Source organism: Amycolatopsis pretoriensis, assembly GCF_900107925.1.
GTDB classification, from domain to species: Bacteria; Actinomycetota; Actinomycetes; order Mycobacteriales; family Pseudonocardiaceae; genus Amycolatopsis; species Amycolatopsis pretoriensis.
In genome coordinates this window covers 1-226,020 of sequence record NZ_FNUJ01000013.1, presented here as the reverse complement: position 1 = coordinate 226,020, position 226,020 = coordinate 1, and the positions used below count along the sequence as shown (strand labels likewise).

203 protein-coding genes, 2 tRNA genes, 1 rRNA gene, 2 pseudogenes and 1 riboswitch (1 of these 209 only partly in view) are annotated in these 226,020 nt (G+C 71.6%); of the genes and pseudogenes, 78 read left to right on the top strand and 130 right to left on the bottom strand.

Annotation, left to right across the window (positions count from 1 at the left end; translation table 11 throughout):
- Positions 1–918 carry the 5' portion of a PD-(D/E)XK nuclease family protein gene (locus tag BLV96_RS43240; RefSeq protein ID WP_208608486.1) on the bottom strand. The gene continues 627 nt to the left of window position 1, outside the view, so only the first 918 of its 1,545 coding nucleotides appear in the window; it begins with the start codon at positions 916–918; its stop codon lies off the left edge, out of view.
- A gap of 131 nt (positions 919–1,049) precedes the next feature.
- On the opposite strand from BLV96_RS43240, the gene BLV96_RS43235 reads away from it, so the two are divergent.
- Positions 1,050–2,243, top strand: a complete 1,194-nt coding sequence (locus tag BLV96_RS43235; RefSeq protein ID WP_208608485.1) for a serine/threonine protein kinase — start codon at positions 1,050–1,052, stop codon at positions 2,241–2,243.
- A gap of 105 nt (positions 2,244–2,348) precedes the next feature.
- Here the strand turns inward: BLV96_RS43235 and BLV96_RS50120 are convergent, their stop codons facing one another.
- From BLV96_RS50120 to BLV96_RS43205, 7 genes and pseudogenes are all read right to left on the bottom strand, one after another.
- A complete protein-coding gene (locus tag BLV96_RS50120; protein ID WP_158104169.1) occupies positions 2,349–2,489 on the bottom strand; it encodes a hypothetical protein in 141 nt (46 codons plus the stop codon).
- 173 nt (positions 2,490–2,662) lie between these two features.
- Positions 2,663–3,493, bottom strand: coding sequence for a hypothetical protein (locus BLV96_RS43230; protein ID WP_086678205.1), 831 nt, complete (start codon positions 3,491–3,493; stop codon positions 2,663–2,665).
- 153 nt (positions 3,494–3,646) lie between these two features.
- Entirely contained in the window at positions 3,647–3,922 is a 276-nt protein-coding gene (locus BLV96_RS43225) for a hypothetical protein (RefSeq protein WP_086678204.1), read from the bottom strand.
- 15 nt (positions 3,923–3,937) lie between these two features.
- Positions 3,938–4,129: an acyl carrier protein gene (locus tag BLV96_RS49460; protein ID WP_143051114.1), complete on the bottom strand. Its 192-nt coding sequence runs from the start codon at positions 4,127–4,129 to the stop codon at positions 3,938–3,940.
- 152 nt (positions 4,130–4,281) lie between these two features.
- Positions 4,282–4,425: a hypothetical protein gene (locus BLV96_RS50115; protein WP_158104168.1), complete on the bottom strand. Its 144-nt coding sequence runs from the start codon at positions 4,423–4,425 to the stop codon at positions 4,282–4,284.
- Positions 4,422–4,801 (bottom strand): annotated as a pseudogene (locus BLV96_RS51070) (ketoreductase domain-containing protein). Before BLV96_RS51070 ends, BLV96_RS50115 begins: the two are co-directional and overlap by 4 nt.
- A 985-nt stretch (positions 4,802–5,786) precedes the next feature.
- Positions 5,787–5,859: transfer RNA gene (locus BLV96_RS43205), tRNA-Lys, on the bottom strand.
- Positions 5,860–6,025: 166 nt separating this feature from the next.
- Here BLV96_RS43205 and BLV96_RS43200 point away from each other — a divergent pair.
- A complete protein-coding gene (locus BLV96_RS43200) occupies positions 6,026–7,210 on the top strand; it encodes an Ig-like domain-containing protein (RefSeq protein WP_208608484.1) in 1,185 nt (394 codons plus the stop codon).
- Here the strand turns inward: BLV96_RS43200 and proP are convergent.
- The 3 genes from proP to orn all read right to left on the bottom strand — a co-directional run bounded on the left by proP (position 7,207) and on the right by orn (position 9,489).
- Complete coding sequence (gene proP / locus BLV96_RS43195; protein ID WP_086678202.1) at positions 7,207–8,631, bottom strand: glycine betaine/L-proline transporter ProP; 1,425 nt, start codon at positions 8,629–8,631, stop codon at positions 7,207–7,209. The genes BLV96_RS43200 and proP overlap by 4 nt on opposite strands.
- Before the next feature lie 96 nt (positions 8,632–8,727).
- Positions 8,728–8,803 (bottom strand) — tRNA-His (locus tag BLV96_RS43190).
- A gap of 77 nt (positions 8,804–8,880) precedes the next feature.
- Entirely contained in the window at positions 8,881–9,489 is a 609-nt protein-coding gene (gene orn / locus BLV96_RS43185; RefSeq protein WP_086678201.1) for an oligoribonuclease, read from the bottom strand.
- A gap of 103 nt (positions 9,490–9,592) precedes the next feature.
- Between orn and BLV96_RS43180 the strand changes: the two genes are divergently transcribed.
- Both BLV96_RS43180 and BLV96_RS43175 read left to right on the top strand, forming a co-directional pair.
- Entirely contained in the window at positions 9,593–11,131 is a 1,539-nt protein-coding gene (locus BLV96_RS43180; RefSeq protein ID WP_086678200.1) for a helicase HerA-like domain-containing protein, read from the top strand.
- Between the two features lie 67 nt (positions 11,132–11,198).
- Positions 11,199–11,576, top strand: coding sequence for a DUF3224 domain-containing protein (locus BLV96_RS43175; protein ID WP_086678199.1), 378 nt, complete (start codon positions 11,199–11,201; stop codon positions 11,574–11,576).
- A gap of 115 nt (positions 11,577–11,691) precedes the next feature.
- Here BLV96_RS43175 and BLV96_RS43170 read toward each other — a convergent pair whose 3' ends face one another.
- From BLV96_RS43170 to BLV96_RS43160, 3 genes are all read right to left on the bottom strand, one after another.
- Positions 11,692–12,750: a S1C family serine protease gene (locus BLV96_RS43170; RefSeq protein ID WP_086678198.1), complete on the bottom strand. Its 1,059-nt coding sequence runs from the start codon at positions 12,748–12,750 to the stop codon at positions 11,692–11,694.
- A gap of 98 nt (positions 12,751–12,848) precedes the next feature.
- Positions 12,849–14,171, bottom strand: a complete 1,323-nt coding sequence (locus BLV96_RS43165) for a M20 family metallopeptidase (protein WP_086678197.1) — start codon at positions 14,169–14,171, stop codon at positions 12,849–12,851.
- A gap of 39 nt (positions 14,172–14,210) precedes the next feature.
- Positions 14,211–14,963 carry a class I SAM-dependent methyltransferase gene (locus BLV96_RS43160; RefSeq protein ID WP_086678196.1) on the bottom strand — a complete coding sequence of 251 codons (753 nt, stop codon included), beginning with the start codon at positions 14,961–14,963 and terminating at the stop codon, positions 14,211–14,213.
- A 143-nt stretch (positions 14,964–15,106) separates the two neighbouring features.
- On the opposite strand from BLV96_RS43160, the gene BLV96_RS43155 reads away from it, so the two are divergent.
- The 3 genes from BLV96_RS43155 to BLV96_RS43145 all read left to right on the top strand — a co-directional run bounded on the left by BLV96_RS43155 (position 15,107) and on the right by BLV96_RS43145 (position 18,353).
- Positions 15,107–16,009: a DNA-3-methyladenine glycosylase family protein gene (locus BLV96_RS43155; RefSeq protein ID WP_086678195.1), complete on the top strand. Its 903-nt coding sequence runs from the start codon at positions 15,107–15,109 to the stop codon at positions 16,007–16,009.
- 306 nt (positions 16,010–16,315) lie between these two features.
- Positions 16,316–17,065, top strand: coding sequence for a M50 family metallopeptidase (locus tag BLV96_RS43150; RefSeq protein ID WP_086678194.1), 750 nt, complete (start codon positions 16,316–16,318; stop codon positions 17,063–17,065).
- Positions 17,066–17,120: 55 nt separating this feature from the next.
- A complete protein-coding gene (locus BLV96_RS43145) occupies positions 17,121–18,353 on the top strand; it encodes an aldehyde dehydrogenase family protein (RefSeq protein ID WP_086678193.1) in 1,233 nt (410 codons plus the stop codon).
- Between the two features lie 160 nt (positions 18,354–18,513).
- Here BLV96_RS43145 and BLV96_RS43140 read toward each other — a convergent pair whose 3' ends face one another.
- Positions 18,514–18,765, bottom strand: a complete 252-nt coding sequence (locus BLV96_RS43140) for a hypothetical protein (protein ID WP_086678192.1) — start codon at positions 18,763–18,765, stop codon at positions 18,514–18,516.
- Between the two features lie 86 nt (positions 18,766–18,851).
- On the opposite strand from BLV96_RS43140, the gene BLV96_RS43135 reads away from it, so the two are divergent.
- Positions 18,852–19,943: a dihydrofolate reductase family protein gene (locus BLV96_RS43135; protein WP_086676513.1), complete on the top strand. Its 1,092-nt coding sequence runs from the start codon at positions 18,852–18,854 to the stop codon at positions 19,941–19,943.
- 3 nt (positions 19,944–19,946) lie between these two features.
- On the opposite strand, the gene BLV96_RS43130 is transcribed toward BLV96_RS43135, so the two are convergent.
- The 4 genes from BLV96_RS43130 to BLV96_RS43115 all read right to left on the bottom strand — a co-directional run bounded on the left by BLV96_RS43130 (position 19,947) and on the right by BLV96_RS43115 (position 25,002).
- Positions 19,947–21,155, bottom strand: a complete 1,209-nt coding sequence (locus BLV96_RS43130; RefSeq protein ID WP_086676489.1) for a chitinase — start codon at positions 21,153–21,155, stop codon at positions 19,947–19,949.
- Between the two features lie 264 nt (positions 21,156–21,419).
- Positions 21,420–22,502: a sensor histidine kinase gene (locus BLV96_RS43125; protein ID WP_086676490.1), complete on the bottom strand. Its 1,083-nt coding sequence runs from the start codon at positions 22,500–22,502 to the stop codon at positions 21,420–21,422.
- Positions 22,499–23,155 (bottom strand): response regulator transcription factor, encoded by a 657-nt coding sequence (locus BLV96_RS43120; protein ID WP_086676491.1) that lies wholly within the window; start codon positions 23,153–23,155, stop codon positions 22,499–22,501. The genes BLV96_RS43125 and BLV96_RS43120 overlap by 4 nt, the downstream gene beginning before the upstream one ends.
- 35 nt (positions 23,156–23,190) lie before the next feature.
- Entirely contained in the window at positions 23,191–25,002 is a 1,812-nt protein-coding gene (locus BLV96_RS43115) for an ArnT family glycosyltransferase (RefSeq protein WP_086676514.1), read from the bottom strand.
- Positions 25,003–25,060: 58 nt separating this feature from the next.
- Here BLV96_RS43115 and BLV96_RS43110 point away from each other — a divergent pair, with 58 nt between their 5' ends.
- Positions 25,061–25,816: a hypothetical protein gene (locus tag BLV96_RS43110; protein ID WP_086676492.1), complete on the top strand. Its 756-nt coding sequence runs from the start codon at positions 25,061–25,063 to the stop codon at positions 25,814–25,816.
- Here the strand turns inward: BLV96_RS43110 and cobN are convergent, their stop codons facing one another.
- On the bottom strand, positions 25,817–29,380 hold the full coding sequence (cobN, locus tag BLV96_RS43105; RefSeq protein ID WP_086676493.1) for a cobaltochelatase subunit CobN: 3,564 nt from the start codon (positions 29,378–29,380) through the stop codon (positions 25,817–25,819).
- A gap of 49 nt (positions 29,381–29,429) precedes the next feature.
- A riboswitch (cobalamin riboswitch) is annotated at positions 29,430–29,540 on the bottom strand.
- Between the two features lie 92 nt (positions 29,541–29,632).
- Here cobN and BLV96_RS43100 point away from each other — a divergent pair.
- Positions 29,633–30,361 (top strand): hypothetical protein, encoded by a 729-nt coding sequence (locus BLV96_RS43100; protein WP_086676494.1) that lies wholly within the window; start codon positions 29,633–29,635, stop codon positions 30,359–30,361.
- Here BLV96_RS43100 and BLV96_RS43095 read toward each other — a convergent pair.
- The 3 genes from BLV96_RS43095 to BLV96_RS43085 are packed head-to-tail and all read right to left on the bottom strand — an operon-like array spanning position 30,358 to position 32,369.
- The gene (locus BLV96_RS43095) at positions 30,358–30,591 is read right to left on the bottom strand and encodes a helix-turn-helix transcriptional regulator (protein ID WP_086676495.1); all 234 of its coding nucleotides are present in this window, start codon (positions 30,589–30,591) and stop codon (positions 30,358–30,360) included. The genes BLV96_RS43100 and BLV96_RS43095 overlap by 4 nt on opposite strands.
- A gap of 3 nt (positions 30,592–30,594) precedes the next feature.
- On the bottom strand, positions 30,595–31,446 hold the full coding sequence (locus BLV96_RS43090) for an ABC transporter permease (RefSeq protein ID WP_086676496.1): 852 nt from the start codon (positions 31,444–31,446) through the stop codon (positions 30,595–30,597).
- On the bottom strand, positions 31,443–32,369 hold the full coding sequence (locus tag BLV96_RS43085) for an ABC transporter ATP-binding protein (protein WP_086676497.1): 927 nt from the start codon (positions 32,367–32,369) through the stop codon (positions 31,443–31,445). Before BLV96_RS43085 ends, BLV96_RS43090 begins: the two co-directional genes overlap by 4 nt.
- A 109-nt stretch (positions 32,370–32,478) precedes the next feature.
- On the opposite strand from BLV96_RS43085, the gene BLV96_RS43080 reads away from it, so the two are divergent.
- The 5 genes from BLV96_RS43080 to BLV96_RS51380 are packed head-to-tail and all read left to right on the top strand — an operon-like array spanning position 32,479 to position 36,682.
- Positions 32,479–32,793 (top strand): DUF6191 domain-containing protein, encoded by a 315-nt coding sequence (locus BLV96_RS43080; protein WP_086676498.1) that lies wholly within the window; start codon positions 32,479–32,481, stop codon positions 32,791–32,793.
- Positions 32,794–32,797: 4 nt separating this feature from the next.
- Positions 32,798–33,871 carry a precorrin-3B synthase gene (locus BLV96_RS43075; RefSeq protein ID WP_086676499.1) on the top strand — a complete coding sequence of 358 codons (1,074 nt, stop codon included), beginning with the start codon at positions 32,798–32,800 and terminating at the stop codon, positions 33,869–33,871.
- The gene (locus BLV96_RS43070) at positions 33,868–34,491 is read left to right on the top strand and encodes a precorrin-8X methylmutase (protein ID WP_086676500.1); all 624 of its coding nucleotides are present in this window, start codon (positions 33,868–33,870) and stop codon (positions 34,489–34,491) included. Before BLV96_RS43075 ends, BLV96_RS43070 begins: the two co-directional genes overlap by 4 nt.
- On the top strand, positions 34,488–35,978 hold the full coding sequence (locus BLV96_RS43065; RefSeq protein ID WP_086676501.1) for a precorrin-2 C(20)-methyltransferase: 1,491 nt from the start codon (positions 34,488–34,490) through the stop codon (positions 35,976–35,978). The genes BLV96_RS43070 and BLV96_RS43065 overlap by 4 nt, the downstream gene beginning before the upstream one ends.
- Positions 35,957–36,682: a GNAT family N-acetyltransferase gene (locus BLV96_RS51380; protein ID WP_086676502.1), complete on the top strand. Its 726-nt coding sequence runs from the start codon at positions 35,957–35,959 to the stop codon at positions 36,680–36,682. Before BLV96_RS43065 ends, BLV96_RS51380 begins: the two co-directional genes overlap by 22 nt.
- On the opposite strand, the gene BLV96_RS43055 is transcribed toward BLV96_RS51380, so the two are convergent.
- From BLV96_RS43055 to cbiE, 6 genes are read right to left on the bottom strand one after another with little or no spacing between them, the layout of a single operon-like run.
- Positions 36,679–39,771, bottom strand: a complete 3,093-nt coding sequence (locus BLV96_RS43055; protein ID WP_086676503.1) for an arabinosyltransferase domain-containing protein — start codon at positions 39,769–39,771, stop codon at positions 36,679–36,681. The genes BLV96_RS51380 and BLV96_RS43055 overlap by 4 nt on opposite strands.
- Before the next feature lie 18 nt (positions 39,772–39,789).
- Positions 39,790–40,449, bottom strand: a complete 660-nt coding sequence (gene bluB, locus BLV96_RS43050) for a 5,6-dimethylbenzimidazole synthase (protein ID WP_086676515.1) — start codon at positions 40,447–40,449, stop codon at positions 39,790–39,792.
- Positions 40,446–41,165 (bottom strand): cobalt-precorrin-6A reductase, encoded by a 720-nt coding sequence (locus BLV96_RS43045; protein ID WP_086676504.1) that lies wholly within the window; start codon positions 41,163–41,165, stop codon positions 40,446–40,448. The genes bluB and BLV96_RS43045 overlap by 4 nt, the downstream gene beginning before the upstream one ends.
- Positions 41,162–42,175, bottom strand: coding sequence for a Gfo/Idh/MocA family protein (locus BLV96_RS43040; protein ID WP_086676505.1), 1,014 nt, complete (start codon positions 42,173–42,175; stop codon positions 41,162–41,164). The genes BLV96_RS43045 and BLV96_RS43040 overlap by 4 nt, the downstream gene beginning before the upstream one ends.
- On the bottom strand, positions 42,172–42,933 hold the full coding sequence (gene cobM, locus BLV96_RS43035; RefSeq protein ID WP_086676517.1) for a precorrin-4 C(11)-methyltransferase: 762 nt from the start codon (positions 42,931–42,933) through the stop codon (positions 42,172–42,174). The genes BLV96_RS43040 and cobM overlap by 4 nt, the downstream gene beginning before the upstream one ends.
- A complete protein-coding gene (gene cbiE, locus BLV96_RS43030) occupies positions 42,930–44,081 on the bottom strand; it encodes a precorrin-6y C5,15-methyltransferase (decarboxylating) subunit CbiE (protein WP_167379919.1) in 1,152 nt (383 codons plus the stop codon). The genes cobM and cbiE overlap by 4 nt, the downstream gene beginning before the upstream one ends.
- Before the next feature lie 68 nt (positions 44,082–44,149).
- On the opposite strand from cbiE, the gene BLV96_RS43025 reads away from it, so the two are divergent.
- The 5 genes from BLV96_RS43025 to BLV96_RS43005 all read left to right on the top strand — a co-directional run bounded on the left by BLV96_RS43025 (position 44,150) and on the right by BLV96_RS43005 (position 49,488).
- Entirely contained in the window at positions 44,150–46,102 is a 1,953-nt protein-coding gene (locus BLV96_RS43025; protein WP_086676516.1) for a putative cobaltochelatase, read from the top strand.
- Complete coding sequence (gene cobO, locus BLV96_RS43020; protein WP_086676507.1) at positions 46,102–46,716, top strand: cob(I)yrinic acid a,c-diamide adenosyltransferase; 615 nt, start codon at positions 46,102–46,104, stop codon at positions 46,714–46,716. The genes BLV96_RS43025 and cobO overlap by 1 nt, the downstream gene beginning before the upstream one ends.
- A complete protein-coding gene (locus tag BLV96_RS43015; RefSeq protein WP_086676508.1) occupies positions 46,710–48,041 on the top strand; it encodes a cobyrinic acid a,c-diamide synthase CobB in 1,332 nt (443 codons plus the stop codon). The genes cobO and BLV96_RS43015 overlap by 7 nt, the downstream gene beginning before the upstream one ends.
- Positions 48,034–49,050 carry an Rv2231c family histidinol phosphate aminotransferase CobC gene (gene cobC / locus BLV96_RS43010; RefSeq protein ID WP_086676509.1) on the top strand — a complete coding sequence of 339 codons (1,017 nt, stop codon included), beginning with the start codon at positions 48,034–48,036 and terminating at the stop codon, positions 49,048–49,050. Before BLV96_RS43015 ends, cobC begins: the two co-directional genes overlap by 8 nt.
- An 81-nt stretch (positions 49,051–49,131) precedes the next feature.
- Positions 49,132–49,488 carry a VOC family protein gene (locus BLV96_RS43005; protein ID WP_086676510.1) on the top strand — a complete coding sequence of 119 codons (357 nt, stop codon included), beginning with the start codon at positions 49,132–49,134 and terminating at the stop codon, positions 49,486–49,488.
- Here the strand turns inward: BLV96_RS43005 and BLV96_RS43000 are convergent.
- From BLV96_RS43000 to BLV96_RS42985, 4 genes are read right to left on the bottom strand one after another with little or no spacing between them, the layout of a single operon-like run.
- The gene (locus tag BLV96_RS43000) at positions 49,472–50,158 is read right to left on the bottom strand and encodes a helix-turn-helix transcriptional regulator (protein ID WP_244180912.1); all 687 of its coding nucleotides are present in this window, start codon (positions 50,156–50,158) and stop codon (positions 49,472–49,474) included. The genes BLV96_RS43005 and BLV96_RS43000 overlap by 17 nt on opposite strands.
- A gap of 32 nt (positions 50,159–50,190) precedes the next feature.
- Positions 50,191–50,904: an adenosylcobinamide-GDP ribazoletransferase gene (locus BLV96_RS42995; protein ID WP_086676518.1), complete on the bottom strand. Its 714-nt coding sequence runs from the start codon at positions 50,902–50,904 to the stop codon at positions 50,191–50,193.
- Positions 50,905–50,927: 23 nt separating this feature from the next.
- Positions 50,928–51,941, bottom strand: a complete 1,014-nt coding sequence (cobT, locus tag BLV96_RS42990) for a nicotinate-nucleotide--dimethylbenzimidazole phosphoribosyltransferase (protein WP_086676512.1) — start codon at positions 51,939–51,941, stop codon at positions 50,928–50,930.
- 13 nt (positions 51,942–51,954) lie between these two features.
- Positions 51,955–52,593 (bottom strand): bifunctional adenosylcobinamide kinase/adenosylcobinamide-phosphate guanylyltransferase, encoded by a 639-nt coding sequence (locus tag BLV96_RS42985; RefSeq protein ID WP_091390320.1) that lies wholly within the window; start codon positions 52,591–52,593, stop codon positions 51,955–51,957.
- 36 nt (positions 52,594–52,629) lie between these two features.
- On the opposite strand from BLV96_RS42985, the gene BLV96_RS42980 reads away from it, so the two are divergent.
- Both BLV96_RS42980 and BLV96_RS42975 read left to right on the top strand, forming a co-directional pair.
- Positions 52,630–53,604, top strand: a complete 975-nt coding sequence (locus BLV96_RS42980) for a cobalamin biosynthesis protein (RefSeq protein WP_086678918.1) — start codon at positions 52,630–52,632, stop codon at positions 53,602–53,604.
- Positions 53,601–55,082, top strand: a complete 1,482-nt coding sequence (locus BLV96_RS42975; protein WP_086678919.1) for a cobyric acid synthase — start codon at positions 53,601–53,603, stop codon at positions 55,080–55,082. Before BLV96_RS42980 ends, BLV96_RS42975 begins: the two co-directional genes overlap by 4 nt.
- Positions 55,083–55,085: 3 nt before the next feature.
- Here the strand turns inward: BLV96_RS42975 and BLV96_RS42970 are convergent, their stop codons facing one another.
- The 3 genes from BLV96_RS42970 to BLV96_RS42960 form a co-directional block, all read right to left on the bottom strand.
- The gene (locus tag BLV96_RS42970; RefSeq protein WP_086678920.1) at positions 55,086–55,514 is read right to left on the bottom strand and encodes a septum formation family protein; all 429 of its coding nucleotides are present in this window, start codon (positions 55,512–55,514) and stop codon (positions 55,086–55,088) included.
- A gap of 120 nt (positions 55,515–55,634) precedes the next feature.
- On the bottom strand, positions 55,635–56,396 hold the full coding sequence (locus BLV96_RS42965) for a CbtA family protein (protein WP_086678921.1): 762 nt from the start codon (positions 56,394–56,396) through the stop codon (positions 55,635–55,637).
- Positions 56,397–56,414: 18 nt separating this feature from the next.
- The gene (locus BLV96_RS42960) at positions 56,415–56,612 is read right to left on the bottom strand and encodes a CbtB domain-containing protein (protein WP_086678922.1); all 198 of its coding nucleotides are present in this window, start codon (positions 56,610–56,612) and stop codon (positions 56,415–56,417) included.
- 196 nt (positions 56,613–56,808) lie between these two features.
- On the opposite strand from BLV96_RS42960, the gene BLV96_RS42955 reads away from it, so the two are divergent.
- Entirely contained in the window at positions 56,809–57,705 is an 897-nt protein-coding gene (locus BLV96_RS42955; RefSeq protein WP_086678923.1) for an ROK family protein, read from the top strand.
- Between the two features lie 262 nt (positions 57,706–57,967).
- On the opposite strand, the gene BLV96_RS42950 is transcribed toward BLV96_RS42955, so the two are convergent.
- Both BLV96_RS42950 and BLV96_RS42945 read right to left on the bottom strand, forming a co-directional pair.
- Entirely contained in the window at positions 57,968–59,365 is a 1,398-nt protein-coding gene (locus tag BLV96_RS42950) for a Dyp-type peroxidase (RefSeq protein ID WP_091390317.1), read from the bottom strand.
- A gap of 220 nt (positions 59,366–59,585) precedes the next feature.
- Positions 59,586–60,218: an RICIN domain-containing protein gene (locus tag BLV96_RS42945; RefSeq protein WP_086678355.1), complete on the bottom strand. Its 633-nt coding sequence runs from the start codon at positions 60,216–60,218 to the stop codon at positions 59,586–59,588.
- 258 nt (positions 60,219–60,476) lie between these two features.
- Here BLV96_RS42945 and BLV96_RS42940 point away from each other — a divergent pair, with 258 nt between their 5' ends.
- Positions 60,477–61,463, top strand: coding sequence for an ArsR/SmtB family transcription factor (locus tag BLV96_RS42940; protein ID WP_086678356.1), 987 nt, complete (start codon positions 60,477–60,479; stop codon positions 61,461–61,463).
- A gap of 7 nt (positions 61,464–61,470) precedes the next feature.
- Here BLV96_RS42940 and BLV96_RS42935 read toward each other — a convergent pair whose 3' ends face one another.
- Positions 61,471–62,043: a TetR/AcrR family transcriptional regulator gene (locus BLV96_RS42935; protein ID WP_086678357.1), complete on the bottom strand. Its 573-nt coding sequence runs from the start codon at positions 62,041–62,043 to the stop codon at positions 61,471–61,473.
- Between the two features lie 82 nt (positions 62,044–62,125).
- Here BLV96_RS42935 and BLV96_RS42930 point away from each other — a divergent pair, with 82 nt between their 5' ends.
- Complete coding sequence (locus BLV96_RS42930; protein ID WP_086678358.1) at positions 62,126–62,998, top strand: SDR family oxidoreductase; 873 nt, start codon at positions 62,126–62,128, stop codon at positions 62,996–62,998.
- A 58-nt stretch (positions 62,999–63,056) separates the two neighbouring features.
- On the opposite strand, the gene BLV96_RS42925 is transcribed toward BLV96_RS42930, so the two are convergent.
- Together BLV96_RS42925 and gltB are read right to left on the bottom strand one after the other, a co-directional pair.
- Entirely contained in the window at positions 63,057–64,508 is a 1,452-nt protein-coding gene (locus BLV96_RS42925) for a glutamate synthase subunit beta (RefSeq protein WP_086678359.1), read from the bottom strand.
- Positions 64,501–69,072, bottom strand: a complete 4,572-nt coding sequence (gltB, locus tag BLV96_RS42920) for a glutamate synthase large subunit (RefSeq protein ID WP_086678360.1) — start codon at positions 69,070–69,072, stop codon at positions 64,501–64,503. Before gltB ends, BLV96_RS42925 begins: the two co-directional genes overlap by 8 nt.
- 533 nt (positions 69,073–69,605) lie before the next feature.
- Here gltB and BLV96_RS42915 point away from each other — a divergent pair.
- Positions 69,606–70,237, top strand: a pseudogene (locus tag BLV96_RS42915) (YigZ family protein).
- Between the two features lie 228 nt (positions 70,238–70,465).
- Complete coding sequence (locus BLV96_RS42910) at positions 70,466–73,174, top strand: GH92 family glycosyl hydrolase (RefSeq protein WP_086678361.1); 2,709 nt, start codon at positions 70,466–70,468, stop codon at positions 73,172–73,174.
- A gap of 46 nt (positions 73,175–73,220) precedes the next feature.
- Here BLV96_RS42910 and BLV96_RS42905 read toward each other — a convergent pair whose 3' ends face one another.
- From BLV96_RS42905 to BLV96_RS42895, 3 genes are all read right to left on the bottom strand, one after another.
- Positions 73,221–73,787, bottom strand: a complete 567-nt coding sequence (locus BLV96_RS42905; RefSeq protein WP_086678362.1) for a GNAT family N-acetyltransferase — start codon at positions 73,785–73,787, stop codon at positions 73,221–73,223.
- Positions 73,788–73,827: 40 nt separating this feature from the next.
- Complete coding sequence (locus BLV96_RS42900) at positions 73,828–74,085, bottom strand: hypothetical protein (RefSeq protein ID WP_208608483.1); 258 nt, start codon at positions 74,083–74,085, stop codon at positions 73,828–73,830.
- A gap of 115 nt (positions 74,086–74,200) precedes the next feature.
- A complete protein-coding gene (locus BLV96_RS42895; protein ID WP_086678390.1) occupies positions 74,201–74,680 on the bottom strand; it encodes an Lrp/AsnC family transcriptional regulator in 480 nt (159 codons plus the stop codon).
- Positions 74,681–74,760: 80 nt separating this feature from the next.
- Between BLV96_RS42895 and BLV96_RS42890 the strand changes: the two genes are divergently transcribed.
- Positions 74,761–75,822, top strand: a complete 1,062-nt coding sequence (locus BLV96_RS42890; RefSeq protein WP_086678364.1) for a Glu/Leu/Phe/Val dehydrogenase dimerization domain-containing protein — start codon at positions 74,761–74,763, stop codon at positions 75,820–75,822.
- Here the strand turns inward: BLV96_RS42890 and BLV96_RS42885 are convergent.
- The 18 genes from BLV96_RS42885 to BLV96_RS42800 form a co-directional block, all read right to left on the bottom strand.
- Positions 75,764–77,014, bottom strand: coding sequence for an ABC transporter substrate-binding protein (locus BLV96_RS42885; protein ID WP_086678365.1), 1,251 nt, complete (start codon positions 77,012–77,014; stop codon positions 75,764–75,766). The two genes, BLV96_RS42890 and BLV96_RS42885, sit on opposite strands and share 59 nt — an antisense overlap.
- Positions 77,011–78,153 (bottom strand): branched-chain amino acid ABC transporter permease, encoded by a 1,143-nt coding sequence (locus BLV96_RS42880; protein ID WP_086678366.1) that lies wholly within the window; start codon positions 78,151–78,153, stop codon positions 77,011–77,013. The genes BLV96_RS42885 and BLV96_RS42880 overlap by 4 nt, the downstream gene beginning before the upstream one ends.
- A gap of 7 nt (positions 78,154–78,160) precedes the next feature.
- Entirely contained in the window at positions 78,161–79,039 is an 879-nt protein-coding gene (locus BLV96_RS42875) for a branched-chain amino acid ABC transporter permease (RefSeq protein WP_086678367.1), read from the bottom strand.
- Positions 79,036–79,809, bottom strand: a complete 774-nt coding sequence (locus BLV96_RS42870; RefSeq protein ID WP_208608482.1) for an ABC transporter ATP-binding protein — start codon at positions 79,807–79,809, stop codon at positions 79,036–79,038. Before BLV96_RS42870 ends, BLV96_RS42875 begins: the two co-directional genes overlap by 4 nt.
- Positions 79,806–80,615: an ABC transporter ATP-binding protein gene (locus BLV96_RS42865; RefSeq protein ID WP_086678369.1), complete on the bottom strand. Its 810-nt coding sequence runs from the start codon at positions 80,613–80,615 to the stop codon at positions 79,806–79,808. The genes BLV96_RS42870 and BLV96_RS42865 overlap by 4 nt, the downstream gene beginning before the upstream one ends.
- 140 nt (positions 80,616–80,755) lie before the next feature.
- Positions 80,756–81,640, bottom strand: coding sequence for a terpene synthase family protein (locus BLV96_RS42860; RefSeq protein WP_086678370.1), 885 nt, complete (start codon positions 81,638–81,640; stop codon positions 80,756–80,758).
- Positions 81,637–82,464 carry a PHP domain-containing protein gene (locus BLV96_RS42855; protein WP_086678371.1) on the bottom strand — a complete coding sequence of 276 codons (828 nt, stop codon included), beginning with the start codon at positions 82,462–82,464 and terminating at the stop codon, positions 81,637–81,639. Before BLV96_RS42855 ends, BLV96_RS42860 begins: the two co-directional genes overlap by 4 nt.
- Positions 82,461–82,985 carry an adenylyl-sulfate kinase gene (locus BLV96_RS42850; protein ID WP_143051112.1) on the bottom strand — a complete coding sequence of 175 codons (525 nt, stop codon included), beginning with the start codon at positions 82,983–82,985 and terminating at the stop codon, positions 82,461–82,463. The genes BLV96_RS42855 and BLV96_RS42850 overlap by 4 nt, the downstream gene beginning before the upstream one ends.
- On the bottom strand, positions 82,982–83,725 hold the full coding sequence (locus tag BLV96_RS42845; RefSeq protein WP_086678372.1) for a phosphocholine cytidylyltransferase family protein: 744 nt from the start codon (positions 83,723–83,725) through the stop codon (positions 82,982–82,984). The genes BLV96_RS42850 and BLV96_RS42845 overlap by 4 nt, the downstream gene beginning before the upstream one ends.
- Complete coding sequence (locus tag BLV96_RS42840) at positions 83,713–84,324, bottom strand: gamma-glutamyl-gamma-aminobutyrate hydrolase family protein (RefSeq protein WP_158104173.1); 612 nt, start codon at positions 84,322–84,324, stop codon at positions 83,713–83,715. Before BLV96_RS42840 ends, BLV96_RS42845 begins: the two co-directional genes overlap by 13 nt.
- Positions 84,321–86,603 (bottom strand): PEP/pyruvate-binding domain-containing protein, encoded by a 2,283-nt coding sequence (locus BLV96_RS42835; protein WP_086678374.1) that lies wholly within the window; start codon positions 86,601–86,603, stop codon positions 84,321–84,323. Before BLV96_RS42835 ends, BLV96_RS42840 begins: the two co-directional genes overlap by 4 nt.
- Positions 86,593–87,375 carry a class I SAM-dependent methyltransferase gene (locus tag BLV96_RS42830; RefSeq protein ID WP_086678375.1) on the bottom strand — a complete coding sequence of 261 codons (783 nt, stop codon included), beginning with the start codon at positions 87,373–87,375 and terminating at the stop codon, positions 86,593–86,595. Before BLV96_RS42830 ends, BLV96_RS42835 begins: the two co-directional genes overlap by 11 nt.
- Positions 87,372–88,265: a sulfotransferase domain-containing protein gene (locus tag BLV96_RS42825; protein ID WP_086678376.1), complete on the bottom strand. Its 894-nt coding sequence runs from the start codon at positions 88,263–88,265 to the stop codon at positions 87,372–87,374. Before BLV96_RS42825 ends, BLV96_RS42830 begins: the two co-directional genes overlap by 4 nt.
- Entirely contained in the window at positions 88,262–89,473 is a 1,212-nt protein-coding gene (locus BLV96_RS42820; RefSeq protein WP_086678377.1) for a cytochrome P450 family protein, read from the bottom strand. Before BLV96_RS42820 ends, BLV96_RS42825 begins: the two co-directional genes overlap by 4 nt.
- 8 nt (positions 89,474–89,481) lie before the next feature.
- Positions 89,482–90,993, bottom strand: coding sequence for a prenyltransferase/squalene oxidase repeat-containing protein (locus BLV96_RS42815; RefSeq protein WP_086678378.1), 1,512 nt, complete (start codon positions 90,991–90,993; stop codon positions 89,482–89,484).
- 19 nt (positions 90,994–91,012) lie between these two features.
- Positions 91,013–92,023 (bottom strand): polyprenyl synthetase family protein, encoded by a 1,011-nt coding sequence (locus BLV96_RS42810; RefSeq protein ID WP_086678379.1) that lies wholly within the window; start codon positions 92,021–92,023, stop codon positions 91,013–91,015.
- Between the two features lie 131 nt (positions 92,024–92,154).
- Positions 92,155–92,778 (bottom strand): response regulator, encoded by a 624-nt coding sequence (locus BLV96_RS42805; protein WP_086678380.1) that lies wholly within the window; start codon positions 92,776–92,778, stop codon positions 92,155–92,157.
- Complete coding sequence (locus BLV96_RS42800; protein ID WP_086678381.1) at positions 92,775–93,914, bottom strand: GAF domain-containing sensor histidine kinase; 1,140 nt, start codon at positions 93,912–93,914, stop codon at positions 92,775–92,777. The genes BLV96_RS42805 and BLV96_RS42800 overlap by 4 nt, the downstream gene beginning before the upstream one ends.
- Positions 93,915–93,998: 84 nt before the next feature.
- Here BLV96_RS42800 and BLV96_RS42795 point away from each other — a divergent pair, with 84 nt between their 5' ends.
- The gene (locus tag BLV96_RS42795; RefSeq protein WP_086678382.1) at positions 93,999–96,734 is read left to right on the top strand and encodes an FAD-binding and (Fe-S)-binding domain-containing protein; all 2,736 of its coding nucleotides are present in this window, start codon (positions 93,999–94,001) and stop codon (positions 96,732–96,734) included.
- On the opposite strand, the gene BLV96_RS42790 is transcribed toward BLV96_RS42795, so the two are convergent.
- Genes BLV96_RS42790 through BLV96_RS42770 form a run of 5 tightly spaced genes read right to left on the bottom strand, consistent with a single transcriptional unit; the run spans position 96,711 to position 100,156 of the window.
- On the bottom strand, positions 96,711–97,604 hold the full coding sequence (locus BLV96_RS42790; protein WP_086678383.1) for a phosphotransferase family protein: 894 nt from the start codon (positions 97,602–97,604) through the stop codon (positions 96,711–96,713). The two genes, BLV96_RS42795 and BLV96_RS42790, sit on opposite strands and share 24 nt — an antisense overlap.
- Positions 97,605–97,634: 30 nt before the next feature.
- Positions 97,635–98,198, bottom strand: a complete 564-nt coding sequence (locus BLV96_RS42785; RefSeq protein ID WP_086678384.1) for a TetR/AcrR family transcriptional regulator — start codon at positions 98,196–98,198, stop codon at positions 97,635–97,637.
- 37 nt (positions 98,199–98,235) lie between these two features.
- Positions 98,236–98,430: a ferredoxin gene (locus BLV96_RS42780; protein WP_086678392.1), complete on the bottom strand. Its 195-nt coding sequence runs from the start codon at positions 98,428–98,430 to the stop codon at positions 98,236–98,238.
- A 5-nt stretch (positions 98,431–98,435) separates the two neighbouring features.
- Positions 98,436–99,650, bottom strand: a complete 1,215-nt coding sequence (locus BLV96_RS42775) for a cytochrome P450 (protein WP_086678385.1) — start codon at positions 99,648–99,650, stop codon at positions 98,436–98,438.
- Positions 99,647–100,156 carry a PadR family transcriptional regulator gene (locus BLV96_RS42770; RefSeq protein ID WP_086678386.1) on the bottom strand — a complete coding sequence of 170 codons (510 nt, stop codon included), beginning with the start codon at positions 100,154–100,156 and terminating at the stop codon, positions 99,647–99,649. The genes BLV96_RS42775 and BLV96_RS42770 overlap by 4 nt, the downstream gene beginning before the upstream one ends.
- A 115-nt stretch (positions 100,157–100,271) precedes the next feature.
- Here BLV96_RS42770 and BLV96_RS42765 point away from each other — a divergent pair, with 115 nt between their 5' ends.
- Both BLV96_RS42765 and BLV96_RS42760 read left to right on the top strand, forming a co-directional pair.
- Positions 100,272–101,462 carry a cytochrome P450 gene (locus BLV96_RS42765; RefSeq protein WP_086678387.1) on the top strand — a complete coding sequence of 397 codons (1,191 nt, stop codon included), beginning with the start codon at positions 100,272–100,274 and terminating at the stop codon, positions 101,460–101,462.
- Positions 101,463–101,464: 2 nt separating this feature from the next.
- The gene (locus tag BLV96_RS42760) at positions 101,465–101,680 is read left to right on the top strand and encodes a ferredoxin (RefSeq protein WP_208608481.1); all 216 of its coding nucleotides are present in this window, start codon (positions 101,465–101,467) and stop codon (positions 101,678–101,680) included.
- Here BLV96_RS42760 and mtnA read toward each other — a convergent pair.
- Positions 101,677–102,642 (bottom strand): S-methyl-5-thioribose-1-phosphate isomerase, encoded by a 966-nt coding sequence (mtnA, locus tag BLV96_RS42755; protein WP_086678389.1) that lies wholly within the window; start codon positions 102,640–102,642, stop codon positions 101,677–101,679. The genes BLV96_RS42760 and mtnA overlap by 4 nt on opposite strands.
- Positions 102,643–102,773: 131 nt before the next feature.
- Between mtnA and BLV96_RS42750 the strand changes: the two genes are divergently transcribed.
- Positions 102,774–103,085: a Rid family hydrolase gene (locus BLV96_RS42750; protein ID WP_341866150.1), complete on the top strand. Its 312-nt coding sequence runs from the start codon at positions 102,774–102,776 to the stop codon at positions 103,083–103,085.
- A 555-nt stretch (positions 103,086–103,640) separates the two neighbouring features.
- Here BLV96_RS42750 and BLV96_RS42745 read toward each other — a convergent pair.
- A complete protein-coding gene (locus BLV96_RS42745) occupies positions 103,641–104,435 on the bottom strand; it encodes a PIG-L family deacetylase (protein WP_091390325.1) in 795 nt (264 codons plus the stop codon).
- A 74-nt stretch (positions 104,436–104,509) separates the two neighbouring features.
- Here BLV96_RS42745 and BLV96_RS42740 point away from each other — a divergent pair, with 74 nt between their 5' ends.
- Positions 104,510–104,977 carry a DinB family protein gene (locus BLV96_RS42740; RefSeq protein WP_086679313.1) on the top strand — a complete coding sequence of 156 codons (468 nt, stop codon included), beginning with the start codon at positions 104,510–104,512 and terminating at the stop codon, positions 104,975–104,977.
- Here the strand turns inward: BLV96_RS42740 and BLV96_RS42735 are convergent.
- Positions 104,974–105,771 (bottom strand): Fpg/Nei family DNA glycosylase, encoded by a 798-nt coding sequence (locus tag BLV96_RS42735; RefSeq protein ID WP_244180910.1) that lies wholly within the window; start codon positions 105,769–105,771, stop codon positions 104,974–104,976. The two genes, BLV96_RS42740 and BLV96_RS42735, sit on opposite strands and share 4 nt — an antisense overlap.
- A gap of 37 nt (positions 105,772–105,808) precedes the next feature.
- A complete protein-coding gene (locus BLV96_RS42730) occupies positions 105,809–106,855 on the bottom strand; it encodes a helix-turn-helix domain-containing protein (RefSeq protein ID WP_143051111.1) in 1,047 nt (348 codons plus the stop codon).
- Positions 106,856–107,003: 148 nt separating this feature from the next.
- Between BLV96_RS42730 and BLV96_RS42725 the strand changes: the two genes are divergently transcribed.
- On the top strand, positions 107,004–107,639 hold the full coding sequence (locus tag BLV96_RS42725) for a nucleotidyl cyclase domain-containing protein (protein ID WP_208608480.1): 636 nt from the start codon (positions 107,004–107,006) through the stop codon (positions 107,637–107,639).
- Between the two features lie 54 nt (positions 107,640–107,693).
- Here BLV96_RS42725 and BLV96_RS42720 read toward each other — a convergent pair whose 3' ends face one another.
- The gene (locus BLV96_RS42720) at positions 107,694–108,848 is read right to left on the bottom strand and encodes an MFS transporter (protein ID WP_086679311.1); all 1,155 of its coding nucleotides are present in this window, start codon (positions 108,846–108,848) and stop codon (positions 107,694–107,696) included.
- Between the two features lie 58 nt (positions 108,849–108,906).
- Between BLV96_RS42720 and pdxR the strand changes: the two genes are divergently transcribed.
- Positions 108,907–110,307 carry a MocR-like pyridoxine biosynthesis transcription factor PdxR gene (gene pdxR, locus BLV96_RS42715; RefSeq protein WP_425266216.1) on the top strand — a complete coding sequence of 467 codons (1,401 nt, stop codon included), beginning with the start codon at positions 108,907–108,909 and terminating at the stop codon, positions 110,305–110,307.
- Here pdxR and BLV96_RS42710 read toward each other — a convergent pair.
- The 6 genes from BLV96_RS42710 to BLV96_RS42685 form a co-directional block, all read right to left on the bottom strand.
- Complete coding sequence (locus BLV96_RS42710) at positions 110,293–110,922, bottom strand: VOC family protein (RefSeq protein WP_086679309.1); 630 nt, start codon at positions 110,920–110,922, stop codon at positions 110,293–110,295. The two genes, pdxR and BLV96_RS42710, sit on opposite strands and share 15 nt — an antisense overlap.
- 64 nt (positions 110,923–110,986) lie before the next feature.
- Positions 110,987–111,448, bottom strand: coding sequence for a phage tail protein (locus BLV96_RS42705; protein WP_086679308.1), 462 nt, complete (start codon positions 111,446–111,448; stop codon positions 110,987–110,989).
- A 174-nt stretch (positions 111,449–111,622) separates the two neighbouring features.
- Complete coding sequence (locus BLV96_RS42700; RefSeq protein ID WP_086679307.1) at positions 111,623–112,132, bottom strand: hypothetical protein; 510 nt, start codon at positions 112,130–112,132, stop codon at positions 111,623–111,625.
- 23 nt (positions 112,133–112,155) lie between these two features.
- Positions 112,156–112,860 carry a phosphatase PAP2 family protein gene (locus BLV96_RS42695; protein WP_086679306.1) on the bottom strand — a complete coding sequence of 235 codons (705 nt, stop codon included), beginning with the start codon at positions 112,858–112,860 and terminating at the stop codon, positions 112,156–112,158.
- A complete protein-coding gene (locus BLV96_RS42690) occupies positions 112,857–113,531 on the bottom strand; it encodes a dienelactone hydrolase family protein (RefSeq protein ID WP_086679305.1) in 675 nt (224 codons plus the stop codon). The genes BLV96_RS42695 and BLV96_RS42690 overlap by 4 nt, the downstream gene beginning before the upstream one ends.
- Positions 113,528–114,385 (bottom strand): arginase family protein, encoded by an 858-nt coding sequence (locus tag BLV96_RS42685; protein WP_086679304.1) that lies wholly within the window; start codon positions 114,383–114,385, stop codon positions 113,528–113,530. Before BLV96_RS42685 ends, BLV96_RS42690 begins: the two co-directional genes overlap by 4 nt.
- A 65-nt stretch (positions 114,386–114,450) precedes the next feature.
- Between BLV96_RS42685 and BLV96_RS42680 the strand changes: the two genes are divergently transcribed.
- Positions 114,451–115,803, top strand: a complete 1,353-nt coding sequence (locus BLV96_RS42680) for a TrpB-like pyridoxal phosphate-dependent enzyme (protein ID WP_086679303.1) — start codon at positions 114,451–114,453, stop codon at positions 115,801–115,803.
- Positions 115,804–115,858: 55 nt separating this feature from the next.
- Here the strand turns inward: BLV96_RS42680 and BLV96_RS42675 are convergent, their stop codons facing one another.
- Positions 115,859–117,133 (bottom strand): diguanylate cyclase, encoded by a 1,275-nt coding sequence (locus tag BLV96_RS42675; RefSeq protein WP_086679302.1) that lies wholly within the window; start codon positions 117,131–117,133, stop codon positions 115,859–115,861.
- Between the two features lie 208 nt (positions 117,134–117,341).
- Here BLV96_RS42675 and BLV96_RS42670 point away from each other — a divergent pair, with 208 nt between their 5' ends.
- Entirely contained in the window at positions 117,342–117,599 is a 258-nt protein-coding gene (locus BLV96_RS42670) for a hypothetical protein (RefSeq protein ID WP_086679301.1), read from the top strand.
- Positions 117,600–117,630: 31 nt separating this feature from the next.
- On the opposite strand, the gene BLV96_RS42665 is transcribed toward BLV96_RS42670, so the two are convergent.
- The 3 genes from BLV96_RS42665 to araD all read right to left on the bottom strand — a co-directional run bounded on the left by BLV96_RS42665 (position 117,631) and on the right by araD (position 122,490).
- Entirely contained in the window at positions 117,631–118,830 is a 1,200-nt protein-coding gene (locus BLV96_RS42665) for an MFS transporter (RefSeq protein WP_086679300.1), read from the bottom strand.
- A 51-nt stretch (positions 118,831–118,881) separates the two neighbouring features.
- The gene (locus BLV96_RS42660) at positions 118,882–120,663 is read right to left on the bottom strand and encodes a VanW family protein (protein ID WP_086679299.1); all 1,782 of its coding nucleotides are present in this window, start codon (positions 120,661–120,663) and stop codon (positions 118,882–118,884) included.
- A gap of 114 nt (positions 120,664–120,777) precedes the next feature.
- Positions 120,778–122,490 carry an L-arabinonate dehydratase gene (araD, locus tag BLV96_RS42655; RefSeq protein ID WP_086679298.1) on the bottom strand — a complete coding sequence of 571 codons (1,713 nt, stop codon included), beginning with the start codon at positions 122,488–122,490 and terminating at the stop codon, positions 120,778–120,780.
- Positions 122,491–122,567: 77 nt separating this feature from the next.
- On the opposite strand from araD, the gene BLV96_RS42650 reads away from it, so the two are divergent.
- From BLV96_RS42650 to BLV96_RS42640, 3 genes are read left to right on the top strand one after another with little or no spacing between them, the layout of a single operon-like run.
- On the top strand, positions 122,568–123,221 hold the full coding sequence (locus BLV96_RS42650; RefSeq protein WP_086679297.1) for a GntR family transcriptional regulator: 654 nt from the start codon (positions 122,568–122,570) through the stop codon (positions 123,219–123,221).
- The gene (locus BLV96_RS42645; protein ID WP_086679296.1) at positions 123,218–123,721 is read left to right on the top strand and encodes a metallophosphoesterase family protein; all 504 of its coding nucleotides are present in this window, start codon (positions 123,218–123,220) and stop codon (positions 123,719–123,721) included. The genes BLV96_RS42650 and BLV96_RS42645 overlap by 4 nt, the downstream gene beginning before the upstream one ends.
- A 9-nt stretch (positions 123,722–123,730) precedes the next feature.
- On the top strand, positions 123,731–124,717 hold the full coding sequence (locus tag BLV96_RS42640; RefSeq protein WP_086679295.1) for a PHP domain-containing protein: 987 nt from the start codon (positions 123,731–123,733) through the stop codon (positions 124,715–124,717).
- Here the strand turns inward: BLV96_RS42640 and BLV96_RS42635 are convergent.
- The 3 genes from BLV96_RS42635 to BLV96_RS42625 form a co-directional block, all read right to left on the bottom strand.
- The gene (locus tag BLV96_RS42635) at positions 124,707–125,342 is read right to left on the bottom strand and encodes a L,D-transpeptidase family protein (RefSeq protein WP_244180908.1); all 636 of its coding nucleotides are present in this window, start codon (positions 125,340–125,342) and stop codon (positions 124,707–124,709) included. The genes BLV96_RS42640 and BLV96_RS42635 overlap by 11 nt on opposite strands.
- A 35-nt stretch (positions 125,343–125,377) precedes the next feature.
- Positions 125,378–126,223, bottom strand: a complete 846-nt coding sequence (locus BLV96_RS42630) for a chitosanase (RefSeq protein ID WP_086679294.1) — start codon at positions 126,221–126,223, stop codon at positions 125,378–125,380.
- Positions 126,224–126,669: 446 nt separating this feature from the next.
- Positions 126,670–127,260, bottom strand: a complete 591-nt coding sequence (locus tag BLV96_RS42625) for a TetR/AcrR family transcriptional regulator (RefSeq protein WP_086679293.1) — start codon at positions 127,258–127,260, stop codon at positions 126,670–126,672.
- Positions 127,261–127,326: 66 nt separating this feature from the next.
- Here BLV96_RS42625 and BLV96_RS42620 point away from each other — a divergent pair, with 66 nt between their 5' ends.
- Complete coding sequence (locus BLV96_RS42620; protein WP_086679292.1) at positions 127,327–128,853, top strand: flavin-containing monooxygenase; 1,527 nt, start codon at positions 127,327–127,329, stop codon at positions 128,851–128,853.
- Here the strand turns inward: BLV96_RS42620 and BLV96_RS42615 are convergent.
- The 4 genes from BLV96_RS42615 to BLV96_RS42600 form a co-directional block, all read right to left on the bottom strand.
- On the bottom strand, positions 128,826–129,716 hold the full coding sequence (locus BLV96_RS42615; RefSeq protein ID WP_086679291.1) for a hypothetical protein: 891 nt from the start codon (positions 129,714–129,716) through the stop codon (positions 128,826–128,828). The genes BLV96_RS42620 and BLV96_RS42615 overlap by 28 nt on opposite strands.
- Before the next feature lie 76 nt (positions 129,717–129,792).
- On the bottom strand, positions 129,793–131,892 hold the full coding sequence (locus BLV96_RS42610; RefSeq protein WP_086679290.1) for a M4 family metallopeptidase: 2,100 nt from the start codon (positions 131,890–131,892) through the stop codon (positions 129,793–129,795).
- A gap of 121 nt (positions 131,893–132,013) precedes the next feature.
- Positions 132,014–133,174, bottom strand: a complete 1,161-nt coding sequence (locus tag BLV96_RS42605; RefSeq protein ID WP_086679289.1) for a saccharopine dehydrogenase family protein — start codon at positions 133,172–133,174, stop codon at positions 132,014–132,016.
- A gap of 106 nt (positions 133,175–133,280) precedes the next feature.
- Positions 133,281–133,913 (bottom strand): GOLPH3/VPS74 family protein, encoded by a 633-nt coding sequence (locus tag BLV96_RS42600; protein ID WP_086679288.1) that lies wholly within the window; start codon positions 133,911–133,913, stop codon positions 133,281–133,283.
- 173 nt (positions 133,914–134,086) lie between these two features.
- Between BLV96_RS42600 and BLV96_RS42595 the strand changes: the two genes are divergently transcribed.
- The 6 genes from BLV96_RS42595 (at position 134,087) to BLV96_RS42570 (ending at position 143,790) form a co-directional block, all read left to right on the top strand.
- Entirely contained in the window at positions 134,087–135,544 is a 1,458-nt protein-coding gene (locus BLV96_RS42595) for an APC family permease (RefSeq protein ID WP_086679287.1), read from the top strand.
- Positions 135,541–136,107, top strand: a complete 567-nt coding sequence (locus tag BLV96_RS42590) for a GNAT family N-acetyltransferase (RefSeq protein ID WP_244180907.1) — start codon at positions 135,541–135,543, stop codon at positions 136,105–136,107. Before BLV96_RS42595 ends, BLV96_RS42590 begins: the two co-directional genes overlap by 4 nt.
- A 172-nt stretch (positions 136,108–136,279) precedes the next feature.
- On the top strand, positions 136,280–137,443 hold the full coding sequence (locus BLV96_RS42585) for a lactate 2-monooxygenase (protein WP_086679286.1): 1,164 nt from the start codon (positions 136,280–136,282) through the stop codon (positions 137,441–137,443).
- 115 nt (positions 137,444–137,558) lie between these two features.
- A complete protein-coding gene (locus BLV96_RS51050) occupies positions 137,559–137,879 on the top strand; it encodes a hypothetical protein (RefSeq protein ID WP_244180906.1) in 321 nt (106 codons plus the stop codon).
- A gap of 115 nt (positions 137,880–137,994) precedes the next feature.
- Positions 137,995–141,879 (top strand): ATP-dependent RNA helicase HrpA, encoded by a 3,885-nt coding sequence (gene hrpA / locus BLV96_RS42575; protein ID WP_086679285.1) that lies wholly within the window; start codon positions 137,995–137,997, stop codon positions 141,877–141,879.
- Positions 141,880–142,020: 141 nt separating this feature from the next.
- A complete protein-coding gene (locus BLV96_RS42570; protein ID WP_086679284.1) occupies positions 142,021–143,790 on the top strand; it encodes a sialidase family protein in 1,770 nt (589 codons plus the stop codon).
- A gap of 222 nt (positions 143,791–144,012) precedes the next feature.
- Here the strand turns inward: BLV96_RS42570 and BLV96_RS42565 are convergent, their stop codons facing one another.
- Positions 144,013–145,701 carry a bifunctional 3'-5' exonuclease/DNA polymerase gene (locus BLV96_RS42565; protein ID WP_086679283.1) on the bottom strand — a complete coding sequence of 563 codons (1,689 nt, stop codon included), beginning with the start codon at positions 145,699–145,701 and terminating at the stop codon, positions 144,013–144,015.
- Positions 145,702–145,842: 141 nt separating this feature from the next.
- Here BLV96_RS42565 and BLV96_RS42560 point away from each other — a divergent pair, with 141 nt between their 5' ends.
- Entirely contained in the window at positions 145,843–147,477 is a 1,635-nt protein-coding gene (locus tag BLV96_RS42560; protein WP_086679282.1) for an acyl-CoA synthetase, read from the top strand.
- On the opposite strand, the gene BLV96_RS42555 is transcribed toward BLV96_RS42560, so the two are convergent.
- Positions 147,472–147,762: a nuclear transport factor 2 family protein gene (locus BLV96_RS42555; protein ID WP_086679281.1), complete on the bottom strand. Its 291-nt coding sequence runs from the start codon at positions 147,760–147,762 to the stop codon at positions 147,472–147,474. The genes BLV96_RS42560 and BLV96_RS42555 overlap by 6 nt on opposite strands.
- A gap of 75 nt (positions 147,763–147,837) precedes the next feature.
- Here BLV96_RS42555 and BLV96_RS51375 point away from each other — a divergent pair, with 75 nt between their 5' ends.
- Both BLV96_RS51375 and BLV96_RS50365 read left to right on the top strand, forming a co-directional pair.
- Positions 147,838–150,780 (top strand): LuxR C-terminal-related transcriptional regulator, encoded by a 2,943-nt coding sequence (locus BLV96_RS51375; RefSeq protein WP_091390314.1) that lies wholly within the window; start codon positions 147,838–147,840, stop codon positions 150,778–150,780.
- Between the two features lie 40 nt (positions 150,781–150,820).
- Positions 150,821–151,399, top strand: a complete 579-nt coding sequence (locus BLV96_RS50365) for a VOC family protein (RefSeq protein WP_208608479.1) — start codon at positions 150,821–150,823, stop codon at positions 151,397–151,399.
- A 7-nt stretch (positions 151,400–151,406) separates the two neighbouring features.
- Here BLV96_RS50365 and BLV96_RS42540 read toward each other — a convergent pair whose 3' ends face one another.
- Positions 151,407–152,327 carry a hypothetical protein gene (locus BLV96_RS42540; RefSeq protein WP_086676126.1) on the bottom strand — a complete coding sequence of 307 codons (921 nt, stop codon included), beginning with the start codon at positions 152,325–152,327 and terminating at the stop codon, positions 151,407–151,409.
- A 368-nt stretch (positions 152,328–152,695) separates the two neighbouring features.
- Here BLV96_RS42540 and BLV96_RS42535 point away from each other — a divergent pair, with 368 nt between their 5' ends.
- Genes BLV96_RS42535 through BLV96_RS42520 form a run of 4 tightly spaced genes read left to right on the top strand, consistent with a single transcriptional unit; the run spans position 152,696 to position 156,082 of the window.
- Complete coding sequence (locus BLV96_RS42535) at positions 152,696–153,448, top strand: SDR family oxidoreductase (protein ID WP_086676124.1); 753 nt, start codon at positions 152,696–152,698, stop codon at positions 153,446–153,448.
- Positions 153,445–154,500 carry a phosphotransferase family protein gene (locus tag BLV96_RS42530; protein WP_086676122.1) on the top strand — a complete coding sequence of 352 codons (1,056 nt, stop codon included), beginning with the start codon at positions 153,445–153,447 and terminating at the stop codon, positions 154,498–154,500. The genes BLV96_RS42535 and BLV96_RS42530 overlap by 4 nt, the downstream gene beginning before the upstream one ends.
- Positions 154,501–155,157 carry a histidine phosphatase family protein gene (locus BLV96_RS42525; RefSeq protein WP_086676120.1) on the top strand — a complete coding sequence of 219 codons (657 nt, stop codon included), beginning with the start codon at positions 154,501–154,503 and terminating at the stop codon, positions 155,155–155,157.
- A 10-nt stretch (positions 155,158–155,167) separates the two neighbouring features.
- Positions 155,168–156,082, top strand: a complete 915-nt coding sequence (locus BLV96_RS42520) for an SMP-30/gluconolactonase/LRE family protein (RefSeq protein ID WP_086676118.1) — start codon at positions 155,168–155,170, stop codon at positions 156,080–156,082.
- On the opposite strand, the gene BLV96_RS42515 is transcribed toward BLV96_RS42520, so the two are convergent.
- The 4 genes from BLV96_RS42515 to BLV96_RS42500 are packed head-to-tail and all read right to left on the bottom strand — an operon-like array spanning position 156,079 to position 159,839.
- Positions 156,079–156,906 carry an enoyl-CoA hydratase family protein gene (locus BLV96_RS42515; protein WP_086676116.1) on the bottom strand — a complete coding sequence of 276 codons (828 nt, stop codon included), beginning with the start codon at positions 156,904–156,906 and terminating at the stop codon, positions 156,079–156,081. The two genes, BLV96_RS42520 and BLV96_RS42515, sit on opposite strands and share 4 nt — an antisense overlap.
- Positions 156,903–157,595 (bottom strand): SDR family NAD(P)-dependent oxidoreductase, encoded by a 693-nt coding sequence (locus BLV96_RS42510; protein ID WP_086676114.1) that lies wholly within the window; start codon positions 157,593–157,595, stop codon positions 156,903–156,905. The genes BLV96_RS42515 and BLV96_RS42510 overlap by 4 nt, the downstream gene beginning before the upstream one ends.
- Entirely contained in the window at positions 157,592–159,094 is a 1,503-nt protein-coding gene (locus tag BLV96_RS42505) for a benzoate-CoA ligase family protein (protein ID WP_086676112.1), read from the bottom strand. Before BLV96_RS42505 ends, BLV96_RS42510 begins: the two co-directional genes overlap by 4 nt.
- Positions 159,087–159,839, bottom strand: a complete 753-nt coding sequence (locus BLV96_RS42500; protein WP_086676110.1) for a creatininase family protein — start codon at positions 159,837–159,839, stop codon at positions 159,087–159,089. Before BLV96_RS42500 ends, BLV96_RS42505 begins: the two co-directional genes overlap by 8 nt.
- 47 nt (positions 159,840–159,886) lie before the next feature.
- On the opposite strand from BLV96_RS42500, the gene BLV96_RS42495 reads away from it, so the two are divergent.
- The 5 genes from BLV96_RS42495 (at position 159,887) to BLV96_RS42475 (ending at position 164,722) form a co-directional block, all read left to right on the top strand.
- A complete protein-coding gene (locus tag BLV96_RS42495) occupies positions 159,887–160,702 on the top strand; it encodes a PaaX family transcriptional regulator (protein ID WP_086676108.1) in 816 nt (271 codons plus the stop codon).
- Positions 160,699–161,493 (top strand): tryptophan 2,3-dioxygenase, encoded by a 795-nt coding sequence (locus BLV96_RS42490; protein WP_086676106.1) that lies wholly within the window; start codon positions 160,699–160,701, stop codon positions 161,491–161,493. Before BLV96_RS42495 ends, BLV96_RS42490 begins: the two co-directional genes overlap by 4 nt.
- Positions 161,490–162,683 carry a kynureninase gene (locus BLV96_RS42485; protein ID WP_086676104.1) on the top strand — a complete coding sequence of 398 codons (1,194 nt, stop codon included), beginning with the start codon at positions 161,490–161,492 and terminating at the stop codon, positions 162,681–162,683. Before BLV96_RS42490 ends, BLV96_RS42485 begins: the two co-directional genes overlap by 4 nt.
- Before the next feature lie 165 nt (positions 162,684–162,848).
- Positions 162,849–163,922 carry a Glu/Leu/Phe/Val dehydrogenase dimerization domain-containing protein gene (locus BLV96_RS42480; RefSeq protein ID WP_086676103.1) on the top strand — a complete coding sequence of 358 codons (1,074 nt, stop codon included), beginning with the start codon at positions 162,849–162,851 and terminating at the stop codon, positions 163,920–163,922.
- Positions 163,919–164,722, top strand: coding sequence for a serine hydrolase (locus BLV96_RS42475; protein WP_086676101.1), 804 nt, complete (start codon positions 163,919–163,921; stop codon positions 164,720–164,722). The genes BLV96_RS42480 and BLV96_RS42475 overlap by 4 nt, the downstream gene beginning before the upstream one ends.
- A 4-nt stretch (positions 164,723–164,726) precedes the next feature.
- Here BLV96_RS42475 and BLV96_RS42470 read toward each other — a convergent pair whose 3' ends face one another.
- Complete coding sequence (locus tag BLV96_RS42470; protein WP_086676099.1) at positions 164,727–165,674, bottom strand: LysR substrate-binding domain-containing protein; 948 nt, start codon at positions 165,672–165,674, stop codon at positions 164,727–164,729.
- 84 nt (positions 165,675–165,758) lie between these two features.
- Here BLV96_RS42470 and BLV96_RS42465 point away from each other — a divergent pair, with 84 nt between their 5' ends.
- The gene (locus tag BLV96_RS42465; RefSeq protein WP_086676097.1) at positions 165,759–166,685 is read left to right on the top strand and encodes an MBL fold metallo-hydrolase; all 927 of its coding nucleotides are present in this window, start codon (positions 165,759–165,761) and stop codon (positions 166,683–166,685) included.
- 47 nt (positions 166,686–166,732) lie between these two features.
- Here BLV96_RS42465 and BLV96_RS42460 read toward each other — a convergent pair whose 3' ends face one another.
- Positions 166,733–166,918, bottom strand: a complete 186-nt coding sequence (locus BLV96_RS42460) for a DUF5302 domain-containing protein (RefSeq protein ID WP_086676094.1) — start codon at positions 166,916–166,918, stop codon at positions 166,733–166,735.
- A 71-nt stretch (positions 166,919–166,989) separates the two neighbouring features.
- On the bottom strand, positions 166,990–167,946 hold the full coding sequence (locus BLV96_RS42455) for a winged helix-turn-helix transcriptional regulator (RefSeq protein ID WP_086676092.1): 957 nt from the start codon (positions 167,944–167,946) through the stop codon (positions 166,990–166,992).
- Between the two features lie 138 nt (positions 167,947–168,084).
- On the opposite strand from BLV96_RS42455, the gene BLV96_RS42450 reads away from it, so the two are divergent.
- From BLV96_RS42450 to BLV96_RS42430, 5 genes are read left to right on the top strand one after another with little or no spacing between them, the layout of a single operon-like run.
- On the top strand, positions 168,085–169,557 hold the full coding sequence (locus BLV96_RS42450; protein WP_086676090.1) for a carotenoid oxygenase family protein: 1,473 nt from the start codon (positions 168,085–168,087) through the stop codon (positions 169,555–169,557).
- The gene (locus BLV96_RS42445) at positions 169,554–171,245 is read left to right on the top strand and encodes a class I adenylate-forming enzyme family protein (protein WP_086676088.1); all 1,692 of its coding nucleotides are present in this window, start codon (positions 169,554–169,556) and stop codon (positions 171,243–171,245) included. The genes BLV96_RS42450 and BLV96_RS42445 overlap by 4 nt, the downstream gene beginning before the upstream one ends.
- Before the next feature lie 4 nt (positions 171,246–171,249).
- Positions 171,250–172,437, top strand: a complete 1,188-nt coding sequence (locus tag BLV96_RS42440) for an acetyl-CoA acetyltransferase (RefSeq protein WP_086676086.1) — start codon at positions 171,250–171,252, stop codon at positions 172,435–172,437.
- Entirely contained in the window at positions 172,434–173,417 is a 984-nt protein-coding gene (locus BLV96_RS42435) for an LLM class F420-dependent oxidoreductase (RefSeq protein WP_086676084.1), read from the top strand. Before BLV96_RS42440 ends, BLV96_RS42435 begins: the two co-directional genes overlap by 4 nt.
- Positions 173,418–173,419: 2 nt before the next feature.
- Positions 173,420–173,938 (top strand): pyridoxamine 5'-phosphate oxidase family protein, encoded by a 519-nt coding sequence (locus BLV96_RS42430; RefSeq protein WP_086676082.1) that lies wholly within the window; start codon positions 173,420–173,422, stop codon positions 173,936–173,938.
- Here the strand turns inward: BLV96_RS42430 and BLV96_RS42425 are convergent.
- Complete coding sequence (locus BLV96_RS42425; protein WP_086676080.1) at positions 173,928–174,770, bottom strand: SGNH/GDSL hydrolase family protein; 843 nt, start codon at positions 174,768–174,770, stop codon at positions 173,928–173,930. The two genes, BLV96_RS42430 and BLV96_RS42425, sit on opposite strands and share 11 nt — an antisense overlap.
- A gap of 102 nt (positions 174,771–174,872) precedes the next feature.
- On the opposite strand from BLV96_RS42425, the gene BLV96_RS51370 reads away from it, so the two are divergent.
- Positions 174,873–176,114 (top strand): PucR family transcriptional regulator, encoded by a 1,242-nt coding sequence (locus BLV96_RS51370; RefSeq protein WP_086676078.1) that lies wholly within the window; start codon positions 174,873–174,875, stop codon positions 176,112–176,114.
- 412 nt (positions 176,115–176,526) lie between these two features.
- Here the strand turns inward: BLV96_RS51370 and BLV96_RS42415 are convergent, their stop codons facing one another.
- On the bottom strand, positions 176,527–176,913 hold the full coding sequence (locus BLV96_RS42415) for a hypothetical protein (RefSeq protein ID WP_244180904.1): 387 nt from the start codon (positions 176,911–176,913) through the stop codon (positions 176,527–176,529).
- Positions 176,914–176,994: 81 nt separating this feature from the next.
- Entirely contained in the window at positions 176,995–177,861 is an 867-nt protein-coding gene (locus BLV96_RS42410) for an alpha/beta fold hydrolase (protein ID WP_086676820.1), read from the bottom strand.
- A gap of 67 nt (positions 177,862–177,928) precedes the next feature.
- Between BLV96_RS42410 and BLV96_RS42405 the strand changes: the two genes are divergently transcribed.
- Positions 177,929–178,663, top strand: coding sequence for a TetR/AcrR family transcriptional regulator (locus BLV96_RS42405; RefSeq protein WP_086676821.1), 735 nt, complete (start codon positions 177,929–177,931; stop codon positions 178,661–178,663).
- Positions 178,664–178,759: 96 nt separating this feature from the next.
- Here the strand turns inward: BLV96_RS42405 and BLV96_RS42400 are convergent, their stop codons facing one another.
- The 10 genes from BLV96_RS42400 to BLV96_RS42355 form a co-directional block, all read right to left on the bottom strand.
- Positions 178,760–179,404 carry a TetR/AcrR family transcriptional regulator gene (locus BLV96_RS42400; protein WP_086676822.1) on the bottom strand — a complete coding sequence of 215 codons (645 nt, stop codon included), beginning with the start codon at positions 179,402–179,404 and terminating at the stop codon, positions 178,760–178,762.
- A gap of 80 nt (positions 179,405–179,484) precedes the next feature.
- The gene (locus BLV96_RS42395; protein ID WP_086676823.1) at positions 179,485–181,176 is read right to left on the bottom strand and encodes a flavin monoamine oxidase family protein; all 1,692 of its coding nucleotides are present in this window, start codon (positions 181,174–181,176) and stop codon (positions 179,485–179,487) included.
- On the bottom strand, positions 181,173–181,928 hold the full coding sequence (locus BLV96_RS42390) for a carbon-nitrogen hydrolase family protein (protein ID WP_086676824.1): 756 nt from the start codon (positions 181,926–181,928) through the stop codon (positions 181,173–181,175). Before BLV96_RS42390 ends, BLV96_RS42395 begins: the two co-directional genes overlap by 4 nt.
- A complete protein-coding gene (locus tag BLV96_RS42385; protein ID WP_086676825.1) occupies positions 181,925–183,316 on the bottom strand; it encodes an amino acid permease in 1,392 nt (463 codons plus the stop codon). The genes BLV96_RS42390 and BLV96_RS42385 overlap by 4 nt, the downstream gene beginning before the upstream one ends.
- Positions 183,317–183,485: 169 nt before the next feature.
- On the bottom strand, positions 183,486–184,790 hold the full coding sequence (locus BLV96_RS42380) for a sensor histidine kinase (RefSeq protein WP_086676826.1): 1,305 nt from the start codon (positions 184,788–184,790) through the stop codon (positions 183,486–183,488).
- Positions 184,791–184,793: 3 nt separating this feature from the next.
- The gene (locus BLV96_RS42375) at positions 184,794–185,504 is read right to left on the bottom strand and encodes a response regulator transcription factor (protein ID WP_086676827.1); all 711 of its coding nucleotides are present in this window, start codon (positions 185,502–185,504) and stop codon (positions 184,794–184,796) included.
- A 46-nt stretch (positions 185,505–185,550) separates the two neighbouring features.
- Positions 185,551–186,213, bottom strand: coding sequence for an IclR family transcriptional regulator (locus BLV96_RS42370; RefSeq protein ID WP_086676828.1), 663 nt, complete (start codon positions 186,211–186,213; stop codon positions 185,551–185,553).
- Between the two features lie 54 nt (positions 186,214–186,267).
- Complete coding sequence (locus BLV96_RS42365) at positions 186,268–187,080, bottom strand: sugar phosphate isomerase/epimerase family protein (RefSeq protein ID WP_086676829.1); 813 nt, start codon at positions 187,078–187,080, stop codon at positions 186,268–186,270.
- Positions 187,080–188,213 (bottom strand): DUF993 family protein, encoded by a 1,134-nt coding sequence (locus BLV96_RS42360; RefSeq protein ID WP_086676830.1) that lies wholly within the window; start codon positions 188,211–188,213, stop codon positions 187,080–187,082. The genes BLV96_RS42365 and BLV96_RS42360 overlap by 1 nt, the downstream gene beginning before the upstream one ends.
- A gap of 93 nt (positions 188,214–188,306) precedes the next feature.
- Positions 188,307–189,347, bottom strand: a complete 1,041-nt coding sequence (locus tag BLV96_RS42355) for a LacI family DNA-binding transcriptional regulator (RefSeq protein WP_086676831.1) — start codon at positions 189,345–189,347, stop codon at positions 188,307–188,309.
- Between the two features lie 217 nt (positions 189,348–189,564).
- On the opposite strand from BLV96_RS42355, the gene BLV96_RS42350 reads away from it, so the two are divergent.
- From BLV96_RS42350 to lpdA, 3 genes are all read left to right on the top strand, one after another.
- Complete coding sequence (locus BLV96_RS42350) at positions 189,565–189,969, top strand: nitroreductase family deazaflavin-dependent oxidoreductase (protein ID WP_086676832.1); 405 nt, start codon at positions 189,565–189,567, stop codon at positions 189,967–189,969.
- A gap of 63 nt (positions 189,970–190,032) precedes the next feature.
- Positions 190,033–190,794, top strand: a complete 762-nt coding sequence (locus BLV96_RS42345) for a lysophospholipid acyltransferase family protein (protein WP_425266215.1) — start codon at positions 190,033–190,035, stop codon at positions 190,792–190,794.
- 49 nt (positions 190,795–190,843) lie between these two features.
- Complete coding sequence (lpdA, locus tag BLV96_RS42340) at positions 190,844–192,235, top strand: dihydrolipoyl dehydrogenase (RefSeq protein ID WP_091390312.1); 1,392 nt, start codon at positions 190,844–190,846, stop codon at positions 192,233–192,235.
- Positions 192,236–192,277: 42 nt separating this feature from the next.
- Here lpdA and BLV96_RS42335 read toward each other — a convergent pair whose 3' ends face one another.
- Entirely contained in the window at positions 192,278–192,652 is a 375-nt protein-coding gene (locus BLV96_RS42335) for a PH domain-containing protein (RefSeq protein WP_086673422.1), read from the bottom strand.
- A gap of 204 nt (positions 192,653–192,856) precedes the next feature.
- Here BLV96_RS42335 and BLV96_RS42330 point away from each other — a divergent pair, with 204 nt between their 5' ends.
- On the top strand, positions 192,857–194,761 hold the full coding sequence (locus tag BLV96_RS42330) for a S8 family serine peptidase (RefSeq protein ID WP_086673420.1): 1,905 nt from the start codon (positions 192,857–192,859) through the stop codon (positions 194,759–194,761).
- Positions 194,762–194,805: 44 nt separating this feature from the next.
- Here the strand turns inward: BLV96_RS42330 and BLV96_RS42325 are convergent, their stop codons facing one another.
- Positions 194,806–195,435 carry a class I SAM-dependent methyltransferase gene (locus BLV96_RS42325; RefSeq protein ID WP_244180903.1) on the bottom strand — a complete coding sequence of 210 codons (630 nt, stop codon included), beginning with the start codon at positions 195,433–195,435 and terminating at the stop codon, positions 194,806–194,808.
- 21 nt (positions 195,436–195,456) lie between these two features.
- Between BLV96_RS42325 and BLV96_RS42320 the strand changes: the two genes are divergently transcribed.
- A complete protein-coding gene (locus BLV96_RS42320; RefSeq protein ID WP_086673416.1) occupies positions 195,457–196,191 on the top strand; it encodes an SDR family oxidoreductase in 735 nt (244 codons plus the stop codon).
- 101 nt (positions 196,192–196,292) lie between these two features.
- The gene (locus BLV96_RS42315; RefSeq protein ID WP_143051110.1) at positions 196,293–199,280 is read left to right on the top strand and encodes an NACHT domain-containing protein; all 2,988 of its coding nucleotides are present in this window, start codon (positions 196,293–196,295) and stop codon (positions 199,278–199,280) included.
- A gap of 58 nt (positions 199,281–199,338) precedes the next feature.
- Here BLV96_RS42315 and BLV96_RS42310 read toward each other — a convergent pair whose 3' ends face one another.
- Positions 199,339–199,890, bottom strand: coding sequence for a nucleotidyltransferase domain-containing protein (locus tag BLV96_RS42310; RefSeq protein WP_244180902.1), 552 nt, complete (start codon positions 199,888–199,890; stop codon positions 199,339–199,341).
- 26 nt (positions 199,891–199,916) lie between these two features.
- The gene (locus BLV96_RS42305; protein WP_086673410.1) at positions 199,917–201,359 is read right to left on the bottom strand and encodes a peptide ABC transporter substrate-binding protein; all 1,443 of its coding nucleotides are present in this window, start codon (positions 201,357–201,359) and stop codon (positions 199,917–199,919) included.
- 94 nt (positions 201,360–201,453) lie between these two features.
- Here BLV96_RS42305 and BLV96_RS42300 point away from each other — a divergent pair, with 94 nt between their 5' ends.
- Entirely contained in the window at positions 201,454–202,788 is a 1,335-nt protein-coding gene (locus BLV96_RS42300; protein WP_086673408.1) for an LVIVD repeat-containing protein, read from the top strand.
- Here the strand turns inward: BLV96_RS42300 and BLV96_RS42295 are convergent.
- The 7 genes from BLV96_RS42295 to BLV96_RS42265 all read right to left on the bottom strand — a co-directional run bounded on the left by BLV96_RS42295 (position 202,785) and on the right by BLV96_RS42265 (position 213,674).
- Entirely contained in the window at positions 202,785–204,362 is a 1,578-nt protein-coding gene (locus BLV96_RS42295; protein WP_086673406.1) for a glycoside hydrolase family 13 protein, read from the bottom strand. The genes BLV96_RS42300 and BLV96_RS42295 overlap by 4 nt on opposite strands.
- 31 nt (positions 204,363–204,393) lie before the next feature.
- Entirely contained in the window at positions 204,394–205,263 is an 870-nt protein-coding gene (locus BLV96_RS42290; RefSeq protein ID WP_086673404.1) for a carbohydrate ABC transporter permease, read from the bottom strand.
- The gene (locus tag BLV96_RS42285; RefSeq protein ID WP_086673402.1) at positions 205,260–206,234 is read right to left on the bottom strand and encodes a carbohydrate ABC transporter permease; all 975 of its coding nucleotides are present in this window, start codon (positions 206,232–206,234) and stop codon (positions 205,260–205,262) included. The genes BLV96_RS42290 and BLV96_RS42285 overlap by 4 nt, the downstream gene beginning before the upstream one ends.
- Positions 206,212–207,588 (bottom strand): ABC transporter substrate-binding protein, encoded by a 1,377-nt coding sequence (locus tag BLV96_RS42280; RefSeq protein ID WP_086673400.1) that lies wholly within the window; start codon positions 207,586–207,588, stop codon positions 206,212–206,214. Before BLV96_RS42280 ends, BLV96_RS42285 begins: the two co-directional genes overlap by 23 nt.
- Before the next feature lie 542 nt (positions 207,589–208,130).
- A complete protein-coding gene (locus BLV96_RS42275) occupies positions 208,131–209,138 on the bottom strand; it encodes a LacI family DNA-binding transcriptional regulator (protein ID WP_086680988.1) in 1,008 nt (335 codons plus the stop codon).
- Positions 209,139–209,225: 87 nt separating this feature from the next.
- Positions 209,226–211,406: a discoidin domain-containing protein gene (locus BLV96_RS42270; protein ID WP_086680990.1), complete on the bottom strand. Its 2,181-nt coding sequence runs from the start codon at positions 211,404–211,406 to the stop codon at positions 209,226–209,228.
- A 6-nt stretch (positions 211,407–211,412) separates the two neighbouring features.
- Positions 211,413–213,674 carry a discoidin domain-containing protein gene (locus BLV96_RS42265; RefSeq protein WP_086680992.1) on the bottom strand — a complete coding sequence of 754 codons (2,262 nt, stop codon included), beginning with the start codon at positions 213,672–213,674 and terminating at the stop codon, positions 211,413–211,415.
- 198 nt (positions 213,675–213,872) lie between these two features.
- On the opposite strand from BLV96_RS42265, the gene BLV96_RS42260 reads away from it, so the two are divergent.
- Together BLV96_RS42260 and BLV96_RS42255 are read left to right on the top strand one after the other, a co-directional pair.
- Positions 213,873–214,655 (top strand): class I SAM-dependent methyltransferase, encoded by a 783-nt coding sequence (locus BLV96_RS42260; RefSeq protein WP_086680993.1) that lies wholly within the window; start codon positions 213,873–213,875, stop codon positions 214,653–214,655.
- Positions 214,652–215,566 carry an alpha/beta hydrolase fold domain-containing protein gene (locus BLV96_RS42255; RefSeq protein ID WP_086680994.1) on the top strand — a complete coding sequence of 305 codons (915 nt, stop codon included), beginning with the start codon at positions 214,652–214,654 and terminating at the stop codon, positions 215,564–215,566. The genes BLV96_RS42260 and BLV96_RS42255 overlap by 4 nt, the downstream gene beginning before the upstream one ends.
- On the opposite strand, the gene BLV96_RS42250 is transcribed toward BLV96_RS42255, so the two are convergent.
- The 5 genes from BLV96_RS42250 to BLV96_RS42230 form a co-directional block, all read right to left on the bottom strand.
- Positions 215,552–217,291 (bottom strand): choline/carnitine O-acyltransferase, encoded by a 1,740-nt coding sequence (locus BLV96_RS42250; RefSeq protein ID WP_167379918.1) that lies wholly within the window; start codon positions 217,289–217,291, stop codon positions 215,552–215,554. The two genes, BLV96_RS42255 and BLV96_RS42250, sit on opposite strands and share 15 nt — an antisense overlap.
- Entirely contained in the window at positions 217,288–218,112 is an 825-nt protein-coding gene (locus BLV96_RS42245; RefSeq protein ID WP_086680995.1) for a class I SAM-dependent methyltransferase, read from the bottom strand. The genes BLV96_RS42250 and BLV96_RS42245 overlap by 4 nt, the downstream gene beginning before the upstream one ends.
- Before the next feature lie 27 nt (positions 218,113–218,139).
- The gene (locus BLV96_RS42240; protein ID WP_086680997.1) at positions 218,140–218,997 is read right to left on the bottom strand and encodes a HalD/BesD family halogenase; all 858 of its coding nucleotides are present in this window, start codon (positions 218,995–218,997) and stop codon (positions 218,140–218,142) included.
- A gap of 87 nt (positions 218,998–219,084) precedes the next feature.
- Positions 219,085–219,615: a DUF4232 domain-containing protein gene (locus tag BLV96_RS42235; RefSeq protein ID WP_086680999.1), complete on the bottom strand. Its 531-nt coding sequence runs from the start codon at positions 219,613–219,615 to the stop codon at positions 219,085–219,087.
- A 45-nt stretch (positions 219,616–219,660) separates the two neighbouring features.
- The gene (locus BLV96_RS42230; RefSeq protein ID WP_167379917.1) at positions 219,661–222,258 is read right to left on the bottom strand and encodes a bifunctional FO biosynthesis protein CofGH; all 2,598 of its coding nucleotides are present in this window, start codon (positions 222,256–222,258) and stop codon (positions 219,661–219,663) included.
- A gap of 153 nt (positions 222,259–222,411) precedes the next feature.
- On the opposite strand from BLV96_RS42230, the gene BLV96_RS42225 reads away from it, so the two are divergent.
- Entirely contained in the window at positions 222,412–223,959 is a 1,548-nt protein-coding gene (locus tag BLV96_RS42225) for an IS1634 family transposase (protein ID WP_086681003.1), read from the top strand.
- On the opposite strand, the gene BLV96_RS42220 is transcribed toward BLV96_RS42225, so the two are convergent.
- Both BLV96_RS42220 and BLV96_RS42215 read right to left on the bottom strand, forming a co-directional pair.
- Complete coding sequence (locus tag BLV96_RS42220) at positions 223,944–224,702, bottom strand: SDR family oxidoreductase (RefSeq protein ID WP_086681005.1); 759 nt, start codon at positions 224,700–224,702, stop codon at positions 223,944–223,946. The genes BLV96_RS42225 and BLV96_RS42220 overlap by 16 nt on opposite strands.
- A complete protein-coding gene (locus BLV96_RS42215; protein WP_086681007.1) occupies positions 224,699–225,487 on the bottom strand; it encodes an alpha/beta fold hydrolase in 789 nt (262 codons plus the stop codon). Before BLV96_RS42215 ends, BLV96_RS42220 begins: the two co-directional genes overlap by 4 nt.
- 442 nt (positions 225,488–225,929) lie before the next feature.
- Here BLV96_RS42215 and BLV96_RS42210 point away from each other — a divergent pair.
- Positions 225,930–226,020 (top strand): 16S ribosomal RNA (locus BLV96_RS42210); the annotation flags it as partial.

Below are 226,020 nucleotides of genomic sequence, written 5' to 3'. Positions count from 1 at the left end.
GTCCACCGCGCGGCCGATCATGACCGGCGGGCTCTCGGCGAGCCCGGTGTCGCGGAGGTGCAGTTGCCGGCGCAGGTGATAGCGCGCCGGGCAGTCGCGGTGGTACCGCAGATCGGTGACCGAGACGGTCCGCCGCGGCCCGGGTACCGCCGCGACTCCGGGAAGGAGGTCGGCTGCGGGAAGTGTCGCACAGGAAGGGCTTTCGATGCAGGAAGCGCAGTCGCGGCCCGGGTGCCGCGCGGTCCCGTCGACGATTTCGAGGAGCCTCGGGGCGACGGTCTCCCCGGCCTGTGCGCGGATCTGTTCGGACGTCCATTCCCGCACCGGACCGGCGATCGGGGACGTGGCCCCGAACAGGACTACCCGCACCCGGTCCGCGATTTCCGAGCTGCCGAACGCGGCGACGTGGGCGGCCGCCGCCGTGACGATTCCGGGCTTCGCCGCCGGTGCGGTCAGGCCCAGCAGCCAGATTTCCCGGTGGGTGCCGTCTTCGGACCGGTACCGGCGCCCCCAGCAGGTCTGGTCGTACCGGTGCACGCCGCGGTGGTCCACCGGGTCCTGCTCGTGCGAGATCGTCCACGGCGCCCGGACCGGGACGGGGCACGGGCCGTCGACGGTGTCCTGGTGGGCCCGCCATGCGGCGCGGTAGTTCCGGAACGCTTCGATCGACCACCGGAGCAGCCCGTCGTGCGCCGGCGGCCGGTCGCGTCCGAATATTCCCCGGGTCCGGACCAGCTCTTCGACGACGTCGTCGTCGGTCCGGCCGTCGAATTCGGCGCGGTCCACGGCGGCCATGAGCGGGCCCAGGGTGAAGTCGGTCAGGGCCGTCGCCGCCTGACGAACCGTGTGCTGCCGCACCTTGCGCGCCAGCGCCCGAGGGCAGCCCGTGGAGCCGATGTCGGTCGGGCTGACGCGCACAATCTGTCCAGTATTTGGCACGTCTCCCGTTTCCCCTCCCGTTTCGAAATCGCGGCCGCGGCGAATCTTAATCGCGGGAAGAACCGAGAGGCGGCGGGGGGCGCAATAACCCGTGGGATAGCCTTCGCGCCGTGACGAGTACGACGGACGGAACGGGTGCCGCGCTGATGCCCGGCGCGGTTCTCGGCCAGCGGTTCCAGGTGGAGCGGCCGGCGGGCGAAGGCGGAATGGGGCTGGCTTTCCTCGCACTCGACCTCGAGTCCCGCAAGCGCGTGATCGTCAAGGTCCCGCAGCTGCCGGTGACGGCCGAGCTGGACCCCGAGGCCCGGCGCCGGGTCATGGGGAGGTTCGCCCGGGAGGGGCGGCTCCTGGGCAAGCTCGAGCACCGGAACATCCCCGCGGTGGTCTGCGTGGGAGAGCACGGTTCCGTCCCGTACCTGGTGATGACCTACATCCACGGATCGAAGCTGGGCCAGTACCGCCAGGCTGTCGTACCTCGACCGGCCGAGTTCGCGGCGATCGGCACGTCCGTGGCGGACGCGCTGTCCGCCTGTCACGCCCAGGAAATCGTGCACCGCGACCTCAAGCCCGACAACCTGCTGGTCGGCGAGAACGGCGCGGTCTACGTGATCGACTTCGGGATCGCGTTGCCCCGCAACACCGACACCTCGCGGTACACGAGGAACTTCGTCGGGACCGACGCCTACGCGGCGCCGGAGCGATTCCGGGGTGGCGAGCTGGTCACGCAGTCCGACCTGTACAGCCTGGGGTGCGTGTTCTACTACTTGCTCTCCGACCGGCCTCCGTTCGTCGGGGATGGTGGAAAAACATTGGAGAAACAGCACCTGGAGGACCGGCCGGAGCCGCCGTCGCGGTTCGCTGTCGGCGTCCTTCCGGAGTTCGAGGAGCTCACCCTCGCGCTGCTGGAGAAGAACGTCGAGGACCGGCCCGGTATCGCGGAGCTGCTGGCGGTCCTGCGGCCGCATCTTCCGGTGCTCGGTGCGCCCGAGCCCAATCCTGTGTCTCGGCCTGACGTGACGATCCCGTACCGCACCCCGGCCGCCGTCCGCCCGCCAGAAGCGCCGGCCCGGGTCCGCCCGGCTTCCGTCCGGCCGTTCCGCGCTCGGCGGCGAGGCGACTTCCTGACCGAAGCCGAGATCACGGAAACCCTGCGCCTGGCCGCCGCCGAGCACGAGAAGGGCAACAGCGAAGCCGCGGCCCGTACGGTGACCGACTTGCACCACCGGGCGATCGAGACCTTCGGGGCGGGCAACCCTAAGCTGGAGCCGATCGAACAAGCCTGGGTGCGGATCGAGCGTCGCTGAAGCGGGCGGCATCCGCGGACCACCCATCTCTCGATCACGGCTAATCGACGCGCTAACAACGCCCTGCCCGCGTGCTCGGCACGCGGGCAGGGCGTTGTTAGCCGGTCAGAAGAACCGGCCGAACTCGTCCCACAGCCAGTCGAGCTTGTTCCACAGATCGCCGAGCAGATCCTTCAGCCACTCGGCGATGATCCGCGCGAGGATGTTGCCGGCGATCTTCGCGACCACCGAACGCGGCCCGCTCACTTTCGGGCGAGGGTGAGGCCGAGGGCGAAGCGGCCGTCGTCGACCCGGGATACTGTTGTCGTGCTTGGCCACGGTGGCCCTCCTGGTGCCTGGACCCGCGGGACGGGTCGGTTTCTGAACTCAGCTGGTGCGCAGAAACCGGGCAGCACAGTTAAAAAGCCGGACGCGACGGACTACACTGCGCGCAGGTGCGGCACCGTCGGCAGGTCACCCTCGGCGGCGGCGACCTTCTCGAGTTCGGGCTTCTTCGCCGGCTTGGCGAAGTCGCCGATGAGGCGCCGCATCAGCCTGCGATCCAGGCCGTCGGCGGACAGGTCGTTCCGGACCTTGCGATACCGGGAGGCGAGCAGGCCGTGCGCTTCCAGCTCGCCGTAGCCGCGGTTAGCCGTGGAGGCCGAAATGCCGTACCACTTGGCCGCGTCCTCAGCCGGGAGCCAGAACTCGCGCTTCCCGTCCAGTGCGATCAGCAGCATCGCCAAGGCGGGGAGCGTGAGCTTGCGGTGCCAGTCGTGGGTCCAGTACGTGAGGGGGAGCTGCAGGTACGGGTCGTCGCCCTCGCCGGAGATCTCGGTGTACGGATCGCCGTTCCCCGATTCGTGTAGGGGGTAGACGACACTCTTTCGCCCGGCGCGCGACCGGGTGATCAGCTTGTCGTCCTCCAGCCGGCGCAGCGCCTTGGACACGAGGCCTTTGGCCGCGGTCGGCGTCTTGTCCTGCAGGTTGAGCGCCAGCACCCACACACCCGAGTCGAGCTGGACGTCCCACGGGTCGCTGCTGCCCAGCATCCGGGCGAACACGTAGGCGTTGAGCGCGGTGTGGTCGCTGTTGCGGACCAACTTGGCCAGCGGGCCGGGTCTCGCGAGGCGCCCGCGGCCGCCCTGCTGGACGAAGGCCTTGCGGATCGCGACATTCTTCTTGCGCTTGGACCGCCGGACGTACGCAGCCACGATCTCCTCGCGGCTGGCCGGTTGCTCATCGGGTTCGAACCCGTTGTCGTCGTGCATGGATCCATCATGCGCCGTGAGCGCGACTCTGTGGTTTCGGTGGACCCGGGTCGGTTGCTTCGAGAGACAGTGGTACTTGAGGACCTCGATCACCGCTACGAGGACCGCTACGAGAGCCTCGAACGCCGCTACTCCGGCTTGCCGCGAACCCCCTCATGAACGGGTTCCCGATCCGGGGATCATACCCTCCTCGAGAGATGACTTTCCGAGTTCGTCAGAGCAGTACCGATGATCATGGATCCACGTCGTTTCCACTACGGCTCCCGGGGCCGTCACGGCCATGCGGACCAGGTCGGCCGCGGTCATGCACGAGATGTCGGCCGCCGGGGCGGCCGGTTCCGGCACCTGGTCGGTGACCGCGCGACCCAGCTCGAGCAGCGCGTCCAGCAGGCCCGCCGCCCGCAGGCGGGCCACCGGGATCGCCCGCACCAGCTCGCTGGCCTCCTAGTACGGGTCCGCCGGGACGAGTTCGGCCGCCAGGAACCCGGCGAGTGCCGTCGGGGTCGGGTGGTCAAAGGCCAGCGTCGCCGGGATCCGCAGCCTGGTGGCCGCGTTGAGCCGGTTGCGCAGCCCACCGCCGTCAACGAGTCCAACCCAGCTCGCGGAACGAGCGGTCGAGGGCGACCTGGTTGCCACCGTCGTGCCCGAGCACGGCCGCAAACCTGCGCGCGTACGAGCGCGACCAGCTCTCTTGGCGCTCCGCCGCGGGCAACGCCGCCAGCCGGTCGGCCTGGAATTCCGTGGGGCCGGCCGGTCCCGCCGCGCGCCGTCGTGGGGCGCGGACCAGGTCACGCAGCAGGGGCGACCTCGCCCGAGCGGCGCAGGTCAGGCCGGGCCGGGACGAGCACCGGGCGGGAGGATCGCCACGACCGGTCGCACGACGCCAGCGCTTCCTCCGTGGCGAGGCTGGGGCCCAAAGCTGCGGTCGTCATCGCGCTGCGCTCCTTCCACAGTCCCAGTCGAGCGCCGTCGCAGGCAGCCCTCGTGCGTGCCGGTGCTGGGCCAAGGCGTCCAGGTACGCGTTGGCCGCCGCGTAGCTGACTTGCCCGGCGTTGCCGAACGTCGCCGCCGCCGACGAGAACAGCACGAACAACCGCAGGTCGAGGTGCTCGGTCAAGTGGTGCCGGTGCCGGCTACCGGCCACCTTGGGCTCGAGCACGGCGGCGAGCCGGCCGGCTCCAAGGCTTCCACGATGCCGTCGTCGAAGACGCCCGCCGCGTGGACGACACCGGCGAGCCGGTGCCAGCTCGTGACGCCTTCCACCGCCGCACCGAGCGTCTGCTCGTCGGCGACGTCGCAAGCCAGCACCGTGACTTCGGCCGGCAGCCCGGCCAGCTCCTCGGGTACGTCCGGTCGGGCCGGCGTCGTTGCACCGAATCAAGGAGTCGTTACGGGCCATCCTGCGGCCGTATGTCGACCAGGGCCTGCTGACGCACAACTTGGCGAAGCTTGTCCAGCTGCCGCGGGCGGTTCGGCCGACGCCGAAGCTGTGGACTCCGGAGCGGGTCGCGTTGTGGCGCCGCACTGGGAAGGTGCCGTATCCGGTGATGGTGTGGGACGGTGAGCAGACCGGACAGTTCCTGGACTTCGCGATCAACCACCCGCTCTATCCACTGTTCCACCTGATTGCCCACACGGGTCTGCGGCGGGGTGAGGCCTGCGGACAGCGCCGTTCGGACACTTATCTCGAGGCGGGGGGCATCAAGGTGGCCAACCAGATCGTTCAGCACGGCTGGGAGACGGGGCAGGGCGAGCCCAAGACTCCGTCCTCGGAGGGGCTCGTGCCGATCGACCCGAACACGGTCTTGATCCTTCGGGTTCACCTGGCCTTGCAGGATGCGGCCAAGGCCGAGTTCGGTGACGCCTGGCCCGATCATGATCTGATCTTCACCAGGTCGGACGGCGGCCCGCTACATCCCGCCGACGTGGCCGACGAGTTCGCTCGGCTGATCAAGCTGGCCGACTTGGCCCCCGATCACTCTGCACGGTCTCCGCCACGGCGCCGCGACGCTGGCCTTGGCGGCAGGGGTGGACATCAAGGTGATCCAGCACATGCTCCGGCACTCGTCGATCAAGGTCACGATGGACCTGTACACGAACGTCGGGAAGGAAGTTCTGGACGACGCGGCCCGCAAGCTGGCGGGTGCGATCCCGCGAAAACCGCTCGCCGACGCTCTCGGGCTCCCCTCGGGCTCGCAAGAGACCACAGTGGACAGTGAGCAAGTGGGCGAAAAGATTCCGGAAACCACAAACCCCCAGGTTGAAGAGATCTTCAACCTGGGGTGGTGGAGGGTGCGCCATCAGGGACTCGAACCCCGAACCCGCTGGTTAAGAGCCAGCTGCTCTGCCAATTGAGCTAATGGCGCCGGTGTCTGCCGGAGGTTTCCCTCGGCGACGTGGAAAAGATTAGCACCCGGTTCAGGCCCCCTTTCACGGGGGGGCCCCAACCCGGGTTCGGACGTTGCCGCACCGGGGTCCGGGCTGGTCGGGCACACTGTAGTCGGACATCGACGGCGAAACAGGCAGGTGCGCATGGCGACTTCGGGGGTGTGGCGGCTCGTGGCCGCGGGGGTGATCGGCCTCACGGTGGCCGGCTGCAGCAGTACTCCTTCGAGTGAACCGCCGGCGCCGACGTCGTCGCCGAGCAAAGCGCCCGCCCCCGTGAAGCCGGCCGCGCTCACCCTGACCCCCGCCAAGGATGCCAAGGACGTCGCGCCCGGGGAGCCCGTCAGCGTGACCGTTGCCGATGGGAAGGTCGGTGACGTGAAGCTGACCGGGACCGATGGCAAGGTCGTCGCCGGGAAAGCGCGTGCTGACGGCTCCGGGTGGGACTCCGCCGAGCCGCTCGGCTACAACAAGGCCTACAAGCTGACCGCGACCGCCACCGGCACCGACGGCAAGCCCGTGACGCAGGAGTCGTCGTTCACCACCGTCAAGCCCGCGCGCCAGGTCGGTGTCTCGGTGAACCTCGACGAGGGCGAGACCGTCGGCGTCGGGATGCCGCTGATCTTCACCTTCAGCGGGAACGTCGGGGACCGGGCCGCCGCCGAGAAGGCGCTCAAGGTCACCGCCGAGCCGGCCACCGAGGGCGCCTTCCGCTGGTCCGGTGACAAGCAGGTGACCTGGCGGCCGAAGGACTACTGGAAGAGCGGCACCAAGATCAAGGTCGACGCCGCCGTCTACGGCAAGGCGCTCGGCAAGGGCAGCTACGGCCGCGAGGACAAGACGATCACCGCCGCGGTCGGCGACAAGCTCGTCGCGGTCGCGGACGGCCAGACCCACCAGATGACGGTCACGATCAACGACAAGGAGGTCAAGACCATGCCGACCTCCATGGGCAAGCCCGGCCACAACACCCCGGCCGGCACCTACACCGTCATGAGCGAGCACAACGGCTACACCATGAACTCCGCCACCTACGGCGTCCCCGAGGACTCGCCCGGCGGGTACAGCACCTTCGTGCAGTACGCGGTGCGCCTGTCCTACAGCGGCATCTTCTACCACTCCGCGCCGTGGTCGGTGCGGCAGCAGGGCCGCAGCAACGTCAGCCACGGCTGCCTCAACCTTTCGACCGAGAACACGAAGTGGCTGATGGACACGTCCAAGAAGGGCGACGTCGTCACCGTCCAGAACAGCGGCGGCCCGAAGCTCGAGCCGACCGACGGCTGGAGCGTCTGGCAGCTGTCCTGGGACGAGTGGCGGACGGCGGCCAACTAGCCCGAGCCGCGCACCAGCTCCCGTGCCTCGGCTTCCGTCGCGACCGACGGGCCCGAGCCCCACAGCGGCTGGTTCGCCGTCTCGCGGCTGAAGTACACCGCGACGGCGCCGACCACGCCGGCCGCCATCAGGTACCAGGCCGGCCAGAAGTCGTGCTTGGTCGAGGAGATCAGTGCCTGCATCACCAGCGGCGTCGTGCCGCCGAAGAGCGACACCGAGACGTTGAACGCGATCGACAGCGCGCCGTAGCGGATGGCCGTCGGGAAGAGCGCCGGCAAGGCTGCGGGCATCGACACCTCGAAGCAGAGCAACAGCAGCCCGAGGCCCATCAGGCCGAGGAAGGTGAGGACGAGGCCGCCGTCGTGCACCAGCAGCATCAGCGGCCACGAGAAGACGACGAACCCGATGCAGCCTGCCATCATGACGGGTTTGCGGCCGACGAGGTCGGTGATCCGCCCGCCGACGAGGATGATCAGCATCATCACGACCATGACGACGATGATCAGCAGCAGGCCGTGGGTGGCGTCGAGGTGCAGCTGCTCGGACAGGTACGTCGGCATGTACGACAGCAGCATGTAGTCGGTGACGTTGAACACGAGCACCAGGCCGACGCAGATGAGCAGTGCGGGCCAGTACTCGGTGAACATCTTCCAGAACGGCTCGCCGGACCGGCCGCGCTTCTCCGCTTCTTCGGCGTGCTTCTGGAACGCGGGGGTCTCCTCGAGCTTCAGCCGCAGGTAGAGGCCGATGATCCCGAGCGGCCCGGCGACCAGGAACGGGATCCGCCAGCCCCAGTCGAGCAGCGTCTCGTGGGGGACCCACGCCTTCATCCCGGTGACGACGGACGCGCCGAGCACGTACCCGGACAGCGTCCCGAACTCGAGCCAGGACCCCATGAACCCGCGCCGTTTGTCGGGTGAGTACTCGGCGATGAAGGTCGTCGCGCCGCCGTATTCGCCGCCGGTGGAGAAGCCCTGCACCATGCGCGCGACGACGAGCAGGATCGGCGACCAGACGCCGATGCTCGAGTAGGACGGGATCAGTCCGATGCAGAGGGTCCCGATGGCCATCATGATCATCGTGACGGCGAGGACCTTCTGCCGGCCGATCCGGTCGCCGAGCGGTCCGAAGACCAGCCCGCCGAGCGGGCGCATGAGGAACGCGGCGGTGAAGGCCCCGAACGTCCCGATCAGCCGCACGCCGGGGGCGACGCTGGCCGGGAAGAAGACCTCGGCGATGGTGTCGGCGATGTAGGCGTAGACGCCGAAGTCGAACCATTCCATGGCGTTGCCGAGCGCCGCGGCCCCCACCGCGCGCTTGAGCAACGACCGGTCGACGACGGTGATGTCCTCGTACCGCAGTTTCTTCTTGCGCCTGAGCTTCGGTCCTGAACGTGCCACCAGAACACGGTGCACCGGCATTCGGCGGCTCGCACGCTGAGCCATCCGGTCGTGAGGGTTGCCACGGCCGGCGCAACGCAAAAACCCCAGCTCGGATCGAAGTCCGAACTGGGGTGATGGGGTGAGCGACGGGTTTCGAACCCGCGACCTCCTGGACCACAACCAGGTGCTCTACCAGCTGAGCTACGCCCACCATCGCCAAGGGGATCCGCCTGCGATCACCTTGCTGTCAGCAATCGTAGCGGGTGCCCTCAAGCGGATTGCAGGGGGTTACCTCTGGTGCTGTTCCTGCACTTCAGCGGCCGCCGCCTTGGCTTCGTCGCTGGTCGGCCCGGGCTGCGGGACGAACGCGACGCGCCGGTAGTAGTCGAGTTCGCCGATGGATTCGCGGATGTCGGCCAGCGCCCGGTGGGCGAGGCCCTTCTCCGGCTTGGCGTAGTAGATCCGCGGGTACCAGCGCCGGACGAGCTCCTTGACGGAGGAGACGTCGACCATCCGGTAGTGCAGGTGGGCGTCGAGGGCCGGCATGTCGCGGGCGATGAAGCCGCGGTCGGTGGCGATCGAGTTGCCGGCGAGCGGCGCGGTGCCCGACTCCGGGACGTGCTCGCGGATGTAGTCGAGGACGCGGCGTTCGGCTTCTTCGAGGGTCACGGTGGAGCGCCGGACCTCTTCGGTGAGGCCGGAGTGGGCGTGCATCTCGCGGACGACGTCCGGCATCCCGGCGAGTTTTTCCTCGTCGGCGTGGATGACGATGTCGACTCCGTCGCCGAGCACGTTCAGCTCCGCGTCGGTGACGAGGGCGGCGATTTCGATCAACGCTTCCTTGCCGAGGTCGAGCCCCGTCATTTCGCAGTCGATCCAGACTAGGCGGTCGGTCACCTGCTGACCCTAACCCGACACGGGGATAGGACGGGCGTTACCTGCGCGTACGGCGCGTTACGCTCCGAGGTGTGGTCCAGGACACACGATCGGGGAGCTGAGAGTGACCGAGCAAGGGTCGCCGGCGAGTGAGATCGCCGCCGGGTATGCGAGTGAGGGTGCCGCGCTGGAGCTGGGCGCGGTGGTGATCGACGGGCAGGCGGACGCCGCGGCCGCCGTGCGGCTGCCGTTGGCCACGCTGAACCGGCACGGCCTGGTGGCGGGCGCGACCGGAACGGGCAAGACGAAGACGTTGCAGCTGGTCGCGGAGCAGCTGTCGGCGGCCGGCGTGCCGGTGGTGCTCGCGGACGTCAAGGGCGACCTGTCCGGGCTGGCCGCGGCCGGCGAGCCGAACGACAAGGTCGCGAAGCGCTCTCAGGAGCTGGGCGACGACTGGTCCGGCACGGCGTTCCCCGTGCAGTTCCTGTCGCTGGGCACCGGCGGGAAGGGCTCGCCGATCCGCGCGACGATCACGAGCTTCGGGCCGGTGCTGCTCTCGAAGGTGCTCGGGCTGAACGAGACGCAGGAGTCGACGCTCGGGCTGATCTTCCACTGGGCCGACCAGCGCGGCCTCGCGCTGCTGGACACGAAGGACCTCCGGTCGGTGATCACGCACCTGACCAGCGACGAGGGCAAGGAAGACCTGAAGGGCATCGGCGGGGTCTCGGCCGCGACGGCCGGCGTGATCCTGCGCGCGCTGTCCAACCTCGAAGCCCAAGGCGGCGAGGACTTCTTCGGCGAGCCCGAGCTGGACGTCCACGACCTCATGCGGCAGACCGACGGCAAGGGCGTCGTCACACTGCTGGAGCTGGACAACCTGCAGTCGAAGCCGGCGTTGTTCTCGACGTTCCTGATGTGGCTGCTGGCCGAGCTGTTCGAGGAACTGCCCGAAGAAGGCGATCTCGACAAGCCGAAGCTGGTCTTCTTCTTCGACGAGGCCCACCTGCTCTTCAACGACGCGTCGAAGGCGTTCCTCGAACGCATCGAGCAGACCGTGAAGCTGATCCGGTCGAAGGGCGTCGGCGTGTTCTTCTGCACGCAGCTGCCCACGGACATCCCGAACAACGTGCTTTCGCAGCTCGGCGCGCGGATCCAGCACGCGCTGCGGGCGTTCACCCCGGACGACCAGGCGGCGCTGGCCAAGACCGTCAAGACCTACCCGAAGACGAAGTTCTACGAGCTCGACACGGCGTTGACGTCGCTGGGCATCGGCGAAGCGATCGTCACTGTGCTGTCGGAGCGGGGCGCGCCGACGCCCGTCGCCTGGACGCGGCTGCGAGCGCCGCGGTCGAAGATGGGCTCGATCGGCGACGAGGCCGTCGCCGCTTCGGTCACTTCGTCGGACCTGCACGCGAAGTACGCCGAGACGATCGACCGGGAGTCCGCATACGAGAAGCTGGTGGCCAAGGTCGCCGCCGCGCCCGCGCCTGGCCCGTCTCCGGACGCGCCTGCCCCGGCTCCGGCTCCGGCTCCCGGCAAGGACGAGCCGGGATTCATCGAGTCGGCGATGAAGAACCCGGCCGTGAAGTCGTTCATGCGGTCCGCGGCGAGCGCGCTGGGCCGGGAGATCACGCGCGGGCTGTTCGGGAACCGAAGGCGCTGACAAAACCTGACGCGAGCTGTCAGGTATGGCTGCCAAGCTGGCTCCACCATCGAGACAGGGGAAAGCCATGACCAGCACCGCGACCGCGTCGTTCGTCCTCGACAAGTGGGAGCCGCAGGCGACCGACGAGGCCGGCGGCACCGAGTTCGCCCGGGTGGCCATCGCCAAGACGTTCACCGGGGCGGTCGAGGGGACCAGCACCGTCGAGATGCTCACGGCGTCCAACGCGACTTCGCGCGCGTACGTCGCCTTCGAACGTCTCGCGGTCTCGGTCGACGGCCACAAGGGCGGTTTCGTCCTGCACCACACCGCCGACGACTCGGGCCTGACGCTCAAGATCCTCACCGGCTCGGGCTTCGGCGAGCTGACCGGCATCTCCGGCACGGCGAACATCGAGCTGGACGCCGAGCAGAACCACACGCTGGTCCTCAGCTACGACCTGTAGACAGCGCGAAGGCCGTTTCGAGAGCCCCCGATTGACTCTCGAAACGGCCTTCGCTCATTCCCCGCTCCCCGATAAGCGGGTGGACGGACCGCCCCGACCACGGCCCGTCCGCGTCCTAGTTGTTCACGATCTGGTCGACGATCTTCTTGGCGTCGTTGATCGGGATGGCGAAGCCGATCCCGACACTGCCCGCCGAGCCGTTGGCCGAGGCCGTCGGGCTGTAGAGGGCGGAGTTGATGCCGATGACGTTGCCCTGGGCGTCGACCAGTGCGCCGCCGGAGTTGCCCTGGTTGATCGAGGCGTCCGTCTGGATCGCGGTGTAGCTCGGCGAATCCTGGGACTGGTTCGACGTGCGGCTGAACGGCGACTGCTGTTGCTGCTGGCCCTCGCCGATGTCGGACAGGTTCCGGTTGAGCGCGCTGACGATGCCGGTGGTGACGGTGTTCTGCAGGCCACCCGGCGAGCCGATCGCGATCACCTGCTGGCCGACGACCAGCTTGCTCGAGTCGCCCAGCGTCGCCGCGCTCAGCCCGCTGGCGTTCTTCGCCTGGACCACGGCGATGTCCGCCTTGGTGTCCGCGCCGACCACGCCGGCCTGGTACTTCTTGCCGTCGGACGTCGTGATCACGACGTTCTGGGCGCCGTCGACGACGTGCGCGTTGGTCAGGATCCGGCCGTCCGAGGTGAGGATGACGCCGGAGCCGATGGCCTCGCCCTGGTCGGTGGTCACGTTGATCTGGACGACGCTGGGCGTCACCTTCGCCGCGACGCCGCTGACGTCGCCGGTGGCGGTCGAGTTGGCGACCGTCTGCCCGCTCGCGGCCGGCGTGCTCACCGACGTCGTCGCGCCGTCGGCCGAATTCGTGGTGAGCCCGACGATCGCGGCGCCGCCGACGCCCCCGACCAGCGCGGCGCCGAGGGCGGTCGCGCTGACGAACATCGCGACGCGGCCGCCCTTGCGCGGCTTGGTCTTCAGCGCCGTGGGCGCCTGACCCGCGGGCACCTGGCCCGTCGGCGGCTGCTGCGTGAAGAGAGGGTTCGGCGCGGCCTGGTGCTGGTAGCCGTAGTGCGGCGGCTGCGGCTGCTGCGCGTACGGCCCGTACTGCTGGGTGTTCTGGTGCGGCTGGTGCCCACCGGGTGAGGCGGGGCCGGGCCGACTCTCGTTCTCGGTCATGGGACCAGATTCGCGCCCGTGCTTGTGAACAGCCTGTGGAAATACCTCAGGCTTTGCTGAGAAGAATCAGCTGAGAAAACTCAGGTAATCCTCAGGCGTCAGGCGAAGAACGACGGTACGTCCAGGGCACCTCCCGCCGCCTCGAACTCGTCGTGCACCGCTTGCCGCAGCTCGGCGTCGCCGAGGTAGTCGGCGGCGGTCAGGGCCAGGCCCAGCGCCCCGTCGCGGACGCCCGCGTCGCCGGTCTCCGAACCGGCCGCGGCCGCGAACTCCTTGGTGTGCAACGCGACCGTCGGACCCGAGACCGCGAGCATCGGGTGCAGCGCCGGCATCCGGTACGACAGGTTGCCCAGGTCGGTCGAGCCGGTGAGCGACTCCGGCACGATGCCCGGCGGCAGCGGCTTGCGGCCGGTGCCGGCCTGGTTGACCGACCAGCGCCCGGCGAGCGCGGTGTTGAACCGGATCGGCAGGTAGGCGGCCTGGGCGTCCCAGATCAGCTCCACCCCGCAGCCGGTCATCGCCGCCGCGCCCTCCGCGATCGACGTCATGCGGGCGGCGAGGTCGCGCAGGGTGTCGGGGGATTGGGAGCGCAGGTAGAACAGCAGCGCCGCGCGCGCCGGGATGACGTTCGGCCGCGCGCCGCCGTCGCTGAAGACACCGTGGACGCGGTCGCTCTGCGGGAGTTGCTGGCGCAGCGCGGAAACGCCCTGGTAGGCCGCGACGGCGGCGTCGAGGGCGTTGCGGCCCATGAACGGCTGGGCGCTCGCGTGGGCGCCGACGCCGTGGAAGACCATCTCCAGCTGCCGGCGGCCGAGGAACGGGTGCAGCGCGATGTCGTGGCTGAACGGGTGCAGCATGATCACGGCGTCGACGTCGTCGAACACGCCGGCGCGGGCGAGGGTCTCCTTGCCGCCCCCGCCTTCTTCGGCCGGGGTGCCGATCAGGCTGACGCGCCCACCGAGCCGCTCGGCGACGGTCGCGGCGCCGAGGAAGCCGCCCGCGGCGGTGGTGCAGATGACGTTGTGGCCGCAGGCGTGGCCGAGCCCGGGCAGCGCGTCGTACTCGGCGAGGACGGCGATGTGCGGACCGTCTTGCTCCGGAGTGCTGACGCGCAACGCGGTGTCGAGCCCGCCGACGCCGACGGTCGCTTCGTGGCCGTGGCGCTTCAGGAGGTCCGCCAGGGCCTGTACCGAACGGTGCTCGGCGAAGCCTTCTTCGGGATGGGCGTGCAGATCTTGGCTCAACGCCACCAGATCGGGTGAACTGCGCTCGACCGCGGCGGTCACTTCGGCCCGCGTCGCCTCGTTCGCGCCGGTGTGTGGCGAGGACAGCGGTTCGGCGGCCGCGACGGCGTCGGCGGTGGCCTCGACCAGGGAACGCAGATAGCTGTCGTCGGGCGGGACGGGCTCGTGGTGGGTCATGGGGCGATGCTAACCGGCGGGACCGACAATCCGCGGCGCTCAGCTCAGCCGGCCCGCCACGATCTGCGTGACGCCCGCGTACCGCTCGGTGATCTCCGCGAAGCCGCGGGCGCGCAGGCTCGCCGCGATCTCGCCGCGGTCGAACATCCGCTGCCCGCTCAGGATCCCGCCGACGGACTCCGCGACTCGCGCGGGTTGCCAGCCGCGCCGGGCGCTGGTGAGCAAGACGATCCGGCCGCCGGGTTTCAGTACGCGCGCGAAGGAGTCCAATGCGGTCTCGGGCTCGGCGAACATGTGGAGGGCGGCGAAGCAGCAGACGGCGTCCACAGTGGACTCTTTCAGGGGGAGGTGCACGGCATCCGCGCGCAGGTAGGCGACTGAGTCCGGATTTGTTTGGGCAGCGGCCTTGCCGAGCATCGAGCGCGCGCCGTCGAGGCCGACGGCGAGCCCAGCCGGCCCGACGGCCGCGCCGAACGCGCGCGTGAACCGGCCGGTCCCGCAGGCGACGTCGAGCGCGGTGTCGCCCGGTCGCAGGGCGAGGAGCTTCGTCGCGAGCCGGACTTCGCCCGCCATGCTCGGGCCGAGCGGGCCCTTGAGCGCGCGGCCGAGGGCGGGGCGCCAGAGCCGTTCGTAGACCTGCGGGAGGAGGGTGGTGCGCATCAGGCGCTGCGTGAGGCCGGTCGCCGGGCCGGCCTGGGCGGCGGTGCCCAGCAGGTCGAGGTAGCCGTCTCCGGTCTTCGCGGGTGTGTCGAGCAGGGCTTCGAGTCGTTCGGTGGCGGTCTTCGTCGGCATTGCGCTCCTCTCGGATACCGGCAGTATGTCAAATCTGCCGCACTCGATCGAGTGAACAATGCGCGGGCTCAGGCGTTCGAGCCCCGGAATTGTCGGTGCCCCGGCCTAACGTCGCAGGCGAGGTCCCGATCCGAGGAGGAGAGATGACGATTTCCATGCTGGGCAACGAAATCACGGTGCGCGGGGAGTTCGACCTGGCCGCGGCGGCGAGGTTCTTGACCGGCTTCGCGCCGGCCGGGCAGCCGGAGGCGGAACCCGGCGCGCTCCGGGTGGCGTTCCCCCTCGACGGCGAGTGGACACCGGTGGGAGCGGTGCTGCGCCAGAGATCGCCCGGCGAGGTGTCGGTCGAGGTCCACGGGCCGCCTGCGTCAGCGGAGGCGGTGGTAGCGCAGGTGACGAGGCTGTGCTCACTCGACGTCGACGGCACCGGCTTCCGCGAGGTCGCCGAACGCGACCCGGTGGTGTCTCTGCTGCAAGGGTTGCACCCGGGGTTGCGCCCGGTGCTGTTCGCGTCCCCGTACGAGGCGGCGTGCTGGGCGGTGCTGAGTCATCGCATCTGGATGACGCAGGCGGTCCGCTTGCGCCGGCGCCTGGCCGAGCGCCACGGAACGGAGGTCGAGGTCGGCGGCAGCGTCCTGACGTCGTTCCCGGCGCCCGCGGTGCTGGCGAAGCTCGAGTACCTGCCGGGCTTGTCGGGCGCCAAGATGCAGCGCTTGCGAGCGATAGCGGAAGCAGCCGCCGACGGCCTGCTCGATGCGGCGTCACTGCGCTCGATGCCGGCGGACGAGGCACTGAAACGGCTGCAAGTCCTGCCCGGGGTGGGCAAGTTCAGCGCGGAGCTGATCCTGATCCGTGGCGCGGGCCACCCGGACGTGTTCCCGAGGGCGGAGACGCGTCTGCACGAGATCATGCGGGAGGCCTACCACCTTCCGGACGCGAGCGTGGAGGAGCTGGCGGAGATCGCCGAGACGTGGGCGCCGTTCCGGAGCTGGGCGTCGTTCCTGTTCAGGGTGGAGGGAGAGGCCCGGATGAGGGAGTCGCGTTGAGCTGACGGCTTGCGTGGCGCCGTCGCTCGGCCAGGGCGCCCCCTCGCTGGTCGCTCGTGTCGGCTACGCGCTCGTTCCGGCTTGGATCCGAGCCCGGTTCGATTCCGGCGGCCGCGTTCCCACCTCGCGTGGGCCCGGCGGCGCGGCTCTCGCGTCGGTGATCAAGCGCGCTGTCGGCCAACGCACCACCGAAGCCAGACCACGATCCCCAGGAAGGAGACCGCATCGACCCCTTACCCGAAGCCGCGAAACCGCGAGCGGTGGGGACTCACCGTAGCCAGATGTCGCCTGTGGTGAGGTGTCCGGGTGAGCTCGCCCGTTCATCTCGCGTTCGGTGCTGCCCTCCGTGCGGCCGCCACCACTCCGTCGCTGATCGAGCAGGCCCAGGCCCCTGCCGTGATCACCCTGGTCGCCGGTGGCTTGGCGCTGCTGGTCGTGATCGTCGGCGGTACTCCCTGGCGGCTGGCGCGCAACGGCGTCACCATCGTGCACGAGGCCGGGCACGCGCTGGCCGCCGTGCTCGTCGGGCGGCGGCTGCAGGGCATCAAGCTGCACTCGGACACCTCGGGCGTCACCGTCTCGCGCGGCAAGCCCGAAGGGCCGGGCATGGCCTTCACCGCGATGGCCGGGTACCTGGCGCCGTCCGTGCTGGGGCTGCTGTTCGCCAGCCTGCTGGGTGCCGACCTGGCCGGGACCGTCCTCGTCCTGATCGCGCTGCTGCTGCTCGGCGTGCTGGTGATGGTGCGCAACGCCTACGGGGTGTTCACCGTCGTCGCCAGCGCCGCCGTGCTCGCGCTGGTCGCGTTCGTCGCGCCGGTCGAGGTGCAGGCTCCGTTCAGCTACCTCGTGACGTGGTTCCTGCTGTTCGGCGGCGTGCGGCCGGTGGCCGAGCTGCAGGTCAAGCGGCGGCGCGGCCAGGCCCGCGACTCCGACGCCGACCAGCTGGGCCGGCTCACCGCGGTGCCGCCGGTGCTGTGGGTGCTGGTCTTCGCCGTCGCGACGATCAGCTGCCTGATCGCCGGTGCGCTGTGGCTGCTGGAGCCCGTGGCCGCCTAGCCACGCCCATGCGGCAAACTGGTCTCTCGCTGGTCCGCGCGGAGGGAGACGAACGATGGACGAGGTCGCCAAGGCCGTGGAGGAGTGCGCACGGGCGGCGAAGCTGGCCGCGCCGTCGCTCGCCGCCGCGAGTGCCGAGGCCGTCGACGCCGCCCTGACCGGGATGGCCGAACGGCTGCTCGCCCATCGCGACGAGATCCTCGAGGCGAACCAGGCCGACGTCGAGCGCGCGAAGGCCGAGGGGATGAGCGCCGGTCTGCTCGACCGGCTCACCATCACCCCGGAGCGCCTGACCGGCATGGCCGAGCAGCTGCGGCTGCTCGCCGGCGCCCCGCACCAGGAGCGTTCGGTCGACGTGTCCACCCTGGACGGCGGGCTGAAGCTGGTCGAGCGGCGACGCCCGGTCGGCGTCATCGGCGCGAACTACGAGGCGCGGCCGAACGTGACCGTCGACGTGGCGTCGCAGCTGGTCAAGTCGCGCAACGGCGGCGTGCTGCGCACCGGCTCGGCCGCGCTCGGCTCGGCTCAGCGGCTGCGCGAGGTCGTCATCGCCCCGGCGCTGACCGAGGCCGGCATCGACGCCGACTGCGTCCAGCTGGTGCCGCGGGTGGAGCGTGAGGCGGCGTCCGCGCTGGTCCGGCTGCCGGACCTGGTCCCGCTGGTGATCCTGCGCGGCAGCGGCGACAGCACCCGGGCGCTGGCCACGGAGGCGGCCGTCCACGGCGTGCGCACGCTCGCCCACGCCGACGGCGGCGGTGTCCTGTACGTCGACCGCGGCGCGGACGTCACGAAGGCGCGTGACCTGGTCTTCGCGAGCCTCGACCGGCTGGGGGTGTGCAACCGGCTGAACCTGCTGCTCATCCACGAGGGCATCCACGACGACGTCTGGCCGGGCATCGCCGACGCGCTGGCCGAGCGCGGGGTGACGCCGTCGCTGGCCCCGCACGAGCACGCGATCGGCTACGAGTGGGCGCTGGACTCCGACCGCGAGGCGACGGTGACGGTGGCCAAGGTCGGCGCGCTCGCCGACGCGGTCGAGATCGCCAACGAGCAGACCTCGGGCCTGGCGGCGGGCATCGCGACGGAGGACACGTCGGCCGCAGAGGCGTTCTTCGACGGCTACACCGGCACGGGCGTGTTCTGGAACGCCCCGACCCGCCTCCTCGACGGCTTCAAGCTGCTCGCGGTCCCGGAAACCGGCATCAACCTGGACAAGGTGCCGGGGCCCCGCGGCCCGGTGACGTACACGGACCTCTACGTCCGCCAGTACGCGGTCCTGCCCGCCTGACCCGGCGCAGGAGAGGTCGGCGGCTCGGCCGGCGGCGAGCCACGGCCGGTAGTCGGAGGCGGCCGGCTCGGTGGGCGACCCGTGGCCGGCGTCCGGAAGCGCCCCCGGCTCGCCCACCTGACCCCGGCGACAGGCTGCCCGGGCGGCGTGTCGTGCCCGGCTAGATCGTCGGCCCCATACCGGCCAGGCGGCGGAGTTCCTTCACCGTGTCCGCCGTGTTCCGGACCAGCTCCGTTCCCTCGGCCACCTCGCCCGCGTACCGGTAGATCGCCGTCGGGCCGTCGCTGATCGCTATGGCCGCCACCAGGCGGCCCTCCGGGTCGCGGGTGAGTCCGGTCGTCACCGACACCTCGCGGCCGACCGTGTCGACCGTGGTCAGCGTCCGCTCCTTGTACCAGCCTCGCGTTGTCATGTTCAGAAAGCTCCGGGGGATGGGCTCGACAGGGATACGTCGTGAGACGCCCGGATCATCGAAGGCGTTACGGCATACTGGGCCGGGTGATCACCCGGCCGCACGTCCTGCTGTCCGCCGCGCAGTCGCTGGACGGCTTCCTCGACGACACCTCGCCCGAACGGCTGGTGCTGTCCACTGAGGACGACTTCGCCGTCGTGGACCGGTTGCGCGCCGAGGCCGATGCGATCTTCGTCGGGGCCGGGACCGTGCGGGCCGACAACCCGCGGCTGCTCGTCCGGTCGCCGGAGCTGCGGGGGCAACGTCTCGAACGAGGGAAGCCCGAACAGCCCCTCAAAGTCACCGTGACCACGCGCGGCCTTGATCCGGACGCGCAGTTCTTCACCGTCGGGGACACCGAAAAGATCGTCTACGCGCCGCCCGGGACCGCTGACGCGCTCAAGCACGTCGCCACCGTCGTCGATGCCGGGGATCCGTCCGACTTCGGGCGCGTCCTGGACGACCTCGGTGCGCGCGGTATCGAACACCTGCTGGTCGAGGGCGGCGGCGGGATCCATACCCGGTTCCTCACCGAAGGTCTCGCCGACGAACTGCGGCTCGCGATCGCGCCGTTCTTCGTCGGGCAGCCGGACGCGCCGCGGTTCGTCGGGCCCGGGCTCTACCCGCGTCCGCTGGTCCTCACCAGTGTCGAAGAACTGCAGGGCATGGCCATCCTCCGGTACCGCGCGGCGCCCGAGCCGACCGGCCGGGACGTCGCGCGCCTGCGGGAAGCTATCGCGCTCGCGGCCGAATGCCCGCCGAGTCACACCTTCCGGGTCGGTGCCGTCATCACCGACGCCGACGGCGAAGTCGTCGCGACCGGGCATTCCGGTGAGGGCGACCCGCTCAACCACGCCGAAGAGGCCGCGCTCGCCAAGTGCGCCGGCGACCCGCGGCTGGCCGGCGCGACGATGTACAGCTCACTCGAGCCGTGCAGTAACCGCAGCTCCCACCCGCGCAGCTGCACGCGGCTGATCCTCGACGCCGGGATCCCGCGGGTCGTCTTCGCGTGGCGCGAGCCACCCGTCTTCGTCGACGCCCGGGGGACCGAGCTGCTGCGCGAAGCCGGGCGGCACGTCGTGGAGGTTCCCGCGCTGACCCCGGAGGTCCAGCGCGAGAACACCCACCTCACCTTCTGAACCTCAGCAGGCGCCGTTGTCCTGCCAGACGCCCCATTCGCCGGTGGTGCCGGGCTCTTCGCCCTGCGTCCACCACTTGGCCGTCCACTTGTGGCTGTTGTGCGAGACGACGTTGTCCTTGACGTAGACCTTCGTCCGGTCCCACTCCGCCGCGGTGCAGGAGCCGCCGCCCGGGGTGGTCGGGGTCGTCGTCGGCTGGGTCGGCGTCGTCTGCGGCGGGGTCGCGCCGGCGAACCGGACGCTGAACTTCGTGAAGTCCCAGTCGTTCTGCGGGACGTTGCTGCAGACGCCGTTGTCGGTCGTCCCGACGCACGCGCGGTCGCGGTTGACCGACCAGAACGTGAAGCGGCCGAGGCCGTGGCTGGTGGCGTAGTCGTAGACCGTCTGGAAGTCCGCCGTGTAGAACATCTCCGCGGCGTCCGACTTGCCGTTCATGCCCGAGAAGCCCTCGTGCGAGTACGCGGTCGCGCTGTCCCAGCCCATGTGAGACATGAGCAGGCCGTGCAGTGCCTCCAGCGCCGACACCTGCGACGAGCCGCCGTTGAAGCCGCCGTCGAACGGCATGATCGAGAAGTTGTTGGGCGTGAAGCCGATCGACTTCGCCTGGTCGATCAGCTGCGTGCCGAACCAGCCGGTGCCGGCCGCGGTGCCCGGCATGGTCACCGACACGAAGAGGCCGGGGTTGTTGGCCTGCAACGTCTTCGCCGCGCCGAGCTCGTTCGCGATGGCCGCGGTGTTCTCGTACTCGGGCTCTTCGAGGTCGAAGTCGATGGCCTTGAGCGAGTACTTCGTGATGACCTGCTGGTACGCGGCGGCGGTCGCGGCCACGTTCCCGCAGGTCTGGCCGAGCTTCGTGCCGCCGTAGCCGCCGACGGACACCGAGACGTCGCCGCCGTTGGACCGGATGCGCGAGATCACGTTCGCGACGGTGGTGTCGGAGGAGACCGCGTTGGTGCCGTCCCAGGTCGGGCTGCAGCCGCCGCCGTTGGGCGCCAGGATGAACGCCAGCTGGAACGCCTTGAGCCCGGTCGCGTTCATCACGGTGATCGGGTCGGGCGGGTTGTTGCTCACGGGCATCAGGTAGGGCGCGGCGGCGTACCAGTTGTTGCTCAACGCCGCGGTGGCCGACGGCGCACCGAGCACGAGGCTCACGGCGGTGGCGGCGAAAGTGGCGGCGGCGAGCCCGATGGCGGCCAGTCTGCTTCGGCGCATGATCTGTCCTCCCGGTGGGGTTCGAGGGTGGACAAACTATTGGACTAGACCATTGATGAAGTCAAGACGCGAAGGTCGGATAGGGGCGAGCGGCGGGCGAAAAGCGCCGTAATATCCGATATTGGTCGGCGGAAAGGCAACACGCGGGTGAGCCGGACCGCGATCGACGCGGCGGCCGAGCGGGAGAGTACGGCGGTGAGCGGTTCCGCGCGCGCCGAGCGCCGGTGGACTGCCCGCTCGTCCGGCGGTGTTGCCCGCGAGTCTTCAAGCCGCGGGAAGCGACACGACGACCACCAAGCCACCCTCCGGGCGCGCCGTCGCGACGACTTCCCCGCCGTGCGCGTGCGCCACCGAGCGCACGATCGACAATCCCAGCCCCGCGCCGTCCGCCGCCACCCTGGCCCGCCGGTGGAACGGGTCGAACAGCGCCGGCACCTCGGCCGGCGGGATCACCGGGCCGCTGTTGGCCACCGCCAGCTCCACCCGTCCCGGCAGCGACCGGGTCGTCACGCGCACCCACCCTTCGGGGACGTTGTGGCGGAGGCCGTTCTCCACCAGGTTGTGCGCGAGCCGCTCCAGCATCAGCGCGTCGCCCAGCGCCGTCGCCTCGCCGAGGTCCGCGCGCACCTCCGGCGGCACCACGTGCGCGACCACCGCCGCCAGATCCACCGGACAGCGCTCGGTCAGCGCGCTCTCCGAACGGGCCAGCAGCAGCAACCCGCTGATCAGTTTCTCGTGCCGGGCGTTGATCTCCAGCAGCTTGCCGCCGAGCTGCCGGACGTCGTCCGAGGCCGTGCGGCGGTGCATCGCCACCTCGACCAGCGATCGGTTCAGCGTCAACGGCGTGCGCAGCTCGTGCGACGCGTTCGCGACGAACCGGCGTTGCGCGTCGAACGAGCGGTCGAGGCGTTCGACCATCACGTCGAACGCGTCGGCGAGGTCCTTCACCTCGTCGTCCGGGCCGCGCAGGGCGATCCGCGCGTGGCCACCCGGGTCGGCCGCCGCCGCGATGCCGCGCGCGGTGTCGGTCACCTGCCGCAACGGTGCCAGCGCGCGGCCCGCCACCAGCCAGCCCAGCCCGGCCGCCAGCACCGCCACCGCGCCGAGCGCGATCGCTCCCTGCGTCAGCAGCGACGTCACCGCCGCCGCACGCACCTGACGCGCCTGCTCGTCGAGCGCCTCGATCGAAGGCAGCGTGGGCAGTCCCGGCGGCGGGCTGCCCGAAATGACCGTGACCCGCCGGCCGACCTGCTGGGTGAACAGCAGGTACGTCACGCCCAGCAGCACGCCGCCCGCCAGCAGGAACAGGCCGCCGTGCAGCACGGTCAGCCGCAGCCGGAGGCTCACCGGAGCCGGTAGCCGACGCCGGTGACCGTCTCCACCAGCGGCGGGTCGCCGAGCTTGCGGCGCAGCTTGAGGATGGTGAGCCGGATGGCGCCGGTGAACGGGTCGGCGTGCTCGTCCCACACCTTCTCCAGCAGGTGTTCGGCGGACACGGTGGCGCCGTCGGCGCGCAGCAGCTCGGCGAGCACGGCGAACTCCTTTTTGGACAGGGGGAGGTAGCGCCCGTCGCGGAACACCTCGTGCCGCGCCGGGTCGAGCGTCACGCCGGAGCGGCGCAGGACCGGCGGCGCGGCCGGCCGGCAGCGCCGTCCCAGCGACTGGATCCGCGCGGCCAGCTCGGGGAACGCGAACGGCTTCGTCAGGTAGTCGTCGGCGCCGAGGGACAGTCCCGCGACGCGGTCGGTGACCTCGACGGCCGCGGTGAGCATCAGCACCCGCGTCGCCGCTTCGGACGCGACGACCCGCCGGCAGACGTCGTCGCCGTGCACGACCGGCAGGTCCCGGTCGAGCACGACGACGTCGTAGTCGTGGACGGCGATCCGGTCGAGCGCGGCGCCGCCGTCGCGGGCGACGTCGACCGCGTGCGACTCGTCGCGCAGCCACTCCGCGATCGCGTCCGCGAGCATCGGCTCGTCCTCCACCACCAGCACCCGCATGCCCCGATGATCGCGGCGCCGGTGTTTCCTCGCCGTTAGCGGCACCGGTAGAGCGTGTCCGGGCCGCCACCGCCGTACGCCGCGGGGTCGACGGCCGTGCAGTGCCCTTCGATCCAGCGCTGACGTTCGGCCTGAGCCGGGCTGGGCGGCGGTCCCGGCCGGGGTCCCGCGCCGCTCAGCACGAACCGCAGCTGGCCCTCGGCGAGCCAGCGGTCGAGCTGCGTGACGGACGGCGCGTTGTCGCGGCCGCCGAAGCCGCCCATGCCGATCACGGTCGCGTCCGAGTCGATCAGGTACGGCGCCACCGCGCCGGCCTCGGCGTTCACGGCCAGGGTGATCTCGGTGCCGGCGCGGCGGGCGTAGTCGAGGATGCGCCGCTGCTCGTCCGACAGCGTGGCGGTGCCGTCGCCCCCGGACAGCATGATCCGGGGCCGGGGTCCACCGGGTGAAAGCGGCGGCGGCGCGCCCGGACCGGTGGCGGGGCCGGCGGCGGGCAGCGTCCCGGCCGACGTGCTCCGCGCGGCGGCGTACGACCAGACGGCGGGGGTGAGCAGCAGCGGCACGAGCGTCGCGACGAGCGCACGTCGGTCTGGTGCGACGACCAGCCACGCGATCGCGACGACGGCGGTGCCGATGACGGCCCAGCGCGTCCAGCCGTAGAACGACGTGTCGCGCGAAGCGAGGACGAACGCCCAGGCCGCGGTCAGCGCGACGACCGCGGGGAGCAGGGTCCGCCGGTGCCGGCGCCACAGCAGCGCCAGTCCGGCGGCGGAGACCGCGGCGACGGCGGGCGCCATCGCCGTCGTGTAGTACGGGTGCCAGATGCCGCCGGCGGAGCTGAAAACCACGGTGGTCACGAGCAGCCAGCCGCCCCAGAGCAGCCAGCCGGCGTCGCGCCACCGGCGGCCGAGGACGACCAGGACCAGCAAGCAGAGTGGCAGCAGCCACGAGATCTGGCCGCCGACGAGGTCGTTGAACATCCGGCCCGGGCCGGGGTCGCCGCCGAAGGACGACATCGTCTGCTGCCCGTCGCGCATGATCATCATGCCGCCGCCCTCGCCGTCGCCGGAGAGGCGGCCGAAGCCGTTGTAGCCGAAGACGAGGTCCCACGCGGAGCCGTCTTCGCTGCCGCCCATGTAGGGCTTGGCGCCGGGCCACCAGTCGTACAGCGCGATCCACCAGAACGAGGAGACGACGAGCACGAGGCCCGCACCGAGGACGTCGAGCAGCCGGCGCTTGAGCGGGCCCTTCGTTCCGGCGAGGTAGGCGGCGACCAGGGCGGGGACGATGATCCACGCCTGCAGCATCTTGGTGAGGAAGCCGCAGCCGACGAAGAAGGCGCACCACCACAGCCAGTGCCGGCCGTCCCGAAGGGCGCGGGTGAGCGCGTACGCGGCGGCGACGAGGAAGAGGACGAGCAGGGTGTCGGGGTTGTTGTCCCGGTTGATGATCACGGTGACGGGCGTCAGCGCGAGAATGGCGGCGGCGAGGAGGGCGACGTTTTCGCCGGCCCAGATCCGGACGGTGCGGTGCAGCAGGAACACCGCGGCGACGCCTTCGAGGACTTGCGGGAGCAGCAGGGCCCAGCCGTGGTAGCCGAAGGCGAGGACGGAGAGCGCTTGCGGCCACAGGGCCATCGGCGGTTTGTCGACCGTGACGACGCCGTAGGGATCGAAGGAGCCGAAGAGGAAGTCGGTGAAGCTGCCGGTCATCGACTTGACGGCGGCCGAGTAGTAGGTGTTCCCGAGCTGGCCGTCGCCGATCTTCCAGGCGTAGAGCAGGGCGGCGCCGAGACAGACGAGGGGAAGCGCCCAGGGACGGGTTTTCGGAGGGGCGGCGGTGATCATGACCGCCACCCAACTCCGGCCCCCGTTTCCCGGGCGTTTCCAGGTTAGGGTGACGAGGGTGACCACCCCCGGCGATCTGCCCCGCACCCCGTTGTCGCGCCTGCTGGACGAGATTTCGTGGGAGGGCCGGTCGGTCGTCAAGTACCGGGACGGCGGCCGCGGCAAGGAGAACGTGCTCACCGCGGAGGTCCTCACAGCTCTGGACTACTTGCCGCGTAGTGCTTACCTCGGCAACGTTCTCCGCCACGCGCACGGCGCCGCCGCCGCGGTCGCCTGTGCCGCCGATGAGGCCGAAAACGCCGAGATCGTTTTCTTACCCGACGAGTACGTGCTCAGTCGCACGGCCCGCGGGAAGGCCGAGCTGATCGTGCAGCCGGATGCGACCATCACCACTCCGAGCAGCCTGGTCCTGGTCGAGGCGAAAGCCATCCGCGCCGGTAGTTTCGGACCGGAGCAGCTGGCGCGCGAATACTTCGCGGTCACTGCCGCCGCGGGAGAGCGCACGCCGCTGTTGCTGCTTGTCCTCGGCACCGCGCCGCCGGTCGCGATCCGGGGGCGGAGCGGACGGTTCGGGGTCGCCGAGGCGGTCGCCGCGAACCTTGAAGCCGTTTACGCCAAGGCAGGTCCGCACCCGTGGCCGCTCGATGAGCTGCGAGCTCGGGTGCCGGAATCCTGCGCCTGGCTGACGTGGGCCGAGGTAGCCGACCTCGTCACCGCGGAACACGCGCGAGGCCGGCACTCCGGGACGTTCGCCGCCGGAACCGTCGACCGCCTTGTCGGCACGGTCGGCCGGGCCGTCCGATGGCACGGCTAGTCACTCCGACTCGAGGTCACCTTCCAGCGACAGGTACACCTCGCGCATCTTCTCCAGCAGCGAGGGGTCCGGCTCCTCCCACAGCCCCCGGTCCGCGGCCTCGTTCAACCGCTCCACGATCCCGCGCAACGCCCACGGATTGGCCTGCCGCAGGAACTCCTGGTTCACCTCGTCCAGCACGTACGACTCGGTCAGCTTCTCGTACATCCAGTCACCGACGACACCCGCCGTCGCGTCGAAGCCGAACAAGTAGTCCACTGTGGCCGCCAGCTCGAACGCTCCCTTGTAGCCGTGGCGGCGCATCGCCGCCAGCCAGCGCGGGTTGACCACTCGAGCCCGGAACACGCGGGCCGTCTCCTCGCCCAGCGTTCGCGTGCGGACCGCGTCCGGGGACGTGCTGTCGCCCACGTACGATGCCGGGGCCGTGCCCGTCAACGCCCGGACCGTCGCGATCATCCCGCCGTGGTACTGGAAGTAGTCGTCCGAGTCCGCGATGTCGTGCTCGCGCGTGTCCGTGTTCTTCGCCGCCACCACGATGCGCTTGTACGAACTCTCCATGTCCTCGCGCGCCGGGCGGCCGTCCAGGTCCCGGCCGTACGCGAACCCGCCCCAGACCGCGTACACCTCCGCCAGATCCTTGTCGTCGCGCCAGTTCCCGCTGTCCATCAACGGCAACAGGCCCGCGCCGTACGCTCCCGGCTTCGAACCGAAGATCCGGGTCGTCGCCCGGCGGGCGTCGCCGTGGGAAGCCAAGTCGGCAGCCACGTGCGCCTTGACGAAGTTCTCCGATGCAGGTTCGTCCAACGAGGCCACCAGGCGGACGGCGTCGTCGAGCAGCGTGATCACGTGCGGGAACGCGTCGCGGAAGAAGCCGCTGATCCGGATCGTCACGTCGATGCGGGGCCGGCCCAGTTCCGGCAGCGGAATCGCTTCGATGCCCGTCACCCGCCGCGAAGCTTCGTCCCACACCGGCTGGACCCCCAGCAACGCCAGGACTTCCGCCGCGTCGTCGCCGGATGTGCGCATCGCCGACGTTCCCCACACCGACAACCCGACCGAGCGCGGCCAATCGCCGTTGTCCTCGCGATACCGGCGCAGCAGCGAGTCCGCCAGCGCTTGCCCGGTCTCCCACGCCAGCCGGCTCGGGATGGCCTTCGGGTCGACCGTGTAGAAGTTGCGGCCCGTCGGCAGGACGTTCACCAGTCCGCGCAACGGCGACCCGCTCGGCCCCGCCGGGATGTACCCGCCGTCCAATGCGTGCAGCACCGCGTCCAGCTCCGCGGACGTCCCCGCGAGCCGCGGGACGATTTCCGTGGCGGCGAACGAAAGCACGCGGGCGACCTCGGCGTCCGGCGCCACCGACGCGACCGCGGTGGGGTCCCACGAACGCATCTCCATCGTCTGGACCAGTTCGCGCGCCGTCTTCTCGACCGCGTCCACATCGGACAGTGGCGCGTCTTCCTTCAGTCCCAATGCAGACCGCAGGCCCGGCACCGCGCCCTGCTTGCCGCCCCACATCTGCTGCGCCCGCAGCATCGCCAGCACCAGGTTGACGCGCGCTTCGCCCGTCGGCGCCGAACCCAGGACGTGGAGCCCGTCGCGGATCTGGGCGTCCTTGACCTCGCACAGCCAGCCGTCGATGTGCAGCAGGAAGTCGTCGAACTCCGCGTCGTGCGGACGCTCGCCGACGCCGAGGTCGTGGTCCAGCTTCGCCGCCTGGATCAACGTCCAGATCTGGGCGCGGATCGCCGGCAGCTTCGCCGGGTCCATCGCCGCGATGTTCGCGTGCTCGTCGAGCAGCTGCTCCAGCCGCGCCAGGTCGCCGTAGGACTCCGCGCGCGCCATCGGCGGGATCAGGTGGTCGACGATCGTCGCGTGCGCCCGCCGCTTCGCCTGCGCGCCCTCGCCCGGGTCGTTGATCAGGAACGGGTAGACCATCGGCAGGTTCCCGAGGACGGCGTCCGGCGCGCACGACGCCGACAGTCCGGCCGTCTTGCCCGGAAGCCATTCGAGCGACCCGTGCTTGCCCAGGTGGACCACGGCGTGCGCGCCGAACTCCTCCTCCAGCCAGCGGTAGGCGGCCAGGTAGTGGTGGCTCGGCGGCAGGTCGGGGTTGTGGTAGATCGCGACCGGGTTCTCGCCGAACCCGCGCGGCGGCTGGATCATGATGATCACGTTGCCACTCTGCAGCGACGCCAGCACGATGTCGCCGTTGTCGACGTACAGCTCGCCCGGCGCCGGACCCCAGTGCTCCTCCACCCCCGAACGCAGCTCCGCGGGCAGCGCGTCGAACCACTCCTGATAACGCGCCGCCGGGACGCGGATCGGGTTGCCGGACAGCTGTTCCTCGGTCAGCCACTCCGGGTCCTGCCCGCCGGCGGCGATCAGCGCGTGGATGAGCGCGTCCCCGTCGGGTTGGTCGGTACCGGTCGGGTCGACGCCGGGGAAGGCGTCCGGTCCGAGGTCGTACCCCGAAGAGCGCATCCGCCGCAGCAGCTCGATCGCCGACGCGGGCGTGTCCAGCCCGACCGCGTTGCCGACGCGAGAGTGCTTCGTCGGGTACGCCGACAGCATCAAGGCAATACGCCGGGAAGCCGGCGGCGTGTGCCGCAGCCGGGCGTGCGCCAGCGCGATGCGGGCGACGCGGGACGCGCGCTCGGCGTCCGGCACGTACCGGGGGAGTCCGTCCTCGTCCAGCTCCTTGAACGAGAACGGCACCGTGATCAGCCGTCCGTCGAACTCCGGGACGGCCATCTGGTTGCCGGCGTCGAGCGGCGAAAGGCCGTCGTCGTTGGCCGCCCACGTCTCGCGGTCGCTGGTCAGGCACAGCGCCTGCAGGATCGGGACGTCGAGCGCGGCCATCTCGGCGACGTCCCACGCCTCGTCGTCGCCGCCGGCGCCGACCTCGGACGGCCGCGTGCCGCCCGCCGCGAGCACCGTGACCAGCAGCGCGTCGACCTTCCCCAGCTCCGCCATCATTTCCGGCTCGCGCGTCCGCAGCGAAGCACAGTAGATGGGCAACGCGCGCCCGCCCGCCGCTTCGATCTCGTCGGCGAGGGCGTGCACGAAGTTCGTGTTCCCGGACAGGTGGTGTGCCCGGTAGTACAGGATTCCGATGACCGGGCCCTCCGAGCGGGACGGCCGCTCGAGAACGCCCCACGAGGGCTGCTGGGCGGGCGGCTCGAAGCCGTCGCCGGTCAGCAGGAGCGTGTCGGAGAGGAACCGGTGCAGCTGCGTGAGGTTCGCCGGGCCGCCCTGCGCCAGGTAGGCGTGGGCCTCGGCGGCGATGCCGATCGGGACGGTCGAGAGCTTCATCAGCTCGGCGTCCGGCGTCTGCTCCCCGCCCAGGACGACGACGTGTGCGCCCGACGCCCGCAGTGTGTCCAGGCCGTCCTGCCAGCTCCGCGGGGTGCCGAGGATGCGGACGACCACGATCTTCACGCCTTCGAGCAGCACCGGCAGCTCGGCGACGTCGATCCGCGACGGGTTCGCCAGCCGGTAGGAGCCCTCGGCCGAACGGGCGCTGAGCAGGTCGGTGTCCGAAGTGGACAGAAGCAGGATCACGAGGTTCCTCCTCGGGGTCCGCGCCCCGGGTAGACGGGCGCGCCGGCCGGAGTTCCTGGCTCACGGGGCCCCGACGTACTCCCTCCCTCGGAGGGGCAATCGGATACAGCGCTCCCCGATGACAGTGGCGGGACCGCCCCGGACTCTCACCGGGTTCCTCCACCTGCCGACGCGTGGGTATCGGCTCCACTCTCCGGTGCCGGTCGAGGTGCGTCAAGGTGACGTTGACCCGGCGCTCGGTAACCTGGCGGCTTGGACGCCTTCCTCCGCGGCTTCACCGCCGCCCAGTCGAGCCGCGGGCCCTACCGCCGGGCGACCGCGGCCGAGCTGGCCGCCGCCGAAGCCGGGTTCGCCGCGTTCCTCGACCAGGCCCCGCACGGCCTCGGCGAGCTGGGCTTTTCCGTCGACGGAGACAGCCTGGTCCACCAAGAACCGGGCTCCGACCGGGCCTGGGGCCTGTACGCCGTCGACCGGTCCGCGCCGCCGTCGCTGGTGGTCGAGGCGCCGCACGCCTCCTCCGACCTGCGCACCGAGCTGGTCGGCCTCGCGCTTTTCGAAAGAACGCCGGGCGCGATCCTCGCCGTCGGGGGCGCCCACCGCCGCCGGGAGGACCCCGCGCACGACACCGGGACCGTCTTCCACGTCGTGACCACGCTGCTGGCCCGGCGCGGCCTGCCCCAGGTCCAGCTGCACGGCTTCAACGACACGACCCTCACCACGGCGGACGTCGTGCTCTCGGCCGGCGCCGCCGAGGCCGGGGACGCCGCCCGCCGCGCGGCGGACCGCCTCGCCGAAGCCGGCTTCCGCGTCTGCCGGGCCTGGGAAGAGCCCTGCCGGGGCCTGGCCGGGACGACGAACGTCCAGAGCCAGGCCGCCGGCGACGCGCCGTTCCTGCACGTCGAGCTGAACCGGACCGTCCGGGAGGCCCGCCGCGACGACGTCGTCGCGGCGCTCGCCGAAGCCGACTTCACGAAGCCCTAGGCGGACTGCTCGCCCAGCCGCGGGAACGGTTTCGTCGAGAACAGGACCTCCACCGGGACCTCGAAGAACTCCGCGATCCGCAGCGCCACGAACAGGCTCGGGCTGTACTCGCCGCGTTCCAGGTAGCCGATCGTCTGGTAGTGCACGCCCAGCGCCTCCGCCAGCTGGCGGCGCGAGATCGACCGCTCCGCGCGCAGCATCGCGATCCGGTTGTAGACGACCTCACTCATTCGCTACCCCACACGCTGCATGGCCTTCTCCCGCCGTTCGGCCACCGACGATCCCGCTTCCCGCCGCGCCATGCGGCGCAGCAGCACCGGGGCCAGGGCCAATCCGATCACGGACCACGCCACCAGCACGCCGAGGGTCGGCAGTGGCCGCCACGACTGGCCGATCTCGACGACGACCGCGCTGTCCGGCAGCAGCGCCGAGCGCATCCCGAGGCCCAGCCAGTACATCGGGAACACCTGCGCGACGCCCTGGACCCAGCTCGGCAGCGCCGTGACCGGGTAGAAGATCCCCGAGATCGCGCCCATTCCCATGATCGGCAGCGTGATCAGCGCGATGGACCGCGGGCTGTTGGTGAGCGAGCCCAGCGCGGCCCCGAGCGGCAGCGTCGCGACCAGCCCGATCGCCAGCACCCACAGCAGGTGCAGGTACGACCAGACGCCGTCGGCGGCCAGCGAGTCGAACAGGAACAGGCACGGGACCAGCACCAGCAGGATCCCGGCGACCTGCGCCATCGCCACCGCCGTCGTCTTGCCGACCAGGTAGCCGAGCATGCCGTTCGGCGTCGCCTTCGCCCGCAGCAGCGTGCCGTCCTCGCGGTCGATCGCGAGGTAGCCCGCCGTGCTGTTCAGGCCGTTGAACACGATCCCGGCGCCGAGCACGCCCGGCACGGTGGCCGCACCGAGTGAGAAGCCGGTGCCGGGCAGGGTGGCGTTGCGCATGAAGAACAGCGCGCCGAGGAAGAGCGCGACGAAGACGAACTGGCCGACGACGTCGTCGCGGTTGGTCCAGGTCTGCTTGAACTCGATCCAGCCGCGGGCCAGCCCGGCTCGCAGCGCGGCGGTCCTGGCGTTCATCGCGCACCCGCTTCCTGGAGGCCGAGCTCGGTCTCGCCGCCGGCTTCCGCGCGGTGGACCAGCGTCATGTAGGTGTCCTCCAGCGAAGCCCGCCGCACCTCGAGGTCCGAGACGGCGTCGCCGTGCTGCTTGAACAGGTCGTAGACGTACTTCGTCGCTTCGGTCGTCGAGTGCACGAAACGCTGGCCGTCGAGCGTCCAGCGGACCTCGGCCTCGCCGGAGATCTGCCGGGACAGCGCGTCGGCCGAGCCGTCGGCGATGATGCGGCCGCCGTTGAGGATGAGGATCCGGTCGGCCAGCTTCTCGGCCTCGTCGAGGTCGTGCGTGGTCAGCAGGATCGTCGTGTCCAGCTCGTCGGACAGCCGGTGCACCAGGTCGTGGAACTCGCGGCGCGCCTCCGGGTCGAAGCCCGCGGTCGGCTCGTCGAGGAACAGCAGCTCGGGCCGCCCCACGATGCCGATCGCGACGTCGAGCCGGCGCCGCTGACCGCCGGACAGGGTCTTGAGCTTCTTGTGCGCGTGCTCGGTGAGCCCGACGGCCGCGATCAGCTCGTCGGCGTCCCACGGCCGCGGGTGCGTCTCGGTCGAGTACGGCGCGTAGTAGCGGCCGAGGTGCGCGAGCAGCTCCCGGACGCGCCACTTCCCGTGGTCGCGCCAGGACTGGAGCACGACCCCCAGCCGGGCTCGCCAGTCCTCGCCGCCGTGCGCCGGGTCGACGCCCAGGACGTCGACCTCGCCCGCCGACCGCATCCGGAACCCCTCCAGGATCTCGATCGTCGTCGTCTTGCCCGCGCCGTTCGGCCCGAGCAGGCACACGACCTCACCCCGGTACGCCTCGAACCCGACGTCGTGGAGCACGTCGTTCGCGCCGTAGCGCATCCGCAGCCCGCGCACGCGGACCACGGGAACAGCTGGATCTCTCATCGCGCCAACCCCCATCGGACTGATGCGATCGAATGTAGCACACCTACTACATTCGATCAGAGTTCTGCTGCGCCGGGAACTTGACCGGCGGTCACCCGGTTCGCCGGGCATGGGTACCTGGCTGGGGCTGGCTCTTCCGGGCGGCGTCGTGATCCTGCTGGTCATGGCCGCGATCGAACTGCGTCCGCGCAAGAGCGGCTCGCGCTTCAAGGCGCGGCTGTCCGCGACGTACATCGAGGAGACGACCGCGTTCCTCTACGGCACCAAGCGGCGTGAGCTGGAACACCGGGAAACGATGTCGATGCTCGTCGAGCAGGACGCCGAGGGCGCGCCTCCCTGGCGTGACGTGGACTTGGACGCCGGGATCGCCCGGATCCGGCCGCGTTCGGGCCCGCCGGAGCCGGAAAACCGCCAGCTACAGTGACCCCATGCCAACCCCCGCGCGTGTGCGAGCCGACGCGTGCCCGGGTGTTTTCGCACCCCACGACGCCGCCGACGGCCCGTTGGCCCGCGTCCGGCTGCCCGGCGGTGCGGTTTCCGCGGCGCAGCTGCGCGCGCTGGCCGACTGCGCCGAAGCATGCGGCGACGGCGACCTCCACCTCACCTCGCGCGGCAACGTCCAGCTGCGCGGCGTCACCCGGCCCGGCCTCGCGGCGCGGCTGACCGACGCGGGCCTGCTGCCTTCGCCGTCGCACGAGCGGGTCCGGAACGTCCTCGCGTCGCCGTTGAGCGGGGTGCGCGGCGGGCTCGCCGACGTCCGGGGGCTGGCCCGCGACCTCGACGCCGTCCTCTGCGCGACCCCGGAACTCGCTTCGCTGCCGGGCCGGTTCCTCTTCGCCTTCGACGACGGCCGCGGTGACGTCGCCGGCGAAGGCGCCGACGTCTGCTGGCGGGCCACCGGTTCGTCCGAGGGAACCCTGCTGCTCGCGGGCGGCGACACCGGACGGCCGGTGACCCGCGCGGACGCCGTCGCCGTGCTGGCCGAGGTCGCGCTGGAGTTTCTGCGCGTGCGCGGATCGGCTTGGCGGGTCGCGGAACTCGACGACCCGGCCTGGCGGGGAACGCCGGTGCCACGGCTCCCGGCGGACATCCCGGCGGGCCTGATCGAGAGCGGCGGCGGTTTCGCGGCGGTCGTCAAACCGCGCTTCGGGCAGCTTTCGGCGGCCCAGGCCCGGGCGCTGGCGGGGTTCGGGCCCGCGCTGGTCACGCCGTGGAAGTCCGTCGTGCTCCCGGACGTGCCCGCCGACGTCTTCGAACGGCTGGGGTTCGGCGGGGCCGAACTGGGGACGAGCGCGTGCATCGGCCGGCCGGGCTGCGCGAAGTCCCGCGCCGACGTGCGGGCCGACGCCGTCTTCCGGCCGGGCCTGCGCGTGCACTTCTCGGGCTGCGAACGGCGGTGCGGGAAGCCGTCGCAGTCCCATGTGGACGTTGTCGCCGAAGCGGGGGGCTACCGCATCGACGGCCGCTGGGTGCCGCTCGACGAGATGGAAGGGAAGCTGTGATCGACTACCTGCGGGACGGTGCCGAGATCTACCGGCACTCGTTCGCCACGATCCGCGAGGAGGCGGACCTGGCGATCCTGCCCGACGACGTGGCGGGCCTGGCGGTCCGGATGATCCACGCCTGCGGCATGGTCGATCTGGTCGACGACCTGCGCTACACGCTCGACGTCGTCGAGTCCGGCCGCGCGGCGCTCGAGGCCGGCGCGCCGATCCTGTGCGACGCGCAGATGATCGCCAGCGGCATCACGCGGCGTCGCCTGCCCGCGGGCAACGAAGTGATCTGCACGCTCTCGGACCCGAGCGTGCCGGGGCTCGCCGAGCGGATGGGCACCACGCGCTCGGCCGCGGCGCTGGAACTGTGGCGCGACAAGCTGCCCGGCTCGGTCGTGGCGATCGGCAACGCGCCGACCGCGCTGTTCCGCCTGCTGGAGATCCTCGACGAAGGCGTCGGTGCACCCGCGGCGGTCATCGGCGTCCCGGTCGGGTTCGTCGGCGCGGTGGAGTCCAAAGTGGAGCTCGCCAAGCAGGCCCCGGCGCCCTACCTCGTGGTGCACGGACGACGTGGTGGCAGCGCGATGGCCGTCGCCGCGATCAACGCCCTCGCGAGCGCCGAAGAATGACCGGAACCCTGTACGGCGTCGGGCTCGGCCCCGGCGACCCGGAACTGATGACGGTCAAGGCCGCGCGGCTGATCTCCGAGGCGTCGGTGATCGCGTACCACTGCGCGCGGCACGGCCGGAGCATCGCGCGCTCGGTCGCCGAGCCGTACCTGCGCGAGGGGCAGGTCGAGGAGAAGCTCGTCTACCCGGTCACGACCGAGACGACCGACCACCCCGGCGGGTACGAAGGCGCGATCGCCGATTTCTACGAGCTGAGCGCGAAGCGGCTCGCCGAGCACCTCGACGCCGGCCGCGACGTCGTCCTGCTCTGCGAAGGCGACCCGTTCTTCTACGGCTCGTACATGTACATGCACGAGCGGCTTTCCGGCCGCTTCGAGGCGGTCGTCGTGCCCGGCGTGACGTCGGTGAGCGCGGCGTCGTCGGTGCTCGGCCGGCCGCTGGTCCAGCGGGACGAGGTCCTGACGGTGCTGCCGGGCACGCTGCCGGCGCCGGAACTGGCCCGGCGGCTCGCGGACACCGACGCGGCCGCGGTGCTGAAGCTGGGGCGCACGTTCGGCTCGGTGCGGGAGGCCTTCGCCGAGGCCGGGAAGCTGGACGACGCCGTTTTCGTCGAGCGCGCGACCTGGGAACGGCAGCGGGTCGAGCCCTTGGGTGAAGTGGATCCCGCGTCGGTGCCGTACTTTTCCTTGGCGTTGCTGCCTTCCCCGGCCTACGCGTCCCGGGTTTCGCCCGCACCCGCGGCCGCCGCGGTGCCGGCCGGCTCGGGCGAAGTCGTGGTCGTCGGCCTGGGCCCGGCGGGCCCGGAGTGGCTGACGCCCGAGGCCGCTGCGGAGCTTTCCGCGGCCGAGCACGTCGTCGGGTACGGCCCCTACGTCGCGCGGGTGCCGCAGAAGGCGGGTCAGCAGCGGCACGCGTCCGGCAACCGCGTGGAGGCGGACCGGGCTCGCGAGGCGCTGGAGCTGGCGGCCGGCGGTGCCCGGGTGGCGGTGGTGTCCTCGGGCGACCCCGGGGTCTTCGCGATGGCGTCGGCGGTGCTGGAGCAGGTGTCCGCCGGCCACGGCGCCGGGGTGCGCGTCCGGATCGTCCCGGGCGTGACGGCGGCCCAGGCGGCGGCGTCCCGGGTCGGCGCGCCGCTGGGCCACGACTACTGCGTGCTCTCGCTGTCCGACCGGCTCAAGCCGTGGGAGATCATCGAGAAGCGCCTCGACGCGGCGGCCGCGGCGGACCTGGTGCTGGCGCTGTACAACCCGGCGTCCCGCTCCCGGACGACGCAGCTCGCCGACGCACGTTCGGTGTTGCTGCGGCACCGCGCCGAGTCCACGCCGGTCGTGGTGGCGCGGGACGTCGGCGGTCCGGAGGAGGACATCCGCGTCACGACGCTGGGCGACCTCGATCCGTCCACAGTGGACATGCGTTGCCTGCTGATCGTGGGCTCGTCGCGGACCCGCGCGGAGAACGGGGTGGTGTGGACCCCGCGCAGCTACTGACGGCCGAGCTGGCGTTGCACCGCCGGGCGGCGATGGCGGGCGAGGCGGCGTCGGCGGCGGGAGTGCCCGGCCGCTTCCGCGCGTGGGAGCACGAGGGCGCGCTGGCGGTGCTGGCGACCGACCCCGCGCTCGCGTACCTGTCGACGGTGACCGGGGTGACGCCGGAGACGCTGCCCGGCGTGGCCGGGTTGCTGCGTTCGCCGGAGTGGGACGGCGTCCACCCGGCGGTCGTCGCCCCGGCCGGTCTGCGGGTGCCGGGACTGGTACCGGCGGGCGAGCGGTTCCTGGCCGTCCGCCGGCTGGAGCCCGCCCTGGCCTCGCCGCCGGAAGCGGCGGACGCGGAGGTGTTCCTGCGGGTCCTGCTGACCGGATTCGGGGTGAGCGGGCCGGTGGCGGAGTACATGGCCGCGGAACACCGGCTCCCGGTCATGCGGCGGTTCCTCGTGCGCGAGGGGGAGACGCCGATCGCCGCCGCGGGCATGACGATCGACGCCGGGGTCGCGATCCTCGGCGCGGCCTCGACCCTCCCGGAGTTCCGCGGCCGGGGAGCCCAGCCGAAGCTGCTGCGCCGCCGTCTCGAAGCGGCCGCGGCGGAAGGCTGCACCCTGGCGGTGGCGACGGCCCGTCCCGGCTCACCGAGCGTGGCGAACCTGGAGCGGGCCGGGTTCCACCTCCACCGTCGGACGGCCTGGACGAAGCCCTAGCGCGTCGGGTCCTTGCCGTTGGGCTGGCTCGGTCCCGGTCCCGGGGACCACCACCCCGGCACGGTCTTCTCCCCGTGCACCACGGTCGGTGCGATGCCCTCCGTGAACGGCTCGATCTGCAGCAGCTGGCCCCACGACTGGCTCGGCTGCCCGATCAGGTAGCTCGGCACCTCGGGCTCCTCGGCCAGCTCCTCCAGCCACCCGATCGGCCCGCCGTTCGTCGACGACGCCCACTGCGCCTCGTCCGCCAGGCCACCCGCCGTGATGCGGTACTCCGGGACCTGCGAGATCCCGTCGTGGGACGTCACCGGCTGGACGCACGGGTACACGAACGACGCCGGCCAGTCGACGTACACCGGCTTCGAGCCGATGCGGTCGGTCAACGTCGTGAACGTCGGGACGCGCGGGGCCGATGCCGCGATCCAGCCGTCCTCCGTGAGGTCGTTGTCGACGATGTTGATGCGGACCGCGTTCGTCTCCGCGGGGAGGTCGCGCAGGTTGATGCGCGTGTCGTTCCAGCCGCCCGTGCCCGAGCCCGGCGGGAGCATGAACTGGCTGCGCACGATCTTCACGCCCTCCGGCGTGTTGACGCCGTAGTCGAGGCTGACCGACGTCGGGCGCCGCGCGGCACCCGCCGTGGCCACCACGATCTGGCCGTCCGCCGGCTTCTCCGTCAGCGCGTACCAGTCGCTGCGCAGGCGGCCCGCGCGCGTCTCCGGGTCGAGGTAGCTCGACCACATCGGCACGGTCTCCGGCGTGAACCCGTGCGGCGGCTCGGCCAGCGGGTCCTTGTCGTCGACCGCGTGGGTGTGGAAGCCGGTCTGGACGCGGCCGTTGTCCTGGTCCGGGTTCGGCAGCGGGGAGTCGGTCTCCTTCGGCTTCTCCGCGACCGTCCGCTGCTCGGACTGCGGCCGCAGGATGCTCGTCGCCGCGTCGCGCTCGACCATCACGTGGTCGGACAGGTTGCAGCTCTTGCCGAACAGGTGCCCGACGTTCGCCGCGCCCAGGCTGTAGCTGCCGGACTGGTTGTGGATCGCCCACGCCATCGTGACGAACTCGCCCGCCGCCACCAGGCCGCAGACCACCACCAGCGACAGCGACCCGAGCCGCAGCGCGCGCAGCCGGCCTTCCTGCGGCTGGGCCGGCAGCCCCGGCCGGTGGGCGCGGACGTTCTCGACGAACGCGTAGATCCCGGCCACCGCGGCCGCGACCAGCAGGATCGTCGAGAGCGGGATGCCGCCGATCGACGGTGCCACGTTCGTCCACTGGACGCCGAGGCGGGAGACGAACCAGTAGGTGTTCGGCCCGGTCGCGGCGAGCGCGGCGACCACCAGCAGCGCCGCGAGGAAGGCCGCGCGGTTGCGTTTGGACCGCAGCACCGTCGAGCTGGTCGCGAGCGCGGCCAGCGCGGCCATCGAGGCGCCGACCGCGGCGAACGCGCCGAAGTGGTGCGTCCACTTCGTCGGCGTCAGGGCCAGGAGCAGGAAGAACAGCGCGGTCGTGCCGATCAGGCGGCGGGCAGGGCCGAGCGACGCGCCGGGGATGCGGCCGCGGCGCAGCAGCACCACCAGGCAGGTGGCCGTGCAGAGCACGACCAGCAGCACCGGGAACCGGCGCGGCGCCGAGCCGTCCGGCAGGCTCTCGAACAGCAGCTGGTAGCGCGCCAGCTCCTGGAACCACGACAGGTTCGGGCCGACCTGGGTCCGGATCCGGGTCGCCTCCTGGACGGTCGCGAACGTCTGGTCGGCGAACACGACGACCAGCACGAGCAGCCCGGCCGCGGCGATCGGCGCGAGCACCGGGAGCCAGCCGTTTTCGATCGCGCGCTGGCGGATCAGCTTGAACAGCGGGCGCGCGGCGACCAGGAACGGCGCCACCGCGATCAGCCCGGTCGGCGTCGCCGCCAGGGTGAACCCGGCCGCGGTCAGGCCGAGGCACATCGGCAGCAGCCGGCGCGTCACCAGCGTGCGCTCCACCGCGCAGATCGCCAGCAGCGAGCCGAGCGCGGCCACCGGTTCCGGGCGGACGCCGTTGTTGTAGGGCATCCACCAGATCAGGAACACCGTCGCCGCGGCCCAGCTGGCCGGGCGGCTGGTGCGGATCTGGGTGCCGAGGCGCGGCATCACCTCGCGGCTGATCAGCAGCCAGCTGAGCACGCCGAGCAGGAACGACGGCAGCCGGATCCACGGCGGCACCACGCTGACGTGCGCCATGAGCTCGAAGACGTGGTAGAACCAGCCGAACGGCGCCTCGGCGACCCCGAACCAGCGGTGGTAGTTCGTGAGGAACCCGGTCTGCTCGGTGACGCGGGCCATCGTGAGGATGTAGCCGTCGTCCGAGGTCACCGGCCCGATGAAGACCCACGCGCCGAGCGCGGTGATCACCGTCGCGTCGCGCATCGTCAGCCGCCACCAGCCGACCGGCGCCCAGCGCGGCGCGCGTCTCGCGGTGCCGGAGTCGCGGCGCCAGACCGCGATCATGCAGCCGATCAGCGACAGGATGGCGACCACGCCGACGCCGATCTTCAGCGCGGTCGGCGACGTCTGGTAGCGGGTGTCCGGCACGACCGAGACGTGTAGGCCGGCGATCGGGTCCTTGCTCGAGTTGATCGAGGAGTAGATGCCGACCACGCGGGGCCGGACGTCGCCGCCGGCGTGGAAGATCGGCGTCCCGGCCACGGCCAGGGTCATCTGCGTCGCGTCGACGTCCAGCTCGACGTCGCACTTCTCGGCGGGCAGCGGCTGCTGGGCGATCTGCTGGCCCTGGCTGGAGGCGAACAGCACGCCGTTGTCGACGCGCAGCTGCAGGCCGACGCCCTTGCCGGCGTTCGGGTCGGTGCGGCCGTCGGGCACGGTGGCGAACAGCAGGCCCGGGCCGTTCGTGCGCGTGTCGACCGAACGGATGGCCGCGCACGGCAGTTCGGCGCGCAGGTCCTGGGCCCAGTACCCGGTCAAGGGCGCGTTGACGGAGCGGGTGTCGCTGCCGGTCGGCCAGACGACCTCCGCCGTGTCCTGCACCACCGGCAGGAAGGGGAAAGCCAGCGCGCACAAGGCCGAGAGCAGCCCCAGCGCTACGGCAATCAGACGCATCGGCGCAACGCTAACGGGTCAGACGTCGGCGGCTGACGCAACCCCCGGGTCACGCGGCGTGAAGCGGCCGTGGTGGAGGGCCTCGGACAGGGGACGGCGGCTGCGCCAGCCGTGGCGCTCCAGGTCGGGCACGGTTTCCAGCCTGCTGACCGGCCCGACGCACAGCCACGCGACCGGCCGGATGCCCTCCGGGATGCCGAGCAGCTCGCTCAGCACCGGCTCGCGGTAGAAGCTGACCCACCCGACGCCGAGGCCTTCGGCGGTCGCGGCGAGCCAGAGGTTCTGGATCGCCAGGCACACCGAGTACAGGCCCGCGTCGGCGATGGCGTGCCGGCCGAGGACGTCGGGTGCGCCGCGCGCCGGGTCGTAGGTGACGACGATGCCCAAACTGGACTCGAGGATGCCCTCGATCTTGATGTTCGCGAAGGTGCTCGCACGACCTTCGTCGAGCTGCCCGGCGAAGACCTCGCGCTCCTCGTGGACGTGCTTCGCGAACGTCTCGCGCGTCGCGTGGTCGTCGACCAGCACGAAGTCCCACGGCTGGGTCAGCCCGACGCTCGGGGCGGCGTGCGCGGCCTCGAGGATCCGGGTGAGTGTTGCTTCCGGGATCGGTTCGCCGGTGAACTCGCCGCGGACGTCGCGGCGCTTGCGGAGGACTTCGTAGAACTCTTCGATCATCGGCTGCGGACCCATTCGACGGCTTCGGCCACGGTTTCGGCGGTTTCGGTGCGTGGTCTCGGCGGCCGCCGGACCACGAGGACGGGCTTCCCGAGTTCCCGGGCCGCGGTCAGCTTCGCTTCGGTTTGCGGGCCGCCGGAGTCCTTGGTGACCAGGACGTCGACCCTTTCGAGCAGCGCGCGTTCGGCGGCCACCTCGTACGGGCCGCGGGCGAGGATCAGCTCGTGGTGCCGCGGCAGCGGTGGCTCGGGCGGGTCGACGCAGCGGATCAGGAACCACAGGTCGTCGAGGTGCGCGAAGGCGGGCAAACCCTGGCGGCCACTGGTGAGGAAGACACGCTTGCCCAGGCCGGGGAGCAGTTTCGCGGCGTCGTCGAGGTCGTCCGCCCAGTGCCAGACGTCTTCTTCGCCGGGTTCCCAGCCCGGCCGGGCGAGCCGGAGCAGGGGGATTCCGGTGCGTTCGGCCGCTTTCGCCGCGTTCGCGCCGATGCGTTCGGCGAAGGGGTGCGTCGCGTCCACGACGGCCTTCACGTCGTTCTCGCGCAACCAGGACGCGAGCCCGTCCGCGCCGCCGAAGCCACCGACGCGCACTTCGCCGACCGGGAGCCGTGGCCGCGCGACGCGTCCGGCCAGCGAGGACACCACCTGAACGTCGCGCTTCACGAGTTCTTCGGCGAGGGTGCGCGCTTCGCCGGTGCCGCCGAGGATGAGGATCACGGCTTCCCGTACCCGACGGCCTCGCGCCACCGGTCGAGCGTCCGCAGGTTGGCCAGGGTTTCCGCCCAGGTCAGCTCCGGGGCTTGCCGGTCGTCGATGTGCGTGGCCACGTGATCGGCTTCGCGTGCGAAGACGCCCTGCGTCGCTTCGACCTCGATGACCTCCGGTTCGCCGTCGGCCGGCGTGAGGATGATCTGCGAGACGCCCGGCTTGCGCAGCGGGTGGATCCACGCGGGCCGCGGCACGTACAGCTGACCGGTCGAGCCGTAGACGCGGATGCCGTCCTCGCGGGTGAGCCGGATGCCGCAGGAGATCGTCGCGAGGATGTCGCCGGGGAGGCGCAGCAGTCCGGTGGCGTACTCGTCGACGCCGTGCGGGGACAGCTTCGCCATGCCGCTGACCTCGGTGGGCTCGACGACGTCCTGCCCGGTCGCGGCCTGGGCGACCAGCCGCGCCAGGGACGTGCAGTAGCAGCCGACGTCGAGGATCCCGCCGCCGCCGAGCGCGGGGTCGGACAGGCGGGCAGTCTCTTCCGGGTTGCTGTCGAAGGAAAAGGTCGTGTCGACCGCGCGGACCTCGCCGATCGCGCCGCTCGCGATGAGCTCGACCAGCCGCCGCGTCTGCGGGTGCAGCCGGTACATGAACGCCTCCATGAGGAAGACGTCGTGCTCGCGCGCGGCGGCGATGACCTCTTCGGCGTCGGCGGCGGTGAGCGTCAGCGGCTTCTCGCACAGCACGTGCTTGCCCGCTTCGGCCGCGGCGATGGCCCACTGCTTGTGCAGCGCGTGCGGCGTCGAGACGTACACGGCGTCGACGTCCGGGTCGGCGAGGAGCTCTTCGTAGCTGCCGTACGCCCTCGGGATCTCGAAGCGGGTGGCGAACTCGCGGGCGCGGGCGCTGTCCCGGGCCGCGACGGCGGTGAGCGTGCCGTGCTTGCTTTCGTCTACACCCGCGGCGAAGTGGGCGGCGATGGTCCCGGCGGCCAGCAGGCCCCAACGCAGTTCTGTCACAACGACTCCGGTTGGTTCGCCCGGTCGCGGGCACTGGAATAGAGGAAGCTGTCGGGGAAGTTCGCGGCCGCGAGCACCCGGCCGACGAAGATGGTCGCGGCCCGGGTCATCCCGGCTTCGCGCACGAGTTTCGGCAGCTCGCCGAGCACTCCCCGCACGACGGTCTCGCCGGGTTGCGTGGCGAGCGCGACGACGGCGACGGGACAGCCGGCGCCGTAGTGCGGAGTCAGTTCCTCGGCGACGCGTTCGACGTGGTTGATCGCGAGGTGCAGCGCGAGGGTGGCTTCGGTGGCGGCGAAGGCGGCGAGGGTTTCCTTCGGCGGCATCTTGGTCGACCGGGCCTGGACGCGCGTGATCACCAGGCTCTGACCGACTTCGGGCACGGTGAGTTCCCGCTTCAGCGCGGCCGCGGAGGCGGCGAAGGCGGGTACGCCGGGGACGACGTCGTAGGGCACGTTCCGCGCGTCGAGGCGGCGCATCTGCTCGGCGACGGCGCTGTAGAGCGAGGGATCGCCGGAGGTCAGCCGGACCACGTCCCGGCCCGCGTCGTGCGCGTCGGCCATCCGCTCGACGATCGCCTCCAGCGCGAGGTTCGCCGTGTCGACGAGGTCGGCGTCCGGCTGGCAGTACGCCAGGAGGTCGGTCGGCGTCATGCTGCCGGGGTAGAGGCAGACGTCGCAGCGGGCGAGCAAGTCCCGTCCCCGCACGGTGATGAGGTCGGCGGCACCCGGCCCGGCCCCGACGAAGTGCACGGTCATCGGCTGCTCCACTGCGTCACGACGCGAGCCGGCGTCCATCCGGTGAAGCCGCCGAGCGTCCCGGCCCGTTCCACGCCGATCCGCACCAGCTCACCGCCGTGCTGCGAGTACGCCCGCGCCAGCACCTGCTCCGCCTCCAACGTCACTCCGTGCGCGACGATCCGCGCCTGCGTCGCCAGGCACGCGTCCAGCACGCCCGGCACGGTCACCCCGCCGCCGATGAACACCGCGTCCGGCGCCGGCAGCGCGCTCAGCGCCTCCGGTGCCTCGCCCGTCACCACCTCCAGTTCCGGTACGCCCAGGTCCAGCGCGTTCCGCCCGATCCGCTCCGCCCGCGCGGGATCGCGCTCGATCGCGATCGCGCGGTTCAGCCCGTGCAGGCGCGACCACTCGATGCCGAGGCTGCCCGCGCCCGCGCCGACGTCCCACAGCAGCTCGCCGGGGCTCGGCGCGAGCCGGGCCAGCGCCGACACCCGCAGGTCGCGCTTGGTCAGCTGGCCGTCGTGCGAGTACACGTCGTCCGGGATGCCGATCAACGGCAGCGCCGGACCCGCGCACGTCAGCCCGAAGACCGTCAGGGGACCGGGATCCCCCGACCAGCCGTCGGAGATGCGTTCGTCGGGCCCGCCCAGGTTCTCCAGCGCGAACAGCTCGCTCTCGCCGTACCCGCGCACGGTCAGCAGGGAGCGCAGCGCCGCCGCGTCGGCCCCCAGCACCAGCACCCGCCGCCCCGGCGCCAGCACCCGGGCGACGCGGGCCGACGACCGGCCGACGAGCGTCACCACCTCGGTCTCTTCGGCGGACCAGCCCAGCCGGGCCCGGGCCAGTGTCACCGAGGAGACCGCGGGCAGCGCCTCGACCTCGTATCCATGTGCCACGAGCGTAGTGCCGACCCCCGACAAAAACGGATCGCCGCTGGCCAGGACGCAGATCCGCGCGCCTTCGTGCTCCGCGATCAACGCGTCGAGCCCGGGCAGCAACGGCGACGGCCACGGCTCGCACACGACATCTTCGGGCAGGTATCCCAGCTGCCGCGGCGCCCCGATCACGACATCGGCGCCGAGCACCAGAGCTTGGGCTTGCTCGGACAAGCCCGACCACCCGTCAGCCCCGATCCCCACCACCGTCAACCGTGATTTTTCGCGCACGATTTCCCACCCTAAGCGAGCCGGGCGCTGTGCGATGATCGGCCGGTCGCCGAGCTGGAGGAGTGCTGTTGAAGCCGTACCCGTTCACCGCCGTCGTCGGGCTGCCGGACCTGCGCCTGGCGCTGGTCCTCTCCTCGATCTCCCCCGCGGTCGGCGGCGTGCTGGTGCGCGGCGAGAAGGGCACGGCGAAGTCGACCATGGTCCGCGCGCTCGCGGGTCTGCTGCCGGGCGTCGACGTCGTGGACGGCTGTCGCTTTTCGTGTGATCCCGGGGCTCCCGACCCGCTCTGCCCGGACGGTCCGCACGACAGCACGGCGAGCCACCGACGGCCGGCGAAGCTGGTCGAACTGCCCGTCGGCGCCGCCGAAGACCGCGTCATCGGCTCGCTGCACCTCGAACGCGCCCTCGCCGAAGGCGTCACGGACTTCCAGCCCGGCCTCCTAGCCGCCGCGCACCGCGGCCTGCTCTACGTCGACGAGGTCAACCTGCTCCACGACCACCTGGTCGACACCCTGCTCGACGCCGCCGCGATGGGCCGCGCGACCGTCGAACGCGAGGGCGTCTCGGTGTCGCACGCGGCCCGGTTCGTGCTGATCGGCACCATGAACCCCGAGGAAGGCGAGCTGCGGCCGCAGCTGCTGGACCGGTTCGGGCTGACCGTCGAGGTCGCTTCGAGCCGCGACCCGGAACAGCGCGTCGAGGTCGTCCGCCGCCGGCTCGCCTACGAAGCGGATCCTGACGCCTTCGCCGCGCAGTACGCCGAAGAAGACGCCCGCCTGGCCGAGGAAATCGAGTCGGCGCAAAAGCTCCTCCCGGCCGTCAAGCTCCCCGACGACGCCCTGCGCCAGATCGCCGAGATCTGCGCGTCCTTCGAGGTCGACGGCATGCGCGCGGACATCGTCACCGCGCGCACGGCCGTCGCGCACGCGGCCTGGGCCGGCCGCGACGAGGTGACCACCGACGACGTCCGCGTCGCCGCGCGGCTCGCGTTGCCGCACCGGCGTCGCCGCAACCCGTTCGACGCCCCGGGAATCTCCGAAGAGCAGCTGGAGCAGGCCCTCCAGGACGCCGAGTCGTCACAGCAGCCGGGCCCCGAAGACGACGGCCCCGGCTCGGGCTCGGCACCCGACGAAGCCCCGCAGGAAGTTCCGCAGGGCGACGCCCCGCAGGGTCAGCCGCAGCAGAACGCGGGCGGCCAGCAGAAGACCGTCGGCGCCGGCGAAACGTTCAAGGCCCGCGTCTTCCGCGTGAAAGGCATGGGCGAAGGCGAGCGTGGCCGCCGTTCCCGCGCGATCACCGACAGCGGCCGCACCATCGGCGTCCAGCCCGCGAGCGTCCGCGACGGGCGCCCGCACCTCGTCGCGACCGTGAAAGCTGCGGCACCGCACCAGAAGTCCCGTGGCCGCACCGGTGCCGCGCTCAAGCTGCGCCCGGAGGACCTGCGGTACGCGCTGCGCGAAGGGCGTGAAGGCAACCTCGTGCTGTTCTGCGTCGACGCGTCCGGCTCGATGGGCGCGAAGGCCCGCATGCGCGAGGTCAAGTCGGCGGTCCTCTCGCTGCTGCTCGACGCCTACCAGCGCCGCGACAAGGTCGGGCTCGTCACCTTCCGCGGCAACGCCGCCGAGCTCGCGTTGCCGCCGACGATCAGCGTCGACGCGGCCGCGTCCCGCCTCGAAGGCCTCCCGACCGGCGGCCGGACGCCGCTCGCGGAAGGCCTCCTGGAGGCCGCGCGGGTGCTGCGCGTCGAGGAGATCCGCGACCCGCGGCGCCGTCCGCTGCTGGTCGTCGTCACCGACGGTCGCGCCACCAGCGGTCCCGACGCCGTCGCGCGCGCCCAGGCCGCGGCCGGGCTGCTGGGTGGGGTGACCTCCATCGTCATGGACTGCGAGAGCGGCAAGATGCGCCTCGGCCTCGCCGCCGATCTGGCCGCCCACCTGGGCGCGGAGCACGTCCCGCTGGCCGACGTCGCCGCCGAATCGCTGGCGAGCGCCGTCCGCGCCCGGACCGGGAAGGCCGCCTGATGCCGCAGGGAAAGCCGTCCGTGGTGCCGGCCGACGGCCTGACGACCCGCCAGCGCCGCAACCGGCCGCTGCTCGCCGTGCACACCGGTGAGATGAAGGGCAAGTCGACCGCCGCGTTCGGGATGGCGTTGCGCGCGTGGAACCAGGGCTGGTCGATCGGCGTGTTCCAGTTCGTCAAGTCGGCGAAGTGGCGCGTCGGCGAGGAAGCCGCGTTCAAGGCCTTGGGCAAGCTGCACGACGACACCGGCGAGGGCGGGCCGGTCGAGTGGCACAAGATGGGCGAGGGCTGGAGCTGGTCGCGCAAGTCCGGCACCGACGAGGACCACGCCGAAAACGCGCGTGAGGGCTGGGCGGAGATCAAGCGCCGCCTCGCCGCCGAGACGCACGACTTCTACGTCCTCGACGAGTTCTCCTACCTGCTCAAGTGGGGCTGGCTGGAGGTGGACGACGTCGTGTCCGCGTTGGTCGAGCGGCCCGGGCACCAGCACGTCGTCATCACCGGCCGGTACGCGCCGCCGGAGCTGATCGAAGCCGCCGACCTGGTCGCCGAGATGACCAAGGTCAAGCACCCGATGGACGCCGGCCAGAAGGGCCAGCGGGGGATCGAGTGGTAGCGCGCGTGGTCGTCGCCGCGCCCGGGTCCGGGCACGGCAAGACGACCGTCGCCGCGGGGCTGATGGCGGCGCTGCGCGCGGCCGGGCACCGCGTGTCCGGGCACAAGGTCGGGCCGGACTTCATCGACCCGAGCTACCACGCCCTGGCCACCGGGCGGCCGGCGCGGAACCTGGACCCGTTCCTGCAGGGCGAAGACGCGTTGATCCCGTTGCTGCGCCACGGTTCCCACGGCGCGGACATCGCCGTCATCGAGGGCGTGATGGGCCTGTTCGACGGCGCTCTCGGGACCGAGGGCTACGCCTCGACCGCGCACGTCGCCCGGCTGCTGGACGCGCCGGTGGTGCTGGTCGTGGACGCGTCGGCGGCGTCCCGCAGCGTCGCGGCGACCGTGCTCGGCTTCGCGTCCTACGACACGCGCGTGCGGCTGGCCGGGGTCATCCTCAACAAGCTGGGCTCGCAGCGGCACCTCGACGAGATCGCCTCCGCGCTGGAAGCGACCGGCGTCCCGCTGCTGGGCGCGTTGTACCGCAACGAAGAGATCCACGCGCCGAGCCGGCACCTCGGGCTCGTCCCGGCGGCGGAACGGGCGGCCGAGGCGCAGCACGTGCTGCCGGCACTGGCCGCGTGGGTTTCCGACGGAGTCGACTTGGCAGCGATCGTGCGGATCGCGTCCGCGGCGCCGCCGCTGTCCGCGCCGGCGTGGGAACCGTCCGGTGTGGACGGTCCGCGGGTGACGGTCGCGGCCGCCGGGGGACCGGCGTTCACCTTCCGCTACACCGAGAACGTCGAGCTGCTGGCCGCGTGCGGCGTCGACGTCGTGGACATCGATCCCCTGCGGGACACGGCGTTGCCGGACGGGTGCGCCGGGCTGTACTTCGGCGGCGGGTTCCCCGAGGTGCACGCAGCGGAGCTGTCGGCGAACACGCCGTTGCTGCGTGAAGTGGCTTCGGCCATCGCTCGCGGGATGCCGGTGAGCGCGGAGTGCGCGGGCCTGCTGTACCTGTGCCAGTCGCTGGACGGCGTGCCGATGGTCGGCGCGCTGCCCGCGGACGCGAAGATGACCGCACGCGGCAAGCTCGGCTACCGGCGCGCGGTCGCCGTCGAGGACAACCTCCTGGCGACGGCCGGGCAGCGCGTCACCGGGCACGAGTTCCACCGCACCGAAGTGACGCCGTCGCACGGGGCTTCGGCGGCGTGGGGCTGGGACCGGCAGCTGGACGGCTTCGCGTCGCCGACGTTGCACGCGTCCTACCTGCACATTCACTGGGCCGGGTACCCCGAGCTGGCCCACCGGTTCGCGGAACGGGTCCGGGCTCATGCCTGAGTACGACCTGCACCACCACGGCGATCGCGAGGTCGGGCCGGGGCTGGTCGACCTGGCCGTGAACGTCCGGTTGCCGCGGCCGCCGGGTTGGCTGCGGGACGAACTGGCGTCCGCCTTGGACTCCCTCGCTGCTTATCCGTCCACTGTGGACGCTACTGCGGCTGTCGCTGCTCGCCACGGCCGTCGGGCTTCCGAAGTCCTGGTCACCGCGGGTGCGGCGGAGGCGTTCACGCTGCTGGCCTCGGCTTTTCGGCCTCGACACGCCGTGGTCGTGCACCCGCAGTTCACCGAGCCCGAGGCGGCGTTGCGGGCGGCGGGCCACTCGGTTTCGCGCGTGATCCTGTCCGAAGCGGACGGGTTCGTGCTGGACCCGGCGCTGGTTCCTGCTGACGCCGACCTGGTGTTCGTCGGCAACCCGACGAACCCGACGTCGGTCCTGCACCCGGCGTCGGCGCTGCTTTCCTTGGCGCGACCTGGGCGGCTGCTCGTGGTCGACGAGGCTTTCCTGGACGCGATCCCGGGGGAGGCCGAGAGCCTGGCGTCCGGTTTCGCGGGCGTCGTCGTGCTGCGCAGCTTGACGAAGACGTGGGGGCTGGCCGGCCTGCGGGCGGGGTACGTACTCGCTTCGGCGGACGTCGTCGAGCGGCTGCGGGCGGTGCAGGTGCCCTGGTCGGTGTCCACTTTGGCCGGGGTGGCGACGGTGGCGTGCTGCCGTCCGGCCGCGCTGGAGGAAGCGGAAAAGCTGGCGATCGCGGCGGAATCGGACCGGGAGTACCTGGTGTCCGGTCTGACGGCTCTGGGCGTGACGGTGCTGGGCGACCCGCGCGGGCCGTTCGTGCTGGTGCGCGTTCCCGACGGCGCTTCTCTGCGCGCGCGGCTGCGCGAGGCCGGCTACGCGGTGCGGCGAGGCGATACTTTCCCCGGTCTCGGGCCGGACCACCTGCGGCTGGCGGTCCGCGACCGCGTGACGACGGACGCGTTCCTGACCGCGGTGCGAGAAATTTCGTAAACACCGACAGGGGGTTGTCGTTGCCGCCGCCGAAACTGGGCGGAGCCGGGAAACGCCCGGCGTGGCAGCGGAAGGAACGACATGCCCGGATTCAACGACGTCGCCTGGTTCGAGATCGGCACGGACGACCCGGCGACCGCCGAACGGTTCTACGGCGACGTCTTCGGCTGGAAGGTCGCGCAGGACGACACCGCGAGCACCGATGTCGCTTACCGCGTCATCGACACCGGCGGCTCGCGTGGCGGTCTGTCCACGGGGCAGGAGAACTACGCGATCTTCACCGTGCTGGTCGAGGACGTCGACGCCGCCTGCCGCGCGGTGGAGAAGGCCGGTGGGCGGGTGCAACGGCCACCGACCGTCAACCCGGTCGGCGTGACGTTCGCGCACGTGCTCGACCCGGCCGGCAACCACTTCTCCGTGTTCACCCCGCCAAAGTGAGCTGCTCGACGTCGCCGTAGGGGATGTCGAGGTCCTCGGGCCGCAGCCGGCGCAGCGGCGGCACCTCGGCCAGCACGGTGAAGGAGACGATCCGGTCGGTGCGGAAGGCGCGGATCTCCTCGCGCAGCCGGCACCAGGCGATGAGGTACCAGTGGTCGGGCTTGCCGACGTAGCCGAGGGGCTCGACTTCCCGCCGGGTGGCGGTGCCTTGGCGGTCGGTGTACCGGATGCGCAGGACGCGGCGGACGCCGAGCACGGGCGGCATCGGCGGGATCGGACCACCGCCGAGCAGGTGGACACAGGTGGCGAGGTCCCGCGCGGCGTCGACGTCCTCCCGCCGCATCGCCGAGACGAGCTTGTGCAGCGCCGAGCGTCCTTCCGCCCGGAAGGGGGTGCCGTCGAGGTGCCTCAGCGCGAGCGCCATGGCGACGGCCTCGGCGGGCGTCAGGTTGACCGGCGGCATCGTGTGCGCCTTGTCGAGGCAGTACCCGCCGGTGCGGCCCGCCTCGGCGTAGACGGGCACGCCGGATTGCTGCAGCGCGCTGATGTCCCGCTCGACGGTGCGGACGCTCACCTCGAACCGGGACGCGAGCCAGCGCGCGCTGCGCGGGCGAGGGGCGACAGCACGAAGTTCTTCGACGAGCGCGTACAGCCGATCGGTTCGGTTCACGCGTCGCACTCTAGGAAGGGGGTACGACAGTTTCAGGCGAGCGCGAGCAAGGCGGCCGCGACGGCGACTTCGACACCGGCGCCGAGAACGTCGCCGGTGACGCCGCCGAGGCGCTTGGTGCACCGCCACAGGAGTGCGCCGGTGACGGCGTAGGCCAGGGCGACGGCAAGAGGTCCGCGCCACCACGGCAGCCCGGGCAGCAGCGTGGCGAGCCCGGCGGCGGCGAGGCCCACGGCGATCGCCGCGGTGCGGGGAACCGAGCCCGCGACGGTGGCGCCCAGGCCCTCCGGCCGCGCCGACGGGACACCGCGGGCGCACGCCAGCGAGAGCGTGCACCGGCCGACGACGACCCCGGCGGCCGCGGTGACCGGGCCGGCGGCGGTCAGCGCGCCGACCTGGACGAGCAGGACGAACACGAGCGTCGCGACCCCGGTGGGTCCGGAGTCGCCGCGGCGCATGACGTCGAGGGCCTTGGCCCGGTCGTAAGAGGCACCGAGGCCGTCCGCGGTGTCGGCGAGCCCGTCGAGGTGCAGCCCCCGGCTGCCGTGCGCGACGGCTCCCACCGCGAGAGCGGCAGTTGCGAGAGAAGGAAGGTGAACAGCTTGTCCGGCGGCGACGACGAGCCCGGCGGCCACGGCGAGCGGGAGGGCGGCCAGGGGAGCGAGCAGCATGGCGCCACCGGCCACCCGCCGGTTGATGACGCGGGGCGCCGGGACGGGAACGGTGGTCAACGTCCCGGCTGCCATCCGCGCGGAGTCGGCCCAGCGGCTCACGTCAAGTCGGCCAGCAGGCCCATGTCCGCCAAGATCGCACGCGCGGCGCGAAGGGTCGGGACGGCCTGCACTGCCCCGCTGCCTTCGCCGAGCCGCAGCCCGAAGTCCAGGATCGGCTCCAGGCCCAGCGCCTTGAGCGCGAACGCCTGCGAAGGTTCGGTCGAGCGGTGCCCGGCCAGCCACCACTGCTCGGCGCCGGGCGCGATGTCCCGGGCGACCAGGGCGGCCGCGCCGGAGAACACGCCGTCCAGCAGCACCGGGATTCCTCGCACCGCCGCTTCGACCAGGAAGCCGGCCGTCGCCGCGACGCACGCGCTGCCCAGCGTCGTCAGCCGGTCGAACGGGTCGTCCGTCCGGCCCGCCGTCCGCGTCAGGGCCGCCGCGACCGCGGCCGTCTTGCGCTCGAGGCCGTCCGCGTCGACCCCGGTGCCCGTGCCGACCACCTCGGCGGCCGGCAGCCCCAGCGAGGCCGCCACCAGGGCCGCGCACATCGCCGTGTTGCCGATGCCCATGTCGCCCGGGATCAGCAGGTCCGCGTCCGCTTCCTCGCGGGCGATCGCCCGGCCGGCCTCGAACGCGGCCCGCGCTTCACCCGGCAGCAGGGCGTCCTCGACGTCGATCGAGCCCGAACCGCGGCGGATCTTGTGCGCCGTGACCTCGGGCGGTACGTCCGCGCCGTCCCAATCGACGCCCAGGTCGGCCACCCGCACCTTCGCGCCGACCTGCGCGGCCAGCACGTTGACGCCGCTCTTGCCGGCCAGGAACACCCGCACCATCGCCGCGGTCACTTCGCGCGGGTACGCCGACAGCGCCGACACGCCGTGGTCGCCGGCGAAGACGACCACCCGGACGTCGTCCAGCGGGCGCGGCGGCACGCTCCCGTGCGCCGCCGCCAGCCAGGCGGCGAGCTCCTCCAGCCTGCCGAGCGCGCCGAGCGGCTTGACCAGGCCGTCGAGCCGCTCCTGCGCGGCGGCGCGGGCGGCGGGGTCGGGCACGGGTACGTCGAACACGGGCGCCTCCTGGCTACAGGTCGAGCGCCCGGCCCGCGACGACCAGCACGACCCGGTCGGCGTCGGCGGACACCCGGTTGTTGAGTGCGCCCAGCACATCACGGAACAGCCGCCCGGACGACGTTGCGGGCACCACACCGCTGCCGACCTCGTTGCTGACCGCGACCACCGGCACCCGCGCCGCGGCCCACGCGGCGAGGAAGTCCTCGAGCCGGTCGTCCAGCCGGTGTTCCCAGCCCGGCTTCTGCTTCCACGCGCCGACGTCGTCCAGCACGCGGGACAGCCAGGTGCCGAGGCAGTCGATCAGCAGCGGCTCGGTCGCCTTGCGGAGGGTGCCGGCGAGGTCGGTGGTCTCGACGGTCTTCCAGTGCGACGGCCGCCGGGCCTGGTGCGCGGCCACCCGCGCGGCCCATTCGGGGTCGTCTTCGCCGGCCGGGAGGCCGGGCGCGACGTAGACGAGGTGCGAGTGGCCGGCGACGAGCCGTTCCGCGTGCCGCGACTTCCCGGAGCGGACGCCGCCGAGGACCAGCACCTTGCCTTCGTCGCGGCCGTACCGGCGGAGGGCACGTGCCAGGGTCTCGAGGTAGCCCGCGAGGCGGGCCGTCAGCCTCGCCGACGTCTTCTTCCCCGCGGAGGCGGTGGGCGCAGTCATACCCGGCATTGTGGTGCACGCGCTACCGTGCGCCACGTGCCACTCCGTCTAGGGACAACCGCTGCCGGACTCGTTACCGGATACGCCGCCGACACCCTGTTCGGCGACCCCCGACGGGGGCACCCGGTCGCGCTGTTCGGGTCGGCGGCCGCGCGCCTCGAGCGTCTCCTGTGGGCGGACTCGAAGCCGTGCGGAGCCGTCTACGCGGGGTTGTGCTCCTTCGGCGCTGTCGGCCTCGGGGTCGCGCTCCAGACGGCGACGCGGCGAAGCCCCTTCGCGCGCTTCTCCGTCACGGCGGTGTGTACGTGGGTTGTGCTCGGCGGACGCGGCCTCGCCGCCGAAGGCGACGAGATGGCCAGGCTGCTCGAAGCGGGCGACGTGCCTTCGGCGCGTGCGCGGCTTTCGCACCTCTGTGCGCGCGACGCGACAGCGCTCGACTCCGCCGAGCTCGCTCGCGCGGCGACCGAGTCGATCGCGGAGAACACGTCGGACGCCGTGGTCGCGCCCCTGTTCTGGGGCGCGATCGCCGGGCTGCCGGGACTGCTCGGGTACCGGGCGCTGAACACGCTCGACGCGATGGTCGGCTACCGGTCACCGCGGTACCGGCGGTTCGGCTGGGCCGCCGCCCGGGCCGACGACGTGGCCAACCTGGTGCCGTCCCGGATCGGCGCGGCCCTCACGGCGCTGTGCGCGCCGCTGGCAGGTGGCCGCGCGCGCGAGGCGTGGCGGATCTGGCGTCGCGACGGCAGCCGCCACCCGAGCCCGAACGCGGGCCAGGTCGAGGCGGCGTTCGCCGGAGCGCTGGACATCCGGCTGGGCGGCACGAACAGCTACGGCGGCGAAGTGGAGAGCCGTGCGCGGCTGGGGGAAGGACGCGACCCGGAGCCGGTGGACCTGCGCCGGGCGGTGCGGCTGTCGCGCTGGGTCGGGGTGGCCTCAGCCGCCGTCGCGGCTGTGGCGGCGGCTTCAGTCGCCACCAAGGTTCCCACCGCAGCGGGAGCCGCGCGATGAGCGGCCTCCTCGTCGCCGGCACCACGTCCGACGCCGGCAAGAGCCTCGTCACCGCCGGGGTCTGCCGGTGGCTGGCCCGCCGCGGTGTGCGCGTCGCGCCCTTCAAAGCCCAGAACATGTCCAACAACTCGATGGTCTGCGCCGACGGGGCCGAGATCGGGCGTGCCCAGTGGCTGCAGGCGCGCGCCGCGCGCGTCGAACCCGAAGCGGCGATGAACCCCGTCCTGCTCAAGCCCGGCAGTGACCGGCGCAGTCACGTCGTCGCGCTCGGGAAGCCCTTCGGCACCCTCGAAGCCGGCGAGTACGCCACCGGGCGCGCCGGGCTGGCCGAGATCGCCTTCGGCGCCTTCGAGGACCTCAGCGCCCGCTACGACGTCGTCGTCTGCGAAGGGGCCGGGAGTCCCGCCGAGATCAACCTGCGCGGCGGGGACTACGTCAACCTGGGGCTCGCGCGGCGGTTCGGGCTGCCGGTGCTGGTCGTCGGCGACATCGACCGCGGTGGCGTCCTCGCGGCCATGTTCGGCACCCTCGCCCTGCTGTCGGCCGAAGACCAGGCGCTCGTCGCCGGGTGGGTGGTCAACAAGTTCCGTGGCGACGTCGGCCTGCTGCGGCCCGGCCTCGACAGCCTCGAAAAGGTGACCGGACGGCCGGTGCTGGGCGTGCTTCCGTGGCTCGACCGCGTCTGGATCGACTCCGAGGACGCCCTCGCCGCCGCGGGCTGGCGCCGCGAGGCCCACGGCCGCGGCCTGCGGGTGGCCGTCGTGCGGTTCCCGCGAGCGTCCAACGCCACGGACGTCGACGCGCTCGCCGCCGAACCCGGCGTGACAGTCACGCTCACCGCCGACCCGGACGTCGTCGCGGACGCCGACGTCGTCGTGCTGCCCGGCTCGCGCGCCACGGTCACCGATCTCGCCTGGCTGCGCGACCGCGGCCTCGACACGGCCGTCGCGGCCCGCGCCGCCGCCGGCCGCCCGGTGCTCGGCATCTGCGGCGGCTACCAGATGCTCGCCGAGTCCATAGTGGACGAAGTCGAGTCCGGCGCGGGCGGGGTGCCCGGCCTCGGCCTGCTCCCGGCCCGGGTGACGTTCGCCGAAGAGAAGGTGCTCGCCCGCCCGGCGGGAGCGTGGCGGGGTGCCCCCGTCGAGGCGTACGAGATCCACCACGGCTCGGTGACGGTCGCGGCGCCTCTGGAGTCCTTTTTGGACGGGGTACGCCACGGCGCGGTCTGGGGCACGATGTGGCACGGAGCGTTCGAGAACGACGAGTTCCGCCGGGCGTGGCTCACGGAAGCGGCGGCCCAGGCCGGGATCGAGTGGACCCTGGCACGGGACGCCCCCGGCTTCGGCATGCTGAGGGAGGAGATGCTGGACAAACTGGCGGACGCGATCGACGAGCACCTGGACACGGCGGCGCTGAGCACACTGCTGGAGCAGGGCGCGCCGAAGGACCTGCCGTTCGTCCCGCCCGGCGCACCCTGACAATCAGGGCCGGACGGGCCCGGTGAGCTTCCCGCTGACCTGTCGCACGGTGCAGACAGCCTCCCGCGCCCCGGAGTTCCAGGACGACTCGGTCGGGACGTGCGCGGCGAACTCGAAGCCAGGCGGCATGGTGCCCCCGGTGAAAGACGCGGCCGCCGCGATCCGGCAAACCGGGTCCGCCAGCTCCTGCAGCGCGGCGAGCCCGGGGTAGGTCTCGTACCCGTCGCCGATGTCGACTCGCTCGGCGATCTGCTCGTCGTGCGACAGGTCGCAGGCGACCCGGGTCACCTGCGCGCTGTCCGCGTCGGAGTCGAGGCAGTCGCCGATCGCCATGGTGGCGATGTAGTCCGGGGCCGCCGCCGCGTGCTTGGCCCGCTGCGGCGTGAGCGCCAGGCCGCGGCCGGACCGGCCGGAGCGGTTGATCCGGAACAACGCGCGCTCAACGGGACCGGCCCGACCGCACCGCAGAGCACGGACGCGACCGCGAACCCGTCGGTCTCCGTGGAGTCGACGGGCCCGCGGACCCAGCCAGGGAAACTCCGGAGCCCGAGATCACGAAGCGGCGACAGCGGTCTTCTTGGTCAGCGCCTTCTCCGCGAAGAAGCCGAACGCCAGGCCGAGCGCCAGCCAGAGCGTCACCTGCGTGCCGATCGAAGCCGTGCGGAAGCTCCACAGCGTCGAGGCCGGGAAGTCCGCCGGGACCTCGTCGACCACCGGCATCAGCCAGGCCACCACGGCGATCACGACGAGGTAGCCCGCCGCGGCCAGGAGGAAGCCGTTCCAGGCTCCGAAGCGGTCTGCGAGCTTGCGGCCGAAGACCGTCGCGAGGATGCCTGCCAGCAGCGACACCGCGACGAACCCGAAGTACAGCTCGGTGCGCGAGCCGATCGTGCCGGGCTGGCCGACCGCGGGCGGGTTGGCCGGGTACTTCAGGAAGGGCGCCAGGAACACCACGGCGAACGCGCCGCCGGTGAGGAGAAGGGCCGTCACGCGGGGGCGGAGGTTGCCGAGGCGGCCCTGGGCGAACGCGAAGGCCAGCGAAAGCAGGCCGCCGATCGCGACGCCGTAGACCAGCACGCCGGTCAGCAGCCCGACGGTGCTCTGGATGTCCCGCGGGACGAGCTCTTCCTCGTGCTCTTCGGCCGGAGCCGGCGCGGCGCCGGCGTCGTGCGAATGGGAGTGGCCGCCGCCGGAGTCTTCGAGGCCGATGGCGGTGTTGACCGACGGCTCACCGAAGGCGTAGGCGAACCCGAACGCGAGCACGCCGGCGATCAGGCCCGCGAGCATGCCGCGGACCAGCAGGGTTTTCATCATGGGAGGTCGTGCCGCCGATCAGTGGCAGGGGAAGGCCAGCAGGTGCCGGCCGTCGTGCACGAACTCGTGGACGTACATGTTCGCGAAGACCGCGGTGGCGCCTTGCTCGGCGCTCACGAAGTACAGCGCGATCAGGGCGAGGAGCACCACGAACACCGCCCACGGCACGATCTCAAGGATCGGGAGCGGGACGGCGGGAGCTGCCGTGTGGGACATGAGCGTGGCCTCCTCGGGCTTTCGCGGCCTCATCGGGGACTGCACGAAGGGATCCGGGTCTGGCTTCCCCCTGGCGGGGGTCACAGTGGCGCGACCGCGCGGACTTGCACCGCGTTCCGGAATCTCCTCGTCTGGCCGGTTGAGCGTAGGTCCGCCGTTCGGGCGGCGTCAATGTGACAATGCCGCGGTGACTCGAATGGTGGCGGCCCTCGATGTGGGCGGGACGACGATCAAGGCGGCGTTGCTCGACGAGCAGCTCCAGCCCAAGGCGACGCTGCGAGCGGAGACGGCACGCAGCGCGGACGGCACGGCGTTGGCGGCGCAGGTCGCCGAGATCGTGACGGCGCTGGCGGAGCAGGCGGGCACCGGGCGGCCGTCGGCGGTGGGCGTGGTCGTGCCCGGAATCGTCGACGAGGAGACCCGCGTCTGCCACTTTTCGGCCAACCTGGACTGGCGCGAGGTCCCGTTCGGCGAGTTGCTGGAGGGACGCCTGGGGCTCCCGGTGGCGTTCGGCCACGACGTGACGGCGGGCGGCATCGCCGAGTTCCGCGTGGGAGCGGGCCGGGGAGCGACGAACGCGGCGTTCATCCCGGTCGGCACGGGCATCGCGGCGGCGCTGCTGCTCGACGGCCGCATCCACCGAGCGCACGGCCAGGCGGGCGAGGTGGGCCACATCGACGTGGGCCACCCGGGCAAGTGCGGCTGCGGCGCAACGGGCTGCTTGGAGGCAATTTCGTCGGCGGCGGCGATCGCCCGCAGGTACACGGAGAGGACGGGCCGGGCGGCGGACGGAGCCCGCGAGGTGGTGGACCTGGCCCGCCACGGCGACGAGGTGGCGGTGGCGGTGGTCCAGGACGCGTTGGACGGCCTGGGGCACGGAATCCGGACGCTGCTGACGTTGCTGGGCCCGGAGGTGATCGTGCTGGGCGGCGGGTTGTTCACGGCGGCGGACTACGTGCTGGAGCCGGTCCGCGAGTGGCTGGCGGCGCACTTGACGTTCCAGCGAATGCCGGAGTTGCGGATTGCCAAGCTAGGAGACGAGGCAGGCCGCCTGGGCGCGGGACTGCTGGCGCTGGACTTGCTGAAGGGCTGAGAGGCGGCAACCGCGCACTGCCGGGGGAGCACACCGGCAGGCGGTGGTCGGCTTGTTGGCCGCGCGCGTGCCGGATCGGCGGGGCAAGCCACCGAGTGGAGAACGGGCGGCCGGGAGAGGTTGGCAGGTGCCTGCCAACCCTTCCGCCCCCACCCCGGCCGCCCCGGACCGCCCCGCCCCCCCCGGACCGCCCCCCGGACCGCCCCGCCCCCCCCGGACCGGCCCCACCCTGGCCCCCGGGATCGCCCCGGCAGCCGACCTCTCAAAGCCCCCGCAGGAAAGCCAGCGACGGCATGAAGAAGTACTCCCCACCCCGCAAGGTCACCGCCTGCGGCACCGCCTCCGCGGTCCGCTGACCCGACCCACCCCACTCCACGGTGTACTCCGACGACCCCCGCTCACCCTGCCCGATCACGGGATCCAACCCCGGTGTCACACCCTCCACGATCGGGAACCCCGGGTTGTCCGCCCAAATCGCCTGCGTGAACTCGAACTGGTTCCCCAGCACCGAATTGAACGCCATGAACAACAGCCCGACGTCACCACTCGGCCGCGCCGAAGGGGATACGTCCGCGTTCGGGTCGTCCGACCGCTCCCCATACGTGACACCCCGGCGCGCCATCAAATGCAGGCGCTCGCCGGCGGGGTCCTCCGCGCCTCCCGAACCTCGGGGGTTCGTCTTGCGGATGTGGGCCTGGAACGGGCACTTCAGCGCCGCACGGTCGCTGTCGTACGTGAAGTTGTTCGATACCGGGCTTTCCGCTCCGTCCTCGCGCTGGGTGGTCAGCGGGGTTCCGTCCTCGAAGCGGCCGATCAGCATCGCGCCCGCGCGTTCGCGGTCTTCGCCCGTCAAGCCGAGCTGGTCCGCCAGGTCCGACTCCGCCTGCTTGAACCGCCGGACGTTCTGCTCCAGCTTGCGGAACACGAAATAACTGCCGAAGTGCACGGACGGGTCCGGCGCCGCGGTGTCCGGCACCAGCACCTGGGACAGCGGCGCCGCCGGGTTCCACACGTTGATGCCGTCCGTGCTGTTCTTCTCCGCGTCGACGTCCTCCGTCAGGAACAGCGGCTGGCTGCGACCGTCCACGTACCCGAAGTGCTCGATGCCCTCGCCGCGCGCGTTGACGCGGCCCAGGCCCGTCTCCTCCGCCAGCACCGTCACCGAATCCGGCAGCAGGCCGAGGATTTCGTTGCGCCGGGCGGTCATCGCCTTGTCCGTCGCGGCGCCGATCAGCACCACCGCGTGGATTTCACCGTGGTAGCCCGGATCGAACGTCGAGCGCGGCGGGTCGTTCAGCCGCCGCCGCGTGTCCGGGGCCGCCATTCCGCGCCGGAACGCCTCGTCCGCCGGGAATTCCGAGACGCCGAGTACGCCATAACCCGCCGCGGTGAGCCCGGCTCCGACATACGGTGTGCCCGCCGCGCCGGACTCCTTGAACGCGCCCACCTCCTCGAGGTGGGCCTTGGCGGACTTCATCTTCCCGGTGAGCGACACCAGGAACGCCCGCGCCTCCGCCGCGTCGCCGAAACCCAGCAGCAGCGCGGAAAGGTGGTCGCGGACGTGGGCCTTCAGGATGTTCGGCTGCAGTTCGCCGAGCATCGCCTCGGCGTCCCCGGTCGCCGTGGTCCAGGACAACGTGGTGGACAGGTCGACACTCATTTCGGGCTCCCCTCCCGTGTGGAACGGGCGCACGCCCGGCCGAAGCTCCCCCTCGCCGGTGCGTGCCCCCTGAGACCAGGCTGCCCTCGCCGTCCGGTCGCGTGCCACCGAAACCACGGCATTCACACGAAAGATTAAGTTGAACGCGGAATCTGTTCGCTCGCAACGAAAAACGCGGGCCCCGGAGATCCGGGACCCGCGTTTCGGTTCGGCTACTGGATCAGTACCACCACTGCGTCTTGCCGCCCGCGATGTAGTCCCACAGCTGCAGGCGCGTGCCGTTGGAGCCGACCGAGCCCTCGCCGGTCAGGTACCGGTTGTTCTGCGGGCTCTGCAGGCGCAGGAAGCCCTCCGGGTTCACGGTGTCGGCCCACCACTGGTTCTTGGCGCCGGCGCGGTAGTCCCACAGCTGGACCTTGGTGCCGTTGGCGCCCGCCGTGCCGAGGTCGGCGTCGAGGTACCGGCCGCTCTGCACGTTCTGGAAGCGCAGGTAGCCCTCCGGGATGCTGGTGACGTAGAACGCCTGGTTCGCGGCGTACTCGTTGCAGTCCCACAGCTGCATCTTCGTGCCGTTGGCGCCGATCGTGCCGAGGTCCGCGTCCCAGCAGCGCCCGAAGGCGGCGGACTCGATCAGGTAGGCGTCGGCCTGGGCGACCTGCGCGCCCGCGACCCCGGGGGTGGACCGGTGCGCGGCACCCACCTTCGCCGGCCGCAGCTTGATCCCGCCCGCCAGCGTCGAGACCGCGGTCCCCTTGCCGTCGGCGGGCGCCGCGCCGGCCTGCGGAACGGCGACCAGGCCGAACAGGCCCGCCGCCGCGGCGACCGTCACCATCAGCCGCTTCATCTTCGTCATGCTTCCCCTTTTCGTCGGTTCACCCGTGGTGACGAAAGGGCGCCAGCCACTCCCGGGCCCGCGTGGACCCGGCGCGTGGACGTGCCGGCGAAATCCCCCTCGTCGAGACCGTCAAACCCCCGAAAGCGGTCTCTCGGACCATCATTCAGGGCGGCCCCGTCGCCGTCGAGGTCATTTCCACGAGGGGCCAAAACGCACGTCAGACGTGTAACAGAACGGAACCGGCGCCGATAGACGGGCAGACCCGGGGGGAGCGGCGTGCGGATCGAACTGACCTTGCCCGACCTCGTCCGCGTCGGGCTCGCGGCCGCGGCCGACCCGATGGGGGAACTCGCCGCGAGCCTGCAGATCCTGCAACGCCGCGACGGCGGCCGCACGGCGGCGTCGGCGGCGTTCACGCGGTGGCGGTACCGCGTGTGGCAGAGCCTGCCCGACTCGGCCGGCGTGCTGATGTGGCTCTGCCGTCCCGGCGCGCCGCTGCCGGGGTTCCTGCTGCCCGCGGCGGGGCGCTACGAGCTGGAGTCCGGGCTCGCGGCGGTGCTGAAGACCGACCCGCTGAGCCTGAAGACGGCGTTGCGCACCGCGCCGGCCGCCCGCGACCTGCCGTCGTGGGCCGCCGCGTTCGCCGACGGCGACACCGCGGGCCTGCCGCGACTGGTCCAGGCCATGCGCGACTACCACGAAGTCGCGATCGCGCCCGGCTGGGAAACCGTGTCCGGCCAGGTGGACGCCGACCTCGGGATGCGCACGCAGCTGCTGCTCCACGGCGGCGTCGACGCGCTGCTGACCGGCCTCCGCCCGCTGGTCCGCTGGGACGCGCCGGTGCTGGAGACCGACGACCGGATCCCGGGCACGGTCCCGTCGGAGGGCGCGGGCCTGCTGCTCGTGCCGACGTACTTCTCGGTGTGCCCGGGCCTGGTCCCGGCGGCCCCGGGCGGCACGCCGCGGCTGCACTACCCGTGCGTCCGCCAGGCCGCGCCGCCGGCGGGCTTCGGCCGCGGCGCGCACCGGGCGTCGGGCAAGGCGCTGGCGGACCTGCTGGGCCCGACCCGCGCGGCGGCGTTGGCGGTGCTGGCGGTGGGCTGCTCGACGTCCGAGCTGGCGGCACGGCTCGGCGTGACGCCGTCGGCGGTCAGCAAGCACACGACGGTGCTGCGGCGCGCCGGGCTGATCACCACGCACCGGGAGCGGAACACCGTGCTGCACTCGCTGACGCCGCTGGGAAGCGCTCTCCTGGACACTTGACGCGCGGTCAGCTCAAGGCGCCGGCGGCTTTCACGAGTTCGGCCAACGCTTCCCGGGCCAACTCACCGAAACCCCGCGAGTTCGCCGGTTCCACCCACCGTGCGAAGGCCGTCGTGAACGCCAAGCCGCCGATCTCCGCCGCCAAGCTCGCCGCCGGGTCCGCGACTCCGCGCTCCCGCAACGCGGCAGCCATCGCACCCCTGAGCTTCGCGCGCTTCAGCAGCTCGCGCTCGCGGAGGTCCGGCTGGCCCGTGACCACCTGCTGGACCTTCGCCGCCCACTCCCGCCAGTCCGCGTCGAACACCGTCTCGACAGCCGCCAGGGCCGCCGAGATCGCCTCGATCGGGGTGGCGGACGCGGGCGCCGCGGTGATCGCGTCGGCGAGGAGGCCACTGAGGATGTCCTGGCCCGCGAACAGCACCTCGCGCTTGTCCCCGAAGTGCCGGAAGAACGTCCTCTTCGTCAGCCCCGCGCGCTCGGTGATCTCCGCGACCGTGACGGCGTCGTAGCCGCGCTCCAGGAACGACTCCACCGCGGCGCGCACCAGCCGCTCGCGTGCGTTCGGCTCCCAGCGGCTCATGACCCCAGCCTAAGCGATGACACCCGGTGTCGTCACACGTGCTACGGTTGATGGCACCAGGTGTCATCACAGGGAGGTTCTCATGCGTGTCTTCGTGACCGGGGCGTCCGGCTGGATCGGCCGGGCCCTCGTCCCCGAACTCCTCGAAGCCGGCCACCAGGTCGCCGGCCTGGCCCGTTCGGACGCCTCGGCGGAGGCCGTCGCGAAAACGGGCGCCGACGTGGTCCGCGGGGATCTGGACGACCTCGACACCCTCCGGAAGGCCGCCGCCGACGCGGACGGCGTCGTGCACCTCGCCTTCGGCCACGACTTCAGCCGGATCGAAGAGTCGATCCGCGTCGACGCCGCCCTCGTCGAAGCGCTGGGCGAGGTCCTCGACGGCAAGGTCTTCGTCGCCGCCTCGGGAACGCCGGTGGTGCCCGGCAAGACCGTCACCGAGCACGACGACCCGCCCGCCTTCGGGCCGGTCGCGGGCCGCGCGGACGTCGCCCGGTCGGTGCTGAAGACGGCGGAACGCGGTGTGCGCGCGTCCGTCGTGCGGCTGCCGCGGTCGGTGCACGGCGAAGGGGACGCCCACGGGCTCATCGCGCGGCTGATCGGCCTCGGTCGCGAGAAGGGCATCGCCGCGTACGTCGGCGACGGCTCGCAGCGCTGGCCCGCGGTGCACGTCGCCGACGCCGCGCACCTGTTCCGCCTCGCGCTGGAGCAGGCGCCGGCGGGCTCGGTGCTGCACGCGGTGGGCGACGAAGGCGTGGCGATCCGGGAGGTCGCCGAAGCGGCCGGACGCCGGCTCGGCCTGCCGGTCACGTCCGTCGAGGCCGGCGAACTCGGGTTCCTCGGCCCGATCCTGGCGATCGACCAGCCCGCGTCCAGCGCGCAGACGCAGGCGCTGCTCGGCTGGCAGCCCACCCACCCGGGCTTGCTCGACGATCTCGAAAAGGGTTACTACGGCTGAGGAAGTGGTACAGCGCCGGCGGAGGTGGCGACAGTGACACCCCCGCCGGCGCCGGGTTCTACGCGATCGGCCGGTCTGTCGGCGCGATCGGGGCGGGCAGGACGTCCCGCCCGGTCAAGTAGGCGTCCACGCCGGCCGCGGCGCTGCGGCCCTCCGCGATCGCCCACACGATCAGGGACTGGCCGCGGCCCATGTCGCCGGCCACGAACACGTTGTCCAGGCTCGTCTTGAACGCCTTGTCGCGGGCGACGTTGCCGCGCGCGTCCAGCTCGACGCCGAGGTCCTCGATCAGGCCCTTCTTCTGCGGCCCGAGGAAGCCCATCGCCAGCAGGACGAGCTGCGCCGGCAGCTCCTTCTCCGACCCGGGCACCGGGACGAACTTGCCGCCCTCGTTGCGCACCTCGACCAGCTTCAAAGCGCGAACCCGGCCGTCGGAGTCACCCAGGAACTCCTGCGTGTTCACCGCGTACAGCCGCTCGCCGCCCTCTTCGTGCGCCGAGGACACGCGGTAGATCATCGGGTACGTCGGCCACGGGTGCGCGTCCGAACGCGCCTCCGGCGGCTTCGGCATGATCTCCAGCTGCGTCACCGAACGCGCGCCCTGGCGGTGGGACGTCCCGACGCAGTCCGCGCCCGTGTCACCGCCGCCGATCACGACGACGTCGAGGCCCGAAGCGTCGAAGGGAGACGCGTCGAGATCGCCCGAAGCCACCCGGTTGGCCGGCGGCAGGAACTCCATGGCCTGGTGGATGCCGGCCAGCTCGCGGCCCGGGATCGGCAGGTCGCGCCAGTCGGTGGCGCCACCCGCGAGCACGACGGCGTCGTACGACTCCTGAAGCTCCGAAGCCGTGATGTCCACGCCGACGTTCACCGACGTCCGGAACTCCGTGCCCTCGGCCTCCATCTGCGCCAGGCGCCGGTCGAGGCGGGACTTCTCCATCTTGAACTCGGGGATGCCGTAGCGCAGCAGCCCGCCGATCTTGTCGGCCCGCTCGAGGACCACGACGCTGTGGCCCGCGCGCGTGAGCTGCTGCGCCGCGGCGAGTCCCGACGGGCCGGAGCCCACGACCGCGACCTTCTTGCCGGTGCGCACCGCCGGGATCTGCGGGGTCACCCAGCCTTCTTCGAAGGCGCGGTCGACGATGGAGATCTCGACGCGCTTGATCGTCACCGGGTCGTCGTTGATGCCGAGCACGCACGCGGTTTCGCACGGCGCCGGGCACAGCGTGCCGGTGAACTCCGGGAAGTTGTTCGTCGCGTGCAGCCGTTCGATGGCCTGCTGCCAGTCTTCGCGCCAGGTCAGCGTGTTCCACTCGGGGATGAGGTTCCCGAGCGGGCAGCCCTGGTGGCAGAACGGGATCCCGCAGTCCATGCACCGGCCGGCCTGCTTCTGCAGCTTCGTCGTGGCGAAGTCTTCGTAGACCTCTCGCCAGTCCATCAGCCGCAGGTCGACCGGGCGGCGCTTCGGCTCTTCGCGGGTGGTGGTCAGAAAGCCCTTGGGGTCAGCCATGTGCGGCCTCCATGATCGCCTCGTTCACGTCGCGCCCGTCGCGCTCGGCCTGCACCTGGGCGGCGAGCACGCGCTTGTAGTCCTTCGGCATGACCTTCCCGAAGCGGTCGACGCCCGCGTCCCAGTCGGCCAGCAGTTCCCGCGCGACGGCGGATTCCGTTTCGTCGTAGTGCTTTTCCAGGGTCTCGCGCAGGAAGTCCGCGTCTTCGGAGTCGAGCGGGTCGAGGTCGACCATCTCCGGGTTGACGCGGTGCGCGGGCAGGTCCAGCACGTAGGCGATGCCGCCGGACATGCCGGCCGCGAAGTTGCGCCCGATCCCGCCCAGCACGACCATCCGGCCGCCGGTCATGTACTCGCCGGCGTGGTCCCCGACACCTTCGACAACGGCCAGCGCGCCGGAGTTGCGCACGCAGAACCGCTCGCCGACCTTGCCGCGGATGAAGATCTCACCGCTGGTGGCGCCGTAGGCGATGACGTTGCCGGCGATGATGTGGTCCTCGGCGGCGATCCGCGCCTCCTTCGGCGGCCGCACGATCAGCCGGCCGCCGGAGAGGCCCTTGCCGACGTAGTCGTTGCCGTCGCCGTAGAGCCGCAGCGTGATGCCCTTGGGCACGAACGCGCCGAACGACTGGCCCGCGGTCCCGGTGAAGGTGACGTCGATGGTGTCGTCGGGCAGGCCTTCGCCGCCCCACCGCTTGGTCAGCTCCGAGCCGAGCATGGTGCCGACGGTCCGGTTCACGTTGCGGACCGGCAGTTCCAGCCGCACCTTGTCCCCGGAGTTCAACGCGCCTTCGGCCAGCTGGATCAGCGTGTTGTCCAGCGCCTTCTCCAGGCCGTGGTCCTGCAGTGTCTGCTGCAGGCGCAGGCCCGCCGGGGCCATGTCGGGCACGTGGAAGATCGGCGACAGGTCCAGTCCGGCCGCCTTCCAGTGCTCGACGGCCTTGCGCTTGTCGAGGAACTCGGCGTGCCCGACCGCCTCGGCGATCGACCGGAACCCGAGCTCCGCCAGGTACTCGCGCACCTCCTGGGCGATGAACTCGAAGAAGTTGACGACGTACTCGGCCTTGCCGCTGAACTTCTCGCGCAGCTTCGGGTTCTGCGTCGCGACACCCACCGGGCACGTGTCGAGGTGGCAGACGCGCATCATGATGCAGCCCGACACCACGAGCGGCGCGGTCGCGAAGCCGAACTCCTCGGCGCCGAGCAGCGCCGCGACGATGACGTCCCGGCCGGTCTTGAGCTGGCCGTCGGTCTGCACCACGATCCGGTCGCGCAGGCGGTTGGCCAGCAGCGTCTGCTGCGTCTCGGCCAGGCCGAGCTCCCACGGGCCACCGGCGTGCTTGATGGACGACAGCGGCGACGCGCCCGTCCCGCCGTCGTGACCCGAGATGAGCACGACGTCGGCGTGCGCCTTGGACACGCCGGCCGCGACCGTGCCGACGCCGACCTCGGAGACCAGCTTCACGTGGATGCGGGCCTTCGGGTTGGCGTTCTTGAGGTCGTGGATCAGCTGGGCGAGGTCCTCGATCGAGTAGATGTCGTGGTGCGGCGGCGGCGAGATGAGGCCGACGCCCGGCGTCGAGAACCGCGTCTTCGCGATCCACGGGTACACCTTCGCGCCGGGCAGCTGACCGCCCTCGCCGGGCTTCGCGCCCTGCGCCATCTTGATCTGGATGTCGTCGGCGTTGACGAGGTATTCGCTCGTGACGCCGAAGCGGCCGGACGCGACCTGCTTCACCGCGGAGCGGCGCTCCGGGTCGTACAGGCGCTCCGCGTCTTCGCCGCCCTCACCGGTGTTCGACTTGCCGCCGAGGCGGTTCATCGCGATGGCGAGGGTCTGGTGCATCTCCATCGAGATCGAGCCGTAGGAGATGGCGCCGGTGGCGAACCGCTTGACGATCTCCGAGACCGGCTCGACCTCTTCGATCGGCACCGGCGCGCGCTTGCCGTACTTGAAGTCGAACAGCCCGCGCAGCGTCAGCAGCTTCTCGGCCTGGTCGTCGACGGACTTCGTGTACTCCTTGAAGATCTCGTACTTCCCGGACCGCGTGGAGTGCTGGAGCTTGAACACGGTCTGCGGGTTGAACAGGTGCGGTTCGCCTTCGCGGCGCCACTGGTAGTCCGCGCCGGTCTCCAGTTCGCGGTGCGACGCCCGGACGCCGTCGGCCGGGAACGCGTACTTGTGCCGCTTCGCGACCTCGTCGGCGAGGGTCTCGAAGCCGATGCCGCCGAGGCGGGACGTCGTGCCGGCGAAGCAGGTGTCGATGACCTCTTCGCCGAGGCCGACGGCCTCGAAGATCTGCGCGCCGGTGTAGGACGCGACGGTCGAGACACCCATCTTGGACATCGTCTTGCGGACGCCCTTGCCGAGCGCCTTGATCAGGTTGTACGTCGCTTCCTTCGGCGTGACACCCGGGATCAGGCCCTGGTGGGCCATCTCCTCGACGGTCGCCATCGCCAGGTACGGGTTCACCGCGGCGACGCCGTAACCGATGAGCAGCGCGATGTGGTGCACCTCGCGGGCGTCGCCGGCCTCGACGATGAGGCCGACCTGCGTGCGCGTCTTCTCGCGGACGAGGTGGTGGTGCACCGCGCCGGTCAGCAGCAGCGACGGGATCGGCGCGTGGTCTTCGTCGACCCCGCGGTCGGACAGCACGATCAGCCGCGCGCCGTCCTCGATCGCCTCCGACACCTCGGCGCGGATCTCGTCGAGACGCTTGAGCAGCGCTTCGCCGCCGCCGTGGACGTTGTAGCGGCCGAGCACCGTGACGGCCTGGAACTCCGGCAGGTCGCCGTCGTCGTTGACGTGCACCAGCTTGGCGAGCTGGTCGTTGTCGAGCACCGGGAACGGCAGCACGATCCGCCGGCAGCTCGCGGCGTCGCCGTCCAGGAGGTTCGGCTCGGCGCCGATCTGCGTGCCGAGCGCGGTGACGAGCTCCTCGCGGATGGCGTCCAGCGGCGGGTTCGTCACCTGGGCGAAGAGCTGGATGAAGTAGTCGAAGATCAGCCGCGGCCGGCTGGACAGCGTCGCGATCGGCGAGTCGTTGCCCATCGAGCCGATCGGCTCCGCGCCGGTGCGGGCCATCGGCTCGAGGATGGCTTCGAGCTCTTCCTCGGTGTAGCCGAACGCCTGCTGGCGGCGGACGAGCGCGGCGTGCAGCGGGACCTCGCGGTCGCGCTCCGGCAGGTCCTCCAGGTGCAGCAGCCCGGCCTCGACCCACTCGTCGTACGGGTGGGCGGTGGCCAGTTCGGTCTTGACCTCTTCGTCCTCGATGATCCGGCCTTCGACGGTGTCCACGAGGAACATCCGGCCGGGTTCGAGGCGCCCCTTCCGGACGATCGTCGCCGGGTCGATGTCGAGCACGCCGACTTCGGAGGCGAGCACGACGAGGCCGTCGTCGGTCACCCAGTAGCGGCCGGGGCGCAGGCCGTTGCGGTCGAGCACCGCGCCGATCTGGCTGCCGTCGGTGAAGGCGACCAGCGCCGGGCCGTCCCACGGCTCCATCAAAGTCGAGTGGAACTCGTAGAAGGCGCGTCGCGCCGGGTCCATCTCCTGGTGGTTCTCCCAGGCTTCCGGGATCATCATCAGCACGGCGTGGGGCAGCGAGCGGCCGCCGAGGTGCAGCAGCTCCAGCACCTCGTCGAACGACGCCGAGTCGCTGGCGCCGCGTGTGATCACCGGGTAGATCCGCTTGAGGTCGCCCGGGACCAGGTCGGTCTCGAGCAGCGCTTCGCGGGCGTCCATCCAGTTGCGGTTGCCGCGCAGGGTGTTGATCTCGCCGTTGTGCGCGACGTACCGGTACGGGTGCGCCAGCGGCCACGACGGGAAGGTGTTGGTGGAGAAGCGGGAGTGCACCAGGCCGATGGCGCTGGTGACGCGCTCGTCGGTGAGGTCGGCGAAGAAGCGCTCGACCTGCGGCTCGGTGAGCATTCCTTTGTAGACGATCGTGCGCGAGGACAGCGACGGGAAGTAGACGTCGTCGTCGACGAGCTCGTGCTCGGCGCGCTTGCGGACGCAGAACGCGCTGCGCTCGATGTGCAGCGGGTCCGAGTGCTCCGGCTTCGGGCGGCGCGCGGTGAGGAACAGCTGCGTGAAGTGCGGCATGGTCTCGGCCGCGGTCGGCCCGCAGTGCTCGGTGTGCACCGGCAGCTCGCGCCAGCCGAGGACGCGCATGTCCTCCTCGGCGGCGATGCGCTCGATGGTCGTCATGGCCCGGCCGCGGCGCTTTTCGTCCTGCGGCAGGAAAGCCGTGCCGACGGCGTAGGTGCCGGGCTCGGGGAGCTCGAAGTCCACGACGTCGCGGTAGAACTCGTCCGGGATCTGGATCAGCAGACCGGCGCCGTCGCCGGTGTCGGGTTCGGCACCCCGCGCTCCGCGATGTTCCAGGTTGCGCAACGCGACCAGGGCCTTGGCGACGATCGAATGATCCCGTCGGCCGGTCAGGTCGGCGACGAAGGCGACACCGCAGGCGTCGTGTTCGTAGTCGCTCCGGTAGAGGCCCTCGGCCTCGGCGTTGCTGAGCTGCTGCCCTGCGGGGGGCAGGGAACGGGCACGGTGGGTCACGGCTGGCCGCCTCCCAAGGCGTTGGCGCGACCGGTACTCACCTCATCGAGTGGTTCGAGCTGAACCGGTTAACGAAGTGGTCCGGTACCGCGATGGTCAGTCGAGAACAGTTGCTGTTGTCGAGGTGCAAGATGCCGCGTGGGACCGGCCGAGCGCCGATGCTCGGAAACCGGACGCGGGTCATCTGGGAGGCCGCACAACACTGGGCAGCCGAACATGTCGGGTGCTGCGTGCGCGCACAGACCGGCCACTGTGGTGGGGGCCAGCCGGAGCGCGCGGTGTTACTCCCGGGTTCGCCGGGTCTTATGACGATAGTGTGAATTCGCTGTTATCGACATACGTCGTTGCGCCCGGGTGGGAAATGCCACGGTTGCGTTGACGGACCCCAGGGTAGTCCCATATGCCGGGCTGTTCCTCCCGAAGTTCGGTCAGTACCGCCTCTGACCTGCGGAAACGTCTGTCCCAAGTGGTCTGGGGCACGTGGTGCGGTGCCGCGCCGGGATGGGAAACTGGCTGCATGGCGGGCTCGTCCGATGACTGATCGTTATCTCTCCGTGGCACGTTCCGGCGGCCACGAGCTCGAGATCAAGCGTTCCCGGTTCCTCTGCGCGCTCGCCCCGGTGACGTCGGAAGAGGCCGCGCGCGAGTTCATCGCGGCCCGCCGCCGGGCCGAACCGGGGCGCGGCACCACTGCCACGCGTTCGTTTTGGGCGCTGACGGGCGAACCCAGCGGTCCAGTGACGACGGTGAGCCGGCCGGCACCGCGGGCACGCCGATGCTGGAGGTGCTCCGGCGGCGGGCGGTCACGGACACGGTCGCGGTGGTGACGCGGTACTTCGGCGGAGTCCTGCTCGGGGCGGGCGGGTTGATCCGCGCGTACGGTCAGTCCGTTTCGGACGCACTGGAAGTTGTTGGTGTACTAGAACACCGACGTCTCAGGCTCGTGGAAGTCGCGGTGGGTTACGACCGCGCGGGCCGGCTGGAGAATGACTTGCGCGCGTCGCCGTACTTGGTGCACGCGACCCGCTTCGGCGACCTGGCCCGGTTCGAGATCGGGCTGGCGCCGGGGGAGGGTCCGGCTTTCGAAGGATGGCTGGCGGACCTGACGAACGGCGAGGCGGCGACGACCGAACTCGGCGACCGCTGGGTGGTCCACCGCGGCTGACTGGTCCGGTCGCGAAACCGCTTGGCGCGCAACGGACTTTCGGCGCTTCCGTCCCAGGGTCCCGCCGTGGCACCATGTCGTGCCACTCCAGTTCCGGCACCACCTCGATCACCAGAACGTTGCCAGCTTCGCCTGCACAAAGCTGACAACGTTGTCACCACCTGCTTCGCTCGCCCGACAACGTTGTCGCCCAGCGGAAAGCGCGTGCGGCAAGGAGAGGAAAGGTTCATGCCCGGACCATTCGCCGGACGGCTGCGCGCGGCCGTGCTCGCGGCCGCTGTCGTCGCCGGCGGCGCGGGGCTCGTCGCGCCGTCCGCCACCGCCGACACGCTAGCCCTTACGCAGTACGTGAATCCCTTCATCGGCACCGACAACAGCAACTCCCCGAACCCCGTTCCCGGCGGGGCGGGCGGCAGCACGTACCCCGGTGCCGTCGTGCCGTTCGGCATGGTGCAGTTCAGCCCGGACACCCCGACCGCGTCGCCGTCCGGGTACCGCTACGGCGACACGAGCATCGAAGAGTTCAGCCTCACCCACTTCAACGGCGCCGGCTGCGCCAACAACGAAGACCTCGGCCTGCTGCCGATCACCGGCGCGATCGGGACTTCGCCGGGCACCGGCTGGACCGGGTACGCGGGCCGCTACACCAAAGCGAACGAGTCGGCCGCGCCCGGCTACTACAAGAACAAGCTCGACAACTACAACACGACCGTCGAACTTTCCGCGACCAAGCGGTCGGGCTCGATGAAGCTGACGTACCCGAACACGACGTCCGCGCGGCTGCTCGTCAACACCAGCCGCAGTGCCACCGGAAACCGCAACGGGTCGATCGCCATCAACGGCAGCCAGCTCACCGGTTCGGTGACCGGTGGCGGTTTCTGCGGTTCGTCGAAGACCTACCAGATCTTCTACGTGATCCAGTTCGACCGCGCCCCCAGCGGATTCGGCACGTGGCTCGGCGGCACCGTGAACGCCGGTTCCGCGAGCACCAGCGGCACGAACTCCGGCGGCTACGTCACGTTCGACACCTCGAGCAACACGACCGTGCAGGCGAAGGTCGGCATCTCGTTCGTCAGCCTGGCCAACGCGCAGGCGAACCTCGCCGCCGAAAACCCCGGCTTCGACTTCGCCGGGATCCGCTCGGCGGCCGACACGAGCTGGAACACGATCCTCAACCGCGTCCAGGTGACCGGGGGCGCGACCGCGGACCTGCAGAAGTTCTACACCGCGCTGTACCACGTCTTCCAGAACCCGAACATCGCCAGCGACACCAACGGCCAGTACCGCGGGTTCGACCAGGCGGTCCACACCGCGTCGCACACCGTCTACCAGAACTACTCCGGCTGGGACATCTACCGGTCGTGGGCCGCGCTCATCGGGCTGGTGGCGCCCAATGAGGCGAGCGACATCGCGAAGTCGATGGTGCTCGACGGCCAGCAGGGCGGCCTGCTGCCCAAGTGGTCGCACAACAGCAACGAGCACTTCGTGATGACCGGTGACCCCGGGCCGATCATCGTCGGCAGCCTGTACGCCTTCGGCGTCCGCGGCTTCGACACCGCGGCGGCGTTGACGTTGATGGACAAGAGTTCCAACGGCGGTACCGCGCAGGGCCAGGCGATCCGCGGCCGGCAGTCCGGGTACGTCAGCCGGCACTACATCACCGAAGACCCGTCCGACTCGCTCGAGTACTCGGCGTCGGACTTCGCCGTGGCGCAGTTCGCGAAAGCCGTCGGCGACACGACGAAGTACAACACCTACATGCAGCGCGCCCAGTGGTGGCAGAACGTGTTCGGCCCCGACTCGGGCTACATCCAGCCGCGCGGCAGCGACGGCAACTGGGCGTGGCCGGTCGTGCCGTCGAGCAACAGCGGCTACACCGAGGGCAACCCGTCGCAGTACACGTGGATGGTGCCCTACAACTACCAGGGCCTGATCAACCTGATGGGCGGCCGCCAGACCGCCGTCCAGCGGCTGGACCACCACTTCACCCAGCTCAACGGCGGCCTGACCCAGCCGTACTTCTACATCGGCAACGAGCCCGAGCACGGCGTGCCGTGGGCGTACAACTACGCCGCCCACCCGCAGGGCGCGAGCTCCGCGGTGCGGCGCGTGATGAACGAGTCGTTCACCACCGGCCCGGGCGGCCTGCCGGGCAACGACGACCTCGGCGCGACGTCGGCGTGGTACGTCTTCGCCGCGCTGGGGATGTACCCGGCGACGCCGGGCGCGGACGTCCTGGCCCTGCACGGCCCGCTGTTCCCGTCGGCCTCGATCGTCCGGCCGAGCGGGACGATCACGATCACCGGCTCCGGCGCGGGCCAGGGCTCGCAGTACGTGCAGAGCCTGAGCGTCAACGGGACCGCGACGACCAGGTCGTGGATCCGCTACGGCGACATCGCGGGCGCGTCGACGCTGAACTACACGATGGGCTCGTCGCCGAGCGCCTGGGGCACGAGCACCGCGGACGTGCCGCCGTCGTACAACGACGGGTTCACGCCGCCGCCGGCCGCACCGGAGCTGGGCACGAACCTGGCCCAGGGCAAGGCGGCCACGGGCTCGGCCACGTGCAACTCGGCCGAGACGCCCGCCAAGGCAGTCGACGGCAGCCTGGCGAACAACAGCAAGTTCTGCAGCACCGCGGCGACCAGGTTCCTCCAGGTCGACCTGGGGTCGGCGCAGAACGTGTCGTCGTTCGTGGTCAAGCACGCCGGCCTCGGCGGGGAGACGACCGGCTGGAACACCGGCGCGTTCACGATCCAGACGTCGACCGACGGCAGCAACTGGACGACGGTCGCGTCCGTGAGCGGTTCGCGGGCCAGCCGCACGTACAGCCCGATCGCGACGCGGTCGGCCCGGTACGTGAAGCTCAACCTCACCACGCCGACCAACAACGGTGACGGCGCGGCGCGGATCTACGAGTTCGAGGTCTACCGCTGACCCACCGGTCGTGAGTGGTGATTCGGGTTGGAACCCGAATCACCACTCACGACCGGGCCGGCCACTCGTCGCGGGTGATGGCGTACTCGACTTCGCCGTGCTCGCTGCCCGGCGCGCGCTCGTGCTCCGGGAACTCCTCGAAGTACGTGCGGACGAAGCGCATCCCCAGTTTCTCCATCACCCGGCGCGACCGCTTGTTCACCGTCATGGTGAACGCCGTCACGCGGGTGACCCCCAGTTCGGTGAAGCCCTTCTCGAGCAGGGCCGCCGAGCCTTCGGTCCCGTAGCCCTTGCCCCACGCCTTCCGGTGCAGCCGGTACCCCAGCTCCGGCTCGTCGGAAGGATCTTGCGGGCGCGGGCGGAAATGGAACCACCCCAGGAAATCGCCGGTGCTCTTCTCGATCGCCGCCCAGAACCCGTAACCGGGGAAACGCTCGTAGTAACCGAGGAACGCGGGGAGATCCAGCGTGACGATCTCCGTGCGGTCCGCCGGCTGACCCCCATTGAGGTACTTCATCACGGCCGGGTCGTCGTAGAGCTCGAAGAGTGCGTCGGCGTCGTTCTCGGTGAACCGGCGGAAGATCAGCCGCTCGGTTTCGAGGAATACGTGCATCCGGTGATGTTGTCAGTGACCCCAGTGCGTGGCAACGCGTTTACGCGGCGGCGGCGAAGACCTCGCCCAGCGCCAGCGAGCCGGCCTCGGTGAGCACGGCGGCGACGCGCTCGCCGCACTTGCCCGGGCTGGCCGGGGCGATCAGGCCGAGCCGCGCGAGGCGGTGCACGGTCGACTGGTCGCAGCAGCTCAGGCCGTCGATGAACAAGTCGGGCTCGCAGCTGCAGCTGATCTCGGCGTGGCCCCCGGCCACGGCTCTCAACGTGGCCCGCTCACGGTGGTTCAGTGCCGTTGTCATGGCGGAGCCTCCTTCCCGTCGCGTCTCATCAGACCACTCACCACCGACATTTTCCGCCTTCGAGGGTGCGAACTGGGGTATTTAGGGGAAACACTTAAGGGTGGCGTGTCGCGTCTTATCGGGTGACTCCCGGATACCCTGCGTCGAGAGGTTCAATCGTCGTCTTGCGCAGGTGCCGGAAAACGATCGACGTGCGGAAGCCGACGATCTCCCGGCGCAACGCCAGCCGGTCGGCGAGGAACGCGTGGAGCGCGTCGATGTCCGGCGTCGTGACCTCGATCAGGAAATCGTCACTCCCCGCGGTCACGTACACCGAGAGCACCTCCGGCAGTTCGGCGATCGAGCGCTGGAAGGAGTCGATGACCGCCCGGCTCAACGGCCGCACCTGCGCCGCGATGAGCGCCCGGACGCCGCGGTTGAGGCTCGGCAGGTCGATGTCGGCGTGGTAGCCGCGGATCACGCCGCGTTCGCGCAGCAGCCGGATGCGTTCGAGGCACGTCGAGGGCGCGATGCCGACCTTCCGGGCGATGTCGCGGTTGGTCTGCCGCGCGTCCTCCTGCAGGTGCCGCACGATCGCCGAATCAAGTTCGTCCAGCACCGCGTCCTCCGTATCGCCGCCGAATTTCGTTCGACGATGGCTCGCCACCGCCGCCGATCACTCTAACTTCGGTCGGCATGACCGCACATGAGCAGCTCGTGGCCCGCCGGGGCCGTCGATCCGGCATCACCACCCTGGTCGCGATCCATTCGACCGCGCTCGGTCCCGCCGTCGGCGGCTGCCGCTTCAAGCCGTACGCCACGCTCGAAGACGCCGTCGGCGACGTACTCCGCCTGTCGGAAGCGATGACGGCCAAGTGCGCCGTCGCGGGGCTCGCGTTCGGCGGCGGCAAGAGCGTCATCGCGGCGGAGCCCGGGCGCGTCCTGTCCCCGGCCGAGCGCCGGGACGTCCTGCTCGACCACGCCGACCTCGTCGCCGACTTCGGCGGCACCTACCTGGCCGGCCCGGACGTGGGCACCGGCCCGGCCGACATGCTGGTGCTGCGCGAGGTGTCGGCGTTCGCGTTCTGCACGCCCGAGGCCGCGGGCGGAACCGGTTCCTCCAGCGGCCCGACGGCGGTCGGCGTGCTCGCCGCGCTCCGGGCAGCGACCGGCGGAGCGGACCTGACCGGGCGACGGGTGGTGATCAGCGGTTACGGCTCGGTCGGCGCCCACCTCGCGGCGAGCCTCCAGGCGGCCGGCGCGGACGTCGTCGTCTCCGACGTCGACCCGGCCAAGCGCGCCGAGGCCGAAAAGAGCGGCTTGACCTGGGCCGAACCGGAGAAAGCGCTCACGCTGACGGCGGACGTCGTGATCCCGGCCGCCGTCGGCGGCGTGCTCAGTCCCGAGACGGTGGCCCGGCTCGACACACCGCTGGTCGTCGGCCCGGCGAACAACCAGCTCACCGACGACGCCGTCGCGGACGAACTCGCGGCGCGCGGCATCCTGTGGGTCCCGGACTACGTGGCGAGCGCGGGCGGGATCCTGTACACCCTTTCGCGCGAAGCCGAGGGCTTGGACCATGAGGCCGCGCTCGCCCGCGTCGAGACGATCGGGCAGACGGTCACGGACCTCCTGAGCGCGGCGAAGGCCAACGCGACCACCCCGCTGCACGAGGCGGCCGCGCTGGCCGAGCGCCGGCTCACTTCTGGTGCGGAGCCACGTACTCCTTGGCCTCCGGTGCCTCGAACAGCGGCTTGACGTACTTGACGCCGCCCTCGGCCGAGGCGTCCGGGGTGGCCGCGTACACCTGGCGCGTCGCCGGCGTTCCCGGCTTCGAGAAGTCGAGCGCCGCGACCAGGTTGTCCGTGTTCGCCGACGTCGTCTGCTTCAACGCCGCCGAGATGCCGTCGCGCGTGAGGTCCTTGTTGTCGCACGCCTTCTTCAGCACCGCGCCCCAGACCTCGCCCACCGCGTAGCCGTAGGGGACACCGCCGTTCGGGGTTTCCTTGTACGCGGCCTTGAACTTCGCCGCGACGTCCTTGGCCTTCGGCAGGTCGGCCGAGAACGGCACGCTGCTCGCGACGATCGTGAGCTTGTCCAGCGCGCCCGCGGCCGGGCTCTTCAGCAGCACCGGGTCGAACGTCGGGTTGTTGCCCAGCACCGGCACGTTCAGCCCGAGCGCCTTGTTCGCCGCGACCGCCGACCCGGTCTGGGCGGGCGTGGTGGTCAGCGCGATCAGCTTGACCCCGGCGCCCTTGAGCCCGGTGACGACGTTCGTGAGGTCGCTGTCGGTCGAGGTGATCTTCACTTCCTTGACCGTCAGGTTGTGCTTCTTCGCGTAGAACTGCGAGCCGCGCAGGCCGTTCTTGCCGTACTCGCCGTCGATGTACACGTGCCCGATCGTGTCGCCGTCCTTCAGCAGCCCCTGCTCCTGCAGGTACGAGAGGCCGTCGATGATCTCCAGGTCGTAGGTGGTGCCGACGATCATCACGTACGGGTTGTCGAGCAGCTCCGACGACCACGACGCGGGCGCGGCGACCGCCTTGTCGGACGCCAGGTTCTGCTTCAGCGCGGCCACCACCGGCGAGCCGAGCAGCTGCACGAACCCGAGCACCTTCGGCTCGATCTGCGGGTACAGCGTCTTCGCCGTGTCGGCCTTGTAGCCGTGGTCGACCTCTTCGAGCTTGACCTGGCGGCCGCAGACGCCGCCGGCGGCGTTGAAGTCCTTGGCCCACAGCTCGTTGCCCTGCGTGACGCCGAGGCCGAGGTTCTTGAAGACGCCGGACTTGTCGGTCATCACGCCGAGCGTCACCTCGCCCGCCGTGACCCCCTTGCCGGTCTTGACGCCGGAGCTGTCCGAGCCCGACGAGCCCGAGTCGCCCGCTTTCGTGCTGCACGCGGAGAGGGCGAGGACGGCCGCCAGCGCCGCCGCCAGGTGTGTGCGTTTCATGGTTCCTCCGGGGGTTGACGGCGGGAACGGGTGAGCCGGCGGCCGATCGCGGCGAGCCCGCCCGGCTCGAACAGCACGACGAGGATGATCGCGGCGCCGTAGACGAACGAGCTGACCAGGATCGGGGTCAGCGCGCCGTCGCCGGTGCCGGCGAACCAGCCGAGATCGGCCGAATACAGGGCGAGCACCTGCGGCAGCCCGTTGACGATCAGCGCGCCGACCAGCGCGCCGGACACCGAGCCGAGGCCGCCGATGATGACCATCGCGAGGTAGGCGATGGACACGTTGATGCCGTACGTGCCGTATTCGCTCTCGTCCGGCTTGAGGATGTCGAACCACAGCACGGTCATCGCGCCGGCGAGGCCGCCGTAGGCCGACGAAACGGCGAAGGCACCCGCCTTCGCGCGCAGCACGCTCACGCCCATCACGGCGGCCGCGGCCTCGTTGTCGCGCACCGCCCGCCACGAGCGCCCGACGCGGCCGCGGACGGCACCGCGCGCGATCACGAACGCCAGCACGGTCAGCAGCAGGAACAGGTACCACGTCCGTTCGGCCTGCCGGATGGGCACGCCGAGCAGCGTGATTTCGGGGCCGTCGTTGGTGAACGGGAAGCCGAACAGCGAGAACGGCGTCGGCGCGCGCCCGGTCGACGTCCCGCCGGTCAGCTCTTCGGCGGACTGTCCGAAGTAGAGCCCGAGAAACACCAGGGCCAGCGAGGCGACGCCGAGGTAGATCCCGCGCAGCCGGCCGGCGACGGGTGCGAAGGCCAGGCCCAGCAGGGCCGCGACGACGACCGCGCCGACCAGCGACAGGCCGGGATCGAGGCCGAAGCCGACCACGCGGTCGTCGCCGGTCGGCCCGGACAGCACGGTGTAGGCCGTGGCCCCCGCGAGCAGGAAGAACGCGTGGGCCAGGGAGAGCTGCCCGGCCTGCCCGACCACCAGCGTCAGCCCGATCGCGCCGACCCCGCCGATCATCATGTACTGCCCGGCCTTCAGCCAGGCGGCGTCGAGGTAGAGCGGCAGGGCGAGCAACACGATCAGCAGGGCGAGCCAGGCCGCGGTGCGCACGAGCTTGCCCCAGTCGCGGCGCGGCGGTGGGGTCGCGGCAACGGTCGGTGGGGTGTCCACTTCGGACACGGCACTGTCAGACACGCGTTCGCTCCCTCGTGCCGAACAACCCCGAGGGCCGCACCACCAGGACCACCAGCATCACCAGGAACACCGCGCTCTTCGAGAAGTCGAACGACACGTACTGCGCGGACAGCGCTTCCACGATCCCGACGACCAGGCCGCCGACCACCGCGCCCGCCGTCGAGTCGAGGCCACCGAGGATCGCCGCCGGGAACGCGGCCAGCGCGATCGAGTGCGTCCCGCGCGAAAGGCCGGCGCCGGAGAAGTCCTGCGTCGCGATGAACAGCACGGCGACCCCGGCCAGCAGCCCGGCGACCAGCCACGCGGTCGCGGTGACGCGGGAACTGCGGATGCCCATCAGCGCGGCGGCCTCGCGGTTCTCCGCCTGCGCGCGCATGGCCACGCCCCAGTTCGAGTACTTGAAGGCCAGCCAGAACGCCGTGATGAGCACCGCGGCGACGACGAGCGCGACCAGGTGCGTGCGGAACAGCGTGATCCCGCCGAGCCGGAACGGCTTCGCGTCCCAGGCGTCGCCGAGGAACGGCAGCGTGACGCCGAGGCGGCGCACGATCTCCTCGGTGACGATCACGTCGACGCCGATGGTGAGCAGCGCCAGGCTGTTCGCGTCGGCGTGCCGGGAGCGCGAGAGCAGCAGCCGCTCGACGACCAGGCCGAGCACCCCGGCCGAGACGATGCCGACCAGGGACGCGCCCACCCAGCCCAGCGCGTCCCGCGTCACGACGACGAGGTAGCCGCCGAAGAGCACGAGTGAGCCGTGTGCGAAGTTGACCACTTCGGTGGCCTTGAAGATGATCACGAAACCCAGTGCGAGCAGGGCGAACACCGCGCCCTTGCCGAGGCCGTTGACCGTGAGCTGCAGGAAAGTGTTCACGCCGCCTCCGTGCCCAGGTAGGCCTTGATGACGTCCGGGTCGGCCTGCACCTGCGCCGGGGTGCCGTCGGCGATGCGGCGGCCGAAGTCGAGCACCGTGACGCGGTCGGCGATGCCCATCACCAGGCCCATGTCGTGTTCCACGAGCAGGATCGAGATGCCGAGCTCGGCGCGGATTCCGCTGATCGTGCCGGCCAGCTCGGCGGTCTCGGCCGCGTTCATCCCGGCCGCGGGCTCGTCGAGCAGGAGCAGCACCGGTTCGACGGCGAGCGCGCGGGCCAGGTCGACGCGCTTGACGACGCCGTACGGCAGCGCGCCGACCGGTGCGTCGACGACCGCGCCGAGGCCGAGGAACGCGCAGATCTCGCGGGCCCGTTCGGCGTGCCGGCGTTCGGCGCGGACCGTCCACGGCAGCCGCAGCCCGACCTCGAGGAAGCCGCCGCGGGTGAGCGCGTGCCGGCCGAGCATGACGTTGTCGAGCACGGTCGAGCCGGCCGACAGCGCGGCGTTCTGGAACGACCGCCCGACGCCGAGCCGGGCGAGCTTGTGCGGCGCGAGCCCGGTGAGGTCGGTGTCCCCGAGCCGCACGCGGCCCGCGTTCGCCCGGTAGAGGCCGCTGATCACGTTGAAGCAGCTGGACTTCCCGGCGCCGTTGGGCCCGATCAGTGCGTGCAGCGACCCGGGCTCGACGGTGAAGCTCACCTCGTCGAGGGCGCGGATCCCGCCGAATTGCAGGGAAACGTCCTCGACGCGTAGTTCCGGCGGCGTCATCCGGCCCACCTCGACAGCGTCCGGCCGGCCAGCTGCTCGCGCGCCCGCTCGGCTTCGGCGTCGGCGGTCTCCTGCGACTCGGCGTGCCCGCCGAGGTAGAGCCGCCGGACGTCCTGGCTGGCGGACAGCTCGGCGGCCGTCCCGGCCAGTGCCACCCGGCCGACCTCCAGCACCACCGCGTGGTCGGCGACGTTCAGCGCCATCACCGCGTTCTGCTCGACCAGCACCACGGCGGTGCCCTGCTCGTGGATCTCGCGGATGGTCCGGCCGATCTGCTCGACGATCTTCGGCGCCAGGCCCAGCGACGGCTCGTCGAGCAGCAGCAGCTTCGGCGCGGACATCAGCGCCCGGCCGATCGCGAGCATCTGCTGCTCGCCGCCGGACAGCAGGCCGGCGCGCTGCTTGGCACGCTCGGTGAGCACGGGGAACAGCGTGTCGACGCGCTCGCGGGCTTCGGTCCGTTCGGCGGCGGTGCGGGCGCCGATGCCGCCGGCCCGCAGGTTCTCCTCGACGGTCATCCGCGCGAAGACCTGCCGTCCCTCGGGCACGCCGACGACGCCGAGCCGGACGATCCGGGCCGGGTCGAGCTTGCCGAGCGCGTGGCCGTCGTAGCGGATCTCGCCGGCGTCGACGGCACCCCGGTGCATCCGGAGCGTGCCCGACACGGCTCGCAGCAGGGTCGACTTCCCGGCGCCGTTGCTGCCGAGCACGGCGAGGACGCCGTCGGCGGAGACGTCGAGGTCGACACCGTGCAGGGCGGGTGTCGACCGGCCGTAACGCACCCGCAGGCCACGCACGGTCAGCACGAACTCACTCCTGGCCGCAAGGTGCCTCCTCCACTCGTGTGACGTGAGTCACTGTCGGTGGCGGTCATCCTGCGGTGGGGCCGGGCTCCCCGATACCCCCACGTGGAGAGGTAGGCGGCTACGAAACGGTCAAGGTGGGGTCACTCCCGGCCCTCGGGGCGGTAGTCACTGACGCCGTAGAAGCCGACCACGGCGCGGGCCATCCGGTCGAGCACCAGTGCCTCCGGCACCGAAGCCGCGACCAGCGGAGCGAGGAGCCGCTGACACCGGCCGGCCGCCGTGTGCGCCAGCCCGAGCGCCTCGTCCGGCGTGATCCCCAGCAGCCGGAAGTCGAGCGCGGTCGGCTCCGAAGTCTCGCGCTGGGCGCTGCGGAAGTCGTTCGCCCACCGCGTCGCCACCTGGGCCTCCCACAGCGCGGGCATGAGGACGTCCGCGTGGTCGAGCAGGGCGGTGCCGCCCATCGACAGCCAGTACGTGAAGTAGGCGATCCTGACTTCGGCGTTGTCACAGTTCGCGATGTACTCCGCGATCGTGGGGGCCGGGCCGCCGTCGTCCACCCGCTGCCGGAGGAGCCGTTCGGCGCGCATGGCCGCCAGCGTCTCCAGCAGGAGGTCCCGCCAGCGTGAACCCAGCCGCGGCCACAGCGGTGACGCGCGCAGCTCGGCCCGGATGTCCCGCAGGCAGCGGCCGAAGGCGTCTTCGGGCTCGCGACCGTCGAGCACGCGCCGGCAGCGCTCGACGAGCTCGTCGAGGGCGGCCTGCGTCGCCGCGCCCTCCGCGTGGTTGTCGAGCGCGAACAGCCAAGCCGCCATGCGGTTGTGCAGCCGCAGGTCATCGGCGCTTTGCCAGGGCGCGTGGAAGACGTGCATCAGGCAGAGCGGTTCGAGCAACGAGCCGGGCAGCAGGTCTCCGTAGCCCGCGGCCCACTTCCGCAGTTCGCCGTGCGTCCGCAGGAACCGCGCGGCCAGCCCGACGTAGACCTCCGGTGACGGTGCCCCGGAGAGGTCGATCGCGGCCGCCGTCATCGCGCGGCCTCGCGCAGGGCGGCCAGCACGTCCGCGGGGGTGGTGAACTCGCCGAGACGGACCGGTTTGCGGTCGCCGTGGAAGTCGCTGGAGCCGGTGGTGAGCAGGCCGATCCCGGCGGCGACCTCCCGGAGCCGCCGCGCGATCTCGGGCGGCTGTTCCGGGTGCTCGGCTTCGATCCCGGTGAGACCCGCCCGGGCCAGCTCGGCCAGCTGCGTGTCGGACACCTCGGCGCGGCGCTTCGATGACCGCGGGTGGGCCAGCACCGTCGCGCCCCCGGCCGCGCGGACCAGCGCGATCGCGTCCACAGTGGACAGTACGTGCTTCGGGACGTCGGCGCGGCCGCCGTCGCCGAGCCAGTCGTCGGTGAAGGCCCCGCGCGTGTCGGCGACCACGCCCGCCGCGACGAGGGCCGCCGCGACGTGCGGACGGCCGAGCGGCGCGCCCGCCGCGATCGCCTGGACCTGGTCGAGGGTGATCGGCGCGCCCAGCTCCCGGCAGCGTTCGACCATTCGGACCGCGCGGCGGGCGCGGTCGGTGCGGATCAGCTCCAGCTCAGCGGCGAGGGGCGCCGAGCCGGGGTCGGGGAAGTAGCCGAGCAGGTGGACCTCGGCGTCGTCGAGCCGGCAGGAGATCTCGACGCCGGGCACCAGCTCGATCCCGGCCTCCGCGGCGGCGCGGCCGGCCTCGGCCAGTCCGGCGAAGGTGTCGTGGTCGGTGAGGGCGACCACCTCGAGACCGGCTTTCGCCGCCAGCAGCGGGATCTCCGCGGGCGAGGTCGTCCCGTCCGAGGCGGTGCTGTGCGCGTGCAGGTCGATCGTCATGCGGCTTCCCTCCCGATCCGCCGCCGCCAGGCGGTGTGGACCAGTTCGGCGGCCTGCTCGGCGGTCACCGGCGGGCGGTTGTCGATCACGAGGTCCGGCCACCGCGGCAGCTCGGGCTCGATCCCGGCGCCGACGACCTCGTCGGCGCTGCGGTAGAGCGCCGCGCGCCCGGCTCGCGTGCGCAGCTCGGGCACGGGCACCCGCAGCCACACCTCGAGGTAGCCGGGCACGTGGGCCCGGTTCCACGCGTGGACCTCGTGGAACAGCGAAATCGTCGCACAGATCACCAAGTGCCCCCGCGCGGCGAAGCCGGCGGCCAACTGGGCGTAGAACCGGGCCAGGCGCAGCCGGTCCGCCCGGGTGTATCCGGGCCGGAACGGCAGCATCGCCCGGATCTCGTCGCCGTCGAGCCGCACCGGGATGATCCCGTCGTCCCGCAGCCGCGCGTCGAGCAGCTCCGCGACGGTGCTCTTGCCCGCCCCGGACAGCCCGGTCAGCCAGACGACACCGGGGCCGCTCACGTCCGCTCCCGGCGGTCCAGCTCGGCGAGCACCCCGAGCCCGGCCGCGATGTCGGCCGGCTGGTCGAACTCCCACCACGGTCCGCGCACCGGGGTCGTTCCGATCGCCGTGGCGCGCTCGCGCAGCAGGAACCGCAGCAAGCCGGTGAGGTCGGCGCCGTGCACCGCGACCTCGGTGCGGACGACCTCGCGGACCAGGGCCCAAGCCGGTGGGGTGAACTTGAGCAGCCCGACGTACTGGCCTTCGACCTCGGTCACGGACTCCGGGCGGCCGCCGATCTCGGTCAGCAGGCCCGCCTCGCCGAGCCGGAACGTCTCGGCGTCGTCGAGCGGCTCGGCGAACCGGCGCTCCCACACCGCCCGCCAGCCGGGGTCGTAGGCGATCGCGAGCTCGTGCGGGCAGGCGATCAGCGCGTGGACCGTCTCCGCCGAGTACACGATGTCGCCGTAGCTCACGACGACCGGGCCCGCGCGCAGCCACGGATCCGCGGCCAGCAAGGACTCCACCTGCGTCGTCTCCGCCCAGCGGTCGTTGCGGAACACCGTCAGCGGGTGGGCGTCGAACCGCTCGGCGTGCCAGCCCGCGACGACCGCGACGTCCGGTGCGCCGCCGGCGCGCAGGGCGGCGAGCTGCCGGTCGAGCAAGCTGCGGCCGGCGAGCTCGACCAGGCACTTGGGCCGGTCGTCGGTGGCGGTGCCCAGCCGCTTGCCGCGTCCGGCGGCCAGGATCACCGCGCGCACGGCGTGCTCCCGAACAGCCGCCGCACCAGCCGCACGTCCTCGGGCGAGGGCGGCTCTTCGCGTTCCGGGTGCCACATGATGCCGGTGATCGCCGCCCGCTCGTGCTCGAACGCTTCGACGACCGGCCCGCAGGTCGCGGTGACCCGCAGCGGCGGAGACACGGACAAGGCCGCGCGCCGGTGGTAGCTGTTGACCGGCCGGCCGTCGGACAGCACGTGCCGCACGGCGACGTGGCCGTCGACCGCCACCAGCTCCGCGCCGTGCGCGTCCAGCAGGAGCTGCGCACCCCGGCAGACCCCGAGGACCGGCAGCCTCGCGGCGCTCGCCCAGCCCAGCAGGGCCCGCTCGGTCTCGTCGCGGTCGGGGGTCGGACCGCCGTGGCGTCCGAGGTCGTCGCCGCCGGTCAGCACGAGGCCGCGCAGGCCCAGTGCTTCGGCGGTGCGGACGGCGACTCCGGCGAGGTTCGGCAGCGGGACTCCGACCAGGCCGCACACCTCGAGGAACGGGAACCACCTGCGGTCCAGCCCGAAGCGGCGTTCCCCGAACTCCGTCGGGGGCAGGCTGCGCTGGCTGATCCCGACGGGGACCGCGGCCGTCACGGGATCACCGCCACGTGCCGGTTCGCGGCGTCGAGGTCGAGCGCGGTCGCGGCCGACCACCGCCGGAACAACTGCTCGCCGACTCCGATCACGGCGGGGACGCCGAGCTCGATCGCCCGGATCGCCATGTGTGAGTTGACCCCGCCGTAGGCCGTGACGAGGCCGGCGATCCCGCGCGCGAACAGCCAGTCGTAGCCGGGGTCGGCGCTGCTGACGAGGGCGATCGCGCCGTCCGGCCGGTCACCCGCGTCGACGTCGGCGACCTTCGCCCGCACCCGGGCCTGCGTCACGTAGCTCGGCTGCGCCGACGAAAGCGTGAAGCTGCGGACGTCGGCCGGGCCGCCGAGGAGCGGGGGCAGCGTTACGCGGCGGGTCACCTCGTACCGCAGCCGGCCCTGCTCGATCGCGGCCGCCAGTGCCGCGCGGTCGCGCCCGGCGTCCCCGGTCAGCTCGCCGAGTACCCCGATCTCCGCGAAAGACAGGTCGTCGGCGGAAAAGCCGTGCCGCTCGCCCAGCCGGCGCAGGTCGACCAGCACGTCCGACAGCACGCGACTGAACTCGAACTTGGCCAGCTCCCGGCCGCGGATGCCGCTGCCGACGAACTCCAGCAGCCGCCGCGGCCCCGCGGTCAGACCGGCCCGGTCGAGCAGCGCGCCGATCCGGCCGAGCTGGGCCCGGCTCGGGGTGAACGTCGCGGGCGGCTCCTCGGCCCGGCGCGCCGACCAGTCGAAGTAGTGCGCCGGATCCTCGTCGTAGCGAAGCGAACGGATGTCGTAGGTGCCCGGGCGCAGGTGTCCGTAGCGGGCGAGGAAGTCCGTGGGGGCGAGGGTCGCGAAGTCCCGGTTCAGCTTGCCGGTCACCAGGCCGAGGCCGCCGATGAACCGCGCCTTTTCGTCCTCGGTGAACACGCCTTCGGCCACGAGGTCGTCGAGCAGCTCGTTGCCGATGAACGCCGCCCTGGCCAGCCCGGCGAACGGCAGGGTGCCGTGCTCCGCGCAGTGGCCGAGGCGGGCGAGCAGCCCGGCCGGCCCGCCGGAACGCAGACCGGCGACCCGGCGCAGCTCGTCTGTCCACAAGGGACTTTTGAGCAGCTCGTCGGTGTGCCGCCGCAGCACGGTTTCCAGGAGGCGGACCTCTTCGGGTGCGAAGCCGCGCAACCCGGCCAACCGTCCGGGCGCGCGCAATCCCAGTGACGAGACCACGATCCGCGATTCGAGCTTGTCGTGCAGCTCCGGCCGCTCCAGCAGCCGCGCCACCCACGCTTCGGTGAGCCGGGTGGCGAGCCCGTCCGGCACCCCGCGCGGGATCAGGGACGAGACGCTCGCCCGGACGTCGATGTAGGGCAGGCCGCAGAAACTCGCCAGGAGCGGGGTGCCGCGCAGGTCGCGGTAGCCGTAGCGGTGCCGGGCCCGCGCCCAGACCTGGTCGGTGATCAACCGGCGGTAGAGCGAAAGCGCCAGCGGCCGGGGCCGCAGGCCGATCATCTCGGCCGGGTTCCAGTCCGGCATGATCCCGTACGCGGTCCGCTCGCCCAGACCGGCGCCGGGGGCGGCGGTCACCGCCTCGACCGCGCGCTCGACCCGGTGCAGCAGGGCGTCGTGCGCCGGCTCCGGAACCGCGTCGGACACGCAGGCCAGCGGGCGCACCTGGAGCAGGACCAGGCGGCCGCCGGTGGCGACGGCGAACTCGACGTCCAGCCGCCGGTGCCCGGTGAGCCCGCGCAGTTCCGCCAGCAGTGCCAGCACTTCCGGCACCGGGCCGGGGCCGGTCGCGCCCGAGTACGCCGCGCCGTACCACGTTCGCACGTCGCCTTCGCGCCCGCCGGTCACGACGTCGGTGTCGGCTTCCTCGCTCCAGCTGATCACGGTGTAGGGCGCGCCGCTGGTCGTTTCGTGCGTGCACGCGACCCCGGACCGGACGACGTCGAGCAGCTCGGGCTGGATCAGCACCTCGTCGCCCGGGCGCGGGTCGCCGTAGGAGGCGAACACCTTCTCCACCGCGACTTCCAGCTCGTGCGCGCCGTGCACCCGGGTGAGCGTCAGGTACTGGCCGGCCCCGGACGCCGTCGCGGAGTCTTCGCCCAGCGCGCTGCTGCGCACGATCAGCGCGCCGTCGGCCCACGGGTGCGCGTACAGCCGGCGCAGGGCGTCCCGGCGGGACGCCTGCCAGGTGGCGTGGTCGACGAAGTCGAGCGGGAGGATCCCGGCCGTCCGGATCCGGCCGGTCAGCCGGGCCAGCGTGCGGGCCTTGGTGCCGAGGGGGATCGGGTCACCGCGCATCCCCGGCGTCCTCCCGCAGCTTCGCGACCCACATCCGGGTCGTGTACGGGACGCGGATCCGGTCGCCCGCGCGCTCGCGGACCAGCGCGGAGATGCCGTCGAGGACCTCCTCGAACTGCTCGCCCGCCTGGTCGCCGAGCGTCATGTGCGAGCTCCAGGCCGCGCACCAGGCCGCGCTGTCGAGCTCGTGCACGACCGTGCTCGCGATGTGCACCGGCTCGGTGAACAGCCCGCTGTCCACGATCACCCGGGTCGGGTCGTCGCGGCGCAGGCCGTAGCGGAAGCCCGGCACCTTGCTCGCGATCAGGTCCTGGATCGCCGCCTGCAGCGGGTCGTCGAAGTCGCGGTGGTTCCAGCAGCAGAGGAAGTGCCCGCCGGGACGCAGCAGCCGCGCGGTCTCCCGCAGCGCGGCCGGCTGGTCGGTCCGGTCGAACGAGCTGCCGAAGGTCACCAGCTCGTAGGCGTGGTCCGGGCGCCCGGTGCGTTCGCCGACACCCTCGGACCAGGAGACGGTGGGGTAGCCCGCGGTACGGCGCTGCCCGATCTCCCGCATGGCGGCCGTCGGCTCGACGGCGTCGACGCGGAGTCCGTGCTCCAGCAGGGGAATCGCCAGGTGCGCCGAACCCGAGCCGACGTCGCAGGCCGGGTCGCCCGGACGGACGCCGGTGACGCGGAGAGCGGCCTCGATCGCGCGCGGCGCGTAGTCCGGGCGCTGTTCGTACGTCGAGGCGTAGGCGGTGAAGTCGGCGTATTCGTACTCGACCTGAGTCATCGATCGGTTCCTTCCCAGCGGTACCCGAGCTCGGCGGCGACGGCCCGCAGCCCGGGATCGGCGAAATACGGTGCCATTTCCGGCGTGAACCACTCCTGCCACTCGTCGACCTTGCCGCGCCGCATCATGCGCAGGTCCGGAGCGTCCTTTTCGGACAGCGTGGCGACGGCCTTGTCCTCGTGCTTGCGCATGGCCTCGAACGACGAGCGCTCCACCGCCCGCGCGACGACCTCGGGCGCCACGTCCAGCTCGAGCGTGGCGAGCAACTCGGTGACGGCTTCGACCGGCCGCTGCTTGAGATCGGCGAAGTGCACGACGGCGAACCGCTTGAGCTCCGGCCGCGCGGCGAGCCAGCCGGCGTAGACGTCGGTCCACGCGCGGACCGGCGGCGAGCCGTTGAACCCGGTGCTCGCCAGGAAGTCCCGGAAGGTGCCCGGTTCGGCGAGCCCCTGACGGGCGGCGTACTTGCCGAGGAACTGGTAGAGCGAATGCACGGCGTCGCGCGGGTCGCGCACCAGCACGACCGCGCCGTGCAGGGCGCCGAGGTCGAAGCCGGCCGGCGGGACCTGGCAGCGGTAGAACCGGGCGCGGCCGTCGTCCGGCGTGGACCTCGTGCCGTCGTCGAGCGCGGCGTACCCCGACATGCGGGTCCGGATCGCCGCGAAGGCCGGGTCCGTGTCGATCGAACCGTCCTCGTGCAGGATGTTGAAGTACTGGTCCAGGTGCTGGAAGCCGAGCTCCAGGATCAGCGTGCCGAAGAGGGACGAGCCCGAGCCGGGCACCGTGGCGACCACGACGTCGCCGGCGCCCAGCAGGGCCGCGTTGCGTTCGTAGCGCCCGGCCAGCGCCCGGGTCTGTTCCGCGACGTCGCCGCGGGCTTCTTCGCTCACGATCCGGAGTCCTTTCCGAAGGTGACGGGCAGCTCCAGCAGCCCGTGCGTGCGGGTGGAGGGCCGCCACCGCGGCGGCGCGGCCGGGTCGGCCGGGGCGAGGCCGGGGAAGCGGGCCAGCAGCCGGTCGAGGGCGATGCGGGCCTCGAGCCGGGCCAGCGGCGCGCCGAGGCAGTGGTGGATCCCGTGGCCGAAGGCGAGGTGCCCGGGCCCGCGGGACGGCCGGAGCTCATCGGCGTGGTCGAACTGCTCCGGGTCCCGGTTGGCCGAAGCCAGCGACAGCAGCACCAGGTCACCGGGCGGGATCCGGACACCGCCGATCTCGACCGGGCCGAGCGCGAACCGCCGGGTGGCCAGCGCGGCGGGGACGCAGAACCGCAGCAGCTCCTCCACGAGCCCGGGCAGCCGGGCCGGGTCCGCGCGGACGGCCGCGCACAGCGCCGGCCGGCGCAGCAGTTCGAGCAGGCCGACGGAGATCAGCCCCATCGACGTCTCGTAGCCGGCGGCGAACAGGACGAACGTGAACGACGTCAGCTCGTCCTCGGACAGCCGGTCGCCGACGTCGCGGGCCTCGACGAGGGCCGAGAGCAGGTCGTCGCCGGGGTCCGCGCGCTTGCGCCGGATCAGGTCGCGGGTGTAGCCGTCGATGCCCGCCACCGCGGCCCGCAGCCGCCGTCCGCGGTCCGGCGCCGAGTCGACCAGGATGTGCGTCCACTCGCGGAACCGGCCCTGGTCCGCCGTGGGAACTCCGAGCAGGTCGCAGATGACGGTCATCGGCAGCGGCGCGGCGTAGGTGCTCACCAGGTCCGCGCCCGGCTGCCCGGCGAGCCCGTCGAGCAGCGCGTCGGCGGCGGTGCGGATCCCGGCGGCCAGACCGTCGACCCGGCGCGCGGTGAAGGCCTGGCCCACGAGCCGGCGCAGCCGCGCGTGGTCGGGCGGGTCGGTGTTGAGCAGGTGCCGCGCCAGCGCCGGGGGCAGCGCCGAGCCGCGGTAACCCGCCCGGGCGTTCGCGTTGTCCAGGGACAGGGCGGGGTCGGTGAGCGCCGCCCGGACGTCGGCGTACCGCGTGACGAGCCAGGCGGGTTCCCCCTCCGGGGTGACGACCCGGTGCACCGGACCGGCTTCCCGCAGCTGCGCGGACACGCCGAACAGGTCGTCGACGTAGCTCTTGTCCAGCGCGGTGGCGGTGGTGAGGTCTTCCGTGGTCATGGCCGGCCTCAGCTCGCGATCCCGCGGACCGCCGAGCGGTACCGCAGCTGGTTGCCGGTGGCGAGGATCGCCGCCCGGACCACCGCGGCCGGGGTGTAGAGGTCCTTGTCGTGCCACAGGGGGACCAGGTCGTACCGGCCGCCCAGGCCGCGCAGCCAGGCCTCGCCCGCCGCGATCGCCCGGCCGGCTTCGGGGGACTCGGCGGCGAGCAGGACGCGCAGCGCGTACGCGGTCTCCTCGGCGGTGGCGGCCCACCGGCCCCAGGCGCCGTCCGGACGCTGGGTGGCGAGCACCCAGGCCACCGCGTGCCGGAGCGCCGCGGCCGCGCCGGGGCCGGCCGCCGCCGGCACGGTCAGGCCCTGCACGCAGCAGGCGGTCGCGTAGTACGGGGAGGCGTGCCACTTGTCGGCCCAGCTGCCGTCCGCTTCCTGCGTCTCGCCGAGGAACCGGACGATCTTCGCGACCGCCGCGCTGTACCGGGCGGCGTCGGCCGGGCGGTGCGCCAAGTGCGCGTCGAAGGCCTCCAGGACGTGGGCGTTGGCGGTCGGCGACGCCGTCCGTTCGCCGTGCCAGCAGCAGAAGTGGTCGTCCAGTTCGAACTCGAAGAGGCACTCGGGAGCGCGGTGCCTGCCCAGCCGGGACAGCGCGAAGAACGTGGCGCTGGTCGTGTCCGCGTCGGGCGGCAGCCCCGGGCCGCCCCCGGTCGGCCCGGCGGCCACTGCGGCGCCCAGGGCGCGCACCAGCTCCGCGGGCACCCGGGCCCCGGGGAACCCGCGCAGGACGTCGGCGACGACCCACGCCCGTTCGAACTCGGTGATGGGCACCACCGTGGGCACCGGCCCGCGGTGCCGCGCGACCAGACCCTCCAGGAACCGGACGCTTTCCGGCTGCCCGCCGCGGAAGCCGGCGTCGGCCAGCCACCCGGCCGTGGACGGCGGTGAGCAGCCGACCGATCCGGCGTACGCGGTCACCGAGGCCGCGCCCGCGGCGGCGGACCCGGCCAGCTCCAGCGAGTGCGCGAGCTTCACCGGGATCGGCATCCCGGCGGCCACGGCGGCCCGGATCTGCGCCGGCTTGGCGGCGTCGACGTTGCGCGGGACGGGCAACCGGGCGAACCCGTGCGCGTTCACCTGCTCGATCAGGTCAGGCACGAGCAGCTCGACGGCGACGGTGTCGGGCAAGGCGACGGACTCGCCGGTGCCCAGCAGCCGGACCAGGGCCGCCAGGCCGGCTTCGGCGGCGCTGAGCAGCCGCGCGCGCGGCGCCGGGTCGAGCCGGTCCCGGCGCAGCGCGCTCAGCAGCGCCTCGGTGGCGCTGAGCGTGGGGACCAGCCGGTAGCCGCCGACCTCGCCCCAGGTGCCGTCGGGACGCCGGGTGGCGGCCAGGAACTCCAGACGGTCGTGGTGGCCGGTGAGCCAGGGAGCCGAGGTCACCAGCCGCCCGGTCGCGTACACCGAGGGCGAGACCTGGCCCGCCGGCTCGGCGAGCAGGCCGGCGAGCAGTTCGTGGACCGGGGGCATGCTGTCTCCTCCCACGGTCTCAGCGGTCCCGCTCGACGACGAGCCGCGCGATGCGGGTCAGCCGGTCGGCGGCGTGGGGGACCGGGCGGGCCTCGGCCAGCGCCGCCTGTGCGGCCGCGAGCCGGCGCCGGGACTCGGCGCGGGCCCACGCCCGGCCACCCGCTCGCTCGATGAGCGCGGCCACCGCGATTTCCTCCGCTTCGCCGAACGGCTCCGGGGAGGCGTAGCGCTCGGCCAGCTCGCGCGCGGCCGGCCCGTCGGCGTTCAACGCGGCCACCACCGGCAGGGACTTCTTGCGGGCCGCGAGGTCGGCGCGGACCGGCTTCCCGGTGACCGCCGGGTCGCCCCAGATCCCGAGCAGGTCGTCGACCAGCTGGAAGGCGAGCCCCAGGTGACTGCCGAACTCCTTCAACGCGGCGATGCGGGCGGTGCCGGCACCGCCCGCGCAGGCGCCGAGCGCGCAGGAGGCGGCCAGCAGCGCCGCCGTCTTGCCCGCGGCCATCTCGACGCACTCGGCCAGCTCCACCCGTTCGCGCCCAGCCAGGTTCAGGTCCGCGTTCTGGCCCTCGACGAGGGCGAGCAGCGCTTCGGCCAGCCACCCGGGCCCGGGCCCGGCCAGCGGGCCGTCGCTTTCGGCGAGCACCTGCCCGGCCAGCGCCAGCAGGGCGTCCCCGGCGAGGATCGCCGCCGGGACCCCGAAGGCCACCCAGGCGGTGGGCCGGTGCCGCCGCGTCCGGTCGCCGTCCATGATGTCGTCGTGCAGCAGGGAAAAGTTGTGCACGAGCTCGACGGCGACGGCCGCGTCCAGCGCGTCGGCCGGCCGCGCGCCGACCGCTTCCGCGGACAGCAGCGCCAAGGTCGCCCGGACCGCCTTGCCACCGTCGCCGCCGGTGCTCCAGCCGAAGTGGTGCGCGGCCAGGTCGGCCATCTCCGTCGGCAAGCGCTTCACCGCGACGCGCAGCGCCGGCGTCACCAGGTCCCGTCCCCACGCCATGATCTCCCCGGCGGAAAGGTCTTCCCGCGTCGCCATGTGAACGCCTCCCTCGCCGGGCCGATCCCGAACTGGCATCGTCCTGCGGGGCGCGCCCTGGCCACCAGTCGATGGCGCACGTGCCGGAGGTGAGTTTCACATGCCGGGGATCAGCTGTCCTCAGTGGACAGTCACAGCAGCCCGGCTTCGCTGGCCTTCCCGATCGCCTCGACGCGGTTGCGCGCGCCCAGCTTGTGCAGCGCCGACTGCAGGTACGTCTTCACCGTGTTGCGGGCCAGCCCGGTCGACTCCGCGATCTCCGGGTTCGTCTGGCCCTGCGCGGCCAGCCGCAGCACCTCGTACTCGCGGCGGGTCAGGCCGCTGCGGGCCAGCGCGTCCGAGCGCTGCCCGGCGTCGGGCAGGATCCGCGGGTCGACGACGCGCTCGCCGCGCAGCACCCGCCGCAGCTCGGTCACCAGCTGCGCGCCGGCGGCGTCCTTGAGCAGGCAGCCGTGCGCCCCCGACTCGAGCGCGGCCAGCACGCCCTGGTGGTCGCCGTGCGCGGTGAACACGACGATCTTGCCGTCCGGGTGCACCCGGCGCAGCTCGGTGACGACCTCCGGCGCGAGCATGTCCGGCAGGCGCAGGTCGAGCAGGATCACGTCCGGTGCCAGCGCCGCGACCCGCTCGATCGCCAGCCGCCCGGACTCCGCGGAGCCGATCACGCTCAGGCACGGGTCGGAGCGCAGCAGCAGCGTCACGCCGTCGCGGACCACCGGGTGGTCGTCGACGACGAAGACGGTCGCGGGCGTCACCGTCGCACCAGCGGCACCCAGGCACGCAAGGTGCAGCCGTCGTCCTCGTCCCGGACGAGGCTGATCCGCCCGCCGAGCCGCAGGGCCCGCCCGCTCAGCGTCCGCAGGCCCATGCCGGTGCCGGGGACGGCCTCGCCGCCGGTGCCGTCGTCGGCGACGACCACCTGGACGCCGTCGTCGCTGGGCAGCAGGCTGACGATCACCGACGACGCCCCGGCGTGCTTCTCGACGTTGAGCAGCCCTTCGCGGACCGCGGCGACCAGCAGCGCGGTCCGTTCGGCGTCCAGCGGTGGCACGGCCGCGAGCTGGACGAACCGGGCCGGGACGCCGCAGCGCGCCTGGAACGACCGGCAGTGCTCGGCCAGCTCGACCGGCAGCGCCCGCTCCGGGCTGGACTCCGACAGCGCCAGCAGCGACTCCCGCAGCGCGCCGGCGGCCGCCGAAACGTCGCCCTCGAGCCGGCGCAGCCGCGCCTCCAGGCCGGGGTTGCCGCAGGCGTCCGCGTGCAGGTCGCGCACCTGGACGCCGATGGAGAACAGCAGCGCGCCGACCGAGTCGTGCAGCGCGCTCTGCATCCGCAGGCGTTCGCCGGCCACCGCGGCCGTCCGGTCGGTCTCGGCGACCTTCGCCAGCTGCAACGCCGTCCCGGCCTCGCAGGCGACCTCCTCCATCCGCCGGACGGCGTCGTCGCCGAAGTCGGCGGGCTCGCGCATGGCCGCGTACGCGATGGCCACGGTCTCGCCGCGCGCGACGATCGGGACGGCGAGCATCGCGGCCAGGCCCTCGCCGCGCACCTGGGCGTCGAACTGGTGGGTGATCGCGGGCGAGCTGACGTAGTCGGTGACCCGCACCGGGCGGCCCAGCGCCAGCACGCGCCCGCCGATGCCCTGGCCGACGGGCACTTCGAGGTCCTGCAGCGAGCCGGTCCGGGTGCCCGACATCCAGCGGATCACGGCCAGTCCCGGCTGGTCGAGCTCGGCGACGAACCCGGCTTTCGCGCCGACGGCGTCCCGGACCAGGCGCGCGGTCCCGTGCAGCGCGGCGACGCGGTCGAGCGTGCCGAGCAGTTTTTCCCGCTCGCGCAGCAGCTCGCCCAGCACGGCGCTGTACTCGGCGACGTGCTCTTTCGCCGTCACGCGATCACGATGGCACACGGACTGTGGTTTCGGACATACCCGGCTGGAGAGGTACGCGGGCGCCGGGTCGACTTGAATGGGGGCGTGGAGATCCTCACCGACGCCGCCACGCTCGCGCTGTACACGACCGACGCGTCCAACTACCGGCACGTGCCCCGTGGCGTGGTGCTGCCGGAGACCGTCGACGACGTCGTCGCCGCGGTCGCGGCCGCCCGCGATCGTGACCTGCCGGTGATCGCCCGCGGGGGTGGCACGAGCGTCGCCGGCAACGCGTGCGGGCCGGGTCTGGTGATCGACACCTCGCGCCACGTCGGCGGCGTGCTTTCGCTGGACCCGGAGACCCGGCTCGCGCGGGTGCTGCCCGGCACGGTGCTCGACGACCTGCAGGCGGTCGCGGCGCCGCACGGGCTGCGGTTCGGGCCGGATCCGTCGACGCACAGCCGCTGCACGATCGGCGGCATGATCGGCAACAACGCGTGCGGCTCGCACTCGGTGGCGTGGGGCCGCACGGTCGACGTCGTCCGCTCGCTGGACGTGCTGCTCTACGACGGCACGCGGCTGCGCGTGGGCCCGGACGAGCCGACGGAGGGCCGGATCTTCGACGAACTGCGCGCGCTGGTGCGCGACAACCTGGCGTTGCTGCGCAAGGAACTCTCGACGTGGCCGCGGCGCGTGTCCGGCTACGGGCTCGAACACCTGCTGCCGGAGAACGGGTTCGACGTCGCCAAGGCGCTGGTCGGCTCGGAAGGCACCTGCGTCACGGTCCTCGGCGCGGAAGTCGAGCTGGCTCGGCTGCCTGCCCGTCGCGTGCTGGCGGTGCTGGGCTTCCCCTCGGACATCGCCGCCGCGGACGCGGTGCCGTCGATCCTGCCGTGGTCGCCGCTGACCGTCGAAGGCGTGGACGCCGAGCTCGTCGCGATGCTGCCGGGCCGCGCGGGCGACCTGCCGCCGGGCGGGGCGTGGCTGTTCGTCGAGCTGGCGGGGGACGACCCGGCCGCGCGGGCCCGGGACCTGGCCGCGTCCCTCGACCTGACGGGGTTCGCGATCGTCGACGACCCGGCCGCGCAGCGCGGGCTGTGGCGCATCCGCGAGGAGGGCGCGGGGCTCGCGACCCGGCTCGCGGACGGCTCGGAAGCGTGGCCGGGCTGGGAGGACGCGGCCGTCCCACCCGAGCGGCTCGGCGCGTACCTGCGCGAGTTCAAGGACCTCATGCGCGCGCACGGGCGCCGCAGCGTCGTCTACGGCCACTACGGCGAAGGCTGCCTGCACCTGCGGCTGGACTTCGACATGCTGTCTTCGGGCGGGATCGCGGACTTCCGGCGGTTCCTGGAGGAGGCCGCGGACCTCGTCGCCGCGCACGGCGGTTCGCTGTCCGGTGAGCACGGCGACGGCCAGGCGCGGTCCGAACTGCTGTCCCGGATGTACAGCCCGGAGATGCTCGACGTCTTCGCCCGGTTCAAGGCGATCTTCGACCCGGCCGGCCGGATGAACCCCGGCATCCTGGTGGCGCCGCGGGCGATCGACGCGGACCTGCGCGTCCGGGCCACGTCGAAGTCCTTCGAGGACAGTGTCTTCCTCGGCTACCCGGAGGACCGGGGGAGCTTCGGCCAGGCGATGCGGCGCTGCGTCGGCGTGGGGAAGTGCCGCAACACCAGCGGTGGCGGCGTGATGTGCCCGAGCTACCGGGCGACTCGCGAAGAGCAGCACTCGACCCGCGGGCGCGCGCACCTGCTCGCCGAGATGATCAACGGCGAGGTCATCACCGACGGCTGGCGATCGTCCGAAGTGCACGATGCCCTGGATTTGTGCCTGTCCTGCAAGGGATGCCTGTCGGACTGCCCGGTCGACGTCGACATGGCGACCTACAAGGCGGAGTTCCTGCACCACCACTACCGGCGCCGGCTGCGCCCGGCGTCGCACTATTCGATGGGCTGGCTGCCGCTGTGGCTGCGGGTCAGTGCGCGGATGCCACGGCTGGCCAACGCCGTCGGGCGGTCCCGCTTGGCGGGCTTGGTGAAACGGCTCGGCGGAATCGCGCCGGAGCGCTCGCTGCCTTCGTTCGCCCCTTCGCCGTTCACGTCGTCGCGGGCGGATCTGCGGCGGAAGGCGTCGGGGGAGCGGCGGGTCGTCCTGTGGCCGGATTCGTTCAACAACTACCTGACACCGTCGGTGCTCGAGGCCGCCCACGAAGTCCTGACCGCGGCGGGCTACGACGTCGTGCTGCCGGACCGCGGAGTCTGCTGTGGACTGACGTGGGTGTCGACGGGCCAGCTCGGCGTCGCGCGCCGCGTCCTGGACCGGACGCTTTCCGTGCTGGCGCCGTACCTGGACGACGGTTACGAGGTGGCGGGCCTGGAACCGAGCTGCACGGCCCTGTTCCGCGGCGACCTGCCCGCGCTGATGCCCGGCGACGCGCGCGCCTCGCTCCTCGCTCCGCGGACCTTCACGTTCGCGGAACTCCTCGAACGGGCGCCGATCCCGTTCGCGGCCTTGGACGTCGACGCGATCACGCAGGTCCACTGCCACCAGCACGCGGTCCTCGGCTTCGGCGCGGACGAGTCGGCGCTCGCGTCGGCGGGGGTTCGCAACACGACGCTGGACTCGGGGTGCTGCGGCCTGGCGGGCAACTTCGGCTTCGAGCGCGGCCACTACGAGGTGTCGAAGGCGGTGGCGGAGGACCGGATGCTGCCGGCGATCCGCGCGGCGTCGGCGGAGACGGTCGTCGTGTCGGACGGCTTCAGCTGCCGGACCCAGATCGAGCAGGAGTCCGGCCGCCGGCCGGTGCACCTGGCCGAGCTACTGCGCCGCGCGTTGCCCTGAGCCCCACCAGGCAGTCGCGAGGGCGTCCAGCGTGGGCTCCGGCGGCGCCGGCAGGACGTCGAAGTACCAGGGGAAGTTGCTGTAGACGTGCAGCAACGCGTACGCCAGGCACCGGCGCGGGTCGATCGGCTGCCCGTACGCGTCCAGGAAGCGGCGCAGCAGATCGCCGTCGCCTTTCGACACGAACAGGCCCACCGCGACGAAGTCGTACTCCGCCGCGCCGCGCATCGCGGGCTCGAAGTCGAACACGCCGGTGATGCGGCCGTCGGCGACCATGACGTGCTCGCGCATGAACTCCGTGTGCAGCGGCACGACCGGCGGCGTCCCGAGGTCGACGGTGTCGAGGAACGCCGGGATCCGCGCGACCCACGCCTCGTCCAGTCCGGTCTTCCGGTGGTGCTCCACGACCTTCGCGCGTTGCGCGGCCACGAACTCCGCCCAGTCTGCGGGCGCCAGCGCGGCCAGCCGCGGGTCGTCGACCGCGTGCAGGGTGGCCAGCAGCTCGCCCAGCTCGCGCACCAGCCGGTGTCTGTCCTCGGTGGACAGTGTCGGCCACGCGTCGGCGAGCGTCGCACCGGGCAGGCGTTCCATGAGCAGCCAGCCCCAGCCGTCGCGCTCGCCCGCGTCCTTCACCGCCGGCGTCGGCAGGGTGCCGTGCAGTGCTTCGAGGACGGTGCGCTCGGTCGTGCTCTCGGCGAGGTACACGGGCGGGTACAGCTTGAGCACCAGGTCGTCGCCGACGGCGTACACCGGCAGCGAACCCTCGGTGAACGGCACGACGTCGGCCCGTCCCAGCAGGGTGGTGACGGCGGGGAGCAGCGCCGCGCGGGAGAACTCCGTCTGGTTCGCCGCGGACGGGAAGGTCGCCATGATCCCGACCGTACGGCGGGTGTCGAGCGGTTATTCCGTGCGCTCCAACAGCGTCTTGGTCGCGGTGACCACCAGCCGGCAGATGTCGTCGGGGTCCGCGCTGGCCAGCGGTTCCTTCCCGCTGACCTCGCGGACCAGCGCGATCCCCATCAGCCAGGCGAGCGCGAGGTCCGCGCGCAGCTCGGCGTCCGGGGCGTCGGTCAGCGTGGCCAGCACCCCCGCGTACTCCTCGCCGATCTCCTGGCGGATGGCGGCCGCGACGCCGTCGCTGCCCGATGAGCGCAGGTACGTCTCGAGCGTCCGGTTCCGCGGCCCCTCGGGCGCCAGCATGCTGCGCAGGGAGGCGCTGAACAGTCGCTCGGGCGGCGTGCTGGCCAGCTGCTCGCGGCCGTCCCGGGCGATCACCGCCTCGAACAGCGCTTCCTTGCTGCCGAAGTAGCGGAACAGCAGCGCCTGGTTGACCCCCGCCTCGCCCGCGATGTCGCGCACGGTGGTCCGGTCGAAGCCGCGCTCGGCGAACAGCTTCGCGGCGGCGTCCAGCAACGCCCGCTGCGTCGCCGCCGCGTCCCGTCGCCGGCCGGCCTGTTCCGTCACGGGAGCAGGCTAACCGGCAAACGGGACAAGCGCGCTCCTACCCGGTCACCCGGATCGCCGCGGCCGGGCAGGTCAGCTCGGCCTGCCGGACGGCGTCGTCCTCACCGGCCGCCGGTTGGTCGGCGAGGAGGACGACCGTGCCGGTCTCCTCGTCCTGGTCGAACGTCCCCGGTGCGAGCAGGACGCACTGTCCGGACGCGACGCAGGCTTCGGTGTCGGCGGTGATCTTCACCGGGCTCACCACGTCACGGGAACGGCTTCGACGCCACCGGCGACGCGGTTCACGCGCACCGGGATGTCGTCGATCCCGGCCGCCAGCCGCAGGCCGGGGAACCGGCGGAACAGCTTGGGGAACACCGTCCGCAGCTCGGTCCGGGCGAGGTTGGCGCCGATGCAGACGTGCGCGCCGGTGCCGAAGGCCAGGTGGACGTTCGGCGTGCGGCCCGGGTCGAACTCGTCCGGGTCGGCGAACACCGAGGCGTCGCGGTTGGCCGCGTCGCTGGAGATCAGCACGGCGTCACCGCGCATGATCCGCGTTCCGGCGACCTCGACGTCCTCGTGGGCGTAGCGCAGCAGGCCGGTGCCGCTGGTCGCCGTCAGCCGCAGGATCTCTTCGATCGTCTGGTTCACCTCGCCGTCGGGATCGGCGGCGAAGCGGTCGCGGCGGGCGGTGTCGCTGAGCAGGAAGAGCGTGCCCATCGCGATCCGGGTGGACGTCGTCTCGTGGCCGGCGAACAGCAGGCCGGCGCCCATCCGCGCGAGGTCGTCGTCGGTGAACGTCGGGTCGTCCGCCTGGACGGCGACCATGTCGGAGATGACGTCCGGCTGCGGGTCCGCGCGCTTCGCCTCGGCCAGCTGCAGCATGTAGGCCTTGAACTCGGCCATCGCCGCTTGGGCGTCCGCGCCGCCGTCCATCATGGCGATCCGCTCGGACAGGCCGCGGAACTTCTCGCGGTCTTCGTACGGCACGCCCAGCATTTCGCAGATCACCAAGACCGGCAACGGGAAGGCGAGGAAGTCGGTGAGATCGACCGGCTCACCGGGTGTGGCGTCGTGCGCGGCCTGCAGGTCGTCGAGGCAGCGGTCGGTCAGCTCGGCGATCCGGTCGCCCAGCGCCCGCATGCGGGGCGCGGAGAACGCGGGCGCGAGCATCCGGCGCATCCGCTTGTGCTCGGCCTCTTCGGTGTCGAAGTCACCGCTCGGGCCGTCCTGGATCGCGGCGTTCGAGATGCGCGACGCTTGCTCCGGCGCCGGGTGCGACCGGCCGAAGCGCTTGTCGCGGAAGACTTCCTTGGCCTCTTCGTACGACGTCACCAGCCACGCCGGGTCACCGGCCGGGGTGAGCACCCGGCTGATCGGCGCCCGGCTGCGCAGGGTTTCGTAGTCCGGGGCGATGGCGAGCGCGTTCGCCCGCGCGAAAGGGAGGCGAGGCGTCTCTTCGGTGGTGGTCATGCGTCTCTCCTCAGTTCGGTTTCGAGGTCGGCGAGCCAGCGGAGTTCGGCGTCGAACTTCCCGAGGACGTGCCGCAGCGCGGCGCGGCCCCACGGGTCGTCCTGCCCGGCGGCGAGCGCGGTGAGCCGGGCGTGTTCGCTGGTCAGCGCCTGTTTCCGCACGTCGAGCACGCGGGCGCGTTCTCCTTGCCGCAGCCGGCTGAAGCTGCCGACGCGCGCGAGGAACTCCTCCTCGCTGAGCGCCAGTTCGGCCGGGAAGTCCGCGAGCATGTCGTGCAGCAGCTCCCGCCCGACGTCGGTGATCGTGTAGACGTGCCGCGGCGGTTTGGCCTCCTGTTCCTCCGCGCTGCGGCTCACCGCCCCGGCGTCGACGAAGCGCCGCAGGGTCGGGTAGAGCGAGTTGTTGGACAGGGTGTGCCCGGTCGAGGCTTCGACGGCCTTGCGCAGCTCGTAGCCGTGCATTGGCTCGCGGTCCAGCCTCGACAGCAAGAGGATCTCGATCCACACCTAGGTCACCGTAACCTAGTGATCCGTGACTGAGCAATGGCGGATCGTGACAGGTGGGAAGAAACTGTGTAGCTTTGTAAGCAGCTGCTTACAACCGAGCACGGGGGTTTTCCGAATGACCGTCACCCACACCGAGCCGCTCTCGTACCCCTTCAACGAGGAGGCGGGACTCGACCTCAACGAGGCCTACGCGGCCGCCCGCGAAGCCGAGGGCATGGTCCGGGTCAAGATGACGTACGGGGCGCCCGCGTGGCTGGCCACCCGCTACGCCGACGCCCGGCTCGTGCTCGGTGACCGCCGGTTTTCGCGGGCGATGGAGAAGGAAAAGGACGCGCCGCGCCGCTCGCCCGTGCAGCGCGACGGCGGCATCCTGCAGATGGACCCGCCCGACCACACGCGGTTGCGGACCCTGGTGGCCAAGGCGTTCACCATGCGCCGCGTCGAGCTGCTCCGCCCGCGTGTCGCCTCGCTGGCGTCGGGGTTGATCGCGGAGATGAAGGCCGCCGGCCCGCCCGCGGACCTCGTCGACCTCTACGCGTTGCCGATCCCGGTCGCGGTGATCTGCGAGCTGCTCGGCGTCCCGGTCGCCGACCGGCCGAAGTTCCGTGTCTGGAGCGACGCCGCGCTGTCCACCAGCGGGTTGACGCCGGAGGAGTTCGAGCGCAACCGCGAAGAGCTGCGCGACTACATGCGCGGGCTGATCGCCGAGCACCGAGCAGCGCCGCAGGACGACCTGATGACGGCGTTGATCGAGGCGCGCGACACCCGTGACCGGCTGACCGAGCTGGAGCTGGTCGACCTGTGCGTCGGCATCCTCGTCGCCGGCCACGAGACGACCGCGAGCCAGATCCCCAACTTCGTCTACGCGCTGCTCGACCAGCCGGGGCAGTGGCAGCGGCTGGTCGACGACCCGGACCTGATCCCGGCGGCCGTCGAGGAGCTGCTGCGGTTCGTGCCGCTGGGCGCCGGCGCCGGGTTCGCGCGCTACGCCACCGAAGACGTCGAGGTCGGCGGCGTGCTCGTCAAGGCGGGGGAGCCGGTGCTGGTGGCGGTCGGCGCGGCCAACCGCGACCGGCTGCAGTTCGACGACGCCGACCAGCTGCGGTTCGACCGCGGCGACTCCCACCACCTCGGCTTCGGCCACGGCGTCCACCACTGCCTGGGCGCGCCCCTGGCCCGGCTCGAGCTCCAGGAGGCTTTGCGCGCGTTGGTCACCGAGTTGCCCGGGGTCCACCTGGCGGGCGATATCGTGTGGAAGACGCAGATGCTCGTCCGCGGACCGCGGTCGATGCCGATCGGATGGTGAGCATGACCTGGCACGTGGAAGTCGACGAACACACCTGCATCGGTTCGGGGATGTGTGCCGCGCTGAAGCCCGAGGTGTTCGTCCTGGAGGGCGCGTTCGCGCAGGCGGTCGCGCCCGAGGTGGCGGCCGACGAAACGGTGCTGGACGCGGCCGACTCGTGCCCGGCGATGGCGATCACGGTGACCGACGGCGGCCGCGAGATCGGCCCGCGTCCCTAGGGTTCGAGGCGGCCGTGCTCGGTGACCACGGCCGTGACGAGCTCGTACGGGGTGACGTCGAACGCGGGGTTGAAGACCCGTGTGTCCGGCGGCGTGACCGGCGTCCCGGCGTGGTGGGTGAGTTCGCGGGCATCGCGTTCTTCGATGGCGATGCCCGCGCCCGTCTCCAAGGTCGTGTCCACAGTGGACGAAGGCGCGACGACGACGAACGGGATCCCGTGGTGCCGGGCGGCGATGGCGAGGCCGTAGGTGCCGATCTTGTTGGCGACATCGCCGTTGGCGGCGATCCGATCGGCCCCGACGAGCACGCAGTCGACCATCCCGTTCGCCATGGCCGCGGCGGCCGCGCCGTCGGGTTGCACCCGGTAGGGGACGTTTTCCTGGGCGAGTTCCCACGCGGTCAGCCGGGCGCCCTGGAGGAGCGGGCGGGTCTCGTCGACGAGGACTTCTTCGACGAGACCGCGTTCGTGCAGGTGCCAGACGACGCCGAGGGCGCTGCCCCACCCGACGGTGGCGAGCCGCCCGGCGTTGCAGTGGCTGAGCAGTCGCAAAGGTCGCCGCGGACATTCGTGGAGCACGACCTCGGCGGCGTGCTTCGAAGCGGCCTTGTTGAGTTCTTCGTCTTCGTCGAGAAGTGCTTTCGCCTCTTCGAGGATGGCTTCGGGACCTTCGCGTCGCTTCGCGAGGGCGCGCTCGACGCCCCAGGCGAGGTTGACGGCGGTGGGCCGCGCGGTGGCGATCAGCCGGGCGTCGGCCTCGAGGTCATCGCCGGTCCGGGCGGCGAGGGCGACCCCGAGCGCACCGGCGGCCCCGAGGGCGGGCGCCCCGCGGACGGCGAGCCGTTTGATGGCGTCGACGAGTTCGCCGACGGTCCGCAGGTGCAGCAGCCGGAACTCCCCGGGCAGGGCGGTCTGATCGATGATGACGACGGCGTCGTCGGCCCAGTCGATGGTCCTGCGCACGTGCCCTCCTCGGGGTAATCGGGTTGCGCGCCCGGCGAAGATGCGACGGTGACCATTGAACGGCAGAACCCGCCCGGGCTGCACACGCCACCGGGGTATCACCACGTGGTATCGGTCTCGGCGGGCGAACGGTGTACTTGGCGGGCCAGTGCCCCGTGGCGGCGGACGGATCGGTGGCGGAGGGGGTGTTGCCACAGGTCGACCAGGTGGTGGCGAACACGGCGGCGGCGCTGGAGTTCGCGGGGGCGGAGCCGGCGGACGTGGTGCGGACGGTGGTTTACGTGGTGACGGCGGATCGTGCGGTGCTGTCGGAGGTGTGGGACCGGTTGACGGGGTCGGAGATCGGGGAGGCGTTCACCTCGGCGAGCACGCTGGTGGGGGTGGCTCAGTTGGGGTTCGAGGGTCAACTGGTGGAGCTGGACGTAACGGCAGCGCTGGACTGAGGGGCGGCCGAGGGCGCCGGCGCTCGCTGCTTCGCGGGCCGGGCAGCAGCGGCCCGGGCGCTCGCCGCTTGGCGGCTCGGTTCGATGCCGGCGGGCCAGAGGCGGCATGGGGCGCGGTGGGTTGGGCGGCAGGCGCCGCTCGCGCGGCGGCGTCTGCCGCTTGGCGGCTCGGGTCGATGCCGGTGGCCCAGACGCGGCTCGGGGTGCGGTGGGTTGGGCCGCGGGCGTCGCTCGCGCGGTGGCGCCTGCCGCTCGGCGGGCCGGGCAGCAGCGGCGCGGGCGCTTGCCGCTTGGCGGCTCGGGGCGAGGGGGTCGGTGGGGCAGAGGCGGCGCGGGGCGCGGTGGGTTGGGTCGCAGGCGCCGCTCGCGCGGTGGCGCCTGCCGCTCGGCGGCTCGGGCCGAAGGGTTCGGCGGCGCAGCACCGGATGCGGCGGTAGCCGCACTTCGGGTCGGGAAGCGGAGGCAGCGATGGCGCGCGCGAGCGGCTCTGACTAACCTCCCCCGGCCCCCGGCCCCCGGCCCCCGGCCCCCGGCCCCCGGCCCCCGGCGGCCCTCCTACAAACCACCCATCAAATCCGTCTCCGTGATCCCCGGCCCCTCCCCAACCCGAATGAACCACTCGGTCCCAAAAGCAAAAGCGAAAGCATCATCGGGCATGGCCAACATGAACATGTCCTCGCTGATCTGACTCGGATGAGCCCGCATCGCCGCCCGCTTGACCCCCACGTACTTCGACACGTCCACCGCCGCCGTGATCTCGGCTTCCGGCTTGCCGAACTCCACGTTCTCCGGTGGCTTCGGCGCCGCCTCCTCGGGCATCAGCCCCTGCTCCACCGCCGCCTCGAAGCCGCGCTGCATGAACTCGCGGTTGAACGTTGCCTGGAACACCCTCGGTGTTCCGGCCAGCTCGGCCGCTCGCATGCCGACCCGGTGGACCTGGATGTGGTCCGGGTGGCCGTAGTCGCCGTTGTCGTCGTAGACCGTCAGCACGTCGGCCGACTCCGCGCGCAGGATCTCCGCCAGCTGCTCGGCCGCCTTCTCGACGTCCGCCTGCCAGAAGCACGCCGGTTCGTCGTTCGTCGGCTCGCCCATCATCCCCGAGTCGCGGTAGCCCAGGAACTCGACGCGGGCGACGCCCAGGATCTCCGCGGCCGCGTGCGACTCGCGCACGCGCCGCTCCCACAGTTGTTCGCCTTCGGCGAGGAAGCCGTCCGGGACCTCGCCGACCTCGCCCTTGGTGGCGACGACGAGCACGACGCGGTGCCCCTCGGCGACGGCCTTGGCCATCACCCCGGCGGTGCGCAGGCATTCGTCGTCCGGGTGGGCGTGGAAGGTGACCAGTGTTGCCATGTCCGCCAAGCTACCGAACACCACCGACAAAAACCGCCCGCCAAGGTGCGCTCCCACCGTTAAGGTCCCCCGTCGTGGCCGACGAGAAGAGCACCCTGCTGTCGTTCCTGCACGCCCAGCGCGCCGTCGTCCTGGCGATCCTCGACGGACTCGGCGAGGACGCGCTGGCCACCGCCGTCCTGCCGTCGGGCTGGACCCCGCTGGGCATGGTCGAGCACCTCGGGTACGCCGAGCGGCACTGGTTCCAGGAGGTCGTCACCGGCACCGCGGACCCGGTGTCCTGGCCGGACGACGACCACGAGCCGCTGCGGACACCCCGGTCTCCCGAGGTCGTGTTCGCCTTTTACCGCGAGCAGTGCCGCCGCTCCGACGAGATCTTCGCCGCGACCCCGCTGTCCGCGCCCCTGAAGACGCCCACCCCGCTCACCGGCGACCTGCGCGGGGTGGCCCTGCACATGATCGAGGAGACGGCCCGGCACGCCGGCCACCTCGACGTCGCCCGCGAGCTGCTCGACGGCCGCACCGGGCTCGGCCCGCGTTAGGCCTGCTCTTTCGTGCACCACCAGGTGGACCGGCCGCCGACCGTGCCGTGCGCCATCTCCGCGCCGCAGCGCGGGCAGTGGTCGCCCGCCCGGCGGTGGCCGATGATCTCGCCGGTGTGCACGCCGCCGTGCTTGATCGCCGCGCGCAACGACTTCCGCAGCGCCTTGTGCAGGTCCGTGAGCTCGTCGGCGGTCAGCTCGTGCACCGGGCGGGCCGGGCTCACCGCCGCCTGCCACAGGGTCTCGTCGGCGAGCAGGTTCCCGATCCCGGCCAGCACGGACTGGTCCAGCAGCCGCGCCTTCACCGGCGCCCGCCCCCGGCCGACGCGCGTGCGGAAGTCCGTGCGCGACACCTCGCCGGCGTCCGGGCCCAGCGCGTCGAGGTCGGGGTCGAGCCGGACCCGGCTGAGCCGGCGCGTGTCGAAGAGGCGCAGCTGTTCGCCGTCGGCGAAGGTGAGCCCGAACCGGAACCACTCGGGTTTCTCGTCGCGGCCGCGGAACCGGCGCGGCCCGGGCGGCCCGCTGCGGCCGGCGAACCGCAGCTGCCCGGCCATCCCCAGGTGCAGGCCGAGGTTCGGGCCGGGCTCGCCGTCGGCGTTCTCCGTTTCGCACCACAGCGTCTTGCCCCGCCGGTGCGCCTCGGTGAGCTTCCCGCCCCGCAACGCGGCCGCGATGTCCCCGGGCGCGTGCGGACGGCAGACCCAGTCGTCGTGGTCGTCGACGTCCCGGACCTCCCGGCCGAGCGCGTCGGCGAGGACCTGGCGGGCGAGCTCCACTTCGGGCAGTTCCGGCACGCCGACCAGTCTGACCGGTCCGGCACCCGGCCGCAGATCACTCCGGCCGCATCCATTCGTAGAGCCGGTGGTCGGGGTTGGTCAGGTCCGGCGCGGCCACCATCCGGTCCATGACGATCGCTCGCGCGATGAACCCGAAGTGGCGGTTGGCGCCGACCGTGCGGCGCAGGTACGCCTGGTTCGCCGGGCCGAGCACCGGGTGGGTCAGGCAGCGGGCGGCCGCGAGGGTGCCGCGGGCGTACATGCCGGCGCACATCGTGATGGTGCGCCGCCGGTCGGCCGGGTTGACGCCGCGGAAGAACAGGATCACGTCCTCGTGGAGGATGCGTGCCCCGTATTCGTCGCCGAGAACGGGGCTGAATCGCTGCGTTCCGTCCCCGTTGACGACTTCCATGCCGAGCCAATCCGTCGCCGGCAGGCGCGGTGACATCTTCACCGGAAGGTGCAGCGCCGAGAACATGTCTCGCGTGATCATGTTGAAATCCGAACCGCCGATCACCACCAGGTGGCTCGTGTAGTCCACGGGTTGCAGCTCGTCCGTCGTCGCGAACTTCACGTCGTTTTCCGGGTTCAGCGCGCGAATGTGGCCGAACAGGTGGACCAGTGCGTCCGGATCGGCGTACGTCAGCAAATCGACGTAGTCGGGATCCCGTCGGTCACTCGGTGCGAAACTGCCGAACTCCGATTGCGGGATTCGCCCGCAGGTGATCATCACCGGCTCGTCCGGCGGGAACCGCCAGATGTCGGGCGCTTCCTCCGGATCGGCGACGAGGTCCGCGGGCAGCCCGGCGACGGCTCTTTCCCAGGCGTTCGTCCACGCCGCCCGGTCGCCGTCAGGAACGCCGAAGGCGTCCAGGAGCGCCAAAAGCAGATCCCGGCGCGGGCCGCGCTTGCCGGCGAGGACCCCGTTCACAGTCGAGCGGGGCAACGCGTGGCCCTGTTTCTCGCCGAGCCGCTCGATGTCGCGAAACGACGGGTTCCCGGCCCGCACCCGGCATTGCCGGAGCAGCGCGGCCAACTGGGTGAGCGTCGTGACCCCGGACGGGTCAAGGTCACCGAACGGTCCGGGTCGGGAAAGCGGCATGGTGACATGGTGTCCCATCCCGGCCGCTTTTGTCCCACATCGTCTCATCCTTTCGCGTTCGTCCTCGTGTGTCCGCGAACGTGGTGCGCAAACCGGGCACGCCTGTTCAATCGGATCAGGGACATCGGCTCTGCCGAGGGGACGGACAATGCTTCACAAAGGTCAGCTCGTTTACGGACTCATCCTCGCGGTCGACGTCGAAGGGTTCTCGCGCTTGGGGATCCTCGACCAGACCGCGGTGCTTTTCCGGCTCGAAGAAGTGCTCGACCGGGCGGCCGCGCGCGCGGGGCTCAGCCGCGCCGAATGGCTGCGGCAACCGCGGGGCGACGGGGAACTGGCGGTGCTGCCCGCCGATTCCGACGTTTCCCGCGTCGTCGCGGATTTCGCCCACGAGGTCGTGGAAGAACTGCGGCGGGGGAGCCGGCCCCGGCTGCGGTTGCGGATTTCGATGCACCACGGCGCCCTGACCGCCGGGGCGTTCGGCCCGATCGGGGACGCCCTGATCGCCGCCTGCCGGCTGCTGGACGCGGATTCCGCGCGCGAAACGCTCGCCCGCCACGCCGGCGAAGACGTCGTGGTGGTCGTTTCGCAGCGGCTGTACGAAGACGTCGTCGCCACGCGGTTCCGCGGCCTGCGGCCCGACCGGTTCCGGCTGGTGACCGAGCAGGTGAAGGGGCGGACCTACCGCGGGTACCTCTGCGTCGGCAGCCCGAAGGCCGGGCCCGCGCCCGAAGACGTGGTCCCGGCCGGGCACGGCACCGTGATCGAGCTGCCGGGCGGGTGACCCCGCTGGAGGACGGCCGCCGCGTCGTGACGAGACCGCCGCGGCGGCCGCCGGTCAGGGGCGGCGGTCCCGCCGGACCAGGGCCAGCGCCGGCACGATCACCACGGCGGCGAGGACGAACGTCACCGGGTAGCCGACCGACCCGATGACCAGCCCCGCGCCCAGCGCGCCGGCGGCCATGCCCAGGTCGTAGGCCGCGTTCCAGATCGCGCTGACCGCGCTCTCGCCGCCCGCCGGGACGCGGGCGTACATCAGGGTGAGCGTCGCGTTCTGCAGCGCGCCGAAGCCCGCGCCGAGCACGACCGCCCCGCCGATCACCAGCGACGGCGTACCGGTGAACGCGATGGCCGCCATGCCCACGGCGGACAGGACCACACCCGGCACCAGCAGGACGGCGGGGCCGCGGCGGTCGCCGAGCCGGCCGGCGAACCAGCGGGCCGCGGTGGCCGCCGCGGGCTGGGCCAGCAACGCGCTGGCGGCGACCCACGCCGGCTGGTCCGACGCGGCGAGCGGCAGGAACGTGACCAGGACGCCGACCGCGGCGGCCGCCGCGGCGAAGATCGTCGCGGGCCGGGTCAGGACCGGGTTGCGCAGGCCGGCGAGGACGCCGTGGCCGCCGTCTTCCTTGGGCGTCGCGGCGTGGCGCGGCAGACCCGGCACCGACAGCAGGGCGAGCAGGGTGGCCACCGCCGTCGCCACGAAGACCGGCGTGAAGCCCCAGTGCGCCGCCGCCCAGACGCCGGCGGGCAGCGCCAGCAGACCGGGGATCCCGCCGACGATCCCGACCAGCGCGAGGCCTTCCCCGCGCCGGTCCGCGGGGATCAGCAGGGCGGTGACGGCGCCACCGGCGACGACGGCGATCGCGAACCCGATCCCGCGCACCACGCTGACCCCGATGATCACCCCGACGTCCGAGCTGACCGTGAGCAGCAGTGTCGGCGCGCCGAGCAGGACCAGCCCGATGGCCAGCGCCCACCGGTAGCCGACCCGGGCGACCAGCCGCGGCGTCACCAGCTCGGCCGCCACGGTGGCCAGCAGCAGCGCGACCGTCGCCAGCCCCGCGCCGCTGTCCGAGCCCGCCTGCTTCGCGAACAGCGGCACCACCGAAAGCGGCAGGTAGAAGCCGATCGCCGACCCGAAGATCGAGACAAAGCGGATGAGCAGGGCGCGGGATACCAGCCTCGGCCGGATTTGCAGGTCAGCGGTCATGGGAACAACGGTAGAAGCGAACCGGGTCACCGGTAAGGTCCAGTTCCATGGCTGTGGAGTGGCCGGTTTGAGTCCGGAGCTGCTGTTCACGATCGACCGCGAGAGCGGCGCGGGCCTGCGCACGCAGCTGGAGGACCAGCTGCGCGACGCGATCCGCGGCGGCCGGCTGGCGGGCGGGGAGAAGCTGCCGTCGTCGCGCGAGCTCGCCCGCGGCCTCGGCCTGTCGCGGGGGCTGGTGCAGGACTGCTACGCCCAGCTGCAAGCCGAGGGCTACCTGACCAGCCGCGCGGGCTCGGCGACGCGGGTGGCCTCGGTCGCCCGGCCCGCGGAGCCGCCGCGGGTGACCGCGCCCGAGCGGCCGGAGCACGACGTCGCCGACTTCCGCCACGGCGTCCCCGACCTGCGCCTCGCGCCGCGCGAGGACTGGGCGTGGGCCGTGCGCGAGGTCTGCCGCACCGCGCCGAACAGCGCGTTCGACTACGGCGATCCCGCGGGCTCCCGGCAGCTGCGGGAGGTGCTCGCGGCGTACCTGCGGCGGGTGCGGGCGGTCGTGGCGACGGCCGACCAGCTCGTCGTGTGCACCGGGATGGCCCAGGCGCTCGGGCTGGTGCTGCGCGCGCTCGTCGCCGACGGCATCGACACGATCGCCGTCGAGGACCCCGGCGTCGTCCGGACGACGACCGAGCAGGCGAACGCGGCCGGCATGGGGGCCGTGCCCGTCCCGGTCGACGAGGACGGCGTCGACGTCGCCGCGTTGGAACGCAGCGGCGCGCGGGCCGTGCTGGTGACCCCGGCCCACCAGTGGCCCACCGGCGTGGTGCTCGCCGGGCACCGCCGCCAGGAGCTGCTCGAATGGGCGCGGCGGCACGACGGCGTCGTCATCGAGGACGACTACGACGCCGAATTCCGCTACGACCGCGACCCGGTCGGCTCGCTGCAGGGCCTCGACCCCGACCGCGTCGTCTCGCTGGGGACGGTCAGCAAGTCGCTGGCGCCCGCGTTGCGGCTGGGCTGGCTGGTCGCGCCCGCCCGGCTGCTCGAGGGCTTGGCGCGCGGCAAGCACGTGACCGACCGCGGGAGCCCGGGGATCGACCAGCTGGCGCTGGCCCTGCTCATCGAATCCGGGCGCTACGACCGGCACCTGCGCCGCGCCCGCGCCGAGTACGCGGCCCGGCGCGAAACCCTGCTCACCGCGCTGGCCGCGCACGCGCCCGGCATCCGCGTCACCGGGCTCGCGGCGGGGTTCCACGCGATCCTGCACCTGCCCCCGGGCACCGACGAGGAGGAGGTGATCAGCCGCGCGGCCGAGCGCGGCGTCGGGCTGTACGGCCTGGGCCGGATGCACACGGCACCGCCGGCGACGGCCCCGCGGCTCGTCCTGGGCTTCGGCGACACGCCGCAACGCTCGATCGAAGCGGGGATCGCCGCCGTCGCGGACCTGCTTTCAGGCGTCGAGTGACTGCTGCGTGGTGACTTCCCAGGCGAACCCGTCCGGGTCCGTGAACGCCCCGGCGGAGTGATTGACGGCGATCCGGTGCGACCCACTGCCTTCGTGGGCGACGCCGGCCTGCTTGGCGAGCGCCTTGCGGCGGTAGAGCGCCAGCTTGATCGCGCTCTCGCCGCCTTCGAACTCGACGTACATGCGGCTGAAGCTCTTCGCGACGGCGAGCCCGTGGTCGACGTAGAACTTCTTGGTGGCGATGATGTCGGCGACGCCGAGCAGCAGCACGATGGAGTCGAACTCCCGCGTGACGGGGCCGGTGTCCTTCTTGTTCGAGGTCGCGAGGGTCCAGATGGCGCCGTCCGGAGCCTGGACGGCGCCGCCGTAGCCCCACATGGACTTGGCGGCGGGCTTGAGCGTCGTGGCCCCGGCTTCGACGGCGCTGGCCATCAGTGAGTCGACGTCCCCGGGCTGGGCGACGGTGAGGGAGAGCGTGTAGCCCCGGAACCCGCTGGACGGCTGCTGCGCGGCCCGGAAGCGGAGCTGGGTGGTGAGGCCGAAGGCGTCGGAGTAGAAGCGCTCGGCGGCGGCGGTGTCGGTGACCTCGAGGGTGATGGAGTCGATGTTCGTCATGCCGGTAACGCTAGGTCCGGGCGGCCGGGTGGGGCTTCTCGATTCCTGACCGGTTCGGAGCGGGTCAGTACTCGCCCTTGACGACGAAGTACGAGCCGCGGATGGTGCCGGCCAGTTTGGACTTCTGGCGGGCGAACTTGAACGACGCCAGCTCCGCCGGCACCTCCATGCCTTCGGAGAGCTTGAACCCGACCGCGCGCTTGCCGCCGTCGTCCACCGTGTACATCACGTTGATCGACAGGCCGCTCTCGTAGAACACGTACGCCATCCGGATGTTCTCGACCTGGAACGCCGTCGCCTCGAGCGGGCGGGACGCGATGACGATCCCGCGTTCTTCGTCGAGGATCCGGTGCACCCAGTCCACGGTGGACTGCACGTCCCCTGCCGGTTCGACCGTGAAGACGTGGTCGTACTTGTTCTTGAAGTAGCGGGCCTCGTTCGCCCGCAGGCCGGCGAGCGCGGCCGCGACGGGCGACGATTCCAGGCCCGCGGTCGAAACGGTGGTGAAGTCCACGGCGTGCGGCATGGCGTTCCTCCGGCGATCTCGGTGCGGCCGACTATAACCCGGTTGCCCCGGCTTCGCGGATGATCGCGACCGCGGCGCGCGGGTCCGGCACGGTGATCGTCACGCTCCGAGCACTCCATAGTGGACGGAGATGCCAGTTCGTCGACCGGCCGGTGCTCCGGACTGCCGGTGGGGTTACAGCGGGTCGTACTCGCCGCCTTCTTCGTTGAGCAGCACATAACGGGGCGACAGTTCCGTCAGGCACGTGCTCAGTGACACCAACAGCTCCTCGACGGCGACGCGGCCGAGCCGCAGTTCGGCGGTGGCCTCGTCGCGGAGCCGGTCGATTTCCGGCTCGTCCTCTTTCAGCTCGGCATACGAGGCTTCGAAGGAGGCACGCATCGCGTCGGGGTCGGCCGCGTCGGACACGACGTCCTGCCACGTCGGCACCTCGATGACGAGCCGGACGGCCGTGTCCAGGTCGGTGGCGAGGATCCCGGCCGTGCCTTCGGAACTGGCGTAGAGGACGGGCCCGTCGTCGCACACGAAGAACGTGCCGCCGGAGGCGTCGCCGGCGACCACGCGCAGCTCGCCGCCCGACGCCAACCGCACCGGTTCGACGGGGTCGAGGCGGGCGATGTCGAAGTCGAAGACGTCCGCCAGCAGGGCGGCGGCGCGGGCGTTGGCCCGGAGGCGATCGAGCATGGCGGAACGATAGACCGGCTCGGCTACGGAGCCGCCGGCAGCCGGCGGGCGACGACGCGGCCCCACACCCACGCCGCCGCGATCGCGGCGACCAGCAGGACCACGCTGCCCACGACGTCCAGGACGTAGTGGTTCGCCGTGGTGATCACGACCGCGACCATGAGCAGCGGGAACGCCCACGGCAGCAGCGCCCACCGCGTTCCCCGCAGCGCTGTCCACACCGCGTACGCGCACCACAGCGACCAGCCCACGTGCATGCTCGGCATCGCCGTGTAGTGAGTCGGGTTCGTCCAGCTCTCCTGGTGGAAAAGGTCGTACCGCGCAACGATGTCCACCGCGCCCGGCAGGGCCAGCCGCGGTGGGGACAGCGGGACCGCCCAGTAGACCGGCAGCACGAGGGCCATCATCGCCACCATCGTCCGGCGGACTTCGTGGTACACCTCGGCATGCCGGACGAACACCCACGCCAGCACGCCCGCGACCACCACGTAGTACAGCCGGTACACGGCCACCGCGAGCTGGGCGAGGGCCGGCTGCCCGGCCAGCCGGCGGTTCGCGCTCAGCTCGACGTCGAAGTGCACCGCGTGTTCCGCGTCCTGGACGGCCCGCGCGTGCGCGGTGGCGGCCTCGACGTCCGTGCCCAGCAGCGCGGCGATGCGCGCGAACAGCAGGAACCACAGCAGCAGGAAGACCAGCTCGGCCACCCGTCCGCTGAGGAGCTTTCTCATGCCGGCAGGGTCCGCCGGAGGAACTCCGTGGTCAGGTCCCAGGCCCGCGCGGCCGCCTCCGGGTGGTGGAACATCGGGGCCACGTTGTTGTGGAACGCGTGCCCCGCCTCCTCCTGCACGTGGATCTCCGCCCCCGGGTGCCCGGCGACCGCCGCCTCGACGACGGCCACGTCCGTCCGCGGGATGTACGGGTCCTGCCCGCCGAAGTGGAACTGGATCGGGCACGTCACCCGCGTCAGGTCCGCGATCCGCCCGGCGACCGTCGAGCCGTAGAACGACACCGCCACGTCGGGGTCGCCCGCTGCCGCCGCCGCGAACGCGAGCGAGCCGCCCAGGCAGAAGCCCAGCACGCCGACCCCGCCCGTCACCGAAGGCGAAGAACGCAAGTGGGCCACGGTTTCCAGCACGTCCGAAAGTCCCAGCGCCGCGTCGAACTCGGACGACACCTCCATCGACGCCGCCACGCCGGCTTCGTCGTGGGTCGAGGACCAGCCGGGTGCCGTGCGCCAGAACAGCTCCGGCACCGCCACCACGTACCCAGCCGCGGCGAGGCCGGCCGCCACCGAACGCAGGTAGTCGTCCAGGCCGAAGATCTCCTGGACCAGCACCAGGCCCGGGCCGCGGCCGGACGGCGGGAGCCACACCGGCAGGTCCGTCAGCACGCTCTTCATCGGAAGGTCCTTTCCAGGACGTCGGCGACCAGTTCGGCCTGGCGGCCGTCCGGGTCGAGGTCGGGGTCGAACACGGTCAGCTCGAACCCCGCCGCGCCCGGGAGCGCCAGCAGCCCGCGCAGCAGCGAAACCAGCGTGTCCGGGTCCAGGCCGCCCGGGTCGGGACTGTCCACAGCGGACACGTACGCCGGGTCGAGGACGTCGATGTCCACGTGCACCCAGAACCCGTCCACGTCCGCGAACGACGGCACGGAAACCCCGGATGTCATCAGCTCTTCCGAGGTGACGAACGAGATCCCCGCCGCGCGCAGCCGCGACGACTCCGCCGTCCGCACGCCGAGCACCCGCACGTCCTCGTCGCGGACGTAGGGCCGCAGCCCGTCGAGGTCGGCCAGGTCGGCGGCACCACGGCCGGTCATGATCGCCAGGTCCTCGCCCGCGGCCGCGCCGACGTGGTCGGCGATGCCCAGGTGGCGGAAGTCGTCGTGGCCGTCCAGGTACGCGATGCCGTACCGGCCGGCGCGGCGCAGCGCCAGCATCGCGCCCAGGGAGATCGAACAGTCGCCGCCCAGCACCACCGGGAAGCCGCCCGACGAACGGACCGCCTCGATCCGCGTGGCCAGCGCCCGCGTGTAGGTCGCGATGGCCGCGCTGTTGCGGACGCCGTCGCCCGGCGACCAGGTGCCGACGTGGCGCCCCGGCGTCACGACGCCGCCGTCGGACGCTCCCAGGCGGTCGAGGATCCCGAGGTCGCGCAGCACGCCGGGCGTCTTGTAGCAGCCCGGCACGGCACCCTCGGCGGGCGGGCGCAGGCCCAGGTTGGACGGTGCGTCGATCAGGACGTGATTCCCCACCCGGTCACCGTACTGGCTACGCGGCCGGGAGCGTCCTAAGTTGAGGTGCCGACCAAGGAGGCTCGATGGCCGAGAAGACCAAGTACGTCCTGGACGAAGACGAGCTGCCGACCCAGTGGTACAACGTCATCCCCGACTTGCCGGAGCCGCCACCGCCCCCGCTGCACCCCGGCACCCGCGAACCGGTCGGGCCCGACGACCTCGCGCCGCTCTTCCCGCAGGCGCTCATCGCCCAGGAAGTGACGACTGATCGCTATGTCGACATCCCGGAGGAGGTTCGGGAGGTCTACCGGCTCTGGCGGCCGTCGCCGCTGTTCCGGGCGCGACGGCTGGAGAAGGCGCTCGGCACGCCGGCGCGGATCTACTACAAGTACGAAGGCGTCAGCCCGGTCGGTTCGCACAAGCCGAACACCGCTGTCCCGCAGGCGTTCTACAACGCGGCCGAAGGCGTCACGCGGCTGACCACCGAGACCGGCGCCGGCCAGTGGGGGAGCGCGCTGGCGTTCGCCTGCGCCCAGTACGGGCTGGAGTGCGAGGTTTGGCAGGTCCGGGCGTCCTACGACCAGAAGCCCTACCGCAAGCTGATGATGGAGACGTTCGGCGCGACGGTCCACCCGAGCCCGTCCGAGCTGACCGAGTCCGGCCGCGCGATCCTGAAGGACCACCCGGATTCGACCGGCAGCCTCGGCATCGCGATCAGCGAGGCGGTCGAGCAGGCGGCGCAGGACCCGGACGCGCGGTACGCGCTGGGCAGCGTGCTCAACCACGTGCTGCTGCACCAGACGATCATCGGCGAGGAAGCGCTCAAGCAGTTCGAGCTGGCCGGGGACACCCCGGACGTCCTGGTCGGCTGCACCGGCGGTGGCTCGAACTTCGGGGGGCTGGCGTTCCCGTTCCTGCGGGAGAAGCTGGCCGGCCGGATGGACCCGGTGATCCGCGCGGTCGAGCCGGCGGCGTGCCCGTCGCTGACGCGGGGGAAGTACGCGTACGACTTCGGCGATACGGCCGGGCTCACGCCGTTGCTCAAGATGCACACGCTCGGCCACGACTTCATCCCCGACCCGATCCACGCGGGCGGCCTGCGCTACCACGGGATGTCGCCGCTGATCTCGCACATCTACGAGCTGGGCCTGATCGAGGCGATCGCGATCGGGCAGCAGGAGTGCTTCGCGGCGGGGGTGCGGTTCGCGCGGTCGGAGGGCATCATCCCGGCCCCGGAGCCGACGCACGCGTTGGCGGCGTGCATCCAGGAAGCGTTGCGGTGCAAGGAGACGGGCGAGGAGAGGGTGATCCTCACGGCCCTGTGCGGCCACGCGCACCTGGACCTGCCGGCGTACGGGGCTTACTTGGCAGGCGACATGGTGGACAACGAACTGTCCGCCGCCACACTCGAAGCGTCGCTCGCCACTCTGCCGTAGGCCGTGAATGGCACATTGAGGGACCAAGCGTCCCTCAATGTGCCATTCACGGACTTCAGAGGGTGTCGGGGATTTCGGGGCGGATGAGCTCCGTGTGGGGGTTCGCCAGGACCACCCGGTCGCGGCCCGCGGCCTTCGCCGCGAACACCGCGTCGTCCGCTGCCTGCAGCAGGATCGTGTACTCCTGGGCCGTTTCCGGGTACACCGCCGCGCCGATCGAGGCCGTCAAGCCGTCGATCACCTCGGGTTTGCCCGGGCGGATCACCGGCACCGGCACCTCGATCCGGGCGATCGCCGCGCGGATGCGGTCCGCGATGGACACGATCTCCGCGCTCGTCGCGCCCGGGAGCAGCACCACGAACTCGTCGCCGCCGAAGCGCCCGACGTAGTCGCCGCCGCGGACCGAGTGCTGGATCGCCGCCGCGATCGCGCGCAGGACCTCGTCGCCCGCCAGGTGGCCGTTGCCGTCGTCGATGGCCTTGAAGTGGTCGATGTCGATCATCAGCACGCCCGCCGTCGACGCCAGTTCGGCGGCGCGCGCCAGCTCGTTGCGCGCCAGCTGCACCCAGAACTCCGGCGCCAGCAACGCCGTCTTGGAGTCCGTGCGCGCGGCCGCCTGGAACTGCGGCAGCAGCAGGCCGATGTGCAGCGCCACCGGAGTCACCATGAGCACCGGCAGCAGCCACGGCCGGACCGTCATCACCAGCGCGATCCCGCAGCCCACGCCGACCGCGGCCAGCACGATCAGCACGTCGGAGGCGTTCCCGAACGCCTGCCGCGGCGGCTTGCCCGGGTTGCTCATCAGGATCGCCAGGATCACCAGCACGTAGTTGAGTCCGAAGTAGACGATCCCGGACAGCAGCAGCGCGGTCATCCCGCCGAACCCGTCCAGGTACGGGACGTACGGCGCCAGGTGCCCGGTGCCGGCCGACAACACGGCGCCCGCGGCGAAACACGCGAGGATCACGGTGGCACCGGAAAACACTTTCCGGTGAATCACGCCGCGTCGTTTGTACACGCGCACCCAAGAATGGGCGTAGCTGACGACGATGACGAGCGTGGCCAACGGCGGGGGCAGCAGGAGCAGCCCGGCGAAGATCCAGATCGACTGCAGGTGCATGTGCGGCCGGCCGTCGGCGGCCAGCTCGCGGATGCGCTCGATGCGTTGCGCCGCTTCGAGGTGCACGATCTCGCCCGCGAGGATCAGGCCACACCAGAGCACCGCCTGGGTGGTCACGGGCACGAGCGCGGCCGTGGCGACGACCGCGATCAACGCCAGCGCGTCGACGATGAGGACGTAGCCGAGCACCGGAGTGTTCAGCTTCCACATCGCCCACGTACGGAGACCCGATCGTGGACGTTCTGAGCTGGGCTTTCGCCCTTGGGACCCGGACAATCCCACGAAACGCCCCTCTTCTCAGGACGGAACTCTTCGCGGAAATCGTCACTGTAATCGAATGAACGCGGTGTGTCACTAGGCTGGTCGGGCTACCGTTCGGTCACGCACGGTGCAAGATCCCTCACGAACAGGAGAAGTCATGTCCCACTTCCTGCCCAACGCGAACATCGTCCCGTCCCGGCGTCGCGCGCAGCGGCCGACCGACTGGACCCGGCAGCTCCCCACCGACTGGACCCGCGCGATCCCGACGGACTGGACCCCGCGGCAGCTGCCGACCGACTGGACGGCCCGCGAACTGCCCACCGACTGGACCGTCCGCGAGCTCCCGACCGATTGGACCCGCCCCGGCGTCTCGCCAGCGCTGCCGCAGTGCCCGACCGACTGGACGCGGCCCTGATCCGTCCCCGGTGGCCGGCCGGCAAGGCCGGTCACCGGGACTCCGGTTGCGCCCGCCGCCACAGCAAAGCCGCCCCGCACGCCGCCACCACGCCGATCGCGCCCGCGCCGGCGACCACGCCGTGCGGAGCCACGCGCTCGGCCGCCACTCCCGCCAGCACCACACCCAGCCCCTGCGACACGCGCAACGCCGTCAACGCGAACCCGAACGCCTGCGCGCGCTGGGCGTCCGGCGTGAGCTGGACGAACGTCGTGTTGGCGATCAAGTTGTACGAACTGGCCACGCCGGACAGCGTCAGCACCGCCAGCGTGCCCGCCAGGTTCGGACGCAGCGCGCAGCCCAGCAGCGCCGCGCACGCCAGCACCGCCAGCGGCCCGAGCAAACGGGCTCGCTGAGAAGGCGGGACCCGCGACAGCGCCGCCATCCCGAGCACGTTCCCCAGCGCGTACGCCCCGAGCAGCAGCCCGACGACCACCGCGCCGCCGCCCAGCTCCGCCGCGTACGGAGCCGCGATCGCCTCGCCCGCGATGTAGATCCCCGACACGCACCCCAGCGCGACCAGCGCGAGCCGGCGCCGGTCGCCGACGACCACCGTCCAGCCCGCGCGCACGTGCCGCCACCAGCGGACGCCGGACGCCTGGCGCGGCGGCCGCGACCGGACGCCGGTGACCAGGAACAGCGCCGACACCGCGAAGCTCGCCGCGTCCGCGAGCAGCGCGCCGCCCGTGCCGATGCCCGCCACCAGGAGCCCGCCCAGCGCGAACCCGGCGACCTGGCCCGCCTGCACCAGCATCATCAGCAGGCCCATCCCCGGCACGAACCGCTCGCCGGGCAGCACCTGCGGCAGCAGGGCCGCGCGCGCGGAGTTCCAGACGGGGTTGAGCAGCTGGACGCCGATCAGCAGCGCCGCGACCGCCGGCAGCGGCAGGCCCGGCCACGCCATCACGGCGACGGCGAGCGCGCGCAGCACGTCGGCGGAAACCAGCACCGCCCGCGGCGGGTACCGGTCGGCCAGCCCGGACAGCAGCGGCCCGCCCACGAGGTCCGGCAGGAACGTCAGCGCGTAGGTCAGCGCGGCCCAGCCCGGCGAGTTCGTCCGGTCGTAGACCAGGATCGACAGCGCGACCCGCGCGAGCTGGTCACCGGTGACCGAGACCAGCTGCGCGGAGAACAGCGCCCGGAACTCGGCCACCGCGAGGACGTCCCGGAAGCCGACCGCGCGCACCGCCATGGCGACCCACGGTACCGGCGCGGACGCCCAGCGTGAACGGCCGTTAGGAGGTTACTGCCCCTCGCCGCACGTGATTTTCGGCTGCGGGTTGTAGTGGACCGTCCGCGTGGAGCGGCTCACCTCGCGCCCGGACGCGGCGTCCTTGAGCACCCGCGTGTCGGTCGTGGTGAACCCCGGGGCGCCGTTCGACGCGTGGCAGTTCTCCGCCGGGCCCGCCTTGGGCTGCGGGTCGCTCGGGTTGGAGCGGCCGCCGGGGATCGACTCGACGGTGTAGCGCTTGGTGCCCCACAGCTTCACGGTGATCGACGACGGCGTCCAGATCGCCTGGATCGCGATGCCGGTGGCCGAGTCGTTCGTGAACTTGAGGTCGATGACGCTGGAGCCGTTGGGGTTCTGGAACACCGTCGCCTCGCGCGCGGCGGGGTAGCGGCTGATGTAGTAGCTGTGCTCCTTGTGCCCCGCGTCCTTCATGCCCGCGAAGTAGGACGCGTTGTACAGCGTCGTCGCGAACTGCGAGATGCCGCCGCCGACCTCGCGGCCCGGCGCGCCGTCCTTGATCACGCCCGCCTCGACGTACCCCTGCGGCTTGCCGCGCGGGCCGGTGAACCCGTTGAGGCTGAAGGTTTCCCCGGGCTTGACGATGGCGCCGCTGACTTTCTGCGCGACGACCCGGATGTTGGTGCCGGAGTCGGCCGCGAAGCCGCCGGTGGTGAACTCGCCGACGACCTCCTTGACGCCCAGCTGGTTCGCCTGCTCGGTCGTCACCTTCGCCGGGGCGTCCTTGTAGATCGCCGGTACCTCACGGCCGTCGGTCTTCTTCAGCACCTCGGGCAGCGGCTTGAGGCTCGGGTCCCAATCGATGGTCCGGCCGTCGGTGGAGGGGTCGACCGTGGGCTTGCCGCCCTCGAAGACGATGGTCGCCTCCTTGCCCTCCTTCTCGGTGGACTTCAGCTGCGGCCCGGCGGCTTCGGCGATCTTGGCGTTGTCGATCTTCGGCGCGAGCCCGCCGCCCTCGGCGGGCTCGAAGCTCAGCGCGGCGGCGATCGCCTCCGGCTTCACGGTGGCGTTCTTGCCTTCGCCCTTGACGACCAGCGGGCCCGAGACGGCGGGGCGCGCGAACTGGTCCAGCGCGGCCTGGACGCCTTCGGGGGTGGTGCGGACCGGCGTGGCGGTCACCGGCAGGGCCAGGGCGCCGCCGCTCGCCCACTTCTCGACGACCGCGGCCTTGGCGGCGCCGACGTCGAGCTTCTGCCCGGGCTTCGGCGGCACGGCGACCGGGTTGACGCCTTCGAACTTCACGGTGCCTTCGGCCGGCTCGCGGTCGACCTGGCCGCGGAGGCCGTCGAGGGCGGCGGCGAGCTTGGCGTCGTCGGCGTGGCTGACGACGCCGACCTCGCGGCTGGAGAACAGCGACGCCAGGCGCGTGAACGGGTTCAGCGGCTGCGAGCCGGCCTCGTCGAGGGTCTTCGGCCAGTCGAGGCCGAGCCCGGCGGCCGTCGGCGAGAGGGTGCCCTGGACGTCGCCCGCGGTGACGGCGAGGGGCCGCGTCAGCCGCGGCTCGATCTGCCCGCGCAGCTCCTGCTCGGCCGCGTCGCGGTCCATCCCGCCGACGTCGACGCCGGCGACGGTCACGCCGCGCGGGACGCTGCCCTGGCTGACCAGCAGGTCGACGCCGTAGACCACGACCAGCAGGCCGAAGACGCCGCCCGCGATCCAGCCGGCTTTGCGCAGGTCGCGCTTCTTCGGGGGTTCCGGGTCCGGTTCGGGCCGGACGACCGGCAGGACGTCCGTCTGCTCACCGTGTGACTCGGGCCAGCGCGGTTCGTACGGCAACTTTCCACCCCTTCAACGCGGCACCGGAACGCGCCGGTGACGGCCTCAGCGTACGGGGCACCCGGACAAGCCGTACGACTCGCCCTAACGGGGGATGAACCGGTCACGCAACGGTCAACCCGCGTCGGGTTCGGGGTTGTGGCCGGCTCGCGCGAGGAAGTCGAAGTCGCAGCCTTCGTCGGCTTGCGTGATGTGTTCGCTGTAGAGCGCGCCGTAACCGCGCTCGAACCGCCGTGCCGGAGCTGTCCACTCCGCACGCCGCCGGGCGAGCTCCTCATCGGACACGTCGAGCCGCAGCACGCGGGCCGGTACGTCGAGGGTGATCAGGTCGCCGTCGCGGACCAGCGCGAGCGGCCCGCCGACGTGGGACTCGGGGGCCACGTGCAGCACGCACGCGCCGTAGCTCGTGCCGCTCATCCGCGCGTCGGAGATCCGGACCATGTCGCGCACGCCCTGTTCGAGCAGGTGCTTGGGGATCGGCAGCATCCCGTACTCGGGCATGCCGGGGCCGCCGAGCGGGCCCGAGCCGCGCAGCACCAGCACCGAGTCCGCGGTGATCGACGGGTTCTCGATCCGCTTCTTGAGGTCCGCGTAGTTCTCGAACACCACGGCCGGGCCGGTGTGCGTCAGCAGGTGTCTCTCGGCGGCGATGTGCTTGATCACCGCACCCGACGGGGCCAGGTTGCCGTGCAGCACCGCGACTCCGCCTTCGGCCGCCACCGGGTTGTCGCGAGTCCGGATGACGTCGTCGTTGTGCACCCGCGCGGCCTCGAGGTCGGCGCCGAGCGTGCGGCCGGTGACGGTCACCCGATCGGTGTGCAGCAGGTCGGTCAGCCGCGACAGCAGGCCGGGCAGCCCGCCCGCGTAGTAGAAGTCCTCCATCAGCCAGTCGCCGCCCGGGCGGACGTTCGCGAGCACCGGGACGCGCCGCGCGATCGCGTCGAAATCCGCCAGGCTCACCGGGATCCCGCTGCGCCCGGCCATCGCGATCAGGTGGATCACGGCGTTGGTGGACCCGCCCAGCGCGAGCACGGTGGTGATCGCGTCTTCGTAGGCGGTCTTGTCCAGGATCCGGCCGGCCGTCAGGTCTTCCCAGACCATGCCGACGATCCGCGCGCCGCTCGCCGCGGCCATCCGGTGGTGGGCGGAGTCGACGGCCGGGATCGACGCCGCACCGGGCAGCGTCATGCCGAGCACCTCGGCGGCCGACGTCATCGTCGACGCCGTGCCCATCGTCATGCAGTGCCCCGGTGAGCGGGCCAGGCCACGCTCCAGTTCGGACATTTCGGCGTCGCCGATCAGGCCGGCCCGCTTGTCGTCCCAGTACTTCCACATGTCGGTGCCGCTGCCGAGCACCTCGTCGCGCCAGTGCCCGCGCAGCATCGGCCCGGCCGGCACGAAGATCGCGGGCAGGTCCGCGCTGGCCGCGCCCATCAGCAGCGCCGGGGTCGTCTTGTCGCAGCCGCCCATCAGGACGGCGCCGTCGATCGGGTAGGACCGCAGGATCTCCTCGGTCTCCATGGCGAGGAGGTTGCGGTAGAGCATGGGGGTCGGCTTCTGGTAGGTCTCCGACAGCGTCGCGACCGGGAACTCCAGCGGGAACCCGCCGGCCTGCCAGACGCCGCGCTTGACCTGCTCGGCGCGTTCGCGCAGGTGCATGTGGCACGGGTTGATGTCCGACCACGTGTTGAGGATGCCGATGACCGGCTTGCCGAGGTGCTCTTCCGGGTTGTAGCCGAGCTGGCGGCTGCGGGCGCGGTGGCTGAAGTTGCGCAGTTCGCCGCCGCCGAACCACCGGTGGCTGCGGAGCTCCTCGGGTGCTTTCATGCGATCCAGTATGGCATCTGATATATGATCTCGCGGGCCTGGTTGAATGGGTTTCGACACGATACGAGGGAGCGACCATGACCGGGACGTTCAGCCTGCCCGCCTCCCGGACCGAAGTGGTCCTGGAGGAGATCCGCCGCGGCATCCTGACCCGGGAACTGGTGCCCGGCCAGCCGCTCGTCGAAGCGGAGCTGGCCGCGCGGCTCGGCGTGTCGAAGACGCCGGTGCGCGAGGCGCTCAAGGTGCTGTCCAATTCGGGCCTGGTGACGTTCAGCCCGTACAAGGGCGCTTCGGTCGTCATGGTCGACGCCGAGCTCGCGAAGTCCGTTTACGACGTGCGGATGGTGCTGGAACCGGAAGCCGTCCGCCGGACCGTCGAGCGGCGCGACCCCGAACTGCTGGAAGACGCCGCCGAGGCGCTGAAGGAAGCGTCGACGGCCATCGCGGACAAGGACCAGGCCGCGCTGAGCCTGCTCAACCGCCGGTTCCACCGCGCCCTCTACCGCGGCTGCGGCAACCCGCTGCTGGTCAGCATCCTCGACGACCTCAAGGACCGCGCGGCCCTGATCAGCGTCGTCGGCTGGGAAGCCAACCCCAGCTGGAAGAAGGAGCTGACCGAGCACAAGGCCGTGCTCGCGGCGGCCAAGAAGGGGGACGCCGAAGGCGCCGCGGCGCTGCTCAAGGAGCACATCGGCGGCTTCCTCGAGCGGGTCCTCAAGGCCATCGGATGAAGCTGCTGCTCATCTCGGACACCCACCTGCCGGCCCGCGCCCGCGTGCTGCCGCCGCAGGTGTGGGCCGAGGTCGAGGCGGCGGACGTCGTCGTGCACGCCGGCGACTGGGTCGAGGCCGGCGTGCTCGACGAGCTGGAAGCACGCAGCAAGCGCCTGATCGGCGTCTACGGCAACAACGACGGCGCGGACCTGCGCGCGCGGCTGCCCGAGATCGCGCGCGCGGACCTCGACGGGCTCCGGCTGGCCGTGATCCACGAAACGGGCTCGAAGCAGGGCCGCGAACAGCGCTGCGACGCGCAGTTCCCGGACACCGACGTGCTCGTGTTCGGGCACAGCCACATCCCGTGGGACACCACGACCTCAGCAGGGCTGCGGCTGCTCAACCCCGGTTCGCCCACCGACCGCCGTCGCCAGCCGTTCTGCACCTACCAGACCGCTCGCGTCGAGAACGGCACGCTGACCGGCGTCGAGCTGCACGAACTGCCCCGGAAGGGGTAGGAAGGGTCCATGGATCCGGCATGGGCGTTGCGGGAGATCGCGTTCCAGCTCGAACGCGCGGGGGAACCGACCTACCGCGTGCGCGCGTTCCGGAACGCGGCCGCGACCGTCGACAAGACCGAGGCTTCGCAGCTGGCCTCGATGGCCGAGAACGGCACGCTGACCTCGTTGCCCGGCATCGGGAAGGCGACCGCCGGCGTCATCGAGGACGCGCTGGCCGGCCGTGACCCGGCGTACCGGTCGAAGATCGTCGAGAAGAAGCTGCCGGACGGCGAGCCGCTGCGCTCGGCTTTGAAGGGTGACTGCCACACGCATTCGGACTGGTCGGACGGCGGCAGCTCGATCGGGGAGATGGCCGTCGCGGGCCGGGACGTCGGGCACGAGTGGATGGTGCTGACCGACCACTCGCCGCGGCTGACCGTCGCGAACGGGCTCTCACCGGACCGGCTGCGGACGCAGATGCAGATCGTGGCGAAGGCCAACGAGCTGATGGCGCCCTTCCGGCTGCTGCACGGCATCGAGGTCGACATCCTCGACGACGGCGCCCTCGACCAGGAAGAGGAGCTGCTGGGGCAGCTGGACTTCGTCGTCGCGAGCGTGCACTCGAAGCTGCGGATGCCGGCGCGCGACATGACCCGGCGGATGGTGGCGGCCGTGCGCAACCCGCACGTCCGGGTGCTGGGGCACTGCACCGGCCGCCTGGTCGTCGGCCGCGGCCGTCCCGAGTCGGAGTTCGACGCCGAGGCGGTGTTCACCGCGTGCCGTGAGAACGGCGTGGCCGTCGAGATCAACTCGCGTCCGGAGCGGCTCGACCCGCCGATGCGGCTGCTGAAACTGGCCGCGGAGATCGGTTGCGAGTTCGCCATCGACAGCGACGCGCACGCACCGGGTCAGCTCGACTGGCAGCCCTACGGCTGCGAACGCGCGGTCAAGGCCGGCATCGGGCCGGAGCGGATCATCAACACCCGCACGGCGGAAGAGCTGCTCAGCCGCTGATCTCGATGACGGGGTGCTTCGCCGGGTCGAGCCAGCCCAGGAGCGCTTCGAGGTCCGGGCCGGTGATCGCGACGCAACCCGCGGTCGGTTTCCCGTCGGTGACGTGCAGGAAGAACGCCGAACCCGCGCCCGGCACCACCGGCGTCCGGTTGTAGTCGATGACGACGGCCCGGGCGTAGACCGCGCCCGCCGCGCCGAGGTTCTCGCCGGCGGCTTCGTCGAACGGGCACGTGCCGGGGGCGCAGGAGAAGTGCGTGTTGTAGTAACGGGATCCGACGTCGGAGACCCACCAGTCCGAGGTGGTGACCTCGCGGTAGGGCAGCCGGGTCCGCGCGGGCCGCGTGCCGAACGCCTCGGTGAGCGGCCAGACGCCGGCCGGGGTGTGCGACGTCGACTCGCCGGCCTGGCCGACGCCGTTCCGCCCGACGTGCGCGGTGATCGGGCCGTACGCTTTCGCCCACTCGCCGCCGGTGCGCTGCCACGCCGTGAGGACGGCGGTGGTCGCGCCCGCGGCGTCGGCCTGCACGGTGATCCGCTGCCGCGGCTCCGGCTGCTCCGGCGAGGCGGCCCCGCTTGTCAGCAGCGCGGCCGCGGCCAGCGTGGCACCGAGGGCTCTCCTGCGCATGCCGGAGAGCTTAACGGTGCCACGCCGCCGGTGCGTCAGTTGATCGTGTAGGAGTCCCCGTAGACCTTCCACTTCAGCGGGGTGTGCAGGTCGAAGTTGCCCGCGTTGAGGAACACCAGCTGCTCGGTGTCGACGCGCGAGGTGTCGGCGTGCGCCTCTTCCTGCTTCATGATCACCTTGCGGGCGGCGAAGAACGCCTTGAGGTACGTCGCCTCGTCGCCGCCCTGGGCCGGGGTCTTCGCCTTCTTCATCGCGGCCTTGCGGATGCCGCCGAAGCTGTCGGAGCTGTCGCCGGGGCCGTGCATGACGATCGCGTCGTAGTAGGCGAACTGGCCGAGGTTGCTGAGGCCGTCGGACTTGCCCTGGCTGACCGCGGGGTTGAAGTACACGCGGTCGCGCTCGTTGTTCTGCGCGGTCTGGAACGCGGTGGTGGCCGCGGCTTGCTTCCAGGCGCTTTCGAAGGCCGAGCCGAGCCCGCTGTGGGAGTCGGTGCCGTTCACCTTGCGCAGCGCGGGAAGGTACTTGGCCAGGGGGTTGTTCGGCACGGAGTTCGTGTAGGCCTCGACGAGTTCGAGCATGTCGCCGGTGCCGGAGCAGAACCCGATGATGCCGGCGGTGTACCCGCGGCCGTCGCCGATGTCCTCGATGTACTTGTACTGCGCTTTCCAGTCCAGCGACGAGTTTTCCGCGCTGGAGACCAGCTTCATCGCGATCTCCTTCTTCGCCGGGGCCGACAGGTCGCCGACGGCGAGGGCGGTCGCGCTGTGCGCCGCGAGTGGCGCCGGGGCGGCCGAGGAGAGCGCGGGGGTGGTGATCACGAGGGCGGCGACGGAGGCCGCGCCGAGCGCGCCGATGACTACCGGCCGCAACTTCTTGCTCATGGGTGGAGACCCTTTCCGCGGGTGCGCCGTGGGGGATCACGGCGGGTACGGGTGATGCGGGTGGAGCTGCGGCGTAGCGACACGGTAGCGAAGAGTCAGCAGGCTCCACAAGAGGCGGAATTCGTTCATGTTCGTGAACGGTCCAGACCACCGGAAAGGGTCCGCAAAGGACGGTCGCGGCGACGACATGAAAGGGTCGTTCATGTCGTCGGACGGCATGAACGGGTCGTTCATGTCCTTTGCGGGTGGGCGGTCCGGCAGCCGGCAACGTCATGAACGAGTCGTTCACCTCGCCAGATGCGATGAACGAGTCGTTCATGACCACCGAAACTCGATATCCCGCCGAAACGCCTCTCCAGCCCGGCGTCCCGCGGGCGGTGGTGCCAGGCGGAGCATCGCCCCGCCCGGCTTTGCCGGAGCCCTGCCGTTTCGGGGCGGGCGAGTGCTCAGCGCGCCCCGGTGAAGATGCGGATGACGTCCGGCAGCACGTTCACCGGGATCGTCGGGTCGATCGCCCGCTGCACGCCGAGGCCGATGCCGAGGCTGAGCAACGCGGTCGCGGCGTCGTCGGCCGACATCGGGAGCGTGATCCCGAAGCGCTCGGCGTACCCGCTCAGCAGGCCGGCGATGGTGTCGCGGATCGCCTTGTCCCGCGCGGCCAGTTCGGCGCGCACGTGCGGGTTGCGCCGCGCGTTCGTGGCGAACTCGACCTCGAGAGAGGTCCAGGCCTCGTCGCCGATGCTGCGCTCGGCCCAGGTCTGGAACGCGGCCAGCAGGTCGTCCACGCCCTCGGCGCCGACCAGCCCTTCGGCGATCAGCGCGACCTGCTCGTCGTGGATCCGGTCGAGGACGGCGAGGCAGAGCTCGTCCTTGTTGCGGAAGTTCGAGTACACCGCGCCCTTCGAGTAGCCGGCCTCGTCCGCGACCTTCTCCAGTGACGTCACCGAGTAGCCGTCGCGCAGGAACAGCAGCTGGGCGGTCTCGATGAGCTGCTCGCGGGTGCGTGCCTGGCTTTCCGCGCGGGTGAGTCGGGCCATGGGGTCACTCTAGTCAGGTGCGGAATCGGGGTACCACTAGTATTCGAATACTGCTAGTCTCTGAAAATGGAACAATGCCACTTCGCGGTCCTCGTCGTCGGCGCCGGGGCGTCCGGGCTGGGCGCCGCCATCCGGCTGGGCCAGGCCGGCGTCGACGACCTCGCCGTGCTGGAGAAGGCCGGTTCGCTCGGCGGGACCTGGCGCGACAACACGTATCCCGGCTGTGCCTGCGACGTCCCGTCCGCGCTGTACTCGTACTCGTTCGCGCCGAATCCCGAGTGGACGCGGGCCTTCGCCGGGCAGGCGGAGATCCGCGCGTACCTCGCGGACACGGCGTCGAGGTTCGGCGTCACGTCGAAGATCCGCTACGGCGTCGAGGTGACGCGGGCGCAGTGGAATCCCCGGGAGTCCATTTGGGAGCTGGAGACCACGCGCGGGCCGTATTCGGCGCGGGTCCTGGTCGCCGGAACCGGGCCGTGGCACGAGCCACTGATCCCGGACCTGCCGGGGCTCGGCGATTTTCCCGGCGAGGTCTTCCATTCCGCGCGGTGGAACCACGACTACGACTTGAGCGGCAAGCGGGTCGCGGTGATCGGCACGGGTGCGTCGGCGGTCCAGTTCGTCCCGCGGATCGTGCCGTCGGTGGGCCGGTTGCACCTGTTCCAGCGCACGGCGCAGTGGGTGCTGCCGAAGCCGGATCACCACGTTCCGGGCGTCGAACGGTTCCTGCTGCGGCGGTTCCCCGCGCTGCAGCGGGCGTTGCGCAGCGCGGAGTACGGGGCGATGGAGACGCTCGGTTTCGGGTTCCGGCACCCGTGGCTGCTGCGGCAGGTGCAGAAGATCGGGCTCGCGCACCTGCGGTTGGCGGTGCGGGATCCGGCGTTGCGCCGGGCGTTGACGCCGGATTACACGCTCGGGTGCAAGCGGTTGCTGATGTCCAACACGTACTACCGGTCGCTGACTCAGTCCCATGTGGACGTTCACGCGACGGCGGTGCGTTCTGTTTCCGGCAGCCGGGTGCTCGGCGCCGACGGATCTTCCGCGGACGTCGACGCGATCATCTTCGGTACCGGCTTCCACATCCTCGACATGCCGGTGTCCTCACGCGTCTTCGACGGCGACGGCCGGAGCCTGGACGACCACTGGAAGGGCAGCCCGCAGGCGTACGCGGGGACGACGGTGGCCGGATTCCCGAACCTGTTCCTCTTGCTGGGCCCCAGCCTGGGGACCGGGCATTCGTCGGCGTTCATGATCCTGGAGGCCCAGCTGCGCCACACGGTTTCGGCGGTGACGCGGACGTTGAGCGCGGAGGGGGCGGTCCTGTCGGTCCGCCCGGAGGCGCAGGAGGCGTTCAACGCGGAGGTCCAGGCGGCGCTGCCGGGCACGGTGTACCAGTCCGGCGGGTGTTCGAGTTACTACACGGACGTCAACGGGCGCAACAGTTTCAGCTGGCCGTTCTCGACCGGCCGGCTGCGGTCGCAGGTGGGCGCGTTCGACGAGGCCGACTACGAAGTCGTGAGTGAGAAACAAGGTTGGAACACTGTTTCTCACTCACAACCGGGCGGTCAGTCCCATTCCCAGCACAGGCCGTAGACGCCAGGCTGGGCGTCCAGCACCGCGATGTGGCTCGTGAAACTCGGCCCCACCGGCAGCTCCGGCCGCTCCACCGAGTCCTCCCCGTCGTACCGGTAGCACCGCACCGGCACCGCCGCCGGGTCGAAGCACGCCTGCAGCACGATCTGCCGGGCCGGCGCCCGCACCCCGAACTGCAGGTAGCTCGTCTCCGGCGGCGTTCCGTCGTAGGCGAACTCGAAGTCGAACACGTACGTCTCGCCCGCCCGCAGCGGGTAGTCGAACCGCAGCTCCAGCGCCACCAGCTCGGACGCGGCGTCCCGGCGGACGCGGCCCGGGCGGCAGCAGCGCGCCGAGCGCAGCACCGGCTGGTGGCCGCCGCCGGTCTGGGGCCGGAAGAACGACACCCAGCGGTCGACGCCGTCCTCGCGGCTGGTCACCACCAGCTCCGTGCGCACCGACCGCTCGGTGCGGTCCGGGCCCAGCGTCGCCCGCTGGTGCACCGACGCCAGCGCCAGCCGCGCGTTGCCGTCGAGGTCGATGCCGTCGCACGACGCCAGTTCCGTCGGCTCGGAACCGAGCGCGCTGGCCAGGCTGACCCCGCCCGGCCACGGCTCCGCCCGGCGCACCCGGGGCCGCGCCACCAGGCTGGTCAACGCCGCCGCGGGCAGGCCGAGACACCCTTCGGCGACGCCCACCGCGTGCAGCGAACGTGCCCCTTCGGGGTGCCGCCGGCCGCGGCGCCAGTAGCTCAGCGTGGCCAGGCTGACCTGGGCGCCCCGCATCGCCATCCGTCGCTGCAGGGCCTCCAGGCTCAGGCCGCGCTGCCGGATCGCCAGGTCGAAGGCCTCGGCGAACGGGGCCGACGCTGATAACGCCTCCATCCGGGTAAGCATGAATACCGGACGCACCGGACGCAACGAGGCCTGCCACCAAAGTAGGTGGCAGGCCCCGTGGGGGTCAGCTGACGGTGACCCCGGTGTCGTCCACGGCGAACGACGTCTGCAGCGACTGGTCCTCGGTCCCGGCGAACTTCAGCGTGACCGTCTGGCCCGCATACGTTGACAGGTCGAGCGTCTTCTGGACGTAGGCCGAGTTCCGGTCGAGGTTCGAGTACGTCGCCAGCGTCGTCGGCCCGGCGGACACGACGAGCTTGTCGTAAGCGACGTTCTCGGTCTCGGCCGTCCACACGCGCAGCCAGAACGTCAGGCTCGCCCGGCAGTTCGCGGGGATCGTGACGGACTGCGTGAGCGTGTCGGTGTGCGCCGAGCCCCAGCCGCCGAGCCAGGAGTCGTAGGTGCCCGAGCGCGCCGGCGCCTGGCCGCCCCACTGGCCGATGGTGGTGTTCGGGTCGGTCCACGACGCCTTGCCGGACTCGAAGCCCGGGTTCTGCACCAGCTGCCCGCTGCACCCGCCCGGAGGAGTCGTAGTGGTCGGCGGAGTGGTCGTGGGCGGGGTCGTCGTGGTCGGCGGCGTGCCCGTGCACGTCGGGTCGCCGGACTGCGCCGGGACGCTCACCGCGTTCCACGCCGCCTTCACGGCGTCGAACTCCGCGCAGCTGTCCGGGTACAGGTTCTTCGCGGCCTGCAGCGTCCACGTGCGGTAGCGCAGGTAGTTGCTGCCGGACGTCTTCAGCTGCACCGCGCCGTGCATGATGTTGATCGCCTTGCGGATGCCGAGGCCGGCCACGGTGCTGTTGTTGCACGTCGAGCTGGTCGGCTGCCCGTTCGTCGGGTTGCTGCCTTCGGCGAGCAGGTAGAACCAGTGGTCGCCGGGGCCGGCGGCCTTGTGCACCTCCGCGTTCGGCGTCGAGCTGGAGTAGCAGCTCGGGTCGCCGACCTTCGACGGGTCGTACATGTACCGGATCGCGCCGGTGCCGACCAGGTTGACCTCCTCGCCGATCGCGTAGTCCGGCGGGTCGTACTGGGACGGCTCGTTCGCGTAGAACTCCGTCGCCGTGCCGAAGGTGTCGGCGATGAACTCCTGCGTGCCGCCGCCGGAGAACCCGCCGGAGCCGGAGTAGTCGTCGACGCCGTGGCCCATTTCGTGGCCGAGGATGTCGAGCGAGCCGACCCACTCGCCGCTCGGGTTGTGGCCGAGGTTCACGTACGCGGGGCGCGAGTTGTAGTAGTAGGCGTTTTCGTCGTCGAGGCCGACGCGGATCTTCCACGCGCCGCCGTTGCCGGTGAAGCCGTTGCGGCCCACCCATTCCGAGAGCATCTTCTTCTCGGTCTGCGCGACGAACAGCGCGTCGGCGCAGCCGGTCTCGATGTTCGTGCCGGTGCCGTTGCCCCAGCTGTCGTCCGATCCGGTGAGGACGGAGTCGCTGCTGTAGTTGCGGCAGTCCAGGTTCGGCGTGTTCGGGTCGGCCATCGAGTACGTGCTGCCGGACTTCGTCGTGTTCAGCGGCAGCGGCGCCGGGCCGTTCCACTTGCCGGTGCCGGTGCCGGTGCCCGCGGCGACGTGCTGGACGGTCCGCAGGACGCGCCCGTCCACGGCGTCGACGTAGACGCTCAGGCTGCTCGGCTCGCCGTGTTCGTCGGTGCCTTCGACGTTGCTCTCGTACGCGAGCCGCCCGCTGCCGTCGGCGACCACGACGAGCTTCCCGCCCGGCAGGCTCTTCGGCCCGCGGACCTGATTGCGCGCCACGGTTTCGGCCTGCGCGGCGGTGAGCTTCGCGCCGTGGACGTCGAGGTCGCCGAGGGCCTGCTGCTGCGCGACGGACGTGGTCTTGACGGTGCCGGCGGAGTCGGTGGCGATGACGAGGTCGCCGCCGATCACGGGCAGGCCGTCGTAGGTGCGGTCGTAGACGACGTACGACAGGCCTTGGGCCGACCGCACGTCCCGCTGGACGAACTTGTCGTGCTTCCCGGCGTGGAGGGCGGCGGGCCGGGCGTCGATCAGGCCGGCCGCGGCACTGGTGGCGTTGGCCTGGGCCTGCGCGGCGGAGGGAGGCGGTTCGGGGACGGGCTGCGCGGGCGCGGCGACGGCGATGCCGACCACCACCATGCCGGCCGCCGTCGCACCGCCGAGCGCGGCGAACCGTTGGGGCAATCTCATGACGCTCCTTGCGAAAACGCGATGGGGGGAGGGAGAACCCGATCGACGTTAAGCGCGGTGCGGGAGCGGCAGAAGATTCATCACAGCCGCAAACTTTCACGCTGTGGGGGTGTGAAACCGGTCAGAGGGTGTGGAACCGCAGGCCCGCCTTGGTGAGCCGGTCGATGAGGGCGTCGCCCATCGCGGTCGCGGTGGTCACCTGGCCCGCGGTTTCCGGGAGGGTGTCGGTCGCGAGGCACAACGCCGATTCCGCGAGCATCTTCGCGGTTTCGTCGTAGCCGGGGTCGCCGCCGGAGACTTCGGTGACGACGCGCTCGCCGCCACCCTCGCCGATGAACCGCACCGAGAACCACGACCGGGCGCGACGTTCCGGGCTCGGGCCGTTGCCGGGGGCGAGCAGCCGGGAGAGGCCGCGCCGCGCGGGCGGGACCTGCGCCGCCGCGAGCAGCGCACCGGCCCCGAGCACGCCGCCCGCGAGGACGGGAAGGTGCTTGACGGCGGCGAAGTGCCGGTAGGTGAAGTCCGGGCCGTAGCGTTCGGACGCGGCGGCCGACCGGCGGACGACCTCGGGATCGATCGTCGGGAGCGGAACCGCCCACCAACCGGCGTCGGCGACGCGGTGCGGCCGGCCGAGCGGGGCGTGGGCGAAGCGCCCGGCGGGCCGCGGCTCGGCGGCCGCGCGTTCCTTGGCGACCCGCGCGCCGGCCGGGAGGCGGGACATGATGGTCAGCGCGCTGAGGAACGTGCCGCCGGAGGGCGTCCCGCTGGCCCGGACGTAGCCGTTGACGGTGAGGGGGACGCCTTCGGGCAGCTGCTTGACGGTGAAGTAGGCGCCGAGGTCGTGCGGGATGGAGTCGAAGCCGCAGGCGTGGACGAGCCGGGCGCCGGTCTCGCGGGCGCGGTGGTCGTGGGCGAGGTACATGCGGTCGACGAACTCGGGTTCGCCGGTGAGGTCGACGTAGTCGGTCCCGGCCGCGGCGCAGGCGGCGACCAGGGGTTCGCCTTGGGTGAGGTAGGGGCCGACGGTGGTGATGACGACCTTGGTGGCCTCGGCGACGGCTCGGAGTGAGGCGGGCTCGCCGGAGTCGGCGACGAGGAGGTCGAGGGCGGCGAAGCGGTCGTCGATGGCCGCGAGGCGGGCGCGGACGGCTTCGAGCTTGCCCCGGTTGCGTCCGGCGAGGGCCCAGCGCAGGTCCGCGGGGGAGTGCCGGGCGAGGTATTCGGCGGTGAGGCCCCCGGTGAACCCGGTGGCGCCGAAAAGGACGACGTCGTAGGCGCGCATGTCTCCTCCAGGGGACGTCGACGGCGGACGGGCTCAGGTTACCCGCGAGTAGACGGGGGCGCCGGGCGCAGCAGAGGGGGCGCCGCGTCGCCCGCCGGAACCGCCGCTACTTCCGGTCCCCCGTGTAAACCACCGCCGCCGCGACGGCGGCCACCCCGGCGATCACGTCCGCGATCCGGCGCGGCAGCGCGTGGTGCGTGTCCTCCATCCACGCCCGCACCCGCGCCCGGTCCAGTTCCGGCTCGCACAGGTCGTCGACCCCCGCCGTCCACGCCAGCAGTGCCAGGCACGCCGCGTGCGGGTCCGGCCGGTCGATGCCGAACACCGCCGCCCTTGCCTTGCTGCGGGCCGCCGTCGAGACCAGCAGGTCCGCCGGTGGGTAGCGGAATCGGCGCAACAACGCCGGCGTCCGGCGGACGAGCCCCAGCGCCACCAGATTGTCCGCGGCGATCGAGGGCAGTTCCGCGCGCAGGTGGCCGACCCACTCCCGGACGCTGTACGCCGCCGTTTCCGAAACAATTTCGGAAAACACGTGATCGGCGGTCGGAATGCCCGGGGACCGCGTGGCGATCGCGCGGACCGTGCGGTCCTCGACCGTGATCCGGTCGGTGAACAGCAAGTCGCACAACGCCGCGCCGGCCAAGCCGATGCCCAGCGACGTCCGGCTCAGCACCGGGCGGCCGGTGAACTCGTCGTGGCCGAGGAAGAAGAACGAATCCACCAAGGTGAGCCGGCGCATGACGGAAAACGGCCCCCTGGGCGGTCGCGGTGAGGATGCCGAAGATAGCGGTCCGGCTTCGCGTCGCTTTCATTGCCGTCACGTTTACCCCGAACGGACGTACCGTCGCCCCGCGTGGACCCCCTACTCTGGGTCGCCGCCGACCAAGATCACCTAGGCGCGGGGAAAGGTCCATGGGAACCCACACGCCGGGGCGCGGCCTCGGCACCAGGCGGCTCGGCGCCGCCCAGATCGTCTTCTTCGTCGTCGCGGCGGCCGGTCCGCTGTACGCGATCGCCGGCGGCGTCTCGGCGACGTACGCGGTCACCGGCAGCGTCGGTGTGCCGTTGTCGTTCGTGCTGCTGGCGCCGGTGCTCGCGCTGTTCGGCGTCGGGTACGCCGCGATGAGCCGGTACATCACGAACGCCGGCGCGTTCTACCCCTATGTGGCGCACGGGATCGGGCGCTCCGCGGGCACGGCCGTCGCCTACGTGACGGTGCTCGCCTACAGCTCCATCCAGACCGGCGTCTTCGGTCTGTTCGGGTTGTCGGTGTCCACCTGGCTGAACACGACGTTCGGGACGGACCTGCCGTGGTGGCCCATCGCGCTGCTGATGGTGCTCGTCGTCGGGGTGGGCGGTGTCCTGCGGATCGACCTCAACGCGAAGGTGCTCGGCGTCGCGCTCGGCCTCGAAGTCGCCGTGCTCGCCGTGCTGAACTTCGGGATGTTCAGCCACCCCGCGGGGAACGCGCTGACGCCGCTGCGGCCGTCGAGCCTGTTCACGGCGGGTGTCGGTGCCGTTTTCGCTTTCTCCATCGCGGTTTTCCTCGGTTTCGAAGGCGCCGCCACCTACGGCGAGGAGTGCCGCGACCCGCGCCGGACCGTCGGCCGCGCGACCTACATCGCGATCGGGCTGACCGCCGTGCTGTACATCGCGTCGTCGCTCGGGCTGGCGGTCGCGACCGGGCCGGACCACGTCGTCGAGCGTGCCACCGCCGAAGGGCCGGGCCTGCTGTTCGGGCTCGGCGGCCAGTACTTCGGCACGGCCTTCGCCGACACCGCGTACGTGCTCTTCCTGACGAGCCAGTGCGCCGCGCTGCTGAGCTTCCACAACGCCGCCGCGCGGTACTTCTTCGCGCTGGGCCGCGAAGGGCTCCTGCCGGACGGCCTCAGCCGCACCAGCAAGCGCACCGGCGCGCCGATCGGTGGCTCCCTGGTCCAGACCACGATCGGCCTGGTCGTCGTCTCGGTGTTCGCGCTGGCCGGGCGTGATCCGTTCACCGACCTGTTCACCTGGACCGGCGTGACGGCCTCGACCGGCGTCACGATCATCATGGTCGCGGTTTCGCTGTCGGTCATCGGGTTCTTCCGCCGCCGCCCCGGCCGCGAGACGTGGTGGCGGCGCGCGGGCGCCCCGGCGCTCGCGGCGGTGACGTTGACGGCGGTGCTGGTGCTGATCGTCGTCAACTTCGACGTCCTGCTCGGCCCGGCGGGCTCGATCCCGTGGCTGCGCTGGGGCCTGCCGGGGCTGCTGGTGCTCGCCGGCCTGGCCGGGTTCCTGCGGGCCGAGGCGCTGCGCACCCGGAAGCCGGAGGTCTACGCGGCGATCGGCGGCCCGTTGCGCGACGACGAACTCGCGGAGACGCGGTGAGCGACGTCCGCGCGGCTGCACCGCCTGAGCTGGACGCGGTGCTCGCGATCCTGGTCGCCGCGTTCCAGGACGATCCGATGAGCCGCTGGGTGTTCCCCGCCGACGAGCGCCGCCGGGCCGTCTCGCACCCGGCGTTCTTCCGCGAGCTGATCCAGGCCGGGTTCGCCGCGGGCAGCGTCGACGTCACCGAAGACCACTCGGCGGCGGTGATCTGGCTGCCCGGCGGCGCGGGCGACGACGAGGCGATCAAGGGGCTCGACCCGGCCGAGCAGGACCGGCTGGACGTCCTGCTCGGCATGATGGCCGGCCTGGAGCCTGCCGAGCCCCACTGGCACGCGCAGTTCATCGGCGTGCTGCCCGGACGCCGGCGTGCGGGAATCGGCGCGCGGTTGCTGGGCCACGGCCTCGCCCGCTACGACGCCGAGGGCGTGCCCACGTACTTGGAGGCCAGCTCGCCGGACAGCACGCGCCTGTACCGGCGGCTCGGGTTCCGCGACCACGGGCCGGCGTTCCGGCCGCCTGGTGGGCCGCCGATGCAGCCGATGTGGCGCGCGCCGGGCTGAGTCCGTCGCCGGTGGGTGTGAGTCTGCGCGCGGCTCTGGCCGGTGTCCTGTCCCGCCCGGGTTCGGCGACCACGGGCCGGCGTTCCATCCGCCCGGCGAGCCGCCGATGTGGCGCGCCCCGGCCACCCGTTACCGGCGGGTACAGTGCCCCCTCGAACGCGAGGAGGAAGCCGTGACCGAACGCTTCGGCAGCTACCAGAACGAGCTCTACCTGCAGGGACTCGGTGGGGTGCTGCCGCCGTGCTCGACCGATGCGACCAAGCTCGAAGCGTCGGCCCGCGAGGTCATGGCGCCCGGCCCCTTCTCCTACGTCGCGGGCTCGGCCGGCTCGGGCGCGACCGCCCGCGCGAACCGCGAGGCCTTCGACCGCTGGCGCGTCGTGCCGCGGATGCTGACCGGCGCGACCGACCGCGACCTCTCGACGACCGTGCTCGGCACCCGGCTGGCCGCGCCGGTGGCCGTCGCGCCCGTCGGTGTCCAGTCGATCGTGCACCCGGACGGCGAATCGGCGACCGCCCGCGCGGCCGCCTCGGTCGGGTTGCCGTTCATCCTGTCGACGGCCTCGTCGACCGGCATCGAGGACGCCGCCGCGGCCAACGGCGACGGCCCGCGCTGGTTCCAGCTGTACTGGCCCGGCGACCCGGACGTCTGCGCGAGCCTGCTGGCCCGCGCGAAGGCGGCCGGCTACACGGCGCTGGTCGTCACGCTCGACACGTGGACGCTGGCCTGGCGACCGTCCGATCTGGACCAGTCGTACCTGCCGTTCCTGCAGGGCGAGGGCCTCGCGGTCCCGTTCACCGACCCGGTGTTCCTGTCCCGGCTGCAGAAGACGCCGGAGGAGGACCGCGGCACGGCGATCCTGACGTGGATCGGCATGATCACCGGCACCGACCGGACGTGGGACCAGCTGCCGTTCCTGCGCGAACACTGGGACGGCCCGATCGTGCTCAAGGGCATCCAGCACGTCGCGGACGCGCGCCGCGCGGCGGAGGCCGGGATGGACGGCATCGTCGTGTCCAACCACGGCGGCCGCCAGGTCGACGGCGCGATCGGCGCGCTGGAGGCGCTGCCCGGGATCGTCGCGGCGGTGGGCGACCGCCTGGAGGTGCTGTTCGACTCGGGCGTGCGCACCGGCGCGGACGTGCTCAAGGCGATCGCGCTGGGCGCGCGGGCGGTGCTAATCGGCCGCCCGTGGGTGTACGGCCTGGCGCACGCGGGCGAGGACGGCGTGCGCCACGTGCTCCGGAGCCTGCTGGCGGACTTCGACCTGACCATGGGACTTTCCGGCCACCGCACCCTCGCCGACCTGGGCCCGGACTCGCTCCAGCGCACGTGAGGTAACGAATCGGGAAAGCAGGGGACAGCCCGGGAACCGGCGGCTACTCTTCGAGTCCCATTGCGGGCCGTCGGGGCGGCCGGCTCCTGTTTCTCTTTCCCGTTGGGGGTTTTCCGTGTCTTCCATCATGATGCGCATCGGCATCCTGTTCGCGGTTCTCGGCTTCGGCTCGCTCGTGCTCGAGCAGTTCGACATGGAGTTCCGGCTGCTGTCCTGGGCCAGCGACATGCAGCCGACGTTCGGCATCGGGCTGGGCGTCCTCGGCCTCGTGCTGATCGGCGGTTCGGTGGCGATCAGCCGCACGAAGTCGGCGCCGCAGCCGCAGCAGCAGTTCGCCCAGCAGCCGCCGGCCCCGGGCCAGCAGCCCTACGCCGGCCAGCAGCAGCAATACCCGGCCCAGGCGCCGCAGCAGCAGTACCCGAACCAGCAGGGCTGAGCGTCGTTCCGAAGGCCCCGCACCACCCGGTGCGGGGCCTTTCGCGTGCGCCCGGTCACGTGGCGGGGATATTCGGAAGCCGGGTTCGTCACGCACGGCTATCCTTGGTCCAAGAATGTCCACGCCATCCCCCCTCGAAGCGCTGCGTGCGCGCCTGCCCGAGCTGATGCCGCGCGACGAGCACCGGCTGCGCCGGCGGCTCGACGGTGCCCGCAAGGCTCGTGACCGCGACGCCGCCCTCGCGCAGATCGCCGCCGACGTCGACAAGGCCGAGCTGCGGGTCCAGTCGCGCCGCGAGAGCGTGCCCAAGATCGACTACCCCGAAGAGCTGCCGGTCAGCCGGCTCAAGGACGAGATCGCCGCGGCCATCGGCAAGCACCAGGTCGTGATCGTCGCGGGGGAGACCGGCTCGGGCAAGACCACCCAGCTGCCGAAGATCTGCCTCGAGCTCGGCCGCGGCATCCGCGGGCAGATCGGGCACACCCAGCCCCGCCGGCTCGCCGCGCGCACGGTCGCCGACCGGATCGCCAGCGAACTGAAGACCGAGCTCGGCGACGCCGTCGGCTACAAGGTGCGGTTCACCGACCAGTCCGGGCAGGACACGCTGGTCAAGCTGATGACCGACGGCATCCTGCTCGCCGAGATCCAGACCGACCGCTCGCTGCGCCAGTACGACACGCTCATCATCGACGAGGCCCACGAGCGCAGCCTCAACATCGACTTCATCCTCGGCTACCTCAAGCAGCTGCTGCCGCGCCGCCCCGACCTCAAGGTCATCATCACCTCGGCGACCATCGACCCCGAGCGGTTCTCGAAGCACTTCGACGACGCGCCGATCGTCGAGGTCTCGGGCCGGACCTACCCGGTCGAGACGCGCTACCGGCCCCTGGTCGATCCGGACGACCCCGAGGGCGACGACGAGCGCGACCAGACCCAGGGCATCCTCGAGGCCGTCGAGGAGCTGTGTGCCGAAGGTCCCGGCGACATCCTCGTGTTCCTCTCCGGCGAACGCGAAATCCGTGACACCGCCGACGTTCTGAACCGCGCGAACCTGCGGAACACCGAGGTCCTGCCGCTGTACGCGCGGCTGTCGGCGGCCGAGCAGCAGCGGATCTTCCAGTCCCACACCGGCCGCCGGGTGGTGCTCGCGACGAACGTCGCCGAGACGTCGCTGACCGTGCCGGGCATCAAGTACGTCGTCGACCCGGGCACCGCGCGGATCTCGCGCTACAGCCACCGCACCAAGGTGCAGCGCCTCCCGATCGAGCCGGTGTCGCAGGCGTCGGCGAACCAGCGCAAGGGCCGGTGCGGCCGGACGTCCGACGGCATCTGCATACGGCTCTACTCCGAAGAGGACTTCGAGAGCCGGCCCGAGTTCACCGACCCCGAGATCCTGCGGACGAACCTCGCGTCGGTCATCCTGCAGATGACCTCGCTCGGCCTCGGCGACATCGCGGCGTTCCCGTTCGTCGAGCCGCCGGACCGCCGCCAGGTCACCGACGGCATCGGCCTGCTGCAGGAGCTGGGCGCGTTCTCCAGCACCAGCTCCGACCGCACCCTCACCGACACCGGCCGCAAGCTCGCGCAGCTGCCCGTCGACCCGCGAATGGGCCGGATGGTCCTGGAAGCGGCGAAGAACGGCTGCGTCCGCGAGGTCATGATCATCGCCGCGGCACTGTCCATCCAGGACCCGCGCGAGCGGCCGGCGGAGAAGCAGCAGGCGGCCGACGCCCAGCACGCGCGGTTCGCCGACCCGACGTCGGACTTCCTCGCCTACCTCAACCTCTGGGAGTACGTCGCCGAGCAGCAGAAAGCGTTGTCCGGCAACCAGTTCCGGCGCATGTGCCGCACCGAGTACCTGAACTACCTGCGCCTGCGCGAGTGGCAGGACATCTTCAGCCAGCTGCGCCAGCTGGCGAAACCGCTCGGCATCTCGCTCAACACGAACGCGTCCCCGGTGGACCCGCAGCGCGTGCACACGTCGCTGATCGCCGGGCTGCTGTCGCACATCGGGCTCAAGGACCCGGCGAAGGGCGACTACCTGGGCGCGCGTGGCGCCCGGTTCGGCGTCTTCCCCGGGTCGGCGCTGTTCAAGAAGCAGCCGCGCTGGGTGATGTCGGCCGAACTGGTCGAGACGTCCCGGCTCTGGGCGCGGGTCAACGCGCGCATCGAGCCGGAGTGGGTCGAACCGCTCGCGCAGCACGTCGTCAAGCGCAACTACTCCGAACCGCACTGGGAACGCAAGCAGGGCGCGGTGATGGCCACCGAGCGCGTCACGCTCTACGGCGTCCCGCTGATCGCCGACCGCCGCGTCAACTACGGCCGGATCGACCCGGAGATGTCCCGCGCGCTGTTCATCCGGCACGCGCTCGTCGAGGGTGACTGGCAGACGCGCCACCACTTCTTCGCCGAGAACCGCGCGCTGCTGGAAGAAGTCGAGGACCTGGAAAACCGGGCGCGGCGGCGCGACATCCTGGTCGACGACCAGACGCTGTACGAGTTCTACGACGCCCGCGTCCCGGCCGACGTCGTCTCCGTGCGCCACTTCGACACGTGGTGGAAGAAGACGCGCCACGAGCAACCGGACCTGCTCTCGTTCGAGAAGTCCATGCTCATCAACGAAACCGCGGGTGGCGTCCGCGAAGGCGACTACCCGGACTCGTGGACGCAGGGCACGCAGGTCTTCACGCTGACCTACCAGTTCGAGCCGGGCGCGGACGCCGACGGCGTCACCGTGCACATCCCGCTGCCGGTGCTGAACCAGGTGACGCCGGACGGCTTCGACTGGCAGGTGCCGGGCCTGCGCGCGGAACTGGTCACGCAGCTGATCAAGTCGCTGCCGAAGGCGTTGCGGCGCAACTTCGTCCCGGCGCCGGACACGGCCCGGGACGTCCTTTCGCGAGTGTCGCCTTCGGACGGTCCGCTGCTGGAGATGCTCGGCCGCGAGCTGCGTTCCCTGCGTGGCGTAACGGTTCCCTACGCCGACTGGGACCTTTCCTCGGTGCCGGAACACCTCAAGATGACGTTCCGGGTCGTCGACGAGCGCGGCAAGCGCGTCGCCGAGGGCAAGGACGTCGAGGAGCTGCAGCGCCGGCTGGCCCCGAAGGTCCGGGCCACGATCTCCAAGGCGGCCAACAGCCTCGAGAAAGCCGGGCTGACCAAGCCGTCGTTCGGTTCGCTGCCGAAGGTGTTCGAATCGACGCAGCGCGGGCACGACGTGAAGGCGTACCCGGCGCTGGTCGACGAAGGCGCGTCGGTCGCCGTGCGGCTGCTGGACACGCCGGGCCAGCAGGAACACGCGATGTGGGCGGGCACCCGGCGGATGCTGCGGCTGAACCTGAACTCGCCGATGAAGTTCATCACGCGGTCGCTGTCCAACTCCTCGAAGCTCGTGCTGAACCGGAACCCGCACGGCAGCGTGGCGGCGCTGCTCGAAGACTGCGTCGACTGCGCGGTGGACGCGCTGATGGCCGAGGGCGGCGGTCCGGTGTTCGACGAGACCGGCTTCAAGGTGCTGCTGGAAAAGGTGCGCGCGGGTCTGCACCCGCAGGTGCTCGACGTCCTGACCGACGTGGAAAAGATCCTCCGCGCCGCGAACGACGTCGAGGTCGCCTTGCCGGGCACGCGCGGTCCGGCGGAGTCGCTGTCCGACGTCCGCGCGCAGCTGACCGGCCTGGTGTACCCGGGTTTCGTGACGGCGACGGGTGCCTCGCGGCTGCGGCACGTGGTCCGCTACCTGCAAGGGATCTCGCGACGGCTGGAGAAGCTGCCGACCGAGCCGACGCGGGACCTCCAGCGGACGGCGGACATCGCGTGGATCCAGGGCGAGTACGCCGACGCGGTGGCCACGCTGCCGCCGGGGACGTCGTCGCCGGCGTTGAACGAGGTGCGGTGGATGATCGAGGAACTGCGGGTGTCGTTCTTCGCGCAGACGCTCGGCACCGCGCACCCGGTGTCGCTGAAGCGGATCACCAAGGCGATCGACGACGCGCTGGCCTAGAGGAAGACCCGCCGTAGTCGATCATCGTTGGATGCTAACGAAAACCCGGTATGTCCGGCTTCGAACTTCCGTCGGTTGACCGCGGGCGAACGGGCGTCAAGCCTGGGTCGGCTGGAGACTTTCCTGGGAAAGGACCGTCCGATGTCCCTGGGTGTTTCGTCCGCCAGGCGAAGAATCGTCGCCGCCTGCATCGCGCTGCTCCTGCCGCTCGCCGTCGTGCTGGCCCCGGCCGCGCACGCCGCCGGGGGCTCGCCGCTGCCCGTGGATCCATTGCACGGCAAGCACAAGATCGCCGGCGAGCCGCGGCACGACGTGCCCAACCCGCTGCTCAAGGAACGGTTCGCCGAGGAGGAAGAGGAGGACGGCGACGATCCCGCGCTGTCCGCACTCTGCCAGACCTACATCGGCAAACCGAACCCCTACCGGCCGCTCGCGCCGAACAACGACGTCATCGACGGCGACACGATCGTGCCCACCGGCAGTCAGACCGGCTGCAGCACCGCCCAGAACGAGACGACCATCGCGGTCAACCCGGAGAACCCGCGCAACATCGTCGCCGGCTCGAACGACTACCGGCTCTACAACACGCGCGAGGCCCGCAACGACTCCGGCGGCTTCGCCTACACCTCGTTCGACGGCGGCCGCACGTGGGCGAACGTCCAGCTGCCGCACCTGGACTTCCCGACCGGCGCGCCCGCCCCACTGTCCTATATGGACGCCGCGGGTGACCCGGCGGTCGCGTTCGGGCCGCACGGCACCGTCTACTACGCCACGCTCCTGTTCAGCCGCGCGGCGGTGCCGGAAGACCAGCAGCTCGCCAGCGGCATCGCGGTGTCGGTGTCGCACGACGGCGGCCGCAGCTTCGGCGATCCGGCGATCCTGCACCTCGACGGCGTCACGCCGGCCGGCACGCCGACCCCGACGAACATCTTCAACGACAAGGAGTGGATCGCCGCCGACCCCGTGTCCGGCGACGTCTACGTGACCTGGACGCAATTCACCTACGACGCGTCCGGTGCGTTCGTCGAATCGCCGATCGTCGTGTCGAAGTCCGTGAACTTCGGGCGGACGTGGTCGCCGATGCGCCGGATCTCGCCGTCGCTGACCGGGTTCCACGGCGGCATCACGCCGTACGGCAGCGGCTCGAACCCGGTGGTCACCCGCGACGGAACCCTCCAGGTGGCGTACGAGACGTCGGTGTGCGCGACGGCGGCGTGCGACCGGCCCGCCGACCACGACGCGGTGGTCGTGGCGACGTCCCGCGACGGCGGCCGGACGTTCCGGCACGCCGAGGTGGCGCTCGACTTCGACTTCCCGGTCGACGAAGACGTCGCCAACAACGCGCTGACCGGCGAGAACTTCCGCGTCAACAGCTTCCCGCAGCTGACGTACGACCGCGTGACCGACCGGCTCTGGGTGACGTGGGCCGACGACCGCGACGGCACCTACCGCGACGGCGAGTCGGTCAAGACGAACGGTGATGCGTTCCTGAGCGGCTCCGACGGCCGGCACGGCTGGTCGAAGCCGGTGAAGATCGGCACGGGCGCGGACGAGGTGTTCCCGGCGGTGGCGGCCCTGGCCGGCCGGGTCGCGGTGACGTTCTACACGCGCGCGTACGACCCGCACGGCATCGGTCTCGACTACGCGTACGCGACCGGCTGGGGCGACGGCGCCGGCTCGGCGCCGATCCGCCGGATCACGACGCAGACGGCGAACCCGCAGGTCCAGTTCGTGGGGACGGGCGCGGAGACGGGCAAGGAACTGCAGGGGGTGTTCATCGGCGACTACACGGCGGCGGCGGTGGGCGCGGACTTCCGGCTGCACCCGTGCTGGACCGACTTCCGCGGCAACCCGGGCCGGACGCTGCCGAACCAGGACGTCGGCACGCAGACGCTGGCGATGTTCCCGTAGGCGGAGGTGGCCGTGCCGGGCGACCGGCACGGCTCACTTCTCGTCGGCGAAACGGACCAAGGCGACGGGTCAGATGGCCTCCGCGTGTGTGGCGACCGTGACCCTGATCGCCAAATGAAGCTTCGAAGACCGAGCCTCCGGTTCACGGGCAGCGATCCCGATTGCGCCGAAGGGGTGCTCCGGTGAGCGTCCATGTGGTCACTGATCAGAGTGGTGGGGAAGTTACTTCGCGTCGGCGTAGGTGTCGACCACCGCGACCTGCATCGGGAACCGCACCGGGCACGCCGGGCCGAACAGCATCCTCGCCGCCTCCGTCACCGCGTCCGTGATGGCGGACGACACCTCCTCGGCCGAAGCCTCCGGCGTGTGCACGATGACCTCGTCGTGCTGGAAGAACACCAGGTGCGCGGGCGACGGCAACCGGCGGCGCAAGGTCGCGAGCATCACCGCCGTCATGTCCGCCGCGCTCGCCTGGACGACGAAGTTGCGCGTGAACCGGCCCCAGCCCCGCGACGCCCGGCGGGCCTTCAGCTCACCCGCCTCGTCCGAGGCCAGCCCGCCGGTCAACGCCCGCCACGCCGCCGACGGGGCCGGGGACGTCCGGCCGAGGCGGGAGCGGACCCGTTCGCCGCGCTCGCCCGCCTGGGCGGCACGCTCCACATAGGACACCGCGTCCGGGAAGCGCTGGCGCAGCAACCCCAGCAGCGGTCCCGCTTCGCCGGACGTGCCGCCGTACATCGCCGACAGCATCGCGATCTTCGCGCGCGCCCGGTCGTCGCGGTCGTCGTCCGCCGCCGGCACCCAGCGGGCGCCCGAGAACAGCGCCTCGCCCAGCCGCGCGTACAAGTCCGTCGCCGCCGCGACGTCGGCCAGCCGCCGGTCGCCCGACAGCGCCGTCAGCACCCGGGGCTCCAGCTGGGCCGCGTCGGCCACCACCAGCTTCCAGCCCGGGTCCGCGCGCACGCACGTGCGCAACACCTTCGGGATCTGCAGCGCCCCGCCGCCGCGGCTGGCCCAGCGGCCGGACACCACGCCGCCGACGACGTAGTGCGGGCGGAACCGGCCGTCGTGCACCCACTCCTCGAGCCACGCCCAGCCGTTCGCCGCGTACAGCCGGGACAGCTCCTTGTACTCCAGCAGCGGCGCGACCGCGGGGTGATCGATCCCCTTCAGCAGGTACTTCCGCGCCGCGGGGACCTCGATGCCGGCCCGGGCCAGCGCCCGGACCACGCTCGGCGGCGAGTCCGGGTTGACCGGCCGCCCGCCGAACGCCTCGCTGATCTTCGCCGCCAGCTCGACCAGCACCTTGGGCCGCTCACCGGCCCGTACCCGCGGGCCCAGCCGCGAGGTCAGCAGCTCCTCGTGCAGGTCGGCGCGCCACGGCAGGCCGTCGGCCGACATCTCCGCCGCGGCCAGCGCGCTCGCCGACTCCGCGGCGAGCAGCAGCCGCAGCCGGTCCGGGTGCCCGGCCGCCGCCACCCGCCGCTCCTGCTCCGCGAGCACGCGCCGGACCGCCGTGACGACCGTCACGCCGTCGGGCAGCGTCGGCACCCGGGTCTCGAACAATGTCGGCTGCGCCAGCTCCACGGCCGTCGCGTCGAGTGGCGGTTCTTCGCCGTTCGCCCTGGCCCAGGCCGCGCGCAGGCTCCGTGACTGCCCGTCGGCGCCCTCGTACGCCAGCAGCAGCCCCTCGGCCAGCGCGAGGTCGTAGCAGCGCTCGACCCGCAGCCCGGCCGCCACGAGCACCGGGTAGACGCCCTCCACCGACGGGAACACCCAGCGCGGCCGCGCCGACTCCTCGAGCTCCCGCGCCACCGCCGCGAAACCGGCCTCGTCCAGGTCGTTCACCGTCGAAGACGACGATTGCACCGTGAAGCTCCCGTCCTCCTCCCGCCCGGCGATCACCTGCACGAAGACATCATGACGGCCACCACCGACAAAGACCGGCCCGTGCGCTCGCGGCGCGGTTGGTTTACTCTCCAGTAGCCCCCATACCGCCGGTACGCCCGCCGTCGGCGTGGGCACTCTTCCCGCAGCAATGGAGGTGCTTGGATGAGCCTGGTCGAGCTCGCCACGCAGGTGGCGGACAAGGTGGCCGAGACGGCCCGCAGCGTCGACGTGATGCGGCGGGCGGGACTCGTCCCCTTCCCCCGGCTCGACGAGGGGGTCCGCTCACTGGTCGCGCTCCGCAAGTTCGGCCCGTTCGCCGGCGCGAACCACATCTCCGCGCGCCGCGACCCGACCGCCGTCGGCATCGTCGACGAGCTCGGCCCGCTGACCTACAAGCAGCTCGACGACCAGTCGAACGCGCTGGCCCGGGCCTGGTCCGAGCGCGGGATCCGGCCGGGCCAGGTCGTCGCCGCGCTCTGCCGCGACCACCGCGGCCTGGTGCTCACGATGGCCGCGTCGGGCAAGCTCGGCGTCCGGTTGCTGCTTATGAACACCGGCTTCGCGAAGCCCCAGCTGACCGACGTCGCCAACCGGGAAGGCGTCACGGCGCTGGTGTACGACCAGGAGTTCAGCGGCCTGCTCGACGCCATCCCGGCCGGTGTCGACCGCTACCTGGCCTGGGTCGATCCCGACAGCGACCTCACCGCCCGGGACACCCCGGTGCTGTCGGAGATCATCGCCAGCACCGACGACCGGCCGTGGCCCGCGCCCGCCAAGCCCGGCGGTTTCGTGCTGCTGACCAGCGGCACCACCGGCACGCCGAAGGGCGCGCCGCGGCCGCACACCTCGGCGCTCGCGTCGGCGCAGTTCCTCGACCGGATCCCGCTGCGCTCCAACGAAGCCACCTACATGGGCGCGCCGCTGTTCCACGGCACCGGCCTCTCGCAGTTCATCCTCTCCTTCGCGCTCGGCTCGAAGGTCGTGATGCGCCGCAAGTTCACGCCGGAGGAGGCGCTGCGCGGCGTTGCCGAGCACAAGTGCACCGCGCTCGTGCTGGTGCCGACCATGTTGCAGCGCATCGTCGACCTGCCGAAGGACGTCCGCGAGAAGTACGACACGTCGTCGCTGCGGATCATCTTCGTCGCGGGCTCCGCGCTGTCGCCGGACCTCGGCAACCGCGCGAACGAGGCGTTCGGTCCCGTCGTGCACAACCTCTACGGCTCCACCGAGGTCGCCGTGGCGACGGTCGCGACGCCGGAGGACTGGGCCAAGGCGCCGGGCACGGTCGGCCGCGCGCCGGTCGGCTGCAAGGTGGCGCTCTACGACGAAAAGGGCGGGAAGATCACCGAGCCGCACGTCACCGGCCGGGTGTTCGTGGGCAGCGGCCTCAGCTTCGGCGGCTACACCGACGGCCGCCACAAGGAGATCATCGACGGCCTGCTCTCCAGCGGCGACGTCGGCCACTTCGACGACGACGGCCTCCTCTTCATCGACGGCCGCGACGACGAGATGATCGTCTCCGGCGGCGAGAACGTGTTCCCGATCGAGGTGGAGAACCTCCTGGTCGAGCGCGAGGACGTCCTGGAGGCCGCGGTGATCGGCGTCGAGGACCCGGAGTTCGGTCAGCGGCTCAAGGCGTTCATCGTGCGCACCGAAGACTCGAAGCTCGACCTCGACGGCGTCCGCGAGTACGTCAAGGCGAACCTGGCGCGGTACAAGGTGCCCCGCGACGTCGAGTTCCTGGACGAGCTGCCCCGCAACGCGACCGGGAAGGTGCTGCGCAACAAGCTGTCATGACCCGCGCTGGACGTTGACGATCAGCCAGCGTCCCTCCCGGCACGCGGCGACGACGGTGCAGCCCGCGCCGTCACGGCGCCCGGTCGCCACGCCGACCGACGGCGTCACCCGCAGGTGCGTCCACCGGAACGTGCCCGTGGGCGCCCGGCCGGGCCAGTGGTCGCGGTCGAGGACCAGCCCGTCAGGGCCGTCACCGCGGAAGTCGGCGGCCAGCAAGGACTCAGCGCCGTCGCCGCGGGTCTCCGCGTCGCACCAGCGGGCCAGCAGCTCTTCGAACGTGTTCACGGGTCGAAGGTCGCAGGCGGCGAGGGTGCGGACATCTGCCACCTGGCCGAGATTCGCTGGCAGACTGGCCGGGCGATGAGCGAGACGAACCTGGTGCCCGCGGGCACGGTCACGATCCTGTGCGCCGGCGACGAACCCCCGGCTGTTTTCGCGACGCCCGAAGAGGCGCTCGCGGCTTTGACCGGCGGACCCGCCGCGCTCCACACCGGTGACGTGCTGCTCCGCGAAGACGGCACCCCCACCGGCCCCGCCGTCCGGCGCTGCGCACACCTCCGGGCCCTCGCCGACGGCCGCACGCTCGTCTCCGCGCGGGCCGCCGCCGAACTGCCGGGCCGGGCGCTGCACGACCTGGGCGTCCACCGGCTGCCGGATCTCACCGCGCCCGAGCGGATCTTCCAGCTCGGCGGCCGCCCCGGCCCGCTGCGCTCGCTCGACACGACCCCGAACAACCTCCCCGTGCAGCTGACCGGCTTCGTCGGCCGCGGAACCGAAGCCGCCGACATCGGGCGGCGGCTTGCCGGGGGACAGCTCGTCACGCTGGCCGGGACCGGCGGCAGCGGCAAGACCCGGTTGGCCGCGCAGGTGGCCGCCGCCGGGGCCGGGCGGTGGCCCGACGGGGTGTGGTGGGTCGAACTCGACACCGAGCCCGCCGAGGTCGCCGAGCTGGTCGCCGCGACCCTCGGGGTGCCCGTCGAGCCGCACGTCGGCGCCGTCCGGTCCGTGGTGACCCACCTGCGCGACCGGCGCGTCCTGCTCTGCCTCGACAACTGCGAGCAGGTCCTCGACGGCGTCGCGGACCTCGCCACCGAACTGCTCCGGTCCGGCCCGGAGGTCGCGCTGCTGGCGACGAGCCGCGAACCCCTCGGCCTGCCGGGGGAGACGGTGTGGCGGGTGCCGCCGCTGGCCGTCGAGGAAGCCGTCGCGCTGTTCGTCGAACGGGCGGGCGCGGTCCGGCCCCTGTTCACTTTGGACACTTCGAGCGCCGCCGCCGTCCGGTCGGTGTGCACCCGGCTCGACGGCATCCCCCTAGCAGTCGAGCTCGCCGCCGCGTGGCTCGGAACCCTTACCCCGCACCAGATCGACGCCGGCCTCGACGACCGCTTCGCCCTCCTCACCCGCGGCCCGCGCGGCGTGCCGGCGCGGCAGCGGACCCTGGAAGCGTCGATCGCGTGGAGCCACGACCAGCTCGACGACGAAGACCGCGCGGTGTTCCGCCGCCTCTCGGTCTTCGCCGGCGGGTTCACCCTGGACGCGGCGGGCGGCCCGGCCGCGCTCGGCCGGCTCGTCGACAAGTCCTTGGTCCTGGCCGAAAACGGCCGCTACCGGATGCTGGAGACCATCCGCGAGTACGCGGCGGCCCGGCTGGCCGAGGCGGGCGAGACCGACGCCGTCCGCGACCGCCACCTCGACCACTTCCTCGCGCTCGCCGAAGCCGCCGAACCGGACCTCGACCGCGACAAGGACGCCTGGCGCGCCCGGATGGAACCCGAGCGCGACAACCTGCGCGCGGCCCTGGAATGGGGGCTGGCACAGGAAGATCCGACGCGGGGACGCCGGCTCGCCGCCGCCGTCGCGTGGCTGTGGAACCTGCGAGGGCGCGGCCACGAGGGTCTCGCGTACCTGAAGCGCGCGGTCGCCCGGTGCCCCGGCGAACGGTCGACGCTGCAAGCCAGATTGCTCACCGGGATGGGTCTGGTGGCGGACACGACGGCGCCGTTCGACCTCGAAGCCGCGCGGCTGGGCCTGGAAATCGCCACCGAACTCGGCGAAGCGAGCTTGCGCGCGCGGTGTCTGTCGCTGACCGCCCTCGGCCACCTGTACACGGATTTCGACGCTGCTTGGGACGTCGCCCTCGAAGCCGAGAAGGTCGCCGGAACCGACGGCTTCGCTCGTGACAGCGCGTTGATGCTGCGCGGAATCGTGCTGCACGCGCGAGACCGTCACGCCGAAGCCGGGCCGTTGTTCGCCGAAGCGGCCGAGGGACTGCTTCGCCGCGGTGACCGGGGACTCGCGTCGACCGTCCTCAGTGCCCAGTCCGCGAGTGCGCTCGCTGAGGCGGATCTGCCGCGGGCGCGGGAACTGGCCGAGCACGCGGTCGAGGTCGCCGCTCCGCTCGGGGACTTCCACCGCGTCAACACGACGTTGTGCCGGCTGGCGCTGGTGCACTGCCTGGCCGGCGAGGTCGACGCCGGATTTCGCGTGATGGAGCCGTTCCTGCGGCTGCTCGAGACCGCGGGGGACGTCTTCGTGCCCGGCATGGCCGGGGTGATGGGCGAGCTGCACCGGCGTCGCGGTGAGCTCGTCGAGGCCGAGCGCTGGTTCGCCCGCGAAGCCGTTCCCGGGACGTACATGGCGGCGCAGGGGCTCGCCGAACGCGGGGCCGTGCTGCGGGAGCTGGGCCGGACCGAGGAAGCCGCGGCCGTGCTGGCCACCGCCGTCGAGCTGACCCGGCGGTGGGGCCTGCGGTCGGCGCTGGCCGACGCGCTGGACCAGCAGGGGTACCTGGCCGGGCCGGAGCAGGCCGCCGAGCTGCACCACGAGGCCCTGACGCTGCGCCTGGACCACAGCCTCCGCCTGGGCGTCCTGGACAGCCTGGACGCGCTGACGGCGCTCCTGGCCCGCACGGGCCGCGAAGCCGACGCGGCGCGGGTTTACGTCTCGGCCACCCGGGCGCGCACGGAGCTGGGGTTCCCCCGCCGGCCGGGCGGGGTCGAGCGCACGAGCGAGGACGAGCCGATGAGCCTCGACGACGTGGTGGCGTTCGTCCGCCGGACCCGGGGCGCGCGCGGCCGTCCGTCGAGCGGCTGGGGCAGCTTGACGCCGACCGAGCTGGAGGTCGTGAAGCTCGCGGCCGAGGGGAGCACGAACCCGGAGATCGGCGCGAAGCTGTTCATGAGCCGGGGGACGGTGAAGACGCATTTGGCGCACGTGTACGCGAAGCTGGGCATCGCGAACCGCACGGAGCTGGCGACCGTGGTGGCCGCCCACGGCAACAGCGGCGTTCGCACGAGCAAATAGCTCCGTGTCGTTTCGGCCGATCCGGGCTTAGCTTCGGGCGGTGGCGAACGAACTGACCATTCCGCTCCTGCCCTGTCCTTCCATCGACGAGATCGCGTCGTTCTACGAGATGCTCGGCTTCGAGATCACCTACCGGCAGACGCGGCCGAACCCGCACGTCGCCTTGCGGCGAGAAGACCTCAACCTGCACTTCTTCGGCATGGACGGCTACGACCCGGCGCAGTCGTACAGCACGTGCCTGGTCATCGTGGCGGACACCGGCGCGCTGTTCGAGGCCTTCGCCGCGGGGATGCGTTCCGTGCACGGGAAACTGCTCGTCTCCGGCATCCCGCGGATGACCCGGCCGCGGCTGCGCAACGACCGGTACACCGGGTTCACCGTCGTCGATCCGGGCGGCAACTGGATCCGGATCCACCAGGCCGGCGAAGCACCCGAGGCGCGGACCAAGCTCGCCAAGGCCATGGAGAACGCGGCGAGGCAGGCGGACGCGCGCGGCGACGAACGCCAGGGGCTGAAGATCCTGGAAGGCGCGTTGAAGCGGGCGACCGGCGACGAACCGGAGTTCCAGGCAGCGCGGGAGTACCGCGACGAGCTCGTCGAACGGATCGAGGGGAGCTGAGCCGGGGTCAGTCCCAGTCGATGCCGAAGACGCCGGGGCCGAAGTCCAGCGCCACCGCGTGGACGCCGTCGCCGCCGTCGAGCTTCAGCTGGCGGCGGGTGGCCGTCGTGCCGTTGCGGGCGTACTGCCAGCAGCGGTCCGGGGCCGTGCCTTGGGCGAACCGGACCTCCAGGAGGTACTCCCGCACCGGGCGCCGGAACTCGCGGTAGTACGTGTTGCGGCACTCCGGGTACGGCGGTCCGCCGTTGGTCAGCGTGTACTCGATCAGGTGCGTCTCACCCCGGTCGATCGGCCGGTCGAACACCAGCTCCGCGACGAGCAGACCGTGCGCGGCGTCGGCCTCGGCGCGCCCGACCCGGCAGTTGCGCACCGCGTGCAGGTCCGGCGGGCCCGCCGCCGGGTCGTCCTGGGTGTAGACCAGCAGCCAGCGGTCCTGGCCGTCCGCGCCGGCCTGGAACACCGCCCGCGCGGTGACCGCGCTCTGGCCGCCGTCCGCGGAGATCTCGCACAGGTCGTGCAGCCCCACCAGCTTCAGCGGGTGCTGGCGCTCCAGCGCGTCCGGCGCGCCGACCTTGTCCAGCAGCGGCTGCAGCACCTCGCGGGGGAACGTCAGGGGCTCGCCGCCCGCGTGCCGCTTGCCCGCGCCGCCGCGGGGCCGGGGCGGGGGCAGCAGCCCGAGCAGCGAGCCGGCGGGGACGTCGAGGATTTCTTCCAGCGTGCGCACGGCCGAGAGCGAGCTCTGCCGCTCCGGCTGGCGCTTGCCGGACTGCCAGTAGCTGAGGGCGGTGACGCTGACGACGACGCCGCGGGCGCGCAGCCGCGCCTGGATCCGGTCGAGGGAGAGCCCGCTCGTCGCGATGGCCGCGCGCAGGTGCGTGGCGAACGCGGTGCGCTCACCCTGCTGACCGCCCGCCGTGCTGCCCGCCATGGCCGACCCGCCCCGTAACGTCCCCCGACGATCCCCGACAGGGTGCACGTTAGCAGTGCCCGCTACCCCCCTGGCCGAGCCGGGCGGTGGCCGGGAGCCACACGTCCACTCGGGCGAACGGGCTAGTACTGGCAACTGTGAACCATTGCCCCGGCCTGGGCGGACGCGCTTGTATGACTTGCCCGCGCCGGTGGCTCCGCCTCCCCCTCACGGCCCACCGGGGTGCGGGCCGCAGCCGTGGACGAACGGCTCCGGCTCACCCGGCCGCGTTGTGCGACCGGCCGGGGTGGCCGCGCGATGACCGGTGGCCCGGCGACGCCCCCAGCGCCGGGCCACCGGTCTTATTACTTCCGGGTAGCATCCCGGTCATGACGATCCGGAAGAACATCCTGATCACCGGCGCGAGCAGCGGTTTGGGCGAAGGTATGGCCCGCCAGTTCGCGGCGAGAGGGCGCAACCTTGCGTTGTGCGCGCGCCGCACGGACCGGCTCGAAAAGCTGGCCGCCGAGCTGACCGCCGCGCACCCCGGGATCAAGGTCGTCACGCGCAAGCTCGACGTCACCGACCACGACAGCGTCTTCACGGTTTTCGAGGAGTTCCGCGCCGAGCTGGGGTCCCTCGACCGGGTGATCGTGAACGCCGGGCTCGGCAAGGGGCAGCCGGTCGGCAAGGGCCGGTTCGACGCCAACCGGCAGACCCTCGAGGTCAACTTCGTCGCGGCCGCCGCCCAGATCGAGGCCGCCGCCGGGATCTTCCGCGAGCAGGGCGCCGGGCACCTCGCCGTCGTTTCCTCGTTCAGCGCGATCCGCGGCCTGCCGGGCAACCTGACCGCGTACGCCGCTTCGAAGGCCGGCATCTCGGCGTTCGTCGACGGCACCCGCCTGGAGCTCAAGCGCAAGGGCATCACCGTCACCGACGTCCGGCCCGGCTACATCGAGTCGGAGATGAACGACCGGATCGGCAGGAACCCGCTGCTGGCCAAGGCCGAGAGCGGCGCCCGCGCGCTGGTCAAGGCGATCGAGGCCGAAGGCCGTCGCGCCTACGTCCCGGCGTGGCCGTGGGTGCCGCTGAGCGTCGCCATGCGCGTCGTGCCGGCGTCGATCCTGCGGAGGTTCGCGTGACCACCGTCGAGGTCCGCGAGGAGGACGCCTTCGACGCCGCCGCGGTGCACGCCTGGCTGACCACGCGCGTCGAGGGCCTCGGGGCCGAGCCGCCGTCGGTCCGGCAGTTCCCCGGCGGCGCGTCGAACCTGACGTACCTGCTGACCTACCCGGACCGCGAGCTCATCCTGCGCCGCCCGCCGGCCGGGCACAAAGCGGCGTCGGCGCACGACATGCGGCGCGAGTACCGCGTGCAGCACGCGCTGAAGCCGGTGTTCCCGTACGTCCCGCGGATGCTGGCGTTCGGCGACGACGAGAGCGTGCTCGGCGGCGACTTCTACGTCATGGAGAAGCTGAACGGCCTGATCCTGCGCGGCGACCTCCCCGAGGGCGTGACGCTGACGCCGGAGCAGGCCCGGTCGCTGTCCGGCAAGGTCGTCGACCGGCTGGTCGACCTGCACGCGGTCGACGTCGAGGCGGCCGGGCTGGCCGACCTGGGCAAGGGCGCCGGGTACGTCGAGCGGCAGATCCGCGGCTGGTCGGACCGGTACGTCGCGGCGCGCACGGACAACGTCGGCGACTTCGCCGAGGTCCGCGCGTGGCTGGCGGCGAACCAGCCGGCCGAGGTGAAGATCTGCCTGATCCACAACGACTACCGGCTCGACAACCTCGTGCTGGACGGGCCGTCGACGCTGAACATCACCGGCGTCCTCGACTGGGAGATGGCCACGCTCGGCGACCCGCTGATGGAGCTGGGCAGCATGCTCGCCTACTGGGTCGAAGCCGGCGACGACGACGTCATGAAGGCCAGCCGCCGCCAGCCAACGCACCTGCCGGGGATGTTCACGCGCGAGGAGTTCGTCGCGCGGTACGCGGAGAAGACCGGCCTCGAGGTGGGGGACTGGCGGTTCTACGAGGTGTACGGCCTGTTCCGGCTCGCGGCGGTGCTGCAGCAGCTGTACCGCCGCTACCACGACGGTGGCACCCGCAACCCGGCGTTCAAGGACTTCTGGCAGTTCGTCGGTTACCTCGACTGGCGGTGCCGCGAAATCATCGCGAAGGGGAGTGTCTGAGTGGGCGCGATCTACCTGGTCCGGCACGGACAGGCGTCCTTCGGCGCGTCCGACTACGACGCGCTGTCGCCACGCGGTATCGAACAGTCCACTGTGGTCGGAGCGGAACTGCTGCGGCGCAACGTCTCCTTCACCCAGATCCGGTCGGGAACGCTGGCGCGGCAACGGGACACGGCGGCGACGGCGCTGAAGGTGCTCGGTACCGACGTCCCGGTCGTCGAGGACCCGCGCTGGAACGAGTACGACCACGTCGACATCGCCCGGCACCACGCGGGCGGCGCGCCGCAGGAGGATTCCCGGGCGTACCAAGGAGTTCTGGACGCGGCGCTGACGGCGTGGACGTCGGCGGGCGCGGACGGGCCGTGCGCGGAGACGTGGCCGGCGTTCCTCGCGCGTTGCCGGTCCGCATTGGAGGATCTGGTCGCGTCGCTCGGCAAGGGCGAGCACGCGGTCGTGTTCACCTCCGGCGGCGTGATCGCGACGATCTGCGGGCTGCTGATGGGAACGCCGGAAGCCGGGCTGCTGAAGCTCAACCGCGTCACGGTCAACGGCGGGATCACGAAGCTGGTGTCCGGCCGCGGCGGCGTGACCATGCTGTCGTTCAACGAACACCCGCACTTCGAAGCCGACGCGGCTTCGCTGCTCACCTACCGGTAGGAGGCGTTCGATGCTGTCCGGTCGTCACGTCACGCTCATCCCCGTCGACGGCCACGGCCCCGAGGACGTCGTCCTCGACGCCGAGGGCCGGATCTACACCGGCGTCGACGACGGGCGCGTCCTGCGGTTCACCCCGGACGGCAGCGGGTGGGAGGTCATCGCCGACACCGGCGGCCGCCCGCTGGGCCTGGAGCTGTACGGCGACGACGAGCTGCTGATCTGCGACGCGCGAGCCGGCCTGCTGGTGGTCCCGCTGGCCGGTGGCACGCCGTCGGTCCTGGCGACTTCCGCGCTGGGGCTGGACTTCGTGTTCTGCAACAACGCGGCGGTGGCCTCGGACGGCACGGTGTACTTCACGGACTCGTCACGCCGCTTCGGCATCGACAACTGGCGCGACGACCTGATCGAGCAGACGGGCGGCGGCCGGTTGTTGCGCCGCACCCCGGACGGGTCGATCGACTTGGTCCTCGACGGCTTGCAGTTCGCGAACGGAGTCGCGCTGGCGCCGGACGAGTCGTTCGTGGCGGTGGCGGAGACGGGCGCGTTCAGCGTGTCCCGGGTGTCGCTCTCGGACGGTCGGGTGGACCCGCTGGTCGAGAACCTGTGGGGCTTCCCGGACAACATTTCGACGGGCACGGATGGGCTGATCTGGGTGACGCAGGCGTCCCCGCGCGTGGCGGCTCTGGACGTGGTCCGCCGCCTGCCCGCGTTCGTGCGGGCCGGCGTCCGTGCGTTGCCGACGTGGTTGCAGCCCAAGCCGGGCCGCGAGGTCGGCGTCTTGGGGGTGTCTCCGGAGGGCAAGGTGGAGCGGGAGCTGCGGGGCGAGATCGACGGGTTCCACATGCTGGTGGGCGTGCGGGAGTGGCAGGGGCAGCTGTACTTCGGCTCGTTGGAGGAGTCGAAGATCGCGGTGACCCGGCTCTAGCGGCCCGTCCAGCGGGGTTCGCGGCCCGCGGTCCACGCCGCGTAGAACTCCTTGTGGTCCTTCGCCGTCATCAGCAGCGCCTGGGTCATCGCCTCCAGCTCGATCGCGCTGCCCAGGTCCATGTCCAGCTCGCGGGTCAGCAGCACCTTCGTCGTCGAGTACGCCAACGCCGGCCCGTCCGCCAAGCGGCGAGCCAGGGCTGAAGCGACCGCGGGGAGTTCCGCGTCCGGAACCACCTGGGAAGCCAAACCGATCTCGAAAGCGCGGGCGGCGGGCAGTTTGTCCCCCAGCATCAGCAACTCCGTCGCACGACCCAACCCCACCAGCCGCGGCAACAGATAAGCCGACCCCATGTCCGCCCCCGCCAAGCCCACCTTCGTGAACAGGAACGCGAACTTCGCCGACTCCGCCAGCAACCGGAAGTCACTCGCCAGGGCGATCACCGAACCCGCGCCCGCCGCCACGCCGTTGACCGCCGCGATCACCGGCAACGGACACTCGCGCAGCGCCTTCACCACCGCGCCCGTCATGCGGGTGAATTCCAGCAGCCGCGCCGTCTCGAACTTCTGCAGCTCGCCGATGATCTCCTCGACGTCGCCGCCCGAACAGAACCCGCGGCCCCGCCCGGTGATCACCAGCACCCGCACGTCCTCGTGCTGCGGCAGCTCCAGCACCAGGTCCCGCAGGTCGGCGTAGACGTCGAACGTCAGCGCGTTCAGCTTGTCCGGGCGGGTGAACGTCACGGTCGCGACGCCATCGTCCACAGTGAACTCGAAGTGCTCCCACTCCTTCGTCAGCGGTGCGGTCGCGCGGAACGGGCTCATGTCTGGATTCCTCCGCCGTCGAGTACGAGGGTCTGGCCGTTGATCGCGGCGGCCTCCGGGGCCGCCAGGAAGGAGACGGCGAACGCCACCTCCGCGGGTTCCAGCAGACGGCCGAGCGGGGACGCCGCCGCCAGCGCCGCTTCCGCCTCGGCGGCCGAACGGCCCGACCGCGACGTGATCCGCTCCACCGAAGTCGCCGTCATGTCCGTGCGGACGAACGCCGGGCACACCGCGTTCGCCGTGACGCCGGTGCCGGCCAGCTCCGCCGCCACCGCTCGCATCAGCCCCGCCGCCGCGTGCTTCGACGCCGTGTACCCCGCCGTGTAGCGGTAGCCGACGTGCGATGCCGTCGACGCCACCGTGACGATCCGGCCGCTGTCCCGGGAACGCATCCCCGGCAGGACCGCCCGCGTGCACAGGAAAGCGCCGGTCGCGTTGACCTCGATCTGCGACCGCCAATCGTCCAAAGTGGTCCGGGAAAGCGGTGCGCTCGACGAGATCCCGGCGTTGTTCACCAGCACGTCCACCGGCCCGGCGGAGGCGAAATACTCCACGACGGCGTCCTCGTCGGTGACGTCACATTCCGCGCGTCCCGGTGCGAGCACCGTGTCGCCGGTGGAACGGAAGCGCGCCGCGATCGCCGCGCCGATCCCGCGGGTGCCGCCCGTGACCACGACCAGCCGGCTCACGACCGGCCCGCCAGCGCACGCCGGTCGAGCTTTCCGTTGGCCGTCCGGGGAAGTTCCGTCATGAACACCACTTCGCGGGGGTACTTGTGCTTGGCCAGGTGGGCTTTGGCGTGGTCCTTCAGCTCGTCCGCGGTCACCGGCGCCCGCACGACGACGTACGCGCGCGGCACGACCAGGCCGTCGACCTCCTGGCCGACGACCGCGCAGTCCACCACCGCGGGGTGGCCGAGCAGGCAGTCCTCGATCTCGCCGGGCGCCACGAACACCCCGCCGACCTTGAGCAGCGCGTCGGCGCGCCCGTGGTGGCGGAAGTAGCCGTCGGACCGGCTGAACAGGTCGCTCGACGTCAGCGTGTCGCCGTCGAACGTCCTCGCCGACTTCTCGGCGTCTCCGTAGTACTCCAGGGCGATCGTCGGCCCGCTCACCCGCAGCGGCCCGATTTCCCCGTCCAGCAACGGATTCCCGACCTCGTCCACGACCTCGGCGGTGTAGCCGGGCACGGGCGTGCCGAGCGTGCCGGCCCGCGCCGCGCCAGGCCGGTTCGACAGGTAGATGTGGTACGCCTCCGACGAGCCGATCCCGTCCACCACCGGCACCCCGAACATCGCGTCCCACTTGCGGTGCAGCTCCGACGGCAGCGCCTCGCCGGCGGACGTCGTCATCCGCAGGCAGCTGAGGTCCTGCGCCGCCGCGGCCGGGTGCGCCACCATCGCGCTCATCATGGTCGGCACGTTGACCAGCACGGTCGGCCGGTGACGGGCGATCAGCTCGAACATCAGGTCCGCGGTGCTGCGCTCGGGGAACGCGATCCCCGCGGCGCCGACGCCGAACGGGAACAGCGCCACCAGATCGCGGGCGTACCCGAAGAACAGCTTGGGCACGGCGAGAACGCGGTCGTCCTCTCGCAATCCGAGAGTTTGGACGGCGTACCGCTCGAAGCTCTCCTTGGGACTGCGCAACGGATGCACGCACGCCTTGGGCGCGCCGGTGCTGCCGGTGGTGAACTTCCAGATCCCCACGTCGTCCACCGTGGTCGGTGCGGCGTCGAGCGAGGGTGACGCGGCGTCCAGCAGGGTCCGGAACGGACGTTCACCCGGCCGCAGTTCGCTTTCCAGGACGCCGAGCACCAACAGGTTCCGCGCGCCCGCTTCGCGGAGCGCGGGCAGCGTGACGGCGTCCGCGATCACGGCCACGGCCTCGGTGTAACCGAGGTAGTACGCGTAGTCCTTCGGCTGCAGGAACGGGTAGACCTCGGCGGTGACCGCGCCGATCTTCTGCGCGCCGTACCAGGTCGCGACGAACTCCTCGCCGTCGCTCAGCGCCAGGAGCACGCGCTGTCCTCTTCGGACACCGGCGTCGAGCAGCACGTTCCCGGCGCGGTTGGCCAGCTCGGCCAGTTCGGCGTACGTGACCGAGCGATCCCCGGTGTACAGGGCGACGCGGCCCGATGCCGCGTGCCGGTCGAGGAAGTGCGTGGCGAGGTTGAACGGCTCACTCACGGGCCAGCTCCCGGATCGCTTCCACCAGCAGGTCGGTCAACGTGGAGAAAGTCTCTTCGCCTTCCGACGCGGTCGCCTCGGCGGGCGCCCCGCAGTACGCCTCGGTCATCCCCATCTCGCGGAAGCCGCCGTCGGCAGGGGCCGAAGCCAGGCTGACGGGCACGTGCGGCAACGTCCGCATCAGCGGCTGGTCGACCAGCTCGGGCCGGTCGGCGAGCACGAGCGACGTCTCGTACCGCCCCGCGTGGCACTCGCCGGACTTGAATTCCTCGGTCAGCCGCTGCGCGTGCCGCCGCCGGACCAGGTCGAGCAGCGCGACGCGGCCGTCGTAGGCGAAGTTGAGCGTCTCCACCGCCCGCCGCAGCGTGACCAGGTGCGCGGGCTCGAAGTGGTTGTTGACCAGCAGGATCCGGCGGAACCGCTGGCCGATCAGCGCGGAGCCGATGTCGACCAGCAGCGAGTGCAGCGTCTCCTCGCCGATGTGGACACCGCCGGCGAACCCGGCCGCGAACCGCGTCACGCCGTAGGGCACCTCGGGCAGCACCAGGACGTGCACTTCGGAGTCGGCGGCCAAGCGAGCGGCCGCGCGCTCGCACATCCCGCGCGAGATCAGCGGGTCGGTGCCCAGCGGCGCGTGCGGCCCGTGCGGCTCGATCGCACCCAGCGGGAGCAGCAGCACCGGCGTGCGGTCGCCGTTGGCCAGCGCCGCGACCTGCCGCGAGCTGAAGTCCGCGAAGTACGTCACGCAAATCAAGCTACACCGCAGCGGCCTGGGGTGTATAGAGTTGCGCCATGCCTGGAGACGCCTTCGACACCAGCCCGCAGGAGCTGGTCGTGACGTTGCTGGGCAGCTACGTGCACCCGCGCGAGACCCGGCGAGTGTGGTCCGGCGGCCTGGTCGCGGCGCTCGCCGAGCTGGGCTTCTCCGACGGCGCGGCCCGCATCGCGCTGACCCGCGTGGTGCGCCGCGGGCTGCTCCAGCGGCACCGCGAGGGCCGCACCGTGCACTACTCGCTGACCCGCCGCACCATCGCGCTGCTCGCCGACGGCGACCACCGGATCTTCTCCCTCGGCCGCCGCGAGCGCGCCGCGGGCGAGTGGACGGTGCTCTGGCAGAGCATCCCGGAGAGCCGCCGCCAGGCCCGGGAGCGCCTGGTCCGGCGGCTGCGGTTCCTCGGATTCGGGCCGTACCAGGACGGCACCTGGATCGCCCCGCACGACCGCGAGGCCGAGGTCGTCGCCCTGCTCGGCGAGCTGGACGTCACCGAGCACGCCGGCCTCCTGCTCGGCCGCCCGTCGGCCGCCCTCGACGTCCGCCGCTTCGCCGGCCGGGCCTGGGACCTCGACGACCTCGCCGCGCGCTACACGGCGTTCGTCGCCCAGTTCGGCGGGTACGCGGGGAAGGAGACCCCGGACGCCGAGGCGTTCGAGGTGCACGCGCGCCTGGTGCACACCTTCCGGGCGTTCCCGTCGCTCGACCCGGAACTGCCCGCCGACCTGGTGCCCGCACCGGATCGCCGGGCGGCCGCGGTCGAGTTGTTCCACGATCTGTACACCGCGCTGGCTCCGGCCGCACAGCGCCACTTCGACGAGGTGACCAAAGGATGACCGACATCGACGCCAAGACGCAGGAAGCCCTGAGCTACACCTCGTACCTGGCGCTGGACGAGGTGCTGAACGCGCAGCGGACGCGTTCGGACGAGCACGACGAACTGCTGTTCATCGTGATCCACCAGGTGTACGAGCTGTGGTTCAAGCAGATCCTGCACGAAGCCGAGTTCCTCCAGCGGAACCTCGCCGCGGGCAAGACGGCGCACTCGATCCGCGTCCTGCGGCGGATCCTGACGATCCTCAAGGTCGCCGTCGCGCAGATCGACGTGCTGGAAACCATGACCCCCAGCCAGTTCACGAGCTTCCGCGCCCGTTTGGACGCCTCCTCCGGCTTCCAGTCGGCCCAGTTCCGCGAGCTGGAAGCCGTGCTGGGCCGCCGCGACGAGCGCGTGTTCGCGCACTACCCCGAGGGTGGCGAGCAGCGCAAACGCATTGCCGACGCGATGGCGCGACCGTCCTTGTTCGACTCTTTTCTGGCGTACCTCAAGGCTTCTGGCTATTCCGTGGAGTGTGACCGAGACGTCACTCGACCGGTGGAGCCCTCCCCGGCCCTGCAGGCGATATTGCTGGACGTGTACAGCGACGACGGCGGACCGTCGGTCGTCGCGGAATGTCTGGTGGATCTCGACGAAGGGATGCAGGAGTGGCGCTACCGGCACGTGAAGATGGTCGAACGCACCATCGGCGACAAGACCGGGACGGGAGGGTCATCCGGCGCGACCTACCTGCGTACCACGCTCTTCCAGCCGATGTTCCCGGATCTCTGGGCCGTACGGAGCCGACTGTGACCACTTTGGACGACCTGCGCGCGGACGACAACGCGCTCGCCCCGCACTACTCCCGCTTCGGCGTCGCCGAACGCCTGCTGCTGTCCGGCCACTCGCACCAGGCGTGGCCGGACGTCGCCGAGGAGGGCCTGCGGGAGTCCTTCGCGGACGCCGCCCGCGACGTCGACGAGAAGTGGGGACGCGCGTTCGCGAAGGCCGACCAGCTGCGCGCGGGCTTCCGCCTGCTGCTCGGCGACCCGCACGGCGAGTACGCGCTGGGCGCGAGCACGCACGACCTCGTGCTGCGGTTCCTCTCGGCGATGGAGCTGCCGCGAAGGCCGCGCCTGGTCACCACCGACGGCGAGTTCCACACCCTGCGCCGCCAGCTCGCCCGGCTCGAGGAGGAGGGCGTCGAGGTCGTGCGCGTGCCGCTCGACCCGGTGACGTCGCTGGCCGAGCGCGTCGCGGCCGAGGTGAACGACGACACCGCCGCCGTGCTCGTGTCGGCGGTGCTCTTCGAGACGTCGAGGCTGGTCCCGGGGCTCGCGCACCTCGCCGACTCGTGCCGCGGCCGGTCGATCGAGCTGGTCGTCGACGCCTACCACGCGCTGGGCGTCGTGCCGTTCCCGCTGCACGACCTCGGGCTCACCAACGCGTGGGTGCTCGGCGGCGGCTACAAGTACCTGCAGCTCGGCGAGGGCAACTGCTTCCTGCGGCTGCCCGCGCACGCCCAGGAGCTGCGCCCGGTGATCACCGGCTGGTACGCCGAGTTCGGCGCGCTCGCCGACGAGCGGGAGCCGGGCAAGGTTGCCTACGCCACCGGCGGCGACCGCTTCGCCGGCGCGACCTACGACCCGGCGAGCCACTACCGCGGCGCCCGGGTCCAGCGGTTCTTCGCCGAGCAGGGCCTCACGCCGGAGTTCCTGCGTGAGGTCTCCCAGCACCAGGTGGGCCTGCTCGCGTCGGTGTTCGACTCGCTCGCGCTGCCTTCGGACGTCGTCTCGCGGGACCGAACGGTCGAGCTGGAGCGGCTCGGCGGGTTCCTCTCGCTGCGCTGCGCCGACGCGTCCGGGCTGCAGGCGGCGCTGGCCGCGGAGGGCGTCCGCACCGACAGCCGGGGGCAGTACCTGCGCTTCGGGCCGGCGCCGTACCTGTCGGACGTCCAGCTCGAGACGGCGATGCGCACCCTCGGCAAGGTGATCGCGGGCTGATTACCGGTCCGTATCGCGGGACCTCCACTGGTCTCGCGATCATCGGGGATCTAGGTTGGTGCCGGGCACCCGGCGGGCGGACGACCTCCGCGCGTGGGGCTCCCATCGACCCGTGAAGCGCGTCCCGGCCACGAACCGGGCGCGGATGACAAAGGAGTCACCACCGTGACCGAAGGAGTGTTCGCCCGGGGCACCGGGCACGAACAGGTCGTGTACTGCCACGACGAAGCCAGTGGCCTGAAGGCCATCATCGGCATCTACTCCACGGCGCTCGGCCCCGCTCTGGGCGGGACGCGCTTCCACCCCTACGCCACCGAATCCGACGCGCTCGACGACGTGCTCGCGCTGTCCAAGGGCATGGCGTACAAGAACGCGCTGGCCGGGCTCGACCTCGGTGGCGGCAAGGCCGTCATCATCGGCGACCCGAAGACGCTCAAGTCCGAAGCGCTCCTGCGCGCGTACGGGCGTTTCGTGCAGTCCCTGAACGGCCGTTACATCACGGCGTGCGACGTCGGCACGTACGTGCAGGACATGGACGTCGTGGCTCGCGAGTCCCAGTACGTCACCGGCCGCTCACCCGAAGACGGCGGGGCCGGCGACTCGTCCGTGCTCACCGCGTTCGGCGTCTTCCAGGGCATGCGTGCCTCGGCCGAGCACCTCTGGGGCAGCCCCGACCTGGCGGGCAAGCGCGTCGGCGTGGCCGGCGTCGGCAAGGTCGGGCACATCCTTGTCGGGCACCTCGTGGACGCCGGCGCGCAGGTGACGATCACCGACGTCTACGCGCCGGCCATCTCGCGCACGCGGTCGATCTACCCGAACGTGCAGGTGGTGTCCGATGTGGACACTCTGCTGCGCGCCGAGCTGGACGTCTTCGCGCCGTGCGCGCTGGGCGGCGTCCTGAACGACGAAACCGTGCCGGTGCTCGGCGCCCGCATCGTGTGCGGCGCGGCGAACAACCAGCTCGCGCACGCGGGCATCGACAAGCAGCTCGCCGACCGCGGTGTCCTGTACGCCCCGGACTACCTGGTCAACGCCGGCGGCGTCATCCAGGTCGACGATGAGCGCCACGGCTTCAACTTCGAGCGGGCCAAGCGCAAGACGACGGCCATCTACGACACGACGAAAGCGGTGTTCGCGCTGGCGGACACCGACGGCGTGCCCCCGGCGACGGCGGCCGACCGGCTCGCGGAGCGCCGGATGGCGGAGGTCGGGCGGCTGCGGTCCATCATGACCGTGTGAGTCCTGCTGACATCTTCGAAGCGGCGGGCGTGCGGGGGTTCCTGCACGCCCGCCGGCTCGGTTCTTCTTCCTCGGTGGGTGTCGACCCCGACGAGCCGGTGGTGCTGGCGTCGGTGGTGAAGGTGCCACTGGCGTACGAGTTCGCCCGCCAGGTCGCGGCGGGCCTGCTCGACCCGGCGGACCGCGTGCGCGCGTCGGCGGCGGACCGCCTGGGCGGCAGCGGTTCGGCGGGGTTCGCGGACGACGTCTCCTACAGCCTGCGCGACGCGGCGCTGCTGGCGTTGTCGGTGTCCGACAACACGGCCGCGGACCTGCTGTTCGACCGGGTGGGCGTGGCGAACGTGCGGTCTCTGCTCTCGGAGCTGGGGTTGACCCGGACGTCCGTGATCGGCGCGCCGCGGGACCTGCTGCGCACGATCATGGACGACACCGCGGCAGGGGTTCCGTTGCGGGCGTTGGATCCTTTGCGGACTTCCGCGACGACGCCGCGCGAGATGACGTCGTTGCTGGCGGCGATGTGGCGCGACCCCGGGCCGGGGGCGCAGGTCCTGGCGTGGATGTCGGCTCAGGTGAGTTGGCACCGCCTGACGGCGGGGTTCCCGCCCGAGGTGGCGGTGGCGGCCAAGACGGGGACGATGCCGGGGATCCGCAACGAGATCGGCGTCGTGACGTACCCGGACGGCGGTGCGTACGCGGTGGCGGTGTTCACGGCGGGCGGCGCGGAGACGTTGCGCCGCCCGGACATCGACCGGGCCATCGGCGACGCGGCCCGCGCGGCGGTGGAGGAACTGCGCTCGTGATGCCTCAACCGCGCTCGTAGAACACGTCCCAAGGCCGTGCCCCGCCCGGGTCCGGCGGCACCAACCGCGAAACCCCGTCATCCCTCAGCACCTCCGCCGCGATCTCGGCCAGCGCCGCCGCCTGGGGGTGCGGGCTCGACGACGGCCACGCGAACGCCATCCGCGCCCGCAGGACCTCGCCCTCCAGCGGACGCCACACTACGCGCGGCTCCTTGCGGGCGGCCGGCTCGAACGCCACCCCGTGCCCCGCCAGGACCAGGCCGAGCACGAACTCCGGGTTGCGCGCGTGCCGGATCGACGCCGGGCGGAAGCCGTGGTCCCAGCACGTGCGCAGAAGCGCGTCGTAACTCCCCGGCGCCGCCGCGCGCGGCGCGTGCACCAGCCCTTCGCCCGCCAGATCCGCGAGGGAGAGCGAAGCCCGGCGCGCCAGCGGCGAATCGCGGGGGAGGACCACTCCCAGTGGCGTGTCGACCGCGGGCCCGAGGTCGAGCCCGACGACGTCCACCGGCAGCTGCAGCAGGCCCGCGTCCAGGGACCGGTCCGCGAGCAGCCGGGCCTGCTCGGCCGTCGTCAGCTCCTGCAGGTCCAGCCGGACCGCGGGGAACTGCGCAGCGAAGGCCGTCAGGATCGCGGCGAGGACCGCGCCGGGCAGTTCCGGCGGCACGCCCGCGCGCAGGGCGTCCAGCTCACCGCGTTCGGCCTTCGCGACGAGCGTGGTCATGCGGTCCCAGCGGCTCAGGAGGTCTCGGGCTTCCGCGCGCAGCACTTCGCCGGCTTCGGTGAGCGTGACGCGCCGGCCGCGGTCGAACAGCTTCGCGCCGAGCTCGGCTTCGAGCCGTTTCACACGCTGGCTCAACGGCGGCTGCGCGATGCCGAGCCGGTCGGCGGCGCGCCCGAAGTGCAGTTCGTCGGCGACGACCAGGAAGTACCGCAGCGAACGGAGGTGGTCCACGCTGCGACGATACTCGTCCGCATATCGACATGCCGACGTCCCGATCTTGGACAGCAGCGCGGGGTTCGTGGTCTGGTGCCGGGCATGGACACAGGACTCAGCAGACGCGGGCTGTTCGGCGCGAGCGCCGCGGCGGCGGCCATCCTGGCGGGCACGACGTCCGCCGCCGCGAGCCCGCACCAGTCACAGATGACTCTGCGGTGGTGGGGGAACAACGGCTGGGAGATCCGCGTCGGCACGAAGACGATCCTCATCGACCCCTGGCTCACGCGCTTCAAGACCGGCACGTACACCCCGGCGGGCGCGGACCCGAAGACGCCGCTGTCGGTGAACAAGGCGCTGATCGACGGCTACCTCGACCGCGGCGAGCTGCGCGCGGACCACATCCTCGTCACCCACGGCCACTACGACCACCTCACCGACGTCCCCTACCTGGCGAAACGCACCGGTGCGACGGTCTTCGGCACCGAGACCCATTTGAGTCTCATGGCGGCGCTGGGTGCCCCGGAAGACCAACTGGCGATCGCGAGCGGCGGCGAGGACCTGACCTTCGACGGCTACTCGATCCGCATCCTGCGGTCCCTGCACTCGGCTACCGGCGAACGGGCCCGGGTGCCGTTCCCCGGCTCGCGCCCGCTGTCCCGCCGCGACCGCCCGCGCGTCATCGAAGACCTCTACGAGGGCGGCACGCTGGCCTACCAGGTCACCGGCGGCGGCGCGAGCGTCCTGGACTTCGGCGGGTCCAACTACGTCGAGTCCGAGCTCGCCGGCCTCCGCCCGGACGTCGTGCTGGTGCCGGTGGGCGGCGCGAAGGTGACGCAGTACGTGCCGCGCCTGCTGCGCGCGCTGGGCAACCCGAGGTACGTCGCGGCCACCCACTGGGACGACTTCGACCTCCCGCTCGGCCAGGCCCACGACCCCAACGGCGGCCTGGAAACTCTGCGGAAAGCGGTGGCCGCCACCTCGAGCCGGTTCGTGGTGCTTGACCACCTGGGGGAGTTCACCCCGTAGACGCCGAAGGCCCCCACCGATCGAGGTGGGGGCCTTCGAGAGAGCACTCAGCCGCTCTTGCGGCGGAAGGTCCGCTTGTTCGCCGCGGGCCCGTGGGCGTGCTGGTTCTTGCCCCCGCCGTTCTCGTGCGATGCTCCCGAGCGGGCGTGCGCCTGCTTGCGCTCCAGTGCCTCGCGGAACTTGCGCTTGACGTCGTCCTCCTCGTCGCTGGGCGACGGGTTCGGTTCACTCATGACTACCTCCGAAAACGACGACGTGTGACCGCTCCAGCCTGGCAGTCGCGCACCCGCTTGGCGAGTCGATTTCAGCGTTTCGGGGACGGAACTCCGCCGAACTGCACCGACTTGCGCGTCAGGGGGCGGCCGCAGTGGTCGCACAGCAGGATCGGCCGCAGCCGGTTGCCGCACTCGACGTGGTGCAGGGTGATGTCCGGCTCCTGACCGCTCACCTCGAACCCGCGCGACCACTCCGCGATGAACGCCAGCGCCGGGAAGAACGCCAGCCCCTTCGCCGTCATCCGGTAGTCGCGCGCGTCCGTGCGCGTCGCCGCCGTGCCCGTGCGCAGGACGCCCACCTCGACCAGCTTGCTCAGCCGCGCCGACAGCACGCTCGGCCCGATCCCCAGCTCGCGCTCGAACTCCGAGAAGTGCCGGCAGCCGAGCAGCGCCGACACCAGCAAGCCCGTCGACCAGCGGTCGCCCAGCAGCTCCATCGTGTCGGGGAAGAACATCATCGGGTCGCCGGCCAGGGACTCCGCGTCCTTGCGGCGGAAGCGCTTGGACGCCGTCGCCGCCGCGACGCCGGTGCTGTCCAGCCGCGAGGCCCGCACGTCCCGCGCGTCGACGCGGCGGCCGCACGCGCCGCAACCCAGCGGCGCTGATGTAGTCAGCTCGCAGTCGAGGTGGATCAGCGTCGGCAGCACCTCGCGGCGGCCTTCGACCCACTCGCGCTCCCAGGCCCAGATCGAAATCAGCAGCGGCCACAGCTCCAGGCCCCGCTCGGTGAGCCGGTACTCGTGCCGCGTGCGACGCGCGTCGCGGTACGGCACGCGCGTGAGCATCCCCGCGTCCACCATGTCCCGCAGCCGCCCGGACAACGCCGTCGGCGAGATCCCCAGGCGGAGACGCAGCTCTTCGTAGCGGCGGAAGTGCAGGAAGAGGCTCTGCAGGATCAGCAACGTCCACTGGTCGCCGACCAGCTCGAGCGCCCGGCGGAGCGGATCCCCCGCCGGCCGGACGCGCTGTGCAGTCGCCTGAACCACTTCATCCCCCTCGTTACATCGCCGCTTCAGGGTAGCACCTGACTACACCTAAAGAAGCCTATTGACAGCTGGGTACACAAATCATAGTCTCATCCCCATCAGCCAGCGCGGTGAGCCCGAGAATCAGGGAGCAGCCCGATGACCAGCACCTCCGAACAGCCGCTGATGGTGGCCCGGACGGCGGACACCGGCGAGGCCAACCCCTACCTGCTCGGCGTCTACGCACCCGTCGAAGAAGAGATCGACGCCGAAGACCTGCAGGTCATCGGCGAGATCCCGAAGGACCTCAACGGCGTCTACCTGCGCAACGGCCCGAACCCGCGGTTCGCCCCGGAAGGCCGCTACCACTGGTTCGACGGCGACGGCATGATCCACGCCGTCCACCTCGAGAACGGCAAGGCGCGCTACCGCAACCGCTGGGTCCGCACGAAGGCCTTCGAGGCCGAGTCCGCGGCCGGCAAGGGCCTCTGGACCGGCGTCATGGAGGACCCGAAGGGCAACCCGTTCGGCAACGCGCACGGCCTGGGTCTCAAGGACAACGCCAACACCGACGTGATCTTCCACCGCGGCCGGATCCTCGCGACCTGGTACCTGTGCGGCTCGCCGTACGCGGTCGACCCGCTCTCGCTGGAGACGCTCGGTGCCGAGGACTTCCTCGGCACGCTGGTCGGCGACATGATGGCCCACCCCAAGGTGGACGAAAAGACCGGCGAGCTGTTCTGGTTCGACTACGGCCCGCGCCCGCCCTACCTGCGCTACGGCGTGATCAGCGCGGACGGCCAGGTCGTCAAGACCACCGAGATCGAGCTGCCGGGCCCGCGCCTGCCGCACGACATGGCCATCACCGAGCACTTCGCGGTGCTGATGGACCTGCCGCTGGTCCAGGACCTGGAGGCGGCGAAGCAGGGCCGTCACAAGCTGCACTTCGACCGCTCGATGCCGAGCCGCTTCGGCGTGCTGCCACGCTACGGAGACGGTAGCCAGATCAAGTGGTTCGAAGCGAGCCCGTGCTACATCTACCACGTCGTCAACGCCTGGGAAGAGGGCGAGGAAGTCATCCTCGACGTCTGCCGCGTGCGCAAGCCGGCCCCGCGGGCCGACGCGCACACGCCGCTCGCGAAGATGCTCTCCTACCTGCGCCTCGACGCCCAGCTGCACCGCTACCGCTTCAACCTGCGGACCGGCGTGTGCCGCGAGGCCCCGCTCGACGACGACAACACCGAGTTCCCCACCGTCGACTCCCGCGGGGTCGGCCGGGTGAACCGGTTCTCCTACGCGGTGCACATCTCGCCCGAGTCGACGCTGAAGTTCGACGGGCTCGTGCGCTACGACAATCTTGCCGGCTCCAAGACCGAATACCGGTTCGGTCCCGGCCGGTGGGGCAGTGAGGCCCCGTTCGCACCCCGCGACGGAGCAGCCGCCGATTCGGCGGACGGTTATCTGGTGACGTTCGTGCAGGACGAGCGTGAGGGACGCTCGGAACTGGACATCTTCGACGCCGCCGATCTCGCTGCCGGACCCGTGGCCAGGGTCCTGCTTCCCCAGCGTGTCCCGCTCGGTTTTCACGCGACCTGGGTCCGGGCGGACCAGCTGGAAAACCTCCGTTCATGAGATGCCATCGAGAGGGTCGCGCCCGGGACTTCCGGGCGCGGGGATGGTGGCGTGCGGAGACGATCGACCAGCTCGTGAAGGAGCGGGTCAGTGCCGACCCGGAGGGTCTCGCGCTGGTCGATCCACCGAACACCGCCGCACTGGTCGGACGCGACCCGGTGCGGTGGACCTGGAACCGGCTCGACGAACGCGTCGACGTCCTGGCCGCGTTCCTGCTCGCCGGAGGGGTGCGAGCAGGCGACGTCGTGGCCGTGCAGCTGCCGAACTGCTCGGCCCTGGTCCAGGCGTTCCTCGCGATCGTGCGGATCGGCGCGATCGTCACCCCGTTCCCGGTGTCCTACCGGGAGCACGAACTCGGCCCGATGTGCCGGCGCACCGGGGCCGTGGGAGTGGTGACCGCATCCAGATACGGCGAGCACGAGCTCGCCGGGGCGGCCCTTGGGCTCATCGGCGCTGCGGCGCCGTCGGTCCGGTTCGTCGTCGCCCGGGGGGACGACGAACCGGCCGGCGCCCTGGCCTGGCCCGAAGAACCACTGTCCGAAGCGGAGCGATCCACTTTGGACTCACACCTGACCGAAGCCGACGTGAACGACTGCGTCACGATCTGCTGGACGTCCGGCACCGAAGCCGAGCCGAAGGCGGTCCCGCGCTGCCACGGCGACTGGCTCGCGACCGCGCGCGGCTGCGTCCAAGCCGCCGGGATCACGCGTGACGACGTCCTGCTGTCGCCGTTCCCGATGACGAACATGGCAGGCATCGGCGGAATGTTCCTGCCCTGGCTGCTGACCGGGGCCGTGTTCGTCCCGCACCACCCGTTCGACCTGCCGGTGTTCCTCGGCCAGCTCGCCGCCGAGCGCGTGACGTACACGCTCGCGCCCCCGGCGTTGCTGACCATGTTGCTGCACAACGAAAAGATCCTGTCCGGAGTGGACATCTCGGCGCTGCGCGAGATCGGGTCGGGCTCGGCGCCGCTCTCCCCGTGGCTCGTGCGCACCTGGGCCGAGCGGTACGGCATCGACATCGTCAACTTCTTCGGCTCCAACGAAGGCACCGCGCTGCTGTCCGGCCCGGTGGACATCCCGGACCCGGACCAGCGCGCGAGCTTCTTCCCGAACTACGCCTCGGACGTCACGTGGTCGACGCCCGTCGCCGGCTGGACGTCGGTGCGGCTGCACGACCCGGTCACCGGCGAGCACGTGACCGAGCCCGGGCGGCCCGGCGAGCTGCACATCGCCGGGCCGACGGTGTTCGCCGGCTACCTCACGTCGGTGGGAGAGCCGCTCGACACGGCGTCCTTCGACGACGACGGGCACTTCCGCACCGGTGACGTCTTCGAGATCGCCGGTGACCGCGGGGAGTTCCTGAAGTACGTGGACCGGATGAAGGACCTGGTCATCCGCGGCGGCATGAACATCTCGCCGGCCGAGGTCGAGGGCCTGCTGTCCGGACATCCGGACGTCGCCGACGTCGGCGTCATCGGCGTCCCGGACGACGTCATGGGGGAGCGCGTGTGCGCGGTCGTCGTGCCGGGCGCGCGCAAGCCGTCGCTGGACGAGCTGGTCGCATACCTGCGCGAGAAGAAGGTGGCCGCGTTCAAGCTGCCGGAACGGCTCGAGTACGCCGACGCCTTGCCCCGCAACCCGGTGGGGAAGATCCTGAAGCGGCAGCTGCGGGAAAGTCTGGAGTGAGGCCATGACGGTGTTCGTGCTGGGCGGGGCGCAGACCGACTTCGCGCGCAACTACGCGAAGGAGGGGCGCGGGATCCTCGAGCTGTTCGGCGAGGTCGTGCCCACGGCCCTCGCGGACGCCGGGGTGAGCGCCGAGGACGTCGAGGTCGCGCACGTCGGGAACCTCGCGGCCGAGCTGTTCACCGGGCAGGCCCAGCTGGGTGGGCTGCTCGTGGCCGCCGTCCCGGAGCTCGACGGCGTGCCGTCGACCCGGCACGAAGCCGCGTGCGCGTCCGGCAGCACCGCCGTCCTCGCCGCGTGCGCGGACCTCGAAGCGGGCCGGTACGACCTGGCGCTGGTCGCCGGCGTCGAACTGATGCGCAACGTCGACGGGCAACGCGCGGCCGAGCACCTCGGGTCCGCCGCCTGGGCCGGGCACGAGGCCGTCGGCGCGAAGTTCCCGTGGCCCGCGATCTTCGCCGACGTCGCTTCCGCGTACGACGAGCGGTACGGCCTCGATCCCGGACACCTCGGGCAGTTCGCTGCGCACGCTTTCGACCGCGCAGCACGGAACCCGCTCGCCCAAGCCCGTGACTGGCGCTTCCCGGAGGGCGCGTTCGGCGCCGACGACGAGCTGAACCCGCTGATCGAAGGCCGGCTGCGCAAGCAGGACTGCGGCCGGATCACCGATGGCGCCGCGGCGGTCCTGCTGGCCTCGCCGGCGTTCGCCGAACGCCTGGGCGGCGGCTTCCCGCGCATCGCGGGCTTCGGGCACCGCACCTCCCACATCGGCCTGACCGAGAAGCTGGCCGCGGACGGCGAGTACCTGTTCCCGCACCTGCGCGGCGCGGTGGTGGACGCCTACTCGCGGGCCGGCGTGGCCGGGCCCGACGCGCTCGACGTCGTCGAGCTGCACGACTGCTTCACGATCACCGGGCTGGTCGCGCTGGAGCACCTCGGCGCCGCGCCACCCGGCGACGGCGGCCGGTTCATCGCCGAGGGCGGCCTCGACGCGGCTGGGATCAACCCGGGCGGCGGCCTGCTCGGGCTCGGCCACCCGGTCGGCGCGACCGGCGTCCGGATGCTGCACGACGTCGCCCGGCAGGTGACCGGGACCGCCGGCGAAACGCAGGTCGACGGCGCGCGGACGGCGTTGACGCTCAACATCGGCGGCTCGTTCACCACGGTCGTCACGATGGTGGTCACCGCATGAGGCTTTCGGTGTCGCTGGGGCTCTGGCAGGACCGCCCGCCGGAGGAAGCCCTCGAAACCGCCCGCGCCGCCGAAGCCGCCGGCTACCCGGAACTGTGGATCGGCGAGATGGCGACGTGGGACGCGTTCGCGCTGGGGACCGCGATCGGGGCGGCGACCTCCCGGATGTCGCTGACGTTCGGGCCCCTCGCCGTGACCGTGCGGGACCCGGCGACGATCGCGATGGGCGTCGCGTCGGTCGCGGCCCTGACCGGCCGGAGTACCGGCGTCGCCTTGGGCACGTCCAGCGATGTCGTCGTGCGCGGCTGGCACGGTCGTTCGCGTGACCGCGCCGCCACGGCGCTGGCGGAGTCGGCGATCGCCGTCCGGCAGCTGCTCGACGGCCAAAAGTCCACTGTGGACGGAACGGTCGTCGGCTCGCGGGGCTACCGGCTGCGGCTGGCCGCGCCGAAGTCGCCGCTGACGATCGCCGCGTTCGGCCCGCGGGCCCTGGAGGTCGCCGCGCGGCAGGCGGACCGGATGGTGGTCAACCTGGTCAGCCCGGCCACGGCCGGCGCTCTGGTGCGTGGCCTGCGGGACGCGGCCGCGCGGGCCGAGGTGGCGCCGCCGCCGGTCGCCGCGTGGGTGGTCGGCGCGGTGGATCCGGGACCCGCCGAGATCGAGCAGCTGCGCCGCGGGGTCGTGGGGTACCTGGCGGCGCCCGGCTACGGCGAGATGTTCCGCGAGGCCGGGTTCGGTGACCTGGTGGACTTCGCGCGCACCCGCCCGCACCCGCGCGAGCTGCTGGCCGCGGTGCCGGTCGAGGCGATCGCCACGGTGGGCCTGCTGGGCTCGCGCGAGGACGTCGCCGCGAAGGCGCGGGAGTACGCGGAAGCGGGGATCGACGAGCTGGTGATCGTGCCCGCGACCAGCGACGACGATCCCGGTGGCGGAAAAACCCTCGCCGCGTGTCGATCCGCCGTCGTCCCGTTCGACGCGTAGGCATGACTGAACCCACGAAGACCAAGAACCTCGACCAGCACGGCGCCCCGGCGCTGCCGTGGAGCCGGGCGCGCGACCTCCTCGCGACCCAGACCCCGAAGGAGGACCTGACCTTCTTCGTCGGGACCGTCCGCCCCGACGGCCGTCCGCACGCCGCCGGCGTCGGCGCGATCTGGGTCGACGACGCCCTCTACTTCGTCAGCGGCGACGGCACGCGCCGGGCCCGCAACCTCGCGGCGAACCCGGCGTGCAGCGTCTCGGTGCGCTTGAAGGGGCTCGACCTCACCCTGGAAGGCGAGGCCGAGCGGATCTCCGATCCCGCCACGCTCGAGCGGGTCGCGGCCGTCTACCGCGAAGGCGGCTGGACCGCGACGGTGTACGAAGGCGGGTTCAACGCGACTTTCATGGCGCCGAGCGCCGGGCCCGCGCCGTGGTTCCTGTACCGGCTGGTGCCGGCCCGGGCGATCGGCGTCGCCTGCGCCGAGCCGTACGGCGCGAGCCGCTGGGACTTCACCCCCTGACGGCCGCCGCGACGAGCGCCCCGATCCCGCGCATGCCGGTGGCGTTGGGGTGCAGCGGGGCCGCGACCGCCGTCGGGATCACGCTCTCGAACCACTTGACGCCGGGCAGCTTGCAGACGTCGTGCCCGATCGACGCCGTCCGGACGTCGACGTAATGCGCGTTGTGCGCCGCGGCCTGCCGAGCCAGCGCGGCGTTCGTCTTGTCGATGCTGCCCTGGATGTAGTTCGCGTCGCGCGGGGTCAGCGGCGCGACCGGCCAGCACCCGTTGTGCGGCAGGTAGGTGCCGTAGCCGGCGACGAAGACGTTCGCGTTCGGTGCCTTCGAGTGGATCGCGTCCAGCAGCGCGCCCCACGTCGGTTCGAACGCGGCGATCTTCTCGGCCAGCTGGTCGTGGCCGCCGGCGGTGTAGCGGTCGACGCAGTCCGGGGTGATGCCGGGCAGCAGGGTGATGCAGCTGGTGGCGGCGCCGACCAGGCCGACGTCGTTGCCGCCGATGGTCACCGTGACGGTTCGGGTGCCCGCGCCCAGCGCGTCGAGCTGCGGCGGGACCGCGCCGGTCTCCGTCGACTGCGGCGCGTACATGTCCGCGGTCGTCGCGCCGGAGCACGTGACGTCCTTCAGCGGGGTGCCCAGCTGCTTCGCGGCGACGTGCGGGTAGTTCGCGAGCGACCGCAGGCAGCCGGGGGACGAGAGGTCCGGGGGCAGGATCAGCGGGCCGGCCGCCGCCGAGTCCCCCAGGGCCACGTACTCGCCGGCGGTGCTCGCGGCCGCCGTACCCGCTGTCGTCGCCAAAGCCGCGACCATGATCGTGATGAACGCCGTTGTCCTCACTCGCACGCCGTCCTCCTTGACGTAGTTGGCTTCCGTGACACCATCGGCACCGAGCGTGGCCGGATTGACTGGGAATCCGGGCAGAGAACGAGGGGATCGGTTGTGACGGAGCACAAAACCGGCGGCGACCTGACCCTCGGCGGCCAGCGCGTCCACGAGCGGCTGACCCGCGAGGAGCCGGAGCTGATCGCCCGGGTGCTCACCCGCATCCAGGAGCAGGTCGCCGACTACCGGCGGCTGCCGGTCGAGGAGCTGGCCGGCGACATCGCGCGGATCACGCAGCAGGCGGTCCGCGCGTTCGCCCGGAGCCTGCGCGAGGACCGGCAGCTCAACGACGCCGAGCTGCGCCAGATCGGCGCGTCCGCGGTGCGCCGGGCCGAGGAGGGCTTCCCCCTGGAAGCGGTGCTGACCGCCTACCACGTCGGCGCGCGGGAGATCTTCGCCGTCGGTTCGGCGGAAGCGGGCCGCGCGGACGTCGCCGACCTCCTCGAGGTCGCCGACCGGGTGCTCGCGTTCGTCGGCACGATCACCGGCGCCGTCACGCGCGGCTACCTGGAGGAGCTGCGCACGAAGGTCGGGCAGGAGCACACGGCGCGCCGGACGCTGCTGTCGGTGCTGGCCGACGGCGGCCCGGTGGACGGCGTCGCCCGCAGCGCCGGGATCACGCTGCCGGCGCGGTACCTGGTGCTGAGCGTCGAGCTGGGCCCGCACGCGGACGAGGCGTCGCCCGGGGTCGACGCCGGGATCGCGGTCCGCCGGAAGCTGCGGCGGTTCCTGGCGGCGTTCGAGCAGTCGTGCGGCGAGGGGGTCCTGGCGTCGCTGGACGGGCCGGGCGGGCTGGTGCTGCTGCCGCTGGCCGGCCGGCTCGCCGAAGTGGCGGAGTGGCGCGCGCTGCTGGACACGGCGGGTCGCGCGGCGGGGGTCGACGTGCTGGCCGCGGCCGAGCCGGCGGAGCCGTCGGAGGTCCGGCTGGTGGCCGCGCGGACGGGCGAGGTGCTGGAGGTGCTGCGCTGGTTCGGGCGGCCGCCGGGGCTGTACCGGCTGGACGACGTGCTGGTGGAGTACCAGCTGACCCGCCCGGGCGAGGCCCGCGACCGGCTCGCGGCGGTGCTGGCACCGTTGGACGAGCACCCGGAGCTGAGCGAGACGCTGGCGGCGTACCTGGAGCTGGACACGAACCGCCGCCGCACGGCGGCCCGGCTGCACGTGCACCCGAACACGGTGGACTACCGGTTGCGGAGGGTGCGGGAGCTGACGGGGATCGACCCGCTGCACCCGGCGGGGTTGCCGCGAATCATCGCGGCGCTGGCGGCTCGACGGGCTTCGGAGCCGCGGCGCGGGTGAATGGGGGCGGGCCTCGGGTAGCTCTTCGCGGCCTTGGCGGGCCTTCCGGTGCTGGCTGCCTGGCGGGCTTCGGAGCCGCGGCGTGGGTGATTGGGGGCGGGCCTCGGGTAGCTCTTCGCGGCCTCGGGGGGCTTCCCGGTGCTGGCGGCTCGGCGGGCTTCGGAGCCGCGGCGTGGGTGATTGGGGGCGGGCCTCGGGTAGCTCTTCGCGGCCTCGGGGGGCTTCCCGGTGCTGGCGGCCCGGCGGGCTTCGGAGCCGCGGCGCGGGTGATCGGGGTTGGCCGGCCTCGGCAGGCCTCCCGATCCCGCCGAGGCCGGCCACCACCGCTCGGCCCGCCGGCTGAAGGGCACCTTCCTGACGTCAGATGCGACGAAAGTGCCCTTCAGCGCATCTCATGCGACGAAGGTGCCCTTCAGCCCACGCCGGTCAGGTCGGGCCGCCGGATGGCCACTTCCGCGGGCCGGCGAGGCGTGGGCACCCACACCGGCACCCGCGGCCGCCGCCGAGCGAGGAAACCCAGCACGACGGCCGCGCCCAGCACGGCCGCCGCCAGGGCCGAAGCCGCGTCGAAGCTCAACTCGCCGGCCCGCCCGAGCACGAACCCCGAGTCCAGCGCCCAAGCCACCACCGCGACCCCGATCGCGGCGGTGACCGAGCTCCAGAACACCGTCAGCAACACCACCGGCCCGAGCGTGACCAGCGCGTACCACGGATGAGCCGTCGCCCCGGCGAGATCCGCCGGCACCACCGCGACCACCGCCGCCACGCAGCCGAACGGGAACCCGAAGCCACCACTCATGCCGTCCAGCCAAGCCGCGACCCAGCTCAAAAACCTGATCCCGGACACATTCCCTACACCCAGCCCCCGGATCTTGACGCGCTATTGACCCGTCAAGCGTCCGATCGCCGAAACCACCGTCGGCCACACCGCGTGCGGCAGGTTGTGCCCCATTCCCGGGATCACCAGCAGCTCCGCGTCCGGGATCGCCTCCGCCGTCGCCTTGCCGCCGCTCACGTTGATCAGCGGGTCGGCGTCGCCGTGGATCACCAGGGCCGGGAGCCGCACGTCCTGAAGACGAGACGTCCGGTCGCCGGACGCCACCACCGCCGCCGCGTGGCGCAGCGTGCCCACCGGGTGGCGGGCTCGGTCGTAGTGCAGCGTCGCCTTGGCCAGCAGGAACGCCTCGTCGTCGGGGTAGCCGGGGGAGCCGAGCCGCCGGTAGCCGTCGACGCTGTCGGCCAGCGCCTGCTCGCGCGTCGACGCCGGCGGGCGCGCCAGCAGTCCCAGGGCCCAGGGCTCGGCCTGCCCGACCGCCGGGTCGCCGGTCGTCGACATGATGGACGTGACGGACAGCAGCCGGTCCGGGTGGTCGATCGCCAGCTGCTGGACGATCATCCCGCCCATCGACGCCCCCACGACGTGGGCCCGCGCGATGCCGAGCGCGTCGAACAGCCCGACGGCGTCGTCGGCCAGGTCCGAGAGCAGGTACGGCGCCGTCGCCAGGTCGCCGGCGGCCAGCGCGGCCAGGTCCGGCGCGGGCAGGTGGTCGAGCCACGTCGAGAGCCCGACGTCCCGGTTGTCGTAGCGGACCACGAAGAACCCGCGCGCGGCGAGCAGCTCGCAGAAGCCGTCCTCCCAGGTGATCATCTGGGCACCGAGACCCATCACCAGCACCAGCGGCGGATTGTCCGGATCGCCGAAGGTGTCGTATTCGAGCTCGAGACCGTTGGCCTGTGCGCGTGCCATGCCCCGATCCTGCCGTACCCCGGCGGCGCTGGCACCGGTCCCACCCGTGCGGTTACCGTTACCTCCCATGCCGACCTCATCCTCGGGCACGGGCCAGCGGCCCCGGTCGCGGGCCGCCGCGGGACTGCCGGCGCTCACGGCCGACCGGATCATCGACGCCGCGACGGCCCTGACCGCCGAACGCGGCCTCGACAACTGGACGCTGCGGGAGCTCGCCCGCGCGGTCGAGGCCTACCCCGCCGTGATCTACCACCACGTCGGCGACCGGGACGCGGTGGTCAACGCCGTCGTCGACCGCGTGGTCGGCCTGCTCGAGCTGCCCGCCGGGGACCTGCCGTGGCAGGACTGGTTCACCGAGCTGCTGGCGTCCCTGCGCGCGGTGCTGCGCACGTACCCCGGCTGCGCGCGGCGGCTCGCGCTGTTCGGCCCCTCCGTCCAGGCGGCCACGCGCAGCATCGACGCCGGCGTCGGCGTGCTGCTGAAGGCGGGCTTCGGCCGCGAAAGCGTCCTGGCGTACAACCTGCTGCTGATGACGGCGTGCCAGTTCGTCGCGATGGAGGACGACCGCGACGGCGCGCTCGCGCTGCGGATCGACAACACCGAGGAGTACGCGACCTACCGCGAGCGCGCCGACCTGCCGGGGATGGCCGAGCTCGGCGCGGCGATGCACGACCTGATGGGCGATCCCCACCTCGCGGCGGGCTACTACGCGCAGCTGTACGACTACGCGGTCGAGCGGTGCCTCGACGGGCTCGCCTGCCGCCTCCGTGAGCTGGGCGAATCGGGGCTGACAGCGACTTGACAGTGCCCCGGCGTACCGTGGGCGCGCGTCGGTGGTTCGCCGCCGACCCGGAGCCCCTGGCGCCCTCCTCCCCCTCGTGGCGCCGGGGGCTTCGGTCTATTCCGGACTGTCCCCGCGCGCCGGTTCCGCCTGGATCGCCGGGAAGATCTCGCCGACGAGCGTGACGAGCGATTTGGACAGCAGCAGGTGCACCTGCGCGCGGGTCAGGGATCCGCGCACGAGCCATTCCCGGCCGGCGGACTTCACCATCCCGCCGAACGCGCGCACGAGCGCGTTGAGCTCGGGGCCGTGCTCGCTCGCGCTGGAGAGCCCGACGGCTTCGAGCACGCGGTCGGCGGATTCGCGGTCGGCTTCTTCGAGGATGCGTTCGACTTCGAGGTCGCGCCCGATCCCTTCCGGCGCGATGGCGGCGAGCCACATCCGCTCCTGGCTGGTGACCATGTCGAGGAACCACTCGATGGCGACGTCGGCCCGCAGTTCGAGGGGCCCCTCCGGGAGGATTTCGACGGCCAGCCGCGGCACGGTCAGCGCGCGGCGGATGATTTCCAGGTACAGCTCGCGTTTCGTGCCGAAGTAGTGGTTGATCAACCCCCGCGCGACACCGGCCGCCGCGGCGATGTCCGAAGTGGACACTTCGGAGTAGGGGCGGTCACCGAACAGCCGCGCCGCGCAAGCGTAGATCTGTTCCTTCCGTTCGTCCGGTTCCAGTCTTCGCCATCTCGGCGCCGGCTCGGTGTTCATGGTCCCATCGTCGCACGCGAGCAGGGCCCGGGCAGGGCAATGGGCACGATGTCGGACCCGATGGCACGATCGGGGCACGCTCAGTCCGGCAGCGTGATCGGAGCGAGGTCCTCGAAGAGGTCCCCCGGGCCCGGGTTCACCGGATCGGTTGCCCCGCCGAAGTGGTGCAGCACGCCCCACACCGCGTTCAGCGCCGTCTGGACCGCGCCCTCCGCCCAGCCCGCCGTCCACGACACGTCGTCGCCCGCCAGGAACAGCCCCCGGTACTCCGGAGGCAAGGAGTCCTGCATGAAGTGCGTGAACAGCCGGTGCTGGTAGCGGTAGTGCCCCGGCAGGTTCGCCTTGAACGCGCCCATGAAGTGCGGTTCCGCTTCCCACGACACCGTCACCGCGTCGCCGATGATGTGCCGCCGGACGTCCACCCCCGGGTAGATCTCGCGCAGCGACTGCAACATCACCTCGACGCGCTCGCCGACCGGCAGCGGCAGCCACTTCAGCGAGTCGTCGGCCCACGTGTACGACAGGCAGATCACCGCGGGCGAATCCGGGTCGGAGCCCAGCAGGTACGTCCCCCGCGGCATGCGGTCGGTGAGCGTCATGCTCATCGTGTCGCGGCCGGTCGCCGGGTCGGGGTCGAGCCAGAACGGCCGGTCCACCGGCACGAAGACCTTCGACGACTCCATGTAGTGCGTGCGCTCGATCGCCGTCCAGTGGTCGATCGGGAACAGGGCCTCGTCGCACTCGATCTTGGACAGCAGCATCCAGCTCTGCGCGGTGAACACCGCCGCCGGGTAGGTCCGGATGTGCCCGGACGCGTCGGTCACCGTGATGTTGTTCGGCGCCGTCCGGTGCAGCCGCGTCACGCCCGGGCGCGGCCCGCCCTCGTGCAGGGCGGCCAACGACGTTCCGGCGGGCCAGAAAGCGGTCTCCGAAGGCGCGTGCTCCCACAGCCGCAACGGGAGCTGCCTGCTGCCGCCGGCGATGCTGCGGTGCTCGTCGTCCGCGCCGGTGTAGACCACGCGCAGGATTTCCAGGATGGAGTTGGGGAAGTCGGTGTCCCAGCCGCCCGTGCCGAAACCGACCTGGCCGAAGATCTCGCGGTGGCGGAAGGAGGCGAACGCGGGGGAGTCGCACAGGAAGCCGTAGAACGTCTGGTTGTCCAGGCGCGGGACGAGTTCGTTCCACAGCCGCTTGATCGTCTTCGCGTCGCGGTCGCGGATCGCCGTCTGCATCTCGGCGAACGACGCGTGCTCGGCCAGCGTCCGGTCCCACGCCGCGGCGACGTCGCGGAACACCCCGGGCAGATCTTCGGGCGTGCGCGCGTAGTGGCTCCGTCCCTTGAGGTCGACGACCGTGCTCGGCGTCTCCGGGGCCAGCGGGTTGGGGAACGGCGTCGTCGTCAAGCCCACCTTGTCGATGTAGTGGAACAGCGCGGTCGACGCGGGCGGGAAGCGCATCGCGCCCATCTCGGCGACGACGTCGTCCGGGCAGCCGGGGAACCGGACGGTCCGCAACCGGCCGCCGATCTCGGCGATTTCGTGGACCACCGGCCGCAAACCCAGCTTCATCAGCTCGTACGCGGTCACGATGCCCGACAGGCCACCGCCGATCACCGCGACCTCGGTGCCGTGCCGGTCGGCCGGGATCGAGCCGAGCCCGGCCGGGTGGGCGAGGTAGTCGTCGTAGGCGAACGGGAAGTCGGGGCCGAACATGGTGATCGGGCGGCCCGCCGGCTCGTCGTGGTGGATCGCGGTCGGGACAGCGGAGGTCATGCCGTGGTTCCTCGGTACAGTTCGGGCCGCCGGTCGGCCAGGTGGGTGTTCTCCAGGCGGGACGCGGCCAGCGCTTCCCGGCTCACTTCGGCGGTGATCAGCGCGGGGCCGGAGCCGGCGCGGGTGAGCACCGAACCGGTCGGGGCGACCACGCAGGAGCGTCCGCAGTAGGTCAGTTTTTGTTCGACGTCACAACGGTTGGCGTAGGCAACGAACAGCTGGCTTTCGTAGGCCCGCGCCGGCACCAGCGTGTCCGCGACCAGCTCGTAGGGGCTCATCAGCGCGGTCGGCACGACCAGCAGCTCGGTGCCGGCCAGCGCGTGCGCGCGGACCAGCTCGGGGAACTCGACGTCGTAGCAGATCAGCAGCCCGACCCGGACGCCGGCGACGTCGGCCTGCACGACCGGCTCGTCACCCGGGGTGAACCACGCTTTGTCGAGGTCGCCGAACAGGTGCGTCTTGCGGTAGTTCGCCAGTCGCCGCCCGGACGCGTCGACGAGCTGGACGCTGTTGTAGACGTTCCCGCCGTCGGCCTCCGGGTAGCCGTAGGCCAGCGCGACCCCGGTTTCCCTTGCCAGTGCGGACATCTTCGCCGCCGTGGGCCCGTCGGCGGGTTCGGCGAGCTCGTGCGTCCGCGCGCCGATGTGGTAGCCGGTGGTGGCCATCTCGGCCGTGACGACGAGGTCGGCGCCGGCCGCCCGGACCGCGTCCGGCAGCGCCTCGACCGGACCCTGGTGGATCGCGACCCTCATGCCAGCCTCGACCGCCGGATCCCGTAGCCGAAGTAGATCAGCAGGCCCAGCGCCATCCAGCCGCCGAAGACGACCCAGGTGGCGCCGTCGAGGCTGAACATCATGTAGCCGCAGCAGAGCACGCCGAGGATCGGCGTCACCGGCGAGAACGGCACGCGGAACGAGCGCGGCCGGTCGGGCTGGCGGCGGCGCAGCAGCAGGACGGCGATGTTGACCAGCAGGAACGCGAACAGCGTCCCGATGCTGGTGGCGTCGGCGAGCTTGCCCAGCGGGATGAACGCGGCCAGCACGGCGACGAACGCCGAGACGACGAGCGTGTTGATCCGCGGCGAGCCGGACTTTTCGTCCACTTTGGACAGCGACTTCGGCACCAGGCCGTCGCGGGACATCGCGAACAGGATGCGCGTCTGTCCGTAGAGGACGGTCAGCACGACGCTGGAGATCGCCACGATCGCGCCGACGGCGAGCAGGCCGGCCCAGAACGGGTTGCCCGACACGACGCTCAGCACGTGCGACAGCGCGGCTTCCTGGCCGTCGAACCGCTGCCACGGCAGCGCGCCGACGGCGGCCACGGCGACCAGGCAGTAGAGCACGGTGACGATGCCGAGCGAGAGCAGGATCGCCCGCGGCAGGTCGCGCTGCGGGTTCTTCGCCTCCTCGCCGGCGGTCGACGCGGCGTCGAACCCGATGTAGGAGAAGAACAACTTGGCGCCGCCGGCACTCATCCCGGCCAGCCCGAGCGGCAGGAACGGCGTGAAGTTCTGCGCTTTGACCGCGGTGAAGGCGATCGCGCAGAACAGCACCAGCGTACCGATCTTGACCGCGACCATGATCGTGTTGGCCCGCGCGCTCTCCTTCGCGCCGGACAGCAGCAGGAACATCGCCAGGACCACGACGACGATCGCGGGCACGTTGACGATCCCGCCGGAGCCGGGCGGCTGGCTCAGCGCGTCCGGGATGGCGAAGCCGAAGGCCAGCCGCAGCAGCTCGTTGAGGTACTGCCCCCACCCGACGGCGACCGACGCGACCGAGACGCCGTATTCGAGGACCAGGCACCAGCCGCAGACCCAGGCGACGAGCTCGCCGAGCGTGGCGTACGCGTAGGAGTAGGACGAACCGGACAGCGGGATCATGCCGGCGAGTTCGGCGTAGGAGAGCGCGGAGAACAGCGCGGTGACGCCGGCGAGCACGAACGACAGGACCACCGCGGGCCCGGCCACCGGGACGGCTTCGCCGAGGACGACGAAGATGCCGCTGCCCAGCGTCGCACCGATGCTCAGCGTGGTGAGCTGCCCGAGCCCGAGCGACCGCTTCAACGTGCCATGATCACTTTCGGCGACCAGATCGGCGACCGGTTTCCGCCGCACCGTCGCGGCCCGCAGATTCATGCCGACGACGGTATCGGTCGCTTTGAGCGGGCAAAACAGGGGAACATTGCGCGTACAGATGAATCACAGGTGATTCATTGCACACCACGCATAAAACCTGGCGATTCGTTCCGCTCACCAGCCCGGCGGAGCTTTCACGTGAAAGCGACGTGGAGGGGCGGTCTCCGGATCACTTTCGTAGGGAAAGTGGCGGGTCGGCGGCCGGGAGCAGCACGGTGAACGTCGGCGGGTCGGGCCGGCTCAACCGCAGGCGGCCACCCTCGGCCTCCGCGAGGCTGCGAGCCAAACGCAGGCCGATGCCGTGGCCGGACGGCGCCGTCGCGAACGGGTCCGTCTCACCGAGGTCGGGCCCCTCGTCCGCGACGTCGATGGCCAGCGCGTCGCCCGCGTCGCGGGCCACCACCGTCACCGTGCCGCGGCCGTGCGTCGCCGCGTTGTCCAGCAGCACGCCGAGGACCTGGCGGACCGCCGCGGCCGCCACCCGCGCCGTCGGCGGGTCGTCGCGGGTGATCCGCAGCGCGCGTCCCCGCGGGGTGAGCAGTGCCTCGCCCGCCTGCCGGACCTCCTCCAGGAAGGCGTCGAGGTCGAGTTCGGCCTGCGGTGCCCGGCGCTCGCGGCCCAGCGCCAGGAGGTCCTCGATGGTGCGTTCCAGCCGGTCGGCGGACGCGATCCCGGCGCGGATCGCCGCGTGCGGGTCCGCGTCCGGCGTCTCCAGCGCGGCCTCGAGCTGCAGGCGCAGCCCGGTCAGCGGGGTCCGCAGCTGGTGGGACGCCTCCGCGGAGAACGCCCGCTCGCGTTCGAGGGTCTCGCCGATCCGCACGGCGGTGGCGTCGAGCGCCTCGCCGACCCGGTCGATCTCGGCGATCCCGGCCCGGGGGCCGCGGGCGGTGAAGTCGCCATCGCCCAGGCGCCCGGCCGCGGCGGCCAGCTCCTCCAGCGGCCGGACCAACCGGGTCGTGAACCGCCGGGCCAGCAGCCAGCTCACCCCGATCGCCGCAACCGCGAGCCCGGCCATGCCGAGCCAGGTCAGCGCGACCCGCAACCGCAGCTCCGACATCGGCAGCGCCGCGCGGACCACCCCGGTCACCCGGGAGCCGCTCAGCACCGGCACCGCCAGCGCCACTTCGTCGCCTTCTTCGCCGAGGACGACGTCCACGGTCGCGCTCGCCGCCTGCCGCTCGACCGGCCCGCCGACCGCGGGGCCGTGCCCGGCGAGCAGCCGCGCGTCCGGGCCGTAGATGCCGACCTCGCCGCCGACCTCGTCGTCTTCGTGGTCGAGCAGGGGCACGACCGGCGTCCGGCCGGCCTTCAGGTCCGCCGACACGGCGAGCGCGACGGTGTCCGCGGCCCGCTCCAGGTCCGCCTTGGTGTCGTCGCGGTAGTACTGCATCACCGCGATGCCCAGCGGCAGGGCGAACAGGACGGTCGCGACCAGCGCGGCCAGCACCGTCAGCGAGATGATCCGGCGGCGCACGGCTCAGCCTTCGGCGACGGTCCGGGCCGGGTCTTCCAGCCGGTATCCGTGGCCGCGCAGGGTGGCGATCCGGGGCACCTCGACCCCGGGGGCGGCCGCCGACGCGAGCTTGCGGCGCACCGCCGCGATGTGCACGTCGAGGGTCTTCGTGGAGCCGTACCAGTGGGCGTCCCAGACCTCGGCCATCAGCGTCTCGCGGCTGACGGCGACCCCGGGTTGCTCGGCGAGCCGCGCCAGCAGGTCGAACTCCTTCGCCCGCAGCACGACCTCCTGCCCGCCCACGGTGGCGCGGCGCCCGGCGATGTCGACGGTCAGCCCGCCGACGGTCACCGGCGGCCGGGCCCCGGCCGGCGCGCCGCGGCGCAGGTGCGCGCGCACCCGGGCCAGCAGCTCGCCCAGCCGGATCGGCTTGGTGAGGTAGTCGTCGGCCCCGGCGTCGAGGCCGACGACGACGTCCATCTCCTCCTGCCGGGCGGTGAGGATGACCAGGACGGTGGCCGGCAAGGCGGCCCGCAGGCGGCGGCAGACCTCGACGCCGTCGAGGTCGGGCAGGCCGAGGTCGAGCAGCACGAGGTCGAATTCGCCCGCGTCGGCGGCCTGCAGGGCGGTGCGGCCGTCGCGGCGCCAGTACACCTGGTAACCGTGCAGTCGCAGAGTCGATTCGAGCACGCTGCCGATCGCCGCGTCGTCTTCCACCACCAGCAGGTTCGGCATGCGGGGAGCCTAACCAACGACCGGCCGCACACCCGATGACTGTGGCCTATTCCGCCCGTGTCCCGAGGCCGATCTGCGATATCCGCAGTGCCGCCCCGCTGACGGCTTCGGTAAGCGCAGCGACTTCGGCGGGCCCGAACCGGCTGCCGGGTCCGGTGACCGCGAGGGCGGCCAGCAGCCGTCCGTCACCGTCGTGCACGGGCGCGGCGACGCTGGACGCCCCGGCTTCCGGCTCGCCGTGGCTGACCGCGGCGCCTTCGGTGCCGTCGAGGACCCGCCCGGCGGCCCCGAAGCCGAGTGGCAGCTCGTCGCCGACGCGCCCGACGTGCCGGATGGACAGGGGTCCCTCCTGCTGGGCCACGCAGACCAGGACGGACGTGCTGCGGACGTAGAGGTTGACGGTCTCGCGGCACTCCTGGGCGAGGTCGCGCAGGACCTGCCGGACCGGCTCGGGCAGCTGCCACGCGGTGTTGGCCAGCTGCGCCCAGCGGAGCATCCCCGGGCCGACGGTGACCCGCCCGTCCGGCCGGGTCCAGAGCAGGCCGCGTTGCTCGCAGGTGGCGACCAGCCGCAGCACGGTGGTCTTCGCGAGGCCGCTGGCGGTGGTGAGGTCCTTGACCGCCCAGGTCCGGCGGTGTTCGGTGAAGAGGGCGAGCAGGTCGAACGCGCGGAGCACGCTCCGGACCGATCCGTCGTCGTTGTGGGTCATCGCGCGACCTCCCCAGTCCGCTAGACGGACCGAGTGTACCGCGCTGTGGACCCTTCAGGCCACGTGTCGCTCGAACGCCGCAACGGTCTCGGCCAGTACCTCCGCGCCCGGCCGCGCCCACAGCTCCGCGTTGAAGACCTCCACCTCGATCGGCCCGGTGTACCCCGCCGCCTCGACCGCCGCGCGCAGGTGGCGGTGGTCGATCGGCCCGTCGCCCGGCAACGCGCGGCCCAGCAGCGGGTCCGGCAGTGGCACCAGCACGTCGCACACGTGGAACCCGGCGATCCGGCCGGCGGCCGCCGCGATCGCGGCCTCGACCCGCGGGTCCCACCACACGTGGAACTCGTCGACGATCACCCCCACCTGCTCCGCCGGGTGCTCGACGGCGATCGCCAGCGCCTGGTCCACCGTGGACAGCACCGACCGGTCCGCGCACTGCATCGGGTGCAGCGGCTCCAGACCGAGCCGGACGCCGCGTTCCCCCGCGTACGGCGCCAGTTCGCCCACGGCGTCCGCGACCCGCTGCCGGGACGCCGCGAGGTCGTTGCCCGCGATGCCGCCCACCACCAGGACGAGCACGGCCGCACCCAGCGCGGCCGCCTCGTCGATCGCCTCCCGCGTCCGCGCCACACCGTCCACAGGGGACCCTTCCGGCGTCACGCCGGTGAAGAACCCGCCGCGGCACAACGACGAAACCCGCACCCCGTGGTCCGCCAGCAGCTTCGCGGCCGCTTCGACGCCGGTTTCCGCGACCTTGTCCCGCCACAGCCCGATCCAGCCGACGCCGGCCGCGGCGCAGCCGGCCACGGCCTCCGGCAGCGACCAGGCCTTGGTCGTGATCTGGTTGAGGCTGAACCGCGGATCCATCACGCCACCCCCGCTGCCTGCAGGAGCGGGCGCATCCGGGCGACGGCCACCTCGGGGTCGGCGAGCACGCCCGCCGCGTCGGCCAGCCGCAGCAGCGTGGCCAGGTGGGTGATCGTGCGCGCCGACTCGCTGCCGGCGAGCATCCGGAAGTGCTCTTGATGACCGTTCAAGTAGGCCAGGAAGACGACGCCGGTCTTGTAGTGCCGGGTCGGGGCGCGGAAGATCTCGCGCGCCAGCGGCACGGTCGGGTCGAGCAGGGTGTGGAACCCGGCCAGGTCGCCGTTGTCCAGCCGGCCCAGCGCGGCCGCGGCCACCGGGGCGATCGGGTCGAAGATCCCCAGCAGGGCCTCGCTGTGGCCCCGCTCGTCGCCCGCGATGAGCTCCGGGTAGTGGAAGTCGTCGCCGGTGTAGCAGGCGACGCCGGCGGGCAGCGCGCGCCGGAACTCGGTCTCGACGTCGGCGTCCAGCACCGAGACCTTCACCCCGGCGACCGTGCCCGCGTGCTCGGCGCAGAGCGCGGCCAGCTCCCTAGCCGCCGCGCGGACGTCCTGGTGGCCCCAGTAGCCGGCCAGCGCCGGATCGAACTGCTCGCCCAGCCAGTGCAGCAGGACCGGGCGGCTCGCCTCGGACAGCAGCTTCCCGTAGGCCGCGTGGTAGTCGTCCGGGCCCGTCGCCGCCGCGGCCAGCGCCCAGCTCGCCATGACGACCGGGACCGCGCCCGCGCCGCCGACCAGGTCCAGCTGCTCGCGCCAGGCGTCCACAATGGACGCCGGGGTGGCCGGACCCGCGGGCAGCTGGTCGGTGCCGACGCCGGCGCACCACCGGCGGCCGCCGGCGATCGCCCCGGTGCGCGTCACCAGTTCTCGGGTGGTCGCCCAATCGAGACCCATGCCGCGCTGCGCGGTGTCCATCGCCTCCGCCACGCCGAGCCCGCACGCCCAGAGGTGCTCGCGGAAGGCGAGGGTCGTGTCCCAGTCGATGGTGCCGGGTTCGTCGGCGAGCGCGTCCACGACGACGTGCACGGCGGCGTAGGCGATTCGCGACGTCGGCGGGGCGCCCGGCGGTCCGGGCCGCGGTGGGCCGGACGGTGACCAGTTCACGAGCCCGCCGCCGGGAACCGGGAGCACGAGCATCGGGTGACCTCCGCAGCCTCGGAAAGCGCTTTCTGCCAACCACGGTAGGGCCTGTGCCGAGAGGCGACAAGGCCCGACCGGGTGCGGTGCGCGTCAGCGCTTGGGACGCGCGGTGCTGTCCCGCAGCACGACTTCGCCCGACAGCCGGACGGTCCGCGGCCGGGTGCCCGCGGACCCCTTGACCGCCAGGTCCATCGCCCGTTCGCCGAGCTCTTCCAGCGGCAGCCGGACCGTGGTCAGCGCCGGCGCGAGGTCGCGCACGACCGGGATGTCGTCGAACCCGGCGACCGAAATGTCCCCGGGCACGGACAGGCCTTCCTCGCGCAACGCCGTCATCGCGCCGATCGCCATCACGTCCGTGACGGCGAAGACGCAGGTCGGCAGCTTGCGCTTGCGGCCGGCGAGCAGCCGCTTCGTCGCCTCGTAGCCGCCGTCGCGGGTGAAGGCGGCCTCGACGACGTCGTCTTCGTGCAGCGTGATGCCGTGCTCGGCGAGCGCGTCGGTGAAGCCCGCCAGCCGGTCGATGACCGTGCTCAGCTTCCGCGGCCCGGCCAGCACGGCGAACCGCTTGTGGCCGAGCCCGACGAGCGCCTTCGCCAGCGCCGCGGCGCCGCCCTTGTTGTCCGGCTGCACGGTGTCGATCTTGAGCCCGCGGTGCCGGCTGACCGCCGCGACCTGCCCGCCGCCGCGGCGGTACGGCTCGAGTTCGGCGGCCATCGCGCGTTCCCACGCGCGGTCCTCGAACGCCGAGCCGATCAGCAGGATCGCCGCGGCCCGCTGCGCGCGCAGCGTCGAGACGTAGGCGACTTCGCGGTCCGGGTCGCGGAACGTGCCGGCCAGCATCACGAGCAGCCCGTTGTCGGTGGCCACCCGCATCACCCCGCCGGCGATCGCCGCGAAGTAGGGGTCGCTGACGTCGTGGCAGATCACGCCGACCGTGCGGTGGGTGCCCCCGGCGAGCGCCTGCGCGTGCGCGTTCGGGGCGTAGGCCAGCTCGGCCGCGGCGGCGGATACGCGCTCCCGCAGGTCGGCGCGGACGGACGCGGTGCCGTTGAGCACCCGCGACGCCGTCGCGAGCGAGACGTTCGCGCTGCGTGCCACGTCTTCCAGTGTCACGTGCGGCCGGGCCTTCATGGCTGGCTCCTCCAAGATCGGTCTCGAGTGTCTCGGCGTGCTCGGTCGGTGCAATCTACTGGGAGGGGGGTGGGCCGGGAGAAGCCGCTGGCCGGGGGACCTGACCCGTTCGAGTGAATTGCGCGGGAAGATCCGCGGTGGCGCGTGTGTTGAAAACAAGGAGAACCTTCAAGTGGTTGGTACGCCACTGCCACTGATGACCGCGAAAGGAACACGCATGCTGTTCGGTGACGAGCACGTCCGCCGCTACGAGGAGACCGACGGCGAGGTGGGCCACGACTGGAAGGACGGCGTCCCGACGCTCGTGCTGACCACCAAGGGCCGCAAGACGGGGCAGGAGCGCAAGTTCGCCCTGATCTACCAGGAAGTCGACGGGAACCCGGTGATCGTGGCCTCCAAGGGCGGCGCGCCGAACCACCCCGGCTGGTACTTCAACCTCGTCGAAACCCCCGAGGTCGGCGTGCAAGTGAAGGCGGACAAGTTCCGGGCCCGCGCCCGCACGGCCGAGGGTGAAGAGCGCGCGAAGCTGTGGGAGAAGCTGGCCGCCGTTTGGCCGGACTACAACAACTACGCGAAGAAGACGGACCGCGAGATTCCTGTCGTGGTTCTCGAACGACTGTGATCTGCGCCGCGTTCCGCGGACGTACGGGCCGATCCGGCCGGTCGTGGGCTACGAATGACAGTCATGGACCGCTGGACCGCCCTGGACACCGAAGGTGAGCTGCTCACCCGACGCCAGATGATCGCCTACGGCCGGCGCTTCGCCCGCGCCGGCCGGGGCGCCTGGTACAGCTTCGCGATCGAGGTCGTCTGGCAGTTCCTCGTCCAGACGACCCGGTTCCGGGCGCGCGGGTCGCACCACATCCCGAAGACCGGCGGCGTGCTGGTGGCGTCGAACCACCTGTCCTTCGCCGACCCGACGACGCTGACGGCGTTCTGCCTCGCCGCCGGCCGCGTCCCGCGTTACCTGGCGAAGGCGTCCTTGTGGAAGCTCCCGGTGGTCGGCCGCGTGATGCGCTCGGGGCGCCACATCCCGGTGTACCGCGGCGCCGCGACGGCCGCGGAGGCCTACCGCGACCTGGTTTCGTCCGTGCAGGCGGGCGAATGCGTCGCGGTCTTCCCGGAAGGGACGTTCTCGACGGACCCGGACGGCTGGCCGATGCGCGGCAAGACCGGCATCGTGCGCGCCGCGCTCGAAACCGGCGCGCCGGTGGTCCCGGTGGCCAACTGGGGCACCCACCGCCTGCTGCCGTCGACCGCGTGGTTCCCGCGGGTGTTCCCGCGCAAGACCGTCGAGCTGGTGGCCGGCCCGCCGGTCGACCTCTCCGACCTGCGTGAGCGGCCGCTCACCCGCGAGGTGCTGGAGCAGGCGACGGCCCGGATCATGGGCGCGGTGACGTCGCTGCTGGAGTCGATCCGCGGCGAGGAGCGTCCCGCCGCCGCGTGAGGTCCGCGTCACCCCGCCCGGACCTGGCGGAAGGGGTAGTTTCGGGCGTATGAGTGCACAACACTTCGATGTCGTCGTGCTGGGGGCCGGAGTAGGCGGCTACGTCGCGGCGATCCGCGCGTCCCAGCTGGGACTGAGCGCCGCCGTGGTCGAGGAGAAGTACTGGGGTGGGGTCTGCCTGAACGTCGGGTGCATCCCGTCCAAGGCGCTGCTGCGCAACGCCGAGCTCGCGCACGTCGTGACCCAGGAGGCCGCGGCGTTCGGGATCTCGTCCGACAGCCCGATCCGCGTGGACTACACGGCCGCCTACGAGCGGAGCCGGAAGGTCGCCGACGGGCGCGTCAAGGGCGTGCACTTCTTGATGAAGAAGAACAAGATCACCGAGTTCGACGGGCACGGCACTTTCGTCGACGACCACACCCTCGAGGTGAACGGGTCGCAGATCACTTTCGACCACTGCATCATCGCCACTGGCGCTACCACCCGGTTGCTGCCGGGGACTTCGCGTAGCTCGCGGGTGGTCACTTATGAAGAGCAGATCCTCTCCAGTGAGCTGCCGTCCAGCATCGTGATCGCCGGTGCCGGGGCCATCGGGGTCGAGTTCGCTTACGTGCTGCACAACTACGGTGTCGATGTCACCATCGTCGAGTTCCTGGACCGGATGGTGCCGTTGGAGGACGCCGAGGTTTCGGCCGAGCTCGCCCGGCGGTACCGGAAGCTCGGGATCAAGGTGCTGACCTCGACTCGGGTCGAGTCCATCGACGACTCCGGGTCTTCCGTTCAGGTGACCGTGTCTTCGGAGAAGAACGGGCAGCAGGTCCTTTCCGCCGACAAGGTGCTGCAGGCCATCGGGTTCCAGCCTCGGGTCGAGGGGTACGGGCTGGACAAGACCGGGGTCGCGTTGACCGACCGCGGTGCCATCGCCATCGATGGCCGGGGGCGGACCAATGTTCCGCACATCTTCGCCATCGGTGACGTCACCGCGAAGTTGATGCTCGCCCATGCGTCGGAGTCGATGGGGGTCGTCGCCGCGGAGACGATCGCCGGGGTCGAGACCATGGAGCTCGACTTCCCGATGATTCCCCGGGCTACCTACTGCCAGCCCCAGATCGCCAGCTTCGGGTGGACTGAGGAGCAGGCTCGCTCCAAGGGGTTCGATGTGAAGGTGGCCAAGTTTCCCTTCACTGCCAATGGGAAGGCTCAGGGGCTTGGGGATGCCGGCGGGTTCGTCAAGCTGATCAGTGACGCCGAGTACGGGGAACTGATCGGGGGACATCTCATCGGGCCGGATGTCACTGAGTTGCTGCCTGAGCTTACTTTGGCTCAGCAGTGGGATCTTACTGTTCACGAGGTTGCCCGGAACGTGCATGCCCACCCGACTTTGGGTGAGGCTGTCAAGGAAGCTGTTCATGGACTTGCCGGGCACATGATCAACATGTGAGCTCGGGCCCTGGCCGGCGGACCCGCCGGCCAGGGTCGCGCTTCACAGCACGTGGGACGCGATCAGGTGGCCCAGCTGGCGGATGTCCGCGCTGCCCTTGAACTCCAGGCGGACCTTGCCGAGGCCGCTGAACCAGAGGTCGAGCTCGGCGTCCAGGTCGAACGTGCCCGCCGTTTCGATCGAGAACGCCTGGATCTTGCTGTAGGGAAGCGAAGTGAAGTCCTTCTTCTTCCCCGTCATGCCCTGGACGTTCACCGCGATCAGGCGCTTGTCGGTGAACACCACGAAGTCCCTGACGGCTTTGAAGCAGGACATCACCTGCTCGCCGTGGATGATGATGGGCTGCACCGTCGGCGCGATGTCCTGGGGGTTGCACGGGGCGAGCTTGAAGACCGCGTTCTTGGAGAAGTCAATCATCCGCCCACCCTAGTGGCCGTGCCGTGCGTTCCGTGGACCTCCGGGCCGGATCGAAACGTTCTCATGTTTCCCTGATCGTTCCAGCATGTGGGCGCCCGGACGTTCCCGACTTTGGTCGGTGGACCACCGGGCGGTCACTACTTAGATTCTCCCCATTACACCCGGTTGGGTGTCATACGGCCGAGTGCCTTCAGGGAGAAATCGATGGTGAGATTCAGCCGGGTCGCCGCGCACGCGGTTCCGCTGACGGTCGGCGCCCTGCTGCTGACCACGGGGGTTTCCGCGGCGCAGCCGTCCACCGTGGACGCGGCGGCCGCGCGCACCGAGGCGGGCATCAACGCGCTGCAGGGCATCAAGAAGAGCCTGACCCCCGCGGAGCGCAAGCAATCGAGCCAGCTCGTCGTCGAGAAGCGGTTGCGGGCCGACCGGTCGCTCGCCGCGAAGCTCCCCGACTACCGCTCGGGCGTCGGCGTCAGCAGCGCCGGCACCGTCGCGGTCGACATCGCCGCCAGCCGTGACCAGGCCGTCGCGAGCGCGGTCCAGGCCGCAGGCGGCACCGTCCGCTACGCCGCCGCCGGCGCCGTTCGCGCCGACCTGCCGCTGGCTGCCGTGGACGCCATCGCCGGGCGCGCCGACGTCGCCGAGGTGCGGCCCGCCGCGCAGGCGACCACCTGGAGCGAGCCGGGCAACCGGGACTTCCGCCAGGCCGCGGCCGCGCAGGCCGCCGCCGCGACGCAGGTGTCCGAAGGCGACAAGGCGCACGGCGCCGACACCGCCCGCACCACTTACGGCGTCAGCGGATCCGGCGTCAAGGTCTGCGTGCTCTCCGACGGCGTCGACTCGCTCGCGAAGTCGCAGAGCGCCGGCGAACTGCCCACTGTGGACGTCCTGTCCGGCCAGAAGGGCAGCGGCGACGAGGGCACCGCGATGCTGGAGATCATCCACGACCTCGCGCCGAACGCCGCTCTCGGTTTCGCCACCGCCTTCACCAGCGAGGCCAGCTTCGCCGCGAACATCCGCGCGCTGCGCACCACCGGCCACTGCACGATCATCGTCGACGACGTCGCCTACTTCGACGAGTCGCCGTTCCAGGACACCCAGGTCGCGCAGGCGGTCAACGACGTCACCGCGGCCGGCGTCCTGTACTTCTCCTCGGCGGGCAACTCGGGCAACGCGACCGACGGCACCAGCGGCTACTACGAGGGCGACTTCCGCGCGTCGTCGTCGAAGATCAGCGGCGTCACCGGCACCCCGCACGACTTCGACCCGAGCGGCACCACGCAGAACTTCGACGCGCTTTCGGCGGGCTCGCTCGGCAAGCCGGTGACGCTGTTCTGGTCCGACCCGTGGGGCAAGTCCGCCAACGACTACGACCTGTTCATCCTGAACTCCTCGGGCAGCGTCGTGGCCTCCAGCGAGAACGGCCAGTCCGGCGCGCAGAACCCGTACGAGATCGCTTCGGTGCCCACCACGGGCTCCGGCTACAAGGTCGCGGTCGTCAAGTACAGCGGTGCCGACCGGTTCATCGCGCTGAACGTCATCCGCGGCCGGTTCGTTGCTTCGGGTTCGCTCAAGGCGTTCAGCACCAACGGCGTCACGAACGGCCACTCGGCCGCGGCGAACGCGTTCAGCGTGGCGGCGGGCCCGGCCGGCCCGGCGTTCGGCCGGCCGCTCGAGACCGGTGACCCGGCCAACCCGGCCGGTCCGTACCCGGGCCTGTTCAGCGCGTCGAGCAAGTGGGAGCGCTTCTCCTCCGACGGCAAGCGTCACCTGTTCTACAACGCGGACGGGTCGGCGATCACGCCGGGCAACGTGTCCTCGACGGGCGGCACGACCCGCAGCAAGCCGGACATCACGGCGGCGGACGGCGTGGCGACGTCGGTGGCGGGCTTCCAGCCGTTCTACGGGACGTCGGCGGCGGCCCCGCACGCGGCGGCGATCGCGGCCCTGCTGCTGTCCGGCAAGCCGACGGCGACCCCGGCCCAGATCCGTAGCGCGCTGGTCTCGAGCGCGATCGACCTGGGCGCGCCCGGCTTCGACACGGTGACGGGCAACGGCGTGATCATGGCCGGCCCGGCCCTGGCCGCGCTGGGGGTGGCGGCCAAGTAGTGGTTCCTCGCGGCGGGGTCCGGCGTGCGCCGGGCCCCGCTGTGTCATTTCCGGGTGACCAGCAGGTGGAAGCCGAGCCCGCTGTGGGCGAACTCCTCGTGCCGGAGCGGCGTGAGCCCGGCGGCGGTCAGCGCCGCTTCGAGTTCGGACAGCGGACGGATGCGGAAGCCGTTGTCGACCAGCATCGGGGCCCGGCCCATCAGGTCCGGGTCGCCGACGCCCAGCACGAACCGCCCGCCCGGCGAGAGCACCCGGGCGACCTCGGCGAACGCGAGGTCGACGTCGTCGACGAAGTAGACCGTGTTGGTCGTGACGATCGCGTCGACCGAGCCGTCGTCGAGCGGCAACGCTGTCATCGGTCCCCCGCTCAGCACCAGCCGCCCCGCCGCGATCTCCCGGCGGAAGGTCCCACGCGCCCGGTCCAGCATCGTCTTCGAGATCTCCACCCCCTGCACCGTGGCGGTCTTCCGCAGGAGCAGGCCGAGGCCGAGGCCGCCACCGAAGCCGATGTCCAACGCCTGCTCGGTGCCGGACAGCTCCAGCGCCGCGACGGCCTTCACCACGGCCGCCCGGTTCCGGCGGTTGAGCATCGCGCCGACGATCCGGCCCCGCAGGCCGCTAGGGTGGCCGAGTTGCCGGGCGAGCCCGGCTCGGAAACTCTCGCGAAGTCCCATGGACGCAGTCTAGGAGGCGAAGTGGCGAAGACGGCGGTGGTGACCGGAGCCGGCTCGGGCATCGGGCGCGCGGTGGCCCGGGCGTTGCTGACCGACGGCTGGTCCGTGGCCTTGGCCGGGCGGCGCGCCGCGGCTCTCGAGGAAACCGCGGCCGGCTTCGAGGGCGCCCTCGTCGTGCCCACCGACGTCGCCGACGAGGACTCGGTCGCCGCCTTGTTCGCCGCGGTCCGCGCCGAGTGGGGGCGGCTCGACCTGCTCTTCAACAACGCCGGCATCGGGGCCGCCGGGACCGTCGCGGATCTGTCCGTCGAGGACTGGAAGCGGACCGTCGACGTCAACTTGACCGGGATGTTCCTCTGCGCCCAGCAGGCGGTCCGGCTGATGCGGGACCAGGATCCGCGCGGCGGGCGGATCGTCAACAACGGGTCGATCTCCGCGCACGTGCCGCGTCCCTCCAGCGTCGCCTACACCGCGACAAAGCACGCCGTGACCGGGTTGACCCGCTCGATTTCCCTGGACGGCCGGGCGTGGAACGTGGCGTGCGGCCAGATCGACATCGGCAACGCGGCCACCGAGATGACCGAACGCATGGCGGCAGGCATTCCCCAGGCGGACGGCCGGGTGGTGGCGGAGCCGACGTTCGACGTTCAGCACGTGGCCGACGCGGTGCGGTACATGGCGGGGCTGCCGTTGGATGCGAACGTCCAGTTTTTGACCATTACCGCGACGACGATGCCGTTCATCGGGCGAGGCTAGAACTCCGACATTCAGGTGAACTCGGTACCGGGCGGTCGACGGCCGGGCGGGCCGGTTGGTAAAACCGGAAATCCGTAAAACCGAGATCAAAGGCTCGAACCGTGCCGACGCAGTGGACCCTTGCCGCCGTTCTGGCGATACTTTTCGCTGTTGCGGTTTTCTTGGCGAAGCAATTTCTGGGCGAGGGGGCCAAACACCTCGGGCAGCGGTTCTGGCCGCACGTTTTCCGTGGTCGTCGCCGTATGCTGGGTAAACGGGACCTGCGGCGGTACGCGGGCGGTGTCGCGCGGACCTACAACAACCACGCGCTCGGCTTCCTCGCCAACACCAAGGTCACGGTGAGCGACGTCTACGTTCCCCTTCAGCGCGAGGTCGACGGGCGTCGCGAGGACATCTACGGCAGCATCCGCACCAAGACCCGGATGGTCGTGCTCGGCGCCGCCGGTGCCGGCAAGTCGATGCTGCTGAAGAACTCCATGGTGAAGTGGGCGAACGAGCCCGGCGCCTTCGACCGCGTTCCGGTCTTCGTCGAACTGTTCCGCCGCAACCGCGGTGACGACTCCCTGTCCGACCTGGTCGCCGACGCGTTGGCGCGCGGCGGGGTGAAGAAACCGGAACGGTTCCTCGAGCGGGCCCTCGAAGACGGCAGGCTGAGCGTTTTCTTCGACGGGTTCGACGAAATCGTGACGGACCGCAAAGCAGAAGTTACACAACAGCTCAAGCAGTTCGCCGAAAAGTGGCCGAACTGCCAGATCGTCGTCACCTGCCGGGACGCGGTCTACGATTTCGATCTGCGGCCGGACTTCGACGACGAGGTCCGGGTGGCCGGTTTCGACGACGCCGCCATCCGCCGGTTCCTCGGCCTGTGGTTCAAGTCGAAGCAGCTGGACGACGCGCGGTACGAGGTCGAGCAGATGATGGCCGGGCTCCGGGCCAGTCCTGCCATCATGCGGCTGGCCAGGACGCCGCTGCTGCTCACCATGATCGCGTCCCTGCACGACGCCGACCCCGGGCTCGGGCCGATGCTGCCGAGCTCGCGCACCGAATTCTACGAAATGGCGGTAATGCACCTGCTCCGGCGTGATTCCCAGCTCGGCCGCAGCCGGGAACTCGCGATCTACAAGGCCGGACACAAGCTGATGGCGTTACGGGCCATCGCGGTTCAGGCGCAGGGAGCCATCGCGCCGGGGACGGATCGCCGGACTGTCTCGGAAGGCGAGCTCCTCACGAACATCACGAGAGTGCTCGGCCGGTTCAACCTGGAAGCCGCCCACGCGCCGCGCATGCTCGTGGAGATCGTCGACCGCAGCGGCCTGCTGGTCAAAGTCGACGAAGGCAACTTGCTCTACGAGTTCCCGCACCTGACGTTGCAGGAGTACCTTGCCGCGATGGAGCTGGCCGACAGCCCCGAGCGGTTGCTGGAGCTCTACAGCGGCAACCCCGGCCGTTGGCGCGAGACGGTGAAGCTGTGGTGCGGCGGGGCGAACCGCGACTGCACGCCGGTCGTCGAACAGATCTTCGCCGGCGACGAGCGTGGCAAGCTGCTGGCCCTCGAATGCCTCGCCGAAGCGCGGCAGATCGACGAGAAGCTGGCCGAAAAGGTCCTGGACCACTTCGAGCCGACGCTCGGCCGGGAAGAGGCGGCCGACCACCTCGTCGTGGCGGCGCTCGGCGCGGTCGCGGCGGATCCCGGCCCCCGGGGAACGGCCTTGCTATCCCGGCTCCGCCAGGCGGCCACCGATCACGGCGACCTTGCGATAGAAGCGCTGGCCGCATCGCGGTTGCGATCGGCGGTCGAGACGCTCAGTGATCTCGCCAGGGAACTGCCCGCGGCGCGGATCGCCCTGCGTACGACCGGCGAACTCGCGATCCCGGTGCTCGCGGAACGCGCCCGAGCGGGATGGCTGTGGGCCGTTGACGACATCGCCGCCGTAGGAACCGCCTCGGCGGCCCTGGCCCTCGTCGATCTGCTGAGCGACGACGGCGTCGCGGCCATTCGGGCTGCCTGGCGACTGGCGGCATTGGTGAACAATCCGGACATCGAAGAGGAGCTGTACCGCTCCGAGCCGGGAGCGGTTTCCGGAGCGCGCCACGACTGGTTGTGGGTTCCCTTCAACCGGGACGGACCCCAGGCGATCAACGAGATCATGGGCCGGGTCGGCTTCCTGATCGACGAATTCGGTGCGGCGCACATGCCGGACGAGCTCGGCGTGATCGATCCGCGGCTGGCCATGCCGATCGGGGTGATCGGCGCTTCCCGCGATTACTTGGCGACCGGTACTGCGACGCTCGACTGGGATGTCCGGGAACTCGCTCGTTCGGTCGGCTTTCCGGTGAAGGAGTACCACAACAACGTATTGGTGCTCGCCAGAGTCTACGAGGAGAATCCGGATGCGGCGCGGGTGGGTCTGGGCAAGGTGCTGGACCAGAACCAGCTCACTCCGCCTTACCGGACGTTGCTGGACACCCTGCCCACGCCGATCCTGCTCAGCCTGGCGAGCCGGTTCACCCTTGCCGATTTCCGTGCGGACCAGCATCAGTGGATGGCCGTCACCGAGAATCCGCGCAAGCCGGTCTTCCTCCGGCCCTTGGCCTGGGGCGCGCTCACACTCCTGCTGCTGGGCCCGTACGGGGTCGGGGTCACCAGGGCGACCGGCACCGCGTTCGGGTGGTGGCCGTGGGGCCCGCCGTGGCTCGGCTGGATCACCATGATCGCGGCGGCGGTTGCCGTCGTCAGTCTCGGGTCGGGCATGGTCGTCTACGACTTGGACTGGCTCGGGGACCTGCTCGATACGATTTCTCCCAGTGATGATGGTGAGGGGCTCGCCTTCTTGACGGCCACTACCGGCCTCGTCATCTCGCTTCCCGGTGCCGCGGTGCTTTCCTGGACGAGCCTCACCGGCTGGATCGGGGCCCCGATGGTGCTGACCGCATTGGCTGCGCTGGCCGCGGCCACTGCCGCGCTCCACTGGATCGTCGTCCGGCGGGATCGGAAGATTGCCAATCCATTCCGCGAGCTGCGGAAACTTGATGAAAGCATCATCCGCGTCCGGTCCACGGTGATCTCCGGCCGTGAGGTGGCCGGCTAGGGGATCATCCGCGCCGTCCGGAGTCTCCGATCGAGACCACGGGTGATCGCACCCCGCTCTAGAGGCGATCGAGCCAGGAGTGCTCACCGGAAATTCTGCGCAAGGCTTCGGCGAGCCACCGACGCTGAGCCTCGTCGAGGATCGGTAGCGCCGCGGCGAAGTCCTGCTCGTCCTTGGGCCGGGTGTTCCGCGACTTGGCGTACAGCTGCACTTCCGTTGCCAGATAAGGGATACCGCCTGCGGAGACCGCCCCCAGCCGGTCGATCGCGCGACGCAGCGTGGGGTTCCGGCGGGAGACCCAGTCGTCACCGTCCGACTCGTCGAGCATCACCTGGATTCGCCACGGCGCCGCTGCCGATGGCCGGCACCACACGTCGTCGATGCCGGGTGGCAGGACTTCGGCGGGGCGCCACGGGCGGAGCGTGCCGGGCGGGTCCGCCGCCCACCATTCCCAGTCCGGCAGCGCCTCCTGGACCGCGAGCTGGTCGCGTCGCAGGACAAGGACATCGACATCGGCGTGCTCGCGGAAAGCGTGTCCCACGGCCAGTTCGATCGCGTGGCCACCCGCGATCCACCACGGCGTGCGGACCCGCGAGAACAGCGTGGCCACTTCGGACAGTGGTGCGGGATCCCAGGTCACGACACCCCGATCCCCGCGAGCACCGGCCCCGTGAACGGCGTCGTCGTGACGTCGTGGGCTCGCGACGACCACACCGCGTGGCCGTGGCCCGACCACAGTGGGGCCACCGGCAAGTCGCGCAGCAGCTGGTTTTCCGCCAGCCGGTACAGCTCGCCCGCCTCCTCCGGGGTGGCCGCCGCGTCGGCCAACGCCAGGTTCTGGCGGAACACCTCGTCGGTGTAGCCGGACACCGAAGCCAGCTCTGACAACAGCTCGTACGGGCTCGCCGTGGCCAACGAGATGTCCACTGTGGATGGACCGTCCGCCGCGCCCGGTGCCGGCTGGGCCGTCACCGATACGTCCAGCGACTTGTGCAGTCCGACTGCCAGCGTTCGTGCCCATGCCTCGGAAGAGGGTGCGAAGTAGACAGTCGCGCCGCCGGGGAAGGATGCCTGCTGCAGCAGCGCTTTCCCCGCCGCCGCGTCGAAGCTGCACGGGCGGCACGTGCCCGATCGCTCGCCCGGTGCGTCCGCCGGGGGCAGCAGTGCCTTCGCCGGGTCGACCTGGTGCGCCAGCGGGCCTGCTTCGAGGGCCGCGCGGTCGATGCCGAGCGCGAAGCCGTGGCGGACCGTCGCGTCCGCGAACCGGGGGTTCGTCACCGGGAACGCCAGGTAGCCCGCCCGTGGCAGCGCCCAGGTCGCGTGGTGGTCGTCGCCGAAGTCGGTGTGCATCGCGTCGTGCTTCTCGCCCGGGACCTCGGTCGCCAAGTCGAGCGTGCCCGCCTTGACCTCGTCGTACTGGGCCGCCGGGTCGCCGACGCGCAGGTCGATCTCCTCCGCTTTCCCGGTGCCGACGCGCTTCAGCGTGCCGCCCGCGCCGGGCCGCCACGGGCCGTCGAGGCGGTACGGGCCGTTGCCGATCGGCGCCTTCGCGAAGCCGGCCCAGTCGCGGGACGCGAGCGCCGACGCGGGCAGCGGCACCAGGCCCGGCGCCGACAGCAACGCGGGCACCTGGCCCGACGGCCGGTCCAGGGTCAGCGTGATCGTGTCCGGAGTGGACGCCGTGATCTCCCGGGCGCGCAACAACTTCGTCAAAACGACGGAAGAAGCCCACTGTGCGGCGGCAACAACTTTCCAGGTGTCCACATAGGACTGCGCGGTGACCGGCGTGCCGTCGTGGAACTTCGCCGGCCGCAGCTTGACCGTCCAGCGCACCCGGTCGGTGCTCTCGATCGACTCGGCGGCGCGCGGGGTGACCTTCCCGGTCGCCGGGTCGTAGTCGGCCAGCGGGGTCCACAGCGCGCCGGTGACCAGCCGGCCCGCCTGGTCGGTGACGTCGGCGGGCAGGAGCGTCGCGGGCTCCCGGATGCCGGCGGTCAGGACGCCGGGCCGGGCGGGGTCGGAATCGGCACAGCCCGTGACGGCGAGGGCCACGACGGCGAGCAGGGCGAGCAGGCGCATGGGCCAGTCCTACCAGTCAGGAGGCAACCAAAGGTGGTTGTGTCCGGTTGATCTCCGTCGTACCGTTCGCTGGACACGCGTTCTGGGAGGTTTCGTGCGTACCTGGCTCCGGTCGTGCTTCGCCGCCGTCACCGTCAGCGCCACGCTGGTCGCGACCGGGCTCCCGGCCGCCGCCTGCGGCGAGGACGACAAGCCCGCGGTCCCGGCCGCGCGCACCCTGGGCGATCCGGGGGCGATCAAGAACGTCAAGGCCGTCGGCAGCGTCCCGGACGCCGCCGGCGCCATTTCGATCAACTTCCTCGACTACGGCCGCCGCGACGTCATGGTCGTGTCCGGCGAGTTCGGGCTCAAGGTCTACGACCTGACGAAGAACCCGGCCGCGCCGAAGCTGGTCGGGCAGGTCAGCCTGCCGGGACTGTGGGAGACCGAGGACACCGAGGTCGACCAGAACCGCAAGCTGGTGTTCCTCTCCCGCGACCCGCGCGCGTTCGGCGGCACGACGCACACCGGCGAGTCCGGCATCTACGTCGTCGACGTCTCGAAGCCCGAGGCCCCGGCGATCCTCAGCTACACGAAGGTGCCGGCCGGCCACACGACCAGCTGCGTCGACGGCTGCCGCTACCTGTGGACCGGCGGCCCGGCGAAGGCCGACGACCAGCCCGCCGACTGGGGCGGCCGGCCGATCTGGGTGACCGACATCCGCGACCCGCGGCACCCGAAGGTGAACCCGCAGCCCATCGAGCTGGCCCGCAACGACGGCAAGACCGACTACGTCCACGACGTCCAGGTGGACGACGACGGCGTGGCCTGGGTTTCCGGCCGCGGCGGCGTGCGCGGGTACTGGACGAACGGCGTGCACCGCGACCCGGTGACTAACAAGGTCCGCCGCGCCACCGCGCACGAGCCGGTGCCGTACGCGGGCGGCGGCATCGCCGAGACGGCGGCGCCCTCGCGGTTCATGCACAACAGCTTCCACCCGGCGGGCCACCGCATCGGTGACGGCGCGTGGCGCGGGCAGGACCTGATCTACGCGACGGAGGAGAACTTCGTCGACGGCTGCGCGGGTGACGGCGTCCTGACCATTTCGTCGCTGAAGGGTTCGTACCACGGCGAAGGCTGGCGTTCGACGCCCGAACAGCCGTTCCGGTTGCAGAGCGTCGGCACCTGGGGCGTCAACGGCCAAGAGGGCAGCGACCCGGCTTCGGACGACTGTTCGGCGCACTACTTCGACGTCCGCGGCAAGGTCCTGGTGCAGTCGTTCTACGCGCAGGGCACGCGGTTCCTCGACGTCAGCGACCCGACGAACCCGCGTCAGATCGCGTACTACCGCCCGGCCGACGCGAGCGCGTGGGCGCCCTACTGGCACGGCAAGTACGTCTACGTCGCGGACAACGCCCGCGGCGTAGACGTACTGCGGCTGACCGCCTAGGACTTCAGCCAGACCGCGGTGTCGGTCGGCAGTTCCGTGCCGACCGGCCCGCTGGCCAGCAGGACCTCGCCCGCCGGCAACGGCACCGGCGAGGCCGAGAAGTTCAGCGCGAACGTGAACTCCGTCCCGATCCGGAACGCCAGCACGCCTTCGCCGAGGGAAAGCCATTCGAGCGAACCCGCCGGCAGGTCACGCCGGAGCCGCAGCCCGGCCCGGTACAGCGACAGCATCGAGTCCGGGTCCGCCGCCTCGGCCGCGGCCGTGTACGCCTTCCACTCCTCCGGCTGCGGGAGCCACGCGCCGCCCGAACCGAAGCCGAACGGCGGCTCGTCGCCCGACCACGGGATCGGGACGCGGCAGCCGTCGCGGCCCGGATCCTTACCACCAGTCCGGGCCCACACCGGGTCCTGCCGCAGCTCGTCGGCGATGTCCAGGACCTCCCACAGCCCCAGCTCTTCGCCCTGGTAGACGTACAGGCCGCCGGGCAGCGCCAGCGTCAGCAGCGCCGCCGCCCGCGCCCGCCGGGTGCCGAGCGCGCGGTCCACCGGCAGCTCGTGCAGCCGGTTCGCGAACGAGAAACCCGTGTCGCCCTCGCGGCCGTAGCGCGTCACGTGCCGCGTGACGTCGTGGTTCGAGAGCACCCACGCCGCCGGCGCGCCGACCTCGTCGTGCGCCCTCAGCGTCCGGTCGATGACGTCGCGGAAGCGCGCCGCGTCCCACGGGCAGACCAGGAAGTCGAAGTTGAACGCCGAGTGCAGCTCGTCGCGGCGCAGGTAGCGCGCCGCGCGGGACATGTCCGCCAGCCACATCTCGCCGACCAGCACCCGTTCGCCCGGGTAGCTGTCGACGATCTTGCGCCACGTCCGGTAGATCTCGTGCAGGCCCTCCTGGTCGGAGAACGGCGTTTCGTCGCCGTCGGCGACGTCGGGCAGCGCCGGGTCCTTCACCAGGCCGTCGGCGACGTCGATGCGGAAGCCGTCCACCCCGCGGTCGAACCAGAACCGCAGCACGTCCTCGAACTCGGTGCGGATTTCGGGGTTGTCCCAGTTGAAGTCGGGCTGGCGGGAGCTGTAGAGGTGCAGGTACCACTCGCCGTCCGGCACGCGTGTCCACGCGGATCCGCCGAAGCGCGACTTCCAGTTGTTCGGCGGCTCGCTGCCGTCCGGCCCGCGGCCGGGGCGGAACCAGAACCGTTGCCGCTCCGGCGATCCCGGGCCCGCCGCGAGCGCGGCCTGGAACCAGCGGTGCTCGTCGGAGGCGTGGTTGGGCACGATGTCGATGATCACGCGGATGTCCCGGGCGTGCGCCTCGGCGATCAGCTGCTCGGCTTCGGCGAGCGTGCCGAACAGCGGCTCGATGTCCCGGAAGTCGGCGACGTCGTAGCCGCCGTCGTCCATCGGCGACGGGTACCACGGGGTGAACCAGATCGCGTCGATCCCCAGGTCGGCCAGGTGGTCCAGGCGGGCGCGGACGCCGGCGAGGTCGCCGACGCCGTCGCCGTTGCCGTCGGCGAAGCTGCGGATGTAGATCTGGTAGATGGCCGCGCTCCGCCACCAGCCGGTGTTGTCGGTCACGAAAGTGCCCCTCCTAATCGTTGTGGAAAGGTCAGCCCTTGATGCTGCCGGCGGTCAGCCCGGCGAGGATCTGCCGCTGGAACGCCAGGAACAGCGCCACCATGGGCAGGCTGGCCAGCACCATCCCGGCGACGAGCACGTTGAGCGGCATGTCGATCGCCACCCGCTGCAGCATCACCGAGAGCGTCTGCTTTTCGGTGTCCGGGAACACCAGCAGCGGCCAGATGAAGTCCTTCCACGCGGTGACCACCGCGAGGATCGACACCACGGCCAGGATCGGCCGCGAGATCGGCAGGATGATCCGCCAGAGCGTGCGCACCGGCCCGGCGCCGTCGATGCGCGCCGCTTCGATGAGCTCGTCCGGGATCTGGTCGAAGAACCGCTTCAGCAGGTAGATGTTGAACGCGTTCGCGGCCGCCGGGAGCCAGACCGCGGTCGGCGAGTTGATCAGGTTGAGGTGCAGCAGCGGCAGGTCCGTCACCGTCACGTACGTCGGCACCAGCAACGCTGTCGCCGGCAGCATCAGCGTGGCCAGCATCAGGCCGAGCACGACGTTGCCGAACTTCGGGCGCAGCTTCGACAGCGCGAACGCGGCCGGGACGTCGATGGCCAGCTGCGCCAGCCACGCACCGCCGGCGACGACGAGCGTGTTGAGGAAGTACTTGCCCAGGCTCAGCTGGTTCCACGCGTCGCCGAAGGTTTCCGGGTGCCACTCGTGCGGGACGAGCGTCGCCGGTGTCGCGGCCAGTTCCTGTGGTGACTTCAGCGCGCCCGTGATCGCCCAGTAGAGCGGGAACATGAAGGCGAGGATGAACACCGCCAGCGTGCACGCGAAGATCACGCCGTAGACGACCTTGCCGCGCGGGCTGCGCAGCGCGCCGGGGGAGACGAGGGTCCTCATGACTGGTCCGCCTTCCGCGTCAGCCGGACGTACCACGCCGAGAACACGCCGAGCGCCACGAACAGCAGCAGGCTCATCGCGCTCGCCGAGCCGAAGTCGTTGTAGACGAAGGCGTACCGGTACAGGAGCAGGAGCACGGTGACCGTCGAGTCGTCCGGCCCGCCGCCGGTCATCACGTACGGCTCGGTGAACACCTGCATGGTCGCGACGATCTGCAGCAGGAGCAGCACCAGCAGGACGAACCGCGTCTGCGGGAAAGTCACGTGCCGCAGGCGTTTCCACAACCCGGCGCCGTCCAGTTCCGCGGCTTCGTAGAGCTCGCCCGGAATCGTGCCGAGCGCGGCGAGGTAGATGAGCGTGGTGCTGCCCATGTTGGCCCACGTCGAGACGAAAACCAGGGAAAGCATCGCCGTGCTGCTCGAATCGAGCCACTGGCCGCCCGGCAGGCCGACCGCGCCGAGCGCGGAGTTGAACAGGCCGGGACCCGGGTCGTAGAACCACTTCCACATCAGTGCCGTCACGACCGGCGGCAGCATCACCGGCAGGTAGACGGCGAGCCGGAAGAACGCCTTCGCGTGCCGGATCTCGTTGAGCAGCACGGCGGTCAGGAACGGGACGGCGAACCCGAAGACCAGCGCGAGCCCGGTGAACAGCAGTGTGTTCCGCCAGGCGACGCCGAAGAGCGGGTCCTCGAACAGGCGCTGGAAGTTGTCGAACCCGACCCAGGTCGGCGGGTTGACGAAGTCGACCTGCTGGAAGCTCAGCAGGACACCGCGGACGATCGGGTACCACGAGAACAGGGCGAACACCACGAGCGCGGCGCAGAGCAGGCCGTACGCGGTGAGGTTCTCCTTGATCTTGCGGCGGAGCTTCGTCCGACGGCGTTCTTCCGGGGAGGCGACCGGCCGCCGGGCCCGCGACGAAGACGTCGCGGGCCAGGCGAGCAGGCTACTTGACCTGGGCGAGGACACTGTTGACCTTCGAGGCGGCCGACGACAGCTGCTGGTCGAGGTTCGCGTTCTGGTCGGTCAGCACGGCCTGCATCACGCTGTCGAGCGCGGCGTAGATCTGCTGCGCGTTCGGCGGCTCGATGCTGCCCTTGATCTTGCTGGTCGTGTCCACGTAGGACTGGAAGTTCTTCGCCGGAACGTTGGCGTACTTGGCCTTCAGCGCCAGCTGCTGCTCGCGCACCGAGCCCGTCCAGACGTCCGGGGTCGGCTCGGCGGGCAGGCCGACCGGCTGCTTGCCGTCGACGTACTGCTGGATGTGCTTTTCGAAGCGGTCCGGGTTGAGGTACTTCCACTGGATCCACTCGAGGCCGGCCTTGATCTTTTCCGGCGAGGCCTTCGGGTTGATCATGTAGCCCTCGCCGCCGAGCAGCGTGCCCTGGCCGCCGGGCATGCCGGCGACGCCGTAGTCCTCGTACTTGCCGTTGAACTGCTTGACGAGCACGGGGACGTTGTCCGGGGCGGCCATGTACATGCCGAGCTGACCCGCGCCCATCATGCGCTGGACGTCGGTGGCCTCGAGGAGCTGCTTGGCGCCCATCGAGTTGTCGGTCCAGCGCATGTCGTGCAGGTACTGGAGGGCCTGCTTGCCCTTTTCGTTGTTGAAGTCGGCGACCCACTTGCCGCCGTCCTTGCGGGCGATGTCGCCGCCCATCGAGTACAGCCAGCCGGTCATGTGCCAGCCGCCCTGGTTGTTCTTGCTGTAGTCGGCGTACCCGACGACACCGTTGCCGAGCGCGGCGATCTTCTTCGCGTCTTCACGGACTTCGTCCCAGGTCGCCGGCGGCTTGTCGGGGTCGAGCCCGGCCTTCTGGAAGAGCGGGCGGCTGTAGACGAGACCCATCGTGTAGTTCATCGTCGGCAGGCCGTAGAGCTTGCCGCCGGCGTCCCGGAAGTTGTCGAGCAGTTCCGGCTTGATGTCGTTGATGTGCGGGACGCTCTTCGCGGCTTCGGTGATGTCGGCGGCTTGGTGCCGCGCGATGATCTGCGCGGGGTCGGTGAAGTAGACGTAGTAGACGTCCTCGAGCTGCCCGCCGGCGAGCTTCGCGGAGAACGTCTTCGGGTCCATGAACCCTTCGTGCGGATCGATGTCGATGTTCGGGTGGGCGGCCTCGAACTCCTTGACGTCGGCGTCGAACACGCTGCGCTCGAACGGCTGGCTGGTCGGCGGCTGGCCGGTGACCGTGATCTTCACCTTGCCGCCGGTCTGGGCGGCGGTGTCCCCGTCACCGCAGGCGGCCAGTGAGAGTGCCAGGCCTCCCGCGGCGATCAGGCACAACGTGCGGCGGGACACGGATCGGGACCAGGGACTGCTCATCTCAAGCCTCTTCTCGGGGTCGCGACGGCTGTCACGTGATTGCGGTCACTCTAAAGTGTGAGAGCAGATCGACGCAATAAGACGACGAGAAGTTGCAAGTTACGAACAGGCTGCGGGCGGCTGGTGTTCGGCAGGGCACGTGGACATGCTCAGGAGCGCGACGGCTCGGAAGCTTGTCGCGCTCCTGGGGGTTTGCGGGGACGACGCTGCCGCGGGGCGGCGGGGCAGGTGCGCGCGAGCCGGCAGCGCCCCGGCCCGAGCGCCCCAATGTGGCCTTGGTTGCGTCTGACGCACCCAATGTGGCCTTCGGTGCGTCAGACGCAACCAATGTGGCCTTGGGGCGCTTGGGGCCGGGTATGTGAACGTGCGCGGCGGCTCGCGAGCCGCCGCGCACTTCGGGTCACGGCGATCCGGTCAGGTGGCCGACCCGGGCTCGCATGGCATGAACGACTCGTTCGTGGCGTCCGGCGCGGTGAACGACTCGTTCATGCCATCGGTCAGGCGGTGTGGCGCCCGCGAGCGGCCGTTCCGGCGAGGGCGGGTCAGGCGGTGCGGCGGGCCGTGGACCCGCGCACCACCAGCTCCGGAGCGAACAGCAGCTCCTCGGCCGCCACCTCACCCCCGTTGATCCGCTTCACGAGCAGCTCCACCACCGCCCGCCCCATGGCCTCGATCGGCTGGCGGGTCGTCGTCAGCGGCGGGTCCGTGCAGTTCATCAGCGCCGAGTCGTCGTAACCGACCACCGAGATGTCCTCCGGCACCGACAGCCCCTGCCGGCGCGCCGCCCGCACCGCCCCCAATGCCAGCAGGTCGCTCGCGCACAGCACCGCCGTCGCGCCGCGGGGGTACAACCGCGCCGCCGCCGCGTGGCCGCCCTCGATCGAGAACATTCCGTGCTCCACCAGCTCGTCCAGGACCGGCAACCCCAGCTTCGCCGCGTACGACTGGAACGCCGCCAGCTTGCGCTGGGACGGCACGTGGTCCGACGGCCCCAGCACCAGCCCGATCTTCTCGTGCCCCAGGGAGCTCAAGTGCCCGACGACCTGCTCGACCGCCACCGCGTCGTCGCACGACACCTGGGGCAGCCCCAGGTGCTCGACCGCCGCGTTGATCAGCACCGTCGGCAGCCGGCGCTCGACCAGGTGGTGGTAGTGCGAATGGACCGCGTCCGCCTGCGCGTACAGCCCGCCGGCGAACACCACTCCCGACACCTGCTGCTGCAGGAGCAGCTCGACGTACTCCGCCTCGGACACCCCGCCCGCGGTCCGCGTGCAGAGCACCGGCGTGAACCCCTGCTGCGCGAGGGCGTTGCCCATGATCTCCGCCAGCGCGGGGAAGATGGGGTTCTGCAGCTCCGGCAGCACCAGCCCGACCAGGCGGGCCCGCTCGCCGCGCAGCTGCGTGGGGCGCTCGTAGCCCATCACGTCCAGCGCGGTGAGCACGGCGGCCCGGGTGCTGGCGGACACCCCGGACCGGCCGTTGAGCACCCGGCTGACCGTGGCTTCACTGACCCCGACCTGGCGGGCGACTTCGGCAAGACGACGCGTCATGAGTGAAACTTTACAGCAACTGGGCGCAAAAGTATGACAAGCCCGTACCGGTCCAGGAGACCGGTACGGGCCCGTCCGAACGCCGAGCTACGAAGCCGCCACCTCGAACTCGGACACCTGGCCCGCGGGCCAGCCGGTGTTACCGGTGAACGTCAACCGGACGAAACGTTGCGACGTCGCCGTGAAAGACGCCGACGCCGTGTTGCCGGATGCCGGGTCGAACGCGTAGCCGCGCGAACCCACCAGCGTCGTGTACGAACCGCCGTCCGTGCTGCCCGAGATCGTCACCGTCTGGGTCCGCGCGCCCCACGCCGACGACGGCGGCAGGCGCAGCGTCACCTTGTTGATCGACGCCGCCGCGCCCAGGTCCACGGTCAGCGTCTGCGGGAACGCGTTGTTCGCGCTCTCCCAGTACGAGTTGGCGTCCCCGTCATTCGCGTTCGACGGCGGGAAACCACCCACGGACGCCGACGCGCTGATCGCCTTGCCCCGCGCGAGGTTGCTGCCGGACGTCGGGGGCTGCGGCGGCCCCGAGTTCGGCGCCGGCCACGTCGAGCAGTCACTCCACGTGCCGGTCCAGCCGCTGTTGCCGGACCCGCCGAACGTCATGCGGGGGATCGAGGTCGGGTACGGGCAGTTGTACGTCCCGGTGACGCCGACGCCGGACGCCGTCAGGTTGCTGATCGACACCGACCCCTGCGTCTGCGACTGCGCCACGAACGTCCCGACGCCCTGCACCGAGACGCCGTCGATCGTGATGCCCTGGATCTGCTTGCCCGCGCCGTTGCCGTCGATGAACTGGATCGCCTCGTACGGGCTCTGGATCGCGGTGAACCCGGTGACGCGGATCGTCACGCCGGTGATCGCCTGGTCGCGCGCGTCGAACCACAACGCGCCGACGCCGAACTTCCAGTTCGGGTCGAGTGCCCCGGCTCGCAGCGCCGTGTTGTTCGACAGTGTCACCGTGCCGCCCAGCGGCACCGAGTTGAACCGGTTCGCGACCAGGTACCCGCCGCCGAGGGCGTTGGTGTCCTGGACCAAGTTGCCGCTCACTGTGTTGTTCGAGCCGCCGTACAGCGCGATGCCGTTGGCCAGGTTCGGCTGCACGACCGTGTTGTTGACCAGCGAGTTGCCCGAGTCGGCCTGGCCGTTGGACCACAGCGCGAGCCCGTCGTCGCCGTTGTTGCGCAAGTAGTTGTTGCGCAGTGTCGAATTGGTTACCGCGCCGTCGAAGTTCACGCCGTCGGCCTGGGTGTCGAGGATGCGGTTGTTCTCGATCGTCAGGTTCGACGACGCGCCGTTCATCAGCCACAGCCCGCACTTCGTGTCCTGGATCCACAGGCCGCTCACGACCGAGCCGGTGCCGAGGACGCCGTGGAACGCGTTGTCGGGGCTGCCGTCGTTCCGCTCGGTCACGTCCCCGAAGACCGCGAAGTCGTACAGCTTGATGTTCCCGGACGCGCTGCCGTTGTTGAAGATGTTGTTGCCGTGCAACACCGTGTACCACTGACCCGCGCCGCGGACCGTCGTCTGGTCGATCTGCAGAGCCGACCCGATTTCGAACCGTCCGGACGGGACCCAGACCTCGCGACCCTGTGACCGCGCCGCCGAAAGCGCGTTCCGGAACGCCTGCGAGTCGTCGGAAGAGTCGTTCGCCGTGGCGCCGTAGTCCGTCACCGACAACGCGGCCGACGGCTTCGAACCCGCGCCGCCGACCTGTTCGAAGTCGGCGAGGTCGATGGTCGCCTGGCCGACGTCACCGGAGTTCGCCTGCACCCGGACCTTCGCGCCCGCCGCCAGGTTCTGCCCGAGCAGCAGGCGTGCGTCGTCGAAGAAGTGGTGCGTCTTCGAGCCCGTGATGAAGCCGGTGTCCACATAGGTGTAACGCGAGGTCACGGGCAGGGCGAGCGTGGACCCGTTGACGGACACCGAAAGCCGGCCGGACGAGCCGTCGGGCAGGTTGTAGTGGACGTTGATCGAGTTGGCCGCCGCGGGCAGCGTGAACTCGACGTACTGGCCGGTCGTGATCCGCACGGCCTGCCGTCCGGACGCCTCCGAAGCGATGCTGCCTTGCGTGTAGTCGGGGCCGACCGCCGAGCCGTTCGTGGCGGAACACTCGGCCTCGACGGTCCGGAACGGCACACTCGCGCCGCCGGACGCCGTCGTCGGGCAGGTCGCGGCCGCGGCGGGGACACCGCCGGACAGCACGGTCAGGCCGGACGCGGCGAGCGCGACGGCGAGCAGAGCGGGAATGCGGGACATCGTCATCACCTCTCAGGACGAATAGGCTTCGAGTTCGGACAGCTGCCCGGCGGGCCAGCCGGTGTTGCCGGTGAAGGTCAGCCGCAGGGTGCGGGCCGACGTCGCCGGGAACGTGATGGTCGCCGTGTTCCCGGACGCCGGGTTGAACGTGTAGCCGGCGGCCGCCTTGACGCCGTCGACCGCGATCGTCTGGGTGCGGGTGCCCCACGCCGAGGACGGCGGCAGCTTCAACACCAGCCGCGACACGGAAACCGTGCTCCCGAAGTCGACGGTCAGCGACTGCGGGAACGCGTTGTTCGCGCTCTCCCAGTAGGAGTTCGCGTCCCCGTCGACGGCGTTCGAAGCGGGGAAGCCACCCTGCGAACCGGACGCCGTGACGCTCTTGTGCAGCGCGAGGTTCCCGGCCGGCTGGGTCGGCGTCGTCGTGGTGGTCGGCGGTGTGGTGGGAGTGGTCGTCGCGGTGCCGCCGTTGTCGGAGCCGTACACCGGCGTCGGCCACGAGCCGCAGAACGTCGTCGTCCAGCCGGAGTTGCCGCCCTGGTCGGCCAGGCCCGCCATCGCGTCCGGACCCATGCAGTTGTAGACACCCGCGCGCCCGACGCCGGTCGCGACGACGTTCTTCACCGAACCCGTCGGCTTGGCCTGGATCTGCCACGCGAACGTGCCCGCGCCAGTGATCCGGACGTTGGTGAAGTGCACGTCGGTCGTGGCGCTGTCGATGAACTGGATGGCCTCGTAGTTGTTGTCCTGCAGGTCCAAGTCGGTGACGTCGACGCGGCCGGTGATCGCCGAGTCGCGGCCGTCGAACCACAGGGCGCCGACGCCGAACTGCCAGTTCGAGTCGAGCACGCCGGTGCGGATCGCGGTGTTGCGCGCGACCGTCGTCGTCCCGGACAGCGGCACCGCGCTGAACCGGTTGGCGATGTGGATGCCGCCGCCCTGGTCCTGGTTGTCGGCCACGACGTTGTCGGACACGGTGTTGTCGTGCCCGCCGTAGATCGCGATGTTGTTGGCGAGGATCGGCAGCAGCACGGTGTTGAACGAGAACGTGTTGTGGTGGTCGGCGTCGTGCTCGGACCACATCGCGAGGCCGTCGTCGCCGGTGTTGCGCAGGAAGTTGTTCGTCACCGTGACGTTGCTGATGCCCTGGTGCAGGTTCAGCCCGTCGGCGGTCTGGTCGAGGATCCGGTTGCCGGACACGGTGAGCCCGTCGAACGGCCCGTCGAGCCACAGCCCGACCTTCGTGTGCTGCAGCCACAGGTTCTGCACGACCGAGCCGCCGCCCAGCGCGCCGCCGATGGCGTTGGACTGGTCGCAGTCGACGCGGGCGTCGACCTGGCCGATGATCGCGAAGTCGTACAGCTTCACCGCGCTGCTCGTGCCGGGCACGGCGGCGTTGCCGGGATACGTCGACGTGCCGCAGCTCGCCGGTTCGCCCTTGCCGAAGATCCCGGCGCGTGGCCCGGTCAGCACGGAGTACCAGGGCCCGGCGCCCCGGATCGTCACCTGGTCGACCGTGATGTGGTGGCCGAGGGTGAAGGTGCCGGAGGGGATCCACACCTCCTTGCCCTGGCTCTTCGCGGCCGCGACGGCGGAGTCGAACGCGCCCGCGTCGTCGCTCGTGTCGCCGGCCGTCGCGCCGTAATCGGTGACGGAGACCGAGTTCGCCGGTCGCGTGGCCGCCGCGCCGACCTGTTCGAAGTCGGCGAGGTCGATCGTCGCCGGGACGTCGCCGGCGTCGACCTGCAGCTTGACCTTGGTGCCGGCCGGGTAGGACGTGCCGAGCAGCGCGCGGGTTTCGTCGTAGAAGTGGTGCGCGTGCCCGTCACCCGGGTTGTTCGTGAAGGGGTAGGAGCCGTAGTACCAGGCCCACTTCGACGTCAGCGCGATGTCGCGGTTGTGGGTGCCGCCGACGTAGAGCGAGATCGTCCCGTTCACCGAATCCGGGACACTGAACCGGAAGTCGATCGAGTTCGCCGGGGCGGTGAGCGTGAATTCGACATACTTTCCCTGGCCCGACAGCGTCACGGCTTTGCGGCCGGACGCTTCGCCGGCGAGCGTGCCCGCCGCGCGGTTCGGGCCGATGACCGAACCGTTGGTGGCAGCGGTTTCCGCTTCCTGTTCGACGAAGGGGACGCTCGCGCCGCGGCCGGCCGCGAGGGCCGAATTCCCCGCGGGAGCGGCGGCGATCGTGAGTCCGGCGGCGGCGATCACCGCCGCGGCTAGTGCTCCGTATCGGATTCTGGGCGCGCTGAAGACAGAGCTGGGAGACATGGGCGGCACTGGCCTTTCCGCAGCAGGTGGGGACCTCTGTGATCCGGATCATACGAATCCTGGACAGGAAATCGCAATAGTTGGACTAACTTACGCAAGTTTGCGACAGGAATTGACGACTGCGCCGGATGTCCGACGTTCGGTTGCGCCCTGCGGAGCAACGTCCTCGCGGGCGCGCCGCGCTGATAGTTTTCAGTCATGAGCCAGCGACGTGCGGACGGCAGCGCCGGGGACGCGGACTACGGCGCGATCGGCGGGGTCTACACCGACTACCGCAAGCCGGATCCCCGCATCGGCCAGTACATCCTCGACGCTCTGGGTGACGCGCGGACCGTGCTGAACGTCGGCGCGGGCGCCGGCGCGTACGAACCCGAAGACCGCGAAGTGACCGCCGTCGAGCCGTCCGCGTCGATGCGCGCGCAGCGCCCGGCGGACCTGCCGCCGGCGGTCGACGCGGTGGCCGAGAAGCTCCCGTTCCCGGACCGCGCGTTCGAGGGTGCGATGAGCACGTTCAGCGTCCACCAGTGGAACGACCTGTGGACCGGGCTCAAGGAGCTGCGCCGGGTCACCCGCGGCCCGATCGCCATCCTGACCTGCGATCCCGCGCTGCTGCGGCGGTTCTGGCTGCTCGACTACGCGCCCGAGGTGATCGAGACCGAGGCGCGGCGCTACCCGTCGGTCGACGACATCGCCGACGGGCTCGGCGGCCACACGTCGATCGTCGGCGTGCCGATCCCGATCGACTGCACCGACGGCTTCAACGAGGCCTACTACGCCCGGCCGGAACGCCTGCTCGACCCGGGCGCGCGGCTGTCGTGCTCGGCGTGGAGCTTCGTCGACGACCGCGTGCACCACCGCTTCGCCGCCGAGCTGCAGCACGACCTCGACGACGGCACGTGGGACCGCCGCTACGGAAGGCTGCGCGAGCAGGAGACGTTCGACGGCTCCCTGGTCCTCGTCGTCTCGGACCCGGCGTCGTGACGCCGCCGCCGTTCGACCCGGAGCTGGCGCCCGTCGTCGAGATGCTGCGCGCCCTCCGGCCGCCGCTGGCTTCGCTCGACGACATCCCCGGCCGGCGCGAGCTGAACGCGGCCGAGCACCGGACCGTCGAGGAGCTGGCCGCCGCCTACCCGGCGCACAAGGTCGCCGAGGAGCACGCGGGGGACGTCCCGCTGCTGGTCATGACCCCGGAATCGAGCGCGGGAGTCCTGTACTACGTGCACGGCGGCGGCACGATCGTCGGCAGCCACCTCGGCGCCGACGTGCCGAACCTGCTGGCCTGGGCCGGCGAACTGGACCTGACGATCGTTTCGCCCGGCTACCGGCTCGCCCCCGAACACCCGTACCCGGCGCCGGTCGAGGACTGCTACGCCGGTCTGGTGTGGACGGCCGAGCGGTTCGCCGGCCCGCTGGTGCTCGGCGGGATCAGCGCGGGCGGCGGGCTCGCGGCGGCGACCGCGCTGCTGGCCCGCGACCGCGGCGGGCCGTCCCTTGCCGGGCAGCTGCTGCTCTGCCCGATGCTCGACGACCGCAACGACACCGCGTCGGCCGTCGACCTCGACGGCCGCGGGTTGTGGGACCGCACGGCCAACAACGTCGGCTGGACGGCGTACCTCGGCGGCCTCGACGAGGTCCCGGCGTACGCGGCCGCGGCCCGCGCGGCGGACCTTTCGGGACTGCCGCCGGCGTTCCTGGACGTCGGCACGGCGGAGACGTTCCGCGACGAGGTCGTCGCCTACGCGAGCCGCCTCTGGCAGGCGGGCGGCGAGGCGGAGCTGCACGTGTGGCCGGGTGGCTTCCACGGCTTCGACTCGCTGGCACCCGAAGCGCGGCTCAGCCGGGCAGCGCGCGCCGCCCGGCTGACCTGGTTGCGGCGCCTACTCGGCCAGTAGGTCCTGCAGCTCCCGCACCGCGACAGCCAGCTCGTCGGCGAAGCGGTGCATCTCGGCCGACACGTGCTTCGGCGTGCTCAGGTAGATGTTCCACCGGTCCGGCAGCAGCACGTACGCGATGCCGATGCACTGCGGGCTCGTCGAACCGAACCCGAAGTACTGGATGTTGACCGACGGCGCCGAGCTGGTGCTCAGGTAGTCGTCGCGCGACTTCAGCCAGCCCGGCGAGGAGTACAGCGGCAGGTCCGCGGCGTCTCCACGGCGCTTCGCGATCAGCTGCAGCTCCCACAGGTGCTGCTCCGGCGCGTCCCCGGCCTGGCACTCCTTCGCCCGCGAAACGTGCTTCGCGGCCGCGGCACGGAACGCGGCACGCTTTTCCTCGAGAGAAGCTTCCGAAGAGGTCATCACGTCGGCGAAGCGCACGACCTCCGGCGTCACGACCCGCATCGCTTCGGTGCGGCCGTTCTGGAACTGCCGCGTCGCGATCGACTCGTACGTCGCGCCCGTCAGGCCCTTCGCCCGGCGATGCGCGAGCTGGTACGACATCTGCGCGAAGGCGTCCGGGGACATCCCGAGCTCCTTCGCGCGGTTGGCGCCGACGTCGAACGACACGGTCTGCGTCGCCGTCGCGTCCGCGTACGCGCGGAAAGCCGCCGCTGCCGCTTGAGCGTCTTCGCGGAGAGCGTCGGTCAGCGTGAACTCGACGACTTCGTAGCCCGGCACGCCCTCAGCCGCTTCGCGCTCTTCGCGTGAGCCGCTCAGGAGAGCGTCGGTGAAGCCGAGGATCGTCGTGCCGTCGAGTTCGCAGTGCTCGACGTTGATGCCCGCGGTGCCGTCCTCGAACACGATCAGCGACACCGCCTTGTCGTACCACCGGTTGTCGCCGTACAGCAGCCGATCGCCGGCTTCCAGCGCGTCCGACGGCGTGAAGTCGTCCAGGCACAGGCAGAACAACGCGGTCTCGATGGTCTCCAACGCGTCGGCGTTGCCCGCTTCGATGAGCGCGGCCCGCGAAGCCGCCCACTCCGCGCGCGCCTTCGTCGTGAAGGGCCCGGCCGGGACGTCGGTGACGTGGTCGTCCTTGAGGATCGCGCGCAGCCCGTCGGCCAGCTGGGCCGGCGAGTACGGGCGGCCGTCGTCGGCGAGGACGTCCAGGCGGAACGGCGTTCCCTTCGAGAACACGACGATGTGCCGCTCGGGTGACGGGAACCGCGTGCGCGCGGTGTCGATCAGCGCGCCCGGGATGCGCGTGGCCGAGAACAGGTACTGGTGCTGGACCATCGACTGCGGCGTGCCGCGCAGGAGCACCGGCGGCACGAGCTGGTCGTCGAGCTTCAGCTTGTAGTCCACGGCGGACGCGGTCAGCTCGGCCGCGCGCTCCACCTGGCCGAGCGGGGAGTCCTGGAACAGGAAGAAGAAGTTGGCGTTGAGCGCGATCCGGTCGCGGCGGCCGAGGTAGCGGTACGGCCAGAACGTGTCGAGCCAGCTGCGCACGCCGGGCGAGCGGTCGTACTCCTCGAGCGCGGCCTGCAGCTCGGGCCCGGGGCCTTCGAGGAACTGCGCGAGCGCCGTCTCGGTTTCGGCCAGCTCCTCCGGCGTCAGCAGCGGGGCGCACCACTCGAGGAAGCGGCGGCCGCTCGCCTCCAGCGTGGGGACGGGGACGCGGGGGAGCCGGTCCTCGTTGCCGAAGGTGCGGGTGGACCAGTCCGGACTGCTCACGATCATCCTTCTTCGTCGAAGTTGCCCAGCGCGGTGGCCAGAGCGGCTGCGCTGTCAGGTCGGGAAACATACAGCTGTGCGTAGAGCCGGCCGTCGGATTCGAGCCCGGTCGGGTCGACGCCGGCGGTGTCGAGGGTGTCGAGGATCTGCGCCTGCTCCTCGGCGGAGGCGAACCGCCGCTGCCGGAACACGCCCGGGACCTGTGCGGTCTCGTACCCGAGTCCGGCCAGGCTGTCGGCGACCGGCTCGTAGGAGAACATCCGGAGCACGAAGTGCGCCATCCACGGCCGCGAGCCGCGCGCGATCCGGGCGATCGTCTTCTCCGTGACGTAGCCGACGCAGCCGGTCGAGATCACGAGGTCGACGTCGTCGAGCAGCTTGCGCTGGGTGCTGTCCGGGTCGTCGCTTTCGAAGTCGGCGTGGATCGCCTCGTCGAGGAACCCGGTGGAAAGCGCGTACTCGAGCGCCGGCGCCGACGCGTCCAGGCCGTAGAACCTCGCGCCACCCGGATCGGTGACGCGGGCGCGGTCCGCCTCGATCAGCTGAGCGTGGCTCGCCGCCCGCACGTCCGGGGCGGTGTAGTGCGCGTAGAGGTCGTCCATCGTGGCTTCGCAGCGCCTCAAGGCCGCGTTGACGCCGTACGAGCAGCCGACGTCGAGCACGGTCGGGCGCTCGGCCGGGTGCTCGCCGATCAGCTTGGCGAAGTACGGCTTCGCCAGCTGCGGGATTTCGTAGCCGACGCGGCGCAGCGTGCCGAAGAACGGCCGCGGGTCGGGTGCGGTGTAGATGTGGTCGAACGAGATCTTGCCGGTCGAGTCGAAAGGCACTGGCCAGGCTCCTGATCTTGTCGAGATCTAGTCGAGCAGCTCGTCGCCCCGGTCGGTGCGCCCGGCCAGGTGGGTGGGCAGGACCCGGCCGAACAACTGCCTGGTCCGCTCCGCGCTGCCGATGACCCCCGGGCGCTCGCTGTAGGCGAAGATCGCGGAATGGCGCGCGACCTCGCCCTTCACCGTACTGACCCGGTGCAAGGCGAAGCGTCCTTGGAAGAGCTGCAGATCACCCGGACGGAGGCCGAGGCGCTGGACCGGATGGGTGCCGTCCTCCCGGATGACGGCCCGGACGGCCGGGAAGTTCTCGTCCGCCGCGGACCGGATGCCGGGGCAGTACTCGAAGGTCCCGCCCGCTTCGGCGGCCTGCGTCAGCATGCTGACGGTGTAGGAGTTCGTGTCGAAGTGCCACGGGTGCGCGCGGCCGGGGGCGATCACGTTGAGCGTCAGCCCGGAGAGCGGGTCGGCCAGCTCGTGCAGCTCCGGCAGGCCGAAGCAGTCGGCGACGAACTTCTGGAACAGCGGGCTCGTGTAGAGCCGGGCGATGATCGACGACGCGGGGATGTGGTCCCGCGCGACGAAGGCGTTGCCGCGCTCCATGATCGTGCGGCCCGGGTGGTCCTCGGGCAGCGGCTCGCCGATCGCCGTGTTGTAGGCGTTGACCTTCTCGATCTTCGTGTAGGCGTGCGGTTCGAGCGCGGCGCACTCCGCGCGCAGGACGTCGTGCAGTTCGGGCCGGATGAAGTCGGCGAGCACGCTGCACCCGACGTCGGCAAGGCCGGCCCGGGTGCGCCCGACGGTCTCGCGCCACGCGGGACCGTTCGGATCGGTGAGCGGGTAGCGGTCGGTGTCGACCATTTCCAGTGGCGCTACGGAGGTGCTCATCGAGGTCCCTTCCGGCGGGTGAAGGAACAGAGTTAGCACAGACTCCCGCTGGTCAACCGTCGGTTTGTGAGCGGTGACACAGGGTCGTCAGGCCCCGACTTCGGTGGCCCACGAGCTGACCGTGACGGTGTCCGTGGTGCCCAGATCGGTGTCGAGCGGCTGCTTCTGCGCGGGCTCGCCCGGACCGGGCACCACCGCGATCGCCGCGCCCGTGCGCGGGTCGCCGCTCGTGACGGTCGCCGACCACGCGAGCACGGCCACGACCTTTTCGCCCGGCTGGACGGTCAGGTCCTGCGGGCCGAGGTCCCGCGCGAAGTACGAAGTCCCGTGTTCGACCTTCACCTCGAGCGGCGAGCCGTCACCCGCGAGGATCTTCAGGTCGGGGTAGCCGGTGACCTTCCGCGGCGCGGTGTCCCGGTTGGTCAGCGTCAGCACGCTCGCGCGGTGCCCGAGCCCGGCCTCGACCTGGCCGACCGAAAGCGAGAGACCGGCCGACGGCGGCGGCCCGTACGTCGGGCTCGGGGCAGGCGTCGGAGTCGGTGCGGGAGGTGGCGGTGTGGCAGCGCAACCCGCGAGAAGCGCTACTGCCAAAAGTGGTGCGAAACGAGAAACCCCCATGCGCCGGAAGCGTAGCGGGCGCCCCGGAAGGCGCCCGCTACGACCTCACGGAGTCAGCAAGGGCAGCAGCGGCTTGCGCACGGCGGTGGCGACGCCGTCCGACGCCTCAGCGGCGGCGACGCGCTCGGCCGAGGGCCGGCCGTACCCCGTGGTGCGCTGGACCAGCGGCCGGCCGAGTGGTTCGACCATCTCGCGCATGTCGCTGATCGTCTTGTACGACCCGTTGGACGCGCCCGCCATCCGGCTGATCGTCTCCTCCATCAGCGTCCCGCCGATGTCGTTGACGCCGCCCTGCAGCACCGCGCGGCTGCCTTCGACGCCCAGCTTCACCCAGGAGCTCTGGATGTTGTCGATCATGCCGTGCAGCAGGAGCCGCGACAGCGCGTGCACCGCGCGGTTCTCGCGCACGGTCGCCCCGGCGCGGGCGAGCCCGGCGAGGTAGATCGGCGAGCTCTGGTGGATGAACGGCAGCAGCACGAACTCGCTGAACCCGCGCCGCCCGTGCTTCTCCAGGCCTTCGCGCTGCAGCCGCGCGAGGAGCTTGAGGTGCGCGACCCAGTGCGCCGGCGTGTCGACGTGGCCGTACATCATCGTGGACGTCGTCGGCAGCCCGACCTCGTGCGCCGTCGTGACGACCTTGATCCACTCCGACGTCGGCAGCTTGCCCTTGGTCAGCACCCAGCGGACGTCGTCGTCGAGGATCTCCGCGGCCGTGCCCGGCAGCGAGTCCACGCCGGACTCCTTGGCCTTGATGAGCCAGTCGCGGAGGGACAGGTTGGTCCGCGAAGCGCCGTTCACGACCTCCATCGGGCTGTAGGAGTGCAGGTGGATCTCCGGCTGCCGGCGTTTGACCTCGGCCGCGAGGTCGAAGTACGCGGTGCCCGGCAGGTCCGGGTGGATGCCGCCCTGCATGCAGATCTCGGTCGCGCCCGCGGCCCACGCCTCGTCGACGCGGTCGCCGACCTGCTCCAGCGAGAGCGTGTACGCGTCGGCGTCGGTGCGACGCTGCGCGAAGGCGCAGAAGCGGCAACCCGTGTAGCAGACGTTGGTGAAGTTGATGTTCCGCGTGACGACGAACGTGATGTCGTCGCCGACGGTCTCGCGGCGCAGGTCGTCAGCGAGCCGCGTGAACGCGTCGAGTTCGCGACCGTCGGCGTGCAGGAGCGCGAGTGCCGCGTCGTCGGAGAGCCCGGCCGGGTCCTTTTCCGCGCTGCGCAACGCTTCCAGGATGTCCGTGTCGAACTTGGCCGGCCCGGTCTTGATCCGGTCGCCGATCTCCTTCCAGTCCCCGTACACGGAGTCGAAGTCGCTGCGGCGGTCGTCGGTGCGGCCGCTGGTGTCGATCTCGGTGTGCAGGTCGGTGCGCCCGGACTCCTGCCAGCCGCCGTCCGGCTCCTGCCACGGGATGCCGACCGGCATCGCGTCCTCGCGGGCCATCCCGGTTTCGTAGTCGACGAGCGCGGCGACGTGCCGCGTGATCCGGGGGTCCAGCCACGGTTCGCCGGCCTTGACGTACTCCGGGTAGATGGTCAGCCGTTCCTTGAGCTCGAACCCGGCCTTCTCGGTGCGGCGAGCGAGCTCGTCGATCTGCGGCCAGGCGCGTTCCGGGTTGACGTGGTCCGGGGTCAGCGGCGAGACGCCGCCCCAGTCGTCGATGCCGGCGCGGATCATCAGGTCGTACTGGCTGCCGATCAGGTTCGGCGGCGCCTGGATGCGCATCTTCGGGCCGAGCACTAGCCGCGCGACCGCGATGTTCGCGGCGAGTTCTTCGAGGTCGGCGTCCGGCGTCGCGCGCATCTTCGTGTCCGGCTTGGCCCGGAAGTTCTGCACGATGACTTCCTGGATGCCGCCGTAGGTCTTGGCGACCTTGCGGATCTCGAACAGCGCGTCGGCCCGCTCTTCGTGCGTCTCGCCGATGCCGATCAGGACCCCGGTGGTGAAGGGGACCGAGCTGCGGCCGGCGTCTTCGAGCACGCGGAGCCGGACCGCGGGATCCTTGTCAGGCGAGCCGTAGTGCGGGCCGCCCTTCTCGCTCCACAGCCGCGTGGCCGTGGTCTCCAGCATCATGCCCATCGACGGCGCGACCGGCTTCAGCCGCTGGAAGTCCTGCCAGGTCAGCACGCCCGGGTTGAGGTGCGGCAGCAGGCCGGTCTCCTCGAGCACGCGGATGGCCATCGCGCGGACGTAGGACAGCGTGTCGTCGTAGCCGTGCGCGTCCAGCCACTCGCGGGCGGCCTTCCAGCGGTCCTCGGGCCGGTCGCCGAGGGTGAAGAGGGCTTCCTTGCAGCCCATCTCGGCACCCTTGCGGGCGATGTCGAGCACCTCGTCCGGGGACAGGAACGGCGATTCGAGCCGGCCGGGCACGGTGACGAACGTGCAGTAGCCGCAGCGGTCGCGGCACAGCCGGGTCAAGGGGATGAACACCTTGCGGCTGTAGGTGATGATCCCGGCGCGCCCGGCCTCGGCCAGGCCGGCGTCGCGGATGCGGGAGGCGTACTCGGAGAGCGTCGTGAGGTCGTCGCCGCGGGCGTGCAGCAGGACGGCCGCTTCGGTGACGTCCAGTGTCTTCCCGTCACGCGCCCGGGCGAGCGCGCGGCGCATCGCGGAGGCGGTCGGAGTGGTGGCGTCGGGTTCGGGTCCCATTCCGCCCACGCTAGGACCGTCCTCACGCGACCAGCCAGTGTGTGTTGCGCACCCGGCCGCGGTTGTACCCGGACGTGATCGTCGTCGCAGGTCACCGCGGTGCCGTGGTTGTCGATCAGCCGCTCGACGTGTATTACCTAAAGGGTGGCATCGGTGGTCGGCAAGAAGATCGGCGGACGGACGTACTACTACCTGGCGGAGTCCGGCCGCGTCGACGGCAAGCCGCGGGTGGTCACCCAGCGCTACCTCGGGACGGCCGAGGAGATCGCCCGCGCCGTCCCCGGCGGCGAGCCGGCGTCGACGTCGTACCGGCCGTACGGCGACGTCGCCGCGGTGTGGTCGACGCTCTCACGCTTGGACTTCGTCAACCGTGTCGACGACGTCGTGCGCGCGAAGCCTTCGCTGGGGCTGACCCTCGCGGTCGCGGTGCTGCACCGGGCGACCGCACCCGCCACGCCGCTGCCCGAATGGTGGACGGCGGGGCCGGCCGCCGACCTCGTCCGACCCCGGTTGTCCACAGTGGATGGAATCTGGAAGGCGCTGGAACGCCTTACGCCGGAACGGATCGCGGGGATCGAGGACACCGTCGCCTCGGCCGTGCTCGAGGCACTCGACGACCACGCGGCGCTCGCGGTCGACGTCCCCCAGTTCGCCGCGTTCGCCCCGGCGGACTGCACGCTGCCCTCGGCGTGCCAGGGCGTCCTCGCCGGCGTCGGCCTGCGGGTGACCCGCGACGGCGCCATCCCCCTCAAATCGCGGCTGTACCGGCGCGACGACGGCACGGCACCCACGTTCGCCTCGCTCATGGCGGGACTGGGGCCGGCGACGCTCGTCTTCCACTCCGGCCAGGCCGCCCAGCTCGACCTCGGCTCACGCAGCGGGTTCGTCGGGTCGCTGCCGCTGACCGACCACCCCGAGCTGCTCACCCAGCCCGCGTCCGCCCGCAAGCGCGTCGACCCCGAGCGGTTCGCCGGGCTGACGGCGCTGGACACGCACGCCGTGGTCGACGGCGTCCGGCGGCGGGTGGTCCTGACGCACTCGGCGACGCTGCACGCGGCGCAGTCCCGCGCGTTCGCCGACGAGCTGGCCACCGCGACCCGCGAGCTGGACGGCCTGGCCGAGGCGCTGGCCGCGGGCACCCACCGCGGCGACCGCGCCCAGGTGCACGCCGAGCTGGGCCGGGTCACGCGCGGCCGGCGCATCGAGCGCGTGCTCACCGCCGTGCTGAGCGGGAACCGGCCCGGCGAGATCCGGCTGGAACGGCGGATCGACGCCGCCGCGCTGGCTCGGCTCGACGAGGAGTTCTTCGGCAAGCAGGTGCTGGTCACCGACCGGGACTGGCCGATCGGCGACGTCGTCACGGCCTACCGCGCGCGCACCCACCTGGAGTCGACGTTCCGCTGGCTGACCGGCCCCGCCGTGACCGGCCCGACGCCGCGCTGGGAGTGGACGCGGCAGCGCATCGAGGCGCACGGCCTGGTCTCGGTGCTCGCGGCGACGATCACCCACCTGATGCGGCGCGAGGCCGACCGGGCGGGGATGAACCTGTCCGTGCGTGAGCTGCTCGACCAGCTGGCGGGCATCGGCGAGCTGGTACTGCGCTACCCGTCCACCGGCGGGCGGCCGCGGGCGAAGCGCCTGCTGACCGAGTTGGACCCGGAACAGCAGGCGCTCGCCGACCTCTTTCAGCTCTCGCGGTAGATCTGCAGCGCGGAGAAGCTCTGCACCACCGGCATCAGCTCGATGACGTTGATGTTCACGTGCTTCGGCTGGCTCGCCGCCCAGTAGACGGACTCGGCGACGTCGTCCGCGGTCAGCGGGGTCGTGCCCTCGTAGACCTTGTCCGCTTTCGCCGCGTCGCCGTCGAAGCGGACCTTCGAGAAGTCCGTGCCGCCGACCATGCCCGGCTCGACGTTCGTCACCCGGACGCCCGTGCCGTGCAGGTCGCTGCGCAGGTTGAGGCTGAACTGGTGGACGAACGCCTTGGTCGCGCCGTAGACGTTGCCCCCCGGGTAGGGGTAGGTGCCGGCGATCGAGCCGATGTTGATGACGTGACCGCGGCCGCGTTCGACCATGCCGGGCAGCAGCGCGCGCGTGACGTGCGCGAGGCCGCGGACGTTCGTCGCGATCATCTGGTCCCAGTCGTCGAGCTCGGCCCGGTGGGCGGGCTCGAGGCCCTTCGCCAGGCCGGCGTTGTTGACCAGGACGTCGACGCTCTTCCACTCGTCCGGAAGGTTCTCGACGGTGGATTTGACGGCGTCGGGGTCGCTGACGTCGAGGGTCACGGGCAGGACGGCGTCGCCGAGCTCGCCGGCCAGCTTCTCGAGCTTGTCCTCGCTGCGGGCGACGGCGACCACGCGGGCGCCCTCGGCGACGAACCGGCGCGCGATGGCGTCGCCGAAGCCGGCGCTGGCGCCGGTCACGAACACGGTCTGCTGGGTCATGGGGTGAACCTTTTTCCGGTCAGGAAGGCGCTCAGTGCCTCGTCGAACTCGGTCTCGCGCTCCAGGTTAGGCAGGTGGCCCGCGCCCTCGACCACCACCAGGGTCGAAGCCGCGATCTCCCGGTGGATGAGCTCGGCGTCGGCGACCGGGGTGAACTCGTCCTCGCTGCCGACGACCACCAGCGTCGGGACGTCGATGTGCTTCAGCGCGGGCGTGTAGTCGGGGCGCTCGGCACGTCCCCTGAGTGCCGCCGCGGCTCCTTCTTTCGGCGCGTCGCGCATCATGCGGCGGACGTGGGCCTCGACGTCGGGCCTGCTCGCGCGGGTCTGCTTCGAGATCATCTTGGGGAGCAGCTCGTCGGCGTAGCGCTCCATGCCCTCTTCGGCGATCCGGTCCGCCGTGTCGTAGCGGGCCTGCTTCGCCTCCGGGGTGTCGAGGCCGGGGAAGGTGTCGGCCAGGAGGAGGGCTTTCACCCGGTGCGGATGGTCGTTGGTCAGCTGCATGACTATCTGGCCGCCCATGGAGAGGCCGCCGAGGACGAAGCTCGCCAGGCCCAGGTGGTCGGCCAGCTCCACGAGGTCGTTCGCGAAGACGTCGAGGCCGGTCTTGGTGTCAGTGGTCTTGGTGTCGCCATAACCGCGGAGGTCGGGGGTCACCACCCGGTAGCCGCGCTCGGCCAGGTACTCGGCCTGGGGGCGCCACATCGAGCGGTCGAAGGGGTGGCCGTGGACCAGGAGGACCGGGCGCCCGTCCCACGGGCCGAGGTCGTCGTAGGCGAGGTTCATGCGGCCGACGTTAAGCGGAGCACTGACGCGGAGCAATACGGTGCAATGTAGTCGGAGCAATGTTCTTTCGCTGGCGCTCCCGGGCGGTTCGGGGCAGACTGGGTCGCGGGCGGGCTTCGTCATGGGGTCTGACCTGCGCTGATCTTGTTAAGGGACCCCCCTGTTCCGGGCCCTTTCGGGGCATGTAAAGTTCTCCAAGTCGCCAGGGAAACCGAGCGACAGGGACACGAACCAAGCTCTCGCAGAAGCGATTGAGTGGGTGGCCCACCAAAAACTGCTAGAAATAACTCGCTTCGAGTAAGGCCGCTTGACGGCGGTGCGACTCGAGGTGTGTTGCTTGAGAACTCAACAGTGTGCTAGTGAACTAAGCCAGTAGAGCTTATATATAACCTCGTATGAGGTTCCTTTGAGAGCATTAACATTGCCTCGATTAAACTATTCATTGTTGGAGAGTTTGATCCTGGCTCAGGACGAACGCTGGCGGCGTGCTTAACACATGCAAGTCGAACGCTGAACCACTTTCGGGTGGGGAT

What these genes read in the sequence shown, in the direction of transcription:
- BLV96_RS43230 (WP_086678205.1), bottom strand. Translation starts at nt 3,493, where the DNA reads ATGCACGACGACAACGGGTTCGAACCCGATGAGCAACCGGCCAGCCGC.
- BLV96_RS50115 (WP_158104168.1), bottom strand. Translation starts at nt 4,425, where the DNA reads ATGACGACCGCAGCTTTGGGCCCCAGCCTCGCCACGGAGGAAGCGCTG.
- BLV96_RS43200 (WP_208608484.1), top strand. Translation starts at nt 6,026, where the DNA reads ATGGCGACTTCGGGGGTGTGGCGGCTCGTGGCCGCGGGGGTGATCGGC.
- proP (WP_086678202.1), bottom strand. Translation starts at nt 8,631, where the DNA reads ATGCCGGTGCACCGTGTTCTGGTGGCACGTTCAGGACCGAAGCTCAGG.
- BLV96_RS43175 (WP_086678199.1), top strand. Translation starts at nt 11,199, where the DNA reads ATGACCAGCACCGCGACCGCGTCGTTCGTCCTCGACAAGTGGGAGCCG.
- BLV96_RS43170 (WP_086678198.1), bottom strand. Translation starts at nt 12,750, where the DNA reads ATGACCGAGAACGAGAGTCGGCCCGGCCCCGCCTCACCCGGTGGGCAC.
- BLV96_RS43165 (WP_086678197.1), bottom strand. Translation starts at nt 14,171, where the DNA reads ATGACCCACCACGAGCCCGTCCCGCCCGACGACAGCTATCTGCGTTCC.
- BLV96_RS43160 (WP_086678196.1), bottom strand. Translation starts at nt 14,963, where the DNA reads ATGCCGACGAAGACCGCCACCGAACGACTCGAAGCCCTGCTCGACACA.
- BLV96_RS43155 (WP_086678195.1), top strand. Translation starts at nt 15,107, where the DNA reads ATGACGATTTCCATGCTGGGCAACGAAATCACGGTGCGCGGGGAGTTC.
- BLV96_RS43145 (WP_086678193.1), top strand. Translation starts at nt 17,121, where the DNA reads ATGGACGAGGTCGCCAAGGCCGTGGAGGAGTGCGCACGGGCGGCGAAG.
- BLV96_RS43140 (WP_086678192.1), bottom strand. Translation starts at nt 18,765, where the DNA reads ATGACAACGCGAGGCTGGTACAAGGAGCGGACGCTGACCACGGTCGAC.
- BLV96_RS43130 (WP_086676489.1), bottom strand. Translation starts at nt 21,155, where the DNA reads ATGCGCCGAAGCAGACTGGCCGCCATCGGGCTCGCCGCCGCCACTTTC.
- BLV96_RS43120 (WP_086676491.1), bottom strand. Translation starts at nt 23,155, where the DNA reads ATGCGGGTGCTGGTGGTGGAGGACGAGCCGATGCTCGCGGACGCGATC.
- BLV96_RS43115 (WP_086676514.1), bottom strand. Translation starts at nt 25,002, where the DNA reads ATGATCACCGCCGCCCCTCCGAAAACCCGTCCCTGGGCGCTTCCCCTC.
- BLV96_RS43095 (WP_086676495.1), bottom strand. Translation starts at nt 30,591, where the DNA reads ATGAGTGAGGTCGTCTACAACCGGATCGCGATGCTGCGCGCGGAGCGG.
- BLV96_RS43090 (WP_086676496.1), bottom strand. Translation starts at nt 31,446, where the DNA reads ATGAACGCCAGGACCGCCGCGCTGCGAGCCGGGCTGGCCCGCGGCTGG.
- BLV96_RS43085 (WP_086676497.1), bottom strand. Translation starts at nt 32,369, where the DNA reads ATGAGAGATCCAGCTGTTCCCGTGGTCCGCGTGCGCGGGCTGCGGATG.
- BLV96_RS43080 (WP_086676498.1), top strand. Translation starts at nt 32,479, where the DNA reads ATGGGTACCTGGCTGGGGCTGGCTCTTCCGGGCGGCGTCGTGATCCTG.
- BLV96_RS43075 (WP_086676499.1), top strand. Translation starts at nt 32,798, where the DNA reads ATGCCAACCCCCGCGCGTGTGCGAGCCGACGCGTGCCCGGGTGTTTTC.
- BLV96_RS43065 (WP_086676501.1), top strand. Translation starts at nt 34,488, where the DNA reads ATGACCGGAACCCTGTACGGCGTCGGGCTCGGCCCCGGCGACCCGGAA.
- BLV96_RS43055 (WP_086676503.1), bottom strand. Translation starts at nt 39,771, where the DNA reads ATGCGTCTGATTGCCGTAGCGCTGGGGCTGCTCTCGGCCTTGTGCGCG.
- bluB (WP_086676515.1), bottom strand. Translation starts at nt 40,449, where the DNA reads ATGATCGAAGAGTTCTACGAAGTCCTCCGCAAGCGCCGCGACGTCCGC.
- cobM (WP_086676517.1), bottom strand. Translation starts at nt 42,933, where the DNA reads ATGACCGTGCACTTCGTCGGGGCCGGGCCGGGTGCCGCCGACCTCATC.
- cobO (WP_086676507.1), top strand. Translation starts at nt 46,102, where the DNA reads ATGCCGCAGGGAAAGCCGTCCGTGGTGCCGGCCGACGGCCTGACGACC.
- cobC (WP_086676509.1), top strand. Translation starts at nt 48,034, where the DNA reads ATGCCTGAGTACGACCTGCACCACCACGGCGATCGCGAGGTCGGGCCG.
- BLV96_RS43005 (WP_086676510.1), top strand. Translation starts at nt 49,132, where the DNA reads ATGCCCGGATTCAACGACGTCGCCTGGTTCGAGATCGGCACGGACGAC.
- BLV96_RS42995 (WP_086676518.1), bottom strand. Translation starts at nt 50,904, where the DNA reads ATGGCAGCCGGGACGTTGACCACCGTTCCCGTCCCGGCGCCCCGCGTC.
- BLV96_RS42985 (WP_091390320.1), bottom strand. Translation starts at nt 52,593, where the DNA reads ATGACTGCGCCCACCGCCTCCGCGGGGAAGAAGACGTCGGCGAGGCTG.
- BLV96_RS42975 (WP_086678919.1), top strand. Translation starts at nt 53,601, where the DNA reads ATGAGCGGCCTCCTCGTCGCCGGCACCACGTCCGACGCCGGCAAGAGC.
- BLV96_RS42965 (WP_086678921.1), bottom strand. Translation starts at nt 56,396, where the DNA reads ATGATGAAAACCCTGCTGGTCCGCGGCATGCTCGCGGGCCTGATCGCC.
- BLV96_RS42960 (WP_086678922.1), bottom strand. Translation starts at nt 56,612, where the DNA reads ATGTCCCACACGGCAGCTCCCGCCGTCCCGCTCCCGATCCTTGAGATC.
- BLV96_RS42955 (WP_086678923.1), top strand. Translation starts at nt 56,809, where the DNA reads ATGGTGGCGGCCCTCGATGTGGGCGGGACGACGATCAAGGCGGCGTTG.
- BLV96_RS42950 (WP_091390317.1), bottom strand. Translation starts at nt 59,365, where the DNA reads ATGAGTGTCGACCTGTCCACCACGTTGTCCTGGACCACGGCGACCGGG.
- BLV96_RS42945 (WP_086678355.1), bottom strand. Translation starts at nt 60,218, where the DNA reads ATGACGAAGATGAAGCGGCTGATGGTGACGGTCGCCGCGGCGGCGGGC.
- BLV96_RS42935 (WP_086678357.1), bottom strand. Translation starts at nt 62,043, where the DNA reads ATGAGCCGCTGGGAGCCGAACGCACGCGAGCGGCTGGTGCGCGCCGCG.
- BLV96_RS42930 (WP_086678358.1), top strand. Translation starts at nt 62,126, where the DNA reads ATGCGTGTCTTCGTGACCGGGGCGTCCGGCTGGATCGGCCGGGCCCTC.
- BLV96_RS42925 (WP_086678359.1), bottom strand. Translation starts at nt 64,508, where the DNA reads ATGGCTGACCCCAAGGGCTTTCTGACCACCACCCGCGAAGAGCCGAAG.
- BLV96_RS42910 (WP_086678361.1), top strand. Translation starts at nt 70,466, where the DNA reads ATGCCCGGACCATTCGCCGGACGGCTGCGCGCGGCCGTGCTCGCGGCC.
- BLV96_RS42905 (WP_086678362.1), bottom strand. Translation starts at nt 73,787, where the DNA reads ATGCACGTATTCCTCGAAACCGAGCGGCTGATCTTCCGCCGGTTCACC.
- BLV96_RS42900 (WP_208608483.1), bottom strand. Translation starts at nt 74,085, where the DNA reads ATGACAACGGCACTGAACCACCGTGAGCGGGCCACGTTGAGAGCCGTG.
- BLV96_RS42890 (WP_086678364.1), top strand. Translation starts at nt 74,761, where the DNA reads ATGACCGCACATGAGCAGCTCGTGGCCCGCCGGGGCCGTCGATCCGGC.
- BLV96_RS42885 (WP_086678365.1), bottom strand. Translation starts at nt 77,014, where the DNA reads ATGAAACGCACACACCTGGCGGCGGCGCTGGCGGCCGTCCTCGCCCTC.
- BLV96_RS42870 (WP_208608482.1), bottom strand. Translation starts at nt 79,809, where the DNA reads ATGACGCCGCCGGAACTACGCGTCGAGGACGTTTCCCTGCAATTCGGC.
- BLV96_RS42860 (WP_086678370.1), bottom strand. Translation starts at nt 81,640, where the DNA reads ATGACGGCGGCCGCGATCGACCTCTCCGGGGCACCGTCACCGGAGGTC.
- BLV96_RS42855 (WP_086678371.1), bottom strand. Translation starts at nt 82,464, where the DNA reads ATGACGATCGACCTGCACGCGCACAGCACCGCCTCGGACGGGACGACC.
- BLV96_RS42835 (WP_086678374.1), bottom strand. Translation starts at nt 86,603, where the DNA reads ATGCGCGGTGACCCGATCCCCCTCGGCACCAAGGCCCGCACGCTGGCC.
- BLV96_RS42830 (WP_086678375.1), bottom strand. Translation starts at nt 87,375, where the DNA reads ATGACTCAGGTCGAGTACGAATACGCCGACTTCACCGCCTACGCCTCG.
- BLV96_RS42820 (WP_086678377.1), bottom strand. Translation starts at nt 89,473, where the DNA reads ATGACCACGGAAGACCTCACCACCGCCACCGCGCTGGACAAGAGCTAC.
- BLV96_RS42815 (WP_086678378.1), bottom strand. Translation starts at nt 90,993, where the DNA reads ATGCCCCCGGTCCACGAACTGCTCGCCGGCCTGCTCGCCGAGCCGGCG.
- BLV96_RS42810 (WP_086678379.1), bottom strand. Translation starts at nt 92,023, where the DNA reads ATGGCGACGCGGGAAGACCTTTCCGCCGGGGAGATCATGGCGTGGGGA.
- BLV96_RS42790 (WP_086678383.1), bottom strand. Translation starts at nt 97,604, where the DNA reads ATGGCGACCTTCCCGTCCGCGGCGAACCAGACGGAGTTCTCCCGCGCG.
- BLV96_RS42775 (WP_086678385.1), bottom strand. Translation starts at nt 99,650, where the DNA reads ATGACCACCACCGAAGAGACGCCTCGCCTCCCTTTCGCGCGGGCGAAC.
- BLV96_RS42765 (WP_086678387.1), top strand. Translation starts at nt 100,272, where the DNA reads ATGACCGTCACCCACACCGAGCCGCTCTCGTACCCCTTCAACGAGGAG.
- BLV96_RS42760 (WP_208608481.1), top strand. Translation starts at nt 101,465, where the DNA reads ATGACCTGGCACGTGGAAGTCGACGAACACACCTGCATCGGTTCGGGG.
- BLV96_RS42745 (WP_091390325.1), bottom strand. Translation starts at nt 104,435, where the DNA reads ATGGCAACACTGGTCACCTTCCACGCCCACCCGGACGACGAATGCCTG.
- BLV96_RS42730 (WP_143051111.1), bottom strand. Translation starts at nt 106,855, where the DNA reads ATGCCGCTTTCCCGACCCGGACCGTTCGGTGACCTTGACCCGTCCGGG.
- BLV96_RS42725 (WP_208608480.1), top strand. Translation starts at nt 107,004, where the DNA reads ATGCTTCACAAAGGTCAGCTCGTTTACGGACTCATCCTCGCGGTCGAC.
- BLV96_RS42720 (WP_086679311.1), bottom strand. Translation starts at nt 108,848, where the DNA reads ATGACCGCTGACCTGCAAATCCGGCCGAGGCTGGTATCCCGCGCCCTG.
- BLV96_RS42710 (WP_086679309.1), bottom strand. Translation starts at nt 110,922, where the DNA reads ATGACGAACATCGACTCCATCACCCTCGAGGTCACCGACACCGCCGCC.
- BLV96_RS42705 (WP_086679308.1), bottom strand. Translation starts at nt 111,448, where the DNA reads ATGCCGCACGCCGTGGACTTCACCACCGTTTCGACCGCGGGCCTGGAA.
- BLV96_RS42700 (WP_086679307.1), bottom strand. Translation starts at nt 112,132, where the DNA reads ATGCTCGATCGCCTCCGGGCCAACGCCCGCGCCGCCGCCCTGCTGGCG.
- BLV96_RS42695 (WP_086679306.1), bottom strand. Translation starts at nt 112,860, where the DNA reads ATGAGAAAGCTCCTCAGCGGACGGGTGGCCGAGCTGGTCTTCCTGCTG.
- BLV96_RS42690 (WP_086679305.1), bottom strand. Translation starts at nt 113,531, where the DNA reads ATGAAGAGCGTGCTGACGGACCTGCCGGTGTGGCTCCCGCCGTCCGGC.
- BLV96_RS42680 (WP_086679303.1), top strand. Translation starts at nt 114,451, where the DNA reads ATGGCCGAGAAGACCAAGTACGTCCTGGACGAAGACGAGCTGCCGACC.
- BLV96_RS42675 (WP_086679302.1), bottom strand. Translation starts at nt 117,133, where the DNA reads ATGTGGAAGCTGAACACTCCGGTGCTCGGCTACGTCCTCATCGTCGAC.
- BLV96_RS42670 (WP_086679301.1), top strand. Translation starts at nt 117,342, where the DNA reads ATGTCCCACTTCCTGCCCAACGCGAACATCGTCCCGTCCCGGCGTCGC.
- BLV96_RS42665 (WP_086679300.1), bottom strand. Translation starts at nt 118,830, where the DNA reads ATGGCGGTGCGCGCGGTCGGCTTCCGGGACGTCCTCGCGGTGGCCGAG.
- araD (WP_086679298.1), bottom strand. Translation starts at nt 122,490, where the DNA reads ATGAAAGCACCCGAGGAGCTCCGCAGCCACCGGTGGTTCGGCGGCGGC.
- BLV96_RS42650 (WP_086679297.1), top strand. Translation starts at nt 122,568, where the DNA reads ATGACCGGGACGTTCAGCCTGCCCGCCTCCCGGACCGAAGTGGTCCTG.
- BLV96_RS42645 (WP_086679296.1), top strand. Translation starts at nt 123,218, where the DNA reads ATGAAGCTGCTGCTCATCTCGGACACCCACCTGCCGGCCCGCGCCCGC.
- BLV96_RS42640 (WP_086679295.1), top strand. Translation starts at nt 123,731, where the DNA reads ATGGATCCGGCATGGGCGTTGCGGGAGATCGCGTTCCAGCTCGAACGC.
- BLV96_RS42635 (WP_244180908.1), bottom strand. Translation starts at nt 125,342, where the DNA reads ATGCGCAGGAGAGCCCTCGGTGCCACGCTGGCCGCGGCCGCGCTGCTG.
- BLV96_RS42630 (WP_086679294.1), bottom strand. Translation starts at nt 126,223, where the DNA reads ATGAGCAAGAAGTTGCGGCCGGTAGTCATCGGCGCGCTCGGCGCGGCC.
- BLV96_RS42625 (WP_086679293.1), bottom strand. Translation starts at nt 127,260, where the DNA reads ATGGCCCGACTCACCCGCGCGGAAAGCCAGGCACGCACCCGCGAGCAG.
- BLV96_RS42620 (WP_086679292.1), top strand. Translation starts at nt 127,327, where the DNA reads ATGGAACAATGCCACTTCGCGGTCCTCGTCGTCGGCGCCGGGGCGTCC.
- BLV96_RS42615 (WP_086679291.1), bottom strand. Translation starts at nt 129,716, where the DNA reads ATGGAGGCGTTATCAGCGTCGGCCCCGTTCGCCGAGGCCTTCGACCTG.
- BLV96_RS42610 (WP_086679290.1), bottom strand. Translation starts at nt 131,892, where the DNA reads ATGAGATTGCCCCAACGGTTCGCCGCGCTCGGCGGTGCGACGGCGGCC.
- BLV96_RS42605 (WP_086679289.1), bottom strand. Translation starts at nt 133,174, where the DNA reads ATGCGCGCCTACGACGTCGTCCTTTTCGGCGCCACCGGGTTCACCGGG.
- BLV96_RS42600 (WP_086679288.1), bottom strand. Translation starts at nt 133,913, where the DNA reads ATGCGCCGGCTCACCTTGGTGGATTCGTTCTTCTTCCTCGGCCACGAC.
- BLV96_RS42595 (WP_086679287.1), top strand. Translation starts at nt 134,087, where the DNA reads ATGGGAACCCACACGCCGGGGCGCGGCCTCGGCACCAGGCGGCTCGGC.
- hrpA (WP_086679285.1), top strand. Translation starts at nt 137,995, where the DNA reads ATGTCCACGCCATCCCCCCTCGAAGCGCTGCGTGCGCGCCTGCCCGAG.
- BLV96_RS42570 (WP_086679284.1), top strand. Translation starts at nt 142,021, where the DNA reads ATGTCCCTGGGTGTTTCGTCCGCCAGGCGAAGAATCGTCGCCGCCTGC.
- BLV96_RS42560 (WP_086679282.1), top strand. Translation starts at nt 145,843, where the DNA reads ATGAGCCTGGTCGAGCTCGCCACGCAGGTGGCGGACAAGGTGGCCGAG.
- BLV96_RS51375 (WP_091390314.1), top strand. Translation starts at nt 147,838, where the DNA reads ATGAGCGAGACGAACCTGGTGCCCGCGGGCACGGTCACGATCCTGTGC.
- BLV96_RS42540 (WP_086676126.1), bottom strand. Translation starts at nt 152,327, where the DNA reads ATGGCGGGCAGCACGGCGGGCGGTCAGCAGGGTGAGCGCACCGCGTTC.
- BLV96_RS42535 (WP_086676124.1), top strand. Translation starts at nt 152,696, where the DNA reads ATGACGATCCGGAAGAACATCCTGATCACCGGCGCGAGCAGCGGTTTG.
- BLV96_RS42520 (WP_086676118.1), top strand. Translation starts at nt 155,168, where the DNA reads ATGCTGTCCGGTCGTCACGTCACGCTCATCCCCGTCGACGGCCACGGC.
- BLV96_RS42515 (WP_086676116.1), bottom strand. Translation starts at nt 156,906, where the DNA reads ATGAGCCCGTTCCGCGCGACCGCACCGCTGACGAAGGAGTGGGAGCAC.
- BLV96_RS42495 (WP_086676108.1), top strand. Translation starts at nt 159,887, where the DNA reads ATGCCTGGAGACGCCTTCGACACCAGCCCGCAGGAGCTGGTCGTGACG.
- BLV96_RS42490 (WP_086676106.1), top strand. Translation starts at nt 160,699, where the DNA reads ATGACCGACATCGACGCCAAGACGCAGGAAGCCCTGAGCTACACCTCG.
- BLV96_RS42465 (WP_086676097.1), top strand. Translation starts at nt 165,759, where the DNA reads ATGGACACAGGACTCAGCAGACGCGGGCTGTTCGGCGCGAGCGCCGCG.
- BLV96_RS42460 (WP_086676094.1), bottom strand. Translation starts at nt 166,918, where the DNA reads ATGAGTGAACCGAACCCGTCGCCCAGCGACGAGGAGGACGACGTCAAG.
- BLV96_RS42450 (WP_086676090.1), top strand. Translation starts at nt 168,085, where the DNA reads ATGACCAGCACCTCCGAACAGCCGCTGATGGTGGCCCGGACGGCGGAC.
- BLV96_RS42445 (WP_086676088.1), top strand. Translation starts at nt 169,554, where the DNA reads ATGAGATGCCATCGAGAGGGTCGCGCCCGGGACTTCCGGGCGCGGGGA.
- BLV96_RS42440 (WP_086676086.1), top strand. Translation starts at nt 171,250, where the DNA reads ATGACGGTGTTCGTGCTGGGCGGGGCGCAGACCGACTTCGCGCGCAAC.
- BLV96_RS42435 (WP_086676084.1), top strand. Translation starts at nt 172,434, where the DNA reads ATGAGGCTTTCGGTGTCGCTGGGGCTCTGGCAGGACCGCCCGCCGGAG.
- BLV96_RS42430 (WP_086676082.1), top strand. Translation starts at nt 173,420, where the DNA reads ATGACTGAACCCACGAAGACCAAGAACCTCGACCAGCACGGCGCCCCG.
- BLV96_RS42415 (WP_244180904.1), bottom strand. Translation starts at nt 176,913, where the DNA reads ATGAGTGGTGGCTTCGGGTTCCCGTTCGGCTGCGTGGCGGCGGTGGTC.
- BLV96_RS42410 (WP_086676820.1), bottom strand. Translation starts at nt 177,861, where the DNA reads ATGGCACGCGCACAGGCCAACGGTCTCGAGCTCGAATACGACACCTTC.
- BLV96_RS42405 (WP_086676821.1), top strand. Translation starts at nt 177,929, where the DNA reads ATGCCGACCTCATCCTCGGGCACGGGCCAGCGGCCCCGGTCGCGGGCC.
- BLV96_RS42400 (WP_086676822.1), bottom strand. Translation starts at nt 179,404, where the DNA reads ATGAACACCGAGCCGGCGCCGAGATGGCGAAGACTGGAACCGGACGAA.
- BLV96_RS42395 (WP_086676823.1), bottom strand. Translation starts at nt 181,176, where the DNA reads ATGACCTCCGCTGTCCCGACCGCGATCCACCACGACGAGCCGGCGGGC.
- BLV96_RS42390 (WP_086676824.1), bottom strand. Translation starts at nt 181,928, where the DNA reads ATGAGGGTCGCGATCCACCAGGGTCCGGTCGAGGCGCTGCCGGACGCG.
- BLV96_RS42385 (WP_086676825.1), bottom strand. Translation starts at nt 183,316, where the DNA reads ATGAATCTGCGGGCCGCGACGGTGCGGCGGAAACCGGTCGCCGATCTG.
- BLV96_RS42375 (WP_086676827.1), bottom strand. Translation starts at nt 185,504, where the DNA reads ATGCCGAACCTGCTGGTGGTGGAAGACGACGCGGCGATCGGCAGCGTG.
- BLV96_RS42370 (WP_086676828.1), bottom strand. Translation starts at nt 186,213, where the DNA reads ATGACCCACAACGACGACGGATCGGTCCGGAGCGTGCTCCGCGCGTTC.
- BLV96_RS42365 (WP_086676829.1), bottom strand. Translation starts at nt 187,080, where the DNA reads ATGGATCCGCGGTTCAGCCTCAACCAGATCACGACCAAGGCCTGGTCG.
- BLV96_RS42360 (WP_086676830.1), bottom strand. Translation starts at nt 188,213, where the DNA reads ATGCTCGTGCTCCCGGTTCCCGGCGGCGGGCTCGTGAACTGGTCACCG.
- BLV96_RS42355 (WP_086676831.1), bottom strand. Translation starts at nt 189,347, where the DNA reads ATGAAGGCCCGGCCGCACGTGACACTGGAAGACGTGGCACGCAGCGCG.
- BLV96_RS42350 (WP_086676832.1), top strand. Translation starts at nt 189,565, where the DNA reads ATGCTGTTCGGTGACGAGCACGTCCGCCGCTACGAGGAGACCGACGGC.
- BLV96_RS42345 (WP_425266215.1), top strand. Translation starts at nt 190,033, where the DNA reads ATGGACCGCTGGACCGCCCTGGACACCGAAGGTGAGCTGCTCACCCGA.
- lpdA (WP_091390312.1), top strand. Translation starts at nt 190,844, where the DNA reads ATGAGTGCACAACACTTCGATGTCGTCGTGCTGGGGGCCGGAGTAGGC.
- BLV96_RS42335 (WP_086673422.1), bottom strand. Translation starts at nt 192,652, where the DNA reads ATGATTGACTTCTCCAAGAACGCGGTCTTCAAGCTCGCCCCGTGCAAC.
- BLV96_RS42330 (WP_086673420.1), top strand. Translation starts at nt 192,857, where the DNA reads ATGGTGAGATTCAGCCGGGTCGCCGCGCACGCGGTTCCGCTGACGGTC.
- BLV96_RS42325 (WP_244180903.1), bottom strand. Translation starts at nt 195,435, where the DNA reads ATGGGACTTCGCGAGAGTTTCCGAGCCGGGCTCGCCCGGCAACTCGGC.
- BLV96_RS42305 (WP_086673410.1), bottom strand. Translation starts at nt 201,359, where the DNA reads ATGCGCCTGCTCGCCCTGCTCGCCGTCGTGGCCCTCGCCGTCACGGGC.
- BLV96_RS42290 (WP_086673404.1), bottom strand. Translation starts at nt 205,263, where the DNA reads ATGAGGACCCTCGTCTCCCCCGGCGCGCTGCGCAGCCCGCGCGGCAAG.
- BLV96_RS42280 (WP_086673400.1), bottom strand. Translation starts at nt 207,588, where the DNA reads ATGAGCAGTCCCTGGTCCCGATCCGTGTCCCGCCGCACGTTGTGCCTG.
- BLV96_RS42275 (WP_086680988.1), bottom strand. Translation starts at nt 209,138, where the DNA reads ATGACGCGTCGTCTTGCCGAAGTCGCCCGCCAGGTCGGGGTCAGTGAA.
- BLV96_RS42270 (WP_086680990.1), bottom strand. Translation starts at nt 211,406, where the DNA reads ATGACGATGTCCCGCATTCCCGCTCTGCTCGCCGTCGCGCTCGCCGCG.
- BLV96_RS42265 (WP_086680992.1), bottom strand. Translation starts at nt 213,674, where the DNA reads ATGTCTCCCAGCTCTGTCTTCAGCGCGCCCAGAATCCGATACGGAGCA.
- BLV96_RS42260 (WP_086680993.1), top strand. Translation starts at nt 213,873, where the DNA reads ATGAGCCAGCGACGTGCGGACGGCAGCGCCGGGGACGCGGACTACGGC.
- BLV96_RS42250 (WP_167379918.1), bottom strand. Translation starts at nt 217,291, where the DNA reads ATGATCGTGAGCAGTCCGGACTGGTCCACCCGCACCTTCGGCAACGAG.
- BLV96_RS42240 (WP_086680997.1), bottom strand. Translation starts at nt 218,997, where the DNA reads ATGAGCACCTCCGTAGCGCCACTGGAAATGGTCGACACCGACCGCTAC.
- BLV96_RS42235 (WP_086680999.1), bottom strand. Translation starts at nt 219,615, where the DNA reads ATGGGGGTTTCTCGTTTCGCACCACTTTTGGCAGTAGCGCTTCTCGCG.
- BLV96_RS42230 (WP_167379917.1), bottom strand. Translation starts at nt 222,258, where the DNA reads ATGGGACCCGAACCCGACGCCACCACTCCGACCGCCTCCGCGATGCGC.
- BLV96_RS42220 (WP_086681005.1), bottom strand. Translation starts at nt 224,702, where the DNA reads ATGACCCAGCAGACCGTGTTCGTGACCGGCGCCAGCGCCGGCTTCGGC.
- BLV96_RS42215 (WP_086681007.1), bottom strand. Translation starts at nt 225,487, where the DNA reads ATGAACCTCGCCTACGACGACCTCGGCCCGTGGGACGGGCGCCCGGTC.